Origin of the sequence: Delftia lacustris (assembly GCF_040267515.1) — a bacterium.
GTDB classification, from domain to species: Bacteria; Pseudomonadota; Gammaproteobacteria; order Burkholderiales; family Burkholderiaceae_C; genus Comamonas; species Comamonas tsuruhatensis.
The window spans coordinates 5,932,209-6,162,894 of sequence record NZ_CP141274.1; the positions used below are offsets into that span (position 1 = coordinate 5,932,209).

The 230,686-nt window shown below is 67.5% G+C and carries 189 protein-coding genes, 1 tRNA gene and 1 other RNA gene (2 of these 191 only partly in view); 68 read left to right on the forward strand and 123 right to left on the reverse strand.

The window, feature by feature from the left end:
- Both U6958_RS28690 and U6958_RS28695 read left to right on the forward strand, forming a co-directional pair.
- Positions 1-803, forward strand: the final stretch of a protein-coding gene (locus tag U6958_RS28690; RefSeq protein WP_074922776.1) for an amidohydrolase. The gene continues 1,096 nt to the left of window position 1, outside the view; the window shows 803 of its 1,899 coding nt (coding positions 1,097-1,899); its start codon lies beyond the left edge, outside the window; the stop codon is at positions 801-803.
- A gap of 11 nt (positions 804-814) precedes the next feature.
- Positions 815-2,488, forward strand: coding sequence for an MFS transporter (locus tag U6958_RS28695; protein ID WP_074922803.1), 1,674 nt, complete (start codon positions 815-817; stop codon positions 2,486-2,488).
- A 49-nt stretch (positions 2,489-2,537) separates the two neighbouring features.
- Here the strand turns inward: U6958_RS28695 and U6958_RS28700 are convergent, their stop codons facing one another.
- The 9 genes from U6958_RS28700 to mdlC form a co-directional block, all read right to left on the reverse strand.
- The gene (locus tag U6958_RS28700; protein WP_074922775.1) at positions 2,538-3,176 is read right to left on the reverse strand and encodes a response regulator transcription factor; all 639 of its coding nucleotides are present in this window, start codon (positions 3,174-3,176) and stop codon (positions 2,538-2,540) included.
- Positions 3,169-4,269: a sensor histidine kinase gene (locus U6958_RS28705; protein ID WP_074922802.1), complete on the reverse strand. Its 1,101-nt coding sequence runs from the start codon at positions 4,267-4,269 to the stop codon at positions 3,169-3,171. The genes U6958_RS28700 and U6958_RS28705 overlap by 8 nt, the downstream gene beginning before the upstream one ends.
- 203 nt (positions 4,270-4,472) lie before the next feature.
- A complete protein-coding gene (locus U6958_RS28710) occupies positions 4,473-5,792 on the reverse strand; it encodes a TolC family protein (protein WP_074922774.1) in 1,320 nt (439 codons plus the stop codon).
- 11 nt (positions 5,793-5,803) lie between these two features.
- Positions 5,804-8,977: an efflux RND transporter permease subunit gene (locus tag U6958_RS28715; RefSeq protein ID WP_074922773.1), complete on the reverse strand. Its 3,174-nt coding sequence runs from the start codon at positions 8,975-8,977 to the stop codon at positions 5,804-5,806.
- A complete protein-coding gene (locus U6958_RS28720; protein ID WP_074922772.1) occupies positions 8,974-10,173 on the reverse strand; it encodes an efflux RND transporter periplasmic adaptor subunit in 1,200 nt (399 codons plus the stop codon). The genes U6958_RS28715 and U6958_RS28720 overlap by 4 nt, the downstream gene beginning before the upstream one ends.
- Before the next feature lie 448 nt (positions 10,174-10,621).
- On the reverse strand, positions 10,622-11,620 hold the full coding sequence (locus U6958_RS28725) for a tripartite tricarboxylate transporter substrate binding protein (RefSeq protein ID WP_074922771.1): 999 nt from the start codon (positions 11,618-11,620) through the stop codon (positions 10,622-10,624).
- 78 nt (positions 11,621-11,698) lie between these two features.
- On the reverse strand, positions 11,699-12,673 hold the full coding sequence (locus U6958_RS28730; protein ID WP_074922770.1) for a tripartite tricarboxylate transporter substrate binding protein: 975 nt from the start codon (positions 12,671-12,673) through the stop codon (positions 11,699-11,701).
- Positions 12,674-12,715: 42 nt separating this feature from the next.
- On the reverse strand, positions 12,716-13,654 hold the full coding sequence (locus tag U6958_RS28735) for a ketopantoate reductase family protein (RefSeq protein WP_074922769.1): 939 nt from the start codon (positions 13,652-13,654) through the stop codon (positions 12,716-12,718).
- A 29-nt stretch (positions 13,655-13,683) separates the two neighbouring features.
- Positions 13,684-15,318, reverse strand: coding sequence for a benzoylformate decarboxylase (mdlC, locus tag U6958_RS28740; protein WP_208607063.1), 1,635 nt, complete (start codon positions 15,316-15,318; stop codon positions 13,684-13,686).
- 130 nt (positions 15,319-15,448) lie between these two features.
- On the opposite strand from mdlC, the gene U6958_RS28745 reads away from it, so the two are divergent.
- Both U6958_RS28745 and U6958_RS28750 read left to right on the forward strand, forming a co-directional pair.
- Positions 15,449-16,378: a LysR family transcriptional regulator gene (locus U6958_RS28745; RefSeq protein WP_074922768.1), complete on the forward strand. Its 930-nt coding sequence runs from the start codon at positions 15,449-15,451 to the stop codon at positions 16,376-16,378.
- 446 nt (positions 16,379-16,824) lie between these two features.
- Positions 16,825-17,607 (forward strand): 3-hydroxybutyrate dehydrogenase, encoded by a 783-nt coding sequence (locus U6958_RS28750; protein WP_016453173.1) that lies wholly within the window; start codon positions 16,825-16,827, stop codon positions 17,605-17,607.
- Between the two features lie 37 nt (positions 17,608-17,644).
- On the opposite strand, the gene U6958_RS28755 is transcribed toward U6958_RS28750, so the two are convergent.
- The 8 genes from U6958_RS28755 to U6958_RS28790 form a co-directional block, all read right to left on the reverse strand.
- Positions 17,645-18,649 (reverse strand): tripartite tricarboxylate transporter substrate-binding protein, encoded by a 1,005-nt coding sequence (locus U6958_RS28755; protein WP_074922767.1) that lies wholly within the window; start codon positions 18,647-18,649, stop codon positions 17,645-17,647.
- 194 nt (positions 18,650-18,843) lie between these two features.
- Entirely contained in the window at positions 18,844-19,725 is an 882-nt protein-coding gene (nadC, locus tag U6958_RS28760; protein ID WP_016453171.1) for a carboxylating nicotinate-nucleotide diphosphorylase, read from the reverse strand.
- 124 nt (positions 19,726-19,849) lie between these two features.
- Positions 19,850-20,800 (reverse strand): NrtR DNA-binding winged helix domain-containing protein, encoded by a 951-nt coding sequence (locus U6958_RS28765; protein WP_013804059.1) that lies wholly within the window; start codon positions 20,798-20,800, stop codon positions 19,850-19,852.
- Between the two features lie 198 nt (positions 20,801-20,998).
- Entirely contained in the window at positions 20,999-22,147 is a 1,149-nt protein-coding gene (locus tag U6958_RS28770; RefSeq protein WP_016453170.1) for a YhcG family protein, read from the reverse strand.
- A gap of 429 nt (positions 22,148-22,576) precedes the next feature.
- The gene (locus U6958_RS28775) at positions 22,577-23,464 is read right to left on the reverse strand and encodes an SMI1/KNR4 family protein (protein ID WP_143044607.1); all 888 of its coding nucleotides are present in this window, start codon (positions 23,462-23,464) and stop codon (positions 22,577-22,579) included.
- Complete coding sequence (locus tag U6958_RS28780; RefSeq protein ID WP_074922765.1) at positions 23,461-24,003, reverse strand: CbrC family protein; 543 nt, start codon at positions 24,001-24,003, stop codon at positions 23,461-23,463. The genes U6958_RS28775 and U6958_RS28780 overlap by 4 nt, the downstream gene beginning before the upstream one ends.
- A gap of 159 nt (positions 24,004-24,162) precedes the next feature.
- On the reverse strand, positions 24,163-25,257 hold the full coding sequence (gene ychF, locus U6958_RS28785) for a redox-regulated ATPase YchF (protein WP_016447967.1): 1,095 nt from the start codon (positions 25,255-25,257) through the stop codon (positions 24,163-24,165).
- Between the two features lie 69 nt (positions 25,258-25,326).
- Entirely contained in the window at positions 25,327-26,193 is an 867-nt protein-coding gene (locus U6958_RS28790; protein WP_034399449.1) for an MOSC domain-containing protein, read from the reverse strand.
- A gap of 175 nt (positions 26,194-26,368) precedes the next feature.
- Here U6958_RS28790 and U6958_RS28795 point away from each other — a divergent pair, with 175 nt between their 5' ends.
- The 5 genes from U6958_RS28795 to U6958_RS28815 all read left to right on the forward strand — a co-directional run bounded on the left by U6958_RS28795 (position 26,369) and on the right by U6958_RS28815 (position 31,501).
- Positions 26,369-27,514 carry an FAD-dependent monooxygenase gene (locus tag U6958_RS28795; protein ID WP_208607062.1) on the forward strand — a complete coding sequence of 382 codons (1,146 nt, stop codon included), beginning with the start codon at positions 26,369-26,371 and terminating at the stop codon, positions 27,512-27,514.
- Between the two features lie 145 nt (positions 27,515-27,659).
- Positions 27,660-28,376, forward strand: coding sequence for a DsbC family protein (locus U6958_RS28800; protein ID WP_016447970.1), 717 nt, complete (start codon positions 27,660-27,662; stop codon positions 28,374-28,376).
- A 121-nt stretch (positions 28,377-28,497) separates the two neighbouring features.
- On the forward strand, positions 28,498-30,420 hold the full coding sequence (locus tag U6958_RS28805; protein ID WP_074922763.1) for a M61 family metallopeptidase: 1,923 nt from the start codon (positions 28,498-28,500) through the stop codon (positions 30,418-30,420).
- Between the two features lie 95 nt (positions 30,421-30,515).
- Positions 30,516-31,295, forward strand: a complete 780-nt coding sequence (locus U6958_RS28810; protein WP_016447972.1) for an enoyl-CoA hydratase — start codon at positions 30,516-30,518, stop codon at positions 31,293-31,295.
- Between the two features lie 129 nt (positions 31,296-31,424).
- Positions 31,425-31,501: transfer RNA gene (locus tag U6958_RS28815), tRNA-Met, on the forward strand.
- A 106-nt stretch (positions 31,502-31,607) separates the two neighbouring features.
- Here U6958_RS28815 and U6958_RS28820 read toward each other — a convergent pair.
- The 5 genes from U6958_RS28820 to U6958_RS28840 form a co-directional block, all read right to left on the reverse strand.
- Positions 31,608-32,810 carry a DUF1513 domain-containing protein gene (locus U6958_RS28820; protein WP_074922762.1) on the reverse strand — a complete coding sequence of 401 codons (1,203 nt, stop codon included), beginning with the start codon at positions 32,808-32,810 and terminating at the stop codon, positions 31,608-31,610.
- Positions 32,794-33,888: an imelysin family protein gene (locus tag U6958_RS28825; RefSeq protein ID WP_074922761.1), complete on the reverse strand. Its 1,095-nt coding sequence runs from the start codon at positions 33,886-33,888 to the stop codon at positions 32,794-32,796. Before U6958_RS28825 ends, U6958_RS28820 begins: the two co-directional genes overlap by 17 nt.
- Complete coding sequence (locus U6958_RS28830) at positions 33,888-35,384, reverse strand: di-heme oxidoredictase family protein (RefSeq protein WP_074922760.1); 1,497 nt, start codon at positions 35,382-35,384, stop codon at positions 33,888-33,890. Before U6958_RS28830 ends, U6958_RS28825 begins: the two co-directional genes overlap by 1 nt.
- A 104-nt stretch (positions 35,385-35,488) precedes the next feature.
- On the reverse strand, positions 35,489-36,685 hold the full coding sequence (locus tag U6958_RS28835; protein ID WP_016447976.1) for an imelysin family protein: 1,197 nt from the start codon (positions 36,683-36,685) through the stop codon (positions 35,489-35,491).
- A 249-nt stretch (positions 36,686-36,934) separates the two neighbouring features.
- Complete coding sequence (locus U6958_RS28840) at positions 36,935-39,103, reverse strand: TonB-dependent siderophore receptor (protein ID WP_016447977.1); 2,169 nt, start codon at positions 39,101-39,103, stop codon at positions 36,935-36,937.
- Between the two features lie 736 nt (positions 39,104-39,839).
- Here U6958_RS28840 and U6958_RS28845 point away from each other — a divergent pair.
- The gene (locus U6958_RS28845; RefSeq protein ID WP_227468451.1) at positions 39,840-40,997 is read left to right on the forward strand and encodes an MFS transporter; all 1,158 of its coding nucleotides are present in this window, start codon (positions 39,840-39,842) and stop codon (positions 40,995-40,997) included.
- An 81-nt stretch (positions 40,998-41,078) separates the two neighbouring features.
- Here the strand turns inward: U6958_RS28845 and U6958_RS28850 are convergent, their stop codons facing one another.
- From U6958_RS28850 to U6958_RS28860, 3 genes are all read right to left on the reverse strand, one after another.
- The gene (locus U6958_RS28850) at positions 41,079-41,489 is read right to left on the reverse strand and encodes a hypothetical protein (RefSeq protein ID WP_047217464.1); all 411 of its coding nucleotides are present in this window, start codon (positions 41,487-41,489) and stop codon (positions 41,079-41,081) included.
- A gap of 93 nt (positions 41,490-41,582) precedes the next feature.
- Complete coding sequence (locus tag U6958_RS28855; protein WP_074922759.1) at positions 41,583-41,861, reverse strand: hypothetical protein; 279 nt, start codon at positions 41,859-41,861, stop codon at positions 41,583-41,585.
- Positions 41,862-42,076: 215 nt separating this feature from the next.
- Positions 42,077-42,904, reverse strand: a complete 828-nt coding sequence (locus U6958_RS28860) for a TOBE domain-containing protein (protein ID WP_074922758.1) — start codon at positions 42,902-42,904, stop codon at positions 42,077-42,079.
- Positions 42,905-43,007: 103 nt separating this feature from the next.
- Between U6958_RS28860 and modA the strand changes: the two genes are divergently transcribed.
- From modA to U6958_RS28905, 9 genes are all read left to right on the forward strand, one after another.
- Positions 43,008-43,769 (forward strand): molybdate ABC transporter substrate-binding protein, encoded by a 762-nt coding sequence (modA, locus tag U6958_RS28865; RefSeq protein ID WP_046237955.1) that lies wholly within the window; start codon positions 43,008-43,010, stop codon positions 43,767-43,769.
- Positions 43,770-43,859: 90 nt separating this feature from the next.
- Positions 43,860-44,540 carry a molybdate ABC transporter permease subunit gene (modB, locus tag U6958_RS28870; RefSeq protein ID WP_016447983.1) on the forward strand — a complete coding sequence of 227 codons (681 nt, stop codon included), beginning with the start codon at positions 43,860-43,862 and terminating at the stop codon, positions 44,538-44,540.
- Entirely contained in the window at positions 44,537-45,667 is a 1,131-nt protein-coding gene (modC, locus tag U6958_RS28875; RefSeq protein WP_074922757.1) for a molybdenum ABC transporter ATP-binding protein, read from the forward strand. Before modB ends, modC begins: the two co-directional genes overlap by 4 nt.
- A 52-nt stretch (positions 45,668-45,719) precedes the next feature.
- Positions 45,720-46,640 carry a formate dehydrogenase accessory sulfurtransferase FdhD gene (gene fdhD, locus U6958_RS28880; protein WP_061288075.1) on the forward strand — a complete coding sequence of 307 codons (921 nt, stop codon included), beginning with the start codon at positions 45,720-45,722 and terminating at the stop codon, positions 46,638-46,640.
- Positions 46,641-46,713: 73 nt separating this feature from the next.
- Complete coding sequence (locus tag U6958_RS28885) at positions 46,714-47,115, forward strand: hypothetical protein (RefSeq protein WP_016447986.1); 402 nt, start codon at positions 46,714-46,716, stop codon at positions 47,113-47,115.
- Between the two features lie 156 nt (positions 47,116-47,271).
- Positions 47,272-48,600 (forward strand): tRNA (N6-isopentenyl adenosine(37)-C2)-methylthiotransferase MiaB, encoded by a 1,329-nt coding sequence (miaB, locus tag U6958_RS28890; protein ID WP_074922756.1) that lies wholly within the window; start codon positions 47,272-47,274, stop codon positions 48,598-48,600.
- Between the two features lie 210 nt (positions 48,601-48,810).
- A complete protein-coding gene (locus tag U6958_RS28895; protein ID WP_074922755.1) occupies positions 48,811-51,099 on the forward strand; it encodes a hypothetical protein in 2,289 nt (762 codons plus the stop codon).
- Positions 51,096-52,313, forward strand: coding sequence for a collagen alpha-1(I) chain (locus tag U6958_RS28900; protein WP_083393624.1), 1,218 nt, complete (start codon positions 51,096-51,098; stop codon positions 52,311-52,313). Before U6958_RS28895 ends, U6958_RS28900 begins: the two co-directional genes overlap by 4 nt.
- A complete protein-coding gene (locus tag U6958_RS28905) occupies positions 52,310-52,984 on the forward strand; it encodes a DUF1266 domain-containing protein (protein WP_016453151.1) in 675 nt (224 codons plus the stop codon). Before U6958_RS28900 ends, U6958_RS28905 begins: the two co-directional genes overlap by 4 nt.
- Before the next feature lie 22 nt (positions 52,985-53,006).
- On the opposite strand, the gene U6958_RS28910 is transcribed toward U6958_RS28905, so the two are convergent.
- From U6958_RS28910 to ffh, 3 genes are all read right to left on the reverse strand, one after another.
- Complete coding sequence (locus U6958_RS28910; protein ID WP_016447991.1) at positions 53,007-53,402, reverse strand: helix-turn-helix domain-containing protein; 396 nt, start codon at positions 53,400-53,402, stop codon at positions 53,007-53,009.
- An 86-nt stretch (positions 53,403-53,488) separates the two neighbouring features.
- Positions 53,489-54,043, reverse strand: a complete 555-nt coding sequence (locus tag U6958_RS28915; protein ID WP_074922753.1) for a C40 family peptidase — start codon at positions 54,041-54,043, stop codon at positions 53,489-53,491.
- A gap of 93 nt (positions 54,044-54,136) precedes the next feature.
- Positions 54,137-55,531 (reverse strand): signal recognition particle protein, encoded by a 1,395-nt coding sequence (gene ffh / locus U6958_RS28920; protein ID WP_016447993.1) that lies wholly within the window; start codon positions 55,529-55,531, stop codon positions 54,137-54,139.
- A gap of 267 nt (positions 55,532-55,798) precedes the next feature.
- On the opposite strand from ffh, the gene U6958_RS28925 reads away from it, so the two are divergent.
- The 10 genes from U6958_RS28925 to U6958_RS28970 all read left to right on the forward strand — a co-directional run bounded on the left by U6958_RS28925 (position 55,799) and on the right by U6958_RS28970 (position 71,597).
- Positions 55,799-59,707 (forward strand): response regulator, encoded by a 3,909-nt coding sequence (locus U6958_RS28925; protein WP_074922752.1) that lies wholly within the window; start codon positions 55,799-55,801, stop codon positions 59,705-59,707.
- Positions 59,700-60,626 (forward strand): diguanylate cyclase, encoded by a 927-nt coding sequence (locus U6958_RS28930; RefSeq protein WP_016447995.1) that lies wholly within the window; start codon positions 59,700-59,702, stop codon positions 60,624-60,626. Before U6958_RS28925 ends, U6958_RS28930 begins: the two co-directional genes overlap by 8 nt.
- A gap of 86 nt (positions 60,627-60,712) precedes the next feature.
- Complete coding sequence (locus tag U6958_RS28935; protein WP_017407444.1) at positions 60,713-61,528, forward strand: inner membrane protein YpjD; 816 nt, start codon at positions 60,713-60,715, stop codon at positions 61,526-61,528.
- Complete coding sequence (locus U6958_RS28940; protein WP_017407445.1) at positions 61,525-61,785, forward strand: PP0621 family protein; 261 nt, start codon at positions 61,525-61,527, stop codon at positions 61,783-61,785. Before U6958_RS28935 ends, U6958_RS28940 begins: the two co-directional genes overlap by 4 nt.
- A 2-nt stretch (positions 61,786-61,787) precedes the next feature.
- Positions 61,788-63,551 (forward strand): PAS domain-containing sensor histidine kinase, encoded by a 1,764-nt coding sequence (locus U6958_RS28945; RefSeq protein WP_016447998.1) that lies wholly within the window; start codon positions 61,788-61,790, stop codon positions 63,549-63,551.
- A complete protein-coding gene (locus tag U6958_RS28950; RefSeq protein ID WP_016447999.1) occupies positions 63,551-65,065 on the forward strand; it encodes a sigma-54 dependent transcriptional regulator in 1,515 nt (504 codons plus the stop codon). Before U6958_RS28945 ends, U6958_RS28950 begins: the two co-directional genes overlap by 1 nt.
- Positions 65,052-65,711: a 1,6-anhydro-N-acetylmuramyl-L-alanine amidase AmpD gene (ampD, locus tag U6958_RS28955; RefSeq protein WP_074922749.1), complete on the forward strand. Its 660-nt coding sequence runs from the start codon at positions 65,052-65,054 to the stop codon at positions 65,709-65,711. The genes U6958_RS28950 and ampD overlap by 14 nt, the downstream gene beginning before the upstream one ends.
- A gap of 529 nt (positions 65,712-66,240) precedes the next feature.
- Entirely contained in the window at positions 66,241-69,159 is a 2,919-nt protein-coding gene (locus U6958_RS28960) for a ribonucleoside-diphosphate reductase subunit alpha (RefSeq protein WP_016448001.1), read from the forward strand.
- A 206-nt stretch (positions 69,160-69,365) separates the two neighbouring features.
- Complete coding sequence (locus U6958_RS28965) at positions 69,366-70,460, forward strand: ribonucleotide-diphosphate reductase subunit beta (RefSeq protein ID WP_016448002.1); 1,095 nt, start codon at positions 69,366-69,368, stop codon at positions 70,458-70,460.
- Between the two features lie 267 nt (positions 70,461-70,727).
- On the forward strand, positions 70,728-71,597 hold the full coding sequence (locus tag U6958_RS28970) for a hypothetical protein (protein ID WP_310042573.1): 870 nt from the start codon (positions 70,728-70,730) through the stop codon (positions 71,595-71,597).
- A gap of 97 nt (positions 71,598-71,694) precedes the next feature.
- On the opposite strand, the gene U6958_RS28975 is transcribed toward U6958_RS28970, so the two are convergent.
- The 7 genes from U6958_RS28975 to U6958_RS29005 form a co-directional block, all read right to left on the reverse strand.
- Positions 71,695-72,597 (reverse strand): carbohydrate kinase family protein, encoded by a 903-nt coding sequence (locus tag U6958_RS28975; protein WP_016448004.1) that lies wholly within the window; start codon positions 72,595-72,597, stop codon positions 71,695-71,697.
- Between the two features lie 34 nt (positions 72,598-72,631).
- Entirely contained in the window at positions 72,632-73,978 is a 1,347-nt protein-coding gene (locus U6958_RS28980; RefSeq protein WP_074922746.1) for a zinc-ribbon and DUF3426 domain-containing protein, read from the reverse strand.
- 75 nt (positions 73,979-74,053) lie between these two features.
- The gene (gene prmA, locus U6958_RS28985; RefSeq protein ID WP_047217452.1) at positions 74,054-74,944 is read right to left on the reverse strand and encodes a 50S ribosomal protein L11 methyltransferase; all 891 of its coding nucleotides are present in this window, start codon (positions 74,942-74,944) and stop codon (positions 74,054-74,056) included.
- A gap of 85 nt (positions 74,945-75,029) precedes the next feature.
- Positions 75,030-76,394 (reverse strand): acetyl-CoA carboxylase biotin carboxylase subunit, encoded by a 1,365-nt coding sequence (accC, locus tag U6958_RS28990; RefSeq protein ID WP_016448007.1) that lies wholly within the window; start codon positions 76,392-76,394, stop codon positions 75,030-75,032.
- 132 nt (positions 76,395-76,526) lie between these two features.
- Positions 76,527-76,991 carry an acetyl-CoA carboxylase biotin carboxyl carrier protein gene (gene accB / locus U6958_RS28995; RefSeq protein WP_074922744.1) on the reverse strand — a complete coding sequence of 155 codons (465 nt, stop codon included), beginning with the start codon at positions 76,989-76,991 and terminating at the stop codon, positions 76,527-76,529.
- Between the two features lie 145 nt (positions 76,992-77,136).
- Entirely contained in the window at positions 77,137-77,637 is a 501-nt protein-coding gene (locus U6958_RS29000; protein ID WP_016448009.1) for a TlpA disulfide reductase family protein, read from the reverse strand.
- A gap of 46 nt (positions 77,638-77,683) precedes the next feature.
- The gene (locus U6958_RS29005) at positions 77,684-78,292 is read right to left on the reverse strand and encodes a hypothetical protein (RefSeq protein ID WP_016448010.1); all 609 of its coding nucleotides are present in this window, start codon (positions 78,290-78,292) and stop codon (positions 77,684-77,686) included.
- Between the two features lie 244 nt (positions 78,293-78,536).
- On the opposite strand from U6958_RS29005, the gene mpl reads away from it, so the two are divergent.
- Positions 78,537-79,976: a UDP-N-acetylmuramate:L-alanyl-gamma-D-glutamyl-meso-diaminopimelate ligase gene (gene mpl / locus U6958_RS29010; RefSeq protein ID WP_074922743.1), complete on the forward strand. Its 1,440-nt coding sequence runs from the start codon at positions 78,537-78,539 to the stop codon at positions 79,974-79,976.
- 80 nt (positions 79,977-80,056) lie between these two features.
- On the opposite strand, the gene U6958_RS29015 is transcribed toward mpl, so the two are convergent.
- Positions 80,057-80,374, reverse strand: coding sequence for a hypothetical protein (locus U6958_RS29015; protein WP_016448012.1), 318 nt, complete (start codon positions 80,372-80,374; stop codon positions 80,057-80,059).
- A gap of 247 nt (positions 80,375-80,621) precedes the next feature.
- Here U6958_RS29015 and U6958_RS29020 point away from each other — a divergent pair, with 247 nt between their 5' ends.
- Positions 80,622-80,990, forward strand: a complete 369-nt coding sequence (locus U6958_RS29020; RefSeq protein ID WP_016453140.1) for a YqcC family protein — start codon at positions 80,622-80,624, stop codon at positions 80,988-80,990.
- Positions 80,991-81,047: 57 nt separating this feature from the next.
- Here U6958_RS29020 and U6958_RS29025 read toward each other — a convergent pair whose 3' ends face one another.
- The 4 genes from U6958_RS29025 to rodA form a co-directional block, all read right to left on the reverse strand.
- On the reverse strand, positions 81,048-82,205 hold the full coding sequence (locus tag U6958_RS29025) for a 3-deoxy-7-phosphoheptulonate synthase (protein WP_016448014.1): 1,158 nt from the start codon (positions 82,203-82,205) through the stop codon (positions 81,048-81,050).
- Positions 82,206-82,646: 441 nt separating this feature from the next.
- The gene (locus U6958_RS29030; RefSeq protein WP_016448015.1) at positions 82,647-83,267 is read right to left on the reverse strand and encodes a hypothetical protein; all 621 of its coding nucleotides are present in this window, start codon (positions 83,265-83,267) and stop codon (positions 82,647-82,649) included.
- 97 nt (positions 83,268-83,364) lie between these two features.
- Positions 83,365-84,825, reverse strand: coding sequence for a metalloprotease TldD (tldD, locus tag U6958_RS29035; RefSeq protein ID WP_017404622.1), 1,461 nt, complete (start codon positions 84,823-84,825; stop codon positions 83,365-83,367).
- 352 nt (positions 84,826-85,177) lie between these two features.
- Positions 85,178-86,347 carry a rod shape-determining protein RodA gene (gene rodA, locus U6958_RS29040; protein ID WP_016448017.1) on the reverse strand — a complete coding sequence of 390 codons (1,170 nt, stop codon included), beginning with the start codon at positions 86,345-86,347 and terminating at the stop codon, positions 85,178-85,180.
- Between the two features lie 212 nt (positions 86,348-86,559).
- Here rodA and U6958_RS29045 point away from each other — a divergent pair, with 212 nt between their 5' ends.
- The 6 genes from U6958_RS29045 to ruvC are packed head-to-tail and all read left to right on the forward strand — an operon-like array spanning position 86,560 to position 92,370.
- Positions 86,560-87,144 (forward strand): YqiA/YcfP family alpha/beta fold hydrolase, encoded by a 585-nt coding sequence (locus U6958_RS29045; RefSeq protein ID WP_074922742.1) that lies wholly within the window; start codon positions 86,560-86,562, stop codon positions 87,142-87,144.
- Positions 87,145-87,199: 55 nt separating this feature from the next.
- Positions 87,200-89,266, forward strand: a complete 2,067-nt coding sequence (locus U6958_RS29050; protein ID WP_074922741.1) for a ribonuclease catalytic domain-containing protein — start codon at positions 87,200-87,202, stop codon at positions 89,264-89,266.
- 48 nt (positions 89,267-89,314) lie between these two features.
- Positions 89,315-90,178, forward strand: a complete 864-nt coding sequence (locus U6958_RS29055; protein WP_016448020.1) for an energy transducer TonB — start codon at positions 89,315-89,317, stop codon at positions 90,176-90,178.
- A 41-nt stretch (positions 90,179-90,219) separates the two neighbouring features.
- Positions 90,220-91,080, forward strand: coding sequence for a shikimate dehydrogenase (aroE, locus tag U6958_RS29060; RefSeq protein ID WP_074922740.1), 861 nt, complete (start codon positions 90,220-90,222; stop codon positions 91,078-91,080).
- Positions 91,081-91,087: 7 nt separating this feature from the next.
- A complete protein-coding gene (mtgA, locus tag U6958_RS29065; RefSeq protein ID WP_016448022.1) occupies positions 91,088-91,804 on the forward strand; it encodes a monofunctional biosynthetic peptidoglycan transglycosylase in 717 nt (238 codons plus the stop codon).
- Positions 91,805-91,821: 17 nt separating this feature from the next.
- A complete protein-coding gene (ruvC, locus tag U6958_RS29070; protein ID WP_016448023.1) occupies positions 91,822-92,370 on the forward strand; it encodes a crossover junction endodeoxyribonuclease RuvC in 549 nt (182 codons plus the stop codon).
- 152 nt (positions 92,371-92,522) lie between these two features.
- Here the strand turns inward: ruvC and U6958_RS29075 are convergent, their stop codons facing one another.
- From U6958_RS29075 to dapF, 25 genes are all read right to left on the reverse strand, one after another.
- Positions 92,523-92,699: a hypothetical protein gene (locus U6958_RS29075; RefSeq protein ID WP_016448025.1), complete on the reverse strand. Its 177-nt coding sequence runs from the start codon at positions 92,697-92,699 to the stop codon at positions 92,523-92,525.
- A 13-nt stretch (positions 92,700-92,712) separates the two neighbouring features.
- Positions 92,713-93,636 carry a UDP-3-O-acyl-N-acetylglucosamine deacetylase gene (gene lpxC / locus U6958_RS29080; RefSeq protein WP_012203406.1) on the reverse strand — a complete coding sequence of 308 codons (924 nt, stop codon included), beginning with the start codon at positions 93,634-93,636 and terminating at the stop codon, positions 92,713-92,715.
- Between the two features lie 93 nt (positions 93,637-93,729).
- The gene (gene ftsZ / locus U6958_RS29085; protein WP_016448027.1) at positions 93,730-94,968 is read right to left on the reverse strand and encodes a cell division protein FtsZ; all 1,239 of its coding nucleotides are present in this window, start codon (positions 94,966-94,968) and stop codon (positions 93,730-93,732) included.
- Between the two features lie 119 nt (positions 94,969-95,087).
- Entirely contained in the window at positions 95,088-96,317 is a 1,230-nt protein-coding gene (gene ftsA, locus U6958_RS29090; protein ID WP_012203404.1) for a cell division protein FtsA, read from the reverse strand.
- Between the two features lie 84 nt (positions 96,318-96,401).
- Positions 96,402-97,202 carry a cell division protein FtsQ/DivIB gene (locus U6958_RS29095; RefSeq protein WP_016448028.1) on the reverse strand — a complete coding sequence of 267 codons (801 nt, stop codon included), beginning with the start codon at positions 97,200-97,202 and terminating at the stop codon, positions 96,402-96,404.
- Complete coding sequence (locus U6958_RS29100) at positions 97,199-98,176, reverse strand: D-alanine--D-alanine ligase (RefSeq protein ID WP_017404614.1); 978 nt, start codon at positions 98,174-98,176, stop codon at positions 97,199-97,201. The genes U6958_RS29095 and U6958_RS29100 overlap by 4 nt, the downstream gene beginning before the upstream one ends.
- Entirely contained in the window at positions 98,173-99,606 is a 1,434-nt protein-coding gene (gene murC, locus U6958_RS29105; RefSeq protein ID WP_074922731.1) for a UDP-N-acetylmuramate--L-alanine ligase, read from the reverse strand. The genes U6958_RS29100 and murC overlap by 4 nt, the downstream gene beginning before the upstream one ends.
- Positions 99,603-100,694: an undecaprenyldiphospho-muramoylpentapeptide beta-N-acetylglucosaminyltransferase gene (gene murG, locus U6958_RS29110; RefSeq protein WP_016448031.1), complete on the reverse strand. Its 1,092-nt coding sequence runs from the start codon at positions 100,692-100,694 to the stop codon at positions 99,603-99,605. The genes murC and murG overlap by 4 nt, the downstream gene beginning before the upstream one ends.
- Positions 100,691-101,956: a putative lipid II flippase FtsW gene (ftsW, locus tag U6958_RS29115; protein WP_017404612.1), complete on the reverse strand. Its 1,266-nt coding sequence runs from the start codon at positions 101,954-101,956 to the stop codon at positions 100,691-100,693. Before ftsW ends, murG begins: the two co-directional genes overlap by 4 nt.
- 5 nt (positions 101,957-101,961) lie before the next feature.
- Positions 101,962-103,923 carry a UDP-N-acetylmuramoyl-L-alanine--D-glutamate ligase gene (gene murD, locus U6958_RS29120; protein WP_074922728.1) on the reverse strand — a complete coding sequence of 654 codons (1,962 nt, stop codon included), beginning with the start codon at positions 103,921-103,923 and terminating at the stop codon, positions 101,962-101,964.
- A 4-nt stretch (positions 103,924-103,927) separates the two neighbouring features.
- Positions 103,928-105,106: a phospho-N-acetylmuramoyl-pentapeptide-transferase gene (gene mraY / locus U6958_RS29125; RefSeq protein ID WP_016448034.1), complete on the reverse strand. Its 1,179-nt coding sequence runs from the start codon at positions 105,104-105,106 to the stop codon at positions 103,928-103,930.
- Entirely contained in the window at positions 105,097-106,512 is a 1,416-nt protein-coding gene (gene murF, locus U6958_RS29130; protein ID WP_047217442.1) for a UDP-N-acetylmuramoyl-tripeptide--D-alanyl-D-alanine ligase, read from the reverse strand. The genes mraY and murF overlap by 10 nt, the downstream gene beginning before the upstream one ends.
- Complete coding sequence (locus tag U6958_RS29135; protein ID WP_074922725.1) at positions 106,509-108,038, reverse strand: UDP-N-acetylmuramoyl-L-alanyl-D-glutamate--2,6-diaminopimelate ligase; 1,530 nt, start codon at positions 108,036-108,038, stop codon at positions 106,509-106,511. Before U6958_RS29135 ends, murF begins: the two co-directional genes overlap by 4 nt.
- On the reverse strand, positions 108,035-109,783 hold the full coding sequence (locus U6958_RS29140) for a penicillin-binding protein 2 (protein ID WP_013804112.1): 1,749 nt from the start codon (positions 109,781-109,783) through the stop codon (positions 108,035-108,037). Before U6958_RS29140 ends, U6958_RS29135 begins: the two co-directional genes overlap by 4 nt.
- A complete protein-coding gene (gene ftsL / locus U6958_RS29145; protein ID WP_012203393.1) occupies positions 109,780-110,064 on the reverse strand; it encodes a cell division protein FtsL in 285 nt (94 codons plus the stop codon). The genes U6958_RS29140 and ftsL overlap by 4 nt, the downstream gene beginning before the upstream one ends.
- A 37-nt stretch (positions 110,065-110,101) precedes the next feature.
- Entirely contained in the window at positions 110,102-111,031 is a 930-nt protein-coding gene (gene rsmH / locus U6958_RS29150; protein WP_074922722.1) for a 16S rRNA (cytosine(1402)-N(4))-methyltransferase RsmH, read from the reverse strand.
- Between the two features lie 15 nt (positions 111,032-111,046).
- Complete coding sequence (gene mraZ, locus U6958_RS29155) at positions 111,047-111,475, reverse strand: division/cell wall cluster transcriptional repressor MraZ (RefSeq protein ID WP_026062826.1); 429 nt, start codon at positions 111,473-111,475, stop codon at positions 111,047-111,049.
- A gap of 370 nt (positions 111,476-111,845) precedes the next feature.
- Positions 111,846-113,165 (reverse strand): ATP-dependent protease ATPase subunit HslU, encoded by a 1,320-nt coding sequence (gene hslU, locus U6958_RS29160; RefSeq protein WP_193726172.1) that lies wholly within the window; start codon positions 113,163-113,165, stop codon positions 111,846-111,848.
- Positions 113,166-113,270: 105 nt separating this feature from the next.
- Positions 113,271-113,816 carry an ATP-dependent protease subunit HslV gene (gene hslV / locus U6958_RS29165; RefSeq protein WP_016448040.1) on the reverse strand — a complete coding sequence of 182 codons (546 nt, stop codon included), beginning with the start codon at positions 113,814-113,816 and terminating at the stop codon, positions 113,271-113,273.
- Between the two features lie 69 nt (positions 113,817-113,885).
- Positions 113,886-115,670, reverse strand: coding sequence for an STAS domain-containing protein (locus U6958_RS29170; protein WP_016453128.1), 1,785 nt, complete (start codon positions 115,668-115,670; stop codon positions 113,886-113,888).
- Positions 115,671-115,715: 45 nt separating this feature from the next.
- Positions 115,716-116,210, reverse strand: a complete 495-nt coding sequence (gene dksA / locus U6958_RS33360) for an RNA polymerase-binding protein DksA (protein WP_016448042.1) — start codon at positions 116,208-116,210, stop codon at positions 115,716-115,718.
- 531 nt (positions 116,211-116,741) lie between these two features.
- Positions 116,742-117,857, reverse strand: coding sequence for a GTP-binding protein (locus U6958_RS29180; RefSeq protein WP_016448043.1), 1,116 nt, complete (start codon positions 117,855-117,857; stop codon positions 116,742-116,744).
- A 134-nt stretch (positions 117,858-117,991) separates the two neighbouring features.
- Entirely contained in the window at positions 117,992-119,080 is a 1,089-nt protein-coding gene (locus U6958_RS29185) for a tyrosine recombinase XerC (protein WP_074922717.1), read from the reverse strand.
- A 14-nt stretch (positions 119,081-119,094) separates the two neighbouring features.
- Positions 119,095-119,808, reverse strand: coding sequence for a DUF484 family protein (locus U6958_RS29190; RefSeq protein WP_016448045.1), 714 nt, complete (start codon positions 119,806-119,808; stop codon positions 119,095-119,097).
- A complete protein-coding gene (gene dapF, locus U6958_RS29195; protein WP_016448046.1) occupies positions 119,805-120,665 on the reverse strand; it encodes a diaminopimelate epimerase in 861 nt (286 codons plus the stop codon). The genes U6958_RS29190 and dapF overlap by 4 nt, the downstream gene beginning before the upstream one ends.
- Before the next feature lie 127 nt (positions 120,666-120,792).
- On the opposite strand from dapF, the gene U6958_RS29200 reads away from it, so the two are divergent.
- From U6958_RS29200 to U6958_RS29215, 4 genes are all read left to right on the forward strand, one after another.
- Positions 120,793-122,463: an MBL fold metallo-hydrolase gene (locus U6958_RS29200; RefSeq protein WP_074922715.1), complete on the forward strand. Its 1,671-nt coding sequence runs from the start codon at positions 120,793-120,795 to the stop codon at positions 122,461-122,463.
- Positions 122,464-122,526: 63 nt separating this feature from the next.
- On the forward strand, positions 122,527-123,270 hold the full coding sequence (locus tag U6958_RS29205; RefSeq protein ID WP_012203381.1) for a pseudouridine synthase: 744 nt from the start codon (positions 122,527-122,529) through the stop codon (positions 123,268-123,270).
- Positions 123,271-123,365: 95 nt separating this feature from the next.
- Positions 123,366-124,676, forward strand: coding sequence for a sigma-70 family RNA polymerase sigma factor (locus tag U6958_RS29210; protein WP_074922712.1), 1,311 nt, complete (start codon positions 123,366-123,368; stop codon positions 124,674-124,676).
- A 146-nt stretch (positions 124,677-124,822) separates the two neighbouring features.
- Positions 124,823-127,309 (forward strand): TonB-dependent siderophore receptor, encoded by a 2,487-nt coding sequence (locus U6958_RS29215; RefSeq protein ID WP_074922710.1) that lies wholly within the window; start codon positions 124,823-124,825, stop codon positions 127,307-127,309.
- 44 nt (positions 127,310-127,353) lie between these two features.
- On the opposite strand, the gene rnpB is transcribed toward U6958_RS29215, so the two are convergent.
- Both rnpB and U6958_RS29225 read right to left on the reverse strand, forming a co-directional pair.
- Positions 127,354-127,786: RNase P RNA component class A (gene rnpB / locus U6958_RS29220), an RNA gene on the reverse strand.
- A 56-nt stretch (positions 127,787-127,842) separates the two neighbouring features.
- Complete coding sequence (locus U6958_RS29225) at positions 127,843-128,637, reverse strand: helix-turn-helix domain-containing protein (protein WP_016453123.1); 795 nt, start codon at positions 128,635-128,637, stop codon at positions 127,843-127,845.
- Positions 128,638-128,733: 96 nt separating this feature from the next.
- On the opposite strand from U6958_RS29225, the gene U6958_RS29230 reads away from it, so the two are divergent.
- From U6958_RS29230 to U6958_RS29245, 4 genes are all read left to right on the forward strand, one after another.
- The gene (locus tag U6958_RS29230; RefSeq protein WP_046241200.1) at positions 128,734-129,633 is read left to right on the forward strand and encodes a DMT family transporter; all 900 of its coding nucleotides are present in this window, start codon (positions 128,734-128,736) and stop codon (positions 129,631-129,633) included.
- A 258-nt stretch (positions 129,634-129,891) separates the two neighbouring features.
- The gene (locus U6958_RS29235; RefSeq protein WP_074922707.1) at positions 129,892-131,217 is read left to right on the forward strand and encodes an MFS transporter; all 1,326 of its coding nucleotides are present in this window, start codon (positions 129,892-129,894) and stop codon (positions 131,215-131,217) included.
- 105 nt (positions 131,218-131,322) lie between these two features.
- Positions 131,323-132,000: a DUF2848 domain-containing protein gene (locus U6958_RS29240; protein ID WP_016448053.1), complete on the forward strand. Its 678-nt coding sequence runs from the start codon at positions 131,323-131,325 to the stop codon at positions 131,998-132,000.
- A 50-nt stretch (positions 132,001-132,050) separates the two neighbouring features.
- Positions 132,051-133,421 carry an amidase gene (locus U6958_RS29245; RefSeq protein WP_074922704.1) on the forward strand — a complete coding sequence of 457 codons (1,371 nt, stop codon included), beginning with the start codon at positions 132,051-132,053 and terminating at the stop codon, positions 133,419-133,421.
- A gap of 20 nt (positions 133,422-133,441) precedes the next feature.
- Here the strand turns inward: U6958_RS29245 and U6958_RS29250 are convergent, their stop codons facing one another.
- The gene (locus tag U6958_RS29250) at positions 133,442-134,377 is read right to left on the reverse strand and encodes a LysR family transcriptional regulator (RefSeq protein WP_074922701.1); all 936 of its coding nucleotides are present in this window, start codon (positions 134,375-134,377) and stop codon (positions 133,442-133,444) included.
- Positions 134,378-134,515: 138 nt separating this feature from the next.
- Here U6958_RS29250 and cysK point away from each other — a divergent pair, with 138 nt between their 5' ends.
- From cysK to U6958_RS29265, 3 genes are all read left to right on the forward strand, one after another.
- A complete protein-coding gene (cysK, locus tag U6958_RS29255) occupies positions 134,516-135,433 on the forward strand; it encodes a cysteine synthase A (RefSeq protein WP_016448056.1) in 918 nt (305 codons plus the stop codon).
- Between the two features lie 42 nt (positions 135,434-135,475).
- Complete coding sequence (locus U6958_RS29260) at positions 135,476-135,607, forward strand: hypothetical protein (RefSeq protein WP_013804127.1); 132 nt, start codon at positions 135,476-135,478, stop codon at positions 135,605-135,607.
- 139 nt (positions 135,608-135,746) lie between these two features.
- A complete protein-coding gene (locus U6958_RS29265; RefSeq protein WP_074922699.1) occupies positions 135,747-137,603 on the forward strand; it encodes an ABC transporter ATP-binding protein in 1,857 nt (618 codons plus the stop codon).
- On the opposite strand, the gene U6958_RS29270 is transcribed toward U6958_RS29265, so the two are convergent.
- Positions 137,600-138,346 (reverse strand): GntR family transcriptional regulator, encoded by a 747-nt coding sequence (locus U6958_RS29270; protein ID WP_013804129.1) that lies wholly within the window; start codon positions 138,344-138,346, stop codon positions 137,600-137,602. The genes U6958_RS29265 and U6958_RS29270 overlap by 4 nt on opposite strands.
- A gap of 97 nt (positions 138,347-138,443) precedes the next feature.
- Here U6958_RS29270 and pcaB point away from each other — a divergent pair, with 97 nt between their 5' ends.
- From pcaB to U6958_RS29285, 3 genes are read left to right on the forward strand one after another with little or no spacing between them, the layout of a single operon-like run.
- The gene (pcaB, locus tag U6958_RS29275) at positions 138,444-139,826 is read left to right on the forward strand and encodes a 3-carboxy-cis,cis-muconate cycloisomerase (RefSeq protein WP_074922696.1); all 1,383 of its coding nucleotides are present in this window, start codon (positions 138,444-138,446) and stop codon (positions 139,824-139,826) included.
- Positions 139,827-139,870: 44 nt separating this feature from the next.
- Complete coding sequence (locus U6958_RS29280) at positions 139,871-140,863, forward strand: tripartite tricarboxylate transporter substrate-binding protein (protein ID WP_074922694.1); 993 nt, start codon at positions 139,871-139,873, stop codon at positions 140,861-140,863.
- Positions 140,864-140,867: 4 nt separating this feature from the next.
- The gene (locus U6958_RS29285) at positions 140,868-142,301 is read left to right on the forward strand and encodes a lyase family protein (RefSeq protein ID WP_074922693.1); all 1,434 of its coding nucleotides are present in this window, start codon (positions 140,868-140,870) and stop codon (positions 142,299-142,301) included.
- Positions 142,302-142,306: 5 nt separating this feature from the next.
- On the opposite strand, the gene U6958_RS29290 is transcribed toward U6958_RS29285, so the two are convergent.
- A complete protein-coding gene (locus U6958_RS29290) occupies positions 142,307-143,263 on the reverse strand; it encodes a tripartite tricarboxylate transporter substrate binding protein (RefSeq protein ID WP_016448063.1) in 957 nt (318 codons plus the stop codon).
- A 484-nt stretch (positions 143,264-143,747) separates the two neighbouring features.
- On the opposite strand from U6958_RS29290, the gene U6958_RS29295 reads away from it, so the two are divergent.
- Positions 143,748-144,935: an IS481 family transposase gene (locus U6958_RS29295; RefSeq protein ID WP_012202818.1), complete on the forward strand. Its 1,188-nt coding sequence runs from the start codon at positions 143,748-143,750 to the stop codon at positions 144,933-144,935.
- A gap of 813 nt (positions 144,936-145,748) precedes the next feature.
- Here the strand turns inward: U6958_RS29295 and ggt are convergent.
- From ggt to U6958_RS29345, 10 genes are all read right to left on the reverse strand, one after another.
- On the reverse strand, positions 145,749-147,737 hold the full coding sequence (gene ggt, locus U6958_RS29300) for a gamma-glutamyltransferase (RefSeq protein WP_074924328.1): 1,989 nt from the start codon (positions 147,735-147,737) through the stop codon (positions 145,749-145,751).
- Positions 147,738-148,265: 528 nt separating this feature from the next.
- Positions 148,266-148,571: a hypothetical protein gene (locus tag U6958_RS29305; RefSeq protein ID WP_143044719.1), complete on the reverse strand. Its 306-nt coding sequence runs from the start codon at positions 148,569-148,571 to the stop codon at positions 148,266-148,268.
- A gap of 28 nt (positions 148,572-148,599) precedes the next feature.
- Entirely contained in the window at positions 148,600-149,082 is a 483-nt protein-coding gene (locus U6958_RS29310; RefSeq protein WP_143044718.1) for a hypothetical protein, read from the reverse strand.
- 159 nt (positions 149,083-149,241) lie between these two features.
- On the reverse strand, positions 149,242-149,604 hold the full coding sequence (locus U6958_RS29315) for a hypothetical protein (RefSeq protein ID WP_074924326.1): 363 nt from the start codon (positions 149,602-149,604) through the stop codon (positions 149,242-149,244).
- A 290-nt stretch (positions 149,605-149,894) separates the two neighbouring features.
- Positions 149,895-150,425, reverse strand: a complete 531-nt coding sequence (locus U6958_RS29320) for a hypothetical protein (RefSeq protein WP_143044717.1) — start codon at positions 150,423-150,425, stop codon at positions 149,895-149,897.
- A 34-nt stretch (positions 150,426-150,459) separates the two neighbouring features.
- The gene (locus U6958_RS29325; RefSeq protein WP_143044716.1) at positions 150,460-150,849 is read right to left on the reverse strand and encodes a hypothetical protein; all 390 of its coding nucleotides are present in this window, start codon (positions 150,847-150,849) and stop codon (positions 150,460-150,462) included.
- A gap of 58 nt (positions 150,850-150,907) precedes the next feature.
- Positions 150,908-151,306 (reverse strand): hypothetical protein, encoded by a 399-nt coding sequence (locus U6958_RS29330; protein ID WP_143044715.1) that lies wholly within the window; start codon positions 151,304-151,306, stop codon positions 150,908-150,910.
- Positions 151,307-151,311: 5 nt separating this feature from the next.
- Positions 151,312-161,721: a hemagglutinin repeat-containing protein gene (locus U6958_RS29335; protein WP_167368433.1), complete on the reverse strand. Its 10,410-nt coding sequence runs from the start codon at positions 161,719-161,721 to the stop codon at positions 151,312-151,314.
- A 195-nt stretch (positions 161,722-161,916) separates the two neighbouring features.
- The gene (locus U6958_RS29340) at positions 161,917-163,614 is read right to left on the reverse strand and encodes a ShlB/FhaC/HecB family hemolysin secretion/activation protein (protein WP_061289830.1); all 1,698 of its coding nucleotides are present in this window, start codon (positions 163,612-163,614) and stop codon (positions 161,917-161,919) included.
- 5 nt (positions 163,615-163,619) lie between these two features.
- A complete protein-coding gene (locus U6958_RS29345) occupies positions 163,620-165,446 on the reverse strand; it encodes a filamentous hemagglutinin N-terminal domain-containing protein (RefSeq protein ID WP_074924330.1) in 1,827 nt (608 codons plus the stop codon).
- Between the two features lie 673 nt (positions 165,447-166,119).
- On the opposite strand from U6958_RS29345, the gene U6958_RS29350 reads away from it, so the two are divergent.
- Positions 166,120-167,904: an NAD(P)/FAD-dependent oxidoreductase gene (locus tag U6958_RS29350; protein WP_016454771.1), complete on the forward strand. Its 1,785-nt coding sequence runs from the start codon at positions 166,120-166,122 to the stop codon at positions 167,902-167,904.
- Entirely contained in the window at positions 167,901-168,470 is a 570-nt protein-coding gene (locus U6958_RS29355; protein WP_074924322.1) for a VUT family protein, read from the forward strand. Before U6958_RS29350 ends, U6958_RS29355 begins: the two co-directional genes overlap by 4 nt.
- Before the next feature lie 88 nt (positions 168,471-168,558).
- On the opposite strand, the gene U6958_RS29360 is transcribed toward U6958_RS29355, so the two are convergent.
- On the reverse strand, positions 168,559-169,935 hold the full coding sequence (locus tag U6958_RS29360) for an amidohydrolase (protein ID WP_074924319.1): 1,377 nt from the start codon (positions 169,933-169,935) through the stop codon (positions 168,559-168,561).
- 96 nt (positions 169,936-170,031) lie between these two features.
- Here U6958_RS29360 and U6958_RS29365 point away from each other — a divergent pair, with 96 nt between their 5' ends.
- Positions 170,032-171,051, forward strand: coding sequence for a GlxA family transcriptional regulator (locus U6958_RS29365; RefSeq protein ID WP_017406210.1), 1,020 nt, complete (start codon positions 170,032-170,034; stop codon positions 171,049-171,051).
- A 50-nt stretch (positions 171,052-171,101) separates the two neighbouring features.
- Here the strand turns inward: U6958_RS29365 and U6958_RS29370 are convergent, their stop codons facing one another.
- The 16 genes from U6958_RS29370 to U6958_RS29445 form a co-directional block, all read right to left on the reverse strand.
- Complete coding sequence (locus tag U6958_RS29370; RefSeq protein ID WP_074924316.1) at positions 171,102-172,097, reverse strand: tripartite tricarboxylate transporter substrate binding protein; 996 nt, start codon at positions 172,095-172,097, stop codon at positions 171,102-171,104.
- Between the two features lie 155 nt (positions 172,098-172,252).
- Positions 172,253-173,182, reverse strand: a complete 930-nt coding sequence (locus tag U6958_RS29375) for a glyoxylate/hydroxypyruvate reductase A (RefSeq protein WP_074924314.1) — start codon at positions 173,180-173,182, stop codon at positions 172,253-172,255.
- Positions 173,183-173,190: 8 nt separating this feature from the next.
- Complete coding sequence (locus U6958_RS29380; protein ID WP_012203336.1) at positions 173,191-173,961, reverse strand: class II aldolase/adducin family protein; 771 nt, start codon at positions 173,959-173,961, stop codon at positions 173,191-173,193.
- A 59-nt stretch (positions 173,962-174,020) separates the two neighbouring features.
- Entirely contained in the window at positions 174,021-175,565 is a 1,545-nt protein-coding gene (locus U6958_RS29385) for a class I adenylate-forming enzyme family protein (protein ID WP_074924312.1), read from the reverse strand.
- An 86-nt stretch (positions 175,566-175,651) separates the two neighbouring features.
- Positions 175,652-176,638 carry a tripartite tricarboxylate transporter substrate binding protein gene (locus U6958_RS29390; protein WP_016450812.1) on the reverse strand — a complete coding sequence of 329 codons (987 nt, stop codon included), beginning with the start codon at positions 176,636-176,638 and terminating at the stop codon, positions 175,652-175,654.
- A gap of 124 nt (positions 176,639-176,762) precedes the next feature.
- Positions 176,763-177,695 (reverse strand): electron transfer flavoprotein subunit alpha/FixB family protein, encoded by a 933-nt coding sequence (locus U6958_RS29395; RefSeq protein ID WP_126311330.1) that lies wholly within the window; start codon positions 177,693-177,695, stop codon positions 176,763-176,765.
- Between the two features lie 13 nt (positions 177,696-177,708).
- Positions 177,709-178,458, reverse strand: coding sequence for an electron transfer flavoprotein subunit beta/FixA family protein (locus tag U6958_RS29400; protein WP_070080669.1), 750 nt, complete (start codon positions 178,456-178,458; stop codon positions 177,709-177,711).
- Positions 178,459-178,580: 122 nt separating this feature from the next.
- Entirely contained in the window at positions 178,581-179,555 is a 975-nt protein-coding gene (locus U6958_RS29405) for a nitronate monooxygenase family protein (RefSeq protein ID WP_013804143.1), read from the reverse strand.
- Positions 179,556-179,562: 7 nt separating this feature from the next.
- A complete protein-coding gene (locus U6958_RS29410) occupies positions 179,563-180,576 on the reverse strand; it encodes a tripartite tricarboxylate transporter substrate binding protein (RefSeq protein ID WP_070080670.1) in 1,014 nt (337 codons plus the stop codon).
- A gap of 65 nt (positions 180,577-180,641) precedes the next feature.
- Positions 180,642-181,661: a tripartite tricarboxylate transporter substrate binding protein gene (locus U6958_RS29415; RefSeq protein WP_016450303.1), complete on the reverse strand. Its 1,020-nt coding sequence runs from the start codon at positions 181,659-181,661 to the stop codon at positions 180,642-180,644.
- A gap of 118 nt (positions 181,662-181,779) precedes the next feature.
- Positions 181,780-183,030 carry a CaiB/BaiF CoA-transferase family protein gene (locus U6958_RS29420; protein WP_016450302.1) on the reverse strand — a complete coding sequence of 417 codons (1,251 nt, stop codon included), beginning with the start codon at positions 183,028-183,030 and terminating at the stop codon, positions 181,780-181,782.
- Between the two features lie 175 nt (positions 183,031-183,205).
- A complete protein-coding gene (locus U6958_RS29425) occupies positions 183,206-184,006 on the reverse strand; it encodes an oxepin-CoA hydrolase, alternative type (RefSeq protein ID WP_047326166.1) in 801 nt (266 codons plus the stop codon).
- A 16-nt stretch (positions 184,007-184,022) separates the two neighbouring features.
- Positions 184,023-185,159 carry an acyl-CoA dehydrogenase family protein gene (locus U6958_RS29430; protein ID WP_034390416.1) on the reverse strand — a complete coding sequence of 379 codons (1,137 nt, stop codon included), beginning with the start codon at positions 185,157-185,159 and terminating at the stop codon, positions 184,023-184,025.
- A gap of 22 nt (positions 185,160-185,181) precedes the next feature.
- The gene (locus tag U6958_RS29435; protein ID WP_013804149.1) at positions 185,182-186,378 is read right to left on the reverse strand and encodes an acyl-CoA dehydrogenase family protein; all 1,197 of its coding nucleotides are present in this window, start codon (positions 186,376-186,378) and stop codon (positions 185,182-185,184) included.
- 166 nt (positions 186,379-186,544) lie between these two features.
- Positions 186,545-187,741, reverse strand: coding sequence for an acetyl-CoA C-acyltransferase (locus U6958_RS29440; protein ID WP_074920464.1), 1,197 nt, complete (start codon positions 187,739-187,741; stop codon positions 186,545-186,547).
- A 172-nt stretch (positions 187,742-187,913) separates the two neighbouring features.
- Positions 187,914-190,031 (reverse strand): 3-hydroxyacyl-CoA dehydrogenase NAD-binding domain-containing protein, encoded by a 2,118-nt coding sequence (locus U6958_RS29445; RefSeq protein ID WP_074920919.1) that lies wholly within the window; start codon positions 190,029-190,031, stop codon positions 187,914-187,916.
- A 278-nt stretch (positions 190,032-190,309) separates the two neighbouring features.
- Here U6958_RS29445 and U6958_RS29450 point away from each other — a divergent pair, with 278 nt between their 5' ends.
- Positions 190,310-191,221, forward strand: a complete 912-nt coding sequence (locus U6958_RS29450) for a LysR family transcriptional regulator (protein WP_017405809.1) — start codon at positions 190,310-190,312, stop codon at positions 191,219-191,221.
- Between the two features lies 1 nt (position 191,222).
- Here U6958_RS29450 and U6958_RS29455 read toward each other — a convergent pair whose 3' ends face one another.
- The 8 genes from U6958_RS29455 to U6958_RS29490 all read right to left on the reverse strand — a co-directional run bounded on the left by U6958_RS29455 (position 191,223) and on the right by U6958_RS29490 (position 197,040).
- Complete coding sequence (locus U6958_RS29455) at positions 191,223-191,582, reverse strand: YXWGXW repeat-containing protein (RefSeq protein ID WP_026062496.1); 360 nt, start codon at positions 191,580-191,582, stop codon at positions 191,223-191,225.
- Positions 191,583-191,710: 128 nt separating this feature from the next.
- Entirely contained in the window at positions 191,711-192,136 is a 426-nt protein-coding gene (locus U6958_RS29460) for a type II toxin-antitoxin system VapC family toxin (RefSeq protein WP_074920466.1), read from the reverse strand.
- Positions 192,136-192,393: a type II toxin-antitoxin system Phd/YefM family antitoxin gene (locus U6958_RS29465; RefSeq protein ID WP_016450294.1), complete on the reverse strand. Its 258-nt coding sequence runs from the start codon at positions 192,391-192,393 to the stop codon at positions 192,136-192,138. The genes U6958_RS29460 and U6958_RS29465 overlap by 1 nt, the downstream gene beginning before the upstream one ends.
- Positions 192,394-192,546: 153 nt before the next feature.
- Positions 192,547-193,425, reverse strand: a complete 879-nt coding sequence (gene htpX / locus U6958_RS29470; RefSeq protein WP_013804154.1) for a protease HtpX — start codon at positions 193,423-193,425, stop codon at positions 192,547-192,549.
- Between the two features lie 82 nt (positions 193,426-193,507).
- Positions 193,508-194,317, reverse strand: a complete 810-nt coding sequence (locus U6958_RS29475) for a DUF3025 domain-containing protein (RefSeq protein WP_016451780.1) — start codon at positions 194,315-194,317, stop codon at positions 193,508-193,510.
- Complete coding sequence (locus U6958_RS29480; protein ID WP_016451781.1) at positions 194,314-195,222, reverse strand: NYN domain-containing protein; 909 nt, start codon at positions 195,220-195,222, stop codon at positions 194,314-194,316. Before U6958_RS29480 ends, U6958_RS29475 begins: the two co-directional genes overlap by 4 nt.
- Positions 195,223-195,255: 33 nt before the next feature.
- Entirely contained in the window at positions 195,256-196,296 is a 1,041-nt protein-coding gene (pyrC, locus tag U6958_RS29485) for a dihydroorotase (RefSeq protein ID WP_074920469.1), read from the reverse strand.
- A gap of 6 nt (positions 196,297-196,302) precedes the next feature.
- Entirely contained in the window at positions 196,303-197,040 is a 738-nt protein-coding gene (locus U6958_RS29490; RefSeq protein ID WP_016451782.1) for a Crp/Fnr family transcriptional regulator, read from the reverse strand.
- Positions 197,041-197,193: 153 nt separating this feature from the next.
- On the opposite strand from U6958_RS29490, the gene U6958_RS29495 reads away from it, so the two are divergent.
- From U6958_RS29495 to U6958_RS29525, 7 genes are read left to right on the forward strand one after another with little or no spacing between them, the layout of a single operon-like run.
- Entirely contained in the window at positions 197,194-198,258 is a 1,065-nt protein-coding gene (locus U6958_RS29495; RefSeq protein ID WP_074920472.1) for a porin, read from the forward strand.
- Between the two features lie 9 nt (positions 198,259-198,267).
- On the forward strand, positions 198,268-200,394 hold the full coding sequence (locus tag U6958_RS29500; RefSeq protein WP_074920474.1) for an acetate--CoA ligase family protein: 2,127 nt from the start codon (positions 198,268-198,270) through the stop codon (positions 200,392-200,394).
- Positions 200,391-201,413 carry a tripartite tricarboxylate transporter substrate binding protein gene (locus tag U6958_RS29505; RefSeq protein ID WP_074920475.1) on the forward strand — a complete coding sequence of 341 codons (1,023 nt, stop codon included), beginning with the start codon at positions 200,391-200,393 and terminating at the stop codon, positions 201,411-201,413. Before U6958_RS29500 ends, U6958_RS29505 begins: the two co-directional genes overlap by 4 nt.
- Before the next feature lie 25 nt (positions 201,414-201,438).
- Positions 201,439-202,824, forward strand: coding sequence for a DUF1254 domain-containing protein (locus U6958_RS29510; RefSeq protein WP_046242134.1), 1,386 nt, complete (start codon positions 201,439-201,441; stop codon positions 202,822-202,824).
- A gap of 8 nt (positions 202,825-202,832) precedes the next feature.
- Positions 202,833-204,170, forward strand: a complete 1,338-nt coding sequence (locus U6958_RS29515; protein ID WP_074920476.1) for a DUF1254 domain-containing protein — start codon at positions 202,833-202,835, stop codon at positions 204,168-204,170.
- On the forward strand, positions 204,167-205,420 hold the full coding sequence (locus U6958_RS29520) for an alkyl sulfatase dimerization domain-containing protein (protein ID WP_074920477.1): 1,254 nt from the start codon (positions 204,167-204,169) through the stop codon (positions 205,418-205,420). The genes U6958_RS29515 and U6958_RS29520 overlap by 4 nt, the downstream gene beginning before the upstream one ends.
- 51 nt (positions 205,421-205,471) lie before the next feature.
- Complete coding sequence (locus tag U6958_RS29525) at positions 205,472-206,461, forward strand: tripartite tricarboxylate transporter substrate binding protein (protein WP_043819940.1); 990 nt, start codon at positions 205,472-205,474, stop codon at positions 206,459-206,461.
- Positions 206,462-206,465: 4 nt separating this feature from the next.
- Here U6958_RS29525 and U6958_RS29530 read toward each other — a convergent pair whose 3' ends face one another.
- From U6958_RS29530 to U6958_RS29540, 3 genes are all read right to left on the reverse strand, one after another.
- Positions 206,466-207,494 carry a tripartite tricarboxylate transporter substrate binding protein gene (locus tag U6958_RS29530; protein ID WP_074920478.1) on the reverse strand — a complete coding sequence of 343 codons (1,029 nt, stop codon included), beginning with the start codon at positions 207,492-207,494 and terminating at the stop codon, positions 206,466-206,468.
- A gap of 76 nt (positions 207,495-207,570) precedes the next feature.
- Positions 207,571-208,587, reverse strand: a complete 1,017-nt coding sequence (locus U6958_RS29535; RefSeq protein ID WP_016450281.1) for a tripartite tricarboxylate transporter substrate binding protein — start codon at positions 208,585-208,587, stop codon at positions 207,571-207,573.
- Between the two features lie 14 nt (positions 208,588-208,601).
- Entirely contained in the window at positions 208,602-209,771 is a 1,170-nt protein-coding gene (locus U6958_RS29540; RefSeq protein ID WP_016451791.1) for a M20 family metallopeptidase, read from the reverse strand.
- 77 nt (positions 209,772-209,848) lie between these two features.
- Between U6958_RS29540 and U6958_RS29545 the strand changes: the two genes are divergently transcribed.
- Positions 209,849-210,796 carry a MurR/RpiR family transcriptional regulator gene (locus tag U6958_RS29545; protein WP_016450279.1) on the forward strand — a complete coding sequence of 316 codons (948 nt, stop codon included), beginning with the start codon at positions 209,849-209,851 and terminating at the stop codon, positions 210,794-210,796.
- Here the strand turns inward: U6958_RS29545 and U6958_RS29550 are convergent.
- The 8 genes from U6958_RS29550 to U6958_RS29585 form a co-directional block, all read right to left on the reverse strand.
- Complete coding sequence (locus U6958_RS29550; protein ID WP_047326182.1) at positions 210,789-213,203, reverse strand: TonB-dependent siderophore receptor; 2,415 nt, start codon at positions 213,201-213,203, stop codon at positions 210,789-210,791. The genes U6958_RS29545 and U6958_RS29550 overlap by 8 nt on opposite strands.
- Before the next feature lie 360 nt (positions 213,204-213,563).
- Positions 213,564-214,610, reverse strand: coding sequence for a FecR domain-containing protein (locus U6958_RS29555; RefSeq protein WP_046987577.1), 1,047 nt, complete (start codon positions 214,608-214,610; stop codon positions 213,564-213,566).
- Complete coding sequence (locus U6958_RS29560; protein ID WP_224986090.1) at positions 214,607-215,218, reverse strand: RNA polymerase sigma factor; 612 nt, start codon at positions 215,216-215,218, stop codon at positions 214,607-214,609. The genes U6958_RS29555 and U6958_RS29560 overlap by 4 nt, the downstream gene beginning before the upstream one ends.
- Positions 215,219-215,409: 191 nt before the next feature.
- Positions 215,410-216,147, reverse strand: a complete 738-nt coding sequence (locus tag U6958_RS29565; protein WP_016450275.1) for an amino acid ABC transporter ATP-binding protein — start codon at positions 216,145-216,147, stop codon at positions 215,410-215,412.
- 150 nt (positions 216,148-216,297) lie between these two features.
- Positions 216,298-216,969 carry an amino acid ABC transporter permease gene (locus U6958_RS29570; protein WP_016450274.1) on the reverse strand — a complete coding sequence of 224 codons (672 nt, stop codon included), beginning with the start codon at positions 216,967-216,969 and terminating at the stop codon, positions 216,298-216,300.
- Position 216,970: 1 nt separating this feature from the next.
- Positions 216,971-217,723 carry an amino acid ABC transporter permease gene (locus U6958_RS29575; protein ID WP_016450273.1) on the reverse strand — a complete coding sequence of 251 codons (753 nt, stop codon included), beginning with the start codon at positions 217,721-217,723 and terminating at the stop codon, positions 216,971-216,973.
- A gap of 113 nt (positions 217,724-217,836) precedes the next feature.
- A complete protein-coding gene (locus U6958_RS29580; protein WP_016450272.1) occupies positions 217,837-218,736 on the reverse strand; it encodes a transporter substrate-binding domain-containing protein in 900 nt (299 codons plus the stop codon).
- 438 nt (positions 218,737-219,174) lie between these two features.
- Entirely contained in the window at positions 219,175-220,110 is a 936-nt protein-coding gene (locus U6958_RS29585) for a LysR substrate-binding domain-containing protein (RefSeq protein ID WP_016450271.1), read from the reverse strand.
- Positions 220,111-220,437: 327 nt separating this feature from the next.
- Here U6958_RS29585 and U6958_RS29590 point away from each other — a divergent pair, with 327 nt between their 5' ends.
- From U6958_RS29590 to U6958_RS29600, 3 genes are read left to right on the forward strand one after another with little or no spacing between them, the layout of a single operon-like run.
- Positions 220,438-220,977, forward strand: coding sequence for a TRAP transporter small permease (locus U6958_RS29590; protein ID WP_016450270.1), 540 nt, complete (start codon positions 220,438-220,440; stop codon positions 220,975-220,977).
- The gene (locus U6958_RS29595) at positions 220,974-222,272 is read left to right on the forward strand and encodes a TRAP transporter large permease (protein WP_016451794.1); all 1,299 of its coding nucleotides are present in this window, start codon (positions 220,974-220,976) and stop codon (positions 222,270-222,272) included. The genes U6958_RS29590 and U6958_RS29595 overlap by 4 nt, the downstream gene beginning before the upstream one ends.
- 32 nt (positions 222,273-222,304) lie before the next feature.
- A complete protein-coding gene (locus tag U6958_RS29600; protein WP_046240113.1) occupies positions 222,305-223,348 on the forward strand; it encodes a DctP family TRAP transporter solute-binding subunit in 1,044 nt (347 codons plus the stop codon).
- A gap of 170 nt (positions 223,349-223,518) precedes the next feature.
- On the opposite strand, the gene U6958_RS29605 is transcribed toward U6958_RS29600, so the two are convergent.
- The gene (locus U6958_RS29605) at positions 223,519-224,136 is read right to left on the reverse strand and encodes a TetR/AcrR family transcriptional regulator (RefSeq protein WP_244160429.1); all 618 of its coding nucleotides are present in this window, start codon (positions 224,134-224,136) and stop codon (positions 223,519-223,521) included.
- A gap of 167 nt (positions 224,137-224,303) precedes the next feature.
- On the opposite strand from U6958_RS29605, the gene U6958_RS29610 reads away from it, so the two are divergent.
- A complete protein-coding gene (locus tag U6958_RS29610; protein WP_227740846.1) occupies positions 224,304-224,744 on the forward strand; it encodes a hypothetical protein in 441 nt (146 codons plus the stop codon).
- An 8-nt stretch (positions 224,745-224,752) separates the two neighbouring features.
- Here the strand turns inward: U6958_RS29610 and U6958_RS29615 are convergent, their stop codons facing one another.
- The 6 genes from U6958_RS29615 to U6958_RS29640 form a co-directional block, all read right to left on the reverse strand.
- Positions 224,753-225,700, reverse strand: a complete 948-nt coding sequence (locus tag U6958_RS29615; RefSeq protein ID WP_074920480.1) for a 2-hydroxyacid dehydrogenase — start codon at positions 225,698-225,700, stop codon at positions 224,753-224,755.
- Positions 225,701-225,775: 75 nt separating this feature from the next.
- Positions 225,776-226,738 carry a PDR/VanB family oxidoreductase gene (locus U6958_RS29620; RefSeq protein ID WP_016451799.1) on the reverse strand — a complete coding sequence of 321 codons (963 nt, stop codon included), beginning with the start codon at positions 226,736-226,738 and terminating at the stop codon, positions 225,776-225,778.
- Between the two features lie 36 nt (positions 226,739-226,774).
- Complete coding sequence (locus tag U6958_RS29625) at positions 226,775-227,851, reverse strand: aromatic ring-hydroxylating dioxygenase subunit alpha (protein WP_074920481.1); 1,077 nt, start codon at positions 227,849-227,851, stop codon at positions 226,775-226,777.
- Between the two features lie 29 nt (positions 227,852-227,880).
- Positions 227,881-229,233 (reverse strand): MFS transporter, encoded by a 1,353-nt coding sequence (locus U6958_RS29630; protein WP_016451801.1) that lies wholly within the window; start codon positions 229,231-229,233, stop codon positions 227,881-227,883.
- 254 nt (positions 229,234-229,487) lie between these two features.
- Positions 229,488-229,961, reverse strand: coding sequence for a MarR family winged helix-turn-helix transcriptional regulator (locus U6958_RS29635; RefSeq protein ID WP_016446419.1), 474 nt, complete (start codon positions 229,959-229,961; stop codon positions 229,488-229,490).
- 96 nt (positions 229,962-230,057) lie between these two features.
- Positions 230,058-230,686, reverse strand: partial view of an aromatic ring-hydroxylating dioxygenase subunit alpha gene (locus U6958_RS29640; RefSeq protein ID WP_074920482.1) — the 3' portion only. The gene runs 463 nt beyond the window's last position; the window shows 629 of its 1,092 coding nt (coding positions 464-1,092); its start codon lies beyond the right edge, outside the window; its stop codon occupies positions 230,058-230,060.

Genomic DNA, 230,686 nt, shown 5'->3' on the forward strand with positions numbered 1-230,686 from the left:
CCATCGACGGCCTGAACTGGTTCTTCGACCATGCCGAGACCATTTCGGACAAGTCCATCGACCGCATTGCGGCCCTGGGCGGCGGCGTGGCCGTGCAGCACCGCATGGCCTACCAGGGCGAATATTTCACCGAGCGCTACGGCGCACGCGCCACCGAGGCCACGCCGCCCGTCAAGAAGATCCTGGAGCGCGGCGTGAAGACCTCGGCCGGCACGGACGCCACGCGCGTGGCCTCCTACAACCCCTGGGTGTCGCTGTCGTGGATGGTGACGGGCAAGACCGTGGGCGGCCTGCAGATGTACCCCCAGCGCAACCTGCTGGACCGCGAGACCGCGTTGCGCATGTGGACCGAGAACGTGGCCTGGTTCTCCAACGAGGAAGGCCTGCGCGGCCGCATCCAGGTGGGCCAGCTGGCCGACATGATCGTGCCCAGCAAGGACTATTTCGCCGTGCCCGAGGACGAGATCTCCTTTCTCACCTCCGAGCTCACCGTGGTGGGCGGCCGCGTGGTCTATGGCGCAGGCCCCTTCCAGCCGCATGACGACAACCCGCTGCCGCCGGCCATGCCCGACTGGTCTCCCGTGCGGCGCTTTGGCGGCTACGGCGCCTGGGGCGAGCCCGAGGGCGCGGGCAGGAACTCGCTCAACCCCGCGCGCTACCGCAGCCTGGCGGCAGCCTGCGGCTGCGGCACCAGCTGCGGCATGCACGGCCACAGCCATGCCGACGCATGGGCCTCGAACGTGCCGACCTCGGACCCCCGAAGCTTCTTCGGCGCGCTGGGCTGCTCCTGCTGGATGGCCTGAGGAGCAAGGCCATGTCCATCGATTCCAAGCCGTCTGCCCCAGCTGTTGCCGGCAGTTCCTCCGGCAGCTTCGCGCCGCTGCGACAGCCCGTGTTCGCCGTGCTGTGGGCGGCCACGGTGCTGGGCAATATCGGCAGCTTCATGCGCGATGTGGCCAGCTCCTGGATGGTGACCGAGCTGTCGGCCAGCCCGGCCGCCGTGGCCCTGATCCAGACGGCGGCCACGCTGCCCATCTTCCTGCTGGCGATTCCGGCCGGCGTGCTGTCCGACATCCTGGACCGCCGGCGTTTCCTGATCGGCATCCAGATCCTGCTGGCCGCCGTCAGCGCCAGCCTGCTGCTGCTGGCACGCACCAACACGCTGACCGTGGAGTACCTGGTGGCGCTGACCTTCGTGGGCGGCATAGGCGCGGCGCTGATGGGGCCGACCTGGCAGTCCATCGTGCCCGAGCTGGTGCCGCGCAGCGACCTCAAGAACGCGGTGGCGCTGAACTCGCTGGGCATCAACATCGCACGCGCCCTGGGCCCTGCGGCCGGCGGCCTGCTGCTGGCCAGCTTCGGCGCGGCGGCGGCCTATGGCGCGGACGTGGCCAGCTATGTGTTCGTGATCGCCGCGCTGGTCTGGTGGAAGCGCCCCAAGGCCGAGGCCTCGGCCCTGAATGAGCAGTTCTTCGGCGCCTTCCGCGCAGGCCTGCGCTATGCCCGCTCCAGCCGCGAGCTGCATGTGGTGCTGCTGCGCGCCGCCGTGTTCTTCCTCTTCGCCAGCTCGGTCTGGGCCCTGCTGCCGCTGGTGGCGCGGCGCATGCTGGGCGGCTCGGCAGGCTTTTACGGCGTGATGCTGGGCGCCGTGGGCGCAGGCGCCATCCTGGGAGCGCTGGTGCTGCCGCGCCTGCGCAAAAGGCTGGATGCCGATGGCCTGGTGCTGCTGTCCTCCGTGCTCAGCGCCGCCGTGATGGCCGCGCTGTCCACCGCGCCGCCGCAATGGGCCGCCGTGCTGCTGATGCTGGTGCTGGGCCTGGGCTGGATCATTGCGCTGACCACGCTCAACGGCGTGGCCCAGGCGGTGCTGCCCAACTGGGTGCGCGGCCGCGGGCTGGCCATCTACCTGATGGTGTTCAACGGCGCCATGGCGGGCGGCAGCCTGGCCTGGGGGCTGTTCGCGCAGGGCGTGGGCATTCCCACGGCGCTGCTGATCGGCGCGGCGGGCCTGGTGGCCATCTCGCTGGTGTTCCACCGCATCAAGCTGCCCACGGGCGAGGCGGACCTGCAGGCCTCCAACCACTGGCCCGAGCCGCTGCTGGCCGAACCGGTGGCCCATGACCGTGGCCCGGTGATGATCCAGGTGGAGTACCAGGTGCGCCGCGACGACCTGCCAGCCTTCATCGAGGCCATGCAGCATGTGGCGCGCGAGCGGCGGCGCGACGGCGCCTATGCCTGGGGCATCGCCGAGCACACGGGCGAGCCGGGCCGGGTGATCGAGTGGTTCCTGGTGGAGTCCTGGGCCGAGCATCTGCGCCAGCACCAGCGCGTGTCCAGGGCCGATGCCGATCTGCAGGCCCAGGCGCTGCGCTTTCACATGGGCCCCGGGCGGCCCGTGGTCCACCACTTCCTGGCGCTGGACGCCGCCAGTGCAACCAGTGCCGCCAGCGGGCCTGCGCAGGCACCGGCGCACGGCCACGCCCACTGAAGCGTTGCGGCAGGCCTGCCCTGGCCTGCGCCCGGCCTGCCAGGACACCTCAGCGGATATCCAGCCGCTCCAGCGCACGCACCAGGTCGGCCAGCGTGCGCACCTGCATCTTGCGCATGGCCTGGCTGCGGCGCACCTTGACCGTGATTTCGCTCACGCCCAGGTCTGCCGCGATCTGCTTGTTCAGCAGGCCGCGCACCACGCCCACGACCACTTCCTGCTCGCCGGGCGACAGCGACTGCCAGCAGGCGCGCAGCGCCTGTTCGCCGGCGTCCAGCGCACGGCGCTGGCGGTCCAGGGCAATGCCCTGCTGGATGGCGTCGAGCAGGTCCTGGTCGCGGAAGGGCTTGGTCAGGAACTCGATGGCGCCGGTCTTCATGGCCTCCACGCTCATGGGAATGTCGCCATGGCCGGTGATGAAGATGGTGGGCAGCTTCAGGCCCAGCTCCAGCATCTGGCGCCGGAAGTCCATGCCGCTTTGCCCCGGCATGCGGATGTCCAGCACCAGGCAGGCCGGCCCCTGCGGCGGCTGCCGCTGCCAGTGGTCCAGAAACTCGCGCGTGGCGCCGAAGGCGCGCACGCACAGGCCCACCGAGGCCAGCAGGTCCTCGATGGCTGCGCGCACCGAGGGGTCGTCATCGACGATGTAGACCAGTGCCTCGGCTTCGGCGGTGGAGGGTTCAGCCATGGCGCAATCCCGTGGAAGGCCTGGCGCCCGTGGCCGGGGCGCAGGCGATGGTGACGTGAAAAGCCGTGCCCCCGCGCCCGTCCTCGCGGTCCGTGGCCCAGATGCGGCCGCCGTTGGCCTCGGCCATGTGGCGGCAGATGTTCAGGCCCAGGCCCATGCCATCGGGCTTGGTGGTCCAGAAGGCATCGAACAGGTGGGTGCGGGCCAGCGGCGACAGGCCTTCGCCCGCATCGGCCACGGTCAGCACCAGCTGCTGGCCCAGGGCCTGCGTGGCGATGGCGATGCGCCGCTGCGCGGCCGGTGTGTGCTGCATGGCGTCCATGGCATTGAGCAGCAGGTTGGCCAGCACCTGCTGGATCTGCACGCGGTCGGCCCAGGCCGGCTGCAGCGCGGTCGCCAGCTGCAGGTCCAGGGCCACGCCGCGCCGGTCCAGCTCTGCGACGGACAGGCGGGCCATTTCGCGCACGGCCTCGTTGAGGTCGAAGGACTGCCGGCTGGGCGCCTCGCCGCGCGCCATGCTGCGGATGCGGGCGATGACATCGCTGGCGCGCTGCGCATCGCCCAGGATGCGCTCCAGCGCCTGGCCGGCCTTGGCGAGGTTGGGCGGCTCCTGGGCCAGCCAGCGCTGGCAGGCATTTCCGCTGGTGACGATGGCCGCCAGCGGCTGGTTGACCTCATGGGCGATGGAGGCCGTCAACTGCCCCAGGCTGGTGGCCTGGGTGATGCGCAGCAGCTGGGTGCGCGCCGCATGGGCCGCGTTCTGGGCCGCCACCATCTTCAGGCCCAGATAGGCCGTGATGGCAATGGCCAGGATGCTGATCACCATGTTGATCAGTCCGGTGCGATAGGCACCGGCAGGCGTGAGCGCAAAGCTGGCCAGGGTCAGCACGATGCACAGCGCCGTGAGGCCGATGACCACGCGCGGGTTGAACCAGCGCACCGCCACCAGGATGATGGCGGTGTGGAACACGGCGGCCGCCACGGCGTAGTCGGTCAGCGTGTCCAGCGCGAAGATCGCGGCCATGGCGACGCCCATGGCCGCCAGGATCAGGGCCCGGGGCCAATGGGGAAAGCGGCGCAGAGCGGTGGTCATGGCGTGCAGGGAAAAGGAATGGACTGTCAGCTGCCAATTCTCATTCAAGAAGCCGCTGCACCTGAATGCAAGCTATACCCGAACCGTACGATACTGGCGCGACCCAAAACAAGGGACACCGAGGAAGGGACGCCCCGCACCGAAGGTGTCGTCCCCCTCCCGCGCAGCGAGAGAGGGGGAAGCCGCGCAGCGGCTCAGGGGGTTCACAACACTGGCCGGCGGCCCACGCTCAGCTGCAGCTCCACCGTGGCCTTGGCCAGCTCGGTCTCGGCCTCCAGCGATCCCAGGTAGGCCTCGTCGGCCGAGCGCTGGGCGGACAGCAGCTCCAGCAGCGAAGCCTCGCCATGCCGGTAGGACAGGCGCATGCCATCGAGCACGCGCTGCGCATCGCGCAGCACGCCGTCGCGGTAGCGCTGCACGTTCTCGCGCGCGGCGCTCAGGCGAAAGCGGGCGGCGCGCACATCGGCCTCGGCCCGGTTCTGGGCCTGCTGCAGGGCCAGCATGGCCTGGGTGACGGCCGCCTCGGCCTGCACCAGGTCGCCCCGGTCCAGGCGCGACAGCGGCAGCGGCACGCTGACCGAGACCGACAGCGTGCGCGAGCGCCCGCCGCCATCGAAGGGATTGCCCTGGGCGTCCGTGCCACCGGCCGTGGCGGGCACGGCGGCCATGCCCACGGCCAGCGTGGGATTGACCCAGCGGTTGGCCCGGGCCAGGCCCGCGTTGTCTCGCGCATGCTCCAGCGCCGCCTGGGCGATGCGCACCTCGGCGCGCGACTGCAGGGCCTGGGCGACCAGGGCATCGGCATCCTCCGGTCCCGAGTCTTCGGCCAATTCCATGAAGCCGCATTGCAGCGTGTCGCTGGCAAAGACTTCGGACAGGCGGCGCCCCAGCGGGACGGACAGCGCCAGCCGCGCGGTCTGCGCCTCGGCGCGCGCCTGCACCACCTCGGCCTGGAAGCGGTCGCGCTCCACGCGCGACTGCAGCCATTCCACGCCGCCGATGTCGCCGGCCTTGCGCCGCAGCTCGTTGGCCTGCACCACGTCGCCCAGCGCCTTCAGCGTCTGCTGCTTGCGCTCCAGCGCCAGCGAGTCGCGGCAGGCCTGGGTGTAGTCCTGGGCGGCATCGGAGAACAGCTGGCTGCGCACGCCTTCAAGGCCGGCCTCGGACAGGCGCACCTGGCTGCGTGCGGACTGGATGCGCGCGGCGCGCTTGCCGCCCGTCTCCAGCTCCATGCTGATCTCGTAGTTGCGCGTGGTGGGCCGGGGCTGGCCGGTGCGCACCTGCTCGCGCGAGGCGCCCAACGTGAGGCTGGGGTCGGGGCGTATGCCGGCGATGCCGATGCCGGCACGCGCGGATTCCACGCCCTGCTCCTCCGAGCGCAGCAGCGGGCTGTGCTGCTCCACGGCGTTGAGGTAGTCGGAAAAGCGCAGGCCGGCGGACGGCGCCGTCTGCGCCTGGGCTGCGGCGCCAAGGCACAGCAGCAGGGCCAGGGCCTGCCTGGGGAAGAAAGGGGTCGTTTGCATGGCGACTCGCATCAATGGGGTTGGCTCGTTGCGGTGCGATGCCCGCCCTCGTGCTCGGCGGCATCCGGATCGCCGCTCTCACCGCGTTCAGCGGCGCGGCGCTGGCGGCGCTCGGCCGCGCGGACGGCACGGGCCTCGATCACGTAGTAGAGGTTGGGCAGCAGCAGCAGGGTCAGCAAGGTGGCGCTGAACAGGCCGCAGACCACGACGGTGGCCAGGGGCCGCTGCACGTCGCTGCCCAGGCCCGTGGCCAGCATGGCCGGCGTGAGACCGAAGGCGGCGACGGTGGCCGTCATCAGCACGGGGCGCATGCGGCTGGAGGCACCCTCGAGCACGGCTTCGCGCAGGCCCAGGCCGTCCTCGCGGCGCAGGCGGTTGATCTGCGAGACCATGAGCACGCCCGAGAGCACGGCCACGCCGAACAGCGCGATGAAGCCCACGGCGCTGGAGACGTTGAGCGTCATGCCGCGCAGGTGCAGGCCCGCAAAGCCGCCGATCATGGCCAGCGGCACCACGCCCAGCACCAGCAGCGGCTGGCGCAGGTTGCCGAACTCGCCGAACAGCAGCACCAGCATGATGCCCAGCGTCAGCGGCAGGATCATGAGTAGCCGCGCCTCGGCACGCTGCAGGTTCTCGAACTGGCCGCCCCACTCGATGTGCAGCTTCTGGCGGTCGTAGTCCAGGTGCTGGTCGATGGCGGTGTGCGCATCCTTGAGGAAGCCCGCCAGGTCGCGGCCGCGCACATTGAGCTTGACGAGGATGTGGCGCTCGCCGCCCTCGCGCACGATGACGCTCTGGCCCACGGTGGTGGTGATGCGCGCCACGTCGGCCAGCGGCACCTGGGCGCCATTGGCGGCCGACAGGCGCAGCGCGCCGATGGCCTCGGGGCTGCTGCGCGTGTCGGGCGTGAAGCGCACGGCCATGTCGTAGCTGCGCTCGCCCACGTACAGCTGGCCGATGGAGGCCCCGCCCACGCCGGTGGAGATGAGCTGCGCCACGTCGGAGGCATTGATGCCGTAGCGCGCGGCAGCGGCGCGGTCCAGCGCAATGCGCAGGTTGGGCAGCGGCGGCTCCACGTCCACGGCCACATCGGCCGCGCCGGGCACTTTCTCCAGCACGGCCACCAGGGCATCGGCCACGCGCCGGTCTTCGGCCAGGTCCTGGCCGAAGACCTTCACCGTGAGGTCGCTGTGCGCGCCCGACAGCTTGTCCTGCACGCCGTCGATCATGGGCTGCATGAAGCCCACGGAGTAGCCGGGCAACTGGTCGAAGCGCGCGGCCATCTTCGCGATCAGCTGCTGCTTGGTCAGGCCCGACTTCCATTCGCCATAGGGATGCAGGCCCACGCTGGCCTCGATGTGCGAGGGCGTCCAGTAGTCGGTGCCGTCATCGTTGCGCCCGGTCTGGGTGACGATGTAGGAGACCTCGGGGAACTCCAGTGCGGCGCTGCGCAGCGCGTCGGCCATGTCGCGCGCCTTGTCCAGCGTGATGCCGGGCGGCATCTGCACCTGCAGCCAGATGGAGCCTTCGTCCAGGTACGGCAGGAAGTCGCGGCCCATGGTGCCGGCCAGCACGCCCAGCGCCAGCAGCGAGGCCGCCACGGCCCCCGCCAGCCAGCGCACGCGGCCCACGGCCGCGCCCAGGAAGCGGTCATAGCCCACGCCCAGCCGGTGCAGGACGGGGTTGTGGAAGATCCTGCGCGGCCTGCGGAAGGCCAGCCAGGCCAGGGCCGGCGTGAGCAGCAGGGCCACGGCCAGCGCCCCCACCAGGGCCGCGCCCACGGCGCTGGCCATGGGCGAGAACAGCTTGTACTCGATGCGCTCGAAGGCGAACAGCGGCAGGTAGGCGGCCGCGATCACGCACATGCCGAAGAAGATGGGCCGCGCCACCTGCAGCGTGGCCGTGATGGCGTCCCTGGGCGTGAGCGGCCGGTTCTGGTCGGCCTCGCGGCGCCGCAGGATGTTCTCGACCACGACCACGGCCCCGTCCACCAGGATGCCGAAGTCGATGGCGCCCAGCGACAGCAGGTTGGCCGGAATCTTCGCGTGGTGCATGAAGATGAAGGCCAGCAGCAGCGCCATGGGAATGGTCAGCGCCACGATCAGCGCCGCGCGCGGGCTGCCCAGGAAGACCAGCAGCACCAGGGTGACGACGATCAGGCCTTCGGCCAGGGTCTTGCCCACGGTGTGGGTGGTGCGTTCGATCAGCGTGGTGCGGTCCAGGTAGGGCACGACCTTCACGTCGGGCGGCAGCAGCTTGCCGTTGAGCTCCTCCACGGCGGCGTGGATGCCCTCCAGCGCCTGCGAGGGGTTGGAGCCCTTGAGCAGCAGCACGATGCCCTGCAGGGTGTCGGAGTTGCCGTCCTTGCCCAGGATGCCGCGCCGCTCCACGTTGCCGTAGGTCAGCCGCCCCAGGTCCTTGACCAGCACGGGCGTGCCGCTGTCCGTGGTCTTGACGACCACGTTGCCCATGTCGTCCAGCGAGCCCAGCAGGCCCACGCCGCGCACCACATAGGAGACATCGCCCCGGTCGATGACGCTGCCGCCGCCGCTGGCGTTGTTGGCATTGATGGCCTCGACCACCTGGGACAGCGCCAGCCCGTACTGCAGCAGCCGCGCGGGGTCCAGCTCCAGCATGAACTGCGTGGTCAGGCCGCCGAAGTTGGTCACGTCCACCACGGACTGGGCCTTCTTCAGGCGCGGGATCACCACCCACTGCTGCAGCTCGGACAGCTCGCGCAGGCTGCGCACCGGGCTTTCCAGCGTGTAGCGGTAGACCTCGCCCGTGGGCGAGCTGTAGGGGTCCAGCCCGGCGCGGGCACCATAGGGCAGCGTGACCTCGTCGATGCGCTCCTTCAGGCGCTGGCGCGCCCAGTAGCCGTCCACGCCGTCCTCGAAGACCACGGTGATCAGCGACAGCGCGAACAGGCTGCGCGAGCGCAGCACGTGCATGCCGGGCGTGGCCAGCAGGGCGCGCTCCAGCGGGATGGTGATCTGCTGCTCTATCTCCTCGGCCGCAAGGCCTGGCACCTGGGTGACGATCTGCGAGGTCACGTCGGCAATGTCGGGATAGGCCTCCAGCGGCAGCTGCTTCCAGCTGAACACGCCATACAGGGCCGCGAAGCAAAAGACCAGCCACACCACGCCGCGGCGCGAAAAGCCGATGTTGACGATGCGCTCGATCATTGCAGCAGCACTCCCCCGTTGACCACCACGCGCTCGCCGGCCGCCAGGCCCGAGAGGATCTCGGCCTGGCCGTCCTGCTGCGCGCCGACCTGCACGTCACGCGGCTCGAAGCGCCAGCCGCCCTTGTCCACGAAGACGCGCGTGCTGACCTGGCCCTGCAGCAGGGCTGCGGCCGGCACCATCACGGCCTGGCGCGCCGGGTCGTCGAAGCCCACGCGCGCAAACATGCCGGGGCGCAGCCGCCCTTCGGGGTTGTCCACGGCCACGCGCACCTTGACGCTGCGCGTGGCGGTGTCCACCAGCTCGCCCACGTACTGCACGCGGCCCTGCAGTTGCAGGTCGGGATAGGCGGCCAGCGCGATGTGGGCCTGCTGGCCCACATCCACATGGGCCAGGTCGCGCTCGCTGACGCTGGCGCTGAGCCAGACCTTGCGCAGGTCGGCCACGGTCATGACGGAGGCATTCACATCGTTCCAGTAGCCGCCCTGCGAGCCTGCCATCTCGACCACGCGGCCGCTGATGGGCGACTTGACCACGTAGCTGCCGCGCGAGCCTTCCTGCACGGCCGCACCCAGCTGGGACAGATGATCGGAGGCGGCGCGAGCATCGGCACCTGCTGCGGCCAGCGACTGCTGCGCGGCCTCGTAGTCCTTGCGCGCGGCGATCTCGGCATCGAACAGCACCTTCTGGCGGTCGAACTCCTGGCGCGCGTGCAGCAGCGCGGCCTGGGCCTTGGCGTGCTCGGCACGCACGCTGGAGATCTCGGAGGAGTCCATGGTGATCAGCGCATCGCCGGCCTTCACCGCATCGCCCAGCTGGTGGTGCAGGCGCACCAGGCGGCCCGCCACGGGCGGCGTGATGCGGACCAGCTTTTCAGGCTCGGCCTCGATGGTGGCGGGGGCCGACAGGCGGGTCTGCAGCGGCTGCAGGGCGATCTCGGCCACCTGCAAGCGCTCGCGCAGCGGCGAGCCTTCGGGCACCACGATGAGGTTGCCTTCGCGGCGCACGGGAGCCGGCTGCGGGGCGGCGGTGGCGGGGGTTGCTGCTGCAGCCGGGGTTTCGGCCGGGCCGTTGCAGGCGGCCATGGCCACGCTGATCAGCAGCCCGCCCACAGGCCAGGCGGCCGCCAGCAAGGGATGGCGCTGGTGCAGGCCATGGGGTCGGCCTGGTCGTTCAGAAGCGAGAAAGCGGGTCATCCTGAGGTCTCCGGGTGCCATGGACCCGCGCAGACCTCTCGCCCCTTCAGGCGATCACAGGCCTCCGCCCGGGTCCGGGCAGATCAAGAAATGGAAGAAGGGAAAGGCGGAAAGAGGCGGCGCGGCAGCGCCTGGCAGGATCGGGATCGGAATCAGGATCGGGGTCCATGGGGTACTCCTTTGCGTGTGGGTGGCGCAGTCCCCGTGCAGGCCGGGAGCCCTGTTTGCTGCAGTGCAATATGTGCCCGGAATTATCAAAGGCGAAAGTGCCTGCGGCCAGCCTTTGTTGGGAAGGCTGGCCTGTTCATTGGTGGATGCGGGATATACCTTCGTATAGAAGATGGCCGGCACAAGGGCCCCTCGGCCTGGCCTGGCCCGGCCCAGCCCGGAAAGCAAAAAGCCGCCAGCGCGGAGCGGGCGGCTTGCGGGCGATGGCCTGCGGGAAAGCTCAGTCCACTTTCAGGCCGATGGCTTTCACCAGTTCGCCGAAGCGCTCGCGCTCGGTGGCGTGGCGGTCGATGAAGGCCTTGCGGCTCAGGGGCGCGGGCGTGGCGCCCAGGGTGAGGATGACGTCGTTGACGTTCTTTTGCTCCAGCGCCTTGGCCACGGCAGTGCGAACGGCCTCGATCACCGATTCGGGCGTGCCCGTGGGCGCGTAGATGCCGAACAGCGTGTCCGCATCAAAGCCCGGCAGGCCGCTTTCGGCCAGCGTGGGCACGTTGGGGTACTGCGGCGAGCGGTGCGGGCTGCCGATGGCCAGCAGGCGCAGCTTGCCGGCCTCGACCTGCTTGAGGCCCGGACCCGGGTCGAACCAGAACTGCAGCTGCCCGCTGAGCACGTCGCTGAGCGCCGGGCCCGCGCCCTTGTAGGGGGCGTGCACGGCATCGACACCGGCCATGCGCTTGAACATCTCGCCGGCCAGGTGCGGCGAGCTGCCCTGGCCCGGCGAGCCGTAGGACAGCTTGCCGGGGTTGGCCTTCAGGTGCTTGATGAACTCGGCCACGTTGGTGGCGGGCACGGCGGGATTGGTCTCCAGGAACACATGCACGCGCGCCACGGCAGCCACGGGCGTCAAGTCCTTTTCGGGATTGAAGGCCAGCTTGCTGTAGATCATCGGGTTGATGGTGATGGCCCCGCCCGAGCTGAGCAGCAGCGTGTAGCCATCCTTGGGCGCGCGCACGGTTTCGCTGATGCCGATGTTGCCGCCCGCGCCGGGCTTGTTGTCCACCACCACCGACTGGCCCAGCACCTGGGACATGGTGGGCGTGATGGCGCGCGCCAGCACATCGGCCGCGCCGCCGGGCGCGAAGTTCACCACCAGGCGCACGGGGCGCTCGGGCCATTTGTCGCCGGCCTTCTGCGCCAGCGCAGGGACCGAGGCCGTCGCGCCCAGCAGGGCCAGCAGGCCCAGGCGGCGCCAGCGGCTGAAGGGATTTGTCTTGTGCATGAGCTATGTCTCCTTGGGTTATGAGTTCTTGAAAACGGTGAGGGCGCCTGAAGCAGCAGCGGCGCAACGGCGCAAAGATCAATCCAGCCGTATGCCCGCCGACTCGATGACTTGGCCCCAGCGCCGGCTTTCGCTGCGCCAGTAGTCACGCATCTGGGCGGGCGTGCCGGGCAGCGGCTCCAGTGACAGCGCCTCGAAACGCGCCAGCACGGCAGGCGAGCGCAGCGCCTGCTGCAGCGCCACGGACCAGGCCTGTACGGTGGCGTCGTCCGTGCCTGCGGGTGCGACCAGGCCCTGCCAGGCATGGGCCTCGAAGTCCTTCACGCCCTGCTCGGCCAGCGTGGGCACGCCCGGGTGGCTCTTGAGCCGCTCGGCGCTGGCCACGCCGATGACGCGCAGCTTGCCGGCCGCAATGTGCTGGGCCGCCGCCGCGCTGTCGGCCAGCATGAAGGGGATCTGGCCGCCGATCACGTCGATCAGGGCCGGCCCCGCGCCGCGATAGGGCACATGGGACATCTTCAGGCCCAGGCGCTGCGACAGCAGTTCGGTGGCCAGGTGGTGGGGCGTGCCCAACCCCGGGCTGCCGTAGCTGACGGGGCCTGGCTGGGCCTTCACCCACTGCGTGAACTCCTGCAGGTTGTGCACCGGCAGCTGGTTGCCGACCACGAGGAACAGCGGAAAGCGCGCCAGCAGGCCGATGGGCACGAAGTCCTTCTCGGCGTTGTAGGCCAGCTTGCGAAACAGGTGGGGGTTGGCCGCCAGCGTGGCGAAGTCGGCCGTGAAGACCAGGCTGCCCAGTTCGCGCGTGCGCGCCGCGTATTCGGCGGCGATGTTGGTGCCGGCCCCGGGCTTGTTCATGACGACCACGGTGCGGCCCAGGGCCTTGCCAAAGGACTCGCCCACGGTGCGCGCCACGGCGTCCGAGCCGCCGCCTGCGGCAGAGCCCACCACCCATTCGACGGGCTTGCCGGTCTGGGCGTGTGCCGTGCCCATGCCCAGCAGGGGCGGGGCGCCTATGGCCAGTGCGGCCTTGAGTGCTTGTCTGCGCAGCATCTTGTCTCCTTCTTGTAGTGGCTCGTTTTGCCTTGAGCGCGTTCAGCGCGGTGCGACGGCGCCCGCGTTCTCCGACAGGCTGACCAGTGCATGCAGCGTGCGCGTCACGGGCACGGCAATGCCCAGGCGGTCGGCCACCTGCAGCACGGCGCCGTGGATGGCGCCCGTCTCGGTGGCACGGCCGGCCAGCAGGTCCTGCAGCATCGAGGGCTGGTGGCCCCGGTGGTGGTCCAGCGCATCGCGCACGGCCGCGCCCACGCGCTCGGCGCTGGCGGCGACGCCATGGGCATGGGCGACGGACAGCACCTCGTCCAGCACGCGCTGCAGCAGGGCCTCGCCCTGCGGATTGGCCAGTCCGTCCACGGTCTGGCGCGTCACGGCACACACGCCGTTGAAGGCGGCATTGAAGGCCAGCTTTTCCCAGATGGCTTCCTGCACCTGCGGGTCGATGCGGCAATGCATGCCTGCGCGGTTGAGGTCGTCCGCCAGCAGGTCGAAGACCGCGCTGCGCTGGCCATCGCAAGGCATGAAGCGGATACCGCCCTGCCCCATGGAGCTGACCTCGCCCGGCGACATCACGCGCGCAGGCCAGGTGGTCACGCCCACGGCGATGCGTTCGAGCGGCACCATTTCACGCAACACATCGGCATGGCCTATGCCGTTTTGCAGGCTCAGGAAATGCGTGTCCGGCCCGATGAGGTGGGCGATGCCCTGCAGTGCAGCGCGCGTATGGGCCGACTTGGTGAAGACCAGCCACAGCGCGGGCCCCGCCGTGAGCTGCTCGGCCCGCGCGGCCTGCACGCGGGCCTGCAGCAGCCCCTCATCGGTGTGGCAGCGCGCGCCATCGCGGTTCAGGGCCTGCAGCAGCTCGTCGTTCACATCGACCAGGGTCACGTCCAGGCCGATGCGGGCCAGCCGCGCCCCAAACAGGGTGCCCATGGCGCCTGCGCCGAGGATGCCTATGCTTCTTGTGTTTTCCATGGCTTTGTCTCCTGTCCCGGGGCCTGCGCTCAGGCGACCTCGACCTCGACCACGATGGGCTTGGGATGGGCCAGCGCGCGGGCCAGCACATCGGCCAGCTCGGCCGCGTTCTCCACATGCACGCCGTCGCAGCCCTGGCCACGGGCGAGTGCCACGAAGTCGATGTCGGGCAGTTCCGTGCCCTCGACCTTCTCGCCCTCGCGGTAGCCGAAGACATGGGCGAAGTCCTGCAGCGCCGCATAGCGGCGGTTCTTGAGGATCACGAAGCTGATGGGCAGGCGCAGCTGGGCTGCACTCCAGAGGGCCTGGATGGCGTACATGGCCGAGCCGTCGCCGATGACGGCGACCACCTTGGCCTCGGGCTGCGCCAGCGCCACGCCCACGGCGGCCGGCATGCTGTGGCCCAGGCCGCCGCTGCACATGGTGTAGAAGGTGCCCGAATGGAAGATGGGCAGGTAGGTCTGGATGGTGGAGCGCGAGCTGGGCGCCTCTTCCACCACGATGCTGTGGCGGTCTCGCACCTGGGCCAGCGTGTGCATGGCAAAGGCCACCGACATGCGCTCGCCTGCGGCGGGCGCGGCCGGCACGGGCGCTGCGGGCCGGGGTGCGGGCGCCTGGCGCGGTGCGGGTGCGGGGCGCTGCAGCAGCTCCTCCACGCCCATGCGCACATTGCCCACGGCAGCCGTGCCCACGGGGGCCCAGGCGGCAATGGCCGGGTCCTCGATCAACTGGTAGAGCGCCGTGCCTTCGGGGATGTGCGGGCCCTCGCCTTCCACGTGGTAGGTGAAGGCGGCCGCGCCCACGGCGAAGACCACGTCATGGCCGGACAGCAGCTGCACGATGCGCTCGCGCATGGCGGGCAGGAAGCCGGCGAACAGCGGATGGTCCTCGGGGAAGCTGCAGCGCCCGCTCATGGGGGCCACGAAGACGCGGGCCTGGTGGCGCTCGGCCAGCGCGACCACGGCATCCCAGCCCTGGGCCCGGTCCACGGCCGCGCCCACGACCAGGGCCGGGGCACGCGCGGCGTCCAGCGCCTGGCCGATGAGGTCCAGCGTGCGCGGATCGGGCCGCGTCTCGAAGCCCACATGGCGCAGCGTGACGGGCTCGGCCGGCTTGTCCCAGTCATCGGCGGGAATGGAGACCAGCACGGGGCCGCGCGGCTCCTGCATGGCGATGTAGTAGGCGCGCGCCAGCGCCTGGGGCACGTCTTCGGCGCGCGCGGGCTCGCAGCTCCACTTCACATAGGGCTTGGGCAGCTCGGCGGCCTGGCTGGAGTGCAGGAAGGGGTCGAACTGCAGCAGCGAGCGCGCCTGCTGGCCCGCCGTGATCACCAGGGGCGTGCGGTTCTTGAAGGCCGTGAAGATGTTGGCCATGGCGTGGCCCACGCCCGCGGCCGAGTGCAGGTTCACGAAGCTGGCATTGCGCGTGGCCTGGGCGTGGCCGTCGGCCATGCCCACGACCACGGTTTCCTGCAGGCCCAGCACATAGGAGAAGTCTTCGGGGTAGTCGCGGAACAGCGGCAGCTCGGTCGAGCCCGGGTTGCCGAAGATGCGCGTCATGCCCAGCTCGCGCAGCATGGCGATCACGGCATGGCGCACGGTGTAGGTCGCGGTGGAGGGGGAAGTCTGGGCGGGCTGGCTGCGGGGAGTGGTGGGTGCTTGCAAGATGGGGTCTCCTGGGGAATGGGCCGGCCGCCCGGTGCGTGCCGCGCGGTGGCCATGGAAGTCGGTGCCCATGGTGCAGGCGCTTATGATTTCCAGCAATTGAATAAACTATCTAAGAGATATTCACCAAATGGATATCAAGAACCTGGACCTCAACCTGCTGCGCGTCTTCGACGCCGTGTACCGCCACTGCAGCGTCAGCCGCGCGGCCGAGGAGCTGGGCATGTCCCAGCCCGCCGCCAGCCAGGCCGTGACGCGGCTGCGCCTGCTGCTGGGCAATCCGCTGTTCGAGCGCGCGCACGCAGGCGTGCGCCCCACGCCGCGTGCCGAGCGCCTGGCGCTGGCCGTGCGCCAGGCGCTGGAGGTGCTGGAAGTCGCCATGTCCGAGGCCCAGAGCTTCGAGCCGCTGCAGGCGCGCCAGCGCTTTCGCATCCACCTGAGCGACATCGGCGAGGCGCGCTTTCTGCCGCCGCTGATGCAGGCGCTGCACCAGCGCGCCCCGCATGTGCAGCTGGAGACCCTGCCCATGCCGCTGGACGGCATTGCCGATGCGCTGGACCGGGGCACGCTGGACATCGCCATCGGCTTTCTGCCGGGTGGCACGCGGACCCGGCAGACCGTGCTGCTGTCCGACCACTACGGCGTGCTGCTGCGCAGCGGCCACCCCGCGCTGGCGCACCTGCCCGAAGACGCGCCACTGGCGCTGGCCACGCTGCGCCAGCTGGACTTTGCCGCGGTGCGCTCGCACTCGGAAACCCTGCGCATCCTGCAGGCGCTGCGGCTCGATGAGCGCATCCGCCTGTCGGCCGCACACTTCATGGCCGTGCCCTCCATCGTGGGCAAGACCGACCTGGCGGTGATCATGCCGGCCGAGATCGCGTCCGGCTTTGTCGAGCGCGGCGGCTATGCGGTGCGCGATGCCGACCTGCCCGATCACCGCTTCGACGTGTCGCTGCACTGGAGCTGGCGCTTCGAGCAGGAACCGGCCAAGCGCTGGCTGCGCGAGCTGGTCTGCGAGCTGTTCCAGCAGCCTCGGCACCGCGAGGCCGCCGCGCACTGAAGGGCCGGCCGTCACGGGCATGACTTGCGGGCTGCCAACACTAGAGCGTGTTATGCACTTTTACGTGCCCGCGAAAGCCGGGAAAGGGGTCCGGAACGAGGCGTAGCACGCGCCGCGGTTGCCACACCGCAAGCGGGCTGCAACGAAGGGCCGGGCCCCTTTCCCGGCTTTCCCTTCGGGTTGGCTCTGCGCGCAGGCGCTCGCGGCGTTGCAGCGCTTGCCAAGGCATGAGCCTTGGCGGCGCGCTGCGCCTTGCGATCACCAGCGCGCAGAGCCAACGCGGGTACTTAAAAGTGCATAACACGCTCTAGGCAGCCTGGCCTGCCGACTCAGTTTCGTCTAAGAAACCGGCGCCAGACTAGTCCCTGCGCCGACAAGGGCACGCGGCCGGCCGCGCCGAAGATGGGCACCGGCCTGTTTCATCCACTCTCCAGGAAAGACTCACCATGCAACTCAAGGACAAGGTCGCCTTCATCACCGGCTCGGCCAGCGGCATCGGCAAGGAGATCGCCACGCTGTTCGCCAGCGAAGGCGCGCGCATCGTCATTGCCGACCTCAACAAGGAGGCAGCCGACGCCACGGCGGCCGAGCTGCGCGCCACGGGTGCCCAGGCCATGGGCGTGGCCGTGGACGTGACCGACGAGGCCCAGGTCAACGCCTCGGTCGAGGAGGCCGCCCGGGCCTTCGGCGGCATCGACATCCTGGTCAGCAATGCCGGGATACAGATCGTGCATCCGGTGGAGGAATTCAGCTTTGCCGACTGGAAGAAGATGCTGGCCATCCACCTGGACGGCGCCTTCCTCACCACGCGCGCCTGCCTCAGGCACATGTATGCGCAGGGCCGCGGCGGCAGCGTTATCTACATGGGATCGGTGCACTCCAAGGAGGCATCGCTGCTCAAGGCGCCCTATGTCACGGCCAAGCACGGCCTGATCGGGCTGGCCAAGACCGTGGCCAAGGAAGGCGCCAAGCACGGCGTGCGCGCCAATGTGATCTGCCCGGGCTTCGTGCGCACGCCGCTGGTGGACAAGCAGATTCCCGAGCAGGCCCGCACGCTGGGCATCAGCGAGGACGAGGTCATCAAGAACGTGATGCTCAAGGAAACCGTGGACGGCGAGTTCACCACCACCGAGGACGTGGCCCGCGTGGCCCTGCTGTTCGCGGGCTTCCCCAGCAATGCGCTGACCGGCCAGTCGCTGGTGGTCAGCCACGGCTGGTTCATGCAGTAAGTCGCCAATCGGCCCTTCTCTGGCTCTTCTCTGGCTCTCAATCGGCCTTCAGGCCCAGCGCCCGGGACACGGCCGCATAGCGGTCGATGTCCGCCGCGATCAGCGCCTGGAATTGGCCCGGTGTCTGCCGCGCCAGGGTGTAGCCCTGGTCGCGCAAGCCAGCGCTGACGGTGGGATCGGCCAGCGCCTGCTCCAGCGTGTCATGCAATGCCTGCACCGTGGCCCGGGGCGTGGCGGCAGGTGCCAGCAGGCCGTGCCACTGCTCCACCGCAAAGCCCGGCAGGCCGCGCTCGGCCACCGTGGGAACGCCGGCCAGCTGCGGCAGTCGCTGCGGCGCCGTGACGGCCAGGGCGCGCACGCGGCCTGCAGCGATCATGGCCGCAGCACTGCTGGCCGTGACCATGCCCGCCGCCACCTGGCCTGCCGCCACGGCCGTGATGGCCGGGCCGCAGCCCTTGTAGGGCACATGCTGGACAAATCGCTTCGCCTCCCGGGCCAGCATCTCGCCGGCCAGGTGCTGGGGCGTGCCGTTGCCGCAGGAGGCGAACAGCAGCGGCCGTTCCTGGCGCGCCTGGGCCAGCGCATCCTCCAGCGTCTGCAGCGCGCTGTCCGCAGGCACGACCAGCACCGAGGCGATGGAGCCGGCGTTGAACACCGCCGTGAAGTCCTTGCGCGGGTCGAAATCCAGGCGTTCGTAGACACCGGGGTTGATGGCGAACGAGCTGTTGGCCATCAGCAAGGTGCTGCCGTCCGCTGCGGCCTGGGCCACGGCATGGGCGCCGATGTTGCCGCTGGCGCCGGGACGGTTCTCCACCACCACGGTCTGGCCCAGGCGCTGCTGCAGCTGCTCGCCCAGGCGCCGCGCCAGCAGGTCCGTGCCGCCGCCCGGCGGAAACGTCACGACGATGGTGATGGGCCGCTCCAGGCGCGTGCCGGCCTTGCCCGGCGCCGCCAGCCACAGCCCCGATGCGCCCGCCAGCAGCGCGCAGGCCGCCAGCGTCCAGAGTCTCCGTCGCTTCAAGGTACACCCTTCAAAAAACATGGCAACTGCTCCACTGGGCTAGCTGCAAAAAACCGGCGCAGCCCAACTCAGGGACACCGAGCAAGGGCCTGAGCCGGCCGCGCCGCCCCGCAGCCAGGGTGTCGCCGGTTGCCCGGACGCCCCCCTCCCGCGCAGCGAGAGAGGGCGCCGTGCACACGGGGGAAGCCGCGCAGCGGCTCAGGGGGTGCCTCATTTCAGGTGTCAAGGCCGATGTCGAGAACCCGGGCGCTGTGCGTGATCCAGCCCACGGCGATCTGGTCCACGCCGGTCTCGGCCACGGCGCGCGCCGTCTCGGGCGTGATGCGGCCCGAGGCTTCGGTCACCGCGCGCCCGCGCGCCATGGAGACGGCCGTGCGCAGCGTGTTCAGGTCCATGTTGTCCAGCAGCACCACTTCCACGCCCAGCGACAGCGCCACCTCCAGCTGCTCCAGCGTGTCCACCTCCAGCTGGATCTGCACCATGTGGCCCACGCCTGCGCGCGCCCGGGCCAGGGCTTCGGCCACGCCGCCGGCCAGCGCGATGTGGTTGTCCTTGATCAGCACGGCATCGTCCAGGCCGAAGCGGTGGTTGCTGCCGCCCCCCACGCGCACCGCGTACTTCTGCAGCGCGCGCAGGCCCGGCATGGTCTTGCGCGTGCAGGTCACGCGTGCGCCCGTGTCGGCGATGGCCCGCGCGATCGATGCCGTGGCCGTGGCCACGCCGCTCAGGTGGCACAGGTAGTTGAGCGCCACGCGCTCGGCGGTGAGGATGGCGCGCGCGCTGCCGTGGATGCGCGCGATCTCCTGGCCGGGCGCCAGTTCGCTGCCATCGCGCAGCACCGGCTCGAAACGCGACTGCGCATCCAGCGCACGGAACGCCAGCCGCGCCATGTCCAGCCCGGCCAGCACGCCCTCCTGGCGCGCCACCAGGCGCAGTTCGGCCTGTGCGTCGGCAGGAACAATGGCATCCGTTGTCAGGTCGCCCGCGCGGCCCAGGTCCTCCAGCAGGGCCGAGCGCACCAGCGGCTCCAGCATCAGGTCGGGCAGCGGCGGCACAGGCAGGCGGGCACTGAGGGCATTGGCAATATTAATGCTCATTTTGAGTATATGTAGGTCAAAAAAATGTGGCGCGCGGCCTTGCGGGCTTGAGCGAGGAACTTATGCTAGATACGAGCATAAGTGCTGTCAAGCCATTGTCACAATCGGGCAAGTGCCGTGCAGCTCAGGGGGAACCGTCGATGCCCTTGGCCAGCGGCAGCTTGCTGCCGGAGATGGCCCGCTCCAGCAGCACATCGCTGCGAAAGCGGAACAGCTTGGCCGGCCGGCCCGCCGAGCCCACCGTGAGCTGGCCGGTCTCCTCGACCAGATCCTGCTGCTCGATCAGGCGGCGGAAGTTCTGCTTGTGCAGCCCGCGCCCGGCCAAGGCCTCCACCGTCTGCTGCAGCTGCAGCAGCGTGAACTCGGGCGGCATCAGCTCGAACACCACGGGCCGGTACTTGATCTTGGCGCGCAGCCGCGCCATGCCCGTGGCCAGGATGCGGCGGTGGTCGTGGTGCATGGCCTCGCCAGGCAGCATGGCGGCCGCGCCATGGACGCGGTGGGCCGCCTCCTGCACCAGTCCGGCCTCGTACAGCAGCTCGTAGCGCTGCAGCACCATGTCCTCGTTCCAGGGCCCGCCGTCCAGGCCGAAGGCGATGTCCGCGCGCTGGCGCCGCAGCGCACGCTGGGCGCCGCGCGCCTCGGCCATCCAGGCATGCAGGCGCGGAGCGATGTGGGAGCGCAGCAGGGCCGGCTCGCCGCCGCGCCAGTCTTCCCAGGGAAAGTAGCGGTACCAGTCCTGCCAGACGGCCTGCCCCGCGCTGCGGTCGGCAGACTCGCGCGTCAGCCCCAGGTAGCTGACCGAGATCACGCGCGCCCCGCTGGCATCGGTGCGATCGCCATCGGCAAAGGTGTAGAGCTGCTCCATGTAGCCCAGCGGGTGATGGGTCTGCTCCTCCACCCAGGCGCGCAGGCCGGCCTGCAGCGAACGGTGCCCCACCTCGAACGGCCCCGCCGGCAGCAACTGCCCGTCCGCCGTGGTCAGCACGCGCGGCGTGCCCTGGGTCACCGCCGCCAGCACGGCAACGAGTTCGGCATGGATGGGAGAGGCTGCGGGACTGGTGGGGTGGGGCACGAAGGTGAGGGAGGTCGGTTGGCGGGATGGGTGATTATGGTGGGTTGAAGGGGCGGCTTCGAGCCCGGCACAGCAGACCGCCACGGGCCATCGGACGGTCAAATTCAACCTGTTGAGCGCTGGCGTGTTTTTCTATCGCATGACTACCCGCGGCGTTCGAGCTGTCGCAGGTACTTTTCCAGCAGTTCAGCGGTGTGCTCATTCATGCCCGCCTCCCAGCTCGCGCTCGATCTGTTCGATGCTTGGCAGGCTGCTTTGCAGGGTTTCCGGCAAGGCACGGGTGAGCTCGAAACCGGAAACGCCGATGGGCTTGTCCACGCCGCGCAGCGCATACTCGGCCAGCACGTGATTGGGTTTCTGGCACAGGATCAAACCGATGGTGGGTTGGTCGGTTGCGTGTCGCAACCTGTCGTCCACAACGTTGCAGTAGAAGTTCATCTTGCCCGCGTATTCCGGCTTGAAATCGCCCCGCTTGAGGTCGATGACCACGTAGCAACGCAGCTTGAGATGGTAGAACAGCAGGTCTATGTAGAAATCGTCTCCGCCAAGGTCCAGGTGGTATTGGCGCCCCACAAAGGCGAAGCCCTGGCCCAGCTCCAGGAGAAATTTTTCCAGATGGGTGATCAGACCGGTTTCCAACTCACGCTCATGGAAACCTGATTCCAGCGTCAGGAAGTCGAACAGGTAAGGGTCCTTGAGCGTTTGCTGTACCAGGTCGGAATCCGGCGGAGGCAGGCGCAAGGCGAAGTTGCTGGCAGCTCTGCCTTGTCGCAGGTGCGCGGCTGTCTCGATCTGCATCAGCAGGACACTGCGGCTCCATCCGTTTTCGATGGCTGCGCACATGTACCAATGGCGTGCGCCCGGCTCCTTGACCTTGGCGATCAGCTCGGCATGGTGGCCCCACGGCAGGGACAGCAGAACATCAGGAGCAAACACCTGTGCTCCATCTGCCGCCACCCCCGGCGCCAGGCGGCTTTGTGCCACAGCCTGTGGCACTTTTTCGCTGGGGGCAAGTTGTGCCACGGCCTGTGGCACTTTCTCTGTGCTCCCGGCTGTGGCAGCCAGAGAGGGATACTCGCGATAAAAAGCCAGCATGCGCTTGATGTTGCGCTCGGAAAAACCTTTTTCCTCCGGCAGTTCGTTGTGCAGATCCTTGGCCAGCCGAGGGATGACTGCGGCACCCCAGCCTTCCCGTTTCTGGCGCTGGTCGATCAGTGCCCCGATATCCCAATACAGGCGGATCAATTCGGCATTGACCGCCAGCATGGCCCGCGTCTGGGCATGGCGGACACGCTGCTTGATATCGGCCAGCAGCGCCGGATAGTCGGCGGGCAGGTGGGTGCTCATACTGCGCCCCCGCTGGTGGCCCTGAGTGCGGCCGGAGAGAATTCTTCGCGCACCTCGGTCCGTGCGTCACATCCAGCCTTTTCCATAGCCTGCGTGATGAGCTTGGTACAGATATCGCGTTCGCCAAGCGCCTGCTTATCCATAGGACGTGATTCCTTTCTTGCTGGCGTTACCTTGCTCGGGCCTGTCTTTTCACCCTGTCGGGTGACGACGGGTCATCTTACGGCGCTCGCTCCGAAACAGCCTGGGCCTCTGCAGAGCGATCCGGCACGATCGGAAGCTCAATGTCCAGCCCCCCCGGAGCATCTGCCTTGCATTCCCGAAGAAGAGTTCGGCACGGATGGGAGGGGCTGCGGAACTGGAGGGTGGAGGCGGTCGGTTGGCGGGATGGATGACTATGGTGGGTTGAAGGCGCCGGTCTGCCCACGGTCAGGCGTGCGCGTTCACACGGCCGCCGAGGTGCTGGTCCACCATGGCCTTGGCCTGTCCCAGGCTGCAGCCATGCTCACTCTGGCAGGCCCTGATGGCCGCCATCTTCTGCAGGGGATCGGCGGCAAGGGTGCGCCAGTCGATCTTTGCGGGCTCTTGCACCAGGCCGGGCTGCGTGCTGCCCTCGTCCGATGAACACACTTCCCAGCGCGCCACGACGGGAAAGGAAAGGTCCACGGCGGGCAGCCGGTCCAGTTCGGCCGCCAGTTCATCTTGTGAAATCAATGAAGCCACCTGGCGAACACGCGCCCGGGGCCCGTCGCGCCAAGGCCTGATCTCCAAGGGACGCCGGCAGAAATCCTGCAGATAGCCACCCAACTCCTGCGTCATGAAGCGCGTGGTCTGTGCGACATCGGCCCGCAACAATTGCAAAGCCTCCGGCTCCGAGAATTCATCCAGCTGATCGCTCAGGTCCGCAAAGGCCTGCAGAAATCCCGCGCAGACAAAGTCATCGAAGCAGGCGTGCGAAAGGCTGCTGGCCTCGTCATCGTGCAACACCAGCGCCACGCCCACGCCATGCGTGTCCAGCGGCGTCAGGCACCAGGCATCGCCGGCGCCCGACTGGGCGAATGGCAAAAAGCGCCTGCCGTTCTGCGCGGAAGGATTGAGCCAGCCCTCAATGATTTCCCGGCTGGCTTCGGCGTCTATCCATTCGAAGTCCTGCCAACTCATGAACAAGGGCGGGTCCTGCAGGCAGCGCTGGCGCCAGGTATCAGCCCAATCCGGGCCGTAGTGGGTCTTTCCCGATGCCAGAAATTCCTTCAACAGTGGCGGCAAGGCAATGCCGGTCTGGGTGGAGAGCGTTTCGTAGTCAATCATCGGGTTCATCCCACATCCATATGCAGCCTATGCTCGCCGCAACGCACGCACCGGAAAAGGCAGCCTGAAATCATGCCGTCCTTGGACATCCGCTCCAGCATCCACTGGGCATCCTTTTTGTAGATGCCTTCCATGTCGGGCAGGACTTCAGCAAGGAAAGGCTCGACGGCCTGCCTGTCGGCGTGACCCAGGAAGACACAGGGCTCGTTGCAGTGCGTGAGCCACACGGGCTGCTGCCAGGCCCTGTAGCCGGGCGTGCGCAGCGCTACTTCCAGCAGCAGCTCCCTGGCAATGGCGGGCTCCGGGTCTGCCGGATCAGGCGACACGCCTTCGATATCGGTGTATCCCACAAGTTCGCCGTCGTATGTCTCGCAAGACTGCCCGCTGGCAATGCACCAGGGACACAGGTAGTCGGGGCTTTGCTGGCTGTAGAACGGGCCTTCGTACTTGAGGCTGCGCCTCTTTCCGCAGCATGAGCACACCCCCTCTTCCTGCTCGAAGACGGTTTCATAGGCACCGGGATGGAATCTGAAATGCGGGCGGTCCATTTCAAGGTCTCTCTTTCCCCAATGGAAAGACGCCATTGTCCATGGACGTTCGGTGCGTGGGACTGAATCGATCCAGACATGAAAAAACCGCGCAAAAGCGCGGTTTCCTGAGGTGGGCGAGAACTGCTTTTCAGCAGTTCTGCCGCGGCATCCGTTGCCTCAGACGTTGAACAGGAAGTTCATCACGTCGCCATCCTTGACGACATATTCCTTGCCTTCGGCGCGCATCTTGCCCGCGTCCTTGGCGCCCTGCTCGCCCTTGAAGGCGATGAAGTCGTCGAAGGCGATGGTCTGGGCGCGGATGAAGCCGCGCTCGAAGTCGCCGTGGATGACGCCTGCGGCCTGGGGGGCGGTGTCGCCGACCTTGATGGTCCAGGCGCGCACTTCCTTGACGCCGGCCGTGAAGTAGGTCTGCAGGCCCAGCAGGCCGAAGCCGGCGCGGATCAGGCGGTTCAGGCCCGGTTCTTCCAGGCCCAGTTCCTGCAGGAACATGTCGCGGTCCTCGTCGCTCATCTCGGCCATTTCAGCCTCGATCTTGGCGCAGATGGCCACGACGGGAGCGCCCTGCGCCTCGGCATAGGCCTTGAGGCTGTCGAGCAGCGGGTTGTTCTCGAAGCCGTCTTCGCTGACGTTGCCCACGAACATGGCGGGCTTGGCGGTGATCAGGCAGAACTGCTTGAGCAGGGGCGCGTCTTCCTTGGAGACGGGAACCGTGCGTGCGGGCTTGCCCTGGTCCAGGGCAGCCTGGATGGGGGTCAGCAGCGCCACCAGCTTGGCGGCTTCCTTGTCGTTGCCCGACTTGGCGGCCTTGCTGTAGCGGTTCAGCGCCTTCTCGACGGTGGCCAGGTCGGCCAGGCACAGCTCGGTCTGGATGACCTCGATGTCGGCGATGGGGTCCACCTTGTTGGCCACGTGGATGACGTTCGGGTCTTCGAAGCAGCGCACCACGTTGACGATGGCGTCGGTTTCGCGGATGTGGGCCAGGAACTGGTTGCCCAGGCCTTCACCCTTGGAGGCGCCGGCCACCAGGCCGGCGATGTCCACGAATTCGACGATGGCCGGGACGATGCGCTCGGGCGTGATGATGTCGGCCAGCTTCTGCAGGCGCGGATCGGGCACTTCCACCACGCCGGTGTTCGGCTCGATGGTGCAGAAGGGATAGTTCTCGGCGGCGATGCCGGCCTTCGTCAGCGCGTTGAAGAGAGTGGACTTGCCCACATTGGGCAGGCCCACGATGCCGCATTTGAGGCTCATGGCAGGGCTTTCTACAGGGATTCTGGGGACAAACCCCGTATTTTAGTCAACCGGGCATTTCCTGTCGTTTCAGGCGAACTGCCAGTCGCCGGCCACGGACTGGCCAACAGCCAGTTCAGCCCCGTCGTGCAGGCCTTCCAGCACGGCATTCATGCCGAAGGTGATGGCACCATCGACACGGTCGTCCTGGCGGTAGGTACGGATGGCATCACCCACGGCGGTGCCCTGCACGGCCGTGACGGGGTCGATGTCGGGAATGGGGCAGCGTGTGCAGGGCTTGGCCATGCGCAGCCGCAGGCCCCGGGCATCGAGCACGTCGAACCCGTCGACCCGGTCCTCGTCGTGGGCCTCGAGGCCCTCGATCACGATGTTCGGTCGGAAGCGGCGGGCATCGACGGCGGGCTGGCCGGCGGCCTGCAGGCGCTGGTTGAGCTCATCCACGGCCGCCTGGCTCAGCACCAGCAGCGGGTAGCCGTCCGCAAAGTGCACGGGCGCGGCCTCGCCGCCTGTCCAGCGCTCGCTGGTGCGGCGCGGCGCGGCCGGGTCGAAACGCACCAGGGCGCAATCCGCGCCCAGGGCCTGGGTCAGCCAGCGCGCTGCCTCCGGCCCCATGTCCCAGGCCTGGACCCCATCCGACCAGACGCGCGCCTGGCGCACCGGGCCCGTGGCCTGCAGCGGGATGCGCAGGGGCGGGAGCTGGGGGAAATGCAGAACCAGGTGGCCGGCCTCCAGCTCGGGGCGTATCCAGGCCATGCGCGGATGGTCGCGCTGGGTCAGGAATTCGCCGTTGGCATCGACCACCATCCAATGGCGGTCCCAGGCCAGGCCCGTGGCGCCGACGCCGCTGCTTTGCAGCGCGATGCCCGCGCAGGATTTGACGGGATATACCCACAACTGGGCAATGCGGCCCTGCACGTCTCTTTCTTGGTCAAACATCGGATAGCTCTTTTTGGGGAAATCTGGAGTGTGTATGCCATCCATGGCGCGAATGGCGCCATGCGATGGGCGGCAATATGCCAGATGGCGACGCAGGCTGCGGCACATCACGCCAAAGCCGGAGTTTGCGCCAGTTGGAATCCCCGGCATGGCCCGGACTCCTACAATGCCGGCCATGGCGCAAACCTTTGATGTATGTATACGCGGGGCCGGCATCGCAGGCCGGACCCTGGCTCTCCTGCTGGCCCGGGAACGGCTGCGCGTGGCCCTGGTGGTGGCCGCTCCCACCGGCAACGCGCCCGATGTGCGCGCCTACGCGCTCAATGCCAGCGCACGCGGCCTGCTGGACAGCCTGCGCTGCTGGCCGGACGACGAGCACGCCACGCCCGTGACGCAGATGGAAGTCTTTGGCGACCTGGACGGCCATGTGCTGTTCGACGCTGCCCGCCAGGACGTCGACGCCCTGACCTGGATCGTCGATGTGCCCGCGCTGGAGCAGCGCCTGGCCGAGGCCGTGCGCTACCAGCCCATGGTCGAGGTGGTGCACCAGCCCGTGGTCGCGCCGCTGACGGCCATCTGCGAAGGCCGTGCCAGCCGCACGCGCAGCGAGTTCGGCGTGGACTTCGCCGTCACGCCCTATGCACAGCACGCCATCGCCACCCGGCTGCACTGCGAGCTGCCGCACGGCCAGGTGGCGCGCCAGTGGTTCACGCCCGAAGGCATCCTGGCCCTGCTTCCGCTGGAAGGCCCCCAAGGCCACAGCGTGGCCGTGGTCTGGTCCATTGCGCGCGAGCTGGCCGATGGCTGGCTGGCCGCCGACACGCAGGATTTCACGGCGCGGCTGGAAGCCATCAGCCAGGGCGCACTGGGCCGGCTGGAGCTGAGCGCACCGCGCATGGCCTGGCCGCTGCAGCAGGCCGTGGCCGACCACTGGTGCGGCTCCATGCCTGACGGCGATGCACGTTCGGCCCGCAGCTGGGTGCTGGTGGGCGACGCGGCCCACAACGTGCACCCGCTGGCAGGCCAGGGCCTGAACCTGGGCCTGGGCGATGTGCAGGCCCTGGCCCGCGTGCTGCAGGAGCGCGGCTACTGGCGCAGCACGGGCGATCTGCGCCTGTTGCGCCGCTACGAACGCGAGCGCAAGGCCGCGCTGGCGCCCATGGGCCTGGCCATGGACGGGCTGCAGCAGTTGTTCAGCCGACCGGAGGTGCCGGTGCAGATGCTGCGCAACTGGGGCATGAAGGGCTTCGAGCGCTTCGGCCCGCTCAAGGACTGGATGGCGCGCCAGGCCATGGGCCTGGACCCGCGCAGCGGCGCCTGAGCCTGGAGCCAAGCCGATCCCGTGCCGTTGAACCCTTTGCCGTTTTGCGACTCGTACCCCTGCTCCGTGGCGCACCGCGCCGCGCAATCCCCCTCAACCACGGCGCGGCCGGCCTGAATGCGGCCCCGCCCACCTCCGCATTGCCATGAAACTCTTCGCCTGCCTGCTGACGGCTGCCAGCCTGACCTGGAGCCTCGGTGTTCACGCCCAGGACGCCAACCTGCGCAAGACGCTGACCGAGCGCATTCCCCAGCTCGAAAAGATCGACGAAATCCGCCCCACGCCCATGTCCGGCCTGTTCGAGGTGCGCATCGGCACGGATCTGTTCTACACGGACGCCAAGGGCAACTACCTGATCCAGGGCGAGCTGATCGACACCAAGGCACGCCGCAACCTCACCGAAGACCGCATGAACCAGCTGACGGCGGTGGACTTCAAGCAGTTGCCGCTCAAGGACGCCGTGACCATCGTCCACGGCAAGGGCGAACGCAAGATGGCCGTGTTCGAGGACCCCAACTGCGGCTACTGCAAGCGCTTCGAACGCGACCTGCAGAACGTGGACAACGTCACCATCTACCTGTTCCTGTACCCCATCCTGAGCCCCGATTCGGCCGAGAAATCGCGCAACATCTGGTGCGCCAAGGACCAGGCCGGTGCATGGGCCGACCACATGCTGCGCGACAAGGTGCCGGCCGCTGCCCAATGCGACACCTCGGCCGTGCAGCGCAACCTGGCCTTCGGCCGCAAGTACAAGATCACGGGAACGCCCACCGTCATCTTCACCAACAACACCCGAGTGCCTGGCGCCATCAGCGCCCAGGAAGTCGAGAAGAACCTGGCCGCAGCCGCAGCCGCGCGCTGATCGCCACCTCGCGGGCCCTATGCCGGGCCCGCCCCTCTGATTCCCCTTGGCCGGAGCTTCCCGGCTCCAGCCCGCCGCAGCGGGCCCGGGCAGCCTCCAGGCCACACCTGCAGGAGCCCGAATGACCTCTCCCCTCGCCGCCACCGCCGCTGCCACTGCCGCAGCGGACATCCACTACCGCGTGCAGGCCCTTGATGTGGACGCGCACCTGTTCAGCGTGCAGCTGCACATCGCCCGCCCGGCCGCCGGCCAGACCCTGTCGCTGCCGGTCTGGATTCCCGGCAGCTATCTGGTGCGGGAGTTCTCCAAGAACCTCCAGGACCTGTCTGCCGAGCAGGACGGCCGTCCCGTCGCGCTGGCCCAGCAGGGCAAGAACCTCTGGCAGGCCGACTGCGCAGCCGGCGTGCCCCTGGTGCTCAGCTACCAGTTCTGCGCCTACGACAGCTCGGTGCGCACGGCCTGGCTGGACCGCCGCCGCGGCTTCTTCAACGGCACCAGCCTGTGCCTGCGCGTGCACGGCCAGGAAGACACGCCGCATACGCTGCAGCTGCTTGCATCGGACGCCACGGCATCGTGGCAGGTGGCCACCGGCCTGGACGCCGTGGACGCCGATGCGCGCGGCTGGGGCCTGTACCGCGCTGCCCACTACGACGAACTGGTGGACTGCCCCGTGGAGATGGGCAGCTTCTGGCGTGGCGACTTCGTGGCCGCGGGCGTGCCGCACAGCTTCATCGTGGCGGGCGCCGCGCCCAGCTTCGACGGCGCGCGCCTGATTGCCGATGCACGCAGGATCTGCGAGACCGTGCTGGCCTTCTGGCACGGTACGGGCGAGCAGGCCACGCCCGCGCCCATGCAGCGCTACGTGTTCATGCTCAACGTGGTCGATGACGGCTATGGGGGCCTGGAGCACCGCAATTCCACGGCCCTGATCTGCGGCCGGCGCGACCTGCCGCGCGTGGGCGAGCGCAAGGCCGCCGAGGGCTACACCACCTTGCTCGGCCTGATCAGCCACGAGTACTTCCACACCTGGAACGTCAAGCGCCTGCGCCCCGCAGAATTCGCACGCTACGACTACGGGCAGGAGAACTACACCGAGCTGCTGTGGTTCTTCGAAGGCTTCACCAGCTACTACGACGACCTGCTGCTGCGCCGCGCCGGCCTGATCGACAACGCCCAGTACCTCAAGCTGGTCACGCGCACCATCAACCAGGTGCTGCAGACACCGGGCCGCCGCCTGCAGTCCGTGGCCCAGGCCAGCTATGACGCCTGGGTCAAGTACTACCGCCAGGACGAGAACACGCCCAACCAGACCGTCAGCTACTACACCAAGGGCTGCCTGGTCGCGCTGGCCCTGGACCTGCAACTGCGCCGCGAAGGCCGCAGCACGCTGGACGACGTGATGCGCGCGCTGTGGCAGCGCTGCCAGGGCGGCCCCATGCGCGAGGCCGATGTGCTGGCCGTGCTGCAGGAGCTGGGCGGGCGCAGCTTCGCCCCCGAGATCACGCAATGGGTGCACGGCACCGACGACCTGCCGCTGGCCGAGCTGCTGGCCGCCCAGGGCGTGCAGGCCAAGGCCGAACCGGCGCAGACTGCCCAGCGGCTGGGCCTGCGCGTACAGGAAAGCCAGGGCATCACCGTCAAGACCGTGCTGCGCGGCAGCCTGGCCGAGCGCGCAGGCTTCATGGCCGGCGACGAATGGCTGGCCATCGAGCTGCCCACCGGGGCCGAGGATGCACAGCCCGCACGCTGGCGCATCACCCGCCTGGACGATGTGGCGCTGTACGCAGGCACGGCGCTGGAGATCGTGGCCTGGGTGGCCCGCGACCGCCAGATCCTGGCCTTCACCCTGCCCTGGGGCTCGGCCCTGCTGAGCGAGGCCGCCATGGTCGAGAAAACGGACAACGGCGATGCAAAAGCTGCCATCTCCAGCGCTACACAGCCCCCGTCTCCCAACAACCTCGCCCTGGAAATCACCGACGAAGAGGCCGTGGGACGCTGGCTGGGCGGCCGCGCCGACAGCCCGCAGGCTCCCGGCACGCCGTGAAACGCGGTGCAGGCGCGCGCATGCACACACGCGCACCCGCGCCCCTGGCCGGTTATTCTTGAGCATCACGACGACAACCCCAGCAGGAGACTCCCTTGGCCTACGAAATGATTGAAGTTCGCGTCGAAGCCGACAAGGTCGGCATCATCACGCTCAACCGCCCCAAGCAGCTCAACGCGCTCAACGACCAGCTCATGAACGAGCTGGGCCAGGCCCTGCAGGCCTTCGATGCCGACGAGGCCATCGGCTGCATGATCATCACCGGCAGCGAGAAAGCCTTTGCGGCCGGCGCCGATATCGGCGCCATGGCCAAGTACAGCTTTGCCGACGCCTACAAGGGCGACTACATCACGCGCAACTGGGAGACCATCCGCAGCATCCGCAAGCCCGTGATCGCCGCCGTCAGCGGCTTTGCCCTGGGCGGCGGCTGCGAGCTGGCGATGATGTGCGACTTCATCATCGCCGCCGACAATGCGAAGTTCGGCCAGCCGGAAATCAAGCTGGGCGTCATCCCCGGCGCCGGCGGCACGCAGCGCCTGCCGCGCGCCGTGGGCAAATCCAAGGCCATGGACATGGCCCTCACGGCCCGCATGATGGACGCCACCGAGGCCGAGCGCGCCGGTCTGGTCAGCCGCGTCGTGCCCTTCGACAAGCTCATGGACGAAGCCCTGGGCGCCGCCATCATCATCAGCGGCTTCTCGCAGATCGCCGTCATGGCGGCCAAGGAATCGGTGAACCGCGCCTTCGAGGGCTCGCTGGCTGACGGCGTCATGTTCGAGCGCCGCCTGTTCCACGCGCTGTTCGCCACGCAGGACCAGAAGGAAGGCATGGACGCCTTCGTCAACAAGCGCCCCGCAAACTTCAAACATCTCTGAACCTGCTGAAAGACACGCTACAATGCGCGTCTTCCGGCAAGGCACTGCAGGCCTCTCGCAAAGAAATTTCGAGAAATTTGCACAACTTCCCGGATCGACCAAAAATTCTGCATATAATTTAGGTCTTACGGCGCTTTAGCTCAGTCGGTTAGAGCGATGGAATCATAATCCACAGGTCCGCGGTTCGAGTCCGTGAAGCGCCACCAAACAAAGAAAAGGGTCTACGTGCAAGCGTAGACCCTTTTTTCTTGCCCGACGAACAGAGCGCGGGCACGCCGGGAGCGCACCCTGCTCGGCGCCCTCCCCCGGCTGCTAGCGGCGGCTCTTCAGCTCAATCCAGTGGTTGTCCAGCGCCATTCCAGGCACCGCCACCGTGCGCAACACCTGGCCGCGTTGTCGCAGCTGGGCCTGGCGCGCACCGCCCATCCACAGCGCGGGCTCGGCAGGCAGGGGCCGGCCGTTGGCATCGAGCGAGACGCTTGCGTTGGCCACGCAGTACACGCCTGGCATGGCGTCGCCACGCAGCCAGCGTCCGCTGGCCTGGCCGTTGCCGGGCACCTGCCACCAGGTGACGGTGTTCACGCGCGGGCAACTGACGGCGAAGAGCTGGCCGTCGCAACCGATGTCGCCGCCATAGCCGGCCAGGGGCTCGCGCCCTTCGGGCAGGGGCACGGCATGCAAACGGTGGCCATCGAACAGGGCCAGCACGGGCGCGGCGGCGCGCGCTTCGGTGTCGCGGTGCTCGGCCTGCAGCGCAATGCCCAGCCAGCGGCGCGCGGGCGCGTGGGCGACCTGCGGGCCCCAGGCCAGGTGGCGCAGGCTCAGGCGGCTGTCGTCCAGCTTCCACAGGCCGGCACGGGCGCCGCCTTCTGCCGGCAACAGCCGCGCGATGGACGAGTCCATGTGGTCCAGCTGCAGCTTGCGCCGGCCGGTCTCGGACTGCGTGGGAATGCCGCCGTTGGCGACCATAAGCGTGCCGTCGGCGTCCAGCAGCAGCTGGTGCGGGTCCATGCCGCCCGTGCGCCATTCGGCGATCTTCTCCAAGGTGATGGCATCGCGCACGCCGATCAGGCCCTGGGCATCTTCCAGGTCGGTCTCGGTGGTGTAGAGATGGCGGCCATCGGCACTTTCGATGACATGGCCGTTGAAGAAGCGGTCGGGCTCTATCCACTGCCATTGCGCATCCTCGGCGGCCTGTCCGGGCTTCAGGCGCACCAGCCAGTCGCCGGGGCGGCGGCTGGCGAAGACCACGGAGCCGTCGCGCAGCGCGGCCATGCCATGGGCGCGCGTGGGCACATCCAGGGCCTGCAGCACCTGCAGCGGCCTGTCCACCTGCGCACGGGCCTGCACGATGCCGACACGCATCTGCTCGCCCTGCATCCAGGCCGCAGCCAGCGACCGTGCCGGTCCAGACGGCCTGGCCGCATGGGAGGTTGCCAGCGGCATGGCAGCCAGCAGCCCCATGCCCTGCAGCCAGCGGCGGCGATTCAGCGCCTGCTCAATCCCCGTCGGCATCCGAGAACCCGATGTTGACTTCCAGCGCAGGCGCCACCTCGCCTTCCATGAGGCGCTTGAGGCGCGACAGCGGCTTGGTCGCGGCATCGACGGCCTTGGCACTCGGCTCGGTCAGGGCGCGCATGCCGGCATCGGCCTCGTTGACGGCCTTGAGCCAGCGGTCGGCCAGCGGGTTGAGGCCACGGCCGCGCAGGTAGGACTCGATGGGCACGATGTCCACGCCGGGCCGGGGCACCTTGCGGTCCACGCTCACGGCCAGCGTGCGCAGGCCCTGCCAGTGCGCGCGCCAGACCTCGACGGTGCTGCCGCTGGCCAGGTGCTCCCAGGCGGGGGGCTTGCTGCCTGCACTGCCCGCACTGCGCAAGGGCTTTTCCATGTCCGCCCAGCGCAGGCGCTCCAGGCCGCCCACCCACTGGTTGATGAACTCGGCCATGGCTTCGGTGGTGGCATCGCCATCCTCGGACCAATCCTGGGCGGCAAGCTTGGCAAAGCCATTGCGGAGGATGCCCATCTCGGCGCCGATTTCCTCGGCCACCAGGGTGGCATAGGCGCAGGCCGGCGTCTGCGGCTCCACGGGCTGGGTCCACAGCAGGTTCTCGAGCGCCGGGTATCCCTTGGCGGGTGCGCCGATGCGCTCCATGGCGGCCAGATCGGCGGGGGCCGACTGTATGGCCTTCTTGAGCAGGGCCGGGCGCATGGGGCGGAAGTCCACCAGGCGTGCCGAGCGGCGCTCCACCAGCGGCCCCAGGGCCACGGCCGAGAGGCTGCTCCACTGCCGCGACGATTGCACATAGGCCTGGCGCGCCGTCTGCAGCGTGGCAGCGGCCGATCCCGCAGGTGCCGCAGGTGCTGCGCAGTGCGCGCGCAGCGCCTGGCTCAGCGCCTGGGCGGATGCCTGCGCGGCCTTGGCCTGGGGCGAAAACCATTGGCCATACAGCCCCTGCACGGCATGGGCCGTGTTGTAGAAGGGGATGGCCATGTTGGCCTCCACTTCCTGGGCCTGGGCCGAGGTGGTGGCCAGCAGCGCCAGCGCGGCGGCACAAAGGATTTGGCGAGGGGTCATGCGCATGTCTTGCATCAGAGGGACTCCACAAATTTGACCAGGGCTTCACGGTCTTCGGCGCTGAACTGGCGCACCTGTTCGCGCGCGGCTTCGGCCTCGCCGCCGTGCCAGAGGATGGCTTCCAGCACGCCGCGCGCACGGCCGTCGTGCAGCAGGCGCTGGTGGTTGTTGACATCGGGCAGCAGGCCTATGCCCCACAGCGGCGGCGTGCGCCACTGGCGGCCTGAGGCCTTGAAGTCGGGCCGGCCATCGGCCAGGGCCTCGCCCATGTCGTGCAGCAGCAGGTCGGTGTAGGGCGCAATGGTCTGGCCCGACAGCGCCTGGCTGCTGAGCGCCGGAGACAGCGCGGGGAACAGCGCGCCGCCGGTCTTGTACGAGGGCCGGTGGCACTGTGCACATTGGGCCTGGTGGAACAGTGCCTCGCCACGGCGCACGGCAGGGTCGCTGGCGTTGCGCCGTGCAGGCGGCGCCAGCGTGGCCTGGTAGAAGATCACGTCGTCCAGCACGCGGTCCTCGATCTCCACGCCTTCGGCGCCGTTGCCGTTGGGCGCGGCCAGGCAGTCCTTTTGCGCGGGCGTGCAGGTCTGGTGCGGGAAACGCTTCGATGTGATGCCGATATCGCCCAGGAAGGCCGAAGCCGTCTGGTGGGCAATGGAGGCCACGTTGGCCTTCCAGCCGAAGCGGCCCAGCATCATGCGTTCGCCGTAGGCATCCCAGACATAGTTGGGCTGGCCCTTGATGGGGCCGCCCAGGGCCGCCTGGGCGGCAGCGTTGGCCAGGATCTCGGACTCCGGGATGTGCTCCAGCAGGCCCAGGCCGATGACCTGGGGCGCAATGCGCGGGCTGGTCATCAGGTTGGCAGCGAGGGGGCCGTAGTTGAGCGCAGCCAGCTCGTAGACCGGCTTTTCCAGCGTGTAGGCCGTGCCGTCGGTAAAGCGGCCATGCACCTGTTCATAGCGGATGCGCAGCTGGCCCTCGCCCTTGACGCCCAGCACGCCCTCGGTATTGAACTGGTCGCCATAGACCGGGTCCGGCACCGGGCTGCCGTGCGGGCCTTCACCCGGAATGGACAGCCGCATGAGCAGGCCCGCGAACGGCTGGGGCTTGAGCGGGTTGTGGAAGTCGGGCGGCTGGGCGCGGCCGTCCTGCACATGGCAGCCGCCGCAGGAGCGCGCCAGGAAGTGCGGGCCCAGGCCATCGCGCGCCGTGGTGGAGGCCGGCGCCTGCACCCAGTTGCGCTTGAAGAAGGAGTTGCCGATGACGAAGCGCGTGCGCTCGGCATCGTCCAGGTTGGCTGCGGGCAGCGAGAAAGCGTTGCGGCCCGTGGCGTGGACCGTGGTCTGGCCGCCCGGGGGCAGCGGCTCGCCCGGCGCCGCGAACAGCAGTTGCGCCGCAGGCGTGGACGCGGGGGTCGGCTCTGGCGGCGCGGCAGCCTTGGACTCCTGCTGTTGCGCCGAGCAACCCAGCAGACTCAGGCAGGCTGCGGCCAGCAGCAATGGGGAAAATTTCATGGTGAGGGCGACCCTGCAAATGCCATGGCCGCCGAACCCTTTCGGGGGCGGCGGCCTTGGCGCATGGGCGTGAGAGGGGTTGGACGCTTGGGGTGAATGTTCTTTTAGTTGGCCTTGGGGTCCACCAGGTTGAGCTGGGTGATGCCGACGGCATTGGCCGCCTCCACCAGGTCCTTGCTCTGCTGGACCAGGCTGTCGATGGTGGCCTGGATCTTGGCGCGCGAGGCCGAGTCGCGCGCGCCCTGGATGGCCTGGTCGAACGGCGCGGGAATGGCCTGGGCCGCCTGCACCGACTGCGTGATCTGGCGCGTGGTCCTGTCGGCCAGCGCGCTGTCCTTGGAAGCCACCCAGTCCCTGATGCCCGGGCCTTGCAGCTCGCTGCCGTCCAGGCGCTTGTAGCTGCCCTGCCAGACGTTGAGGATGCCCTGGGCATTGGTCACGGCATCGCGGTGCGTGTTGTCCGAGAAGCAGGAGTGCTCGTCTTCCTGGTCGCGGCTGGCCAGGGCCACTTCCAGGCGCTCGCCGGCCAGCTCGCCGCGCGACAGCGAACCCAGGCCCACGAAGATGCGGCGCAGCGCGTCGTCGGGCTTTTTCTCGAACTGGGCGCGGAAATTCTTGGCCGAGCCGGGCTTCCACTGGTCGGCCACCGACTGCAGATCCTCGATCAGCAACTCGGTCACCACCTTCAGGTACTCACGGCGGCGGTCGGCATTGGATTTCTTGCCATCGACGAAGTCGGTGTAGGGACGCGCGCCCGGTCCCTTGTCATTCAGGTCCTGGCCCCAGAGCATGAACTCGATGGCGTGCCAGCCGGTGGAAACGTTCTCCTCGCCGTCATGCTCGTTGAGTTCGGCCAGGCGCTTCTTGGTGATGGCTTCCTTGCGGTTGTTGATGATGCCGGCATTGGGGTTGCCTTCCACATAGTCCACATAGGACTCGTCCATGGGCCAGGCGTTGATCTGGCCTTCGGGTCCTTCATCGTTGTCGATGGGACCGGCGTAGAAGCGGAAGGCCTCGGTCTGGCCGTAGTACTCGCGTGCATCCAGCCAGGCCTTGCGCGCATTGTTCAGGCCCTGTTCGCTGGGTGATGCGAGAAAGGCCCCGATGGCTTTCTGCATGGTCTTGGCCGAGCTGATGGAATCCGAGTAATTGGCGTGCACCAGGGTGCCGTAATGCTTGACCACCTCTGCAACGGAGAGGTTCTTCTTCACGGGCTGTTGAACGGTGCCGGCGGCTGCGGCCTGGCTCATCGGGGCGGCCGCGCCCAAAGCGAGGGCGGCTGCAATCAGGATGGGATGCATGGCAGAAAGGATCGGAGGTTGGAGAACTCGGAATGCCAAACTGTAATGAGAATTGTTTTTATTGGCAAAACCTGCGAGATATCGCCGCACTGCACCGCAAGGTCATAGACGGACCCGGGCGGCCAACGGGCAGTGAACGGACGGCAATGGGAGCGCTTGCGGCGCACGGGCCGCAGCGGGTGCCAGCCTAGCACGGCGCCCTTGGCGCCAGGGCCAAAGACCCCGCGCTGGCGCAGCGCGGGCCCGGCCTCAGAACTTGTAGTTCAGGCTGACATTCACCGAGCGTGGCTCGCCCCAGGTGTAGGTGCTGTAGTAGCTGAAAATGGTGTAGTACTTCTTGTCCAGCAGGTTGCGCACGTTGACGGTGGCCGACAGCTGTTTGCTGAACTCGTAGCGCGCCATCATGTCCAGCAGCCAGTAGCCCTTGACGGTGTGAACGGCCGTGCCGCCCGATGGCGTGGAGATGTCGCCCCAGGTCTTGTCCTGCCAGCGCGCGCCGCCGCCCACCGTCAGGCCGGAAAGCGGGCCGTCCAGCCTGTAGCTGGTGTGCAGGCTGAACTGGTTGGAGGGCGTGAGCGTGGCCACGCGCTTGCCTTGGTCGCGCGAAATGGCATGCGAGAAACCGGCCTGCAGTTGCCAGGCGGGCGTGATCTGGCCGGATATCTCCGCCTCGAAGCCGCGCGTCCTGACGCCATCGACGGCCCGGTAGGCCGTGGCGCCGCCGGGCGTCAGGCCGCCGGTCTCGATACCGAAGTTGTCTTGCTGAAGCTGGAACAGCGCCGCCGATGCATTGAGGCGGCCGTCCATGAAGGCCGCCTTGACGCCGACCTCGGCGTTGTTGCCGCGCAGCGGGTCCAGCGCCTTGCCGCTCTCGTTTTGCTTGGACTGCGGGCTGAAGATGCTGGTGTAGCTGGCGTAGACCGAATAGTTGCCATTGAGGTCGTAGATCGCGCCCACATAGGGCACGAAAACGCCGGTCTCGCGCTGACCCTGCACCTGGTTGCGATAGTTGGACCAGCGCCCGCCCGTGATCAGCTTGAGGTCGGCCGCCAGGTTCCAGCGCGCCGCCGTGTACAAGCCCTGCTCCTTGGTCACTTCGCTGTTCACGTAGTCGGGTGAGGCGCCCCACACCGGCAGGCGCGAATCGCCATTCCAGTGGTAGTAGTCATTGACCGTGGACACATAGTCGGCGGGCAGCTGCCAGTAGCCATCGTTCTTCCAGTGGCGCCTCGCTACGCTGGCGCCCAGCACCAGTTCGTGCTCGCGCCCGCCCAGCGAGAAGGGCCCGCTGGCGTAGGCATCGAGCGCATTGCTGGTGGTGCGGCCTATGTACTGGCCGCGCCACAGCGACACGCCGGAGCCGTCGGCCGGGTTGGGAAAGCCCGCAGCCGCCGCGCCCAGGTTGGCGTTGTAGCCGTTGATCTGGTGGTTGAACTGCGCCTTGGCCACCCAGCCGTTGCCGAAGCTGTGCTCCAGCGTGGCAAAGGCCGTGCGCGTGTACTGGTCCCAACGGCTCCAGCGCGTGCCGTTGTTGTGCGAGCGAGGCATGTCATTGAATTGGCCATCGGCATTGAGCAGCGGAATGCCGCCCCAGGTGGAGTTGACCGGACGGTTGTTCTGCGCATCGCCGCCCAGCGTCAGCAAAGTGCGTGGCGTCAGGTCCATTTCCACAATGCCGTACAGCGTCGCGGTCTTGCGCGAATAGCGGTCCATGAACGAGTCCTTGTCCTGGTAGGCGGCCACGCCACGCGCGCGCACGCTGCCGCTTGCATTGAGTGCGCCGCCCACATCCACCTCGGTGCGGTAGTTGCTCCAGCTGCCCGCAGAGATGGACGCATGCCCGCGGAAATCACGCGTGGGCTTCTTGCGGATCAGGTTGATGGTCGCGCCCGGAGTGCCGCTGCCCGTGAGCAGGCCGGTTGCGCCCTTGAGCACCTCGACGCGGTCATAGATCGCCATGTCGCTGAGGGTGTTGCCGGCCGAGTACGCGGAGTCGCGCATCATCGGAATGCCGTCGTACTGGAAGTTCTGGATGGCGAAGCCGCGGGCGTAGTACTCGGTGCGCTCGCTGTCATAGGTGACGATGCTGATGCCGGGCGTGTGCTCCATCACCTGGTCGATGGAGGTGAGGTTGAAGTCATCCATCTTCTGGCGTGTGACCACGCTGATGGACTGCGGCGTCTCGCGCGGCGTCAGCACCATGCGCGTGGCTGTGGCAATGGTGCCCGGCGTATAGGAGCCCGAGCCTTCGGTCACCTCGCCCAACTGGTTGGAGATCACGTTGACCGTGGGCAGCGTGGCCGGGTTCTGCGTGTCCGGCAATGCCTGAGCCTGAGCGGACAGGGCGCCGATGGCAAGGGAGATGGCCAGCGCAAGAGGCGCAGGGCGATGGCCGGGTTGAAGGCGATGCAGTGGCATGAAATGCTCCGGGAGAACAGCAATACGGCAATAAAAAAACTTCCTCGCCATGCCCTCCGATGGGTCGAAGGGCACGAAGAGAAAGCGAATGCGATTTGTTCTCATTATCGTTTCTTCAATTGTCTGGGCCATCGGCAGCACAGGGGCTGCTGCATCCGCGCAACACCCGAATCCGTCCCGCGCCCGCCGGGCAGTACCAGCCGTCCATGCCGTAGAAGCTGTCTGGCAAGACTGCCCTACTTGCCTTGTCCGGCCACTTCCCTTACCATTGCGCCCGCCCGCATGGGAGCGCCCTTTTCACCGGGCCTGCCCGCAGCCTCCAAGCCCTGATCGCCCAGCCGATTCAGGGCTTTCGCTTTTTGCAGAAGCGGTCTTTTGGCGCTGCACCTTGCGCTCTGTCTTTGCGCGCAGCCCCTGCCATGCTCCGGCATGCCGGCCGCCCAGCTTGTTTTCCCACCAGGACTCCCGTGCCCATCGCCTTCCCAGGATGCAGCACACGCGCAGCGTGCCCGCACGCCGGCTCAGCCGGCGGCGCAGGCGTTTTGCGCGGTGCCACACCCCAGTGAGAGCGCGCGCCGTCCTGGCTTTCAAGGATCTTCACGTGACCACCACTTCCTCCGGGGCGCTCGCAGCCAATGCTGCCGGCGCCAGCACAGACACGCATGCCGGCGCCCATGCCACCCAGGTCAATGGCTACAGCTGGAAGGCCCTGGCCGGCTCGGCCGTCGGCTATGCCATGGACGGCTTCGACCTGCTGATCCTGGGCTTCATGCTGTCGGCCATCTCGGCCGACCTGCACCTCACGCCGGGCCAGGCCGGCTCGCTGGTGACCTGGACGCTGATCGGTGCCGTGTTCGGCGGCATCTTCTTCGGCCTGCTCAGCGACCGCTACGGGCGCATCCGCGTGCTGACCTGGACCATCATGCTGTTCGCAGTCTTCACGGGCCTGTGCGCCTTCGCGCAGGGCTACTGGGACCTGCTGGCCTACCGCACGATTGCGGGCATCGGCCTGGGCGGCGAGTTCGGCATCGGCATGGCACTGGCTGCCGAGGCCTGGCCTGCCCGCCACCGCGCGCGCGTCTCGTCCTACGTGGCCCTGGGCTGGCAAATGGGTGTGCTGGGTGCGGCGCTGCTGACGCCGCTGCTGCTGCCCCTCATCGGCTGGCGCGGCATGTTCCTGGTGGGCGTGATCCCGGCCGTGGTGGCCTGGGTGATCCGCAACAAGCTGCACGAGCCCGAGGTCTTCGTGAAGCGCCAGCAGTCCGCCACGCCGTCGGCCCGCGTGCCGGTGCTGCAAAGCCTGAAGCTGCTGGTGAAGGACCGCGCCACGGCCAAGGTCAGCCTGGGTGTGATCGTGCTGACCTCGGTCCAGAACTTCGGCTACTACGGCATCATGATCTGGATGCCCAGCTTCCTGTCCAAGCAACTGGGCTTCAGCCTGACCAAGTCCTCGATATGGACTGCCGTGACCGTGGTGGGAATGATGGTCGGCATCTGGGTCTTCGGCCAGCTGGCCGACCGCATCGGCCGCAAGCCCAGCTTCCTGATCTTCCAGCTGGGCTCGGTCATCATGGTCGTGCTCTATTCACAGCTGTCCGACCCTGCGGCCATGCTCTGGGCAGGCGCCCTCATGGGCCTGTTCGTCAACGGAATGATGGGCGGCTACGGCGCCGTGATGAGCGAGGCCTATCCCACCGAGGCGCGCGCCACCGCGCAGAACGTGCTGTTCAACATCGGCCGCGCCGTGGGCGGACTGGGCCCGGTGGTGATCGGTGCGCTGGCCATGAGCTATTCGTTCCAGGTGGCGATCGCCCTGCTGGCGGCCATCTATGTGCTGGACATGCTGGCCACGGCCTTTCTGATCCCCGAACTCAAGGGGCGCGAGCTGTCCTGAGCGGTGCGGGCAACGGCCCTGCCATGCAAAGAGCTGCCGATGGCAGCTCTTTTTTTGTCCCGGGACCGGCCGGCCCGGGGCTCAGCCGCCCTCGCTGCATTCCAGGTTTTCGATGCGGTCTGCCGCCTCTCGGATGTCTTCCTGGAACATCTGGTCGCCCAGCATCACGGAAACCTGGCCCTCGAAGCCGCGCAGCTTGACCAGCGCTGCCTCGTAGCCGCCGCTGCCCATGCGCTTGAGCCCGCACAGCGCATAGAGCTTGGCCACGGGAGATCGGCGCGGATCGTCGATCACCGACAGCAGGACGGCATTGGCCTCGGGCCGCCTGAGCATGGCCTCCAGGTGCCGCTCCGCTGGCGAAATCTCGCCGGCAAGGCCGACCAGTCCCAGGTTGAACTGCGAGGCATCCAGCGGCGCCGGGTCCAGCGGACGGGCCAGGGCCGGGGCAGACAGGAACAGGCAGATCAGGGCGGCGGACAGGGTGGTCTTCATGGCAGGGGCAAGGCCGTGTGAGGCCTGGGAGGCAGTCGCAAAGGCTCTTCGACGCAAAGCATTGCGGCAGGTTCCCCTTCGGCGCCATCGCGATCATCGACCGCCAAACAGCCAGCCTGCGACCAGCGTGCCGCCATAGAACAGGAGCAGGGTGACCGGCACCAGGTGCCAGCCCCAGACTCTGAACCACCAGTGATTGAACAGGGTCACCACGGCGCCGATGACGATGCAGATGGCCAGCGCACCCAGCCGCTGCTCCAGACTGTCCGCCACGTCCTGGGACGCGAAGAAGATGAACGCCGCGACGGACGAACACAGCAAGGCGGTGTAGAACGCCACTTTCTCTTGCCTGCGCAATTTCAGGATGGTCATGGGGCCAGGGAGGTTTCGATGGATCGGTCGCCGGGAAAGCCTGCGCCACCGGAGCGCGCAGGTTGCGCTGCGGCACAATTTTTCGTATCCCGCCCGGGATGCGCCATAAGACCCGTCCGAATCTGCAGCCACTGCAGCGCACGCGCAACGCGCTGCGGCCTTCTCGACGCCCAATCGGCACAGTCAGCTCAATCGACCCTGTCAGGTCAGTCGTGTCAGTCGGCCACGGCCAGCACCACGGCGGACTCCGGCACCGACAGCCAGACCTTGCGTCCTGTGCGCAGCGTCCAGGGCTCGCCTTGCGCCTGCTGCGCCGCATACCCCACGCCGCTGCCGCCCCAGGGCAGCCTGGCCACCACTTCGCGCGGTCCGTCCCCCTCGGCACGGGCCAGGCGTTGCACCTTGGCAGGCCAGGCATTGGCCAGGCCCTGCGCACCGGCCAGCGGCGCCACTGGCAGCACCTGGACGGCAGTGGCCTTGCACAGCGCCATCACGGGCAGGCCAGGGGCCAGGCCCAGCAACTGGGCGCTTTCGGCGGTGATGCGTGCGGCAATGCCTGGTGCATCGCCACCGCCATCGGGCAGCATCCAGACGCGGACCTGGACACCCTGCGCCTGCAGGGCCCCGACCCGGCAAGGCCACAGATTGCGCATGCTGGTGCGCAGGCCCAGCCCCAGTCCGGGAGCCGCCGAGGAAACGCCGGCCGGCCCGCCAAAGCGCTGCAGCACCTGTGCACGGGCCTGCTCCAGCGCATCGGCCATGGCCAGCAGGGACTGCCCGGCTGCGGTGATGCGCGCGCCGCCGCCGCCGGCGCCGCCGACCGAGCGCTCCACCAGGGCACAGCCCGCGAGATTGGTCAGCACATCCAGCGCCTGCCATGCCGCCTTGTAGCTGACGCCGGCCTCGCGCGCCGCTTGTGAAATCGAATGCCCTGCTGCGATATGGCGCAGGATGGCGAGGCGGCGGTCAGCCAGGTCATGGCCCAGCGCGGGCGCCAGATCGGAGGGTGAAGCAGGAGCGTCGGCAGTCATGCGCGACATCATGCCCGCCAAGCGTTATTTCCCGCCAAGCAAAACGCCTGCACCCTGCATGCGCATTTTCAGGTCGTTACACTGCGCTATTCACCAACGGAATAGCGAGAGACCCATGAACGTGAACCAGCCCCTGCGTGCCACCGCCTTTGCCGCCCTTGCCCTGTTGGGCGGTGTCGCTGCGCAGGCTGCCGAAGTGTCGGTGGCCGTTGCCGCCAACTTCACGGCGCCCATGCAGAAGATCGCCGCCGAGTTCGAGAAGGACACCGGCCACAAGGCCCTGCTGTCCTTCGGCGCCACGGGCAAGTTCTATGCGCAGATCGTCAACGGCGCGCCCTTCCAGATCCTGCTGGCCGCCGACGACACCACGCCCGGAAAGATCGCCAAGGAAGGCCGTGGCCTGCCCGATTCGCGCTTCACCTACGCCATCGGCCAGCTCGTGCTGTGGAGCCCCAAGCCCGGCTATGTGGACGACAAGGGCGAGGTCCTCAAGACCGGCGACTACAGGCACATCGCCGTGGCCAACCCCAAGCTCGCGCCCTACGGCACGGCCGCCATGGAAGTGCTGGACAAGCTGGGCATCACGGCCCAGGTGCAGCCGCGCATCGTCATGGGCGAGAACATCGCCCAGACCTACCAGTTCGCGGCCACGGGCAATGCCCAGCTGGGCTTCGTGGCCCTGTCGCAGGTGATGGAAAACGGCAAGCTGCGCGAAGGCTCGGCCTGGCAGGTGCCCGCCGCCATGCACGAATCCATCCGCCAGGACGCCATCGTGCTCAACAGCGGCAAGGACAACGAAGCCGCCACCGAGCTGATGAAGTACCTGCGTGCTGATAAAGCGCGTGCCATCATTCGCTCCTACGGCTACGGGCTCTAGGCTCCCCCTGAGGCGCTGACGCGCCTTCCCCCCTCCCGCTGCGCGGTAGGGGGACGACGCCAGCGCTGCGAACCACTGAATTCTTCCAGCATGATTCTTACCGCCGACGACTACGCCGCCATACGTCTGACGCTGAAACTTGCCAGCGTGACCACGGTACTGCTGCTGGCGCTGTGCACGCCGCTGGCCTGGTGGCTGGCCCATACGCGCTCGCGCTGGCGCGGCCCGATTGGCGCCGTGGTGGCGCTGCCCCTGGTGCTGCCACCCACGGTGATCGGCTTCTACCTGCTGGTGACCATGGGGCCCAATGGCCCCGTGGGCCAGTTGACGCAGGCGCTGGGGCTGGGCACCCTGCCCTTCACCTTTCCAGGCCTGGTCATCGGGTCCCTGGTCTATTCCCTGCCGTTCACGGTGCAGCCGCTGCAGCGCGCCTTCGAGTCGCTGGGCACGCGCCCCATGGAGGCCGCGGCCAGCCTGGGCGCGGGGCCACTGGACCGCTTCTTCACCGTGGCGCTGCCGTTGGCGCGGCCGGGCTTCATCACCGCAGCCGTGCTGACCTTCGCGCACACCGTGGGCGAGTTCGGCGTGGTGCTGATGCTGGGCGGCAATATCCCCGGCGTGACGCGCGTGGTCTCGGTGCAGATCTACGACCATGTGGAAGCCATGGAGTACGCCCACGCCCACTGGCTGGCCGGCGGCATGGTGGTGTTCTCCTTCCTGGTGCTGCTGGCCCTGCACCTGTTGCAGCCGCGCGAGGAGCGCCGCGCATGATGACTGACTTCTCTCCCGTTGCTTCGGCCGGCGCCCCGCCCGCCGCGAGCCCTTCGCAAATCCTTGCTGCGCTGGCGCTGGAGCGTGCCGACTTCCGCCTCGATGTGCTGCTGCAGCTGCCCGGGCGCGGCGTCACGGCCCTGTTCGGCCCTTCGGGCTGCGGCAAGACCACCTGCTTGCGCGCGCTGGCGGGGCTGGAGCGCGCACGGGGCCGTGTCGTCGTCAATGGCGAGGTCTGGCAGGACGATGCGGCCAGCCAGTGGCTGCCCACGCACCGCCGCGCCCTGGGCTATGTGTTCCAGGAGGCCAGCCTGTTCCCGCACCTGAGCGTGCAGCGCAACATCGACTACGGCATGCGGCGCACGCCCGCCGCGCGGCGCAAGGTGTCCCAGGACCAGGCCGTGTCACTGCTGGGCATAGGCCACCTGATGGACCGCATGCCCTCCACCCTGTCGGGCGGCGAGCGCCAGCGCGTGGCCATTGCGCGGGCGCTGGCCACCAGCCCGCGGGTGCTGCTGATGGACGAGCCCCTGGCCGCGCTGGACGCCCAGCGCAAGGCCGAGGTCCTGCCCTACCTGGACCAGCTGCGCCGTGAACTCGACATTCCCGTGGTCTATGTCAGCCACTCCATCGACGAGGTAGCGCGCCTGGCCCAGCACCTGGTGCTGCTCAAGGCAGGCGGCATCGTCGCGGCCGGCGCCACCAGCGAACTGCTGGCACGGCTGGACCTGCCGCTGAGCATGGGCGACACGGCAGCGGCCATGCTCAGTGCGCAGATCCGGCAGCACGATCCGGATACCCACCTGAGCACGCTGTCCTTCGACGGCGGGCGCCTTCGCCTTGTCATGGCCCGCCCGCGCCCCATCGGCGAGAGCGTGCAGCTGCGCGTGCAAGCGCGCGATGTGAGCCTGAGCCTGCAGCACCCACAAGACAGCAGCATCCTCAACATCCTGGCGGCCACCGTGCAGGATCTGCGCGAGGACGGCCCGGGCCAGGTCATGGTCTCGCTGCAGCTGGGCCCATCCCGCCTGCTGGCGCGCATCACCCTGCATTCCGCCCGGCAGCTGGGCATTGCGCCGGGCATGCATGTCTTCGCCCAGATCAAGGGCATGGCATTGCTGGACTGAAGCTGCGCGGCGGCACCGATATCATGCGCAGGCCGCCTGCGCGGCCCACGCCATGAACGCCACCACCGAACACGCTCCCGCACCCGCCCCGGACTCGGGCCCGGCAGATGCTGCCTGCGCCATCGCGCCCGCCATTGCCGCACTGCGCACGCATGCGGTGGTGCGCCACCGGATCGCCGATGGCGGCGCCGTCAGCCTCCAGCCCGAACCCCAGGTGCTGGCCAGCGAAGTCCCCATCGCCCTGGTGTTCAATGGCATCTCGCATGCCGTGATGATGGGTACGCCCTCGGACCTGGAAGACTTTGCGCTGGGTTTTGCGCTCACCGAGGGCATCCTGGACAGCGGCGCCGACTGCTACGGCATCGAGGTGCGGGCCGTGGCCGCCGAAGCGGCAGGCCTTCCGTCCGGCATGGACGGCATCGAGGTGCAGCTGGACGTGGCCTCGCGCTGCTTCACGCGCCTCAAGGACCGGCGCCGCAGCATGAGCGGGCGCACAGGCTGCGGCGTCTGCGGCGTGGACAGCTTCGCGGCGCTGGACCTGTCCTTCGACCCCCTGCCCGCGCACGACTGGATCGCCCGTGTCGATGCCACCACGGTGTGCGCTGCCATCGATGCCCTGCCGCCGCTGCAGCGGCTCAACGCCGAAGCCGGCGCCGTGCATGCCGCAGGCTGGGCAGGGCTGGACGGGCAACTGACGGATGTGCTCGAGGACGTGGGCCGCCACAACGCGCTGGACAAGCTGGTCGGCCGCCTCTCGCGCACCGGCCGCCTGGGCGAGGCCGGCTTTGTCGTGCTCTCCAGCCGGGGCAGCCATGAGCTGGTGCGCAAATGCGCCAGGGTCGGCATCGCCGCCCTGGCCACCATCTCCGCCCCCACGGCCATGGGTGTGCAGATGGCCGAGCTGACCGGCCTGCGCTTCTGGGGCCTGTGCCGGCCGCCCAAGGCCGTGCTGTATGCGCCGGGCCGCGCCTGACCCAATGCCCGAGTGCCGCGCCCGCGCAGCGGCAAGTTCGTAGAATCGCGGGTTCAGCCCCTGGATGTACACCATGAACCGCTGCAAGCCCCATTTCTCCGCCGTCCGCCGCCTGTGCGCCGGCGCCCTGCTCGCCGGCCTGGCCTGCGCCAGCCTGGGCGCGGCCGCGCAGGGCCTGCCCTCCAACGAGACACGCAACTTCCCGCCGCAGGCCCAGTTCGGCGAGCTGGTCGTGACCGCGCAGTTTCCCGTGGTCGAAATCGACGGCAAGACCATTCGCACCAGCCCGGGCTTTCGCCTGTTCAGCCCCGAGCGCACGCTGGTGCAGGCCATCAACTACCAGGGCAGCAAGCTCGTGGTGGGCTATGTGATCGAGCCGCAGACGCAGTGGCTGCACCAGGCCTGGATCCTGACCAAGGCCGAGGCCGACAAGCACTACAAGCCCAAGTCGATGCTGCACCGCTTCTTCAACTGAGGCCGGCGCACACCGCACGCACACGATGGATGCGGCCCGCAGCTTGCGGGGCGCAGCGGCTCGGGCCAGGGAGCACAGCGCCCGCCCTGGCCCGGCCATCTTCTTTTTTTGCAGACCGCCGCTTGCAGTGCGGCGGCTGCCTGACGGAACCCCACCATGTCCAAGAAAGTCTTTATCAAAACCTTCGGCTGCCAGATGAACGAGTACGACTCGGACAAGATGGCCGATGTGCTGGGCGCAGCCCAGGGCTACGAGTCCACCAACGACCCGGAGCAGGCCGACCTGATCCTGTTCAACACCTGCTCGGTGCGCGAGAAGGCACAGGAGAAGGTGTTCAGCGACCTGGGCCGCTACAAGCACCTGAAGGAACGCGGCGTGCTCATCGGCGTGGGCGGCTGCGTGGCCAGCCAGGAGGGCGAGGAAATCATCAAGCGCGCGCCCTATGTGGACGTGGTCTTCGGCCCGCAGACCCTGCACCGCCTGCCCGAGCTGCTCAATGCACGCGCCGCCAGGCACAAGCCCCAGGTCGATATCAGCTTTCCCGAGATCGAGAAATTCGACCACCTGCCACCGGCGCGCGTGGAAGGCTCCTCGGCCTTTGTCTCCATCATGGAAGGCTGCTCCAAGTACTGCAGCTACTGCGTCGTGCCCTATACGCGCGGCGAGGAAGTCAGCCGCCCGTTCGAGGACGTGCTGGTCGAGGTCGCGGGCCTGGCCGACCAGGGCGTGAAGGAGGTCACGCTGCTGGGCCAGAACGTGAACGCCTACCTGGGCAAGATGGGTGACACGGCCGAGATCGCCGACTTTGCCCTGCTGCTGGAATACGTGTCCGAGATCCCCGGCATCGAGCGCATCCGCTACACCACCAGCCATCCCAACGAATTCACGCCGCGCCTGATCGAGGCCTACGCTCGGCTGCCCAAGCTGGTCAGCCACCTGCACCTGCCCGTGCAGCACGGCAGCGACAAGATCCTGATGGCCATGAAGCGCGGCTACACGGCCATGGAATACAAGAGCACCATCCGCAAGCTGCGCGCCATCCGGCCCGAGATGGCCATGAGCAGCGACTTCATCGTGGGCTTCCCCGGCGAGACCGAGGAAGACTTCCAGAAGATGATGAAGCTCATCCACGACGTGCGCTTTGACAACAGCTTCAGCTTCATCTTCAGCCCCCGCCCCGGCACGCCGGCCGCCAACCTGCACGACGACACGCCCCACGAGGTCAAGCTGCGCCGCCTGCAGGAGCTGCAGGCCGTGATCAACAACAACATCAAGGACATCAGCGACGAGCGCGTGGGCACGGTGCAGCGCCTGCTGGTGGAAGGACTGTCCAAGCGCGATGGCAGCGAACTCATGGGCCGCACCGAGTGCAACCGCGTGGTCAACTTCCCGGGCAACGAACGCCTGATCGGCCAGATGATCGATGTGAAGATCACCGAGGCACGCACCTTCACGCTGCGCGGCGAAGTCGTGGTGCGCCACTGATCCCAACCCGATCCCTGCGGCCCCGGTGGCCCAGCGACCTCTTGCGTAACGAAAGCCCGGCAATGCCGGGCTTTTTGCATGTAACAGGACGTGAAAACATCCCGGCCACACTGGCCTGGCGCGGGCCGGCCCGCTAGCATCGCGGGTTGCCGCCCTGAGGTCTGTCGGCCTGCATGGCTTTTCCAGCTTCGCTTGCTTGCTATCGATTCCATGAACACCTCCCAGCCCGCCAACGCCCAGGCCATCCTTGAGGGCGAAGCCCTGCATGCCTTCATGGACCAGGCGCACGACCTGCTGCAACAGGAAGATGAAACCAGCCCCATCGCCCCGGCCGAACGCCAGGCGGCCGTCATGGAGCTGCTCTCGCAGCAGCGCTTCGCGCCGGCCACGGTGAGCGAACTGGAGCGTCTGCACGATCTCTGGCTCGACCTGGAACGGCCCGAGACCGCCAACGCCCTGCTGCGCGAGCACCGCGATGCCACGCTGCAGCACCTGCAGGGTGACAACCACCTGCTGGCCACGGCCAGCCTGGCGCTCAGCGACATCCAGAGCCGGCTGCGCTTTGACCGCGAAGGCGGCGTGGCCCTGCTCGCGCCTGCCGCCGATCTCATGGGCCGGCTGCCGCACACCGGCGAGCCCTATCGCTACTGGAATGGCTGGCACTACCTGGCCCGCGAGGCCCAGGCCTGGGAACTGGCCGAGCAAGGCGTGGACCTGCAGCGCAGCCACGAGCGCAGCGACCCCGACGGCGAGGCATCCCCCGCGCGCCGCGACGCGCGTGCCAGCCTGCGCAAGGCCGAGCTGGCCCGCCTGCGCGGCGATGTGCCGGCCACCGTGCGCCATGTGCAGGCCGCCACGGCGCAGTTGGCCCTGGCAGACGCCGACCAGAACGTGGACTTCGACGACTGGCTGCACCTTGCGCGCGAAGTGCTGCCGCTGGCCCCGCAAAGCGTTCCGGCCGTGCTGATGGCGGCGCAGCAGCACCTGGCCCGCACGGAAAGCCCCGCCGCATCGCAGGCGGTGCGCGCGCACCGCAAGGTCCATGAGGCACGGCTGCAGGCCATGGCCTGCCATGCCATGGGCCAGCCAGAGGCCGCGCTGCAGCTGGCCGAGCTGGGCCGCTTCGGCCTGGTGGACGACTCCGACGACGCCTTCAGCGGCCTGGTGCTGCAATGGCTGCAAGAGGCGGGCCGCCTGGCCGATGCGGCGGACCTGGCGCTGGAGAGCGTGCTGCACAGCCGCCCCGGATCGGCCCGCCAGGGCTATGAGCTGGCACTGCGCATGGTGGACAGCGACACCGCCCACGCCCCCGCCTGGGCGCTGATCCTGGCCTGGGCCGGCCTGGACTCCGACATGCAGGAGATCCTGGAAGACAGCCCGGCTGCTGCGCGAAGCGCCGACGACTACCTGGCCCTGGCGCGCACCCAGGCGCCCGGCCATCCGCTGCTGGACATGATCGACGGCTGGCGCCTGGCCAGGAACCACCAATGGGAACAGGCCCTGCCGCTGCTCGAGCGCGGCGTGGGCGAGCAGCCCCGGCACGCCAACTCCGAACTGCTGCCCATGCTCTGGGCCGCGCGCTTTGCCGCGCTGCCGGCCGCACAGGCGCTGCAGCGGCCCTTTCCCCAGGGCTTCGGCGCCCACTGGTGCTATGCGGTGGGCGTGACGCTGGATGACGAGGACGACCTGGCCTCCCTCATGGGCGAAGGCCGGCAGGTGCCGGACGACGAGGTGCGCGAGCCGCTGGTGCAGCGTTACTACGAAGAGGGCCTGGCCCGCTTCGAAGCCTTCTGGGCCAGCGGCCAGGGCAGGTACAAGGACGCGCACCTGCACGTCTACTCCATGCTCTGCAACAACCTTGCCATCAAGTACCGCTCGCAGCAGCGCTATGAAGAGGCTGCAGCCCTGCACCACAAGGGACTGTCCAGCAGCCCCTTCGCCGAGCACCATGACGGCCTGCTGTGGTGTGCCATCCGCCGTGACGACCGACCCGGCATCGTCACGGCGGCAGAGCAGCTGTGGCACTTCACCCAGGACTACGGCTACAGCCGCCACTGCCCCACCGACTACTTCCCCAGCGTGGCGCTGGCGCTCTACCAGCTCGGCCGCGCGGGCGAGATCGGCATCTGGCTGGAACGCCTGGACCAGTGGTTCGAGGAACTGGACGCAGACGAGCAGCGCGAACAGCGGCGCGACTACCTGGCGGCCCTGATGTCCCTGCTCGACTTCTTCTCCGAAAGCCATGGCGACGTGGTGCGCCCCCGCCTGGAGGCCCTGCTGCCCGAAGTGCGCGCCCTGGGCGAGTGCTACACGCTGCGCCGCCTGGCCTGCGCCATGGAAAGCTGCGGCCCCATCGATCAGGCCGTGGCCCTGCACCGCGAGGCCATCGCCAAGCTCACCCCCGATGACAGCGAGGCCGAGCACAAGATGGCCAGGGACGGCCTCCAGCGCTGCCTCAAGCTGCACTCGGACAGCAAGCCCTGGTGGAAGCTGTGGTGAACCCGGGAGCCGCCACGGCAGCCAGCGCCTACCGCCCGCGCGACGTAGTCAATGCGCCGGACATCAAGCAGCGCATCCGCGAGCGCAGCGCGGCGCGCGGCGACAGTCAGGAGATCGCGGCCTGGCTGGCCAACCACTTCTACCGCCACGTGATCGGCAACCTCGACGCCGATCCGCCGGCCGTTCAGCCCATCTCCACGCAGGCCGAACTGCTGCGCCTGCACAGGCGCACCGAGCCTGCCGCCTGGGCGCTGGAGCGCCTGCGCGCACATGCGGCCCGCCAGCCACCGCTACAGGACAGCCCTGCGGCCGGCGCCAGCGCACCGCTGTGGTGGGTGGAGCCTGACAGCGCCCCGCTGCTAGCGCTGGAAAGCCGGCTGCTGGAGTTCCTGTCCACCCGGCGCGGCACGGCGCTTCAGGGCAAGCTGCAGCGCATCAACTGCCCGCAGGCCCTGGCGCGCTGGACGCTGGAGCACCTGGCCTTCGCCAGAAAAAGCGAAAGCGGCTGGGCCGAGCACCGGCCCGGCGCCGTGCGTCCGCTGCTGCGGGGCCAGTTGGGCGTGTTCGTGGAATTCGATTCCCAAAGCCCGGACCTGCGCGCCGAAATGGCCTATGAAAGCCAGATGATGCGGCACTGCCTGGGCCAGTTCAGCGCGCGCGGCGCGCTGCGCGGCGGCTACGGCGAGCACTACGCCGAAGCCTGCGAGCAGGGCCGGCTGCGCCTGTTCAGCTACCGCACGGGCACGGCCCAGCCGCGCATCACCGTCAGCGCCCAGGTGCGGGACGATGGGCGGCTGCGCATCGACCAGATCAAGGGCAAGCAGAACCGCCCGCCGATTGCGCGCTACCTGGCCGACGTGCTGGCCCTGCTCAACCACCTCGATGCCGATGGCGAGGCGCCGACGGATGCCCTGGCCATGGGCATCGTGCGCCGTCCGGCGCATCTGCTGGCCTCGGGCCACACCGGCGCCTGGTGCGCGGCCAGCGAGCTGCACACCGAAGCCGAGCAATTGTGGCTGCTCCAGGCCCACCCGGCGCTGCTGGAGCAGCTGGATATCCGGTCGCCCCTGATGCAATGGCTGGTCGCGGCACGCCGCGACACCGTGCCCGTGCCCGCCTTCGAGCGCATGCCGCGCAGCGCGGCCCTGCAGCAGTCGCTGGAGCTGGCGCGGCGCCGGGCAGGATCGCCGGGCAGGACAGGAAATCCGCGATGAACGCCTTCACTCTTGTTGTGCTGTCTGCATTGGTCTGGTGGGCAGTGCGCGCCGGCCTGCGCCGCAGGCGTGCGGCGCGCCAGCGCGGCGACTTCAGCAGCTACCGCAGCGGCGATGCGGCGCTGGACTGGGCCCTGGCCCTGGCCCATCCCATGGCCTTTCACGCCATCCAGGGCGGCTTTGCAGACCGGCAGCTCCATGGTGCCGACGACGCCCTGACCACCCAGCTGCGCCCCATGGTGCTGCACCACCTGGGCCTGCGCACCGACCTGGACGATGCCCAGATCGCACGCCAGTTGCCCGACGGCCTGCGCCAGCGCTGGTTCACGCTGGACCTGCAGCGCCTGCAGGCCGGTGACGATCCCCATGCCGCCATGGCCTTTGCCTGCGCGCGCGTGGCCTTCCACGTGCGATGTGCCTGGCTGCTGGGCTGGCTGGACGAGGCCCTGCACCAGCAGATCCTTCACCTGAACGCATGCCGCGCGCGGGATTGCTTTGACAGCTGGCAGGCCTTCGGCCAGGCCTATGCGCGGGGCCGCAGCCAATGGCTGGCCCGTGGCCGGGCCGACGTGCTGGGCCGCAGCGTGACGCCCGAGGAGGTGCAGCAATGGGTGGCCGATCCGCGCCATCCCTGGCATGCCATGCCCTGGCAGCCGCAGGCGGTGCGGTGACGGCTGCCCGGTGGCCCGGCCCTCAGCCTTCGCCGTGCACCTTGGCGAAGGTCAGGATCACCTCCCGCACCACCTGGCGTTGCGGCGCGGGCAGCCTCAGAAAGGCGTCGAAGGTTTCGCGTTCAAGATAGCCCACGCCCGGTTCCTGGCATTCGTGCTGAGGCGGCAGTGACCGCTGGGCAGGGTCGCCAAAGCGCAGCACTTCGGGCTCGATCCTGAGCAGCTCGGCCAGCAGCACCAGCTTGTCCTGCTCGGGCACGGCCTCGCCGTTGAGCCAGCGCGCAACCGCCTGGAACGAAATCGGCCGACCCCAGTAACTGGAATTGAACAGATTCAGCAGCACGCTGGGCCGCGGCTCCAGACCCGCAGCCTCGATGGCCTGGCGCAGGCGCTGTGCGAATTCGAGCTTGTTATCCATTCCGAAACCCTGGATTTCTATGGAGCTCTCATTGGACCATCGATTCAAGAGCCGGCGCCAAGCCCGGCGCCTTGCCTGGCAGGCGCTCAGGCGAAGATGCTGCGCGCTTCGGTGAAGCGCCTGGCGAAATAGGGGTTGTCCATGCGCACGCGCTGCACCGTGCCGCCGCTGGACGGCGCATGCACGAACTGGCCGTTGCCCACAAAGATGCCCATGTGCGAATAGCGCGAGCCCAGGGTGTTGAAGAACACGAAGTCGCCGCGCTGCAAGCTGCGGCTGCCCACGGGATTGCTGAACTGCGCCCACTGGGCCGTGGTGCGCGGCAGGCGGCTTTCGGTAATGCCGCCCACGGCCCACTGGATCAGGCCGCTGCAGTCGAAACCGCCGTCGGGCGAATTGCCGCCGTAGGTATACGGCGTGTTGACCACGAGCATGGTGCGCGCCAGCAGGGCCTCGCGCAACTCGCCATCCAGGTTCAGGGCCTGCGGCGAAGGAGCAGGCCCGGGACCCGCGCCCTTGCGGGGAGCAGACGAGCAGCCGGCCAGCAGCGCAGCCGCCGCCAGCAGGCCCCAGCCACGGCGAGACAGCCGCGATGCAGTCACGCGGGAAGCCGCAAGGGAAGTCGAAACGCCAGCCTTCATGGCGCCGCATGTTCTCACAAAGCCCCGCAGCGGCCAAAGAAAAGCCGCAGGCTGTGCTGCGGCTTGACTGTCCATCGGCGGGGCCCGGCCCGCTCAGAACGGCAGCTTGGGCATGCCGCCGCCACCGCCCATCATTCCCTTCATGGCCTTCATGCCGCCCATGCGCTTCATCATCTTCATGAGGCCGCCGCCCTTCATCTTCTTCATCATCTCCTGCATCTGCTCGAACTCCTTGAGCAGGCGGTTGACTTCCTGGACCTGCACGCCCGCGCCGTCGGCAATGCGCTTCTTGCGCGTGGCCTTGATGATCTCGGGCTTCTTGCGCTCCTTGGCGGTCATCGAGCAGATGATGCCTTCCTTGCGGCGGATCTCGCGCTCGGCCTTGTCCATGTCCACCTGGCCGGCCTTGGCGGTGAGCTGTGCCGGCAGCTTGTCCATGAGGTTGGACAGGCCGCCCATCTGCTTCATCTGCTGGATCTGGGCCAGGAAGTCGTTGAGGTCGAAGCCGTCACCGCTCTTGACCTTCTCGGCCAGCTTCTGGGCGGCCTCCATGTCCACGCCCTTGGTGACCTGCTCGACCAGGGCCACGATGTCGCCCATGCCCAGCACGCGCTGCGCGTGGCGGTCGGCGTCGAAGACTTCCAGGCCGTCGATCTTCTCGGACACGCCGGCGAACTTGATGGGCGCGCCCGTGATCTGGCGCACCGACAGCGCCGCGCCGCCGCGCGAGTCACCATCGAGCTTGGTGAGCACGATGCCGGTCAGGGGCAGGGCCTCCTTGAAGGCCTTGGCCGTGTTGATCGCATCCTGGCCCTGCATGGCATCGACGACGAACAGGGTCTCGACCGGCTTGAGCGTGGCGTGCAGATCCTTGATCTCAGCCATCAGCAGCTCGTCGATGGCCAGGCGGCCGGCCGTATCGACCAGCAGCACGTCAAAGAAGTGGCGCTTGGCGTAGTCCAGCGCGGCCACGGCAATGTCGTGGGGCTTCTGGTCTGGCGTGGAGGGGAACCACTCGGCGCCAGCCTGGCCGGTCACGGTCTTGAGCTGCTCGATGGCGGCCGGGCGGTACACGTCGCCCGACACGGTCAGCACCTTTTTCTTGCGCTTTTCAATCAAGTGCTTGGCCAGCTTGGCCGTGGTCGTGGTCTTGCCGGCGCCCTGCAGGCCGGCCATGAGGATGACGGCAGGCGGCTGGGCGTTGAGATTGATGTCGGCCACGCCCTCGCCCATGGTGGCGGCGAGTTCCTTGTTGACGATGGACACCAGCAGCTGGCCGGGCTGCAGGGAGCCCAGCACCTCCTGGCCCAGCGCCTTTTCCTTGACGCGCGCAACGAAGTCGCGCACCACGGGCAGGGCCACGTCGGCCTCGAGCAGGGCCATGCGCACTTCGCGCAGCATGTCCTGTACGTTGGATTCGGTGATGCGGGCCTGGCCGCGCATCTCCTTGACGAGTCGCGAAAGTTTGTCGGTCAGAGCGGAGGCCATAAGCGGGGAGGAACTGGAGTCGTCGGAAAGGAAAAGGTGTGCTGCAGCGAGCCAGCCGGGGCCAGGTTGCCGAATGGGGCCAGGCGGGGCCGGGTCGCGGCACGGACCCTGCAGATCCCGACGATTCTACCCGCTGCCCCTGCAGGGGTAAGTACCGGCCTTCCCTGCCGCGCAGCGGGCACCGGCCGGCAGTAACATCCACACTGTTTCCATAGATTATGGCTATCGCCCTGTGCAGTGCCGGCTTGCTACCGCCTAGGAGTCTTCATGCCCGATACGCCGTATGGCCAGTTCCTGGACCGTGTGCCCGACGGTTTTCTTCTGTTTGACGAGCAGGGCTGCCTGCTCGATGCCAATGCCCATGCCTGCGCCAGCCTGGGCCATCACAAGGCCGCCATGCTGGGGCTGGGCATCATGGACGTGTGGCCCGACGCGGACGGACTGCGGCGCGGTCCCTGGCAGGACATGGCCGTGGACAGCCAGGCCCATCTCTGCGGCCGACTGATCCGCCGCGACGGCACCAGCTTCCCCGCCGAGCTCCATATCTATTGCCAGTCGCTGGCGGGCAGGCGGCTTTTCTTCACCACCTGGCACGAGCTCAGCGAGCGCACCGGCCAGGACGAGCCGATCGGCCAGCCCGATGCGCAGCTGGAGCCGCTCCTGCGAAAAAGCACTGGGCCGTGGCAGGATTCGACGCGCCTGCTGGAAGCCGTGATGCACGAAACGCCCGACCTGGTCTTCGCCAAGGACCGGCAGGGCCGCTACACCTTCGTCAACCCCGCCGCCGCGCGCTTTTCCGGGCGCACGCCCGAAGACATCGTGGGCAAGACCGACCAGGAACTGTTCCCCGACAGCAGCTTCACCCACAGCGACCGCCGGGTGCTGGACAGCGACGCCCCCGTGGTGTCGGAGGATCATTTGCTGGTCAACGGGCAGCGCCGCCTCTTCCAGTCCACCAAAATTCCTTACCGCAATGACGAGGGCCGGACCGTGGGCGTGCTGGGCATTGCGCGCGACATCACCCTCATGCGCCAGACCGAGTCCCAGCTGCAAAAAAGCTACGACGTGCTGCGCCAGGCCGAACAGCTGGCGCGCCTGGGCAGCTGGACATGGGAGCTGGACACCGAGCACTTCCAGGCCTCGGAGATGATGTATGTGATGAACGGCCTGGACCCCCAGGGTCCGCCGCTGACGCGCCATGCCCTGCGCGCCATGCTCGGACCGCAGGATCTTGCCCGGCTCACCGCTGCCGTGCAGCTGTGCATCGGCACCGGCCAGTCCTACAGCCTCGATGTCGTGCACCACTGCCCGGACGGACGGAGGTTCGCGGCCCGCCTCATGGGCCGCGCCCTGCGCGACGAGCAAGGCCGCATCGTCGCGCTCAGCGGCACGCTGCAGGACCTGTCCGAACGCGAGGACGCACGCATGCGCCTCGAAGCCCTGGCCGACAACCTGCCCAGCGGCGCCATCTACCGCCTGGAAGGCGGCCTGGCGCAACTGCGGCTCAGCTACATCAGTGCCGGCATAGAGAACCTGATCGGCGTGCCGGCCCACGCCATCATGGCCGACCGTCAGGCCTACCTGAATGCCATCCATCCCGAGGACCTGCCGCACTACCAGCAGATGCTGCAGTGCTCGGTCGATACGCTGCGGGTCTTCGACTGCCGCTTTCGCGTGATCAGGCCCGATGGAGAGATCCGCTGGCTGCGCTGCCGATCGGCCCCCCGGAGCAGCCACGAGGGCATGGTCTGGGACGGCATCATGCTGGACATCACCCGCGAGCGCGAGGCCGAGCAGGCGCTGCAGCAGGCCAAGGAGGCCGCAGAAGCGGCCGAACGGGCCAAGTCGGATTTCCTGGCCATCATGAGCCACGAAATCCGCACCCCCATGAACACCGTCATCGGCATGACGCGCCTGGTACAGCAGACCGCGCTGACATCACGCCAGCGCGGCTACCTGGAGAAGGTGGAGCGCTCGGCCAGCGCCCTGCTGGCCGTGATCAACGACGTCCTCGACTTTTCCAAGATAGAGGCGGGCATGCTGGCGCTGGAGGAAGTGGATTTCGCCCTTGACGATGTGCTGGAGACCGTCTCGGCCTCCACGGCGCTGCGCGCAGAGGAAAAGGGGCTGGAAGTGGTCTATGCGCTGGACCCGCACCTGCCGCCCCGGTTGCGCGGCGACCCGCTGCGCCTGGGCCAGGTGCTGACCAACCTGGTCGGCAATGCCATCAAGTTCACCGAGCATGGCGAGGTGGTGATCTCCCTGCATCTGGAGCCGCCGCTGGCGTGCGCGCCGGTGGAGGCCGGCGCGCACGCCACGGCAGCGCCCCTGCACCACCTGTGCGTGAACGTGCGCGACACCGGCATAGGCCTGGATGCATCGCGGGCCGAACGGCTGTTCCAGCCTTTCACCCAGGCCGACATCCAGACCACGCGCCGCCACGGCGGCACCGGCCTGGGCCTGGCCATCTGCCACAGGCTGGTGCAGCTCATGGGCGGCGAGATCAGCGTCTGCAGCCAGCCCGGCCAGGGCAGCAACTTCCGCTTCACGGCCAAGGTCCGGCCTGCCACGGATGCGCCGCTGGACGGCCACGACAACCTGGGCAGCACCGGCGTTCTCATCGTCGATGACAACGCCAGCGCGCGCGAGGCCCTGGCCGCCATGGTGCGCAAACTGGGCATGCGCTGCGATACGGCGGCGGACGGCATGCAGGCGCTGCACATGCTGCAAGAGGCCGCACGCCAGGAATCCCCCTACGGCCTGGCCCTGCTGGACTGGCGCATGCCCGGCATGGACGGGCTGGACCTGGCACGCCGCATGCGCGAGCAGCAGGACCTGGCCAAGACCCCGGCTGCGCTCATGGTCACGGCCTTCGGGCGCGACGAAGTGCAGCTGCAGGCCGCGCAGTTGGGCCCGCGGGGCCTGCTGATCAAGCCCTTGACCGCATCGGCACTGCGCTCGTGCATCCGGGAGGCACTGCGGGACCCCGAATCGCCCCCGCCGGAAAGCCCGGCGGCCGGCCCCTCGCCACAGCAGCGCTACCCGGGCCTGCCTGGGCGCAGGGTGCTGGTGGTGGATGACAACGTACTCAACCGCGAGGTGGCCACCGAGCTGCTGGAGCAGGCCGGCATATCGGTACAGACTGCGCAGGACGGTCTGCAGGCGCTGCAGCTGCTGGACACCCAGCCTTTCGATGCCGTGCTCATGGACGTGCACATGCCCGGCATGGACGGCCTCAGTGTCACGCGCACCATCCGCACGCGCAGCGCGCTGCGGCATCTTCCGGTGATCGCGCTGACTGCGCAGGCCTATGTCGAGGAGCGCGCCCGGATCGAGGCCGCAGGCATGAATGCCCATCTGACCAAACCCGTTGACGATGTGCTGCTGTACGAGACACTGCAGCGCTGCCTGCGCGCGGGCCCTCCTCCAACGGCAGCGCTTGCGCCGGCCGCGCCCTTGCAGCCGACGCCGTCAAGCCCTGCCCAGGCCTGGGATCCGGCACGGCTGCGGCAACGCCTTGCCGGCCAATCGCCGCGCATGCTCCACGCCATCGAAGGCTTTGCCCAGGACTTTGCCGATGCGCCGCAACGGCTGCGCGATGCCGTGCGCAGCGGCCATTGGGACACCGTGGCATCGCTGGTGCACACCTTCAAGGGCAGTCTGGGCTACCTGGGCGCGGACCTGCTGGAGCAATGGTCGGCCATGGCCGAGACCGGTGCGCAAGCCTGCCTGTCAGGCGACGGCAATGGCGGCAACGCCCGGCCCGGCGGCGATCTGCAATCCCTGGTCCAGGCGCTGGCCGATGGACTGCAGGGCCTGCTGGCGGAAATCGCCCGGCGGTCCGGGCAGACGGCCGTAGTGGCCGTGGCGTCCGCGGCCGCCGTGACCGCCGTGACCACTGCCGCGCCCCTCCCGCAGCGGCAGCCGATGACCGCGGAAGAAGTCTCGTCCACCCTGGCTCGGCTGCGGCTGCAGATTGCCGACAGCGACTATGCCGCCATGGCCGAACTGGATCGGCTGCGGCCCCTGGTCGACGGGTGCCATGCGTCCGTGCTGCAGCGCATCCAGCGCTGCACCGAGTCCCTGGAAACCGAGGCGGCGCTGCAGGCGCTCGAACAGCTGGCGCGGAGCATGGCCGTGAACCGGACGGTCCTACCGGGAGCTGCAGATGTTTGAAGCCTTGACCGGGCCGGAACTGCCCACGGTCCTCATCGTTGACGACGAACGGCTGAACCGCAGCATGCTGGCCGAGCTGCTGAGCCCCCACTACCGTGTGCTGCTGGCCAAGGACGGCCCGGGTGCGCTGGTGATCGCCCAGCGCGAAGCCCACCGGCTGCAGCTGATCCTGCTGGACCTGGCCATGCCCGGCATGAACGGCTACGAGGTGCTGGGTGCGTTGCGCGCCCAGGAGCGCACCGCCCATATCGCCGTCATCTTCATCACCGGCCAGAGCAATGCCCAGGCCGAGGAATACGGCCTGCGCCTGGGCGCGGCCGACTATGTCTCCAAGCCCATACGTCCCGCCGTGGTCGAGGTGCGCGTGCGCAACCAGATACGCCTGGCCCTGCAGCGCCAGGCCCTGGAGCGCCTGGCCATGGTGGACGGGCTGACAGGGCTGGCCAACCGCCGCCACTTCGACGACATGCTGGAGCGCTCCCACCGCCGCAGCCTGCGCACGGGCGAGTCCGTGGGCCTGGCTCTTATTGATATAGACCACTTCAAGCAATACAACGACTGCTATGGCCATGTGCAGGGGGACGAGGCGCTCAAGGCAGTGGCCGCCACGCTGCAGCGCCATGCGCGCCGGCCCTACGACCTGGCAGCGCGCTTTGGCGGCGAGGAATTCGCGCTCATCCTCCCCGGCGAAAGCGACGCCCAGGTCATGGCCGAGAATTTCCGCCAGGAAGTGCTGCGCCTGTCCATCGCCCACGCCGCCTCTCCCACGGCGCCGCTGCTCACCGTCAGTTGCGGCGTACTCACCGTGCGGCAGCCGTCTGCCGCGCCTTTGGAAACCTGGCTGCAGAAGGTGGACGGCCTGCTCTACCAGGCCAAGGCCCTGGGGCGCAATCGCATCGAGGCAGCCATCGAGCCCTGAAGAAAATGCGCTCCGAACCACGGCACGGCGCCCGGATTCTGAGCCTGCACAACCGGCGGCAGGAAAGCCACAGCTATCATAGAAAGATGCTCTCCGTCCCCCTGATTTCCGCCAACGCATCGCCCCTGGGCTGGATGCTGGCGCTTGCCGCAGCCGTGGCCTATGCCGTGCCGGCTGCCGGTGCCCGACGCATCAGCCATGCTGGCGCCCGCGCCGCATTGCGCCTGGCCTGGGTGCTCCACGCCCTGGCCCTGGCCTGGGGCCTGCTCGGGGAACAGCCGCACTTCGGGTTCGCGCCAGCACTGTCCATGACGGCCTGGCTGGTGCTCACCGTCTATGGGGTCGAACAGCAGTTGTTCCCCAAGATGCGCGCGCAATTGGCGCTGTCAGCGCTGGGCACGGCCGCCGTGCTCCTGGCCGCGCTGTTTCCGGGAACGCCCCTGCATGTCAACGCCTCGCCCTGGCTGCCGCTGCACCTGGCGCTGGGCATTGCCTCCTACGGACTGTTCGCCGCCGCCGTGGTCCATGCCTCGCTGATGACACGCGCCGAGCAGCACATGCGGCTGGGCGGCGGCGGGCATGACAGCGGCCTGCCCCTTCTCACGCTGGAGCGCCTGACCTTCCGCTTCGTGTCCGCAGGCTTTGTGCTGCTCACGGCCACGCTGGCCGCAGGCTGGCTGTTCGGCGAACAGCTCTACGGCAAGGCCTGGGTCTGGAACCACAAGTCGGTGTTCTCGCTGCTGTCGTGGCTGACCTTTGCCGTGCTGCTGATCGGCCGTGCGCGCTTTGGCTGGCGTGGCCGCAGCGCCGTGCGCGTGCTCTACGCAGGCGCCGCGCTGCTGCTGCTGGCCTATGCGGGATCACGCTTCGTGATGGAAGTGCTGCTGGAGCGCGCCGCATGAAGTACCTGCTGGTCCTGATCGTCATCGTCATTGCCGTCGGCGTCTGGCGCAGCCAGCGCCGCACCGAGGCCCGTGAGCGGCGCCAGGCGGCTGCGCCGCGCAACCCGGCCAACCCGGCCAACGCGCCGCTGGCGGCTCCACAGGACATGGTCGAATGCGCGCACTGCGGCCTGCACCTGCCGCGCAGCGAAGCCATCGAGGCCGCAGGCCGCAGCTATTGCAGCGCCGAGCACCGGGCCCTGGCGCAACGGCGCTGAGCATGCAGGACGCCGCCCGCTCCCCGCCGCCCACCATCGACGAGGCCACGGCGCAGTCGCCGCACGACGCCAACGCCCCCTTCGTCCGGCTGTGGCAGGGATTTCTGACGGGCCGCGTTCTCATCGCCACTGCGCTGCTGCTGCTGCAGTTGGCGCTGCTCAGCGTGCAGCCCGGCGGCAATCCCCTGGTCTGGCTGGTCTGCCTGGGCTACCTGGGGCTGACGCTGCTGGTGCGGCTGACCGCACGCGAGCAGCCGCCCTCTGCCCGCGCCGGCGTGCACTGGCTGCCCGTGATCGGCGTGGACATCGCGGCCATCTGCCTGCTGCAGGTGTTGCAGACAGGCCCGCTCAACTACTCGGCCCTGCTGGCCATCCCCATCCTGATTTCGGCCGTGCTGGGCAATCTGACGCTGGCGCTGGCCACCACGGCCAGCGTCACGCTGTTGACCCTGGGCTGGGTCGCATGGCAGGACCTGGCGGGCCGCATAGAAAGTACCCAGGCCTACTACCAGGCCAGCTTTGCCTGCGCAGGCTATTTCGCCGTGGCCTATCTGACGCACGAGCTGGCGCGCCGCGTGCGGCGCGAGCGGCACCTGGCACAGCACAGCAGCCGCAAGGCCCAGGCCCAGGAGCAGGTCAATGCCCTGGTGATCCGCCACCTGGGCGAAGGCGTGCTGGTGGTTGATCCCCAATTCCGCGTGCAGCAGGCCAACCCGGCCGCGCTGCACCTGCTGGGACTGGCCGACGCGCATGCCCTGCCCTTCGCCCTCAAGGAACACGCCGGCTGGCAGCGGCTGCAGGATGCCGTGGCCCAGAGCTTTGCCCAGAACCTGCCGATATCGGCCGCCATCCATCTGCAGTCCATCGGCCAGGAAGGCATGACGGGACTGCATCTGCGAACCTGGCTGACCGAGGTCGCCACCCCGTCCGACGCCACCGATGCCGCCGAGCCCGCGCTGCTGCAGCAGCTGTGCGTGGTCTTTCTGCACGACCTGCGCGAATTGGAGGCGCGGCTGCGCACGGAAAAGCTGGCCTCCATGGGCCGCATGTCCGCCGCCGTGGCCCATGAGATCCGCAATCCGCTGGCCGCCATCACCCAGGCCAACGCCCTGCTGGCAGAAGATCTGGCGCAGAACCCGGCCCAGCAGCAGCTGTGCCGCATCGTGGGCCAGAACGCCGAGCGGCTGGCGCGCACCGTCGAGGACGTGCTCAACATCGCGCGGGCCCAGCAGCACATTGGCGAGGCCCACGCCGGCCTGCTGGACCTGGACCAGCATGTGGCCCAGGCCTGCCAGGAGTGGCAGGCCCAGGGCCAGCCTGCGCGCAGCATCCAGCTGCTGCTGGACGCGCGCGCAAGGACCGTGGTGTTCGACGGCGAGCACCTGCGCCGCATCCTGGTGAACCTGCTGGACAACGCCCAGCGCTACCGCAGCAACGCCCAGCAGCCGCATACGCTGCAGGTGCTGACCGGCGCGCCGGCCGCAGGCCAGATCTGGCTGCAGGTCTGGAGCGACGGCGCCGCACTGGAGCCCACGGTGCAGCGCCATCTGTTCGAGCCCTTCTTCTCGTCGGAAAGCCGCTCCAGCGGCCTGGGCCTGTACATCTGCCGCGAGCTGTGCCAGCGCTACGATGCAGGCATCAGCTACCAGCGGCTGTCGCGGCCCGCGCCGCACGGCCCTGTCGAGGGCAATGCCTTCAGCATCGTGTTCCGCGCCGGCGCCGCATCGGCTCTGCCGGCCTCCCTGTTTGACCAGATTGTGGTGTGATGCCCTTGAACTCCCTGCCCGCTGCCGCATCGATTCTTGTCGTGGACGACGAGCCGGATCTGCGCACCCTCTATGAACTGACCCTGCTGCGCGAAGGCTACCGCGTGGAAACCGCCGCCAGCGTGGGCGAGGCGCGCGAACAGCTGCAGACCCAGCGCTTCGACGTGGTCATCACCGACATGCGCCTGCCCGACGGCATGGGAATGGAGCTGCTGCAGGACCTGCGCAACCAGCAGCGGCGAGAACGCTGCGTGGTCATGACCGCCTACGGCTCGGCCGAAAATGCCGTCGAAGCCCTGCGCTCGGGCGCCTTCGACTATCTGACCAAGCCCGTGGACCTCAAGCAGTTCCGCCTGGTCGTGGCCTCGGCCGCCCAGGGCGTGGGCGGCGTGCCGCCCCCCGGCGTGATGCCGGCGCGCAGCCCCTCGGCGGCGTCGGCCGCAAGCCCCGTGCTCAGCGGCGGCGGGGCGCTCGACGCCATGGTTGGGGAGTCGCCCGCCATGCAGGCCGTCAAGCAGCGCATTGCCAAGGTGGCGCGCGGCATGGCGCCGGTGCTGGTGCACGGCGAGTCGGGCACGGGCAAGGAGCTGGTGGCGCGCGCCCTGCACGCCTGCAGCCAGCGCGCCCACGGCCCCATGGTGGCCGTGAACTGCGGCGCCATCCCCGAAAACCTGCTGGAAGCCGAGTTCTTCGGCGCCCGCAAGGGCTCCTATACCGGAGCCACCCAGGACCGCGACGGCTACTTCCAGGCGGCACGCGGCGGCACCCTGTTCCTCGACGAAATCGGCGACCTGCCGCTGCCCATGCAGGCCAAGCTGCTGCGCGCCATCCAGGAACGCCGCGTGCGCCCCCTGGGCTCGGCGCAGGAGGAAGCAGCCGACGTGCGCATCGTCAGCGCCACCCACCGCGACCTGGCCGCCGACGTGCAGGCAGGACGTTTTCGCCAGGACCTGTACTACCGCCTCAACGTCATCGAAGTACTTCTTCCGCCGCTGCGCGAGCGCCGCGAGGACCTGCCCGCGCTGTGCCGTGCATTGCTGGCACGGCTGTCGCAGGAGTCGGGCCTGCCCATGCCCGAGATCGACGAGCGTTCCCTGGAGCAGATCGCCCGCCTGCCCCTGCCCGGCAATGTGCGTGAACTGGAGAACCTGCTGCACCGCGCCATCACGCTGGGCGAGGAAGGGCCGCTGCGCATAGACCCCGAGATGCAGCTGCCCTGCGGCACTCCGCCGGCTCCACCCGCATCGGCGCAGACCCAGGCGCACGACGGCGCCGCACCGCCGCCGGAGCCTGCCGACATGGAGCTGCCCCGCGACCTGCAGGCCTGGCTGGACGAGCGCGAGCGCGGCATCCTGGTGCAGGCGCTGCAGGAAAACGGCTTCAACCGCACGGCCACGGCCGCGCGCCTGGGGCTGAGCCTGCGCCAGATCCGCTACCGCATCGACCGGCTGAACATCGCCCTGCCCGGCGACGCCAGCGCCGAGGCGGACGGAGGCGGCCATGGCGAAGCCTGATCCGCAGGCACAAGCCACCACGACCACGACCACGACCACGACCATGGGCCCGGCCTGGACCTGGCAAGGCGGCTGGCTGCAACAGGCACGCCACCTGCCCTCGCCCAACTTCGGCGAGCGCCCGGCCCAGGCCCTGGTCGATCTGGTCGTCGTGCACTCCATCAGCCTGCCCCCCGGCGAGTACGGCACGGGGGCGGTCCAGCAACTGTTCACCAACCAGCTCGACTGGGACGCCCATCCTTACTACCAGGGCATACGCGGCCTGGAGGTGTCGGCCCATTTCTTCGTCACGCGCCTGGGCGAGGTCTGGCAATTTGTGGACTGTGACGCGCGCGCCTGGCATGCGGGCGCCTCCAGCTGGCGCGGCAAGGATCGCTGCAACGACGACTCCATCGGCATAGAGCTGGAGGGCCTGGAGGGACTGCCGTTCGAGCCGGCGCAATATGCGGCCCTGGAGAACCTGTGCGAAGCCATCGCCGCACGCTACCCCGTCGCCCATCTCGCAGGCCATGAGCACATTGCGCCCGGCCGCAAACGCGATCCCGGCCCCGGCTTCGACTGGCCCCGGCTGCGCGGGCTGCTGTCCCGTCACCAGGCCACGGCGAACTGGCAGTTGCCGCCCCGCGCCGGCCAGCCCTCCACGTAAGCACACACCCTCCTGCCGGACTCCGCCAGGCCTTGCACGCAGGCCGGCTTGTCCACAGGCCCAGGAAAAGTGCGCTGTCAATCCAGAAAGCAACCCATGTGGCGCGCAGGCGCACGCCGGGCCGGCCTGATCTTTTTTTACAAATTCACGCATGTGTCGCAGCCCCACTGTTCATGGGGCTTTCGGCGGTCCGACCGGCGCAGCGGCAAGGCTGTAGCGGCTTGCGACAGGCCATCGCCCGCCAGCCACCGCGCAGCGGTGATCTGCTGCTATGGGCTTGCATGCTGGGCACTGTTTTGGCGCAGCGCAAACAGCGGTTTTCCGGCCGTGAGTACCCCGTGTACATGAGACGGCGATACACTACAGGTAGTGCCTGAGAGCACGCCGGACACCATATCTAGTGTTCACAAGCTGTGCACACCCTGTGAAAACGGTGTGCACATCCGGCCATCGATTCCATCTCCCAGCAAGCCTGCCCCCAGTGCAGGTCCGCGTCCGTTCTATCCACAAACACCCGTTGAGGAAACTCATGCAAGAAGCACTGAATTCTTTGGCTCCCGCTGCGCACGGTGATGCTGCCAATCCTTCCTCCGCCCATCACCTGTCCGTGCAGGACGGCTACCAGATCATCCGCCGCAGCGGCGACGTGGTGCCCTTCACCCCGCAAAAGATCGCCGTCGCGCTGACCAAGGCCTTCCTGGCCGTGCGCGGCGCCCAGGGCGCTGCCTCCGCCAGCGTGCGCGAGACCGTGGACGAGCTCACCCAGGCCGTGGTGCGCGCCCTGCTGCGCTCGCGTCCGGGCGGCGGCACCTTCCATATTGAAGACGTGCAGGACCAGGTCGAGCTGGGCCTGATGCGCGGCGGCCACCACGACGTGGCGCGCGCCTATGTGCTGTACCGCGACCGCCGCAACCAGGAACGTGCCGAGCAGAAGAAGGCCGCCGAGGCCGCTGCCGCCGCTGCGGCCGCGCCCGCCCCCGTGCTGCATGTGACCGACAACGGCCAGCGCGTTCCTCTGGACCAGGCCCGCCTGCTGGCCTTGATCGAGGCCTCCTGCCGCAACCTCAATGCCGACATCCAGGCCGCGCCCATCGTTGCCGAGACGCTGCGCAACCTGTACGACGGCGTGCCGATCGAAGAAGTCTTCAAGGCCTCCATCCTGGCCGCGCGCACGCTGATCGAAAAGGACCCCGACTACACCTACGTCACCGCCCGCCTGCTGCTGCACACCATCGTGCGCGAGGTCATGGGCCACGACGTGCAGCCTGCCGACATCCAGTCGGCCTACGCCGCCTACTTCCCCGGCTTCATCCAGAAGGGCGTGGACAACGAGCTGCTCAACCCCGAGCTGCTGAACTACGACCTGCCCCGCCTGGCTGCCGCCCTCAAGGCCGAGCGCGACCAGCAGTTCGACTACCTGGGCCTGCAGACCCTGTACGACCGCTACTTCCTGCACGTGCGCAAGACGCGCATCGAGCTGCCCCAGTCCTTCTTCATGCGCGTGGCCATGGGCCTGGCGCTGCAGGAAGAGGACCGCAACGCGCGCGCCATCGAGTTCTACGAACTGCTGTCTTCCTTCGACTTCATGAGCAGCACGCCCACGCTGTTCAACAGCGGCACGCTGCGCTCGCAGCTGTCTTCGTGCTACCTGACCACGGTGCCCGACGATCTGGACGGCATCTATGAGTCGATCAAGGAAAACGCCCTGCTGTCCAAGTTCGCCGGCGGCCTGGGCAACGACTGGACGCGCGTGCGCGCCCTGGGTTCGCGCATCAAGGGCACGAACGGCGAGTCGCAGGGCGTGGTGCCCTTCCTCAAGGTGGTCAACGACACGGCCGTGGCCGTGAACCAGGGCGGCAAGCGCAAGGGCGCCGTCTGCACGTACCTGGAGACCTGGCACCTGGACATCGAGGAATTCCTCGAGCTGCGCAAGAACACGGGCGACGACCGCCGCCGCACGCACGACATGAACACGGCGAACTGGATTCCCGACCTGTTCATGAAGCGCGTCATGGAAAAGGGCCAGTGGACCCTGTTCTCGCCCTCCGATGTCGGCGACCTGCACGACCTCTTCGGCGCAGCCTTCGAGCGTGCCTACACGGCCTACGAAACCAAGGCCGACACCGGCGAGCTCAAGCTGTTCAAGCGCATCCCGGCCGTGGACCTGTGGCGCAAGATGCTGTCCATGCTGTTCGAGACCGGCCACCCCTGGGTCACCTTCAAGGACCCCTGCAACGTGCGCTCGCCCCAGCAGCACGCCGGCGTGGTGCACTCGTCCAACCTGTGCACCGAGATCACGCTGAACACCAGCGACACCGAGACTGCCGTCTGCAACCTGGGCTCGGTCAACCTGGCGCGCCACATCACCAACGGCGCCATCGACCACGGCAAGCTGCGCAAGACCATCACCACGGCCATGCGCATGCTGGACAACGTGATCGACATCAACTACTACGCCGTGCAGAAGGCCAAGGACTCCAACCTGCGCCATCGCCCCGTGGGCCTGGGCCTGATGGGCTTCCAGGATGCGCTCTATGAAATGCGCATCGCCTACGCCAGCGACGCGGCCGTCGAGTTCGCCGACCAGTCGATGGAAGCCATCTGCTACTACGCCTACTGGGCCTCCACCGAACTGGCCAGGGAACGCGGCCAGTACTCCAGCTACAAGGGCTCGCTGTGGGACCAGGGCATCCTGCCGCTGGACACGCTGAACCTGCTGGAGAAGGCCCGCGGCGGCTACGTGGAAGTGGACCGTTCCTCGCGCCTGGACTGGGATGCGCTGCGCGCCAAGATCGGCCAGCACGGCATGCGCAACTCCAACTGCGTGGCCATCGCGCCCACGGCGACCATCTCCAACATCGTCGGCGTCGATGCCTCCATCGAGCCTTCGTTCGGCAACCTGTCGGTCAAGTCCAACCTGTCCGGCGAGTTCACCGTCATCAACCAGTACCTGGTGCGCGACCTGAAGCGCCTGGGCCTGTGGGACGACGTGATGGTCATGGACCTCAAGCATTTCGACGGCTCGCTGCGCCCCATCGACCGCGTGCCCCAGGACGTCAAGAACCTGTACGCCACCGCCTTCGAGGTCGAGCCCACCTGGCTGGTTGAGGCCGCTGCACGCCGCCAGAAGTGGATCGACCAGGCCCAGAGCCTGAACATCTACATGGCCGGCGCCTCGGGCAAGAAGCTGGACGACACCTACAAGCTGGCCTGGCTGCGTGGCCTGAAGACCACCTACTACCTGCGCACCACCAGCGCCACCAACATCGAGAAGTCCACGGTGCAAAGCCGCGTGCTCAACGCAGTGCCCACGGCTGCCGCCCAGCCCGCTGCCGTGAGCACCTCCAGCGCCCTGGAAGCCGCGGCAGCCGCCGCACGCGCCCAGGCCCCGGCGACGGACATCAAGTTCTGCGCCATCGACGATCCCGGCTGCGAAGCCTGCCAGTAAGCCGCGCAGCGCGGGGCCTCGCCACGGCGCAGGCCCCGCGCCCTGCCCGCCAGCCAGCGCCATGCGCAGGATCTTCGCCATGGACCTTGGGCCTGCTCAACATGCCAGGCCACCCATGGTCCTACATTGACCGGAGCAGAAAGAGAGGCCTCTTTCGCACCGAATGAACTGAACATATGCCTCAGGGCATGCCGGAGAAAATTGCAATGCTGACCTTTGACGACGACGCCACCCTCTCGAACACGCCGACCGGCGCAGGAGCTGCCCCCGCCACCGGCACACACCAGCGCGTCAACGCCGCCGACAAGCGAATCATCAACGCCAAGACCGACGTCAACCAGCTGGTGCCCTTCAAGTACAAGTGGGCCTGGGAAAAGTACCTGGCCACCTGCGCCAACCACTGGATGCCGCAGGAAGTGAACATGAACCGCGACATCGCCCTGTGGAAGGACCCCAACGGCCTGACCGAGGACGAGCGCCGTATCGTCAAGCGCAACCTGGGCTTCTTCGTGACGGCCGACTCGCTGGCTGCCAACAACATCGTGCTGGGCACCTACCGCCACATCACCGCACCCGAGTGCCGCCAGTTCCTGCTGCGCCAGGCCTTCGAGGAAGCCATCCACACCCACGCCTACCAGTACATCGTGGAGTCGCTGGGCCTGGATGAAGGCGAGATCTTCAACGCCTATCTCGAGGTTCCCTCCATCCGCGACAAGGACGAATTCCTGATCCCCTTCATCGAGGCGATCATGGACCCCAGCTTCAAGACCGGCACCTTCGAGACCGACCAGACGCTGCTGAAGTCGCTCATCGTTTTCGCCTGCCTGATGGAGGGCCTGTTCTTCTACGTGGGCTTCACGCAGATCCTGGCCCTGGGCCGTCAGAACAAGATGACCGGCGCTGCCGAGCAGTACCAGTACATCCTGCGCGACGAGTCCATGCACTGCAACTTCGGCATCGACCTGATCAACCAGCTCAAGCTCGAAAATCCGCAGCTGTGGACACCCGAATTCAAGGAAGAAATCACGGCGCTTTTCGTCAAGGCCGTCGAGCTGGAATACCGCTACGCAGAGGACACCATGCCGCGCGGCGTGCTGGGCATGAACGCATCGATGTTCAAGGGCTACCTGCGCTACATCGCCAACCGCCGCGCCACGCAGATCGGCCTGGAGGCCCTGTTCCCCAACGAGGAAAACCCGTTCCCCTGGATGAGCGAGATGATCGATTTGAAGAAGGAACGTAACTTCTTTGAGACACGCGTCATCGAGTATCAAACCGGAGGCGCACTTTCCTGGGATTAATCGCTTCTCTGCAGGCACAATGCGAACCATGACGCGCTTCACGCTTTTGCAATACCGATGGTGTTGCGGCGTGGGGCGTCTCCGTGTTCATTGCGATGCGTCACTCCACATCGCATTGAATCGCTTCGGAGCCCCGTACCCCGAAGTGTTTTGTGCAAATCAACGAAGGAGAAGATGATGGCAACTGCGAAGAAGACGGCCTCTACCAAGGCCCCCACCGACAAGAAGACCACCGCCAAAAAGGCGGCCGCCCCCAAGGCTGAAGCCGTGAAGAAAGCCACGGCCACTACTGCCAAGGCAGCGCCCGCCAAGAAGGCTGCGGCTCCTGCTGCAAAGAAGGCTGCCGCTCCCGCCAAGAAGGCTGCTGCTCCTGCTGCCAAGAAGGCTGCTGCGCCTGCTGCGAAGAAGGCCGCTGCTCCCGCCAAGAAGGCTGCTGCTCCTGCTGCCAAGAAGGCCGCCGCTCCTGCCAAGAAGGCTGCTGCGCCTGCTGCAAAGAAGGCCGCTGCTCCCGCCAAGAAGGCTGCTGCTCCTGCTGCAAAGAAGGCCGCTGCTCCCGCCAAGAAGGCTGCTGCTCCTGCTGCCAAGAAGGCCGCCGCTCCCGCCAAGAAGGCCGCTGCGCCTGCTGCAAAGAAGGCCGCCGCTCCTGCCAAGAAGGCTGCTGCTCCTGCTGCAAAGAAGGCCGCTGCTCCCGCCAAGAAGGCTGCTGCTCCTGCTGCCAAGAAGGCCGCAGCTCCTGCCAAGAAGGCTGCTGCGCCTGCTGCCAAGAAGGCCGCAGCGCCCGCCAAGAAGGCTGCTGCTCCTGCTGCAAAGAAGGCTGCCGCGCCTGCCAAGAAGGCTGCTGCTCCTGCCGCCAAGAAGGCCGCAGCTCCCGCCAAGAAGGCTGCAGCTCCTGCGGCCAAGAAGCCCGCCGCTGCACCGGCTGCCAAGCCCGCAGCAGCACCCGCCAAGGCTGCAGCAGCTCCTGCCGCTCCCGCCAAGAAGGCTGCAGCGCCGAAGAAGGCCGCTGCTCCCAAGAAGGCCGCAGCAGCTCCCGCCGCTGCCGCGCCTGCAGCTCCCGCTGCCGCACCCGCGCCCATCGCGCAAACCCGCCTGGCACCCCAAGCCGCATGGCCCTTCCCCACAGGCAGCAAGCCCTGAGACTTCTCCGGTCTCAAAGCAAAAAGCCCGGCTCTTTCGAGTCGGGCTTTTTTCATTGCGACGATGGCGGCTGTACCGCCACCCGGCGATCACCGCCTCAGGGCTTGGCGAAGTCCAGCACGTAGTTCTGCGGGCCGCGGCTGGCAATCTTGAGCGCACCCAGGCGGTTGCCCAGTTCTGCACAACGCACCAGATCCCAGCCACGCTCCAGGCCGAAAAGCAGGGCGCCACGCCACGCGTCGCCACAGCCCGTGGGGTCAACCACGGCAGCGGGCTGCACAGGCGCCACCGGGGTCTTGGTGCCTTGCACCCAGACCTCGCAGCCTTGCGCGCCCAGCGTCACCACCAGGCCCTGCACCTGCCCTGAAATCTGCTCCAGGCTCCAGCCCGTGCGCTCGCTGAGCATGCGGGCTTCATAGTCGTTCACGGCCACCCAGTCGGCCTGCTCGATGAAGCGGCGCAGATCCTGCCCGTCGAACATGGGCAGGCCCTGGCCCGGATCGAAGACGAAGGGAATGCCTGCAGCCTTGAACTGCTGGGCATGCTCGATCATGGCCTCGCGGCCATCGGGAGCGATGATGCCCACGCGCACCTGCTCCCTGAGTTCGGGCGTGATGCGGTTGCCGTGGGCCTGCATCATGGCGCCCGGGTGGAAGGCCGTGATCTGGTTGTTGTCGCGGTCGGTCATGATCATGCACTGGGCCGTGTGCGTGTCCTGCAACTGGCCGATGTGCGCCGTGTGCACGCCCAGCTCCTGCAGGCGCTGCACATAGTCGGCACCGTCACTGCCCACCATGGCCATGGGCCAGGCATCGCCCCCCAGCAGCCTCAGCGCATAGGCGATGTTGCCCGCGCACCCGCCGAAATCGCGGCGCAGCGTGGGCACCAGGAAGGACACATTGAGGATGTGCAACTGGTCAGGCAGGATCTGGTCGGCAAACCTTCCGTCGAAGGTCATGATGTTGTCGAACGCAAGCGATCCGCAGATGAGAGCGGCCATGGTGTGTCTCGGCTTTCTTGAAGAGTCAGGGGAATCAGGGATAAAAAACCAGGGCGCGGTAACCGGCAACGGCGGACTCCAGGCCCTGCACTTCGACCGGGGCGGTCACGCTCCATTCGCCATGGCCCTCGATCTGCGCGGGGGCACCGAACTGGTCGAGCCGGATCACGCGCCGCAGCAGCAGCTTGTCCTGCGCATCGGTGAGCGTGAGTTCGACAGCGGGCATGGCCACGGGGAAGTCGGAACGGTTCTCCAGGCTCAGGCTCCATTGGTACTGGCCGTTGCGCGGCAGCTGCCGAAAACCCGAACTGCCGATCACCACATCGCCGATCTGTCGGCGCGGCTGCAGCTCGCAGCCCGCCATGGCGCACAGGGTCTGCAGCGTGGGCGCCAGCGAAGGATGCTGCACGGCCAGCGCATCGCGCTGGCCCCACATCACCTGGCCTGCCAAAGCGCCCGCGCCCAGCAGGCAGCCCAGCACAAGGGCCACGCGTACGGCAGGCCGGCGCCAGAAGGCCTTGCGCCGCGCCTGACGCACAAAGCCGGGCTCGGCCTCGGGCAGCGCAGGCTGGTCGTCGCTGCCACCCTCGCCGTCGCTGTCGGGCCAGCGGGAGAACTCCGGCGAAGGCACGGATACCTGCGCCTGCCGCTCCGATTCACGGACCAGGCCCGTCGGGACGGACAGCGAAGGCGCATCGGCTTTCTGGGACGGCACGGCACCATCCACCTTGTGCGGCGATGGCGCGGAAACAGGCTTGTGTTCAGGCTCGGGCTGGGGTTCAGGCTCGGGCTCGGGTTCGGGCTCCAGGCCGGGCGGGGACGCCACCGCCGGCCCATGCCGCGCGTCAGGCTGGGGCTGCGCCGCTGGTGCAGCCACGGACGCCGCCAGGATCTCGTCCACCAGCGACGCGCCAGGCAGCTCGCGGCCCGGATCGTCGGCGGCAAAAGCCGAAGGGGTCTGCGCAGGCGGTGCCGGGGACGCGGACGCGGGCGCCTGCGGAGCCGCAGCTTCGGCAGGCGGCACGGCAGACGAAGGCTCGACCCTGGCAGCAGGCGCCGTGCTTGCAGCAGTTGCCGTGGCTGCAGCCGGTGCCGGAGCACCCCGCCCAGGCAGCCCCACGGGCGCCGTCGGCAGCCACATGGACTCCCGGAATTCGCGGATGTCATCGTCCTCGAATTCCGGCCCATCGAGCGATGCCCCGCCCGCCACGGGATTGCCGGCGGCATGCGCAGGCGTGGCCGGCAGGGGCTGCAGATCCTCGGAGGCATCGAACACTTCATGGCAGACGCCGCAGCGCACCCACCCCTGCGAAATTCGCAGCTGGTCGGCCACCACTTTGAAGCGGGTTCCACAGGCAGGACAGCGGGTGACTTGGCTCATCAGCGATCGATTGTAGGCAGCTGCTCGCGGCCCGCGCCATGAAGGCGGCAGCCGCGCAGGGACTCGTGGCGCAAATCAGGCCGCGCGGCGCGCGGTCATCAGGATCCAGCCATCTTCGCTGTCGGCGACTTCGAGTGCCAGGTACGGCGCGTAGGCCTGCTTGAGTTCGTCGGCCTGGCGCTCCAGGATGCCGGCCAGCACCAGGCTTCCACCCTCCGCCACGCGGGCGCACAGCAGCGGCGCCAGCACCTTGAGCGGCGTGGCCAGGATGTTGGCCAGCACGGTGCTGTATTCACCCGTCACGGCATCGGGCAGGCCGGCCTTCAACTGCACGGCGTTGGCATCGGCGTTGTAGCGCGTGGACTCCACGGCAGCCGGGTCGATGTCCACCGCGTCGATGTCGGTGGCACCGAACTTGGCCGCACCGATGGCCAGGATGCCGGAGCCGCAGCCGTAGTCCAGCGTGCGCCCCAGGCTGCCCTCGGGCTGGCGTGCGATCCAGCGCAGGCACATGCGCGTGGTCGGGTGCGTACCCGTGCCGAAGGCCAGGCCCGGGTCCAGGCGGATGCTCACGCGCGCCTGCGGCGGCAGCTCGTGCCAGGTGGGAACAATCCAGAATTCGGGGGTGATGTCCACGGGGGCGAACTGCGACTGCGTCAGGCGCACCCAGTCCTGCTCGGGCACCTGCTTGACGGCGATGATGCTGCAGCCCTCGAAGAAGTCCTGGGGCAGCAGCAGATCACGTGCCTCTTCGGCCGCTTGCTGCGTGGGGAACAGCGCCACCAGGCGGCTGCGCTGCCAGCCGTCCTTGGGTGGCGGCATGCCGGGCTCGCCGAACAGGGCCTGCTCGGCCTCGGTCTGCGCGTCGGCGTCCTCGACCGATACGCTCAGGGCGTCCAGCGCATCCAGTGCATCGCTGATGGTTTCGACCCGGTCTTCCGGGCACAGCAGGCTCAACTCGAACATGGGCCCATCCTTTTCTAAGCAATCAATGAAAAATGCCGGCCGCCGTCGCCGGGGGCCGGCATGCATGGTCGATCGGGTGACCCGCTCAACGCTTGTTGGCGTTGCGGTGCGCCAGCCACTCTTCCAGGTAGTGGATGTTGGTGCCGCCTTCCATGAACTTGGCGTCCACCATCAGGTCCTGGTGCAGCGGGATGTTGGTCTTGATGCCTTCGACCACGGTCTCCAGCAGCGCAGTGCGCATGCGTGCCAGCGCCTGCTCGCGCGTGTCGCCGTGAACGATGATCTTGCCGATCATGGAGTCGTAGTTCGGCGGCACGAAGTAGTTGTTGTAGACGTGCGAGTCCACGCGCACGCCCGGGCCACCGGGCGCATGCCACATGGTGATGCGGCCTGGCGAAGGCATGAAGTTGTAGGGGTCCTCGGCATTCACGCGGCATTCGATCGCATGGCCCTTGAGCTGGGCATTGATCTGGCGCTGGGTGAAAGGCAGCTTCTCGCCTGCGGCCACCATGATCTGGGTGCGAACGATGTCCACGCCCGTGATCAGTTCCGTCACCGGATGCTCCACCTGCACGCGCGTGTTCATCTCGATGAAGTAGAACTCGCCGTTTTCGTAGAGGAACTCGAAGGTGCCTGCGCCACGGTAGCCCAGCTTCTTGCAGGCTGCAGCGCAGCGCTCGCCGATCTTCTCGACCAGGCGACGGGGAATGCCGGGAGCCGGCGCTTCCTCGATGACCTTCTGGTGGCGGCGCTGCATGGAGCAGTCGCGCTCGCCCAGGTAGACGGCATTGCGATGGTTGTCGGCCAGGATCTGGATTTCCACATGGCGCGGGTTCTGCAGGAACTTCTCCATGTAGACGGCCGGATTGCCGAAGGCCGCACCGGCCTCGGCCTTGGTCATCTGCACGGCATTGATCAGCGCCGCCTCGGTATGCACCACGCGCATGCCACGGCCACCGCCGCCGCCTGCGGCCTTGATGATCACCGGATAGCCCACGGCCTTGGCGATGCGACGGATCTGCACCGGATCGTCGGGCAGTTCGCCGTCCGAGCCCGGCACGCAGGGCACGCCCGCCTTGATCATGGCCTGCTTGGCCGAGACCTTGTCACCCATGGTGCGGATGTTGTCGGGCGTGGGGCCGATGAAGGTGAAGCCGCTCTTTTCCACGCGCTCGGCAAAGTCGGCGTTCTCGCTGAGAAAGCCGTAGCCAGGGTGGATCGCCTCGGCGTCGGTCACCTCGGCGGCCGAGATGATGGCCGGCATGTTGAGGTAGCTCAGCGGCGAAGGAGCGGGGCCGATGCACACGGCCTCGTCGGCCAGCTTGACGTACTTTGCGTCACGGTCGGCCTCGGAATACACCATCACCGCCTTGATGCCCAGTTCACGGCAGGCGCGCTGGATGCGCAGGGCGATCTCGCCCCGGTTGGCAACCAAAATTTTCTTAAACATGAAGGTCCTCGCGGCTTGGTGCCTGCGGCGGTACGCAGGCCGAAGCCGTCAGTTGAGCCAATTGCTCTGTCGCGTCGCGGCATGCGTTCGCGCCAGGGCGTCGTGCCGCTTGCGGCATCGCTCGCCTGCAGGTTACTCGATCACGAACAGGGGCTGGCCGTACTCGACGGCCTGGCCGTTTTCACCCAGGATGCGGGTAATGGTGCCGCTCTTGTCGGCCTCGATCTCGTTGAGAATCTTCATCGCTTCGATGATGCAGATGGTCTCGCCTTCCTTGACCTGGTTGCCCACTTCCACGAAAGGCTTGCCGCCAGGGCTGGATGCGCGGTAGAAGGTGCCGACCATGGGCGACTTCACCACATGTCCCGCGACGGCTGCCTCGGCAGGGGCTGCCACGGGCGCTGCTGCAGGAGCGGCCACAGGTGCTGCCACGGGCGCAGCTATCGGAGCCTGCATGGGCGCAGCCACGTAGTGCTGCACCACGGCGCCTTCGCTCTTGACGATCCGGACCTTGCCCTCTGCTTCGGTGATCTCCAGTTCCGACACGTTCGATTCGGACACCAGATCAATGAGGGTCTTGAGTTTTCGCAAATCCATGGGAGCTCCAGCGGCTAACAACTAAATAGGGCGCGAATTTACTCCAATTTCGCCCTTCTGCGTGCTTTGAGGCATATTTTTCATCAACGTCGCCATGGAATTCGGGGGATTTCCTGAGCCTGCACAGGCTCGGTCGCTGCGGAAATCAGCCTTTTGCGCTCCAGGAAGCCAGATCTTCGGTAGTAAGCTCACCTATTTTACGTTGCCGCACCAGGCCATCCTCGCCGAGCAGCACGGTGAAGGGCAGTCCGCCCTGCAGATTGCCGAGCGAGCGGGTCAGGCCCAGACCGCCTTCCACCGCCAGCGCCACGGGGAAACGCAGGGGTGTGCGGCCCAGAAAGCGCTGCACTGCCTCGGGCTTGTCCACGGCCAGGCCAATGACCTGAATGCCATGCTGGTCTTGGCGTGCCGAGAAGGCATCCAGCATGGGCAGTTCGCGCACGCACGGCGGGCACCAGGTGGCCCAGAAATTGACCAGCACCGGCTTGCCACGCCAGCGCGACAGCGTCATGGCCGAGCCATCCGGCGTGATGAAACGCTGCTGCCACAGCTGCTCTTCGGCGCTGGACTCCATGGCATGGGGCTGAAATCGCCACCAGGCCAATCCGGCGCCACCCAGTCCCGCAGCGGCGGCAACGCCGCCCATCAGCCAGCGGCGGCGGGAAGATGTGTTTTGACCTGCATCCACGGAATCAGCCACGGTCGGCCTCCCCTTCGTCCTGGTTCAACAGCTTGCGCAATGCCTCTGCGCTGCCACGCGGGCTGCGCCCCTGTCCATCGGGCTTGAGCGCGCCGCGCAGATCGTCAAGATCATGGACCAGCAGGTGCACACCCACATCCTCGTTCAGCGGGCGGCAGAAGGCATGGATGCTCAGCGCCTCCACGCTCTGGCCGGTGAATCCCGTCACGGTGCTGGGTTCGTAGTTCACATGCTGGTTGATCAGTGCGATCTCTGCCGATTTGGGGTCGTCGCAAAACAGTTGCAGATAAATATCGGACAGGCGCGTGGCCGTGCCGCGCCAGACGGCGCCGGCCAGGTGGGGACGGAACTCGGCCAGGCGATCCATCCATTGCAGAGCCAGCTCGCGCAGGGCCTGCAGTTCCTGGGGCTGGGTGTCGGCGCAGAACAGGGCGATGTATTCGCGCACAGCCTCTTCCACCAGGTCATTGCCCGGCAGCGCAGTGCGCGAGGGCAGTCCCAGCTGGCGCACAGCGCGGTGCTTGGCAGGCCCCCATTCCAGACCTTCCTCGACCACGAGGCGGGCCGCAGTCTGGGCAATTTCGGCAGTGGCTTGGTCCATGGCTTTACGATCCGCTGTATCCCTACATATATATAAGAGGCCTTCCCTGCGGATGGCCCCGGGCCATTGTGACCCAAGCCGCGGCAACGCCGGCCGCTGACGGGCTTTGCATGTTCCTGCCAGCGCCTTGCACCGGCGATTTCGCAACCTTGTGTTTCCGGGACCCGGTGCCTGCTGGGCCGCAAGCTCCTGTTTTTGCAGGCCAGCCATCCCGGACATGGCGGCAACCGTAGAATGCCCGGCCATGCACATACATATTCTGGGCATCTGCGGCACCTTCATGGGCGGACTGGCCGCGCTGGCGCGCGAGGCTGGGCACCGCGTCACAGGCTGCGACGCCGGCGTCTACCCGCCGATGAGCGATCAGCTGCGTGCACTGGGCATCGAGCTGATCGAGGGCTACGGCGCCGACCAGATGACCCTGCAACCCGACATGTATGTCGTAGGCAACGTGGTCAGCCGCGCGCGCTTGCCCGACGGCAGCCCCAAGTTCCCGCTGATGGAGGCAATCCTCGAAAGCGGCGCTCCCTACACCAGCGGGCCGCAATGGCTTTGCGAACATGTGCTGCACCATCCATCCTGCCCGCGCCATGTGCTGGCCGTGGCCGGCACGCATGGCAAGACGACCACGACGTCGATGCTGGCCTGGATTCTCGAATGCGCAGGCCTGGCCCCGGGCTTTCTGGTCGGCGGCGTGCCGCTGGACTTCGGCGTCTCGGCCCGCCTGGGTGCATCCAGGCGCCCGACGCCAGGCGAGGGCCCGGCCGGCGCGGAGCCCGTCTTCGTCATCGAGGCCGATGAATACGACACGGCCTTCTTCGACAAGCGCAGCAAGTTCGTGCACTACCGCCCGCGCACGGCCGTGCTCAACAACCTGGAGTTCGATCACGCCGACATCTTCGAGGATCTCGGTGCCATCGAACGCCAGTTCCACCATCTGGTGCGCACCGTCCCCGCTTCGGGCCGGCTTGTTGTCAACGGCATCGAGGAAAGCATCACCCGCGTGCTGCACCAGGGCTGCTGGAGCGAGGTTTCCAGCTTCGGGGCGGTGGTCAGCGACTTCAGCGCAGAGGGCGATCCGAGCGCCTTCGACGTGCTGCACCGTGGCCGCAAGGTGGCCCGCCTGGAATGGGCGCTGACCGGGGAACACAACCAGCTCAATGCGCTGGCCGCCATTGCGGCAGCCGAGCACGTGGGCGTGACGCCGGCACAGGCCTGCGAGGCGCTGGCGCGCTTTCAGAACGTCAAGCGACGCATGGAGCTGCGCGGCATGGCGGGCGGCGTATCCGTCTACGACGACTTCGCCCACCACCCCACGGCCATACGCACCACGCTGGACGGCCTGCGCCGCAAACTCGGCAGCCAGGCACGCATCCTTGCGGTGTTCGAGCCGCGCAGCAACACCATGAAGCTGGGCACCATGAAGTCGCAACTGCCCTGGTCCCTGGAAAGCGCCGATCTGGTGTTCTGCCACACGGCCGGCCTGGACTGGGACGCCGCCGAGGCGCTGCATCCCCTGGGCGTGGGCCCTGGCCGCAAGGCGCAGGTGGCAGGCGACATGGACACGCTGATCGGACAGATCCTCGCAGCAGCCCGGCCGGGCGACCAGGTGGTGTGCATGAGCAACGGCGGCTTCGGCGGCATACATCCCAAGCTGCTGGCTGCCCTGCAGGCCGCAGGCTGAACAAAGCGCAAGCAAGCCCCCCAATGAAAGAAGCCCGGGACATGCCCGGGCTTCTTTCATGTGCCTTCGCCTGTCAGCCGTCAGTAGCTGATGGACATGGCGGGCACGTCGACACGGATCAGCGGCTTGGACAGCACGGCCTGGGCTGCAACGGCATAGCTGTTGCGCCACTGCTCGTCGTCGAACAGCCCGGCACGCGAACGCGCCGCGCGCGCCACCACCACCAGCTTGTCGGCCAGCAGTACCTTGCCGCTGGCACGCAGGGGTTCGCAGTCCATGGAGATGAACTGCTGGTCCAGCCAATGCCGTCCTTCGTCGGAACTCATGGGGGTGAGCCCGTTGGTGTCCGTGCGGTACTCTTTTCCGGCATCCAACACCACAATCACTTCGCTGCGCATGGAACTCCTCTCGTCATTACTGGATACAACCCCGTGCCTGCTCGCGCGGACAGGGCCGTTACTCATACCGCGAGCTTAACCGCAAGCGCCTTTTCCACACCCCGGGCAAGCTGACATGGCGCAAGCGCCGCAGCCTGGGGCTGGCACTGCCAGCAGCAGGTGTTTCATGGCGGTACGGCGCCCGCTTCAAGGTGCAAACGTACAATCGCCTGCAGATTGGACCCCGAATCTTCATCAACCGCATCGCATGACGACCGACACCACACACCAGAAACTGCTTGACCAGCTGCAGCAGCTCGAAGATGAGCTGCGCGGCCAGAGCCTCTGGTCGGCCGTGGCGCCAAGCCCCGAGGCCATGGCGTCGACCATGCCCTTCATGTACGACACGCTCAAGCTGCAGCAATGGCTGCAGTGGGTTTTCCTGCCCCGGCTGCGTGCCGTGATCGAGGCCGGCGGCCAGCTGCCCTGCCAAAGCCACGTGCATCCGCTGGCCGAACATGAGTGGAGCCAGCCCGTGGAATTCGACAAGCGCCAGTTGTTGGCCCTGCTGCAGGGCATAGACGACACGCTGAACCAGTGCGGTCTGACTCCGCCGGACGCCACATCGTCCCACTGACCACGGAGCGGCCAGGCACGAAAAACGGGGCGCAGACGCCCCGTTTTCTTTTGCGCCTCAGGCAGCCACCAAGGCTGCTGCCGCCTCGGTCTGCTTGACGCGGCGCTGCCGCACGGCGTCGGACAGCTCGGCCAGCGTGGCCAGGGAATCATCCCAGCCCAGGCAGGCGTCGGTAATGCTCTGGCCGTAGGTCAGGGCAGCCACTTCGTCCTTGCCGGGCGTGAACTTCTGGGCGCCGCCCACGAGATGGCCTTCGATCATCACGCCGAACACGCTGCGCGAGCCGCCGCTGATCTGTCCGGCGATGTCGCGGGCCACGTCCTTCTGGCGCTCATGCTGCTTGGAGCTGTTGGCGTGACTGCAGTCGACCATCAGCGTGGGCGTCAGGCCCGCCTTTTCGAGGTCCTCGCAGGCAGCGGCCACGTTGGCGGCGTCGTAGTTGGGAGTCTTGCCGCCGCGCAGGATGACGTGGCAATCCTGGTTGCCCGCCGTGTTCACGATGGCAACCTGGCCATTCTTGTGCACCGACAGGAAGTGGTGGCCACGGCTGGCCGACTGGATGGCGTCGGTGGCGATGCGGATGTTGCCGTCCGTGCCGTTCTTGAAGCCGATGGGCGCCGAGATGCCCGAGGCCAGTTCACGGTGGACCTGGCTTTCCGTGGTGCGCGCACCGATGGCGCCCCAGCTGATCAGATCGGCGATGTACTGGGGAGAGATCACGTCCAGGAACTCGCTGGCGGCCGGCACGCCCAGGCGGTTGATGTCGATCAGCAGTTGCCGTGCAATGCGCAGGCCCTCGTCGATGCGGTAGCTCTGGTCCAGGTAGGGATCGTTGATCAGCCCCTTCCAGCCCACGGTGGTGCGCGGCTTTTCGAAGTACACGCGCATCACGATCTCCAGCGTGTCCTTGTACTGCTCGCGTATGGGCGCCAGGCGGCGCGCGTACTCGATGGCGGCCGCCGGATCGTGGATGGAGCAGGGGCCGACGATGACCAGCAGGCGGTCATCCTCGCCAGCCATGATGTTGTGGATGGTGCGGCGGGTATCGCCGATCAGGGTTTCGACGGCCGTACCGCGGATGGGGAAGAAGCGAATGAGGTGCTCGGGAGGGGGCAACACGGTGATGTCCTTGATACGTGCGTCGTCGGTTTGGCCAGTCTTTTGGGAACCGCCGCGATACCAGGAATCGGCGAGGGAAGCTTGATGAGCAGTCATTGCTTGCTTTCGTGAGGAAAGATGGATCGTGGAAAACGGAGCGAAGAATCGGGAGGGGAAAAACAAAAAACCGCCGGGCTCTGCAGCTTCGGCGGTTCTGAGGGAGGTTTGTTCGGGTGCGCGCGCTTACCTCTCTTCCGCCGGGGAGGAGAACCAAAAGTAAAAGTAGAAGGAGGTACGGGCTTGCATGGGAACTGAATGTAGCACAGTCATTTTTCGCAGTGCAACATGGCCATGGCAGCACGGGGGGCGCACTTCACAGTGTCACAGAGAGAAACCTAAAAATCCTTCACGCACTTAAACTGCTTTTTTAACCGTTCAACGCAAAAATATTTCGTCAACACGGATAAAAATACGATGGCATGCAGTTTTCTTGCATTCACCTTTGAAAACGTGCAAACCCCAGAAAATGACGCTTCCGCGCATCGCGGCAGGCCCGCCTCAACGCCGCAGCAAGGAGTCGCGCAGCCTGCGCAGTGCTCGGCGCAGGGCGCTCCAGGGACGCCAGCGACGCGTCCGGTACCAAGGCTGCATTGCGGCGGCATCGAACCCGCCGGCCACAGCGGCGGATTCCGCAAACATGTCTATCAACAGGCATGCATCGCCCAGCAGGCGCCAGCCCAGACGCTCGCAGCGGCGGAAATGCTCGGGCTCCTGGGCATCGCCCACCAGCACGGACTGCTGCCAGGCGTGCACGACCTCCCTGAATCCCTTGAGCAGGCGCTGGTAGGCGGGAAATTCGTAGAGGGCGTGCCATACCGCCCCCAGCGTGGTGAGGAAGTGCTGGTGGTCCAGCACGGCCAGGTCGAGTTGCTGTATGGCCTCTTCCACGGCAGGGCGTGCACTGCCCGCATAGCGCACGCGCACGGCCTCGTCCAGCGCAACGGCCAGCAAGGCCAGTTGCTGGTGCATGGGCTGCAGATCGCCCACGATCAACTCGTTCAGCCAGACGCGGTTCAGCCGCGACTCGCCGGCCCAGGTGCGCCAGTGTTCCGGCAGGCTGCGCAGGGGATGGGCAGAAGTCTGCAGGCCTGGCCGGGAAGGAAAGGAAAGCTGGGTCATGGAATCGGCGCCGGGCGGCGCCCACGGAGCGCGGCGGGCCGCGTCAGGCAGGACAGAGGACCCGCCCCCTGCCATGCAGGGCGCGGGCATGCGACGGTCAGGCCGTGCCGCCCACCGTCAGGCCGTCGATGCGCAGCGTAGGCTGACCCACGCCCACGGGCACGCTCTGGCCTTCCTTGCCGCAGGTACCCACACCGCTGTCCAGGCGCATGTCGTTGCCGATCATGGTGATGTGCTTGAGCGATTCCGGGCCGCTGCCCACGATGGTCGCGCCCTTGACGGGGTACTGGATCTTGCCGTTCTCGACCCAATAGGCCTCGCTGGCGGAGAACACGAACTTGCCGCTGGTGATGTCGACCTGACCGCCGCCGAAGTTGGTGGCGTACAGGCCCTTCTTGATCGAGGCCACGATTTCCTGCGGATCCTTGTCGCCACCTAGCATGTAGGTGTTGGTCATGCGCGGCATGGGGATGTGGGCATAGCTTTCGCGGCGGCCGTTGCCCGTGGGCTTGACGCCCATCAGGCGGGCGTTCATTGCGTCCTGGATGTAGCCCTTGAGGATGCCGTCCTCGATCAGCACATTGCTCTGGCTGGTGCAGCCCTCGTCATCGACGTTGAGCGAACCGCGGCGATCGGCCAGCGTGCCGTCGTCCAGCACGGTGACGCCCTTGGCCGCCACGCGCTGGCCGATGCGGCCGCTGAAGGCGCTGGCGCCCTTGCGGTTGAAGTCGCCTTCCAGGCCATGGCCCACGGCTTCGTGCAGCAGCACGCCGGGCCAGCCGGGGCCAAGCACCACGGTCATTTCGCCTGCCGGCGCGGGGCGCGACTGCAGGTTGGTGAGGGCCGCGCTCACGGCTTCGTCCACATATTGCGTGATCTGCTCATCGCTGAAATAGGCCAGGCCAAAACGGCCACCGCCGCCGGCAGAGCCCACCTCACGCCGACCCTTTTGCTCGGCGATCACGGTGACGGAAAGACGCACCAGCGGCCGCACGTCGGCAGCCAACGTGCCATCGGCGCGGGCGACCAGCACCACGTCGTACTCGCTGGCCAGGCCGGCCATGACCTGGACGACACGCGGGTCCTTGGCGCGGGCCAGGGTTTCGACCTTGCCCAGCAGCTCGACCTTGGCCGTGCTGTCCAGCGTGGCAATGGGATCCAGCCCCGGATACAGCGAGCGGCTTTGCGCGATCTTGGACGCGTTGGCGCGCACGCGCTTGCTCTGGGCCGCGCCCGAGATGGAGCGCACGGTGCGTGCCGCATCCAGCAGGGAGGCTTCGGAAATATCGTCGGAATAGGCAAAGGCCGTCTTCTCGCCGCTGACCGCCCGCACGCCCACACCCTGGTCGATGCTGAAGCTGCCGGTTTTGACGATGCCCTCTTCCAGGCTCCAGCCTTCGGCGCGGGTGTACTGGAAGTAGAGGTCGGCGTCGTCGACCTGGTGGCTGCGGATCTCGGCCAGTGCGCGCGCGAGATGGGTTTCATCGAGCCCGAAGGGCTCAAGCAGCAACTGGCGCGCTGTGGCCAGGCGTTCAATGGTGGGTTCGCGGGAGATCATTCGCCCATTGTAGAGAGCCGGCCATGCCCTCGCCGTGCAACGGGGGCAGCCAACGGCTCATGGGCCTGCAAAAAAGAACGGAATGCCGCCCCACCAGGCTGAGCGGCATTCCGTAGGCATGCATCCGCGTGGATGGCGAACATGCTGGCCCATGTCCGCGCTTGCTTTGTAGCGCGCCTCGGCGTCTGTGGCAAGTGCACGGTCATCCCGCAGATGTTATGGAAACAGGAGCATGCCAGTCTCATGCAGGCTTGGCTTGCTCGCCAAATCATGGAAAGAAACGGAGCTTTCCGGCAGCAGGCATCCAGACTATTTGACATTTGCAGGCGCCTTGGGCGCCGCAAACTGGTGTTCAGAGTGGGCCGCCGCCCTCGCCCGGCAGTTGCCGCTGCGAACGCGCCACCGACATCAGCACCCCCAGCGCCAGCCCCAGCGTGACCATGGCCGTGCCGCCGTAGCTGATGAAGGGAAGCGGCACGCCGACCACGGGCAGGATGCCGCTGACCATGCCCATGTTCACGAAGGCATAGGTGAAGAAGATCATGGCCACGGCCGCCGCCATGAGCCGCGCGAACAGCGTGTTGGCCTGGATGGCGATGGCCAGCCCGCGCCAGACCAGCAGCAGGAAGGAGACGATGATGAACAGGTTGCCGACCAGGCCGAACTCCTCGGAATAGGCGGCGAAGATGAAGTCGGTCGTGCGCTCGGGAATGAACTCCAGGTGGGTTTGCGTGCCTGCCATGAATCCCTTGCCCCAGACGCCACCGGAGCCGATGGCGATCATGCCCTGGATGATGTGGAACCCCTTGCCCAGGGGGTCGCGCGTGGGGTCCAGCAGGGTGCAGACCCGGGTCTGCTGGTATTCATGCAGCACGGGCCAGCGCACGCCGTCGGCGCACAGCTGGGGTTCGTACCAGACGATGAGGGTGATGCCGATCACACCGGCCAGCACGGGCGGAACGATGAGTTTCCAGGGCAGGCCCGCGAAGAAGATCACCGACAGGCCGGCCGCCATCACCAGCAGCGAGGTCCCCAGGTCGGGCTGCTTCATGATCAGCCCGACAGGCACCATGAGCAGCACCATGGCGATCACGAAGTCCGTGCCGCGCAGCTGGCCCTCGCGGCGCTGGAACCACCAGGCCAGCATCAGCGGCGTGGCGATCTTCAGCAGCTCGCTGGGCTGGATCACCACACCCACGTTGACCCAGCGCTGAGCCCCCTTCTTGGTGATGCCGAACAGCGCCACCGCCACCAGCAGCGCCACGCCCAGCATGTACAGCGGCACGGCCACCTTCATGAGCTGCTGGGGGGGAATCTGGGCCACGACAAAGAGGATGGCCGCCGCGATCAGCATGTTGCGCCCGTGGTCGGTGAAGCGCGTGCCGTGGTCGAAGCCCGAGGAGTACATGGCGATCAGCCCCGCCGACGCCAGCATGCCCACGAACAGCAGCAACCAGAAGTCAAAGCCCCGCAGCAGCGGGGCAACACGTTGCCAGAGGGAGGGCTTGTCGAATTCGGTCACGGGGATGGTCGGTCGCGGGCACGGGCCGCCATTATCCCGTGGCGCATGCGGCCTAGCCCGGCGCAGGGTTGCCCACGGAGGCGGTTGTCATCCAGCTGTCGGCCCGGGCCTTCCCTGCTGGGCGCCACCCGCCGCAGCGGCCACAATGGGCCATGAGCCGTCCGGGCCGCATCCGGCGCCCGGCCCCAGCAACGCAAAGGAGAGCGCCCGCCATGACCACCACCCATTTGCTGTATCTGCACGGCTTTCGCTCCTCACCCCAATCCACCAAGGCCCGGCGCATGGCCGAACGTGTGGCCACGCGCCATCCCCATGTGCGCTGGTGGAGCCCGCAATTGCCGCCATCCCCGCGCGAGGCGGCCGCCCTGATTGCCGACGGCATAGGCAGCTGGCCGCGAGAGACCATGGCCGTGATCGGCTCCTCGCTGGGCGGCTACTACGCCAGCTGGGTGGCCCAGCTGGCGCGCTGCCGCAGCGTGATGATCAACCCGGCCGTGAACCCGGCGCGCGATCTTGAAAAGTACATTGGCGAGCAGACGTCCTGGCACAACCCCGAGGAACGCTTTTTCTTTCGCCGCGAGTACATGGAAGAGCTGCGCGCGCTGGACACGCGCTCCATGACACCGGCCGCGCCCGAGATGCTGCTGGCGGCCGAGGGCGACGAAGTTCTGGACTGGCGCGAGATGAGCGCGCGCTACCCGCATGCGCTGCAGATCATCCAGGAAGGCGGCGATCACGCGCTGAGCAACTTCGAGGAGTACCTGCCCCAGCTCGACGAGTTCCTGAATCTGGCCTGATGCCGCACACGCCTGCGCGGCAGCTGCCAGCCGCAGCGTGGGAGAATATCGGGCTATGCACGCATTGTTTGAAGAAGCCGGCAAGTTCCTGGCCGGCCGCATCCTCTCCGAAGCCGACACCTCCGCCCAGGTGGAACTGGACTCGGGCAAACGGGTCAAGGTCAAGTCCGCCAACATCCTGCTCAAGTTCGACAAGCCGGCGCCTGCCGAGCTGATCGCCCAGGGCCAGGCAATGGCCGCCGAGATCGATCTGGACCTGGCCTGGGAATTCGCCCCCGAGGAGGAATTCGGCTTCGCCGACCTGGCACGCGACTATTTCTCGGACAATGCCACGCTGGCCCAGCAGGCCGGCGCGCTGTTTCGCATCTACGAGGCGCCGCACTACTTTCGCCGCGCCGGCAAGGGCCGCTTCAAAAAGGCGCCGGCCGAAATCCTGCAACAGGCGCTGGCCGGCATAGAGAAGAAAAAGCAGATCCAGGCCCAGATCACGGCCTGGGCCGAGCAGCTGGGCGCCGGCGAATGCCCCGGCCCCATACGCGAACAGCTCTACAAGATCCTGTTCCGCCCCGACAAGAACGCCGCCGAATACAAGGCCGTGGTCGAGGCCAGCCGCGCCACGCGCCTGGCACCGCTGGATCTGCTGCACAGGGCCGGCGCCATTGAATCGGCCTACGAATTCCACTGGAAGCGCTTCCTCTTCGACCACTTCCCCAAGGGCACGCAATTTCCGCCGCTGGAGGCGCCCCAGCCTCCGGCAGAGCTGCCGCTGGCCGATGTCCAGGCGTTTTCCATCGACGACTCGGCCACCACCGAGATCGACGACGCGCTGTCGGTGCGCGGCCTGGGCACGGGCACGGTCACCGTGGGCATCCACATCGCGGCCCCCGGCCTGGCCATCGTGCCGGGCACGCCGCTGGACCAGCTCGGCCGCTCGCGCCTGTCCACCGTCTACATGCCCGGCTACAAGATCACCATGCTGCCCGACGAGGTGGTGCAGATCTACACGCTGGACGAAGGCCGCGCCAACCCCGCCGTGTCGCTGTACGTCACCGTGGACGAGACCACGCTGGAAACCACGGCCAGCGAGACGCGCCTGGAACGCGTGCCCGTGCAGGTCAACTTCCGCCATGACAAGCTGGACCACATCGTCACCGAGCAGTGGCTGGCCGACCCGTCCATCGAGGTCGAGGGCACGCCCGAAGTGCTGCAGGGCAAGCGCGCCGAACTGACGTTCCTGCAGCGCTGGGCCAGGCACCTGAAGGCCGGGCGCGAACTGGTGCGGGGCAAGCCCGAGAACTTCAACCGTCCCGACTACAACTTCCGCTTGGTGGGCAACGGCAGCGCCGAGCCCCGCGGCAACGAGCAGGTCGAGATCACCGTGCGCAAGCGCGGCGCACCGCTGGACCTGATCGTGGCAGAGGCCGCCATCGTGGCCAACAGCACCTGGGGCGGCTGGATGGCCGATCTGGGCGTGCCCGGCATCTACCGCAGCCAGGCCAGCCTGGCCCCCGGCATCAAGGTGCGCATGTCCACCAAGGCGCTTCCCCATGCGGGCATCGGCGTCAAGAGCTATGCCTGGGCCACCTCGCCGCTGCGCCGCTATGTGGACCTGGTCAACCAGTGGCAGATCATTGCCTGCGCGCGCCACGGCAAGACCGCCGCACTGGCGGCGCCGTTCAAGCCCAAGGATGCCGAGCTGTTCGGCATCATCAGCAGCTTTGACGGCGCCTACAGCGCCTACAACGGCTACCAGGCAGGCATGGAGCGCTTCTGGACGCTCAAGTACCTGCAGCAGAACGCCATCACCGAGCTGACGGCCACCGTCATCAAGGAAGGCATGGGCGGCGGCCTGCTGGTGCGCGCCGACGACCTGCCGCTGGTCTTCCCCGTGCTGGGCGTCACCGGCCTGCCGCGCGGTGCCCATGTGCGCGTGCGCCTGGGCGAGATCGACGAGATCGCGCTCGATGTCTCGGGCACGCTGATCGAGCGCCTGGACAGCGACGCCGCCGCTGCCGACGATGGAGCGGAGGACGACGAGGAGGCCGTGGCCGGCCCCATCGCCATCGCCGTGGACATGAACGAGACCGACGGCACGCCCGCGGCCGATCCTGCCCAGCCCTGATCTGCCCGCGCCCCTGCCTCGCATCCAAGCCACTGCCTTAGATCTGACGTGAAACTGCCTACCGCCTTCCGTTCCCTGAGTACGCTGCAGTTGGCACTGGGTGTCTCCATTGCCCTGCATGCCGGGTTGCTCTCGTTCCGGTTCATCGATCCAGAACGCTTCGACCGCGTGTTCCAGGACACGCCGCTGGAAGTCATCCTGGTCAATGCCCGCGCCAACGAGCAGCCCGACAAGGCGCAGGCCATCGCGCAGACCTCGCTGGCCGGCGGCGGCGAAGCCGACAAGGGCCGGGCCTCCAGCCCCATGCCCTACTCGGCGCTCACCGCCGTGGGCGACGACTTCGAGGAACGCCAGCGCCAGATCGACTCCATGCAGGAGCAGCAGACCGTCTTGCTGACGCAGTTGCGCAAGCAGGTCGCGGCCCTGCCGCCGCTGGACCCGCGCGAGGCGGCAAAGCAGACCAAGGAGCAGCAGGCCCAGCAGGAAAAGCGCCAGCAGCTGGTCAAGCTGCTGGCCGAGATCGAAAAACGCATCAACGAAGAAAACGCCCGCCCCAAGAAGCGCTATATCAGCCCGTCCACGCGCGAGGCCGTCTACGCCATCTACTACGACGGCCTGCGCCGCAAGGTCGAGGACAAGGGCACGGAGAACTTTCCCGAGCAGGCCGGCAAGAAGCTCTATGGCGAGCTGGTCATGATCCTCACCGTCAACCACGACGGCCGCGTGCTGTCCACCGAGATCGTGCAGGGCTCGGGCAACCGCCTGCTGGACACCCGCGCCGAAGCCATCGCGCGTGCGGCCGGCCCCTTCGGCCACTTCGGCCCCGCCATGCGCGCCAAGGCCGACCAGATCGCCGTGGTCTCGCGCTTCAAGTTCACGCGTGAGCAGACGCTGCAGACCACGGTCCAGTAGCCCAGTAGCGCCCCGCCCTCTTCGCACTCCATTTTTTCGACATGACTTCCGTTGCCGCCACCTCCTCCGACCGCTACTGCGTCATGGGCAACCCCGTCGCGCACAGCCGTTCGCCCTGGATCCATGCCCGCTTTGCCGAACTGTGCGGGCAGGACCTGCACTACGAGCGCCAGCATGTGGAGCTGGATGGCTTTGCCGAGGCCGTGCGCGCCTTCGTCACGGCAGGCGGACGCGGCTGCAATGTCACCGTACCCTTCAAGCTGGAAGCCGCACAGCTGGCCACCACCTCCAGCGAGCGCGTGCAACTGGCCGGCGCCGCCAACACCCTGGTGCTGGCGGCGGACGGCGTCCATGCCGACAACACCGACGGCCTGGGCCTGGTGGCCGACATCGTGCGCAATGCAGGCGTGCCGCTGGCCGGACGCGACCTGCTGCTGCTGGGCGCGGGTGGCGCCGCAGCCGGCGCACTGGGCTCGCTGCTTGCCGAGCGCCCGCGCCGCATCGCCGTGGTCAACCGCACCTTCGAGCGCGCCCAGGCCCTGGTGCAGCGCCATGCCGCCATTGCCGCGCAACATGGCGTGGAACTGGTGGCGCTGGAGCAGCAGGCCGTGGATGAGGATTTCGACGTGGTCATCAACGCCACCGCCAGCAGCCTGGCCGGTGCCGAGGTGCCCGTGCCGGCCCGCGTGCTGCGCACTGGCAGCTTGGCCTACGACATGATGTACGGCCCCGCGGCCCAGGGCTTCATGCAGTGGGCCGAACAGCACGGCGCCACGGCCCGCGACGGGCTGGGCATGCTGGTGGAGCAGGCGGCCGAATCGTTTGCGCTGTGGCGCGGCGTGCGCCCGCCCTCGGCCCAGGTGCTGAACGAGCTGCGCGCCCATATTGCTCAAGGCGGCTGAGCGCTTCATGAAATCCCTGGCACGCGCCCTGCTGCTGGTGCTGTGCGCCGGCCTGCTGCTGCAGCTGTTCTTCGTGCTGCGCATTGCGCTGATGGTGGTGGTCGATCCCGAGTCCACAGCCTTCCAGCGCTCCGAAGCCTGGCAGATGCTGCGCAGCTCCGAAGGCCTGCACTGGAGCCAGCAATGGCTGCCCTATGACCGCATCGCGCCCACGCTCAAGCGCGCCGTCATTGCCTCCGAAGACGACAGCTTCACCGAACACCACGGGGTGCAATGGGAAGCCATCGAGAAAGCCTGGCAGCGCAACCAGCGCGCCGAAGCCCGGGCCATGAAGGCCGACAACGGCAAGGCGCCCAAGATCTATGGCGGCTCCACCATCACGCAGCAGCTGGCCAAGAACCTGCTGCTGTCGGGCGAACGCAGCCTGCTGCGCAAGGGGCAGGAACTGGTGCTGACCCAACTGCTGGAACTGATGCTGAGCAAGCAGCGCATCCTGGAGATCTACCTCAACAGCGTGGAATGGGGCCAGGGCGTGTTCGGCGCCGAGGCGGCCGCTCGCCACTACTTTCGCAAGAGCGCCTCCCAGCTCAGCGCCGCCGAGGCCGCGCGCCTGGCCGTGATGCTGCCCCAGCCCAAGCGCTTCGAGAAGCTGCCCAACTCCGGCTATCTGCTGCAGCGCACGCGCACGGTCATGCAGAGAATGCCCAGCGCCGTCGTCCCCTGAACAGCTACATTCACCCCATGCGCATCCTTGGAATCGACCCCGGTCTGCAGACCACGGGATTCGGCGTGATCGACGTCGACGGCCACCGCCTGGCCTATGTGGCCAGCGGCACCATCCGCACCACGGGCATCGCGCTCGGCGACCTGCCGGGCCGGCTCAAGCTGCTGTTCGACGGCATCTCGGAAGTCGCCAGCCGCTACCAGCCCGACACCTCGGCCGTGGAAATCGTCTTCGTCAACGTCAATCCCCAGTCCACCCTGCTGCTGGGCCAGGCACGCGGCGCCGCGCTCACGGCCCTGGTCAACGCCGGCCTGCCGGTGGCCGAGTACACGGCACTGCAGATGAAGAAGGCCATGACCGGCCATGGCCGCGCGGCCAAGAGCCAGATCCAGGAAATGGTGCGCCGCCTGCTGCAACTGCCCGGCCTACCCGGCACCGATGCCGCCGACGCCCTGGGCCTGGCCATCACCCACGCCCATGCAGGCGCCGCCATGACGAAGATGGCCGAGGTCACGCAGCTGCAGCGCCGCCAGCATGCGGTCTATAAGGGCGGCAGGGTCTACTAAGCTCCCTGTGTCGCCCCGTTGCAAAAAACTGGCGGCACCCAAAGCGAGAGATGCCGAGCAAGAGCCGCCTCGCGGCGATGGCATCGTCCCCCTCCCTTGCGAAGCAAGTAGAGAGGGGGAAGGCGCGCAGCGCCTCAGGGGGTGCTTCTATCTCAGACGATGCGTCCAAAGAACAGCACGGCGAAGAAGGTCACGCCGGCAATCACGGTCCACTTGAGGATGATGAAGCCCCAGCGCTTGTAGCGGGGCTGGCCCGTGCCCAGGTAGAACGCAAAGGACACGGCTGATGCCAGCAGCAGCACGGTGGCCAGCCAGCGGAAGATCAGCATGGCGGCGCCCGCCTCACCAGGCCCGCGCGGGCTGGGCGAAGCCCTTGGGCGCCTGGCGCTCGCTGTCGAAGCTGACCAGTTCCCAGGCGTCGGGCTGGGCCAGCAGGGCACGCAGCAGCTGGTTGTTCATGCCGTGGCCCGAGCGGAAGGCGCTGTAGGCGGCCAGCAGGGGCCTGCCGATCAGGTACAGGTCGCCGATGGCGTCCAGGATCTTGTGCTTGGCGAACTCGTCGTCATAGCGCAGGCCGTCGCTGTTGAGCACCTTGTAGTCGTCCATGACGATGGCGTTGTCCATGCCGCCGCCCAGCGCCAGGCCGTGGCTGCGCAGCATTTCCACGTCCTTGGTGAAGCCGAAGGTGCGCGCGCGTGCGATGTCGCGCGTGTAGTTGTCCTCGCCCATGTCGAACTCCACGCACTGGCCGGTGGAGTCCACGGCAGGATGGGCGAAGTCGATCTCGAAGCGCAGCTTGAAGCCGTGGTACGGGTCGAAGCGTGCCCACTTGAGGTTCTGGCCCTCGCCCTCGCGCACCTCGACGGGGCGGATGACGCGGATGAAGCGCTTGGGCGCCTTCTGCAGCTCGATGCCCGCGCTTTGCAGCAGGAATACGAAGGAGGCGGAGGAGCCGTCGAGGATGGGCACTTCCTCGGCGGTGATGTCTATGTAGATGTTGTCGAGCCCGAGGCCGGCGATGGCCGACATCAGGTGCTCCACGGTATGCACCTTGGCGCCGCCCGTGCCGATGGTCGAGGCCATGCGCGTGTCGGTGACGGCTTCGGCGGATATCGGGATGTCCACGGGCTCCGGCAGGTCCACGCGACGGAACACGATGCCGGTGTCGGGCTGCGCGGGACGCAGCGTCAATTCGACGCGCTGGCCGCTGTGCAGACCCACGCCCACGGCACGGGTGATCGTCTTGATGGTGCGTTGTTGGAGCATCCGGCTATTTTAAAGTGCGGCAGCCGTGCGCAGGGCATGGCCCTGGCACGGCATTCGCTATCACAACCATGCAGCGACCGTATCGGCCGCTGCTCAGTCAGCCTGCTTGCGCAGGAAGGCCGGGATTTCCAGATCGTCCATGCCGCCGGAGGCCAGGGCATCGACGCGGGCAGCGGCCTGCGTGCGGTTGGTACGCCAGACGCTGGGCACCGACATGTTGTTGGCATAGTCGGCGCCGCCAGCGGCACCGCCGACCAGGCCGCCGGCTGCCGTTGCGGCACCCATGGAGGCCGAAGGCAGCTGGTAGCTCATGTTGTCGGTACCGGTGCGCAGGCCGCCCTGCACCACCTGCATGTTCTGGCGGCGTGCGCTGGGGCGCGACAGGCCGGTGGCCACCACGGTGACGCGGATTTCGTCACCCAGGCTGTCGTCGTAGGCAGCGCCGTAGATCACATGCGCATCGGGCGAGGCGTAGGCATTGATGGTGCTCATGGCCAGGCGCGACTCGGACAGCTTGAGGCTGCCCTTGGCGGCCGTGACCAGCACCAGCACGCCCTTGGCGCCCGACAGGTCGATGCCCTCCAGCAGCGGGCAGGCCACGGCCTGCTCGGCAGCGATGCGCGCGCGGTCGGGGCCAGCGGCCTTGGCCGTGCCCATCATGGCCTTGCCGGGTTCGCCCATGACGGTGCGCACGTCTTCGAAGTCGACGTTCACATGGCCGTACTCGTTGATGATTTCGGCAATGCCGCCCACGGCGTTCTTGAGAACGTCGTTGGCATGGGCAAAGGCCTCGTCCTGCGAGATGTCGTCGCCCAGCACGTCCAGCAGCTTCTCGTTGAGCACGACGATCAGCGAATCGACGTTGGCTTCGAGTTCGCTCAGGCCGCTGTCGGCGTTGGCCATGCGTCGGCCTCCTTCCCACTCGAAGGGCTTGGTGACCACGCCCACGGTGAGGATGCCCATTTCCTTGGCCACGCGCGCGATCACGGGCGCAGCGCCCGTGCCCGTGCCGCCGCCCATGCCGGCTGTGATGAACAGCATGTGCGCGCCTTCGATGGCAGTGCGGATGTCGTCCTCGGCCAGCTCGGCGGCTTCGCGGCCCTTGTCGGGCTTGCTGCCCGCACCCAGGCCGCTGCCACCGAGCTGGATGGTGCGGTGGGCGCTGCTGCGCAGCAGCGCCTGCGCGTCGGTGTTGGCGCAGACGAACTCCACGCCCTGCACGTTGCGCGCAATCATGTGCTCGACGGCATTGCCGCCGCCGCCGCCAACGCCGATCACCTTGATCTGCGTACCCTGGTTGAATTCTTCAACTTCAATCATGTCGATGGGCATGTTGGTTCTCCTGTAGCTCTCTGTAAGTGGTCACCACCGTCTGGGGAAAATTCTGTCTTCTGTCCGGTATTCGGAAGCCGGTGGGCGGGCCGGTAATGCGCAGTCGATGAAAGCACATATCAAAAGTTCCCCACGATGAAGTCTTTGAAACGGCCAAAAGCGGTCTTCATCGACCCACTCTTTTGTGCCACCTTGAAACCGCGCAGGCGAGCCAGGCGGGCCTCTTCGAGCAATCCCATCACGGTGGCGGCGCGGGGTTGAGCCACCATGTCAGCCAATGCGCTCGAATACTTGGGGATGCCGCGGCGCACGGGCTTGAGGAAGATGTCCTCGCCCAGTTCCACCATGCCCGGCATGACGGCGCTGCCGCCGGTCAGCACGATGCCCGAGGACAGCACTTCCTCGTAGCCTGAATCGCGCACCACCTGCTGCACCAAAGAAAAGATCTCTTCCACGCGCGGCTCGATCACGCCGGCCAGCGCCTGCTTGCTGATCATGCGCGGGCTGCGGTCGCCCAGGCCCGGCACTTCGACCTGGGCGTCGGGGTCGGCCAGCAGCTGCTTGGCATAGCCGCTTTCGACCTTGATGTCCTCGGCGTCCTTGGTGGGCGTGCGCAGCGCCATGGCGATGTCGCTGGTGATCAGGTCGCCCGCGATGGGAATCACGGCCGTGTGCCGGATGGCACCGCCCGTGAAGATGGCCACGTCGGTGGCGCCCGCGCCGATATCGACCACGGCCACGCCCAGCTCGCGCTCGTCATCGGTGAGCACGGCCTGGCTCGATGCCAGCGGGTTGAGCAGCAGCTGCTCGACCTCCAGGCCGCAGCGGCGCACGCACTTGATGATGTTCTCGGCCGCGCTCTGCGCGCCCGTGACGATGTGGATCTTGGCCTCCAGGCGGATGCCGCTCATGCCGATGGGCTCGCGCACTTCCTGGCCGTCGATCACGAATTCCTGCGGCTCGACCAGCAGCAGCCGCTGGTCCGAGGAGATGTTGATGGCCTTGGCCGTCTCCATCACCCGCGCCACGTCGGTGGCCGTGACTTCCTTGTCCTTGATGGCCACCATGCCGCTGGAGTTCAGGCCGCGGATGTGGCTGCCGGTGATGCCGGTGCACACGCGCTGGATCTTGCAGTCGGCCATCAGCTCGGCCTCCTTCAGCGCCTGCTGGATGCTCTGCACCGTGGCGTCGATGTTGACCACCACGCCCCGCTTGAGTCCGTTGCTCGGGGCCACGCCGAGGCCTGCGAGCTTGAGTTCGCCGTTGTACAGGACCTCGGCGACCACGACCATGACCTTGGCCGTGCCGATGTCCAGTCCGACGATCACATCTTTGTATTCTCTTGCCATATCAGCATCCGCCCCCGGTTGGTTCTGTCCTGTCGCTGTGTCGCTGCTTGGTGTGCATGTACATAGGTCTGTCCTCCCTCGTCTTCAGCGTCGGGGACGCACTGCAGCCGGCGCCTTGGCCGTGCCGGTGGTCACACCGCGCAGCCTCAGCGCATATCCGTCTTCGTAGCGCAGGTCGGCCGACTCGATGGCGTCGGCCTTGCGCTTGTATTGGGTCGTGATCTGGGGCAGCGTGCGCACGAAGCGCTGCACGCGCTGCAGCACGGCCTCCACGCTGCCGCCACCCAGTTCGATCTGTGCGTCGTTGGCCAGCCTGAGCTGCCAGCTGCCGCGCGCATTGAGCGTCAGCCCGTCGATCTCCACATCCAGCGGCCCCAGCGCCGGCACCAGCAGCCGGTACATCTGCAGCATCTGCGGGGCGCTGTCCTCGGGGCCCTGCAGGCGCGGCAGGCCGTCGCGGTCCAGCTCGCCCAGGTTGGCCTCGAAGACCTCGCCGAAGCTGTTGACCAGGCCGGTGCCCGAATCAGGCCCCCAGAAGGCCTCGGCCACATGCTCGTGCAGGATGACGCGCAGGCTGTTGGGATAGTCGCGGCGCACCTGCGCCTCGCGCACCCAGGGCACCTGCTCGAACGCCGCCTTGGCGGCCTTGAGATCCACGGTGAAAAAGTTGCCCGTGAGCACCGGCGCCACATTGGCGCGCAGCGTCACCGCGTTGTTGTGCACCAGCTCGCCCTCGACCACGATGCGGCCGATGTTGAAGGCCGGATGGCGCAGCGCCCACCAGCTCACCGCTGCCAGCCCCAGCGCAGCCACGCCCACGAACAGGACCGTGGCGGTCACGTTCATGAGCTTGACGTCGAAGGGGGCCGGCAGGGAGTAGCTCATGCGTGCTCCTGCTCCGGTTGCGCGTCCAGCGCGGCGCTGGCCAGGATGCCCAGGCACAGGTTTTCGTAGCTCACGCCGATGGCGCGGGCCGACATGGGCACCAGCGAGTGGCCCGTCATGCCCGGCGAGGTGTTGATCTCCAGCAGGAAGGGCTTGCGGTCGCTGGCGCGGATCATGATGTCGGCGCGCGACCAGCCGCGGCAGCCCAGCGTGCGGAAGGCCCGCACGACGATGCGCCGGATCTCGGCCTCTTCCTCGGCAGGCAGGCCGCTGGGGCAGTGGTACTGGGTGTCGTCGGTGAAGTACTTGTTCTGGTAGTCGTAGTTGCCTTCGGGCGCGACGATGCGGATCACGGGCAGGGCGTGGGCGCCCTCGCCGGTTCCGAGCACGGGGCAGGTGGTCTCGTCGCCTTCGATGAACTCTTCGCAGAGCACTTCGGGGTCGTACCGGGAGGCCAGCACATAGGCCTGCTCGCATTCCTCGGCTGTCCAGACCTTGGTCAGGCCGATGGTCGAGCCCTCGCGCGAGGGCTTGACGATCATGGGCGCGCCCAGCGCCTGCAGCGCGGCGCGGGTCTCGTCGGCGCTGGCGACCAGCCGCCAGTCGGGTGTGGGCAGACCCTCGAAGCGCCAGATGCGCTTGGTCATGATCTTGTCCATGGCGATGCTGGATGCCATCACGCCGGGGCCCGTGTACGGGATGCCCAGCAGCTCCAGCGCGCCCTGCACCGTGCCGTCCTCACCGTAGCGGCCATGCAGCGCGATGAAGCAGCGGTCGAAACCGTCCTTCTTCAACTCGCCCAGGTCCCGCTCGGCGGGGTCGAAGGCATGGGCATCCACGCCCTGCGACAGCAGGGCCTTGAGCACGCCCGTGCCCGACATCAGCGAGACCTCGCGCTCGGCCGAGCGGCCGCCCAACAGCACGGCCACCTTGCCCAGGGCCTTGACATCGATCTGGGTGCCGAAGCTGCTCATTGCGCAGCTCCCTGCTGCGCCTGCAGCTCTTGTTTCTGAAGCATTTCAACCAACTTTCCGGGCACGGCGCCAATCGAGCCGGCCCCCATGCACAACAGCACGTCGCCATCGCGGGCGTGGGCGGCCAGGGCCGCCGGCAGCTCGGCAACGTCTTCCACAAAGACCGGCTCGACCCGGCCGGCCACGCGCAGGGCGCGCGCCAACGAGCGGCCATCGGCCGCCACCACCGGCGCCTCGCCGGCCGCATAGACCTCGGTCAGCAGCACGGCATCGGCCAGGCCGATGACCTTGACGAAATCCTCGAAGCAATCGCGCGTGCGGCTGTAGCGGTGCGGCTGGAAGGCCAGCACCAGGCGGCGGCCCGGGAAGGCGCCGCGCGCAGCAGCCAGCGTGGCCGCCATCTCGACAGGGTGGTGCCCGTAGTCGTCGATGACGGTGAAGATGCCACCGTCCGCTGCAGGGAGTTCGCCATAGCGCTGGAAGCGCCGGCCCACGCCCTTGAAGCTTTCGAAGGCGCGCAGCAGCGCCTCGTCGGCAATCTCCAGCTCCATGGCGACGGCCACGGCCGACAGCGCGTTGAGCACGTTGTGCTCGCCCGGCAGGCTCAGCACCACGTCCAGGTCGGGATAGCTTTGGCCGTTGCTGCGGCGCACCGTGAAATGCATGCGGCCGGCCTCGGCGCGCACGTTGAGGGCGCGCACCTGGGCGTCCTCGGCAAAGCCGTAGGTGGTCACGGGGCGGGCCACCTGGGACAGGATCTCGCGCACGGCCGGGCTGTCCACGCAGACGATGGCGCGGCCGTAGAACGGCATGCGGTGCAGAAAGTCGACGAAGGCGCCCTTGAGCCGGCCGAAGTCATGGCCGTAGGTTTCCATGTGGTCGGCGTCGATGTTGGTGACGACGGCCATCACGGGCAGCAGGTTCAGGAAGGAGGCGTCGGACTCGTCCGCCTCGACCACGATGTAGTCGCCCTGGCCCAGCTTGGCGTTGGCGCCCGCGCTGTTGAGCTTGCCGCCGATGACGAAGGTCGGGTCCAGCCCGGCCTCGGCCAGCACGCTGGTCACCAGGCTGGTGGTCGTGGTCTTGCCGTGGGCTCCTGCGATGGCGATGCCCTGCTTGAAGCGCATCAGCTCGGCCAGCATGAGTGCACGCGGCACGACGGGGATCTTGTGCGTGCGCGCAGCGACCACCTCGGGGTTGTCGGACTGCACGGCGGTGGAGGTGACGACGGCGTCAGCCCCTTCGATGTGCGCGGCGGCATGGCCGACGTGGGTGGCAATGCCCAGGCCTGCGAGCCGGCGCAGCGTGGCGCTGTCGGACAGGTCCGAGCCCGAGACGGCGTAACCCAGGTTGTGCAGCACCTCGGCGATGCCGCTCATTCCGGCGCCGCCGATGCCGACGAAATGGATGTGATGAATGGCGTGCTTCATGCGGCCAGTTCCTCACAGGCGGCGACCACCTCGGCGGTGGCTTCGGTCTTTTGCATTTTCTTGGCTTTTCCAGCGCGCTCCAGCAGCGTCGCACGCTGCATATTTTGTAGCATTTCGGCCAGGCTTTGGGCAGTCAGTGCGCTTTGTTGCATCAACCATCCACCACCGGCATCGACCAGGAAACGCGCGTTCGCGGTCTGGTGGTCGTCCACGGCGGCCGGGAAAGGCACATAGATGGCGGCTGCGCCCACGGCCGCGATCTCGGTGACCGTGCTGGCACCGGCGCGGCAGACGATGACATCGGCCTCGGCAAAGGCGCGCGCCGTATCGTCGATGAAGGGCGTCAGCTCGGCCTGCACGCCTGCCGCCGCGTAGTTGGCGCGCAGGGCGTCGATCTGTGCGGCGCCGCTTTGGTGGAGCACGACGGGGCGCACATCGGCCGGAATCAGGGCCAGCGCCTGCGGCACGATCTCGTTGAGCGCCTTGGCGCCCAGGCTGCCGCCCACCACCAGCAGGCGCAGCGGACCGCTGCGGCCCGCAAAGCGCTGCTCGGGCGCGGGCTGCTCGGTGAAGGCCTGGCGCAAGGGGTTGCCGACCCAGCGGCCCTTGGGGAACACGTTGGGGAAGGCGGTGAAGATGCGGTGGGAGACGCTGGCCAGCACCTTGTTGGCCATGCCGGCCACGGAGTTCTGCTCATGCAGCACCAGGGGCTTGCCGGCCAGCACGGCCATCATTCCACCGGGGAAGCTGATGTAGCCGCCCAGGCCCACGACCACGTCGGGCTTGACGCGGCGCACCACGGCCAGCGCCTGCCAGAAGGCACGCAGCAGGCGCATGGGCAAAAAGGCCAGGGTCATGATGCCCTTGCCGCGCACGCCCGAGAACTCGATGGTCTCCAGCGGGAAGCCCTGGGCCGGCACGATGCGCGACTCCATGGAGCCGGGGGCGCCCAGCCAGCGCACGTTCCAGCCGCGCTCGCGCAGCGCCTGGGCCACGGCCAGGCCCGGGAAGATATGGCCGCCCGTGCCGCCGGCCATGATCAGGGCCGTGCGCTGGCGTTGCGTGCCTTGAGAGGTGGACTGCGTCATGCATGCCCTCCCTTCATCAGCAACTTGTTCTCGTAGTCCACCCTTAACACCACCGCTATCGCTATCAGATTCATGAGGATGGCCGACCCGCCGAAGCTCATCAGGGGCAGCGTCAGTCCCTTGGTCGGCAGCGCGCCCAGGTTCACGCCCATGTTGATGAAGGCCTGGAAGCCCATCCAGATCGCAATGCCCTCGGCCACCAGGCCGGAGAACACCCGGTCCAGCGCAATGGCCTGCCGCCCTATGAGCATGATGCGGCGCGTGAGCCACAGGAAGGTGACGGCGATCAGGAGCACGCCGACCAGGCCGAATTCCTCGCCGATCACGGCCAGCAGAAAGTCGGTGTGCGCCTCGGGCAGCCAGTGCAGCTTTTCGACGCTGCGGCCCAGGCCCACGCCGAAGATCTCGCCGCGCCCGATGGCGATCAACGCATGCGACAGCTGGTAGCCCTTGCCCAGGGCATGCTTTTCATCCCAGGGATTGAGGTAGGCAAAGATGCGCTCGCGCCGCCATTCGGAGGTGGCGATGATGAGCACGAAGGCCAGCACCACCAGGGCCGCGATCAGGAAGAACATGCGCGCGTTCACGCCGCCCAGGAACAGGATGCCCATGGCGATCACCACGATCACCATGAAGGCGCCCATGTCGGGCTCGGCCAGCAGCAGCACCCCGACCAGCACCACGGCCAGCCCCATGGGCAGCACGGCGCGGAAGAAGCGCTCCTTGACCTCCATCTTGCGCACCATGTAGTCGGCCGCATAGATGAGCACGGCGAACTTGGCCAGCTCGGACGGCTGGAAGTTCATGATGCCCAGGGACAGCCAGCGCCGCGCGCCGTTGACCACGGTGCCCACGTGCGGGATCAGCACGGCCACCAGCAGGACCAGGGACACCAGGAAGAGCTTGCGCGCCATGCGCTCCCAGGTGGCCATGGACACCTGGAAGGCCAGCAGCGCGCCGACGAAGGCCATGCCTATGGACATGGCATGGCGCATCAGGAAATGGGTGGGCGCGATCTTGCCGAAGCGCGGATTGTCCGGCATGGCGATCGATGCCGAATACACCATGACCAGGCTCCAGGCCAGCAGGCCTATGACCACCCAGATCAGGGCCTGGTCCAGGCCGAGCACGCTGGCCGGCGTCTGCGTGGGCCGGTGGTACTGGGGACCGCCCAGGCGCACGGGCAGCACGTCGATGGCCTTTTCCTGCGCGCCTCCGAACCAGGAGCGCATGCGGCCCAGGGCCTGGTTCATGGCGTTCATCGCGCTCATGCAGCACCTCCGAGTTCATGCCCGGCATCCAGCGCCAGCGCGCGCACGGCATCGACGAACTGGTGGGCCCGGTCCTCGTAGTTGCGGAACATGTCCAGGCTGGCGCAGGCGGGCGACAGCAGCACGGCGTCGCCTTCATGGGCGCGCGAGGCGGCCAACTCCACGGCATCGGCCATGGTGGTGGCATCGACCAGGGGCACGCCGCAGTCCTGCAGCGCAGCGCGGATGCGGCCCGCGTCGCGGCCGATCAGCACGGCGGCGCGCACGTGGCGCGACACAGGTGCGGCCAGCGGAGAGAAATCCTGGCCCTTGCCGTCACCGCCCAGGATGACCACGATGCGGTGGTCAGGCCCCAGGCCCGACAGCGCGGCCACGGTGGCGCCCACGTTCGTGCCCTTGCTGTCGTCGTAGTACTCCACGCCGTTGACGCGGCCGATGGGCTGGACGCGGTGCGGCTCGCCCCGGTACTCGCGCAGGCCGTAGAGCAGGGGCGCCAGCGTGCAGCCGCCCGCGCTGGCCAGGGCCAGGGCGGACAGGGCATTGATGGCGTTGTGCCGGCCGCGGATGCGCAGCGCGTCGGCGGGCATCAGGCGCTGGATGTACAGGTCTTCGGCGTTCTTGCCCTTGGCGGTTTCGTCGGCCTCATGGGCGCGCACCAGCCACGTCATGCCGCTGACCACTTCCAGACCGAAGTCGCCGGGGCGGCGCGGCATGTCGCCGCCGAAGGTGATGTGGGCGCGCTGCTGGGGCTTTTGGCGCTTGCCCGGCGGCACCACGGGTGCCGGCAGCATGCGCATGACCTCGGGGTCCTCGCGGTTGAGCACCATGATGCCGCTGCTGCCGAAGATACAGGCCTTGGCATCGGCATAGGCGCGCAGGCTGCCGTGCCAGTCCAGGTGGTCCTGGGTGATATTGAGGACGGCGGCGGCCGTGGGCTCGAACATCTGCACGCCGTCGAGCTGGAAGCTGGACAGCTCCAGCACCCAGGCCTGGGGCAGCGTTTCGGCATCGATGGCCTGGGTCAGCGTGTCCAGCAGCGTGGGGCCGATATTGCCCGCCACCGCCACGCGCAGGCCGGCATGCTCCAGCAGTTGCCCGGTCAGCGAGGTGACCGTGGTCTTGCCATTGGTTCCGGTAATGCCCAGCACGGTGGGACGGTAGCCATGGGCTGCGGCCAGGGCCTTGAGCGCCATGGCGAAGAGATCGAGTTCGCCGCCCACGGGCAGGCCCTGGGCCCGGGCCGTGTCGACCACGGGCGCCACGGCGGCCGGGCTCAGGCCGGGCGAGCGGTAGACCAGCCCCAGGCTCTGGCCGTCCACCAGCTGGGCCGTGAAATCTCCGGGCACGAAGCGCGCCTGGGGCAGTTCGGCGGACAGCTGTTGCAGCTGGGGCGGCGCCTGGCGCGTATCGGCCACGATGACTTCGGCGCCGCAGCGCACGCACCAGCGCGCCATGGCCAGGCCCGAGGCGCCCAGGCCCAGGATGAGCACGCGCTGGCCCTGCAGGTGCTGGGCCTGCTCGCCGGGCCAGCCGGCAGCCACGGGTGGCAGTACCTGTTCGGCTTCAACCACCTCTTCGGTGGCGACCGGGGTGACCTCGGCGTCGGAGGAATCCGAGATGCTGGGGTCGGCAAAGATCTGGGCCACGAAGGCAGCGGCATCCCTGGCTGCCGTCAGCGTGGAGATGTCGGGCACAGGCTCGGTCATCGCCGCAGGGGCCGGGGCTGCCTCAAGCCCAAGCGCCTGCGAAGGCTCCGCAGCCAGCGGCTGCTCTGCGCCTTGCGGCGCCGCAACCGGCGAATCGTCCAGGACCGGATCCGCGACCGGCTCGTCCGCCCGCTCGCCGGCAGACTCCGAGGCAAAGTCGGCCCCCTTGGCCAGTTCGGCATGCAGCGCCGGGACAGCGGGCTCGCCAGCCGGCAGCGCAGGAGGTTCGGTCTTGAAGTCTTCGGTGTTCATGGACTCACCTCAGCTTCAGCGTGGACAGGCCCAGCAGGCACAGCAGCATGGTGATGATCCAGAAGCGGATCACGACCTGGGTTTCCTTCCAGCCGCTCTTCTCGAAATGGTGGTGCAGCGGCGCCATCTTGAGCAGGCGACGGCCTTCGCCATAGCGCTTCTTGGTGAACTTGAACCAGGTGACCTGCAGCATCACCGACAGCGCCTCGACCACGAAGATGCCGCCCATGATGGCCAGCACGATTTCCTGGCGAACGATCACGGCGATGGTGCCCAGCGAAGCGCCCAGCGCCAGCGCGCCCACGTCGCCCATGAAGACCTGGGCCGGATGGGCGTTGAACCACAGAAAGGCCAGACCCGCTCCGGCCATGGCCGCGCAATACACCAGCAGCTCGCCCGAGCCCGGAATGTGCGGGAACAGCAGGTACTTGGCGTAGCCGGCGTTGCCGGTCACATAGGCAAAGATGCCCAGGGCCGAGCCCACCATGATCACAGGCATGATGGCCAGGCCGTCCAGGCCATCGGTCAGGTTCACCGCATTGCTGGCGCCCACGATGACCAGGTAGGTCATGACCACGAAGCCGAGCACGCCCAGCGGGTAGCTGACTTCCTTGAAGAAGGGAACAAGCAGGCCGGCCTTGGGCGGCAGGTCCAGCGAAAAGCCCGACTGCACCCAGGTCACGAACAGCTCGAAGACCTGGGCATTGGTGTTCTCCGAAATGCAGAACACCAGGTAGAGCGCGGCCAGCAGTCCGATGACGGACTGCCAGAAATACTTCTCGCCCGAGCGCATGCCCTCGGGGTCCTTGTTGACCACCTTGCGCCAGTCATCGACCCAACCGATGGTGCCGAAGCCCAGGGTGACCAGCAGCACGATCCAGACGAAGCGGTTGGACAGGTCGAACCACAGCAGCGTGGACACGGCGATGGACAGCAGGATCAGCGCCCCGCCCATGGTGGGCGTGCCGCTCTTGGCCAGATGGGTTTCCATGCCGTAGCCGCGCACGGGCTGGCCGATCTTGAGCGAGGTCAGCATGCGGATCAGGCGCGGCCCGGCCAGCAGGCCGATGACCAGGGCCGTGAGCGCGGCCATCACGGCGCGCATCGTGAGGTACTGGAAGACGCGCAGAAAGCCGAACTCGGGGGACAGGCCCTGCAGCCATTGGGACAGCATCAGCAGCATGCGGCCTCCTTCTTGCAACCGTCATCCTTGCCGGCCGCCTCGACCGCCTGAACCACCTGCTCCATCTTCATGAACCTCGAACCCTTGACCAGAATGCTACCCACCTCGGGCAGCGCGGCACAGGCTGCCTGTTGCAGCGAGGCCATGTCTTCGAAATGCCGGGCACCTGCACCGAATGCGGTGGCGGCGGATGTGCTTTGCGCGCCCAGCGTGAACAGCCGGGCAATGCCCAGGCTGCGCGCCAGCGCGCCCGCCTCGGCATGGAATTGCGGCCCCTGGTCGCCGACCTCGCCCATGTCGCCCAGCACCAGCAGTTGGGGAGCGGGCAGTTCGCGCAGCACCTCGATGGCCGCGGCCACCGAATCGGGATTGGCGTTGTAGCTGTCGTCGATCACGGTGACTGGGCGGCCTTGCACCGAAACGCTCAGCGCGCGCGAGCGGCCCTGCACGGGCTCGAACACGCTCAGGCCGCGTGCGATGTCGGCCAGCGGCACGCCGGCCGCCTGGGCGCAGGCCGCTGCGGCCAGCGCATTGCGCACGTTGTGGCGGCCGGCGATGTGCAGGCGCACCGGCGCCTCGCCCTCGGGCGTGGCCAGGGTGAACTGCCAGGCATCGCCCAGCCACAGCGCGTCACGCGCGTGGATATGGGCGCCGTCGCCAGACTCGCCGAACAACAGGCATTGGCGGGCGCCCGCCAGCTCACGCCACAGCGGCGTGTAGGTGTCGCCTGCGGGGAACACGGCCACGCCGTCGGCGGGCAGGGCCAGCAGCACGCTGCCGTTTTCGCGCGCCACGGCCTCGACCGTGTGCATGAATTCCTGGTGCTCGCGCTGGGCGTTGTTGACCAGGGCCACCGTGGGTTGGCCGATGGCGGCCAGCTCGGCAATCTCGCCGGGATGGTTCATGCCCATCTCCAGCACGGCCACGCGGTGCTGGCCGGTCATGCGCATCAGGCTCAGCGGCAGGCCGATGGAGTTGTTGAAGTTGCCGCGCGTGGCCAGCGCCGCCTCGCCCGCATGGGCACGCAGGATGGAGGCCACCATCTGCGTGACCGTGGTCTTGCCGTTGCTGCCGGTGACGGCGATCAGCGGCAGCGCAAAGCGCGCGCGCCAGGCCGTGGCCAGCGCGCCCAGGGCGGCCAGCGAATCGGGCACTTCGATGCCGGACAGGCCTGCAGCCTCCAGGCCGCCATGGGCCAGGGCTGCGGCGGCACCGGCCTCGCGGGCCTGGACCAGGAACTGGTTGGCATCGAAACGCTCGCCCTTCAAGGCGACGAACAGATCCCCGGCCTGCAGCGTGCGGGTGTCGGTGTGCACGCGCGTGAGCACGGTCTGGCCGTTGCCGACCAGCCGTGCCTGGGGGATATGCGACTGGATCAGCTCCAGCGCTTGTTGCAAGGTCATCATGACCGCTTCTTTCCTTCACGGGCCGCCAGCGCCTTGCGCGCCTCGGCCATGTCGGAGAACGGATGGCGCTGGCCTGCCGTCTCCTGGTAGTCCTCATGTCCCTTGCCGGCGATCAGCACCACGTCGCGTTCGCTGGCGTGCGCGATCGCCTGGGCGATGGCCGCCGCGCGATCGGCCTGGGACTGCAGGTTCTCGCCCGGCTGCATGCCGGCCAGGATCTGGTCGATGATGCGGTCGGGCACTTCGCTGCGCGGGTTGTCGCTGGTGACCAGCACGCAGTCGGCATTCTTCTGGGCGGCCTGCCCCATGAGCGGCCGCTTGGTGGCATCGCGGTCTCCACCGCAACCGAACACGCACCACAGCCGGCCCTGGCGCTGCTCGGCGGCCGGGCGCAAGGCGCGCAGGGCCTTGTCCAGCGCGTCAGGCGTGTGGGCGTAGTCCACGGCCACCAGCGGCTGGCCGGGCTGGACGATCTGCTGCATGCGGCCGGGCACGGGCTCCAGGTGGGCGCAGGCAGCGACGGCCTGGTCCAGGCTCAGGCCCAGGCAGCGCAGCGCTGCCAGCACACCCAGCAGGTTGGATACGTTGTACTGGCCCACCATGCGCGTGTGCATGCGCAGGCTGTGGCCGGCCTCGATCACGGTGAAGCTCAGGCCCTCGGCGCCCAGCGCGATGTCCTTGGCCTGCAGGCGCGCCGCGCCCTCGATGGAAATGCTCCAGACATCGAGCGCGGCAGAGGATGCGCGCGACTGCAGCGTGGCCCACAGGCGCGCGCCGTGCGCGTCGTCCACATTGACGACGGCGGCCTGCAGGCCGGGCCAGTCGAACAGCGCGGCCTTGGCATCCCAGTAGGCCTGCATGCTGCCGTGGTAGTCGAGATGGTCCTGCGTGAAATTGGTGAACATCGCCACGCGGATGCGCGTGCCGTCCAGCCGGTGCTCGACGATGCCGATGGACGAGGCCTCGATGGCGCAGGCCGCCAGGCCCGCATCGGCGTACTCGCGGAATGCGCGTTGCAGCCGCACCGGGTCGGGCGTGGTCATGCCCGTGGATTCCAGGGCGGGCGGGATGCCCACGCCCAGCGTGCCCACCAGGGCGCAGCCGCTGCGTTCCTGCAGCTTCACCTGGGCCAGCGCATGCGCCAGCCACCAGGCCGTGGTGGTCTTTCCGTTGGTGCCGGTGACGGCCAGCACGTCGATCCGGGCGCTGGGATGCTGGAACCACTGGTCGGCGATCAGGCCCGTGGCGGCCTTGAGGCCAGGCAAGGCCGCGATGTGCTCGCCGGAAAAACCGAAGGGCTCGACGCCCTGCGCTTCGACCAGGCAGGCCACGGCGCCGCGCTCCAGGGCCGAGGCCACATGGGCGCGGCCATCGGTGGCCGCGCCGGGCCAGGCAATGAAGGCATCGCCGGGCCGGACCTTGCGGCTGTCGGTCTGCAGCGTGCCGCTGCCTTGCAGGCGGGCGGCCAGCCATTGGACAGCCTCGGTGGCCGTGGACAGCACCCGCAGGGCTTGGGAGGAACTCATAGCGAGGGCTCCTCCACGGGGTTGGCGACGATCAAGGGCTTGACTTCCATATCGGGCTGCACGCCCATCAGGCGCAGCGTCTGCTGCACCACTTCGCTGAACACGGGTGCCGCCACGGTGCCGCCGTAGATGGTGCCGGCACTGGGCTCGTCCACCATCACGGCGACGATGATGCGCGGGTTCTCGATGGGCGCCATGCCCGTGAACCAGGCGCGGTACTTGCCGGCGGCATAGCCCTTGCCCTGCTGCTTGCGGGCCGTGCCCGACTTGCCGCCCACCGAGTAGCCGATGGTCTGGGCGCGCTGGCCCGTGCCGCCGGGGCCGGCCGCCAGGGCCAGCATCTTGCGCACCTCGTTGGCCGTGCGCGGAGAGAACACGGGCACGCCCACGGGCGGCTCGTCGGTCTTGACCATGGTGGCCGGGATCACGCGCCCGCCGTTGGCAAAGACGGTGTAGCTGCGCGTCATCTGCAGCAGGCTGGCGGACAGGCCGTAGCCATAGCCCATGGTGGCCTGCTCCACCGGCCTCCAGGTCTTGTAGGGACGCAGGCGACCGCTGGCGGCGCCGGGGAAGGAGATCTGCGGCTTCTGGCCGAAGCCCACGGCCGAGAAGGTTTCCCACATTTCCTTGGCCGGCATCTGCAGCGCGATCTTGGTCGTGCCCACGTTACTGGACTTCTGGATCACGCCGGCCACGGTGAGCAGGCCGTAGTTGTGGGTGTCGGAAATCGTCGAGCCCGTGACGTTGACGCGGCCCGGCGTGGTGTCGATGGGCGTTTCCGGCTTGAAGCGGCCCGACTCCAGCGCCAGGCCGATGGTGATGGGCTTCATGGTCGAGCCGGGCTCGAAGGTGTCGGTGATGGCGCGGTTGCGCAGCTGCTCGCCCGTCAGGTTCTTGCGCTTGTCGGGCACGTAGCTGGGGTAGTTGGCCAGGGCCAGCAATTCGCCGGTGTGCGCATCCATGACCACCACGCTGCCCGCCTTGGCCTTGTGCGCGATGACCTGCTCCTTGAGCTTCTGGTAGGCGAAGTACTGGACCTTGCTGTCCACGGACAGCTGGATGTCTCGGCCGTCCTGAGGCGGCACTTCCTCGCCCACGCCCTCGACCACGCGGCCCAGGCGGTCCTTGATCACGCGGCGCGAGCCGGGCTTGCCACCCAGCTCCTTGTCGAAGGCCAGCTCCATGCCTTCCTGGCCATGGTCTTCCACATTGGTGAAGCCCACGATGTGGGCAGCCGATTCGCCTTCCGGGTACTGGCGCTTGTATTCCTTGCGCTGGTAGATGCCCTTGATGTTGAGGGCATGGATCTGCTGGCCCACGTCCCAGTCGAGCTGGCGCTTGATCCAGACGAAGGTCTTGTCCTCGTCGGCCAGCTTTTCCATCAGCGCGGGCAGCGGCATCTCCATGAGCGCGGCCAGCTGCTTGAGCTTGGCCTTGACCTCGGGGTCGTCCTGCTCGACATCTTCGGGAATGGCCCAGATGCTGGCGGCGGGAACGCTGGAGGCCAGGATCAGTCCATTGCGGTCCAGCAGGCGGCCGCGGTTGGCCGGCAACTCCAGCGTGCGCGCAAAGCGCACCTGGCCCTGGCGCTGGAAGAAGTCGTTGCCGAACACCTGCACATAGGCCGCGCGTGCACCCAGGCCGACAAAGCCCAGGCCCAGCATGGCCACGATCATCTTGCTGCGCCACAGGGGTGTCTTGGACGCCAGCAAGGGGCTGGAGGTGTAGAGCACGCTGCGCGTCATGGAGCCACTCCCGTGCGCGCATCGTCATTGACGTACTGGGCGATGGCCGGCGTCGCCGGCTTCATCTGCAGGCGCTCGCGCGCCATGACCTCGATGCGCTGCGGCGTGGCCTGGGCGCGCTTTTCCACCTGCAGGCGCTGCTGCTCGGTGGCCAGGCGGCGCGATTCGGCCACGGCGCGGTCCAGTTCGGTGAACAGCCGGCGCGACTCGTACTGGTTGTGCACCAGGAAGATGGCGCTGGCCATCACCGCCAGCAGCAGCACGAGGTTCAGGCGCAGCATGCCACGCCCTCCTCTTGCGCCAGACGGTGCGTGCGCTTCATGCAGGCACCTCGGTGCGGCGGGCCACGCGCATCACGGCCGAGCGCGAACGCGCATTGGCGACGACCTCGGCCTCGCTGGGCTTGATGCGGCCCAGGGCTTCAAGGCGCATGGGTGTGGGCGCGGCAAAGGGTGCGCGCCGGTCATAGACTTCCTTGGAATGCCTGGCAATGAACTGCTTGACGATGCGGTCTTCCAGCGAGTGGAAGCTGATCACCACCAGGCGCCCGCCCGGCGCGAGCACGCGCAGGCTGGCCTCTAGCGCCTGTTCGAGTTCTTCAAGCTCGGCATTGATGAAAATCCGAAGAGCCTGGAATGTGCGTGTCGCTGGGTTCTGCCCAGCCTCGCGGGTCCGGACCGCGCCAGCCACGAGCTCGGCAAGCTCCGCGGTGTTGCGAAGGGGCCCCTGGCTTTCGCGCCGAGCAACAATCGCCTTTGCAATGGGGCCAGCAAACCGTTCTTCGCCGTAGTCACGTATCACCTCCGCAATCTGCTGGGCATCGGCTTCCGCCAGCCAGTCCGCCACGCTCTGACCGCGCGTGGTGTCCATGCGCATGTCCAGCGGACCCTCGAAGCGGAAGCTGAAGCCACGCTCGGGGTTGTCGATCTGGGGAGAGCTCACCCCCAGGTCCATCAGCACGCCCTGCACGCTGCCGGCCGGCAACTCGCCCAGGTGGCGAAACCCTTCGTGCCGAATCGAAAAACGCGCATCGGTGATGCGCGCTGCCTCTTCGATCGCGTCCGGGTCCTTGTCGAACGCCAGCAAGGTCCCGCCCGGCCCTAGCCGCTGGAGGATGCGCCGGGAATGCCCGCCTCGCCCGAACGTCGCGTCCACCCATTGCCCGGCAACGGGCTGCGCGGCGCCGCCCAGCAGCGCATCGACGGCCTCGTCGAGCAAAACGGTGATGTGTTGCAACGGCTGATTCAAGAGAACGCCTCTTTCCTAGAAAGCAAAATCCTGGAAGGCCGCAGGCATCTCTTCCTGCATGGCCTTCGCTTCATGTGCCTCATAAGTGGCCTTGTCCCACAGCTCGAAATGGTTGCCCATGCCCAGCAGCACGACCTCCTTGGTCAGACCCACGGCGTCGCGCAACTCGGGCGACACCAGCACACGGCCGGTGGCATCCATGTCCACGTCCATGGCGTTGCCCAGGAAGATGCGCTTCCACCACTGCGCCGACATGGGCAGCTGCGCGATCCGCTCGCGGAACTGCAGCCACTCCGTGCGCGGGAACAGCATCAGGCAACCATGGGGGTGTTTGGTGAGGGTGACCTGGCCCTGCGCCATGGCCAAGAGGGCGTCACGATGCCGGGTCGGCACAGACAGCCGCCCCTTGCCATCGAGATTCAGCGAGGACGCCCCTTGAAACACGGTCAGTCACCCCGGTCGGTTGGAGCCATCGCGTCCCGGAAATCGGGGCACAAAGGCAACTTTCACCACTTAATTGCACTTTTTTGCACTGTAGCAGCAATTTGGTGTTTCACAACCCGGGAATGGACAATTATTTGCAATGAAATCAACAACTTAGAGATCGAATGCAATGTGAGTGATGACAAAAAACCGAGACTTTACAAGCACTTAGGGGAGTGATTGCAAGTGAACTCTCAATCCCGGCAGGCAATTGCAACGATTCAATTCGCTGGCGACCGGGTGCAACTCGGGCCGGCCTCCTACAAAAAGTGACTGCCCGGCAATGCGGGCAGTCACTTCGATGGCGGCTGCTCGGCCGCCGGGGCAGGCTTCAGAGGATGAAGCGAGACAGGTCTTCGTCCTGGCTCAGGGACTGCAGGCGCTGGTCCACGTAGGCCGCGTCGATGGTGACGGTCTGCCCCGAAAGCTTGGCCGCATCGAAGCTGACCTCGTCCAGCAGCCGCTCCAGCACGGTGGACAGGCGGCGCGCGCCGATGTTCTCGGTGCGCTCGTTGACCTCGAAGGCGATGCCGGCCAGCCGGGTGATGCCTTCGGGCGTGAACTCCAGCGTGACGCCTTCGGTGGCCAGCAGCGCCTGGTACTGCTTGACCAGGGAGGCATGGGTCTGGGTGAGGATGGCCTCGAAGTCCTGGACCGACAGCGAGTCCAGCTCCACGCGGATCGGAAAGCGGCCCTGCAGCTCGGGGATGAGGTCGCTGGGCTTGGACAGGTGGAAGGCGCCGGAGGCGATGAACAGGATGTGGTCGGTCTTGACCACGCCGTACTTGGTGGAGACGCTGGTGCCCTCGACCAGGGGCAGCAGGTCGCGCTGCACGCCCTGGCGCGAAATGTCGGAGCCGCTGCTTTCCTGGCGCGTGGCGACCTTGTCGATCTCGTCGATGAAGACGATGCCGTTTTGCTCCGCATTGGCAATGGCGCGCGTGCGCACGTCTTCCTCGTTGACGAGCTTGGCCGCTTCCTCGTCGGTCAGCAGCTTCATGGCCTCGGCAATGCGCAGCTTGCGCGTCTTGCGCTTTTCCTGGCCCATGTGGCTGAACATGCCGCGCAGCTGCTCGGCCATCTCCTCCATGCCCTGCGGGCCCATGATCTGCACCTGGGGCGGCGCGTCGGCCACGTCGATATCGATTTCCTTGTCGTCGAGCTGGCCTTCGCGCAGCTTCTTGCGGAAAACCTGGCGGGCCGTGCTGTCGGCAGCCACCTCGCCGCTGCGGGCCTGGGGCACGAGCACGTCGAGGATGCGGTCCTCTGCAGCGTCTTCGGCGCGCAGGCGCAGCTTCTTCATGTCGGCCTCGCGCGTCTGCTTGACGGCGACCTCGGCCAGATCGCGGATGATGGCGTCCACGTCCTTGCCCACGTAGCCCACTTCGGTGAACTTGGTGGCCTCGACCTTGATGAAGGGCGCATCGGCCAGCCGCGCCAGGCGGCGCGCGATCTCGGTCTTGCCCACGCCGGTGGGGCCGATCATGAGGATGTTCTTGGGCGTGATCTCCTGGCGCAGGCCGTCGGCCACGTTCTGGCGGCGCCAGCGGTTGCGCAGCGCGATGGCCACGGCGCGCTTGGCGCCAGCCTGGCCGACGATGTGGCGGTCCAGTTCGGAGACGATCTCCTGGGGGGTCATGGCAGAGGACATGGTGTGTATTCGAAGCATTGCGCCGCCAGCCCCGCTTCCGTTACCTGGCCGCTGGCGGCTATCCGTTTCAATGGCCGGGCGAGAACCGCCCGCGCCGCGAGGGTCTCAGAGCGTCTCGACCGTATGGTGCATGTTGGTGTAGATGCACAGCTCGCCGGCAATCGCCAGCGACTTGCGCACGATCTCCTCGGCCGACAGCTCGGTGTTGGTCAGCAGCGCCTTGGCCGCCGAGTGCGCGTAGGCGCCACCCGATCCGATGGCCACGATGCCCTGCTCGGGCTCCAGCACATCGCCGTTGCCGGTGATGATCAGCGAGGCCGATGCATCGGCCACGGCCAGCATGGCCTCCAGCCGGCGCAGCACGCGGTCGGTGCGCCAGTCCTTGGTCAGCTCGATGGCCGCGCGCGTCAGATGGCCCTGGTGCTTTTCCAGCTTGGCCTCGAAGCGCTCGAACAGCGTGAAGGCGTCGGCCGTGGCGCCGGCAAAGCCGGCCAGCACCTTGCCGTGGTAGAGCTTGCGCACCTTGCGCGCCGTACCCTTGACGACGATGTTGCCCAATGTGACCTGGCCATCGCCACCGATGGCGACCTGCACGCCTTCGGGGGTCTGCCGGCGCACGCTGATGATGGTGGTGCCGTGATACTGTTCCATAGCGGTGCCAGATGAGGGCGGCTCCCGTCTTCTCAAGAGCCCCTCCAAAGAATGCCGCCGCTCGGCAGGTCAGTCCCGTCTCGGCGTTACCTGCGCATGCTCCTGGATGCCGATCACATTGAAGAATACGGCCACCAGCTGGTGCAGCTGGCCGAACTGCAGCACATGGCCCAGCGACTGCATGTGGGCCGCCCAGTTGAGCACGGAGCCGGCCGCCGCAAAGTCCATGCGCACCAGCTGGGTGCAGTCGATGAACACCGGCTCGCCCAGGCTGGCGCCTTCCTGCACCGGGTCCAGCCAGGTGGAGGCATCGCCTTCGATGGTGCCGGACAGCGCAAATCGCACGGTATCCGCCGGGGCGGCAGCGCCCGGCTGCACAGGGGCTTGTGCACCGCCGGACTCGACGGCTTGCGTCAGGCACTGGCAGACCGGGTCCGCCCAGGCAGGTGGCGAGACTTCGTAGGTCACGCAGTAGTCCAGGGCCACCAGCTCGAAATCATCCTGCCGGTTCATCAGGCGCAGCACGGCCATGCGCAGGCGCCACCACAGCGTATCCACAGCGGAGTCGCCCGAGGGAGCCAGCGCGCCCAGCAGCGCCTGCAGCCGGTCCGCGTTGAGCAGCACGAATACGCCCTGGGAATCGGCCCATTGCTGAAGCAGCGCCTCCAAGGCGGTGGCTGCCGCCTCGTCGATGTGGGTCACGGCAGCCCAGTCCAGGGTCCAGGGACCGGCGGCCTTGGCCTGGGAGGCCTTCAGCGCCGTGACGGCGCTGGGCGTGACCTGGGCGGGAGCGCTCCAGCGCCAGCCGCGCCCTGCCGCTGCGCCGGGAAGGGGCGCCATCGCGGCGGTGCGCTGCTGCGGCATCGCGAACCACTGGGGAGCGGAGCGGCCGAAGCGCGCCGCGAATTCAATGCCGGCCTTGTCGAACTGCAGCGGGCGATCGGCCGCGCGGTACAGGTCCAGCAAGGCCAGCCAGACCGGCAGCTGCGCAGGCACATCGCGCCGCTCGATCAGCTCCAGCATGCCCTGCTCGGCGCCGTCCACGTCGCCATTGGCAAAGAGGATGGCCGGCTCTTCGAGGTCGGGATCGTGCTCGAACACCACGAAGGATGGCGGCACCATGTCCATGGGCTGCGGGGCAGAGACCTCGGTGGCCGCGAAGGCGGGCAGGAAATCGGTCGCTCCCTCCAATGGCCGCAGGGGGCGGGCCATGGGCATGGAATCCATGAGGGGAGCCGTGGAGACGGACGGCACCTGCGGCGCAGGTGCCAGGCTCATGGGCAAGGTGGTGGCAAAGGCCGCCACATCGCCGGCCGAGGCAATGGCCGCAGGCACCACGTCGCTGAGCATGGGGATCTGGCCCGGCGGCGGCTGCTTGCGAAACGACGCCGGCGCGGGGTTGCCGCCAGCGGGCAGCGCCATGGGAATGGTGGTGGCGTCGGCCGCCTGCTTGCCCCGCCACCATTGCTGGGACATCTGGGCCTCGATCTCGTCGATCTTCTTGAGCGTGACGGCGCGCTCGCCGGAGGATTTGGAGCTCAGCAGGCTGCTGAGGAATTGCGAGCCCTGTGCAGCCGGTCCGGGCACGCCGACACCGACAGATGCGCTGCCCGGCCGGGAGGCCTGTTGCAACTCGGCCTGGCGCAGGCGGCGCAGCTGGTCGAATTCGCGCTTGCGTACGAAGTCGTTGCGGCGCTTGCGCTCGATCATTTCCTTGAGCGCCTGCTTGCTGTACTGGCTCTCCTGGTCAGCGTCGAGGCCGTCGAGATCGGACCAATTGACCGTCGGGTGGCGCACAAAGCGCACCACCTTGGACAACAACCCTCCCGATTTGCTGCTCTCTTCTTTTGCCATGGCGAATCAGATTAGCACCACCGTTCCGAAGGCCGTTGCCGCAACTCAATCTCCGTACATCTTCTGCTTGAGCTCGCGTCGCTGCTGGGCCTCCAGCGACAGCGTGGCCGTGGGACGGGCCAGCAGGCGGCCCACGCCGATGGGCTCGCCGGTTTCGTCGCAGTAGCCGTAGTCGCCTGCGTCGATGCGTGCAATGGATTGCTCGATCTTCTTGAGCAGCTTGCGCTCGCGATCGCGGGTGCGCAGTTCCAGCGCGTGCTCTTCCTCGATGGTGGCGCGGTCGGCCGGATCGGGAACCACCACGGTGTCCTCGCGCAGGTTTTCTGCCGTCTCGCCCGCGTTGGTGTGCATGTCGTGCTTGAGAGTGAGCAGCTTCAGGCGGAAAAACGCCATCTGCTTCTCATTCATGTAGTCGTCATCGGACATGGCCAGCACTTCGGCATCCGTCAGCTCCTCCGCCGACTTGGTCTTCCAGGCATTGGCCAGCTTGGGGTCTCGTTTCGTCGATCCCGACGAAGGCGTTTGCGTAGTGGTAGGCATAGTGTTGGTTTCGCTAACTTAGTCCGAGCCGGGGGCATCGGACGGGGCCATGGATGGTACTGTCAATCGAGGCGCCCGGGTCGAATGCCATGTAGGACAGCCGATCGCCGCAGTTGCGGAACCTGCCGGCTTCCCCTTGCGGCGGGGTGCGGCAATCCAGGCCGTGCGGCGGCCGTGCGTGCAAAGAGCCCTTTTCCAGCCGGCGCGGGAGGCCAGGTCGACGACGCCGACCGCAGTGCGGACCGCGGCCTTCTGGCTTGCAGCCGGGGCCTGGGCGGCCACTGACGGCTTCTTGCTGGATTCGGCGCTCACTTGCTGTCTCCTCACGGTATGGGCGACCCCTGCGGGGCAGTCCATTGGGCTTGGGGGCTCTCTTCAGGGGCGCGATTGTATCGATGCTCTACAGGAGCGCAAGCCGTTGCACATACCCCACATGAAAGCAGAGGAGCCGCCTGCAGATGCGGGCGGCTCCTGCGTCAATCAGATGTCAGCAAAAAACCATGTGATTCCTCACAAAAGTTCACAGACGGCTCAGACCAGGCACTGCTCCAGGCCCTGCAGGAAGATGTCCTGGGGCAGGTCGATGCCGATGAAGACCATCTTGCTCTGGCGCTTTTCGTCTTCGGCCCATTGCGGTCCCAGGTCGCTGCCCATGAGCTGGTGCACCCCCTGGAAGATGACCTTGCGCTCCGTGCCCTGCATGTTCAGCACGCCCTTGTAGCGCAGCATGCGCGGGCCATAGATGTTGACGATGGCGCCCAGGAAGTCCTCCAGGCGGGCCGGGTCGAACGCCCGGTCGGCACGGTAGACGAAGCTCTTGACGTCGTCATCGTGGTGATGGTGGTGAGGATGATTGCAGTGTTCGCCGTGCTCGTGATCATGGGCGTGGCTGTGGGCGTGGTCGTGCCCGCAGTTCTCGTCGTGCTCGTGGTCATGGCTGCAGTGCTCGCCATGCTCGTGCTTGTGATCATGGCCGTGGTCGTGATCGTCTTCCTTGAGGAAGTCGGGATCGATGTCCAGCTTGGCATTGAGGTTGAAGCCACGCAGGTCGAAGACTTCGTTCAGGGGCACTTCGCCGAAATGCACGGCGCGGATGGGCGCGCGCGGGTTCATGTGCTTGAGGCGGTGGATGAGCGCGTTCTTCTCGTCCTCGCTGACCAGATCGGTCTTGGACAGGAAGAGCTGGTCGGCAAAGCCGACCTGGCGGCGCGCTTCCTGGCGGTCGTCCAGCTGCTGGTTGGCGTGCTTGGCGTCGACCAGGGTCAGGATGGAGTCGATGAGATAGGTCTCGGCGATCTCGTCGTCCATGAAGAAGGTCTGGGCGACGGGGCCGGGATCGGCCAGGCCCGTGGTCTCGATCACGATGCGGTCGAACTCCACCAGGCCCTTGCGGCGCTTGGAGGCCAGCAGCTGCAGGGTCTCGCGCAGGTCTTCGCGGATGGTGCAGCAGATGCAGCCGTTGCTCATCTGCAGGATCTGCTCCTTGGACTCCGTCTTGAGAATGTCGGTGTCGATGTTTTCCTCGCCGAACTCGTTCTCGATCACGGCGATCTTCATGCCGTGGGACTCGCTGAGCACGCGCTTGAGCAGCGTGGTCTTGCCCGAGCCCAGGAAGCCGGTAAGGATGGTGACGGGAATCAGTGCCATGGGATTGCTTTCAGAAAATTCAGCAAAGGGAAGCGGCAAGGCCCGTCCACCATGGACGGGCCTTGTCGAAAAGACGTTCCGAATAAGTTTAGCGAGCCTGTCAAGTGCTGTTTTGCCAGAGGGCTTGGCCTTTTTTATTCGAGGTTGTCCTTTTCAGGGGTTTCGCCGATTTCGCCGACTTGCCTGCTGTCGCCGCTCTTGCGGCGCGCGCGCGGGTGGGCGCTCTCGTAGGCCTGGGCCAGATGCTGGAAATCCAGGCGCGTGTAAATCTGCGTGGTCGAGATGCTGGCGTGGCCCAGCAGCTCCTGCACGGCGCGCAGATCGCCACTGGACTGCAGCATGTGGCTGGCGAACGAATGCCGCAGCACATGGGGATGGACACTGGCCGACAGGCCGGCCTGCTGCCCGCGCTGGCGCAGCCGCGCCCAGACCGACTGCGCGCCCAGGCGCTCGCCGCGCCGGCCGATGAAAAGGGCGGGTTCGTGTTGCGCAGCCTGCGCGGCCGCACCCGCAAGACCCGTTTCCCGAAGGTCCAGCCAGCGCTGCAGCGCCTGCAGCGCGGCCGCTCCCACGGGCACGGTGCGGCGCTTGCCGCCCTTGCCCTGCACGTGGGCGTCGGCGGACTGCAGGTCTATCCAGCCACGGCCCTGGCGCTGCGTGTCCTGGCCGGGGGCCACGTCCAGCCCCACCAGTTCGCCCACGCGCAGGCCGCAGCTGTACAGCAATTCGGTGATGGCGGCGTCGCGCGCCTCGATCCAGGGGTCGGCATCGGCGTTGCTGAAGGCGGCCAGCTGCACGGCGTCATCCACGCCCAATGCCTTGGGCAGGGGTTTGGGGGCCTTGGGGCCGCGCACGCCCTCCACAGGATTGAAAGGCACCAGCGACTGCTGGGCCGCCCAGCGGAAGAAGCTGCGCCAGCCGGACAGGATGAGCGCAATGCCGCGCGGGCTGCGGCCCCGGGAATGCATCCGGGCCACGAAGCGGCGGATATGGGCGGGCTGCAGCGCCAGCAGTTCCAGGCCGGCGTCGCGGGCCATGACGCACAGCCGGCCCATGTCCAGCGCATAGAGCTCGCAGGTGCGGTCGGCCAGGCGCTTTTGCACGCGCACATGCTCCAGATAGGCATGGACGGCGGAGGGGAGCAGCGCCAGGTCCTCCGCCTCCAGATCCTCTGCCGGAAGGCCGCCTTCCGGGAGCCCGTCCCTGTCCGATGCCCCCGGCATGGGCTTTCAGCCGATCAGCCGCGCGCCAGGGTCAGCGCCACGGGCCGCATGCGCGAGAGGGCCGCGCTGGCCAGGGCCGCGATGCGCGAGAGGAATTCCGTGCCCATGGTTGCCTCGAAGCGCAGCGGATCGGGCGAGCCCAGGACCAGCATGCCGAAGGCATGGGCCGGGTTGCCGGGGTCGCCATCGTGCAGGGTGAGCAGGGCCAGGGACTGGGCCGCGTCGGGATCGACCAGCCAGCCGCCGGGCTCGAAGCCCATGTTGGGGCCGCAAAACGGCATGGTCAGCGAGGCAGCGAAGGACTTGGCATCGTCGCTGACGCCCATGGTGTAGATGCTGCTGGTCTGCGCGCCGGAGACGTTCCACAGGCGCAGGGCCACCTGGGGCACCTCGAAGACATGCTGCAGGCTGGCCGTCAGCGCATGGGGCAGTTCGCGCAGGTCCTGGACCTTGGCCAGGGCGCAGCTCCAGGCGTGCAGCTTGTCGGCGATGGAGGCGTTCTCGCTGCTGTGCCGCATCATGTCCATGATGCGGTGCTCCAGGCCCTTGATCTTCTCGCGCAGCATCTCGGCCTGGCGTTCCTGCAGGCTGACGGTGCGCGGGCTGTGGCTGCTGACCAGCTGCACGCGCGCGAGCATCTCGGCGTGGCGCTCGAAGAATTCCGGATGGTTCAGCAGGTAGTCGGCAATCGTCTCTTCGGTGACGGCGATATCGGTAGTGCTGTTCATGGCTGGTCGGGAACCTCGATCTGTCCTTCAAAAACAAACTCTGCGGGGCCGGTCATGCGCACTGCGCCGCCGTCCCACTCGATGGTCAGCCGGCCGCCGCGGGTGTGCACATCGACGCGCGCGTCGAGCAGCCCCCAGCGGATGCCGGCCACCACGGCCGCGCAGGCGCCCGTGCCGCAGGCCAGCGTCTCGCCGGCACCGCGCTCGTACACACGCAGCCGGATCTGGCCGCGATCGACGATCTGCATGAATCCCGCATTGACGCGCTGGGGAAAGCGCGCATGGCGCTCGATCAGCGGGCCCCAGGTGGCCACGGGCGCATGGTCCACATCGTCCACCAGCTGCACCGCATGCGGGTTGCCCATGGAAACGGGGGCGATCCAGACCGTGGCTTCGTCGCCCAGTTGCAGGGGCCATTGCTGCGCCGCACCCAGCGGGCGGGGAACCAGGCCTGCACCATCGAAGGGCACCAGGGCGGGCTCCAGCACGGGCTGGCCCATGTCCACGGTGACGCGGCCATCGGCATGCAGCTCGGGGGCGATGAGGCCGGCCAGCGTCTGCACGCGGATGACGGACTTGTCCGTCAGTCCCTTGTCGTGCACATAGCGGGCAAAGCAGCGCGCGCCGTTGCCGCACTGCTCGACCTCGCCGCCGTCGGCGTTGTGGATCACGTATTCGAAGTCGATGCCTTCGGCGGGCGAGGGCCGCACCGTGAGGATCTGGTCGGCGCCCACGCCGAATTGGCGGTGGGCCAGAAAGCGGTACTGGGCTGCGCTCAGGCCCAGCGGGCCGGCGGTTTCGTCAAGGACCACGAAATCGTTGCCAGCGCCCTGCATCTTGGTAAAGCGGATCTGCATCCCGCGATTATCCCCTGCACGGCAGCCTCATGGCGCAATCCGGGGCATGCCCTGGTGCAGAGCGCCATCCAGCCGCCTGCGTCTCCGGCGCAACAGCACGATGCAGGTCCATCCGCATAATGCCCCCATGACCCGCCCCAGCCAGCTCCTGCACCCCCAGCGCCAGCCCGTAGACACGCTCAAGGCCTCCACCGTTTTGCTGATGCGCGACCGCGCCGATGGCAGCGGACTGGAAGTGCTCATGACAAGGCGCTCGCCCAAGGCCAGCTTCGTGCCCAGCGCCTATGTCTTCCCGGGCGGCGGCATCGAGGCCCAGGACGCCGCCGACGCCGCCCATGCCTGCGCCAGCACCCGCCCCGCGCAGGCCGGCCATGGCCTGCGCGTCACCCAGGCCATCGCCGGCCTGCGCGAGACTTTCGAGGAGCTCGGCATTTTGCTGGCCCACGATGCCCAGGGCCGACCGGTATCGGCCGCCGAGCTGGCCACGCTGGACCGCAATGCTCCCCTGGTTCCCCAGTGCGAGGCACGCGGCCTGCGCCTGGCCGTGGATGCGCTGTGGTACCTGGCCCACTGGACGGCCGACCGCGACCTGCCCCGGCGCTTCGATGTGCCTTTCTTCGTGGCGCGCATGCCCGAAGGCCAGGAGCCTGACGCCGACGGATCGGAACAGTTCGAGCCCATCTGGGTGAGCCCCCAGCAAGCGCTGGAGCGCCACCGCGCCGGCAGCTTTCCCATGATCTTTCCCACCATCCGCACGCTGGACCGGCTCAGCCGCTTCGCGGGCACCGATGCCGTGTTCGCCGCCCTGCAAGGCGAGCGGCCGCTGTGGCAGTGCTGCCCGCGCACCGGCTTTCTCGATGGCAAGGAAGCCCGCCACATGGAGGACGAGGCCCCCTTCGGCGAGCTGGAAATGGTCTGCCCGGACGGCCAGATCCTGCACACGCTGGACTGGCAGAGCGAGCGCGCCGTGCCCCTGCGCAAGAACCTGCTGCGCCTGACGGCCCCCAACCCCGGCGTGATGACCGGCCCCGGCACCAACAGCTATCTGGTGGGCGATGCCGCCACGGGCTACATCTGCATCGATCCCGGCCCGGCCGACGCCGCGCATGTGCAGCGCCTGTTCGAGGCGGCCGGCGGCGACATACGCCACATCCTATGCACCCACTCCCATGCCGACCATTCGCCGGGCGCTGCCCTGCTGCAGGCGCTGGCGGTGCAGGCCGGCAAGCCACGCCCGGCCATCGGCGGCCTGCCTTCGGCACCCACGGCCCGGCCGGCCAGCCGCTTCACGCCAGACCACGTGCTGGCAGATGGCCAGCGCATCGCCGTGCAGGATGCGCAAGGCACCGTCACCCACACGCTGCAGGCCGTGTTCACGCCGGGCCATGCGGCCAACCACGTGTGCTTTCTGCTGGAGGAAGATGCCCTGCTGTTCAGCGGCGACCACATCCTCAACGGCAGCACCACCATCATCGATCCGCCCGACGGCAACATGCGCGAGTACATCGATTCGCTGGACAGGCTGGACGCGCTGTGCGCCGCGCACGATGCGCGCTTCATCCTGCCGGCCCATGGCTATGTGCTGGGCTTTGCGCGCCAGGCGATCGCCAAGCTGAAGGCCCACCGGCTGGCGCGCGAGGCCAAGGTGCTGGCCGCCATGCAAAGACAGCCCGACGGCAGCGTGCAGGACTGGGTGCGGCTGGCCTATGACGACGCCCCGCCGCAGCTGTGGCCGATTGCCGAGCGCTCGCTGCTGGCGCATGTGGAGCGCATCCGTGCGCTGTGCGGGCGGCAATGACCAGCAATGACCGGCAATGACCGACGACGCGCGCGGGGCCTGGTATCTGGTTAAGCTGCGCGCATGTCTGAATCTGAAAGCGTTCGCCTGGCCAAGCGCCTGGCCGAACAGGAACAATGCTCGCGCCGCGAGGCCGAGCTGCATATCACCGCCGGCAACGTCCAGGTGGACGGCAAGGTCGTGCAACTGCCCGAGACGCGCGTGCGCCCCGAGCAGCAGGTCACGCTGCGCAGCGGCGCCCAGCCCGAGGCCGTGCCGCCCGTCACCCTGCTGATGAACAAGCCTGCGGGCTATACCCAGGGCCGGCCCTATGGCCGGGTGCGCAGCGCCCACTCCCTGCTGGGCGAAGCCAGCATGGCCCAGGTGGACACGCCCATGCCGCTGCTGGTGCTGGCCCAGCACTTCAAGAACCTGGAATCCTTCCTGCCCCTGCCGCTGCCGGCCAGCGGCCTCATCGTCTACACCCAGGACAAGCGCGTGGCGCGCAAGCTGGGGGAGGAAGGCATGTGGCTGGAGCAGGAATGCATCGTCGGCGTCGAGGGCCAGATCCACGAGGACGGCCTGGAGCTGATGAAGGCCGGCCTGCCGATCGGCAAGCGCCAGCTGCCGCCCTGCCGCGTGAGCTGGCAGAACGAGAACCACCTGCGCTTTGCGCTCAAGGGCATCGCCCCCGACGAGATCGACGCCATGTGCACCGAAGTGGGCCTGCGCGTGGTCAGCCTGCGCCGCCTGCGCATTGGCCGCCTCTCTCTGGCCAAGGTGCCCGAAGGCCAGTGGCGCTACCTGATGCCCTGGGAGCGGTTCTAGGCCGGCATTGCCGGGTGCGCGGCGGGCAGCACATTCGGCAAATGAGAATCATTTCATAGAATGCGGGATTCCCGTGCTGCCTTCGGGCCTCCCGCATGCCTGCGCCCGCCTCTTCCTCTTCTTCCCTGCTGAGCACCTTCCAGGACAGCTACCACGAGCTGGTGCGCTTCGTGGCGCGCCGCGCCGGCCCGCAGGCCGCGCGTGACCTGGTGCATGACGCCTGGATACGCCTGGCCGAACGCCAGCGCGGCGAAAGCGATGCGCCCGCCGCGCCGGACAGTCCGCTAGGCGCCAGCCGCGCCTATCTCTACGCGGTGATGGAGAACATCGCCATCGACCACCTGCGCCATGGCCAGCGCACGGCCGAGCGCTTTGACACCAGCGCGAGGGAAGGCGAGCCGCCCTCCCCCCTCAGCCCCGATGTGGCCGACACCCATTCCTACCGCCAGGCCCTGGCCGGGGTCGAAGGCGCCCTGGCGCAGCTGCCGGCGCGCTGCCGCGACATCTTCCTGGCCGACCGCATCGAGGGCGCCTCGCATGCCGAACTGGCCGAGCGCCACGGCGTCTCGGTCAAAACCGTGGAACGCGAGGTCATGCGCGCCATGGACAGCGTGGAAGCCTCGCTGCGCCGCTGGCGCGGAGAAACCGCCGCACCCGCACCACGCACGGGCCGCCGCCGCGCCCTGTCCACCCTGCTGGGGATGGCGGGCCTGGGTGTCGGCAGCCCGGCATTGTGGCTGGCCTGGCGCCAGTGGATGCCGCAGTACCAGGTGCGACTGGCCACGGCCACCGGCCGCCTGCTGAACCAGCCCCTGCCCGACGGCAGCACCCTGACGCTGGACGCCGCCAGCCGTGCCGAGGTGGACTTCTACGCCACGCGCCGCCAGGTGCGGCTGCTGGCCGGCAGCGCCTTCTTCGCCGTGGCGCGCGACACGGAACGGCCCTTCGTGGTCCAGGCAGCGGACGTACAGGTCACCGTGCTGGGCACGCGCTTCGAGGTGGCGCTGGAGGACGATGCGGTGCTGGTCGCCGTCGATGCGGGCCGCGTGCAGGTGCGCGACGGCAGCGGCGCCCGGCATGCACTGGGCGCAGGCCAGATGCTGCGCCTGGCGCCAGGCCAGACGGCCGCCGTGCAAACGGTTGCGGCAGTGGCCGCCTGGCGCGAGGGCTGGCTGGACTTCCAGAACACGCCGCTGGCCGAGGTCGCCCGCCGCCTGGAGCGCTACAGCCTGCAGCCACTGCGCGTGGAGCCCGACGCCGCCGCCCTGCCCGTGCTGGGGCGCGTGCGCATTGCGGCGGCCCAGGGCTGGCTGCGCATGCTCCCGCGCACCCTGCCGGTCAGCGTGCAGGAAGAGGAACAGGGCCCGGGAAGCGGGCGCACCCTGGTCATCCGCCGCCGCAGCTGATGCGCCCATAGCCCCGGAATGCACGTCGCATGCGCACCAGGCATGAGGGAATGCCTGCGCCCGTTCGTATAGGCATGAGGACCCGGGAACGCGACGCATTCGCAGCCCGGGAATCGCCATTGCCCAGATCCGCCACGGGACCTTCCATGTCTTCATTCCCCTCCAAGCCTTCCCGCCTTGCCTGCAGCCTTGCCCGCCACCATGCCGTTGCCGCGGGCATCGCGCTGCTGGCCCTGCAGCTGTCTCCAGCCGCACTGGCCCAGGCGGCACAGGCCACAGCCACGGCCGCCAGCACCGACTTCCACATTCCCGCCCAGCCGCTGGACCAGGCGCTGGCCCAACTGGCCCGCCAGGCCGGCCTGCAACTGCTGGCTGCGCCTGAACTGGTGCAGGTCCGCCGCGCGCCCGCCGTGGAAGGGCGCCTGAGCACCGCCGCCGCCGTGGCCCGGCTGCTGCGCGGCAGCGGGCTGAAAGGCCATGTGAGCGAGGGCACGCTGGTGGTGGAAAAGCCCGCCGGCACCGTGGCCCTGCCCGAAGTCACGGTGTCCGCCGTGGGCGAGACCACGACCACCGAGGGCTCGGGCTCCTACACCACGGGGCTGATGAGCACCTCGACCAAGCTGCCGCTGTCCATCCGCGAGACGCCCCAGTCCCTCACCGTGGTCACGCGCCAGAAGATGGACGACCAGGGCATGCTGTCCATCGACGACGTGGCCAACAGCGCCACCGGCATCACCATCAACCGCTGGAGCGACGACCGGGCGCGCTATTTCTCGCGCGGCTTCGTGATCGGTTCGTTCCTGCAGGACGGCGTGCCCGTCTCGTATGAAACCGACACCTCCACCTACGACACCATGGCCATGTACGACCACGTGGAAGTGGTGCGCGGCCCCACGGGGCTGATGACGGGCGTGGGCGACCCTTCGGGCACCATCAACTTCGTGCGCAAGCGCGCGCCGCGCACCACCCAGCGCTCGGTCACCCTGCGCGGCGGCAGCTGGAACCAGGCCGTGGGCGAGGTCGATGTGGGCGGCGCCCTCAACGAGGACGGCTCGGCGCGCGGGCGTGTGGTGGCCTCGGCCCAGTCGCGTGACCACTTCATCGATGGCTATAGCAGCCGCCGCCAGCTGCTGTACGGCACCGCCGAGTTCGACCTGGGGCGCGACACCACGCTGAGCGTGGGCGGCTCCTATGTGAACGAAGACAACCCCGGCTCGCAATGGATGGGCGTGCCCATGGGCTTCGATGGATCCTTCCTCGACATTGCGCGATCCAGGCGTTTCTCGCCCTCCTGGAGCAAATGGGACAAGAAGGAGGTCAGCCTGTTCGCCGACCTGGAGCACCGCTTCGACAACGGCTGGAAGGCCAGGCTGGCTGCGCGCGCCCTGCAGGCCCAGTCCGCGCTGGACGGCGCCTACCTGGTCTCGGGCGGCCAGGACGAACAGGGCCGCACGCGCTACGACGTGGCCGGCGGCCTGTACGACTACGACAAGCGCCAGCTCAGCCTCGATGCCTCGGCCCAGGGCCCCGTGCGCCTGTTCGGCCGCGAGCATGACCTGGCCTTCGGCCTCAGCCGACGCACCATCCGCTGGAGCGACCAGGGCTACAGCTACCTGTCGCCCACGGGGGAATGGCTGATCGCCAATGGCGTCGATCCCTATACCTGGAACCCCGACTCGCTGGACCGCTCCGGCCTGCTGGCCGAAGACCTGTGGACGCGCCGCCAGAAGACCACGCTGACCTCGGCCTACGCCACGGGCCGCTTCCTGCTGGCCGAGCCACTGAACCTGATCGCCGGCGCGCGCCTTGACTGGTACGACTTCACCAACGTCCAGCGCCAGGGCAGCTGGAGCCGGGAGCGCGAATTCAGCGAGAAAGCCCATGCCACGCCCTATGCGGCGCTGACCTATGACATCAACAAGACCTACTCGGCCTATGCCAGCTACACCAGCATCTTCCGGCCGCAGGATTTTCTGGATGTCTCGGGCAGCATGCTGGCGCCGGTGGAGGGCCGCAATTTCGAGCTGGGCCTCAAGGGCAGCTACCTGGACGAGCGCGTGAACCTGGCCGTTGCCGTGTTCAACACCACGCAGGACAACCTGCCCCAGGCCATCGCGGACATCAACTCCTGCACGGTGAAGACCAATTGCTACCGCTCCGTCGGCAAGGTCAGGAGCAAGGGGCTGGACGTGGACATCAGCGGCGAGATCCTGCCGCGCCTGAACGCCGGCCTTGGCTATACCTTCACCCAGGCCGAGATCGCCAGCGACAGCACCGAAGGCGCCAAGGGCGCGCCCTATGCCAGCTACACGCCGCGCCACCAGCTCAAGCTGTCGGCCATGTACCACCTGGGCGGCGAGCTGGGCGCATGGCGCGTGGGCGGCGGCCTGCGCTACCAGAGCCGCACCACGTCCGAGTCGCTGACCAGCGCCGAAGGCTATGCAATCCGCCAGTCCGCCCATGCCGTGGCCGACCTGGTCATCGGCTATCGGGTGAACCGGCAGCTGGACCTGCAGATGAACGTCAGCAACCTGTTCGACCGCCGCTACTTCGAGACCCTGGGCACGAACAACGGCGGCAACTATTTCGGCGTGCCGCGCAGGCTGCTGCTGACGGCCAAATACCAGTTCTGAACCGCCCATGAAAATGCCCCGCCGGTGGCGGGGCATGGAAGAAAGTGTGAAGCGCGCCGATAAGCCGGATTCTGTGCACGCGGTTGCCCGCATGTGACCGCCATTAATCTGGGCCGGGCGTCGCCGCCCGGCTCGGTGCTACCTACCCGCACACTCCGGGGGCCCCGTCAACGTGTGCCTACTTGGTATTGCTGCGCGTAGAGATTGCCCGTTTCACCCGGGGACGCGTTCCGCGTCCCCGGGTGGCTATGGGGCCCAGGCTTTCGCCTGGGCGTCTGGCTTGCGCCATCCGTCGCCAGCTTGCGCCGGCACCCCATAGAACACCAAGTTGGCGGCACATGTCCCCGACTCGTCTCTGTTGCTCTGATCCTCACCTCACGGTGGACAGCCGTTAGCTGCTACGCTGCCCTGTGCAGTCCGGACGTTCCTCCAGTGCCGTGTTTCCACGATTGCACCAGCGGCGGTCTGGCGTGCTTCACGGGCGGCATTATCTCGCGGCTTGGGCCGGGCTGCAGACAGATGGCGCAACAGCCTCACGGAGGCATGCAGAACTCGCGGCGGAATTGTTCGGGTGAGGTCCCGGCCTCGCGCTGGAACATGGCGATGAAGGCCGAGGGCGTGCTGTAGCCCAGGTCATAGGCGATCTGCTGCACGCTCAGGCCGGCCTCCAGCGCATCGATGGCCAGCAGGTAGCGCATGCGCTGGCGCCATTCGCCCAGGCCCATGCCCAGCTCGCGCTGGCAGTGGCGCGCCAGGGTGCGTTCGGTCATGTGCACGCTGGCGGCCCATTGGGCCAGGCTGCGGTGGTCCTCGGGCGCAGCGCGCATGCGGGTCAGCACTTCGACCAGGGCCGGGTGTTCGGCGGCCGGCAGATAGCCGGGCTCCACGGGGACGGCCCGCAACTGGTCGTAGAGCACACGGGCCAGGCGCAGGTCGGCGTCGGTGGCGGGAATGTGCACGTCGCGCACGGCAAAGTCGGCCAGGATGGCCTTGACGATGGCGCCGATGCGCATGGAGCATGGCTGCGCCGGCAGCTCCCTGCACAGCGCAGGCGCCAGGTAGACCGAGCGGTAGACCACGGCGTGCGCCACATGGCAGCTGTGCACCACGCCGGGCGGCACCCAGACGCCGTACTGCGGCGGCGAGACCCAGCGCTGGCCTGCCGTGTCCATGCACATGCTGCCGTGGGGCGTGTAGTTCAGGTGACCCCAGCTGTGGCTGTGCGGCGGCACCTCGGTGTCGGCGCCGAATTCGTCGTAGCGGAAGTAGTACTCGCCCGGCACATCCTCGACGTTCTGGATGCGCATGGGCTTGCTGGGACGGGGCATGGCGGATGGTCCGGGTTGCGCTATCGATTGTCCGAAACCAGGGATGCACTCCAAGTCGGACAGAACGATCATAGGACCAGTCTTAGGAGTCTTCCAATGGGGTCTTACCTTTTCCCTTTGATCGCCGTGCTCATCTGGTCGGTCAATACCGTGGTCAGCAAGATGGCGGCCGACAGCATCGGCGCGGCCGAGATCGGTTTCTACCGCTGGCTGGTGGCGGCCGTGCTGTTCACGCCTTTCCTGCTGCCGTCCATCTGGCGCCAGCGCGCCGACATCCGGCCACTGCTTCCGCGCCTCATCGTGCTGGGAATGCTGGGCATGGTGATCTACCAGAGCCTGGCCTATTACGCGGCCCATATGACATCGGCCACGCACATGGGCCTGATCGGCTCGCTCACGCCCATGATGGTGCTGGGCCTGTCCACCGCCATGCTGGGCCAGGCGCTGAGCCGGGGCGCCGTGCTGGGCTGCGTGCTGGCGATTGCGGGCGTGGCCCTGGTGGTGTCTTCGGGGCAGCCTGCCACCTTGCTCACCCAGGGCCTCAATGGCGGTGACGCGCTGATGTTCGTGGCCATGCTGGCCTATGCCGTCTACAACATCCTGCTCAAGCGCTGGCCCATGCCGCGCCTGGCCACGGTGCAACTGCTGTACCTGCAGATCCTGGTGGCCGTGATCGCGCAGCTGCCGCTGTTCCTGATGGCGCCGCGCACGGGGCTGAACGCGGCCAACCTGCCGCTGGTGGGCTTTGCGGGCATCATGGCCTCCATCGCCGCGCCGCTGCTGTGGATGATGTCGGTGGCGCGCATCGGGCCGGGCCGCTCCAGCATGTTCTTCAACCTGGTACCCATCTTCACGGCCGTGATCGCCTTCATGGCATTGGGCGAGCCCCTGGCGGCCTACCACGCCGTGGGCGGCGTGCTGACCATCGGCGGCCTGCTGCTGGCCGAGCTGTGGAAGCAGCCCTTGCGTGCGCCGCGTGCCGCCGCCACCGCCTGAAAAAATCAGGGTTTTCCCGAGCGCAAATGGTGCACGCATGCCGCATGCCGGTGCGGCGCCCGCACCATTGCTGCCCATAAGAATTTGCATTCAGGCCTGCTCATAATTTCTTGTTGGACAGCCCTGTCCTGCCTTTCGATACTGCCGCCAAAGGAACCGCTGCAAGCGCCAGACGCCTGAGGTTCCCACGACACACGGGCCCGGTCCCAGCGGCCTGGCCCGTGTGCCCGCTGCACTTTCGAAGACAGGAGACACCCCATGAGCAGCCCGGCATCCGCCGCACATCCCCTCGCACAGAGCACAGGCGCCGGCGAGGCCGCGTCCCTCGACATGGACGCCACCTACCGCAAGATCGCCTGGCGCCTGATCCCTTTTCTGGTCCTGCTCTTCATCCTGGCCTGGATAGACCGCGTCAACGTCGGTTTCGCCAAGCTGCAGATGCTGGACGACCTGCAGTTCAGCGAGGCCATCTACGGCCTGGGCGCAGGCATCTTCTTCATCGGCTACTTCCTGTTCGAGGTGCCCAGCAACCTGCTGCTGGAGAAGATCGGCGCACGCAAGACGCTGGCGCGCATCACCATCCTGTGGGGCGCGGCCTCCATGGCCATGGCCTACGTGACCACGCCCACCATGTTCTACGTGCTGCGCTTCGTGCTGGGCGTGGTGGAGGCCGGCTTCTTCCCCGGCGTGGTGCTGTACCTGACCTACTGGTTCCCGGCCCGCCACCGGGCGCGCGTCAACGGCCTGTTCATGACCTCGTTCGCCATTGCGGGCGCCGTGGGCGGCCCGATTGCGGGCGCCATCATGAATGGCATGCAGGGCGTGGGCCATCTGTCCAACTGGCAGTGGCTGTTCATCCTGGAAGGCATTCCCTCGGTGATCGCCGGCTTCTTCGTGCTGCTGTACCTGCCCGAAAAGCCCGCCAACGCCAGGTGGCTGAGCGCGGCCGAGCAGCGCGCCGTGACCGCCGACGTGGAGGCCGAGAACCAGGGCGGCCACAAGCATGTGTCCTTCCTGGATGCCTGCCGCAACTACCGCGTGTGGCTGTGCGCCGCCGTGTATTTCTGCATCGTCAGCGGCAACGCCACCATCGCGTTCTGGTCGCCGTCCATCATCAAGGAGATCGGCATCCAGAACACGCTGCAGATCGGCCTGATCTCGGCCATTCCCTTCCTGGCCGGCACGCTGGCCATGGTCTGGAACGGCATGCATTCGGACAAGACCGGCGAGCGCCGCATGCACTGCGCCCTGTCCGCGCTGATCGCGGCGGCGGGCCTGATCCTCACGGGCCTGTTCCTGCACAACGCCGTGCTCGCCCTGTGCGCGCTGACGCTGGCCTCCATCGGCATCCTCGCGGCCTTTCCCGTGTTCTGGTCGATTCCTGCCGCCTTCCTGGCCGGCACGGCGGCGGCCGGCGGCATTGCACTGATCAACTCCATCGGCAACCTGGCCGGCTTCGTGGCGCCCTACATGATCGGCGCGCTCAAGACCAGCACGGGATCGCTGTCCTCGGGCCTGTACTTCGTGGCAGCCCTCGAATTCCTGGCGGCCTTCCTGGTCGTGCTCTTCGTCAGGAAGCAGTGAGGCCTGCGCGTGCGGTGCCGCTCCACGCCCTCCGCACGCCACAGCCTGACTTCCGCGTTTTCTCACCGGGGCCCGCGGCCCCGAATTCCCCCTGGATCGCCTGCCATGCAACTGCAGTTCACCACCCCCGAAGGCCAGACCTTCGCCCCTGAATTCGACACCCTCATCGTCGCCGGCTGGGCCGGCCGCGACCGCGATGCCATCGAGCACCACATCGAGGAGCTGGCCGCCATCGGCATCCCGCGCCCCAGCGCCGTGCCGCTGTACTACCGCATCTCCAGCAACCAGCTGAGCCAGCACAGCGCGCTGCAGGTGCTGGGCCCGGACTCCTCGGGCGAGGTCGAGGTCTTCGTGTTCACGCACGAAGGCGAGATGTTCGTGAGCCTGGCCTCCGACCACACGGACCGCAAGCTGGAAGCCTACAGCGTGGCCTTTTCCAAGCAGGCCTGCGTCAAGCCCGTGGCCACCCAGGCCTGGCGCTTTGCCGACGTGGCCGGCCACTGGGATGAGCTGGTCGTGCGCTCGTGGATCGTGGAAGACGGCCGCGAGGTGCTCTACCAGGAAGGCACGCTGGCCAGCCTGCGCACGCCCCAGGACCTGATCGCAGGCTTCACGGGCGGCAAGGATCTGCTGCCCGCAGGCTGCGGCATGACCTGCGGCACGGTGGGCGCCATCGGCGGCATCCGCCCCTCGACGCAGTTCTCCATGGAGCTGTACGATCCCCGCAGCCAGCGTTCCATCCGCCACAGCTACCGCAGCGAACTGCTGGACGTCGTGGCCTGAGCCGCGACTCCGATCCGCCCACGCCCGCCTTCACCCACAGGACTTCCCACATGACCCAAGCCCTCCCCCTGCCCAGCCTGGAACTGGCATCACAGCGCCTGCATGGCGGCGAAACCACCTCGGTGCAGCTGACCGAGCAGGCCCTGGCCCGCACCATGTCGGGGGAAGGCCCCAAGGTGTTCACGCGCGTGTTCCAGGGCGCGGCCCTGGCCGAGGCCCGCGCCAGCGACGTGCTGCGTGCGGCCGGCCTGGCGCGCTCGCCCATCGAGGGCCTGCCGGTCTCGGTCAAGGACCTGTTCGACATCGCCGGCTTTCCCACGCTGGGCGGCTCGCGCCTGCTGGCCGACGCACCGCCCGCGCAGCGCACGGCCGAAGTGGTGCAGCGCCTGCGCCAGGCCGGCGCCGTCATCGTGGGCACGACCAACATGACCGAGTTCGCCTACTCGGGCCTGGGCATCAACCCGCACTACGGCACGCCGCGCAATCCCTGGCAGCGTGACGAGGACGGCGGCCGCATCCCGGGTGGCTCGTCCTCGGGCGCGGCCATCTCGGTCACCGACGGCATGGCCATGGCGGCCATCGGCTCGGACACGGGCGGCTCGGTGCGCATTCCTTCGGCGCTGTGCGGGCTCACGGGCTTCAAGCCCACGGCGCGCCGCGTGAGCATGGAAGGCGTGCTGCCGCTGTCGGCCAACCTGGACTCCATCGGCCCGCTGGCCCCCAGCGTGCGCTGCTGCGCCACGCTGGACGCCATCCTCTCCGGCGAGCCGCTGGGCGAACTGCATGCCGCGCCGCTGCAGGGCCTGCGCCTGCTGGCACCCACCAACGTGGTGCTGGACGGCATGGACGCCACCGTGGCCGCGGCCTGGGAGCGCACGCTGGCCCGGCTGTCGCAGGCGGGCGCCCACATCACCCATGCCGTGGTCGCGCCCTTCGGCGAGCTGGCCGACATCAATTCCAAGGGCGGCTTCACGGCCGCCGAGGCCTGGGCCTGGCACCGCCAGCACATCGCCACGCGCCTGTCCGAGTACGACCCGCGCGTGGGCACGCGCATCCTGCGCGGCAAGGACATCAGCGCGGCCGACTACATCGACCTGCTGGCACGCCGCAGGCAGTGGATTGCCGCCGTGAGCACGCAGATGGCCGACCATGACCTGATCGTCATGCCCACCGTGCCCGTGGTCGCCCCGAAGATCGCCGACCTCACGCAGAGCGACGAGGCCTACTTCGGCGCCAACGGCCTGATCCTGCGCAACCCCACGCTGATCAACTTCCTCGACGGCTGCGCCATCTCCCTGCCCTGCCACCGCGCAGGCGAGGCGCCCGTGGGCCTGAGCCTGGCCGGCCTCGGCGGGCAGGACCGGCGACTGCTGTCCGTGGCCCTGGCCGTGGAGCAGCTGCTGGCTTCGGCGCAGGGCTGATCGACCAGACGGCCTCGGGCCTAGCCGCCCAGGCCGCTGCCCGGCAGCCGCGCCACGGCCTGGCCGTGGTTCAGCGCAAAGGCGGCGGCGGTCTCCTCGGCCGCGCGCGCCACCACTTCGGTCAGCGGGTTCTGGTGGTCATTGCGGTAGCAGGCCACCAGCGGCAGCGAGGGGAACTCACGGTCCACGCGCAGCAGGCGCAGGCGCTGCTCGGCCAGCTCGCGCTGGATGATGGCCGGCGGCACGGCGGCCACGCCCAGGCCGTCGCAGACCACGCGGATCATGGTGGCCACCGAGGCAATGCAGTTCAGGTGCACCGAGGCACTGCTTTCGGTGGAGAACAGCTGCTCGATCACCGCATAGGGCTCGGAGCCGCGCGCAAAGCACATGATGGGAAAGGCCCCCAGCTCGGCCAGGCTCAGGGTCTCGTCGCCGATGCCCAGCTTGGGGCTGCCCACCCACGCCATGGGAAATTCACCCAGCGACAGATGGCCCACGCCGGCCGCCGTCACGGGCTTGGCCTGCAGCGACAGGTCCACCTGGCCCTTCACCAATTGCTCGGACATGTGCAGCGTGGTGTCGCAGGCAATCTCCACCTGCAGGCGCGGATAGCGCTGCTGCAGCAGCGCCAGGAAATGGGGAAACCAGCTGTGCACGATGGACTCGATGGCGCCGATGCGGATCACGCCCGCATAGGCCTGCTTGTCCAGCATGTCCTCGCGCATCTCGCGCATGAGGCGCAGCATGCGCTCGGCATGGACCAGGGCCTTGGCGCCGTCGGCTGTGAGCGTGACCTCGCGCACGCCACGGTCGAACAGGCGCACGCCGAACTCCTGCTCCAGCGTGGCGATGCGGCTGGAGACGGCGGCCTGCGTGGTGTACAGCCGCTCGGCCGTCATGCGGAAATTGCGCAGTTCGGCCAGCAGCACAAAGGTTTCCAGGAACCGTAGATTCATGCGGCGATGTTAGCCGTCCAGGCCATATCGATATAGCCCATGCATGGAACGCCTGCGTGCACAATGCTCCGTGACCGCGCACGCTGGCTGCGCAACACCCCGACTGTCCAACCACCACCCCAAAATCGCGGAGGTCCGATGAGAGCTGACAACATCCTGCAAACGATTGGCAACACGCCCCACGTGCGCATCAACCGCCTGTTCGGCGCCGGTGCCAATGTGTGGATCAAGTCCGAGCGCGGCAACCCCGGCGGCTCCATCAAGGACCGCATCGCCCTGGCCATGGTCGAGGACGCCGAAAAATCCGGCGCCCTGAAGCCCGGCGGCACCATCATCGAGCCCACCAGCGGCAACACCGGCGTGGGCCTGGCCCTGGTGGCCGCCGTCAAGGGCTACAAGCTGGTGCTGGTCATGCCCGAGAGCATGAGCATCGAGCGCCGCCGCCTGATGCTGGCCTACGGCGCCAGCTTCGACCTCACGCCCAAGGAAAAGGGCATGAAGGGCGCCATCGCCCGCGCCCAGGAGCTGGCCAGCCAGACGCCCGGCGCCTGGATTCCGCAGCAGTTCGAGAACCCCGCCAACATCGATGTGCATGTGCGCACCACCGCCCAGGAAATCCTGGCCGACTTCCCCGAAGGCCTGGATGTGCTGATCACCGGCGTGGGCACGGGCGGCCACCTGACCGGCGTGGCGCGGGTGCTCAAGGCCCAATTCCCCCAGCTCAAGGTCTTCGCCGTGGAGCCTGCCGCCTCGCCCGTGATCTCGGGCGGCCAGCCCTCGCCCCACCCCATCCAGGGCATTGGCGCAGGCTTCGTGCCCAAGAACCTGGACACCAGCCTGCTGGACGGCGTGATCCAGGTCGAGGCCGAACCCGCGCGCGAGTACGCACGCCGTTCGGCCCGCGAGGAAGGCATCCTGGTCGGCATCTCCTCGGGCGCCACCCTGGCCGCCATCGCGCAGAAGCTGCCCGAGCTGCCCGCAGGCGCCAAGGTGCTGGGCTTCAACTACGACACGGGCGAGCGCTACCTGTCGGTGGAAGGCTTCCTGCCTGCCTGACCGGCGGCAAGCCCCGCCCGCTGCAGTGCACTGCACTGCGGCATGAAACACAAGGCCTCGCAAGAGGCCTTTTTTGTTGCCGCCAGCGGCATGCTGCATTCCCCATTCGCGCACAACGAAGCGGCCCCGGACGCGGACAATCTTCCCCACGGCGCCGTGTTTCCCCTGCACTGAAATCCGGGCGCGAACCCACGCGTATGACAGTTGTGTGGAGATCTCTTACAAAACATGTTGCGCCCAAAGGTCATGCTGAACGCGCATCGGGCAAACCCGACTCTGGCCTACGATGGTCTGACCAAGGAGTAAAAAAATCTTGTTCGGTTTCTTTGAAAAACGCGTTCCGCCCTATCCCAGCGTCGAGCCCACGGTCCCGCCCAAGGGCTTTTTCGCCTTCATCTGGGCCTGCACGCAAGGCATGCGCGGCTGGATCGCGCTGCTGACCTGCACCTCGGCGCTGCTGGCCATCTACGAGGCGGCGCTGTTCGCCCTGATGGGCCATGTGGTGGACTGGCTTTCCACCGTGTCGCCGGCAGGCTTCTGGGAGCAGCAGCGCGGCACGGTCTGGGGCATTGCCGCCATCCTCTTGTCCAGCGTGCTGCTGCTGGCCTTTCACACGGCAGTGATGCACCAGGTGCTGGCCATCAATTTCCCCATGCGCCTGCGCTGGGTGTTCCACCGGCTGATGCTGGGCCAGAGCATGTCGTTCTATGCGGACGAGTTCGCGGGCCGCATCACCACCAAGATCATGCAGACGGCGCTGTCGGTGCGCGAAGTGGTGTTCATGGTGGTCGATGTGCTGGTGGGCGTGAGCGTCTACATGATCGGCATCCTGGTGCTGGCGGCCAGCTTCGAGTGGCGGCTGATGATTCCGTTCGCGCTGTGGCTGCTGGCCTATATCGGCGCCTGCTTCTACTTTGTTCCGCGCCTGGGCAAGATCGGCAAGGAGCAGGCCGACGCGCGCTCCATGATGACGGGCCGCGTGACCGATGCCTATACCAACATCGCCACCGTCAAGCTGTTCGCCCACACGCGCCGCGAGGCAGAGTACGCGCGCAACGCCATGGACGCCTTCAAGTCCACCGGCTATGCGCAGATGCGGCTGGTCAGCCTGTTCGAGATCACCAACCACCTGATGATCACCCTGCTGCTGGTGGGCTCCACGGGCACGGCGCTGTACCTGTGGTCTGCCGGCCAGGCCAGCGCGGGCGTGGTGGCAGCGGTGATTGCCATGGCGCTGCGGCTGATGGGCTATTCGCACTGGGTGATGTGGCAGATGACGGGCCTGTTCGAGAACGTGGGCACCATCCAGGACGGCATCCTCACGCTGACCAAGCCGCGCACCATCGTGGACGCGCCCGACGCCAGGCCGCTGCAGGTCACGCACGGCGCCATCGCCTTCGAGGACCTGAGCTTTGCCTACAAGGACGGCGGCAAGCAGGTGATCGACCACCTGAACCTGCACATTCGCGCGGGCGAGCGCATCGGCCTGATCGGCCGCTCGGGCGCGGGCAAGTCCACGCTGGTGAACCTGCTGCTGCGCTTCCATGAACCCCAGGGCGGGCGCATCACCATCGACGGGCAGGACATCCGCACCGTCACGCAGGACAGCCTGCGCGGCGCCGTGGGCATGGTGACGCAGGACACCTCGCTGCTGCACCGCTCCATGCGCGACAACATCCTCTACGGCCGCCCCGATGCGACCGAGCAGGAGATGCTGGCCGCCGCGGACAAGGCCGAGGCCTCGGACTTCATCGCCACGCTGACCGACCTCAAGGGCCGCAGCGGCTACGACGCCCAGGTGGGCGAGCGCGGCGTCAAGCTGTCGGGTGGCCAGCGCCAGCGCGTGGCGATTGCGCGCGTGATGCTCAAGGACGCGCCCATCCTGCTGCTGGACGAGGCCACCAGCGCGCTGGACAGCGAGGTCGAGGCCGCCATCCAGCAAAGCCTGGACAGCCTCATGCACGGCAAGACCGTGATCGCCATCGCCCACCGCCTGTCGACCATCGCGGCCATGGACCGGCTCATCGTCATGGACCAGGGCCAGATCGTCGAGCAGGGCACGCACCAGCAACTGCTGGAGCTGGGCGGCATCTACGCCAAGCTGTGGTCGCACCAGAGCGGCGGCTTCCTCGCAGAGCAGGGCTCGGAAGCTGCCAACGCCAACGGCTAGACGCTCGCCAGATCCCGGTCCAGCTGCGTATGCAATGTGTAGCGGCTGGCCGGGTGCAAGGTCACACTGAGGTCCATCAACTCCCCATCGGTATCCAGGTAGCGGCGCACGATCTTCAGCGCCGCTGACCCGGCCGGGGCCTGCAATTCTTCCGACAGCGCATCCGGAATGAGCGCTCCCACCACGGCCTGCCGCACCCGCGCGATGCGCAGGCCGTACTGCTGCTCCAGCAGGCTGCTGACCAGCAACTCGGGCGCGGCGCGCACGCGCTCGGCCAGCTCCTGCGTGTCAAAGCGCTGCGCATCCACATAGACCACGGTCCAGGCAATGGGCAGGTGCGGCGCGGCGCCGTCGCGGCGCAGGCTGCAGATGGCCAGCCAGCGGCTGCCGGCCGGGCAGTCCAGTTCGGCGGCCAGGTCCTGGTCCAGCACCACCTCCTCGATGCGCCGCACTTCGCGCACATGGGTGGCGCCGAACTGCACCAAGTCCTCCAGCGAGGTCAGCGCCTGGCGGTAGTGCGCATGGGGCTGCGCCGCCTCCACGCGCGTGCCGACCTTCTTGCGCCGCGAGACCAGCCCCGACTGCTGCAGCTCGGCAATCGCCGCGCGCACGGTGTGGCGGCTCACGCCATAGCGGTCGCACAGCTCCAGCTCGGTAGGCAGCAGGGCGCCCACGGCGTATTCGCCCGAGGCAATGCGCTCGGACAGGTCGCGCGCCACCTGGGCATAGCGTGTCTCAGCCATGGGCGCAGGCCTTCCCCCCAGGCAAACCCGGATGTTCGTAATGTACGTACATAAATAAAAATATCGATATGTCCGAACTTAATCGCAATTACGCACCATGACCCTTTCGTCCTTCACCGCCAGCACCGCCATCGATTCGCTGCTGTTCCGCGACGCCTTCGGCACCCCCGCCATGCGCGCCATCTTCGCCGACAGCGCGCTGGTGTCGCGCTACATCGAGGTCGAGGTCGCGCTGGCACGCGCCCAGGGCCGCTGCGGCGTGATTCCGGCCGAGGCCGCACACGAGATCGCGCAGCGCTGCAGCCTCGAAGCGCTGGACTTCGAGCTGCTGCGCAAGGAAACCGACATTGTCGGCTACCCCATCCTGCCGCTGGTGCACCAGCTGGTGAAACAGTGCGGCGACGCAGGCCGCTACATCCACTGGGGCGCCACCACCCAGGACATCATGGACACGGCCACCGTGCTGCAGGTGCGCGATGCGCTGGACCTGGTCGATGCCGACATCGCCGCGCTGCGCACCATCCTGGCCGACCTGGCAGAACGCCACCGCGACACGCCCATGGCCGGCCGCACGCACCTGCAGCACGCCCTGCCCATCACCTTCGGCTACAAGGCCGCCATCTGGCTGGCCATGTTCGACCGCCATGCCCAGCGCCTGAAGGAACTGCGCCCGCGCGTGCTGGTGGGCCAGTTCGCGGGGGCGGCAGGCACGCTGGCCTCGCTGAGCGGCCGGGGCCTGGAAGTGCAGCAATTGCTCATGGAAGAACTGGGCCTGGGCGTGCCCGCCACCACCTGGCATGTGGCGCGCGACGGCCTGGCCGAGGCCGTGAATTTCCTGGCACTGGTCACCGGCTCGCTGGGCAAGATCGCCTACGACGTGATGCTGCTGTCCTCCACCGAGTTCGGCGAGGTGTTCGAGCCCTTCGTCACCGGGCGCGGCGCCAGCAGCACCATGCCGCAAAAGCGCAACGCCATCTCCAGCGAGCTGATGCTGGCCGCCTCCAAGGCCGTGCGCCAGCATGCGGGCCTGATGCTGGACGCCATGGTCCAGGACCTGGAGCGCGCCACCGGCCCCTGGCACGCCGAATGGGTGGCCCTGCCCGAGAGCTTCGTGCTCTCGGCCGGCGCCCTGCACCAGGCGCGCTTCATGCTGGGCGGCCTCATCGTCGATCCCGAACGCATGGCCCGCAACCTGGACATGACCGACGGTCTGATCGTGGCCGAGGCCGTGATGATGGGCCTGGCCCCGCACACGGGCCGCCAGCAGGCGCACGACATCGTCTATGCCGCCTGCCGCAGCGTCAACGCCGAGGGCGGCACGCTGGCCGATGCGCTGGCCCGCCTGCCCGAAGTCACGGCCCATTTCGACCGCGCGGCGCTGCAGCGCCTCACCGACCCGCGCAACTACCTGGGCGAGGCCCCGCAGATGGTGGACCGCGCCCTTGCGCTGTCGCGCGCCCATACAGCCAGCGGCCGCTGACATCCCGGCCCAGGACAGAACACAGCACTACAGGAGACAACACCATGCCTTTCCATCTTCCCCGCCTGCCACGCCTGGCCCTTGCCCTGGCCGCCACCACCTTCGCCCTGGCCGCGCACGCCCAGGGCGGCTACCCCGCCAAGCCGCTGACCTGGATCGTGCCCTTCGCGGCCGGCGGCCCCACGGACGCCATGGCGCGCGACATCGCCCAGCGCACCAGCACCCAGCTGGGCCAGCAGATCATCATCGAGAACGTTCCGGGTGCGGGCGGCACCATCGGCGCGGCCAAGGCGGCGCGCTCGGCGCCCGACGGCTACAGCTTCCTGGTCGGCCACATGGGCTACATGGGCGCGGCGCCGTCGCTGTACAAGAAGCTGGCCTATGACCCGGTCAAGGACTTCGAGGCGGTGCTCCGCTTCCCCGACACGCCGCTGGTGCTTCTGGTGGGCAAGAACTCCCCGTACAAGACAGCCGAGGAGCTGGTGGCCTTCGGCAAGCAGAACCCGGGCCGGCTGAACTTCGGCAACGCGGGCGTGGGATCGACCTCGCACCTGGTGGCGGCGCTGTTCGCCAGCCGCGCGCAGATGGAGATCACCCAGGTGGCCTACAAGGGCGCGGCACCGGCCATGACCGATGTGATCTCGGGCCAGGTCGATGCCATGTTCGACCAGACCAACACCGCCCTGCCCCAGCTGGCCGGCGAGCGCATCCGCGCCATCGCCCTCACCTCGGACAAGCCCATGCCCCAGTTCCCGGGCGCCGCCGCCCTGGGCCAGAAGCTGCTGCCGGGCTTCGAGACCGCCACCTGGTACGGCATCTACGCGCCCAAGGGCACGCCGCGCGACGTGGTGCAAAAGGTCTACCAGGCCTATACCAAGGCCCTGGCCGACAAGGCCTGGACAGACAGGATGGCCGCCCAGGGCATACGCCTGCTGCCCGCAGATCAATACGCCCCCGAAGCCCTGGCCCGCCACACGGCCGCCGAGGTGGAGCGCTGGCGCAAGGTGGCGGCCGACGCGAAGATCTCGCTGGACTGAGCCCATGGACCAGACACGCACCCAGGCCCAGGCACCGACCCAAGCTCATACCCGCATCGAGCACGATGCCTTCGGCCCCGTCCACATCCCTGCCGACCGACTCTGGGGCGCGCAGACCCAGCGCGCGCTGGAGCTGTTCACCATTGGCGAGGAGCGTTTTCCGCAGGGCCTGTACCGCGCATTCGGGCTGCAGAAGCTGGCGGCAGCGCGTGCCAACCGGCGCCTGGGCGTGCTGGACGACGAGCGCGGCGCGGCCATCGAGGCCGCGGCCGCCGAACTGCGCGACGGCCTGCTGGACGCGCATTTCCCGCTGACCATCTGGCAGACGGGCTCGGGCACGCAGACCAACATGAATGCCAACGAGGTCATCGCCAACCGCGCCAACCAGATGCTGGGCCAGCCCCCGGGCACGCGCAGCCCGGTCCACCCCAACGACCATGCCAATGCCTCGCAGTCGTCCAACGACAGCTTTCCCACGGTGATGCACCTGGCCACGGCGCTGGAGCTGCGCGACCACCTGCTGCCCGCCCTGGAACAGCTGCAGCAGCGCCTGCAGGAACGCGCCCTGGCCTTTGCCGGCGTGCTCAAGGTGGCGCGCACGCACCTGATGGACGCCGTGCCCATGACGCTGGGCCAGAGCTTCGAGACATTCGCCCACCAGGTGGGCCACGGCATGGACCGGCTGCGGGACACGCAACCTCGTCTGTGGAGCCTGGCCCAGGGCGGCACGGCGGCCGGCACGGGGCTCAACGCGCCGGCCGGATTCGACCGGGTCTTCTGCGAGGAGACACAGGCGCTCACGGGCCTGGCGGTCACACCCAACCCCTGCAAGTTCGAAGGCATGGCCGCGCACGATGCGCTCATCGAGGTCTCGGGCGCACTCAATGTGGTGGCCGGTTCGCTGGCCAAGATGGCCAACGACATCCGCCTGCTGGGTTCAGGCCCGCGCTGCGGCCTGGGGGAGCTGGTGTTTCCCGACGATGGGCTGAGCTCCTCCATCATGCCGGGCAAGCGCAACCCGACCGTGGCCGAGGTCGTGGTGCAGGCCGCCTACCAGGCCATGGGCCACCACCTCACCGTCACGCTGGCGGGCTCGGCCGGGCACTTCGAGCTCAACGTGGCCAAGCCCGTGCTGATCCACCACCTGCTGCGCGCCATGCGCGCGCTGGGCGACGCCATCCGCGTGTTTGCCGAGAAACTGGTGGCCGGCCTGGAGGCACATACGGAGCGGCTGGAGCAGCAGGTCAGCCACTCGCTGCTGCAGGCCACCGCGCTCAACCCGGTACTGGGCTATGACGCCGTGGCACGCATCACGCGCGAGGCCATGGCGCGCGGCATTGCGCCGCGCGAGGCAGCCGTGGCGCTGGGGCTGGTCACGGCGGCCGAGTACGACCGGCTGGTGGACCTGCGTGCCATGGCCGGGCTGCCGCCCGCGTAGCGGCCTCAATCCTCCAGGCCTATGTTCTGCACGATCTTCTTCTCGTCCTCGAACGCCTTCCTGGCGAACGCCGTGTACTCCTGGCTGCCGCGGAACTGCGTGCGCACGCCGTAGTTGCCGACGACCTGGCGGAAGGCCGGGTCGTCCATGGCGGCCTTGATGGCGGCTTCGAGCTTGCGCACGATCTCGGGCGGCAGGCCGCGCGGCCCGGCAATGCCCAAGGGCGAGGGCACATCGAAGGCATAACCGGCCTCGCGGAACGTGGGCACGTTGGCAAAGGCCTCGGGCCGCACCTCGGAGGCCGAGGCCAGCGCGCGCAGCTTGCCCGAGCTCAGGTACGGCAGCACCGTGTTGGCGTACACGCCGGACTTGATGTGGCCGGCCATCAGCGAGTTCAGCGCCTCGGCATCGCCCTTGAAGGGCGCATGCGTGAAGCGTGCGCCCGTGGCCTGCTCCAGCAGCGCCATCACCACGTGGTTGGCCGTGAACTTGCCCGGCGTGCCGTAGTCCACGGCACCCGGATTCTTCTTGGCGAACTCGACCAGGTCCTGCACCGTCTTGAACGGCGAGTCCTGGGGCACGGCCAGCACGAAGTCATAGGTCATGTAGGTGGCGATGTAGCTGAGATCGCGCACCGGGTCGTACTGCACCTTCTGGATGTGCGGCTGGCGGAAGATGCTCACGGGCGCCAGCGTCAGGCGATAGCCGTCCGGCTTGGCCGATCGCATGTCCATCACGCCCATGGACGCGCCTGCGCCGGGCTTGTTCTCGATCACCACGGTCTGCCCCAGCTGCTTGCCCATGCCCTGGGCCAGCGCACGCGCCACCACATCGGTCACGCCGCCCGCGCCGTAGGGCACGACCAGGCTGATGGGGCGGCTGGGATAGCTGTCCTGCGCCCATGCTGCGCCCGTCATCAGGACCGATGCGCACATCCATGCGCCAAACACTCGTCTTTGCATTTCCATCTTCCTCAGAGGCTCACGACCATCGAACTTGCTGCTGTTCAATTTAGATGGATGCATGCCAACCATGGATTCGGGCAAGCCCGTAGCGTTGGGGCTTGTGGGGAAAACGCGCAGCGTGGGTGCGGGACTGATGGCTCTATAGCAGGGGGTGGCGTGGTTGCTTGGTTTGCGGGGGGTGGTGGGGTGTCTTTTTGCGCATTGGGGTGGGTGGGGCATGTCTTTGAGGCGACAGTCATGGGGCGTGTGCCCTCAGAGTGACTGCCATTCAGGGATGCTTTTTTGTCCCTGCCGGGTGGTTGTTTTTCGAGGCCGGGTTTCGGCCCGGCGGCCGACCTACTTTCTTATCGCGCGATAAGAAAGTAGGCAAAGAAACGCGCCCGGTACGACTCACACTCATAGGTGACACATCAGTACAAGGACATGGGTAACAGATCCAAGCTTGGCAGCTGGAGCCAACAGCAGCCAAGGAGCGATCACCATGCCCTGGAAGGAGTGCGCACCCATGGACGAGAAACTGCTCTTCATAGCCGACCACCTGCGCGGTGGTGCGCCGCTGAGCGAGCTGTGCAGGCGCTACGGCATCAGCCGCAAGACGGCCTACAAGTGGGTTGAGCGTTACCGCCAACTGGGCATGGATGGATTGCAAGAACGCAGTCGCAGGCCCCACGGGAACAATCAGGCGATCAGCTATGCACAGCGCCGGGCCATCATTGAGCTGCGCACGCAGCAAAGGTCACAGATGGGGCCCAAGAAGCTGCACGCTTTGCTCCTGCAGCGCTGGGGCCCACAGGAGACACCCAGCAAAACCACCATCTACAACGTGCTGAAGGCTGAGGGGCTTGTTTGCAGCAGGCGTGTACGCAGACGCTCGGTGCCTACGGCCCAGCCCTTGCGAACGAGCAAGCAGCCCAATGGGGTGTGGAGTGCAGACTACAAAGGCCAGTTCAAGACAGCCGATGGTCACTGGTGCTATCCATTGACCATCATGGACCACGCCAGCCGTTATTTGCTGGCCGTGCATGTCTACGACAGCCCCAACTACGAGGATGCCAAACGCAGCTTCGAACAGGTGTTTCGGCAATACGGACTGCCCGAGCGCATACGCAGTGACAACGGTCCGCCGTTCGCGACTACTGGCGTGGCGGGCCTGTCACGCCTGGCGATATGGTGGATAAGGCTGGGCATCAGGCCGGAGCGCATCGAGAGGGGCAAGCCACAGCAAAACGGTCGCCACGAGCGGATGCACCGCACGCTCAAGCATGCCCTGGGCAAAGAGCCTGCGGCGGACAAAGCGGCATTGCAGATGCAGCTCGATGCCTTTGTGGAGCACTACAACCAGCAGCGCCCGCATGAGGCCTTGCAGCAAAGCATGCCGGCCCAGCATTACAGCGACTCGACCAGGCCATACCCCTCAAAGCTACCCGAGCTGCAGTACCCGAAGCATTGGGAAAGGGTTCGGGTCAGCCACAACGGCTTGATCTACTGGCGAGCGCTGCGGGTCTACATAGGCTACCTGCTGGCGGGGCAGTGGATCGGGATGCAGGAGGTGGCCGCTGGCCAGTGGGATGTGTATCTGGGGCCGGTGCGACTGGGCTGCTTCAACGAAGAGGATGTGCGAGGACCGCAGAAGGACTATGTGAGCTTGAAGTGTTACCCATGTCTGTGAGCTGAGTTGTTACCCATGTCCTTGACACGTACACCCAAATGCCCGCGACCCCTGCGCTTCGCTCCGGGGCAACCTGCGTCGTGGCGGTTGCGGGGTTCGCTGCGGAACTCGCTTTGCGCTTCGCGCGCCGCTCAGACAACCGCAGCGAGTCAGGTCACGAAGCAGTCCTGTCCTTCGGCAGGACTGCAACCCCGCAACCACCACGCCGCAGGCGCTGACATACGGGAGGTGGTGCGGGCCTTCGCTTCGCTCGGCCCCGGTTTGAAGCCGAGCGGAGCGATGGCGCCGGCTGTTGGCTGTTGGCTGTTGGCTGTTGGCTGTTGGCTGTTGGCTGTTGGCTGTTGGCTGTTGGCTGTTGGCTGTTGGCTGTTGGCTGTTGGCTGTTGGCTGTTGGCTGTTGGCTGTTGGCTGTTGGCTGTTCCCCAGCCTCCCCCTTCTGCCCACGCCTGCGTTGGGCGGGATGCGGGGTGGCAGCCCTGCCGAAGGACAGGGCTGCTTCGTTGTCTAGCTTGCCGCAGTTGTTTGAACGGATTGCGCCGCAGGCGCAAGGAGTGAGTTCTGCGGCACACCCCGCATCCCGCCCAACGCAGGTCGCCCGCAGCGAAGCGAAGGGTCGTGGGCAGTTTGGGGCGCGCTTCTTTGCCCCGCTTTCTTGTCGCGCGACAAGAAAGCGGGTCGGCCGCCGGGCCGAACCACGGCCTCGAAAAACAACCACCCGGCAGGGTCAAAAAAAGACCCACCAGCAAACCAGCAAAAAAGGCGCCACCAGCATCCCGCCAGCAGCGCCTTCCTCAGTCAATCATCAGACCGAAATCAGCGAACGGTATCGCCCAGAACAAGCCCTTCACGGCGTGGATCAGCCCCACCTTCCAGCTGCGCCTGCCCATTGCGCTGCACCCGCAAGATGGTGCCGATGCCGCTGGACTGCGCACTGATGGACACCACATGGCCCAGGGCACGCAGGCCGCTGACCAGCGGATCGTCGTTGCCGCCATTGGCCGTGTTGATGTTGGGGTGCTCGCCGCCCACGTTGGTGGTCGGGCTGTTGGCCGCGCCGAAGTCCACCATCGACGTGGCCTGCTGCGCATCCAGACCCCAGTCCAGCGCGCCGACCAGGGTCTTGGTCACGTACTGGATGATGGTGCTGCCGCCCGGCGAGCCGGTGGCCATCTTGAAGTCGCCGGCGGTGCCGTCGGTCTTCAGGTCGAACACCAGCGTGGGCGCCATGGAGCTGCGCGGGCGCTTGCCCGGCTGCACGCGGTTGGCGACCGGGCCGTCGGCGGTGCTGGGGATGGCAGCGAAGTCGGTCAGCTGGTTGTTGAGCACGAAGCCGCGCGTGACGTGGAAGGACCCCATGCTGGACTCCACCGTGGTCGTCATGCTCAGTGCGTTGCCCTTGGCATCGACGATGCTCATGTGCGTGGTGCCGGCCTCCTTGACGTCGACCACGCCCTGCGAAGGCGTGCCGAAGTTGCCTGCCTGGGCCGTGCCCATGCTCTTGGTCGTGGAGATGAGGGCGGCGCGCTGGCGCAGGTAGCTCTTGTCCAGCATCAGGGCCGGCGAGCCGCCGGGCAGGGGCACGAAGTCGGTGTCGGCCACGTATTTGTCACGGTCGGCATAGGCCAGGCGCAGGGCTTCGCTGACCAGGTGCACGCCCATCACCGAAGGCTTGCCGCCCTCGCCATCGATGGCCGTGGGCGCATAGGCCTTGAGGTCGAAGTTTTCCAGAATGCCCATGGCCTGTGCCACGGCGATGCCGCCGGACGACGGCGGCGGCATGCTACAGACCATGTAGCGCGCGCGGTAGGTGGTGCAGACGGCCTCGCGGCGCTTGGCCTCGTAGCTGGCCAGATCCTGCAGCGTGGTCTTGCCGGGGGTGATGGGTGCGCCGTCCGAGACGGTCTGCGTCACGCCCACCTTGCTGACGATGGCCTGGGCCAGGTCGCCACGGTAGAAGGCGTCGGCGCCGCCATTGGCGATGCTGCGCAGCGTGTCGGCATAGGGCTGGTTGACGAACTTGGCGCCCAGCGCCAGCGGCTTGCCCTGGGCATCGAAGTACAGCTTGGCGGCATCGGCGTCGCGCGCCAGTTCCACCTTGGAGCCGTCCAGCGCCGCAGCCATGCGGCCGCTGATGGGAAAGCCCTTGCTGGCCAGGTCGATGCCCGAATTGAACAGCTGGGGCCACGCGGTCTTGCCGTAGTCCTTGTGCGCGAGTTCCAGCATGCGCAGCACGCCCGGCGTGCCGATGGAGCGGCCACTGGCGCGCGCCGAGGGCTTGGGCGCGGTCTGGTCGGCGGTGTCGTCCACGTAGCGCAGGTAGTTTTCCGTGGCGGCGGCCGGCGCGGTCTCTCGGCCGTCATAGGCCACGACCTTGCCCGTGGCTGCATCGCGGTAGAGCATGAAGGCGCCACCGCCGATGCCGCTGGACTGCGGCTCCACCAGGCCCAGCACCATCTGCACGGCCACGGCCGCATCCACGGCCGAGCCGCCGGACTTGAGCACCTCGCAACCGGCCTTGGACGCCAGCGGGTTGGCCGTGACCACCATGTACTTGGAGGTGTGCAGGGCCTTCTTGCCCAGGCGGTAGCCCGACGAGGGTTCGGGGGCGGCCGGATCACCGGGCAGGCCCGAGCCCACGACCACGCTGCCATCGCCCGAGGTGATGGCACAGGCGGCCAGGTCGTCCTGGCCCGATCCGCCATTGCCGCCGCCTCCGCACGATGCGAGGAACAGCGGCGTGGCGGCCGCAAGGCCGATCCACTGCCATGCAGGCAGGCGTTGCCTGGAAGGGGGTTGCTTCATGAAATGTCTCCTTGTGGTGCGTGGAATGCGTTGATCTTGTTCACCTGGGGCAGCACCCGCCCGCAGGCTTGCCGCGAGCTTACATCCGTTCCACCACCACTTCGCGCAGATGCAGCCACGGGGTTCGGGACGTCCGTCCAGCACCGAGCGACTCAGCAGGTAAGCAAACTTCATACCAAGCGTGTGCACTGTTTTCGATTCACCTGGGCGAAGGCATGACAACGCCCTTGGGGTCAACGCGCAAACTCGCGGTAGCCGATGACCTCGTTCATGCCGATGCCCATAAAGCCCTCGGTGCACAGCCACCGGCTGTAAGAGACACCAGCGCACGGCCGCCTCGGAGGTACTACCGGCAGCGGTCACGGCCAGCAAGCGGGCATCGCAGACCCGGTCCTCCCGCTCGAACTGCACGCGGTAGCGCCTGCAGGCCTCTGGCTGAAGCCGCAGATACACGAGCCCGCAGCAAACGAAGAAGCTCGTAATGCCGCCCCCGGGACCCCTTGGGCTTCCGCACAAACACTACGCAAGTCACTTGGTTGGTGAAGCACTACTTTTCTTGGTGGCCGTGAGCATTGCCGCTCTCAAATAAAACCAGATACATGAGAGCACCAAAAAATTCAGGAAGCCAGAATTTCCTTTTGAACTAATCAAGAGAAAAATACAAAGCACAATGGCTCCCGGCAATAATCCAGCCATCACACCGACCAACACGCATTTCCAGCCCGAAGAATTGTGGACGATATCCATATATTCCGAAGCCACACGAAATCCGTGGACCCATGAATAATACAAAACTCCCATAGCGATGGGGCCAAAAATATCTGAATCAAACATCGATCAGCACTCCCATTTTCAAATCATTTCAAGCTCTTGCCACCTCGCGGATGTTCTTGATAACTGACTGATATATATTAATATACCAAATTACAAACAAAACAACTCCAACCCCGACCTCTTCTTTTATAATCACTTGCTCCGTATTTACCCCTTTTTGCGATGAATAAAAAATATACACATAGAAAATCAATGCAATGGGAAAAATAAAAAACATATGTCTAATCAACACCACAAGACTGATGCTGAGAAATCTCGCAGCAAAATCCACACCAGAAGCCCCCCCATTGGCACGATAAGAAAATATAGCCCCCCATAAAACAATAGAAATACCAAAAAAAGAGTTGATATAGTCCCAGACTCCCACGTATTCAGGAGAACTATAGCGAGTAACTTCCACAGCAACAGCGTTCAATAAAACGAAAATCAGGACATAACCAAATACCTGTCCTTCTGATAGCTCTCGACGAATTAAGGCATTCTTTAGTTCTTTTATTTTCCAGAAAAACATAAATCCTCCATTTATATTTTATCAATCAAAAATCTTAAACAGCGATTCAGTCTCAACAACTCCTTTCGGTGAAAATTCCTTTCGCGAGCATAAAACACGGCTTTAAATTTCAAAATGAAGCGTACCAGGGAAATTGTCAGCTCTCATGACTCTATACTTCTAGAGAATATCGTCATCCCAAAACTTTCCAGGATCAGCATACTGACCATTCTTTACGACAGCACACCACCCGAATGATCTGTAGAACATCTTCAAATCCACAATCTGATAAATATCATTCTCTTCTCTCATTAAAGTTATGAGGCTTCGTGCACTATGGGTATATTCCCCACCTCCAGATGCCACAGCTCTTCGCTCCAATTCATCTCTATCCCATCCATAAACGATGCCACTCACATCAGGAACAGTATCAAAGAAAATAACCTCGAATTCATTGGATATTCTGACGAGACAGGGAATCTGTTTTTGCTTAAGCAAATCTACAGTTATCAAATTCTGGGGGAATCTTATATGCAACTTCATTAAACCACCTTTGAATCAACGACCTGACCTGAGAGAATTTTTTGCACGTTTTCCAACGTGGCTTTTTACTTTCAATCCTCATTGTGTTTCACGCACAGTCCAGGATAATGGCTATATCACTCGTGCTGATATGGGCATTGATATAGCTGAGTTTCTTGCCGCCTGCTTATTCCACTTCCACCCTACAAACAAACCAGAAGCACTTAGATTTACAGCACACAGGAACAGCAAGACAAGCAGAACGCGGGTGATATAAACGGAAGTCCTGACCTGTGAATACTCTATACGGCCTACAGCCCAGGCGGACGAGGACAGATCAGCGGCGTGGCAGGTACTTCCCTGGGCTCATCAGGCCTGCTGATATCCACGATACGCAACCCGCACTTGCGCATGCCAGCCCAGACAAAATCCACACGGTAGACGCCATCAGCAGTGGGAGTGAACCGCTTGGTTACCGGCCCACAGGAACCTCTGCTGTACTGGTCTTGCCAGGAGGAAAAGCCTTTGACCTGCACTGGCGCATCTGCAGGCACTGCAGCCTCTCGCACGGTTGGTACGCCGCTGAGCTTGTTGCTCAACGCAGCAATCCAGGGCAGCAGCACGCCCTCGCCTCCATCGCGGACAGATCCTGCGAATTCAAAGCCTTCGCACGCCGTGGTGGCGGAACTGATGGAGAAGCTTGCCGACATGGGCATGCCTGTGGAGCGGAGATGCAATGTGGCGTCTTTGGGCTGTGGCGTGTAGTTGCGGCGAGGTTCGATGGCGCAACCGGCCAGCGCAACGGAAAGACATAGGATCAAAAAAGAACGGTCGTCTTTCATGAGATTAATTCGAATTTACTCAAAGCAAATTAAATCAAATCTTGCCTTTATCCAAATCTTTGACCCAATCTGGCAAATCCTCATCAACAACCTCCACCAAAGAAAAATTCTCCAATATTTGGTGCCATCCAGATGTTTGATAAAAAAATCTAAGATCAGATATTTCATAAATATCTTGCGATACCTCTATCAAACTAATCTCCGCAAAAGAATTATGTGTATGTACCCCACCTCCATATGATGGAGCTCTAAGATTTATTTCCTCTTTAGAGAAATCTTTCACAGTGCCTACTGCCTCAGGCAATGGAGAAAAAAATTCCACAGAAAAATCATTGCCTTTTATTTTACAAATGCAAGGAATATTTTTATTTTTAATAAAATACTCAAACCAACCATTTTTCTCAAATTTAATACATAGCCTCATAATTTATCAAAGAGAAATTCTCCAAAAATTTCATGCAATCGGAATATCCATAAAATAATTAACTCCTATCTTTATCTAACTCCCTAGCCCAATCTGGATAATATCTATCTTCTTCTTTATTTTTTTCAGCCAACATAGAATTCTCAACAATGTTTATCCAGCCATATATTTCATCAAAGAATTTCATATCAATGACCTCAAATGAATTATCAAATAAATAATTCAAACTAATCTCACCAAAACAATAGTGAGTATATTCACCACCTGCAGACGCAGAATATCTATCACATATATCTTGCAGATTAAAATCTTGGATAGATCCAATAGCCGCCATCAACGGCCTGGAGAATTCCACGGTAAAAATCCGCCCTTTTATTCTACAAATACATGGAATAAATTTATTCTTAACGATGCTCTCTGTAAAAAAATTTTTCTCAAATTCAATATTTAAAATCATTTAAATCACCTTTTCCTAGGAACAATAACATCGCCAGAAAATACCTTATTAAAACTATCAATTGGGCTGAAATATTGCTTTCCAGATGACAAAGGATCTCGTATTGCCACCACCTTTTGCCCGGTATTTGTAGTAGTCACACCATCTACAACAACAAAATGCGAGAATCCTGTTTCATTATTTGCGATTCTAACAATAACTGGAGTTCCGTTAGCTGTGTATTTTGCCAAATCATCAGTGTTTCTATTACCCCATGAGACGGCATCCACGCCATTAGCCCGCAAGATAGTTGCAGCCACCTCCGGCTTAATACCATTTGTTTCGGCAGGGAATCTCTGAATAATTCCCGGAACATCGACCGGTTTGCCTAGGGTATCTAAAACCATACCACATGAGTTATGCCCACATGTCACAGTTCCTTCACCTTGACCATATACTGCCCGATCTCCATTTCTTGGAAGTGCATCGTCCAGTAAAGGATTACGAGCCTGCCCATTTCCTCCTAGATTTCCAGTACCTTCCGTTCCGTTGGTAACAGATGTTCTTCTCAATTTTCCGATAAGGGCAGTACCGCTCATCAGAACATCAGCAAACTCATTTCCGTTTGATGCCGCCTGCAGTTGCTTGTACGCACTCCAATACTTTGGATCATCGGTTTTGCCATACAAGTACAGCAAATTATCCTGACCCAACACAGCCAGCTGCTTGATATTGTTGTCTGCTGCGCTGATCTGCCCCATCAGGTCAGCTCTGCGCTGAGGATCTGCAGTGGCCCCCAATTGCTGGTATAGCTGATCCTTGTACTTGGCAAGCTCTGTCACCACTGTGCCAAGGTCTTCTTGAATCTCCAGGTTCTGATCCACCGTCGCTGGAGCCAAACCTTTACGGATATCTTCATTGCGTTTAGCAGAACGCGCGTCCAGCTTGCTTACCTCGCCGCACGCCGCCTTGTCGCCCTTCTGGCAGGCGCTCTCACTCTTAGCCCGTTCCGTGAGCTCCTTGTGGTTGAGGAAGTTGTTCAGCGTGGCATTGGTCGAAGCCGCTGCCCCTGCTGCTCCACCGGCCACGGCCCCCACGGCCGTTCCAGCCACGGCGACCAGGGTGTTTCGCGCACCTTCGTCAACGCCCAACTCCTTCAAGGTTTCGTCCAGATGCGCAACAGCCACCTGGCTCAGGCCCGCGCCGGCAGCTCCTGCCAATCCCCCGCCCGCTGCACCAACCAATGCGTGCAGCGCGACTCGGCCGGCCCCACCTTCTTTCCATTTCTCGATTTCCGCCTCATCACCGTTGGCCATCGCCTCCTTGAGCTTGCTGTCGGCAAAGTCCCCCACCGCCTTGCTCGCACGTGAACCAAACTCCCGCGTGATCTCGATCTGCGCATTGACGTTCTCGCGCACCTTGTCCTTGTCGAAGATGGGCTTGAGGCCCGTCTCCTTGTCCCCCGTGCGCGCGCCGCTGTCACCCGCCACGCCGCTGATGCCTGCCTTGGTGGTGCTGCTGGCATTGCCGCTGTCGCTGCCCACGCCGGCACTGCCGCCCGTCAGGCCTTTACCTGTGTCGAGTGCGGCCTTTTTTTGTTCTTCCGTCTTGGCTGTGCTCTGGTCACCTGCCTGGAAGCCCACGCTGCCGCCTGCGCTCCAGCCGCTGGCGTCATATTCCGCATGGTTTTCAATGTCGCTGGTGGTCAGCTTGCCGCCGGTTTCAAAGCGGTTCTTGCCGTCGTCCATCGCCACCTGGGTGCTGGTGATGGCGCCGCCCTTGAGCGTGTTGTCGCCCTTGACCTTGACGTCAAAGCCACCGTCGCCAGCGCGGATGCCGCTTTGCTCGACCACGCTCTGGTAGTCGCTGTCGATGCGCGTTCGCCCGGCGCTGCCGCCCACGCTGGAGGCGCCGTAGCACAGGGGAGGCACGCACAGGCTGACGTTGAGGCCTGCGCTGCTGCTTTTCTCGTTGTAGGTGCTCTTGTCCTGCAGGCTTTCGATGGCGAGGTTGCCGCCTATGTCGGCCTTGACCGTGTCGGCCACGATGGTGGCGCCCTTGAGCGTGGTGTCGCCGCCGCTTTGCACGCTGGCCGTGCCGCCTGCCTTGATGTGGGTGTTGGTGTGGCTGAGGCTTTCACCGCTGCCACTGCCCTTGCCCTGGCTGAGCCCCACATTGACGCTGAAGCCGTTCTTGCTGCCCAGCGTGAAGGCCACGCCCACGCTGGCCGAGCTGCTGCTTTGGCTGTTTTGCTCGGCAAAGCGGTTTTCTGCCGCTTCCAGGACGATGTTGCCCTTGTCCGCAGCCAGGCGTACGTCCTTGCCGGCTTCCACGCTGCTGCCGCGCACGTGGACGTCACCCTGGGTGGCCGTGATGCTGACGTTGCCGTCGGCCTTGACCAGGGAGCCTACGGCGCTGTTGACCTGGTACTCGCTGGTGCTGCGGCTGGAGCTTTTGCCCAGGCTGAGGCTGATGCCTACGCTGGTGGCACTGCTGGGGTCTGCGATGAGCTGGCTGGCTTTGCCATAGGTTTCATAGGCCGCCATGCCGGCAGCGGCCGCACCCAGGGCCTGCATGCGGGCATCGCTGGTGTTGCCGGTGGCCCCGGCAATGCGGGCGACCGTCTCGCCGCCTTGCACGACATTGACCACGGGGTTGCTGATGCTGACGCTCAGCCCGCTCTGTTTGGCCCGCATCTCGAACTTGTCGCGCTCGAGCTCGCGCGCCTCGTTGATCTCAACGCTCTTGCCGACGATGTTCACATCGCCCTGCGCCAGCACGGCCGAGCCCGTCTGGCGGTACTGGTTGCCGGCCACGATGGAGGCGTTGCCGCCCTGCGCCTGCACGCTGGAGCCGGCCGCGCGCACGCTTTCGTTGCTGCGGTCGATGGTGACGGACTTGGAGCCCAGCGTGATGCCGAAGCCGCCGCCGCTGAACAGGCCCGATTTCTTGGTCTGGCTGTGGCTGGTGGCGGCGGCGCTGTCCTGGCCCGCCAGCAGTTGCACGTCGCGCCCGGCCACCAGGCCCACGTCGCCCTGGCCCACCACGTGCGAGCCGGTCACACTGATGTCGCGCCCGGCCTGCAGGTAGATGTTGTTGGCACTGAGCACGCTGCCTTCGCTGAGGCTGCTGGCGCCTTCCTCCACGGTGTGCGTGCTCTTCTTGCTCAGGAAGCCGCTTTTCTTGCTGTAGGTTTCCTCGAAGCGGCCGTGCTCGGTCTGCTTGTCCTGCAGGTTGACGTCGCGGCTGGCGATGAGGCTGGCGTCGCCCTTAGCGGTGACGGTGGCGCCCTTGAGGGTGATGTCGCCCTTGCCTGCGTCGGCCTTGCCGTTCGCCACGATGCTCAGGTTGCGGCCTGCCTCGATCTCACCGCCCGACAGGGATTCGCTGCGTTGGAACAGCGCATGGTCGTAGTTCTTGCGGTGCTCTTCCTCCAGGCTGCTGGACTTGTCCACCAGGGCTTCGACGCGCACGCTGGCGCCTTGCACCAGAACGTCCTCACCGGCCTTGATGTGCGAGCCCAGGGCCACCACGTCGCCCTTGGCCCGCAGCGTGACGCTGCCTTCGCCGCCGTCGATGGTGGTGCCGGTGTGGGTCAGGGTGTCGGTGCGCCGCTGGGTTTCGCCGATCTTGATGCGGATCTCTGGGTCGGTGAGGTTGTTGTCCGCGTCGTAGTGCTGGGTGACGAGGATCTGGTCCTCTTTGGTGTGCGTGCTTTCGGCCTTGGCGGCGGCGCCCAGGCGGATGTCGCCGTCGGCATACAGGCCCGCGCCCTTCTTGCCCTCGACCTTGCTGGCGACCAGGTCGATGTTGCCGCCCGCGTCCAGCACGATCTTGCCCGCGTCGCTGACGAAGCGGCCATCGGTGGCGGCGATATTGCCGCTGGCCTGCAGGTAGCCGCCGTCATGCGCGACGATGCTGCCGCGGCTGTTGTCGATGTCGCCCTTGAGGGAGGTCAGCAGGGTGCCGGTCTCTATCTTGCCGTCCCGGTTGTCGAGGCCGCCGCCGCTGAGGCTGGTGTAGCCGCCCGCGCGAATGCTGGCGCCGAAGTTGTCTATGCCTTCGGCGGCGCGTATGGCCAGGTTGTTGGTGACTTCGAGCTGGCCCCGGTTGATGAACTGTCCGTTGAGGTTGAGTTCCAGGTCGTTGGCGCTGATGCCGCCGGGCACGATCTGCATCTGCTTCCAGTCGGGCCAGGCCACGCTCTTGCCGCCACCCAGCAGGGCGGCCACGCCGCCTTCGGGCGTGGCCAGTTCAGGGCGCGAGAGGTCCAGCGGCCTGGAGGTCCGGGGCGGCAAGCCTTCGTCGCCCGGGCCCTTGATGTCGCTGCCCTGGCCCTTGGTGTCGCCGGCGCCTATGGTGCCGGGGTCGCCGCCCAGGACCTTGAATTCCCTGGGCGCGTCGGCCTTGTCGGCATCGCCGGTCTTGACGTCGCCCTTGACGGCCTGTCCGTCGGGGCCCTTGGCCACGTCGCCGGGCTTGACCTCGCGGTTGCGGGCTTCCACGACCAGAGGCAGGCCCGTGGCGGGATCAATGCCGGGCCGTACGGTGATGGTGCCGCCATTGATGGTGATGGCATCGCCGACGATGGTGCCGGTATCGGGCCCGACCAGAGTGATGGTGGAGCTGCCGCTGCCAGTGTTCAGGCGCGGCACGCTGCGGGCCAGGCCTTCGACGGTGACGATGTCCCCGTCGGCGTTCTTGCCCTCCCAGGTGATGGTCTGGTTCTTCTTGCGCTGCTCGATGCTGCCGCCACCCACGCTGGCGTCCGAGGCCTCATTGACCAGCGAGCCGTCGAAACCGCCGCCGATGTACAGCTGCGCACGCTGCGCCACGTCGGTGTAGCCGACGACGCGCACTTCCTTGAGCTCGGCCAGCGCGGCCGGGTATTCGGGCACCTCATAGGTGCCGTCGCGCACGTCGGGCTCGCCACTGCCGCTGCGGGTGCCCGTGGCTTCGTTGTGGATGCTGCCTTTGGCGCTGCCGGCGATGGCGACGCTGCCCTGGTTGTGCAGGGTGCCGGTCCAGGCCACGGAGTTGCCGCCATAGGACCAGCTTTCCGAGGCGCCCACGTTGATGCCGCCCACGTTGAGCTGAAGGTGGCCCAGGGCCAGCAGTTCGTTGCCGGTGGCTCCATAGGCGCCGGCCATGGTGAGGGTGGCGTCGCCCAGGCTGCCCACGGTGCCGCCGCTGTTGCTGTAGCCGCCGGACTGGATGTTGAGCTTGCCGCCCGCGACAAGGGTGCCGCCGCTGTTGCTGAAGCCGCCCGTGGTGTTGATGTCGATCTCGCCGGGCGCGCCGCCCTGGCCATAGACCGTGCCCTGGTTGCTGAAGCCCGAGCCCTTGATGCGGATGTCCTGGCCCAGCAGGTTGGCACCGTCGCCGTTGCTGACCGCGCCGCTGGCCTGCAGTTGCAGGCCGCCGCTGGCGGCCACCGTGCCGGTGTTGGCAATGCCGCCGGAGCTGGCGGTGAGCTTCGCATCGCCGCTCTTGGCCAGCAGCGTGCCCTGGTTGTCGATGCTGGCGGCGTTGATGGTGACGCTGCTGCCCTGGATCTGGCCGGTCACCCCTTCGGCCGGGGCGCCATTGCTGAAGGCACCGGCCGATGTGATGTTGACGGCGCCGCCTGCCTGCATCTGCCCGCCCGCGTTCTGCACGGAGGGGCCCGAGATGGTGAGGTCGCCCCCGGCCGAGATGATGCCGGTGCTGGCGCCACCACTGGCGCCTGCGGAAGTGTAGGGGTCGTTGACGCTGCGCGTGTTGTTGAGGCTGCCCTGGATATTGACGCTGCTGCCTGCGCTGACCACGCCCTTGTTGGTCATGCTGCCGACGTTGACAGTGAGCGCACCGCCCGCATGCACGGTGCCCGGGTCCTGGCTGTAGCGCCAGTCTTCGGGGGCGGAGCCCGCGCCGCAGCCGCTGGCCGAGACACAGCTGCGCGATTCGGTCAGCCCGTTGTCGAAGCTGCCGCCCGAGATGCTGAGGGAGCCCGAGGACTGGATCTGTCCATCGTTGCCTATGCTGCTGCCGCTGAGGGTGACGTCGCCGCCCGCCAGGGAGCCGCTGTTGGAGATGGAGCCGCCATAGACGTCGAGCGAGCCGCTGGCACCTATGCTGCCGCTGTTGCTCAGGCTGCCATCTATGCCCACGCTGGAGCCGGAGATGCTGCCCGAGTTGCCGGTGGCGCCCAGGGAGATGCCCTGCGCACCGATCTGGCCGCTGTTGTCCACGGCGGCCATGGTGATGGTGCTGGCGGCAATGTTGCCGCTGTTGCTGGTGCTGCCCGAGACGCCCAGGCTGCCCTGGGCATAGACGCTGCCGCCCTGGTTGCCCAGCGCGCCGTTGATGGTGATGTCGTCGGCCACGACGCTGCCGCTGCTCGACAGAGTGCCGCCGTGCGTGAGGTTGCCGCCCGCCTGGATGGTGCCCTGGCTACTGGTGCCGCCTGCCGCCTGCAGCGCCATGTCCTGCCCGGCGCTGAATTTGCCCTGGCTGCCCAGGCGCGTGGCGCCCCCAGCCTGGACGGTGAGCTTGCCCGGTGTGACGATGCCGCCGGCCCTGGCCAGGTTGCTGTCGATGTTGCGCGCACGGATGGAGATGTCCTGCTGCGACTGGATCAGGCCTTCGTTGGAGAGATCGCCGCCGGTGTCGATGTCCACCGCCTTGGCGAAGGTCATGTCGCCCCGGTTGCGGATGGCACCGTTGTCCGCCTTGAGCCGGGCCTCGCCCAGGAAGAGGCTGTTGCCTTCAAAGCCCAGGTTCTGCGCCGCATGGGCGTCGAAGTCGCCGGCCACGTCGAGGTTGCCGCCAAAGCTGATGCTGCCAGCCTCGCTGCGGGCGGTGAGCCGGCCTTGCGCGACGGTGGCACCGCCAATGGCAATGTCACCCCGGGACTTCAGTCCCAGGTCCTGTTCGGCAGAGACCTTGCCTGCGATGGCAATGGCGCCGCCGGAGCTGGCAAGCTCACCCTTGCGCAGTTGCAGGTCGCCGCCCACGCGCACGCCGTCCGAGCCCTGCAGGCGCGCATCGCCCAGCGTGGCGAGGCCGCCGCCCACGTCGATGGCACCGGCCTTGGCCTCGATGTCCATGCCGTCGTTGACGCGCAGCTCCTTGCCCACGGCGAAGCCCTGGCCGGCGCTGGCATCCAGCCTGCCGGTGACGCGCATCTGCCCGCCCGCCTTGCCGCCCGAAGTCTCGCCGTAGCTTTGGCCCGCACCGCTTTGCAGGCGTGCATCGCCCAGCACCAGGGTGTCGCCGGCCACGGCAATGCGTCCGCCGGCATTCGCGGCCAAGCCCTGGCCGAAGGCTGCATCTGCACCCACGGTGATGTCCGCGCCAGCGGCGATGTCGACCGGTCCCTGGACGGTGGCCGCGCCTGCCACCTCGTGGCTGCCTCCCGCGCGGGCCTGGTAGGCGCCGCCGGTCTCCAGGCTTTGCAGGCGGATGTTGCCGCCCGCGTCGATCACGGCAGCCTGGCCGTCGGCCGTGCCGGCCACCACCTTGCCGGCCTCGGCATCGGTGCCGGCCTTGAGGCTCAGCGCCCCCGGCGTGGCCACCGTGCCGGTGACCGAGATGGCGCCCGTGCGCGCCGTGGCGTCGATGCCGGCGCCCATCAAGTCGCCCTGGATGCGCAAGGCATCGTCGGCGCGCAGCGTGGCCTGGCCCTGCGCCAGCACGCTGCGGGTGTGGACGGATGCGGCCGCAACGTCAAGATCGGCGCCGGCCTGCAGGCGTTCGGCCTTGAGGGCCTGTGCCGACCGGATGTCCATGGTACCCATGGCCGCGATGTCGCCCGCCACCGTGATGTCACGGCCTGCGCGCAGTTGCAGGTTCTCGCCGGAAAGCACGGGCCCCTGGACGTCGATCTGGCCTGCGGACAGGGCGGTGATGCCCCGGTTGGCGACCAGTTGGCCCCGGCTGGCGATGCCGCCGTCACCCGCTTCCAAGCGCAGATCGCCGCCGGCCTGCAGGCCCTTGTCCAGGCTGATGGAGCTGCCTGACAGCGCCACGTCGCGCCCGGCATAGGCATCGCCGCGCACGGTGGCATCACCCTTGGCGGCAATGCGCGCATCGCGCCCGGCATGCAGTGTTCCATCGACGAGCACATTGCCCGCCGCAGTCACGCCGGCATCGCGCCCGGCCAGCAGGTTGCCCGTTGCAATGCTGCCCGTCGAGGATTCCAGGCGCACGTCGCGCGCGGCCTGCGCCTGCTCCAGGGCGATGTTGCCCTGGCTGCGGATGTCGAGGTCTTCGTTGGTGAGGATGGACTTGGCGGTGATGCCTTCGGCGCCGGCGCTCAGGGTGGTGCTGCCTGCCGAGCGCAAGTCGCCTCCCAGCTGGAGCTTCTGGCCTGCCTTCATGTTGACGGCGCCCTGGGACAGCACATCGCCGGCGATGCGGATATTGCGGCCCTCGACGGACAGGCCCGCAGCCTCCATGCCCTTGTCGGCGGAGAAGTCGCCGCCCGCACTCCATTGCTGGGAACCGGCCGAGCCCACCTGCCCGCCCAGGCGGATGTCCCCGCCCGCCTTGCCCGTGATGCCGCCGCCCGCAAGGATGTCGCCGTGCGCCGTGAGATTGCCTGCGGCATTGAAGCTGGCCTTGCCGCCCGATGTGACCGGGCCGGCCATGGTCAGGTCGCCACCTGCGCTCAGGCCCAGGTCGCGCCCGGCAGTGATGGCGCCGTCGAACCGGGCGTCGCCCCCGCTGGAAAGATTCGCGCTGCCCGTGACACTGACATCGCCACGCGCATGCAGGGAGTCGCCGACGCGCAGGTTCAGGTCGCCGCCGATGGACAGGCCTTTTTCCGCGCTGCCGAGATCGACCCTGCTGGCGTCCACATTGGTCTCGCCGGCCGAGATGTCACCGTTGATGCCCACGGTGCCCGCCTCCATGCTCAGCGACTGGCCCACGTGGGCACTGCCGATGAGGTCAACCGATCGAACACCGTCGAGCTGGAAGTTCTCGCCAACGACGCTGCGTCCCGTGACGTCGATGGTATCGGCCGAAACCTTGGCGCTGCGGTTGACCTGCAACTGCCCCGACAGCAACGCACCTTGGCCGGCCCGCATGTCCAGGCTGCCCGCGACTGCGGTGACGCCGCCCAGCGACGCACCTTCGCCCGCGTCGATGGCCAGGTCGCCACCCACCAGCAGCTTGCCGGTCTGGTGGACGTTTTTGCCACCCAGTGTGGTGGCGCCCGCAACCTGCACGGTGCTTGCGCCAGAACCCATCTGCAGGTCGCCACCCGCACGCGCCTGCAGGCTGCCGGCGGTCACGAGATCGCCGCTCACGGCGATGCCGCCCTGCGCGCTTTGCAGCCGGATGTCGCCCTGCGCCTGAACGGGTCCGTTGAACTGCATGCCATCGCGGCCGCTGACCTGCAGTTGCTTGCCCGCAGAGACTTCTCCAGCAACGCTGACATAGCCATCGCTGTCGATGCGGATGTCCCGTGCCGATGCCAGGGAACCCGTGCTGACGCGGCCGGCGCTCTGGATCTCCACGTCGCGCTGGTAGGCCAGAAGCGGGCCCTGCAGGTTGACGCCCATGCCGGCATCGGTGGAGATGACACGGATCTGGCCTGCGGTCATGGCACCGAGGGCCGTGGCATCGATGGCCAGAGCCCGGCCCGACTGCACCGGAGCCGGGGTCTGCGGGGACTGCGGCGATTCGGAAGCGGCACGCGCGGATCCCGGCATGGCGGGCGTCTTGCCTGCCGTCAGGTTGATGCTGGAGATGTCCTGGTTCAGGTAGTGGGCGCGCAGGGGAGCGTCGATGCTCAGCGTCTCGCCGATCAGGTCCAGCTGTCCCACCGTGCCTTCGATGCCCGAGCCGCGCACTTCGATGCGGCCACCGGTCACGTCGAAGCCCTGTTTTTTGGCATCCTGGAACGTGCTGCCCAGCCCCCCGGCATCCAGCCAGGTGGGCCGGCCCGTGCTCAGGGTAAGCCTGGGCGTATTGACCACGCCACAGCCATCGCAGGTGATGCCGTTGGGATTGGCGATGATGACGGTGGCGGGCGTTCCGAAGACTTCCACCGTGCCCCGCATCTGGCTGGGTGTTCCGGTGACGGTGACCTCGTTGACGATGGTGTTGGCCGCGCGCCCGCCAGACAGATTGGGATTGGCAGCCGCCGTGCCGCCCAGCAACGGCGTGCCACCGATGAGGCTGTTGTTGAGAACGACACCGGACGTTGGCACATCGAAGCGCTCGTACTGGTTGAGCGAGGTTCCGGCCGCATTGGGCGCCGTGATGTTGACCAGGGCACCACCACCCGGCAGCGACTGGATGCCCGGCTGGAAGGCCATCGGCGCGCGCGGGTCGGCAATGGGCCCGCCGAAGGGACCTGCGATGGCCCCGGCCGGCGGCTGCGGCTGGGCCTGCGCGGTGCCAACCATGACCAGTTGCAGTTGAGTCAGCCAGAAAACAGCGGCCATGAACGCCGCTGTGCGCCGGGCCCACCGAGGGGCGCGGTGCGCGGTTCTCGGTTCCTCGGGCACAGGGGAGGACTGTTGGTTGTGCTGGCTCATGGTCGGTGCATGCATGCTGGGCTCCCTCTTCATTGCTCTGTCTTGTCTGTCTCTGTGTTGCTGCTGTCTTGCTGCCGGTGCGCCTGTGCGGGCGGTACAGCGCTAGAACTGGTAGGCCAGGCTGGCATTGACACGCCAGCCGGGCTTGGGCATTTCACTGGGTGTGCGCAACGGCTTGCCCGCGATCAGCTCGGCGAAGCCGCCCGCGAAGGCGATGCGCAGCCCGCCTCCCGCGCTGGCCAGGGCATGTGAGCGGCTGTCTGCAACGGTGGACAGCCGCGCCGCATCCACAAACAGGTAAGGCTCGTAGCGGATCTGCCCGCCCAGGATCTGGGGCGGCCGCTGCAACGCCCATTCATTGCGCCAGACCATGCCCTTGTCGCCGCCAACGGCCGATTCGGGAAATCCGCGCACGCTGCCCACGCCTCCGGCGAAGATCTGCTCGGACGAGTACAACGGATGCCGGCTCCATTGGCCCAACGCACGCGAGCGCCAGGTCAGGAGGCTGCCCAACGGCCGCTCCACCGATGCCGACAGCTCCAGCTTGGTGAACCGGTAGCGGGCGGCCTCCCGGGGCAGGTCGGCCGGGTCGCGGTTGGTGTCCAGCCAGGGCATGCCGCGCGAGATGCCCGCATCGACCGTCCACTGGCCCAGCCCCTCGCCGGCTTGAAAGCGCGTGAGGCGGTTGATGCCCAGGCGCAGCACGGCCTGGGTCTGCGGGCTGAGCGAGATGTTGTTGACGGAACGCTCGGACTTGCGGTGCGAGAAGCTCAGGTCCATGGCCGTCTTGCTGTTCTGGTCGCGCTGCAACAGGCGGCTCAGCGACAGCGTGTAGGTCTTCGATGTGCCGTGGACCAGCGCGGTGTCGCCGATGAGGTTCTGGTACTCCGAGACGGAAGCCATTGCCGACAGCGTGGCATAGCCCAGGGGCATGGAGAAGGTGCCATACAGGGCGTTGGTTTCCGTGCTGGTGGTCAGGCCGGCGCCCAGCGACTCCATCAGGCCCAGCACATTGCCGGCGTCCAGGCCCAGCTGCACGCGAAGGCGGCCGGTGGCGGCCGCGCCCTGGTTGTCCAGCGAGACGTTGTAGCGCGCGGCCTGGCCCGCCTGATTGACGAACTCGACGATGGAGCCGCCCGGCTGCGTGCCCGGGCGGATCTGCACCTGCACGTTGTTGCGCCTGAGGCGGTTGAACTGGTCCACCGACTGCTCGATGTCGCGCAGGCGCAGCACGTCGCCCTGCTTCATGGCAAGGGCCAGATGCACGCCCGGAGCCTGATCGTCGCCAGGACCGACGGGGGTGCCGTTGAAAAGCAATTGCTCGATGCGGCCCGGCACGATGGTGAGGGACAGCACGCCCTCCTGCAGGCTCTGGTTGCCCACGTAGGCACGCGAGGTGGTGTAGCCCGCAGCGATCAGGGCCCGGTTGACCCGCTCCAGCAGCACGTTGATGTGTTCGACCCCGATCGAGCGGCCGACAAAGGGCGCGGTGACCCTGGCAAAGACAGCCTCCGGCAGCAACGCCATGCCGTCTTGCCTGATGGTATGAATGGGAAAGGCCGGTCCCTGGGGCTGCAGGCCTTCGGGGAATCGGTCGTCCATGCCTGCGGCTGCGGCAGCGGGTTGCTCGAATTCAATGCTGGCGGGTGCGGAGCGGCGCAGCATTTCCTCGCGCAGTTTTTCCTGCTGCTCGCGGATGATCTGGTCGTTAGGGTCGCGCGCAGACACGGGCTGTGCATGGACGAGCATCGGGCTGAGGGCCAGCGCGCAGATGCCCGCGGCGGAGATCCAGTGGCTCATGCGGTTCACCACCAGAAGATGCCGAGGTGGTCCTCGATGCGCACCGCATCGCGGGAAGGCTTGCGAATCACCTCGATGGCGCCGTCCACGCCTTCGGAGGCTTGCAACACCCCGCCGTCCTGGTATGCCAGCCCCTTGAGAACCAGCCGTCCTTGCTGGACGGTGTAGCTGCCGCCCTGGTCGGTGGCATAGATCCTGGCCCAGGTGTCGCCGAACAGGGCCTTGAGGCCCTTGTCACGCAGGATGACGGTATGCACGGGGCGCCCTCGCGCGATGATCTCGGGAGCCTCCAGGGTCATGCCCTTGCCTGCGTAGACCTGGCCGGCATCGTTGAGGATCTGCCCGCCAGCACGTATATCGACCGATTCGGCGCCCATGATCTGCCCGCCCACCAGCGCCTCGTTGGAGGAGGCTGTGCGCCTGCAGACGAACAGGAAGCAGCTTTGCCGGTATTCGAATCCGCCAATGCTGTGCGCCTTGGTCACGACGCTTTCTTGCGCCTCTATCTTGATGCCGCCCTGATTGGAGAACACATGGCCGCCCAGGTTGGAGAAGTTGCGCGCCTTGACCTGCACATTGCCTTGCGCCACCCAGTAGGCCTGGTTGGCAGGATCGGCCAGCTCGCCCATGTCCACGCTGTAGCCTTTCCTGCGCTTGAAGACGCTGTGCGATGCCCAATCTTCCAGGCCGGCACCGGCGATGTGCACGCTTTCGTTGCGCACATCCGCAGCTCCCCGAATGACCAGATCGCTGTTGGATACGATGCGTGCGTTGATGGAATCCACGCCCTGCCCGCTGTCCAGCAGCACGGAGCCTTCCTTGCCGAAGATCAGCGCGGTTTTCGCGGCCCCCACGGGCGTCCTGTGCTCTATGCCGCCACCGGCCTTGAGCACGACGGCATGGGCATCCTCTGCCTCGCCCACGCCTTGCTGGCCGGATATCTCGCCGCCCAGGTTGCGGATGGCCCCTTCGGCCTGGAGGCGAACACGGCTGCCGGCCGCCAGCAAGCTGGTCTCGTCGCCGCGCGAAACGAGCGCGATATCCCGGGAGCGTATGTCCACCTGCCCCTGGGCCTGCACCTTGCCGCCGATCTGCTCCAGCTGTCCCGTGCTGGTCAGCCGGAAATCCCCGGCCGAGGCCACCATCTGCCCCTGGTTGCGCACACCGGCGCCCTGGTCGGTCACCAGAATCTCGATACGCCCGGAGGTGACCTTGGAATCCGCATTCAGGTCCACAGCCAATGCGGTGCTGCGCGCCTTCCCGCCCTCGTAGTAGACCCATGGCGTCAAGTTGTCCGTTGGCGACGCCGCCGTATCGAACTGGGCCGTGGATTCCCCGGCCACCATGCGGACCAGGGCGCTTGACGATGAGAACTCGTTGGTGACGGCACCCTGCAGGGCAATGCTCTTGGCAATCATCTCCAGACGGATCAGATTGCCGGTGACCCCCTGCTCGCCAATCACGATCTCGCCTTGCTTCGTATGGACATCCACCAGCCGCTGGACATAGCCCGAAGGCTGCAATTGATCGCGCAGTGTCACGGCGCCCGTGGTCAGGGCAACGCTGCCGAAATTGACGAAGCTGCCTCCATTGACGCGTATGCCGTTCTGATTCGCAAAAATCAGATTGGCGCGGGGGCCATTGACATCGATGGTTCCTGTGATATGCGAGGGCGCAGCGGAGAACACCTCGGCCACGATGGTTCGCGCCTTGACGCCCTCATTCAAGAAGGTAAGTCCAGCCTTGCCCACATCGAACTGGCTGAAGCCGTTGTATGAAACACCGTCCGTGACCTGGGCCGGCGTGACCTGCACGCGGCCACCATCACCCATGTTCACCCGCGTGGCGGAATCTGGCAGGGCCGTGACCCTGGAAACTACCTCCGACCGGACTTCCCCCACTGTCCCCCAACCGCAGGCAATGACGCCCAGCGCACCGCAAAGCGCGGCGCCTCTCATTGATTTCTTCATATTGCATAGCCAGCCGCGCCCAGGCACCGGGTACTGTAGCCAGCCTGTCCATCTGGTTGAACTCCATTGCCGGCACATGGCATCCTTTGCCGGCAACCCTCTCTTTCAAAATCTCCACTGCCAATGGCTATGCACATAGCCCACTGACAGCGGGAGCAGATGATCAGCGAAATCACCGCTATCGCCAATACACTTTTTTTGACAATGGGATTTTCATCCTAGGAAATATCTAATTTTTCTGGAAAAAATCAGACCACTCCTAATTGATTAGCATGCCATTAATATGGCATTCGTTTTTTCCGTCGCCCGATTGGCCAGGGCGATAACGCCAATCACGCCAGTGCAGTTACCCGGGCCATGCGCCCGTCGGCCGGATGCTTCCCGCCACAGGTCTTCCCGCATTCCAGGCGTGCCGGCCGGAAACCTGTGCGCCACCTGCGAACCCGAGCGTGCTCCAAGGGCGTGGCCATGGCGGAATGTGCCGCCTGGCGCTTTGGCTTACCATCGCCGGCCCTCTGCTTGATAGGTACAAGCCATGATCCGCGTCTCTGAACTGAAACTGCCCCTGTCGGCGGTGCAATACCACCCCGACAGCCACACCGAATACCTGCCCCTGGAGCCGCTGCGCGCCCTGGCCGCGCGCCAGCTGGGCATTGCCGAGGAGGCCATTGCCTCCGTGCATGTGCACAAGCGCAGCTTCGATGCGCGCAAGTCCGAGCTGCTGGCCGTCTACATCGTCGACCTGACGCTGGCCGACGAGAGCCAGGAAGCCGCGCTGCTGGAACAGTTCTCCAGCCATGCCCATGTGAACCCCACGCCCGACATGCGCTGGCATGCCGTGGGCCAGGCGCCTGCCGACCTGCAGCGCCGGCCCGTGGTGGTGGGCTTCGGGCCCTGCGGCATTTTTGCGGCCCTGGTGCTGGCGCAGATGGGCTTCAGGCCCATCGTGATCGAGCGCGGCCGCTCGGTGCGCGAGCGCACCCAGGACACCTGGGGCCTGTGGCGCAAGCGCGAGCTGGTGCCCGAGTCCAATGTGCAGTTCGGCGAAGGCGGCGCAGGCACCTTCTCCGACGGCAAGCTCTACAGCCAGATCAAGGACCCGCGCCACCTGGGCCGCAAGGTGATGCAGGAATTCGTCACCCACGGCGCGCCGCCCGAGATCCTCTATGCCGCGCATCCGCACATCGGCACCTTCAAGCTGGTGAAGGTGGTCGAGGGAATACGCGAGGAGATCATCCGCCTGGGCGGCGAGATCCGCTTCGGCCAGCGCGTGTGTGACATGCGCATCGAGGGCGAGGGCAAGGACCGCCGTCTCACCGCCCTGGAAGTGCTGGACCAGGACAGCGGCGAGCGCCAGTGGCTGGAGACCGACCATGCCGTGATGGCCCTGGGCCACAGCTCGCGCGACACCTTCGCCATGTTCTACGAGCGCGGCGTGCACATGGAGGCCAAGCCGTTCTCGGTGGGCTTTCGCATCGAGCATCCGCAAAGCGTGATCGACCGCGCGCGCTGGGGCAGGCATGCCGGCCACCCGCTGCTGGGTGCGGCCGACTACAAGCTGGTGCACCACGCCAGCAACGGGCGCGCGGTCTACAGCTTTTGCATGTGCCCGGGCGGCACCGTGGTGGCGGCCACCAGCGAGCCCGAGCGCGTGGTCACCAACGGCATGAGCCAGTACTCGCGCGCCGAGCGCAATGCCAACGCCGGCATGGTCTGCGCCATCGACCCCTCCGACTACCCGCGCGATGCCAAGAGCTTTGCCTGGGCCTTCGACGGCAAGACCCATGGCGTGGAAAACCTCAAGGACGGCGAGCTGCACCCGCTGTCGGGCATCGTGCTGCAGCGCCAGCTGGAGACCAAGGCCTACCTGCTGGGCGGGCGCAACTACAACGCGCCGGGCCAGCTGGTGGGCGACTTCATCGCGGGCAAGGAATCGGCCGCGCTGGGCGAGGTCGAGCCCTCCTACAAGCCCGGCATCACGCTGACCAACCTGCACCACGTGCTGCCCGCCTATGCCATCGAGGCCATGCGCGAGGCGCTGCCCGCCTTCGGCAAGAAGATCCGCGGCTACGACATGCACGATGCCGTGCTCACCGGCGTGGAAACGCGCACCTCCTCGCCCGTGAAGATCGAGCGCGGCGCGGACTTCCACAGCCTGAACACGCGCGGCCTGTACCCGGCCGGCGAAGGCGCCAGCTACGCGGGCGGCATCCTGTCGGCCGGCGTGGATGGCGTGAAGGTGGGCGAGGCCGTGGCCTGCGCCATCCTCGGGCTGCCCCTGCCCTCGTCGGGGGCACGCGGCTCCGGTGGCGCAGCATGACACCGCGTCCGCCGCGTTTCGTCGCCCCCTCGCGCACCCAGCTGCTGGCCGCCATTGCGGCCATGGGCGTGGTGGTGCTGTCGTCCAACATCCTGGTGCAGTACGCCATCAACGACTGGCTGACCTGGGGCGCCATCACCTATCCGTTCGCCTTCCTGGTGAGCGAGCTGGTCAACCGCAGCTTCGGCCCGCAGCAGGCCCGGCGCGTGGCCTGGGTGGGCTTTGCCGTGGCCGTGGCCGCCTCGCTGGTGCTGGCGCCGCCGCGCATCGCGCTGGCCTCGGGCGCAGCCTTCATTGCCTCGCAGTGGCTGGACATCGGCGTGTTCCACCGCCTGCGTGCGGGCCGCTGGTGGCGTGCCCCCCTGGTGGCCACGCTGCTGGCCGCCTGCCTGGACACCTTCCTGTTCTGGAGCATCGCCTTCGCAGGCGCCGCCGAGCCCTGGGTGACCTGGGCCCTGGGCGACCTGGGCGTGAAGCTGGTGCTGGGCGTGGCGCTGCTGCTGCCGTTCCGCCTTGCCATCGCCCGGTGGTGGAAAGGCCCATCGGCAATCGCCAGCGCCAAATAGAGCCGACGCGGTTCGCACGGACTCGATCTCAAGCCAGGGGCACCGTGCAACGGGAAGCGGCTTCCGCCGCTCAGGGCGAGTCGAATAACTATGGGTTGCGCTGCAGATAGTCCACGGCCAGCGCGGCCAGTGAGCGCGCACCCGTGGGCAGTTGCTTCTCGTCGATATCGAACAGCGGCGAGTGGTTGGACGGCGCCTTCGCGAAATCCTGGCCGGCCGGCGGTGCGCCCAGGAAGTAGAAGAAGCCCGGAACCACCTTCTGGAACTCCGAGAAATCCTCGGAGCCGCTGACCTTGGGAATCACCATGGCCTTGCCGCCCATGGCCAGCTTGAGCGCGGGCAGAGAGGCCTCGGTCAGTGCGGCGGGGTTGGTGGTCACCGGATAGGCCACGGGACCGAAACGCACCTTGGCCTTGGCGCCGCTGGATGCCGCGATCTGCTCGGCCGTGGCGGTGATGCGCTTGTGTGCCTCCTGGCGCATGTCCTCGTCGAAGGTGCGCAGCGTGCCCTGCATCTCCACGTTGTCCGGGATGATGTTGTAGCGCGTGCCGCCCTGGATGGAGCCGATCGTCAGCACGGCCGGCTCCAGGCTGATGTTGAGCTGGCGGCTGACCACGGTCTGCAGGCCCAGCACCACCTGGCTGGCAGCGACGATGGGATCGACCGCATTCCACGGCGACGAGCCATGGCCGCCCCGGCCCTCGACCTGGATGCTGAGGCTGTCCGAACCCGCCATCAGCGGCCCGCTGCGGTAGCCCACCATGCCCGACGGCAGGTTGGACGTGATGTGCAGGCCGTAGATGGCCTGCACGTCCTTGAGCACACCGGCCTCCACCATGGCCTTGGCGCCGAAGCTGGGCACATGGCCGTGGGCATCGGCCTCCACGGGAGCGCCTTCCTCGGCGGGCTGGAAGATGAACTTCACCGTGCCGGGCAGCTTGGCGCGCATGCCGGCCAGCGCCTCGGCCGCGCCCATGAGCATAGCCACGTGGGCATCGTGCCCGCAGGCATGCATGACCGAAACCTCCTTGCCCATGTACTGGGCCTTGGCCTTGGAGGCAAAGGGCAGGCCGGTCTTCTCGGCCACGGGCAGCGCGTCCATGTCGGCACGCAGCGCCACGGTCTTGCCCGGCCGGCCGCCGCGCAGCACGCCCACCACGCCCGTGCCGCCCACGCCGGTCTGCACCTCCATGCCGAGGCGGCGCAGATGATCGGCCACCACCTTGGCCGTGCGTTCTTCCTGGCCCGACAGTTCGGGGTGCTGGTGGATGTCGCGGCGCCACTCCACCATCTTGGGCGCCAGCGGCTGGATGGCGGCATCCAGGGCCGCCAGGCCCTGTGCATCGAGCCCCTGGGCGCTGGCCGCCAGTGGCAGGCCGCAGGTCAGCAGCCCGGCCAGGGCGATGGAGCGCAGGCCTGTGCGCGGGAAGGAGGAAGGCTTTGTCTCGGCGCTGGTGTGGAGCATCTTCGTGGTCCTGGAAAGTGGCACAAGCAGCCATGCTAAAAGTGAAGCACGTATGACGGGCACGTCAAAATCGCCATTCGAGGAGCCAGAATCGCCATGCCCCGGACCTTTGTCATCGAGCTGCCCTGCCTGGAGCACAGCGCCATCGGCCACGCCGCGCACCTGGTGGAGATGCTGCGCAGCGCCAACCTGGTCGCCAGCCTGCGCCTGGGCCGGCGAACGCCGCGCTTTGGCTGGCGCTGGGTCGACGGCCAGGGCCGGCCCCTGCCCACCATGCCGCACGCGGACGAAGGCGCGGCAGCCGAAGGGCCCGCGCAGGCCGTCTTCGTGAGCGCGCTGCACTGCCCTGACATTCCCTCCATCCGCGACATCGTCGCCGCGCATCCGGCCCTCGTGCGCCGCATCACCACGGCCTTCGACCAGGGCCTTGCCGTCTGCACGCTGGGCAGCGCCGCCTGGTTTGCGGCAGCGGGCGGCCGCTGCCAGGGCCGGCTTGTGGCCCTGCCCTGGTATTTCATGGGCGGCTTCGGCCTGGACTTCCCGGGCATCGAACTGGCCGAGGGCCAGCCCTTCGTGGACGACAGGCCCTGGCTCAGCGCCTCCCACCCCGAGGCCCTGGCGCCCATGGCCGTCGCGCTCACACGCCATGCCTTCGGCGACGACCTGGCCGCAGCGCTGGCCGCCGTGCTGCAGCCCGATGCCCAGCGCGAACGCGCCACCCGGGCCGCCCTGCAGGACCGCCGCATTCCCGCCACGCGCAACAGCGTGCTGGCCCATGCCATCGCCTGGCTGGAGGCGCGCGTAGAGCAGCCCTATGACCTGCAGGCCCTCGCGCACGCGGCATCCACCAGCCCGCGCACCCTGCTGCGCCACTTCCAGCAGGAGCTGGGCCACAGCCCGCTGGACCACCTGCACCGCCTGCGCTGCGCACGGGCCCGGGTGCTGCTGGAGATCACGCTGGAGAGCGTACCGTCCGTGGCGCTGGCCTGCGGGTATGGGGATGCCTCGGCGTTTCGGCGGGTGTTCTTGCGGTATGTGGGGATGGCGCCTGCTGCCTATCGGGAAAGGCATGCGTTGAGGGCGCCGAGGAGGCGGTGGAGGGTGGGGGCTGCCTGATTGTTTTTGCCCCTGCCGGGTCAAAAAACAGACCCGAGAACAAGAAAGACTCAGTCCACCGTCACCTTCGCCTCCCGAATCACCCTCCCCCACTTCTCCGTCTCGGCAGCAATGAACCGATCGCACTCCTCAGGCGTGGACCCCTCCGCAAACGTCCCCATCACCTGCTCCAGCCGCTGCGACACCTCGGCACTGCGGATGATGCGCGACACCTCGGCGGACATGCGCTGCACGATCTCGCGCGGCACGCCGGCCGGCGCGATCATGGCCGCCCAGGTGCTGCCCAGCAGGCCGTCGTAGCCCTGCTCCACGAAGGTGGGCACGTCGGGCAGCGCGGCCAGGCGCTTGTCGCTGGCCACGCCGATGAGGCGGATGCGGCCGGCCTTGGCGGGCTGGATGAGGTTGGGCGGCGGGTCCAGGAACAGCGGGATCTGGCCGCCCATGAGGTCGGCCAGCGCGGGCGCGGCGCCCTTGTAGGGCACGTGGACCATGTCCGTCCTGGTGAGCAGCTTCATCAGCTCGGTGGTCAGGTGGGCGCTGGAGCCGCTGCCCGAGGAGCCGAAGCCCACCTTGCCGGGATTGGCCTTGGCATAGGCGATCAGCTCGGGCGTGGTCTTGAAGGGCGCATTCATGGCCACGGCAGCGACCAGGGGCGAGACGCCCATCAGCGAGACGCCGACCAGGTCCTTCTTCGGGTTGTAGGGCAGCTTGGGATAGAGCGTGGTGTTGGCCGCATAGGCCGCGATGACCACGCCGAAGGTGTGCCCGTCCGGCGCGGCCTTGGCGATCTGGTCGACGCCGATGATGCTGTTGGCGCCGGGCTTGTTCTCCACGATGACGGGCTGGCCCAGGGCCTTTTGCAGGCCGACCTGCAGCAGGCGCGCCATCTGGTCGGTGAAGCCGCCTGCCGTGTACGGAACGATGATGCGGATGGGCTTGGAGGGCCAGGGGCTCTGGGCCCAGGCCGAGGGGGCCAGCACGGTGGTGGCTGCTGCAGCGGCGGCAGCGGTAGATTGCAAAAAGCTGCGGCGGGAAGTCGAAGGCATGGTGTCTCTGGATTCTTCTAAGTTGAAAAATGGCCCCCACGCTACCCTTGCTGCGCAAGGTCCGCTGCCCCCCAAGGGGGCCGCTTTTCATCTTGGGGCGGCCCGGCGATGAAAAAACGCCACGCAACAGCGCAGCGTCGGATGGAAAACAAGGCTCAATACCCCCGCGCCACATCCACAAGGTTGAGCAGCGGCTCGCCCGCGCGCAGGCGGCGCAGGTTCTCCAGGCACTGGCGGGCCACGGTGTCGGCCGAGGCCTGGGCCGCGATGTGCGGGGTGACAAAGGCCTTGGGATGGCCCCAGACCTTGTTGCCGGGCTGGGGCGGTTCGTCGCGCAGCACGTCCAGCGCGGCGCCGGCCAGGTGGCCTTCGTCGAGCAGGGCCAGCAGGTCGTCTTCCACCACCTGCTCGCCGCGCCCCACGTTGATGAAGTAGGCACCGCGCGGCAGCAGGGACAGGGTGCGGCGGTCCAGCAGGTCGCGCGTCTCGGGCGTGAGCGGCAAGGCGCAGACCAGGATGTCGCTGGTGGACAGCAGTTGCTTCAGACCTTCGGCACCGCTGTGCGTGGCCAGGCCTGCAATGCTCTTGGCGCTGCGGCTCCAGCCTGCGACGGGGTAGCCGATGGCCTGCAGGGCGCCGGCCACGAAGCGGCCGACCTCGCCCAGGCCCAGGATGCCCACGCGGCAGTCTGCGCTGGCGCGCACGGGGCGGCGCAGCCAGTCGCCGGCCTGCTGCTGGCGCGCGAACAGGTCCAGCTCGCGCGTGTGGCGCAGCGCGGTGCCGACCACGTACTGGGCGATCTCCACATGCTGCTGCGGATCGACCGTGCGCGCCACGGGCAGGCCGGCCGGCAGGTCGGGCACGGCCAGCAGCTTGTCCACGCCCGCGCTGGGCGCGCACAGCAGCTTCAGGCCCGGATAGGCCGGCAGCACGCCCGGCTTGAGGCTCCAGGCAAGCATGGCCTCGACCGCATCGGCCGGCGCCTCTTCGCGGTGGCCCCAGACCTGCACGCCGGGCGCCAGCGCGCGCAGCGAGTCGACGATGGGCGCGCCCATGCTCGGGTGGATATTGACCAGAATTCCCATGGTTTCCTTCAGTCCTTGTAAGAAGGGTCTATGCGGTCCAGACGGCGCAGCAGGCCGGGCCAGGCCAGGCCTGCGCCCTTGCCCTTGGTGACCTGGCGCGACTGGTTGACCGCGTCGGCAATGATGTCCTGCGGGATGCGCGTGAGCTCGCCGCCGCCCGACTGCGCCAGGATCTGGATGCGGCAGGCCGACTCCAGCGTGTACATGGCCAGCACGGCCTCGGCCACGTTGCGGCCGCAGGTCAGCAGGCCGTGGTTGCGCAGGATGAGGAAGTTGCTGGCGCCCAGGTCATCGACCAGGCGCGGCTTCTCGTCGTCGCGCAGGGCCACGCCTTCGTAGTCGTGGTAGGCCAGGCGCGCCAGCGGGAAGATGGACTGCTGGGAGATGGGCAGCAGCCCTTCCTTCTGCGCCGAGACGGCCACGCCGTAGCGCGTGTGCGTGTGCAGCACGCACTGCACCTCGGGACGGCCGTCGTGGATGGCGCTGTGGATGACGAAGCCGGCCGGGTTGACGTCGTACTCGGTCTCCATCAGCGGCCGGCCCTCGTGGTCCACCTTGACCAGGCTGGACGCGGTGATCTCGTCGAACAGCATGCCGTAGGGGTTGATCAGGAACTGGTCGGGCTGGCCCGGCACGCGCGCCGAGATGTGGGTGAAGATCAGGTCGTCCCAGCCGAAGTGGGCGACCAGCCGGTAGGCGGCGGCCAGCTCGATGCGGGTCTGCCATTCCTCGGCCGTCACCTGGCGGCGGACCTCGGACATCGTGGTGTCGTTGCTCATGGGGTGTACCTCTTGGTGGACATCGTGGTGGACATCGTTTGGAGAAAGCATCCGCCGGTTCAGCGCCCCGTCGCGTACTGGTCGCGCAGCTCGCGCTTGAGCACCTTGCCGATGGCGCTGCGCGGCAGCTCGGCAATGAAGCGCAGGTCCGCCAGGCGCTGGGTCTTGCCGGCCCGCTGGTTGTACCAGCCCATGATGTCCTCGGGCAGGGCCGGCTGCCCCGCGCGCGACACCACGTAGGCCACGGGCGTCTCGCCCCATTGCTCGGAGGGCACGCCGACCACGGCCACGTCGTCCACGGCCGGGTGGGCGCGCAGCTGGGTCTCCAGGTCGCTGGGGTAGATGTTGAAGCCGCCGCTGATGATCATGTCCTTGCGGCGATCGAACAGGGTGAGGAATCCATCGGCATCGAAGCGGCCCACGTCGCCCGTGCGGATGAAGCGCTTGCCCGTGGGGTCGAACCATTCGGCTTCGCGCGTCTTGGCGGGCTGGCCGTGGTAGCCGGTCATCATGCTGGCAGAGTGGCCCACGACCTCGCCATCCTCGCCCGGGGCGACCTCGCGGCCGTCCTCGTCGATGAGGCGGATGTCATGGCCCTCGGCGGGCCTGCCCACGGTGTGCAGCTTGTCCGGGTGCAGATGGGCTTCGAGGATGCAGGTGCCGCCGCCTTCGGTCATGCCGTAGAACTCGGTCAGGCTGCCGGGCCAGCGCGCCACCACGTCGGCCTTGAGCTCGGCCCGGAACGGCGCGCTGGTGCAGAACTTGGCGCGGAAGCTGGACAGGTCATGCTCGCCGAACTGCGGCAGCGCCATGATGCGCTGGTACTGCACGGGCACCAGCATGGTGTGGGTGACGCGGTGCTGCTGGGCCAGCTGCAGGTAGCGGGCCGCGTCGAATTTGGGCATCAGTACCACGCAGCCGCCGCTGCCCAGCGTGGGGAAGAACACCACCAGCGTGGTGTTGGAGTACAGCGGCGTGGCCAGCAGCGTCGTGCCCTCGGGGCCATAGCCGTAGACGCTGCCCCGGTTGATGTGGGCCCAGCGCATGCCGTGCGACTGCACGATGCCCTTGGGGGTGCCCGTGGTGCCCGAGGAATAGATGATGTTGAACGGCGCGGCCGGCTCCACGCTCACGGGCGCGGGCTGCGCGCCTTCGGGCGCCAGCCAGTCGTCAAAGGCACGGCCGGGCGCGGCGCCGTCCAGCGAGATGCATTGCAGGGCGCCGTCGGCAGGCACCAGGTCCTGGGCCGCCTTGTCGAGGAACAGGTGGTGCGCCTGGGCATCGCGCAGCATGGAGGCCAGGCTGTCGGCCGTGGAGGACGGCGCCAGCGGCGCAACCACCACGCCCGCGCGCAAGGCACCCAGGAACAGCGCGGCATAGCGCACCGAGTTCAACGCGCAGATGGCAATCGCCTGGCCAGGCTGCACGCCGTCGCGCTGCAGCGCGGCAGCCACGCGGTCCATGAGGGCGTCGAGCTGCGCGTAGCTCAGCGTCTGCTGGTCGTCGCGCAGCGCGGCATGGGCAGGCTGCTGGCGCGCGTGGCCGCGGATCAGCTCGGCCAGCGTGGTGAAGGGCGCATCGGGCGAAGGCAGGGTAACAGTCATGAGGGACTCCGTTTCACGAATTCACGAATCTCAAGCGGACTGCGCCCGCCAGCCCCCTGGCCCTGCGGGCGCATTGGAGGACAGGCCTACTTGGCGGCCAGGCCCAGGCGGTCGATCAGGACCTTGTCCTTGGCATACGCCTCGCGCACCCACTGCGCATAGTCGGCGCCGGAGCGGTACCAGGCGTCCTGGTTCAGCTGCTTGAGCACCTCGATGTGGCGCGGGTCATCCATGGCTTTCTTGAAGGCGTCGTGCAGCTTGCGCACCACGGCCGGGTCCATGCCCTTGGGGCCGGCCAGTCCGTAGGGCGAGGTGGAGACCACGCCATAGCCCAGCTCCTTGGCCGTGGGCACGTCGGGCCAGCGCTGGGTGCGCTTTTCGCCGAAGGTCATGAGCAGGCGCATCTGGCCGCCATCCACATAGGTGTCCCAGCCCGAGGCATCGCTTTGCGCGGCCACGTGGCCGCCCAGCAGGGCCTGCTGCAGGTCGGCGTTGCCCTTGAAGGGCACGTGGTTGAGCGTGACCTTGGCGTTCTCGGCCAGCTCCTCCATCAGCAGGTGGGGCGAGGAGCCTATGCCGGTGGAGCCGTACTCGATCTTGCCGGGGCTCTTGCGCGCGGCGGCAATGTATTCGTTGAAGCTCTTGTAGGGCGAGTCCGAGCGCACCGTGAAGCCGAAGGTGTAGCCCGAGACGCCGATGATGTAGGTGAAGTCCGTGACCGGGTTCCAGGCCGTCTTCTGCATGTGCGCCATGCGCAGCATGGACATGGGGAACTGGGTGATGGTGTAGCCATCGGGCTTGGCCGTGCGGGACATGTTGCCCGGGCCCAGCGTGCCGCCCGCGCCGGGCTTGTTCTCCACGATGATGGCCTGGCCCAGCTGCTTGCCCGCGATGTCGGCCAGGGTGCGCATGTGGCGGTCGGTGGAGCCGCCTGCGGGGAAGGGCACGATCAGCGTGATCGGGCGCGTGGGAAAGTCGCTGGCCTGGGCCCATGCCGGTGCGCTGGCGCCCGTGGTGGCCACAAAGACAACAGCCGCAAGCGCAAGGCTGCGGCGGCCAATGGAAATCTGCATGTCTGTCTCCTGCATCTCTGAACCAGGTGGGGCCGGGGCACATGCCTTGTGTGCCGCTCTGGCCAGGGCCCGGATACTTCACCGGGCCCGTTGGCACCGCCTCCCGGTGCGGCGCCTTGCATTCTTACAGCGACTGCACCAGCTCGGGCACGGCCTGGAACAGGTCGGCTTCCAGGCCGTAGTCGGCCACCGAGAAGATCGGTGCCTCGGGGTCCTTGTTGATCGCCACGATCACCTTGGAGTCCTTCATGCCGGCCAAGTGCTGGATGGCGCCGGAAATACCGGCCGCAATGTACAGCTGGGGCGCCACGATCTTGCCGGTCTGGCCGACCTGCAGGTCATTGGGCGCATAGCCTGCGTCCACCGCTGCGCGGCTGGCGCCGATGGCGGCGCCCAGCTTGTCGGCCAGCGGGGTCATGACCTCGTTGAATTTCTCGCTGCTGCCCAGCGCGCGGCCGCCGGAGACGATGATCTTGGCGGCCGTCAGCTCGGGGCGGTCGCTCTTGGTCACTTCACGGCCCACGAAGCTGCTCTTGCCGCTGTCGCCAGCGGCCGCCAGCTGCTCCACCTGGGCGCTGCCGCCCGTGGTGGCCGCTGCGTCAAAGCCCGTGCCGCGCACGGTGATGACCTTGATCTTGTCGCTGCTTTGAACCGTGGCAATGGCGTTGCCCGCGTAGATGGGGCGCTCGAAGGTGTCGGCGCTGTCCACCTTGGTGATGTCGCTGATCTGGGCCACGTCCAGCTTGGCGGCCACGCGCGGCGCGGCGTTCTTGCCGCTGGCGGTGGCGGGGAACAGGATGTGGCTGTAGTTCGAAGCAATCGCCAGCACTTGCGCTGCGATGTTCTCGGCCAGGCCGTCCTTCAGGCTGGCGCCGTCGGCGTGGATGACCTTGGCAACGCCAGCGATCTGGGCCGCAGCCTGCGCAGCGGCGCCGGCATTCTCGCCCGCCACCAGCACATGCACGTCGCCGCCGCAGGCCAGGGCCGCAGTGACGGTGTTCAGCGTGGCGCTCTTGATGGAAGCGTTGTCGTGTTCTGCAATAACGAGGGATGTCATGTCGCTGTCTTCCTTAGATCACTTTGGCTTCGTTCTTGAGCTTGCTGACCAGGGTCGCCACATCGGGCACCTTCACGCCAGCGCCGCGCTTGGCGGGCTCGGCCACCTTGAGCGTCTTCAGGCGCGGGGCGACATCGACGCCCAGCTCTTCAGGCTTGACCGTGTCCAGCTGCTTTTTCTTGGCCTTCATGATGTTGGGCAGCGTGACGTAGCGCGGCTCGTTCAGGCGCAGATCGGTGGTGATGACGGCCGGCAGGCTCAGGGCCAGGGTTTCCAGGCCGCCGTCCACTTCACGCGTGACATTCACCTTGTCGCCAGCGACTTCGACCTTGGAGGCGAAAGTGGCTTGCGGCAGGTCGGCCAGGGCCGCCAGCATCTGGCCGGTCTGGTTGGCATCGTCGTCGATGGCCTGCTTGCCCAGGATGATCAGGCCGGGCTGCTCCTTGTCCACCAACGCCTTGAGCAGCTTGGCGACGGCCAGGGGCTGCAGCTCCTCGGTGGTCTCCACCAGGATGCCGCGGTCGGCACCGATGGCCATGGCCGTGCGCAGGGTTTCCTGGCACTGGGCCACGCCGCAGGAGACGGCGATGACTTCGGTGACCACGCCCTTTTCCTTGAGGCGAACGGCTTCTTCGACGGCGATTTCGTCAAAGGGGTTCATGCTCATCTTGACGTTGGCGATGTCCACGCCCGTGCCGTCCGACTTCACGCGGACCTTCACGTTGTAGTCCACGACACGTTTGACGGGTACAAGGATTTTCATGAGAAAGCTCTTTCCTGGTTTTTGAAGTACTACCTACGCAAGAAGGAACAAGGCATGCGGCTTGCCATGGGGCGCAGCACGTTGTCGCATCCTGCTTGCGTAAGTCCTGTGAAGATGGGCGGTCAGCGGGCCAGGCCGGCCAACCGCTCGTTGATCAGTGCATGGGCCTGGTCCATGATGCCGGAGATCAGCTGCTGGACCGTGGGCACGTCGTGGATCAGGCCGGCCACCATGCCACAGGACCAGACGCCTGCGTCCATGTCGCCGTCATGCATGATGCGCGGATAGACGCCGGCCACCTCGGGCGCGATGTCGGCAAAGGTGATGGCCGCGCCCAGCTCGCGCTCCTTTTGCAGCAGGCGCTCGGTGGCCGGGTTGGTCAGCACGCGCTCGGTGTTGCGCAGCGGGCGCATGACCAGGCGCGTGTCCAGCTCGCTGGCCGCGACGATGGCCTGCTTGACGTTGTCGTGCACGGGCGCTTCCTGGGTGGCGATGAAGCGCGTGCCCATGTTGATGCCCTCGGCGCCCAGCGCCAGCGCAGCCACCAGCGAGCGGCCGTCGGCCATGCCGCCCGAGGCGACGAAGGGAATCTTCAGTTCTTCGGCCGCGCGCGGCAGCAGGATGAAATTGGGGATGTCGTCCTCGCCCGGATGGCCGCCGCATTCGAAGCCGTCCACGCTGATGGCGTCGCAGCCGATGGCCTCGGCCTTGAGCGCATGGCGCACCGAGGTGCACTTGTGGATGACCTTGATGCCGGCTTCCTTGAGCGCGGGCAGCCATTTCTGCGGGTTGTTGCCCGCCGTCTCCACGACCTTGACGCCGCCTTCGATGATGGCCTTGACGTAGCCCGGGTAGTCGGGCGGGTTGACCGAGGGCAGGAAGGTCAGGTTGACGCCGAAGGGCTTGTCCGTCATCTCGCGGCAGCGCGCGATCTCGCGCGCCAGCAGCTCGGGCGTGCGCTGGGTCAGGCCCGTGATCAGCCCCAGGCCGCCCGCGTTGGAGACGGCGGCGGCCAGCTCGGCCAGGCCCACATGGTGCATGCCCCCCTGGATGATGGGATGCTCGATGCCAAAGAGTTCGGTGATGCGTGTCTTCATGTCGTTGTCACTCCACTGCAATGCCCTTGTCGCGGATCAGCTGGCCCCAGCGCGTGTAGTCCTGCTGGATGCGCTGGCCCAGCTGGGCGGGGTTCTGGAAGGCGGCGATGGCGCCTGCGTTGAGCAGCTTTTCCTGGATGTCCTTGTCGGCCAGGATCTGCTGCACTTCGCTGGCGATGCGGTCGACCACGGCCTTGGGGCTACCCTTGGGCGCCAGCAGGCCGCCCCAGGAGACGGCGTCGTAGCCCTTGATGCCCTGCTCGGCAATGGTCTTGGTGTCGGGCAGCATGGCCACGCGCTGGGGCGATCCCACGGCGATGGCGCGCAGCTTGCCGGCCTGGATGTGGGGCAGCGCGGCCACGAGGTCGGCATACATGATGGGCACCTGGCCGCCGATGGTGTCGGTGATGGCGGGCACGCCGCCCTTGTAGGGCACGTGCTGCATGTCGAAGCCGGCCATCTGCTTGAGCAGCTCCATGCTCAGGTGGCCGAAGCTGCCGGCGCCCGAGCTGGTGTAGTTGAGCGCGACCTTCTGCGCCTTGGCGTGGGCGATCAGGCTCTTGAGGTCGGTGACGTCGGGCAGCAGCGTGGGGTTGACCACGATGACGATGGGCAGGTCATAGACCGTGGCCACGGGCGTGAAGTCCTTGACGGTGTCGTAGCCGGCCTTCTTGTACAGGTGCGGCGCCAGCAGCGTGGGCGTGGCCAGCATCATCAGCGTGTAGCCGTCGGCCGGGCTCTTGGCGACCTGCACGGCCGCGATGGAGCCCGAGGCGCCAGGGCGGTTTTCCACCACCACGGTCTGCTTGAGGCGCTCGCCCAGCTTCTGGCCCACGATGCGCGATGCCGTGTCGGTGGGGCCGCCCGCCGGGAAGGGAACGACCAGCCGCAGCATCTTGCTGGGCCAGCCGGTCTCGGCCAGGGCGCCGCCGGCCAGGCCGGCCAGCAGCGGGGCTGCGGCCAGGGCCAGAACGCTGCGCCGCGTGGGGCGTGCCGGGGATGCGGGATTGCGCGTGTACATGAAGTCTCCTCTCAAAGCTGTCTCAGCAGTCGTCGGTGGCGGCCCGCTGCCGCGGGCCGGAAAAATCAATCAAGCTTTGCGCCAGCTTCCTCCACCAGCGCCTTCCAGATGGGCATGTCGCGCTGGTAGTTCTCGCGGAAGGCCTGCGGGCTGTTCATCAGCGGCATGAAGCCTGCGCCCACGGTGCGCTCCAGCACCTTGGGGTCCTTGGCGATTTCGCGCAGGTGGCCGTAGAGCTGGTCCACGATCTCCTTGGGCACGCCGGCCGGCGCGCCCATGGCCACCCAGCCGTAGATGGCGTAGGCGTCGTCGGTGACGCCCTGTTCATGGATGGTGGGCAGCTTGGGCAGGATTTCCATGCGCTCCTTGCCGGTGACGCCGATGGCCTTGAGCTTGCCCGAGTCGATGAAGGGCTTGGTGTTGAGCGCGCTGGAAAAGCACATCTGCAGCTGGCCGCCGATCAGCTCCTGGATCATGGGCGCCTCGCCCTTGTAGGCGGCGTGGGTCATGTCGGCGTCCATGGTCTTGCTCATGTAGGCACCGGCCAGGTGGGCATACGAGCCCACGCCCCAGGAGCCGTACGAGAGCTTGCCCTTGTTGGCCTTCACGTAGGCCAGCAGTTCCTTCATGTTGTTGGCCGGCACCGAGGGATGGACCACCAGGGTGACGGGCGCCGCCGCGATCTGGGTGACCAGGGCGATGTCCTTTTGCGGGTTGTAGGGCAGCTTGGTGTAGAGGAACTGGTTGATCAGCATGGAGGTGCTGAGCGAGACCAGCAGGGTGTGGCCGTCGGCGGGCGCCTTGACCACGGCGTCCGTGCCCAGGATGCCGGCCGCGCCCGCGCGGTTGTCGATGACCACGGGCTGGCCCACGCGCCTGGCCAGGGCCTCGCCGATGGTGCGCGCAATGATGTCGGTGGCGCCGCCCGCGTTGAAGGGCACGACCACGCGGATGGGCTTGGTGGGCCACGCGGCCGGCTTGCCGGCCTGTGCGAGGGCGCTGGTGGCGCCCGTGGCCAGCAGGCTGGTGCCGCCGATGGCGGCCAGCCCTTGAAGAATGTCGCGGCGTGTGACTTGGTTGCTCATGGCTTTGTCTCCTGGGTGTTGCTGTCTATGGGTGCCGTCTTGGTGCGGCATGCAAACCTGGCGGGTCGGGAGCCGGGCATCAATGGCCCCCGTGGAATCAGTCGCGTGGTCGGTCCTCTTATCCCTGTTGCGCGGGGGTCTCGGGCAGGGTCAGCACGCCCTTGGACTGCAGCTGCTGCAGCTGCTCGTCGCTCATGCTCAGCAGCCGGTGCAGCACCTCGCGCGTGCCCTCGCCCAGCGTGGGCGGTGCATGGCGTATGGGCAGGCGCTGGCCGTCCAGGCGGTAGGGCGGCGCGAACACGGGCGTGGTGCCGACCACGGGGTGGGGCATGTCACGCAGCAGGCCGCCACGGCGCGTGCGCTCGCTGGTCAGGGCCTCGTGCAGGCCGGCCACGCGGCCGCAGGGGATGCCGGCGGCCGTCAGGCGCTCCAGCAGCAGATCGCGCGGGAAGGAGCGGATCAGTTCCTTGAGCATGGGGCCCAGCTCCAGGCGGTTCTTGGCGCGGTTGACGTTGGTGGAGAAACGCTCGTCCTCGACGATGTCGGGGCGCATCACCACCTGGCGGCAGAACTTGTCGAACTGGGCGTTGTTGCCCACGGCGATGATCAGCGGGCCGTCGGCCGCCTCATACATGCCGTAGGGAACGATGGAGGGGTGGGCATTGCCGTAGCGCTCGGGGTCATGGCCGAGCTGCATGGCATCCAGGCCGTAGTAGCCGGTGATCATGATGCCGCTGTCGTACAGCGCCATCTCGATGAGGCGGCCCTTGCCCGTGCGCTCGCGGCGGAACAGCGCGGCCAGGATGGCCTGGGCCGCGTACATGCCGGTCATGAGATCGACCACGGCCACGCCGAACTTGAGCGGCGGCGTGCCGGCCTCGCCGTTGAGCGCCATGAGGCCGGCCTCGCCCTGGATGACCAGGTCGTAGCCGGGGCGCTTGGCCTCGGGGCCGCTGCTGTCATAGCCGGCCACGGCGCAGTAGATGATGCCGGGCTTGATGGCCTTGAGCTGTTCGTAGCCCAGGCCCAGCTTCTCGGCACCGCCGGTCTTGAAGTTGTGGATGACCACGTCGAACTGGGGCAGCAGGTCGTGGACGATCTTCACGCCCTCGGGGGTCTGCAGGTCCAGCGTGATGGACCGCTTGTTGCGGTTCATGCTGTTGTAGTAGGTGGTCTCGGTCTTGCCGATGCGCAGGCCCCAGTCGCGCGTGTCGTCGCCGCGGCCCGGGTGCTCGACCTTGACCACTTCGGCGCCGAAGTCGGCCAGCACCATGCCGCACAGCGGCCCCGCGAACACGCGCGAGAGGTCGAGCACGCGCACGCCCTCCAGCGGGAAGTCGATGTCGCCCGATTTTTCCTTGCTTGCCATCTTGTCTCCTTGAGATTCCTCTATTCAACAACGTCCATACGGCTCATAACCCTTGCAACTGGCGTGGCCCAAACCCGGGGCGCCTAGCAAGGGCCGCCCCGCAGCGAGGGCGCCGTCCCCCTCCCGCGTAGCGAGAGAGGGGGAAGCGGCGCAGCCGCTCAGGGGGTGCTTCATTTCAGCCGCGCAGCTTGGTGAAGTCGGCGCTGCGCTTTTCGAGGAAGGCGCCAATGCCTTCGCGCGATTCCTCGCTCTCCTGCGAGCGCACCATGTACTGCGCCTCCAGCTCCAGCTGCTCTTCCAGCGTGTTGCGCGGCGCCTGGCGGCACAGGTCCTTGATCAGGGCCATGGCCTGGTCGGGGCCGGTGGCCACCTGGGCGGCCAGCGCCACGGCGTCGGCCTGGGCCTGGCCCGGTTCGGAAAGGCGGTTGACGGGGCCCAGGGCATGCAGGCGCTCGCCGCTGATGCGCTCGCCGGTCAGGCACAGCTCGGTCAGCACCTGGCGCGAGACGAACTCGGCCAGGAAGGCGGTGGCGCCGCCATCGGGCGTGAGGCCGACCTTGACGTAGGCGACCGAGAACACGGCGTTCTTCGCCGCCACCAGCATGTCGCAGGCCAGGGCCAGCGACAGGCCCGCGCCGGCCGCCGCGCCTTCGACGGCGGCGATCACGGGCTTGGGAAAGTCGCGCACGCTGCGGATCAGGTCATGCAGTCCTTCGAGCTTGGCACGTCGCTCCTGCACAGGCAGCTCGCGGCGCTTGGCCAGCTGGCGCAGGTCGCCGCCCGCGCAGAAGTGGCCGCCCTCGCCCGTGAGCACCACGGCGCCCACGGTGGGGTCGGTCGCCGCGCTCTTGAGCGCCGCCGAGACGGCCGCGTAGAACTCGGGCGACAGCGCATTGCGCGCGGCCACGTTGTTGTTGGACAGCACCAGCACGGCGCCTTCGCGGCGGGTCAGCAGGACTTGGTTCGCTTCGGTCATGGCGGCTTTCCTTGGCTCAGTGTTGCGAGCCGAGTGCGATGTAACGCGACAGATGGTGGTCCTCGTCGCCGAACTGGTGGTCGATCATGACCAGGCGCTTGGCGTAGTGGGCCAGGGGCAACTCCCAGGTCATGCCGATGCCGCCATGCATCTGGATGCTTTCCTCGGCCACCAGGGTGCCGATGCGGCCGATGCTGTACTTGGCGGCCGACAGGGCCTTCTCGCGCGCCACGCGGTCTTCGTCCGCAATGGCGGCGGCCGCGTTGATCACGGCCGAGCGCGCCTGCTCCACTTCCAGCAGCAGGTCGGCCATGCGGTGCTGCAGGGCCTGGAAGCTGCCGATGGGCACGCCGAACTGCTTGCGCGTGCGCAGGTACTCCAGCGTCTGGTCCTTGGCCACGTCCATGGCGCCCACGGCCTCGGCGGTCAGCGCCAGCACGGCGTAGCCGCTGACACGTTCCAGCAGGGACAGGCCCCGGCCTTCTTCGCCCAGCAGGGCGTCTGCGCCGACCTGCACCTTGTCCAGCACCAGCTCGGCCGCGCGGCCGCCTTCGATGCGGTTGTAGCCGCGCTTTTGGATGCCTGCGGCATTGCCGGGGACCAGGAACAGGCTGATGCCGGCCTCGTCGTACTGGCTGCCCGAGGTGCGGGCCGAGACCAGCAGCAGGTCGGCCTTCTCGCCGAAGGCGACCACGCCCTTGGCGCCGTTCAGCACCCAGCCGTCGCCGCTGCGCACGGCCGTGGTGGCGACGTTGTTGAGCTCGTAGTGGCTGCCGGGCTCGTCATGGGCCAGGGCCGCGATGGACGTGCCGCCGATGATGGCTGCCAGCTGTTCCTTTTGCGCATCGCTGCCGGCCGCGATCAGGGCCTGGCCCACGACCAGGGCGCCCAGCAGCGGCTCGGCCACCAGGCCGCGGCCCAGGCATTCGAAGACCACGCTGATGTCGAAGCCCTGGCCGCCGAAGCCGCCAGCGTCCTCGGGGAACAGCGCGCCGATGGCGCCGATGTCCGCGAACTGCCCGTACAGCAGCGGGCTGTGGCCTTCCTCGCCATAGGCGACGTGGTTGCGCGCCTCGATGGCGTACTGCTCGGAGACGAAGCGGTTGAGGCTGTCCGCCAGCATGCGGCGGTCTTCGGTGTGTTCGAAGTTCATGTTCCGTTTTCCTTGCTGCCGATCACAGGCCCAAGATCATCTTGGAGATGATGTTCTTCTGGATTTCGTTGGAGCCGCCGAAGATCGACAGCTTGCGGTAGTTGAAGTACGCGGCGGCGGCCGTGGCGGCAGCCGCGTCGCCGATGGCGGGCTGGTCGTAGCCGGCCTGCAGGGCCTCTTCGATGAAGGGCGCGGCGTAGGGTCCCATGGCGCGGCGCACCAGGGACAGGATTTCCTGGCGGATCTCGGTGCCGCGGATCTTGAGCATGGAGCTTTCGGCGCCCGGCACGCCGCCGCCGGCCACGGCGGCGATCACGCGCAGGTTGGTGGTCTTCATGTTCTCCAGGTCGATCTCGACCTTGGCCAGGCGGGCCGCGAACAGCGGGTCCTGCGTCAGCGGCTTGCCGTTGCGCAGCATGCGGCCGGCGACGGCCTTGAGCTTTTCCAGGCCGGCCACCGAGAAGCCCACGCCCGCGATGTTGGTGCGCTCGTAGGTCAGCAGGTACTTGGCGTAGGTCCAGCCCTTGTTCTCCTCGCCGACCAGGTTTTCCACGGGCACCCTGACGTCGGTGAAGAAGACTTCGTTGACCTCGTGCTCGCCGTCCAGCGTGATGATGGGGCGCACTTCCACGCCGGGCGAGTTCATGTCCACCAGCAGGAAGCTGATGCCCTGCTGCGCCTTGGCCTCGCGGTTGGTGCGCACCAGGCAGAAGATCATGTTGGCGTGCTGGCCCAGCGTGGTCCAGGTCTTCTGGCCGTTGACGATGTAGTGATCTCCATCGCGCACGGCCGACGTCTTGACCGAGGCCAGGTCCGAACCCGAACCCGGCTCCGAATAGCCCTGGCACCACCAGTCGGCGCCATTGAGGATGCGCGGCAGCCAGTGGGCCTTCTGCGCCTCGTTGCCGTACTTGATCAGGACGGGGCCCAGCATGCTCAGCCCGAAGGGCACGATGCGCGGCGTGCCTGCCAGCGCGCATTCATGCTCGAAGATGAATTTCTGCACCGCGCTCCAGCCCGGGCCGCCGTGCTGCTCGGGCCAGTGGTTGGCCAGCCAGCCGCGCTCGTTGAGGATGGCGTGCCAGCGCTCCATGTCCTGCTTGCTCAGCTGCAGGCCGTTCTTGACCTTGTGCGACAGGTCCTCGGGCAGCTTGTCCTTGAGGAAGCCGCGAACCTCGTCGCGGAAGGCCAGTTCTTCAGTCGTAAATTGCAAATCCATTGCTATTCCCCAGTAATCCGTGGCGTTGTAAGCCGTTTGCAGCCCTGAAATTGGCGTGCCCTAAGCGAGGGACGCCGAGCAAGGGCCGCCCCGCAGCAAGGGCGTCGTTCCCCTCCCGCGAAGCGAGAGAGGGGGAAGCGGCGCCAGCCGCTCAGGGGGTGCTTATTCAATAAATTTCGAACAGGCCTGCGGCGCCCATGCCACCAGCGATGCACATGGTGACCACGCCCCACTTGACTGACGCGTCCCGGGCCTTGCGGCGCCGGCCTTCCAGCAGGATGTGGCCGGCCAGGCGCGCACCCGTCATGCCGAAGGGATGGCCGATGGAGATGGCGCCGCCGTTGACGTTCAGGCGCTCGTTGGGAATGCCCAGCTTGCGCTGGCAGTACAGGGCCTGTGAGGCGAAGGCCTCGTTGAGTTCCCACAGGTCGATGTCCTCGACCTTGAGGCCGTGGCGTGCCAGCAGCTTGGGGACCGCGAAGACGGGGCCGATGCCCATTTCGTCAGGCTCGCAGCCGGCCACGGCAAAGCCGCGGAAGGCGCCCAGCGGGGACAGGCCCAGGCGCTCGGCCTGCCTGGCCTCCATCAGCACGCAGGCCGACGATCCATCGGACAGCTGCGAGGCATTGCCGGCCGTGATGAACTGGTCCGGGCCCTTGACGGGTTCCAGCTTGGCCAGGCCTTCCAACGTGGTGGAGGCGCGGTTGCAGTTGTCCTTGGTGGCGACCACGTCGCGGTAGGTGATCTCGCCCGTGTCCTTGTTCTTCTCGGCCATGCGCGTGGCGCAGGCAATGATTTCGTCCTTGAACAGGTCGGCGGCCTGGGCGGCGGCCGTGCGCTGCTGGCTTTGCAGCGAGAAGGCGTCCTGGTCCTCGCGGCTGATGCCGTAGCGGCGCGCCACGATGTCGGCCGTGTCGATCATGGCCATGTACAGCGTGGGCTTGTGCTCGAGCAGCCAGGGGTCCATGTCGGTGGGCAGGTTGTTGCCGGGACGGATGCCCGAGATGGTCTCGATGCCGCCGGCCAGCATGGCGTCCACGCCCTCAGCCACGATGCGGCCCGCCGCGATGGCGATGGACTGCAGGCCCGAGGCGCAAAAGCGCGTGATGGTCGTGCCCGCGATGGACAGGGGCAGCTCGGCGCGCAGCACGGTCTGGCGGCCCAGGTTGCGGCCCTGGAAGCCGTCGGGGTTGCCGCAGCCCAGGATCAGGTCCTCGATCATGGCCGGGTCGATGCCCGAGCGCTCGACCGCGGCCTTGACCGAGAAGGCCGCCAGCTGGGCGGCGGGCGTGACGTTGAACTCGCCGCGGTGCGACTTGGTCAGGGGCGTGCGGGCAGTGGAAACGATGACGGCTTCGCGCATGGTCGGTCCTTGCTTGTCTCTTGGGAATTTCTATTACTTGTTGCCGGCGCGGCCCAGTCGGGGACACCGAGGAAGGGCCTACGCCGGCCGCGCCACCCCACACCGAGGGTGTCGTCCCCCTCCCGCGTAGCGAGAGAGGGGGAAGCCGCGCAGCGGCTCAGGGGGTGATCAGTTACGCTGCCTTGTTCAGACTTTCGAAATCGCGGCCTTCTGCCACGAGCTTTTCGAGCAGGGGAGCGGGCTTCCAGAACAGCGCGTCTTCCTTGGCGAATTCGCGGATGTCGGCCAGCACCTTGTCCAGACCTTGCATGTCGGCCCACTTCATGGGGCCGCCACGAAAGCGCGGGAAGCCGTAGCCGGACAGGAAGGTCACGTCCACGTCCAGCGGGCGCAGGGCAATGCCCTCCTCCACCACCTTGGCGCCTTCGTTGACCATGGCGGCCATGTAGCGGCGCATGATTTCCTCAGGGGTGAATTGGCGCGGCGTCACGCCCTTCTTGGCGCGCTCGGCATCGACGATGGCCAGCACTTCGGGGTCGGGCTGGCCGACGCGTGCGCCCTGCGGGTAGAGGTAGAAGCCACGGCCCGTCTTCTGGCCGAACCAGCCGCGCTCGCAGACGCGGTCGGCCACTTCGACGTAGCGGGCCTTGGGATCGCGCGTGGCATCGCGCCGCTTGCGCGTGGCCCAGCCGATGTCGCCGCCGGCCAGGTCGGTGACCTGGAACGGGCCCATCGGGTAGCCGAAGCCGCGCACGGCCTCGTCGATCTCGTAGGGGCTGGCGCCGTCTTCCATGATGTAGTCGGCAGCCTGCTTGTAGACGGCCAGGATGCGGTTGCCGATGAAGCCGTCGCAGACGCCGGCACGCACGGGCACCTTCTTCATGCGCTTGGCCAGCTCGAAGGCCGTGGTCACCACATCGGGCGCCACCTTGGCGGGCACCACGATCTCCAGCAGCTTCATGATGTTGGCGGGGCTGAAGAAGTGCAGGCCGATCACGTCCTGCGGGCGCGAGGTGGCGGCGGCAATGGCGTCGATGTCCAGGTAGGAGGTGTTGGTGGCCAGCACGGCGCCCGGCTTGCAGACGCGGTCCAGTTCCTTGAACACGGCCTTCTTGACCTCGAGGTCCTCGAACACGGCCTCGATCACCAGGTCCACATCCTTGATGTCGTCATAGGAGGTGCTGGGCGTGTAGCGCGCCATGACGGCGGCCTTGGCCTCCTCGGTCATGCGGCCCTTGGCGATCAGGCCGTTGTAGACCTTCTCCACATTGGCCTGGCCGCGCGCGATGGAGTCGGCGTCGCGCTCGATCATGGTCACCGTGAGGCCCGCGTCCAGCGCGGACACCGTGATGCCGGCGCCCATGGTGCCGCCGCCGATGACGGCGATCTTGGCAAAGTGGCGCGGCGCAGCGGCCTTGGCTTCGGGAATCTTGGCGGTTTCGCGCTCGGCGAAGAAGGCATGGATCAGGCCGGCGCGCTGCGGGCTGTTCAGGCATTCCACGAACAGGGCACGCTCCTTGGCGATGCCTTCGTCGAAGGGCAGCTCCACGGCGGCGCGCACGCATTCCACGATCTTCAGCGGCGAGAACAGGCCGCGGCTCTTCTTGGCGGTCTCGGCGGCCAGCGCGTCGAGTTCGGCCAGGGCAGCAGCCTTGTCGGCAATCTCGATGTCACGCGTGCGGCGCGGCGCGGTATTGGTTGCCAGCAGCTCGTTGGCGTAGGCCAGGCCTGCGGCCGTGGCGTCGGTGCCGTCCACCAGCTTGTCCACCAGGCCGGCGGCCAGCGCGGCCTTGGCCGACAGGTGCTTGCCGCTGAGCATGAGGTCGGCGGCCGCCTTCACGCCCATCAGGCGCGGCGCGCGCTGCGTGCCGCCGGCGCCGGGCAGCAGGCCCAGGTTGACTTCGGGCAGGCCGAGCTTGGCAGCCGGCAAAGCCAGGCGGTAGTGGGCCGACATGGCCACTTCCAGGCCGCCGCCCAGGGCCGGGCCATGGATGGCGGCGACCACGATCTTGTCGGAGGCTTCGAGACGATTGAGCACCTCGGGCAGCGAGGGCGGCATGGCGGGCTTGCCGAATTCGCGGATGTCTGCTCCGGCGATGAAGGCCTTGCCCTCACCCACGATGAGCACGGCCTTGACGGCGGCATCCGATTCGGCCTGCTCCACGGCGGCCAGCAGGCCGGCGCGCACGGCCTGGCCCAGGGCATTCACGGGGGGGTTGTTGATGCTGACCACCAGCACGGCGCCGTCAAGGCGGGTCTGGACCACGGAAGCCTGGGCTTGTTCGCTCATCTGCATGTCTCCGAACTTGGGTTTTCCACTCAAAACATCCATTCTTGCTACGACAATGGTTCTTTACAATCCCATGAATGATTGACAGACTGTAAAAACGTATTTGACAACCCCCTGAGCGGCTTACGCCGCTTCCCCCTCTCTACCCGCTTCGCGGGGGAGGGGGACGACACCCTCGGTGCGGGACGGCCCTTCCTCGGTGTCCCTCGCTTTGGGTTGCGCCAGTTTTATGCCCTCTGCTCTTGCGCTCGATCTCGCTGTTTTGCTTGGTGAACTGAATGGATCTGAACTCGCTGACCCTGCTGGTGGAAATCATCGATAGCGGCAATCTGAGCCAGGCGGCGCGCAAGCTGAAGATGACGCGGGCCAATGTGAGCTATCACCTGACGCAGCTCGAAAAATCGGTGGGGGTGCAGCTGGTGCGGCGCACCACGCGGCGCGTGGAGCCGACCGAGGTGGGGATGCGGATGTACGAGCATGGCCGCGCGATCCAGAACGAGATGATGTCGGCGCGCGAGACGATCACGTCGCTGGGCCAGGGGATGGCAGGGCGCGTGGGGCTGAGCGTGCCCAGCGGCTATGGGCAGATCGTGATGAGCGACTGGCTGATCGAGTTCAAGCGGCTGTATCCGGCCATCGTGCTGGATGTGCTGTTCGAGAACCGGGCCGACCATTTGCGCGACGAGGTGGACATCGCCATCCGCGTGATCCAGGAGCCGCCGCTGTCGGTGATTGCGCGCAGCCTGGGCAATGTGCACTACGTGGCCTGCGCCTCACGCGAGTATGCGCAGCAGCACGGCCTGCCCAGCACGCTGTACGAGCTGCGCAACAGCCCGCTGATCACGGCCGGCGTGATGGGCCGCCAGCTGCGCCTGTCGGCCTACCAGGGAACGGACCGCCAGGAGGTGCTGCTGGCGCCGACCATGATCTCCGAGCACTTCCCCTTCCTGCGCCAGGGCATTCTGGCGGGCCTGGGCGTGGGCCTGGTGCCCGACTACGTGGTGCAGGACAAGGTGGCCAGCGGCGAGGTGGTACTGACCCTGCAGGAGTACCGCCTGAGCATCTTCGGCACCCACATGTACCTGCTGTACCTGCCCGACCGCCACCAGACGCGGGCCGTGCGCACCTGCATCGACTTCCTGCTGGCCAAGGCCGGCCAGGGTGGCAGCGCCGACGCCGCCGCCACCTGACTCAGCGGCGATACCAGCCGCCGGGACGCTGGTACCAGCCGCGCGGCCCATGGTCCCAGCGGTGCGGGCGCCAGGCATAGCCGGGATGCGGCGGCGCCGCCCAATAACCAGGACGCCAGGCATAACGGCCGCCACCCCAGCCCCAGGAGCCGCCGATCCAGACATGAACCGGCGAGGGAGCGACCGGAATGACCTCGGTCTGCACCGGCGGCGGCGCCATGGGCGCATAGACCACCTCGCCCGAAGGACCTACGGGATAGGCAGGCGCCACCACGCAGCCGGTCAACGCCACCGCAGCGGCAGCCAGGACCAGGGCCGGAACCAGGCGACGGCCCGGCGTTTGAATGAATACAGGCTTCACGATGCACTCCTGGCCGCGCTTAGTACGGCCATGCAGATACAACGAAAAAGCCCCTGCCGGTTGTTGACAGGGGCTTGTGAAGCCTGGGTAAAGATCAAGTCTGGCTGTACGTGGGGTTGAGACGGGCCCTACATCCAAGGGTTCAAGACGCGCACTCCATGAACTTGGAACGGCTCGAAGTCCTTGATGTTGCGGGTGACCACGCACAAGCCATGCACCTTCGCCGTGGCCGCGATCAGGCTGTCGGCCAGCGGCTGCGGCGCAGGCACGTGGTAGGCCGCGTTTTCCATGGCCACCATCGCATCCACTGACAGTACACGCCCCTGAAAGGCCGTGAACACGCGCTCCACCAGCCAGCGGCGCAGCACCTGCCCGGCAATCGGGTCTTGCCGGGCTTTCAACTGCACGCCTTTCTCCAGCTCCATCAGCGTGATCGCGCTGATGAAAAGGGACTCGGCCGCGACCGATTGCGCCCAGGCCACAACGCCATCGTTCGCGCGGCCCGACGATGCCTTGCGCAGTTCGGAAACGACGTTGGAGTCCACCAGATACATCAGGACAGGTCCACGGCGCGCGGCAAATCCTTCGCGCGCTCAATGTCGAAATCGATATCGGCGGCCTCGGGCATGGCCAGCAATTGAAGAATGTTCCGGGTCTGCCCCGACAGTTCACGGAATTTCTCAATGCTCATCAGCACGTGGGCAGGTTGCCCCCGGTCCAGGATGTAGACCACGTCATCACCACTGGCCGCTTTCTTGGCAGCGGAAACATGCTGGTTGAATTCACGGCTGCTGAAGGTCGAAATCTGCATGACGCACCTCCGTCAAAGAAAATGCTTGTACGTTACTACATTCGCAAAAATGGAGTACCGGACAAGCATTTCTGATGGGGCTTCGGGAAGCGGAGCCCAGTCAATGACCGGGCCCCACTGGACAGGCTCCAGCGTGTCGAACCTGATCCTGAATCAGAGGTTCTGCGCGTTTTGCAGCGCGGCAATGCGCTCTTCGATCGGCGGGTGGGTCGAGAACAGCTTGCCGATGCCACCGGCAATGCCCATGGCGGCCACGCTCTTGGGCAGCTCGCCGGGGTGCATGCCGCCCAGGCGGGCCAGGGCGTTCATCATGGGCTGCTTGCGGCCCATGAGCTGGGCGGCACCCGCGTCGGCGCGGAATTCGCGCTGGCGCGAGAACCAGGCCACGATGATGGCGGCCAGGAAGCCCAGCACGATGTCCAGCACGATGGTGGTCACGTAGTAGCCGATGCCGGGGCCCGAGCTGCTTTCGTCGTTCTTGCGCAGGAAGCTGTCCACGGCATAGCCGATGACGCGCGACAGGAAGACCACGAAGGTGTTCATCACGCCCTGGATCAGGGTCATGGTCACCATGTCGCCATTGGCGATGTGGGCGACCTCGTGGCCGATCACGGCCTCCACCTCTTCGCGCGTCATGCCTTCCAGCAGGCCCGTGGACACGGCCACCAGGGCCGAGTTCTTGAAGGCGCCGGTGGCGAAGGCATTGGGCTCGCCCTCGTAGATGCCGACTTCGGGCATGCCGATGCCAGCACGGTCGGCGAAGCCGCGCACGGTGTTGACGATCCAGGCCTCATCGGCGTTGCGCGGCTCGTTGATCACGTGCACGCCCGAGCTCCACTTGGCCAGCGGCTTGGAGATCAGCAGCGAGATGATGGCGCCGCCAAAGCCCATGATGAAGGCGAAGCCCAGCAGGGCCCCGAGGTTCAGGCCATTGGAGGTCAGGAAGCGGTTGACGCCCAGCAGGCTGGCGACGATGCCCAGCACCACCACGACGGCGACGTTGGTCAATAGAAAAAGTGCGATGCGTTTCATCAGTGGGTTCTCCACAAAGTGGGGAAAGGGGTAAGGATCTGGGCCCTGCAGCGTTGAAAAGTGAGGGCCGCACCGGCTGTTTTCAAGCCGGGTCCTGCGCCGTTGTCATTCCTTGTTGTGATGCTTGTACGGAACGGGGCGCCCGGAACACGAGAGAGTCATCATAGAAGGAAAAGTTCTCGTTTTCGCGCCACCAGCCGGGCACGCCCAGCACCGGCAAGGGCGCAAAAGGCTTGGCCGCCAGCGTGTCCGGCTCCAGCCAGGCGCTGGCGGCCAGCCAGGCGTCGATATCCGCTGCGCCAGAAGCCGGCGTGACGCCTGCACCATCCGTGTGCACGCACAGCACATGGGCCGTGATGGGCTTGCGCGGCTGCACCAGCTTTTCCAGCAGCGCATGGCCTATGGGCAGCAGCCTGGCCTGGCGCCATAGTGCGCGCTGCTCCACGAAGAGCTGGTGCCAGCGCCGGTGGCGCAGCGCCTCGCACAGCGCGGCCGGCGCCAGCAGCAGGGCGCCGTTCTCGTCCAGCACGGTGACGGCATCGCGCAGCGGCCCGCGCTGCGCGCCCACGCCCGCCTGGGCAATGGCGCCGGCCTGCAGGGCATTGCAGCGCTGCTTGAGCGCGGGCCAGCGCAGCCAGATCAGGCCGTTGAAGAAGTCATGCAGGTTGTCGCGCGTGGGAATGCAGCGCGTCTCGAAGATGAATTGCTCGTAGGCCATGCCTTCGGGCAGGTCGTGCTGGGGCACAAAGCGCCAGGGCAGCGCCTGTGCGTCGGCCAGTGACTGCAGGGCCTGCCAGACCGGCCGGCCCTGCGCCACCCGCTGGCAGGCCGCCCTGCCCTGCGTTTGCAGCCCCTGCAGCCAGGGCGCATTCCAGTCGATGGGAAACGTCAATTGCCGGACGGCCTGGACTGCGCCTTGGCCAGACGCTTGTCACGCACGGCCACGCGCGAGGTGCCCTCGTCGCGCATCTCGAAGGCCTGCGTGGCCGCCAGCAGCTTGGTGAGCGTGGCATAGCCGTAGTTGCGCGCATCGAACGAGGCCTTGTTGCCGATCTGCGCGCCCACGGCGCCCACATGGGCCCAGCCGCTTTCGTCCTGCGTGGCGTTGACGGCGCTGCGCAGCATGTTCAGCAGGCGCGTGTCCTGGCGCAGCTCCTGCGAAGGAACGCGCAGGCAGGGGCGCTGCGGCTCGGGAGCAGACAAGGAGGCAGGTGCCTGCTCGGCCTGGGCCGGCGCGCGTTCCTTGCCGGCACCGTTGGGCGGCTGGGGCGCGGCGGCGGCCGATGCAGCCACGGGCGGCACCGCCGCCTGGCCTGCCTCATGCGCGGCGTCCTGGCCATTGCCGTTGGCTGGCGCCGCCTCGCCCAGCGCTTCCAGGTACAGGAAGCGCGAGCAGGCATTGACGAAGGGCTGGGGTGTCTGCGCCATGCCGAAGCCGTAGACGGCCGCGCCCTTGGAGCGCAGGTGCATCACCAGCGGGGTGAAGTCGGCGTCGGAGGAGACGATGCCGAAGGCGTCGGGCCGCTCGGTGTAGAGCAGCTCCATGGCGTCCACGGTCATCGCCATGTCGGTGGCGTTCTTGTGCTTGGAGTAGTCGAACTGCTGCATGGGCCGCAGTGCGAAATCGAGCAGCTTGCGCTGCCAGCCGCTGAGCGAATGCTTGGTCCAGTTGCCGTAGGCGCGGCGGATGTCGATGACGCCGAAGGTCGACAGCTCGGTCAGGATCTCGTCGATCATCTCGGCCGGCGCGTTGTCGGCGTCGATCAGCAGGGCGATGCGCGGTTGCGGCTCAGGCATGGCAATCCTCTGGCGGGTGGCAGTCCCGCCAGCTTAAACCAGCTTCCAGGGCAGGGCTTCGCCGGAGCGCAGCGGCTTCAGTTGCGCCTCGCCGAAGGCGAAGCTGTCCGGCGGCGTCCAGCTCTCGCGCACCAGGGTGATCTTGCCGGTGTTGCGCGGCAGGCTGTAGAAGTCCGGGCCGTTGAAGCTGGCGAAGGCTTCGAGCTTGTCCAGCGCGCCGGCATTGTCGAAGGCCTCGGCATACATCTCGATGGCGGCATGGGCGCTGTAGCAGCCCGCGCAGCCCGTGGCGTGTTCCTTGAGATGGGCCGCGTGCGGCGCGCTGTCCGTGCCCAGGAAGAACTTGGGCAGGCCGCTGGTGGCCGCCTCCACCAGTGCCAGGCGGTGCGTCTCGCGCTTGAGCACGGGCAGGCAGTAGTAGTGGGGACGGATGCCGCCCGTAAAGATGGCATTGCGGTTGAACAGCAGATGCTGGGGCGTGATGGTGGCGCCCACGAAACGGTCGGCCTCGGTCACGTACTGGGCGGCTTCGCGCGTGGTGATGTGCTCGAAGACGATCTTGAGTTCGGGGAAGTCGCGGCGCAGCGGGATGAGGTGCTGGTCGATGAAGGCGGCCTCGCGGTCGAACAGGTCGATGTCGCTGCTGGTGACTTCGCCGTGCACCAGCAGCAGCAGGCCTTCGCGCTGCATGGCTTCCAAAGTGGGGTAGATCTTGCGCAGGTCGGTGACGCCGTGGTCGCTGTTGGTGGTGGCGCCAGCCGGGTAGAGCTTGCAGGCCACGACGCCGGCCGCCTTGGCGCGCACGATTTCCTCGGGCGGCAGGTTGTCGGTGAGGTACAGCGTCATCAGCGGCTCGAAGGCCATGCCCTCGGGCACGGCCGAGAGGATGCGCTGCTTGTACTCCAGCGCCTGCTCGGCGGTGGTCACCGGCGGCTTGAGGTTGGGCATGATGATGGCGCGCGCAAACTGCGCGGCCGTATGCGGCACCACGCTGCGCATGGCTTCGCCATCGCGCACGTGCAGGTGCCAGTCATCGGGACGGGTGATCGTGAGGGAGTCGGTGGAGGCGGTCATGGTGCGCTATTGTCCCATTGCCGGGCCGGCTGCGGCCGCGCGCCCCAGGCCGGCAAGATCGACCAGCGTCAGCCGCCCATAGGCGGCCTGCAGCAGGCCGCGCTGCTCCAGCAGGCGCAGCTCCTTGTTGATGGTCTGGCGCGAGACCGACAGCATGGCGGCCAGGTCGCTCTGCGAGATGCGCAGCACCACGCCCTGCCCGTCGGGCGCGGGCTGGCCATGCGTGGGGGCCAGCCGCGCCAGCAGCTCGGCCACGCGGTTGTCGATGTTGCTGAAGGCGTGGCGCTGCTGGACGACGATCAGCTCGTGCATGCGTGCCAGCACCAGCAGGCAGATGTCCTTCCACAGCAGCGGATGGGCATCGAGCAGGGCCAAGAAGGACTCGCCGGGGATCTCCACCAGCACGGTGGGCTGGTGAGCGTGGTAGTCGTAGACGAATTGCGTGTGCTCCAGCAGCCGCGCCAGGCCCACGATGTCGCCCGCGCTGTGCATGGACAGCACGAAGCGCGAGCCCGTGGCGTCCACGCCGCCCACTTCCACGCAGCCCGAAGCCACCACCAGCACCTCGCGCCGCTTGGGGTCGGCGGCGCGCACCTGCTGGTGGCGCTCGTAGCGGCCCAGGCGGGACAGCGCCGTCAGCTCATCGAGCACCTCGGGCGGCCAGTTGCGCAGCATGCGGCACAGGCCCAGGGCGCGGCGGATCAGCGCCGAAGGGTCGGCCACGGGAGCAGGCTTGGAGCGCATGGTTCTCTCACGATGTCGAAGGCCCCGGGTTAGTCCGGTGCCCATGTACCGCCATTTGTCAATGGCTTGACAGAGTGCATCCCCTGTCGCTCGGGATAGTAGCAAGCAAGCCACCGGGCAAAGCATCCGGGGCGCTACCAAGGAGACAAGTTCGTGAAGCACAAGCATTGGCTGGCCGCCGGCGGCATGGCGGCCCTGGGCACGTCCGCGTGGGCCCAGGGCAGCGTGGAGATGTTCGGCATCGTCGACGTCCACATCAACAGCGCAAGGTCGGGCGCCACGCGCCTGAGCCGGCTGGAGGACGGGGGCAGCGCGGCATCGCGCATCGGCTTTCGCGGCAGCGAGGACCTGGGCGGCGGCCTGCGTGCCCAGTTCATGCTGGAGGCCGGCGTGGCGCCGGACACGGGCCAGGGCACCATTCCCGGCCCGGGCCTGGCCTTCACGCGCCAGGCCTGGGTGGGGCTGAACAGCGGCTGGGGCGCGGTGGAGATGGGCCGCATGTACACGCCCATGTTCGGCGCGCTGTTCCGCGCCGATCCGCTGGGCATGAACGCGCTGTTTTCCTCGCTGAACCTGGTGTCGGCCACCGATGCCCAGGCCGGCCTGCGGCCGTTTGCGGCACGGGCCAACAACCTGGTGCGCTACCGCACGTCGGCAGGCCAGCCCTGGCTGGCGGACCTGGCCTATTCCTTTGGCGAAGCGGCTTCGCCGAACAGCAGCAACGGCCGCCTCTACGGCGCCACGCTGGGCTGGAACCAGAAGCCCTGGTTCCTGGCCTACAGCTTCCAGAAGTCCGTGGAAGGCAGCGCCGCCGCACCCGTGGCCGCGCCCGCCACCAGCCAGTACCAGGCACTGTCGGCCAGCTGGGAAGCCCTGAATGGGCTGCGCCTGACGGGCAACTACGTCATCAACCGCGTGGACCGCGCCGGCACACCCAAGGCGAAGCTGGCGCAGCTGGGCGCCGATTGGAGCGTGGATGCGCGCTCCAAGCTGCTGGTCTCGGTGGCGCGGCGCGAGGTGGGCGGCACGGACCGCGCCCAGAACACCTGGACGCTGGGCTACGACTACGCGCTGAGCAAGCGCACCGTGCTCTACGCGCGCTGGCTGCAGCTGGGCAACGCGGCCAATGCCTCGGCCGCCATTGCCAACGTGCCGGTGGCCGCCCACAGCGGCGACGGCGTGCGGTCCCTGGCGCTGGGTGTGCGCCACAACTTCTGAGGGACACCCATGACCGACAGCCATTGCTTCGACACTTCCCGGCTCGACGCGCTGTTCGCGCCGCGCTCCATCGCCGTGGTCGGCGCCTCGGACCAGGCCAGCAAGATCGGCGGCATTCCGCTGGACTACCTGCTGCGCTTCGGCTACGGCGGCGCGCTGTATGCGGTGAACCCGCGCGCCAGCCGCGTGCAGGGCCTGCCCGCGCACGAGCGGCTGGCCGCCATCGGCGCGCCGGTGGACCTGGCCATCGTCGCCGTGCCGCAGTCGCAGGTGGCCGGCGTGCTGGAGGATGCGGCCGCCGCGCGCGTGCAGTCCATGGTGCTGTTTTCCTCGGGCTATGCCGAGACCGGCTCCGACGGCACGGCCGCCCAGCAGGCGCTGGCGCGGCGCGCGCAGGAGGCGGGCATACGCCTCATCGGCCCGAACTGCCTGGGCTTCATGCGCCCCGGCCACCAGGTCTACGCCACGTTCTCGCCCGCGCCGGGCGGCGGGCTGGTGCGGCCCGGGCGCATCGGCATGGTCAGCCAGTCGGGCGCCTTCGGGGCCTATGCCTACAGCCTGGCGCGCGAGCGCGGGCTGGGCCTGTCGCTGTGGGCCACCACGGGCAACGAGGCCGATGTGCAGCTGGCCGATGGCCTGGCCTGGCTGGCCCAGGACCCCGAGACCGACGTGATCATGGCCTACATGGAAGGCTGCCGCGACGGCCCCCGGCTGCGCGCGGCCCTGGCCCTGGCGCAGGAGCGCGGCAAGCCCGTGGTCATGTGCAAGGTGGGCACCAGCGCCCTGGGCGCGGCCGCCGCCGCATCGCACACGGCCTCGCTGGCGGGCAACGATGCCGTCTATGACGCGGTGTTCCGCCGCTACGGTGTGCTGCGCGCGCATTCCATCACCGACTTCTTCGCGCTGGCGGCCAGCGCCTCCATCGCGCAGGCCCCCAAGGGGCGGTCCATCGGACTGTTCACGGTCTCGGGCGGCGTGGGCGCCATGATGGCCGACGACGCCAGCGCAGCCGGCCTGGACGTGGCACCGCTGTCCGACGCGGCCCAGCGCCAGCTGCGCGAATGGGTGCCGTTTGCCGCGCCGCGCAACCCCGTGGACATCACGGGCCAGGTCACCAACGACATGACGCTGCTGGAACGCAGCGCCCGCCTGATGCTGGCCGACCGGCAGTTCGACAGCTGGCTGGGCTTCTTCGCGGCAGGCGGCCTGTCCGACGCCTTCTGGCCCGTGCTGCAGAGCCTGGTGCAGACGCTGCGCACCCACCATCCCGACACCCTGCTGGCCGTCAGCACGCTGTGCCCGCCCGAGCGCCGCGATGCGCTGGAGGCGCTGGGCTGCCTGGTGTTCGCCGACCCGGGCGCAGCCATACGCTGCATTGGCGCGCTGGCCCGCCTGCATGAAACACCGCAGGCGCTGCCCGCGATGGCCGATGCAGGCAGCGCACTGCACCTGCCGGCGGACACGCTGTCGGAGCAGCGCAGCATGGCCCTGCTGGCCGAGGCCGGCGTGCCCGTGGTGCCGCACCGGCTGGTGCGCACGGCGGCCGAGGCAGCGCAGGCCGTGCAGGCCGCGCAGGAGATGGGCGGACGCATTGCCCTCAAGGTCTGCAGCGATGCCATCGCCCACAAATCCGACGTGGGCGGCGTGGCACTGAACCTGGCGGATGCGGCCGGCGCCCAGGCCGCCTTCGACCGCATCCTGGCCAATGCGCGCCAGGCCCGGCCCGATGCGCACATCGACGGCGCGCTGGCCGCCCCCATGGTGCAGGGCGGCGTGGAGTGCATCGCCGGCGTGCACCGCGACCCGGTGTTCGGCCCGGTGCTGATGTTCGGGCTGGGCGGCATCCATGCCGAGATCCTGCGCGATGTCTCGCTGCGCCTGCTGCCCATCACGCGCGACGACGCGCTGGCCATGGTGCGCGAGCTGCGGGCCTTTGCCGTGCTGGACGGCGCGCGCGGCCGCCCCCGCGTGGACCTGGACAGCATTGCCGACACGCTGTGCGCCCTGGCCGGCTTTGCGCAGCGCGCAGGCGCCACGCTGGAAAGCGCCGAGATCAACCCCCTGATCGCCCGCCCGCGCGAGGACGGCGGCTGCGTGGCCGTCGATGCGCTGGTCATCGGCAGGGAGGCTGCATGAAAGCCAATGCCCATTCCATCTCCCACCCGGAGGCCACCATGAACACACCCCTGCTGCGCACCGCCGCACTGACCTGCCTTGCCCTGGCCTGCAGCGCCGCGCCGGCCCAGGACGGCTATCCCGCCCGGCCCGTTCGCATCGTCGTGCAATACCAGGCAGGCGGCTCCACCGACACCGTGGCGCGCATCCTGGCCGAGGGCCTGACCAAGCGCCTGGGCCAGCCCGTGGTGGTGGACAACCGCAGCGGCGCGGGCGGCATCATCGGCACCGAGCATGTGGCCAAGAGCGTGCCCGACGGCCACACCCTGCTGCTGACCGTGCCCGGGCCCATCACGGCCAACCTGGTGCTCTACAAGAAGCTGCCCTACGACCCGCGCACAGAGCTGCGCATGGTCTCGGACGTGGTCTCGCCCTCCATGGTGATGGCCGTCAACCCGGCCGTGCCGGCCAGGGACTTCAAGGGCCTGGTCGAGGCCGTGCGCCAGTCGCCGGGCAAGTACGCCATGGGTTCCTGGGGGGCGGGCACGCAGCCGCACCAGGTCCAGGTCTTCATGGACAAGGCCTACGGCCTGCAGTCGCTGCACGTGGCCTACAAGGGCGAGGGGCCCATGTCCATCGACCTGATCAGCGGCGTGATCCAGATGACGCTGGGCTCGGCCGCCACGCTCAAGCCCTTCATCGACGCCGGCAAGCTGCGCGCCCTGGCCGTGGCCGGACCGCGCCGCAGCAAGGCCCTGCCCGATGTGCCCACCTTTGCCGAGCAGGGCTACCGCGAGCCCGTGTATGCCATCACGGGATCGATCTCGCTGATGGCGCCCGCGCGCACGCCCGACGCCATCGTCGAACGCCTGGGCCGCGAGGTCGCCGCCGTGATGCGCGAGCCCCAGGTGCGCCAGCGTGTCGAGGCGCTGGGCCTGGAGGCCCAGGGCAACAGCCCGGCCGAGGCCAGCGCCGCCTACGCCGCCTTCTTGCCCGTGGCGCTGGACCTGGCGCGCTCCACGGGCGTGACCCTCGACTGACCCCCCTCCTGCCCTGAAGAAAACAATGGACATGAACCCGACCCCTCCCTCCCTGCCCGAAGTCCGCCGCGCCCTGGCGCGCTCCATCGGCCTGGCCGCCTTTGTCTACGGCTATCCGCTGATAGAGACCTACCGCACCTGCCGCCTGCAGACCGATGCCGGCGCCGCACGCGCCACCGGTTTGGGCCTGGACATGCGCGGCGACTTCGACACGCTGCACCACAGCCAGCGCCCCTCCACCCATGAGGACCGCGACGTGGTCACGCCCGCCAACGACCTGCTGTACTCGCTGGCCTGGATCCACCTGGCCGACGGCCCGCGCCTGCTGACCGTGCCCTCCAGCGCCGCGCATCCGGGCCGCTATTTCGTGCTGGCCCTGTACGACGCCTATACCGAGAATTTCGAGAACCTGGGACCGCGCAACTGCGCGCCCGAAGGCGAGACCGTGGTCCTGGTCGGGCCGGGCGGCCAGGTGCCGGAACACCTGGCCGGCCACCGTCTGGTGCACTGCCCCAGCAACCTGGTCTGGCTGATCGGCCGCACCGTGGTGGGCGATGCGCCCGACTGGCCTGCAGCCCGCGCACTGCAGGCCGACATCCGGCTGGAGCCCGCGCCGGGCGTGCCGAAAGGAGGCCGCCCGGCCGCCGTCACGAACTGGGTCGGCCCGCCCGTGGACGCCATGGCGGCCGCCTTCGAGAACCAGGAGCCTGCGGCCGAGGTTGCGCCGCGCTTTTTCACCAACCTCTGCCATGCACTGGCCGAGGCGCCCGGACGCAAGGAGGACCAGGGACTGCTGGCCTGGTTCGGCCAGGCCGGCCTGGTGGCCAGCGCCCACATGGCGTGGGAGCAGCTGGAGGAGCCCGTGCGCGAAGGCCTGACCGAGGGCTTTGCCGACGGCGTGCGCACCGTGGCCGCCATGGGGCGCAACCGCCGTCCCCGTCCCTGGACCATGACGCCGTCCACCGGCCGCTACGGCAGCGAGTACCTCGGCCGCGCACGCACCGCCTACCTGGGCCTGGGCGCGCTGGCCACCAGCGAGGCCATCTACGCGGCCGCCCACCACGACGCAGGCCTGCAGCCGCTGGACGGCAGCCAGCGCTATGTGCTGCGCTTCGATGCCGCCGACATGCCGCCGGCCGACGCCTTCTGGTCCGTCACGCTGTACGACGCCGACCGCTTTCTCTACGGCAACGAGATCGGCCGCCACTCCATCGGCGACCGCACGCCGGGATTGCTGCGCGAGGCCGACGGCAGCCTGCAGATCGACCTGGGCCATGCCCGGCCGGCACAGGGCGCAGCCAACTGGCTGCCCACGCCGCACGGGCGCTTCTACCTCATCCTGCGCATGTACCACCCGCAGGCAGGCGCGCACCAATGGCCTGTTCCGCCCCTGCAGCCCGTGGCCGCATGAGACACGCCATGGACCTGAGCACCCTGGCCGAAGAGGCCGTCATCCACACCTGCCCGCTGTACGAGATGCGCCGCATGCGCGCGGCCACCTCGCCCCGGCGCAATGCGGCCGGCGAGGCTGCGCCCGCACCGCTGCGCTGGTGCAACCAGTTCGTGCATGCGCGCCAGCTGCTGCGCGCCGGCACCAGCCGCGTGGTCACGCCCAACAACGACACGCTCTACACCAACGCCTGGCTGGACCTGGGCGCCGGGCCGCTGGTGATCGACGTGCCCGACACGGCGGGCCGCTACTACGTGCTGGGCCTGCTGGACTTCTTCACCAACCCCTTCGCCCACCTGGGCCAGCGCCTGACGGGCACGGCTGCGCGCTCCTTCCTGGTCACGCCGCCCGGCTGGCAGGGGGCGCTGCCGCCACCGTTCGATGCGCCCGGCGCACACATTGCCGCGCCCACGCCCTGGCTGTGGGTGATAGGCCGCATCCTGGTCGATGGCGAGCACGACCTGCCCGCCGTGCACGCGCTGCAGGACGGCTTTGCGGTGCGCCCGCTGGCCGACTGGCAGGCGGGCACGCCCTCGCAGGCCCGCGCCTTCGACCCGGACTGCGATCCCCAGGCCCCGCCAAATGCCGAGCACTATGCAGCCCAGGTGAATGCCGCCTTGCGCGACAACCCGCCGCCGGCGGGGCATGCCGCACGGGTCGCGCGCTTTGCGGCCGTGGGCCTGGGCGCCGGGCTGGGCGCACCCGATGCGCAACAGCAAGCCGCACTGCAGCGCGCACTGGACAGCGTGCTGCCCCGGCTGCGCGCGGCCAGCACGGGCCGGCGCCTGGACTCGGGCTGGGAACTCCCCGCCCTGGTCGAAGGCAGTTTTGGCGACGACTTCCAGGCCCGCGCCGAGATTGCGCTCAAGTACATCGGCATGCTGGAAAGCCGCGAGGCCATCTACCCGCTGGCCTGGCATGACGCCCGGGGCCAGCCCCTGCACGGCAGCCGCCGCTACCGGCTGCGCTTTGCCCCAGGCGCGCTGCCGCCCGTGCAGGCCTTCTGGTCCCTGACCCTCTACGGCGCCCACGACTGCATGCTGGTGGACAACCCCATCGACCGCCATGCCATCGGCGACCGCACGCCGGGCCTGCGCCCCGACGCTGATGGCGATGACGATGGCGATGGCGGGTTGACTATCCACATCAGCCACGCGCCGCCGGCCAGCGAAGACCACCGCGCCAACTGGCTGCCCGCGCCGCGCGAAGGCTTTTACCTGTGCCTGCGCGCCTACATGCCACGGCCCGAACTGCTGGACGGCCGCTACGCCCTGCCCCCCATCGAACCAGACCCGGAGACCCCATGAACGCCAGAGACGACGACAAGCCCTTCTTGCTGGTGGGCACCGGCAGCGAAACCGTGGCGCCGGGCCTGCACATACTGCGCGGCCAGGGCCAGTCCTTCGTGGCCGAGACCGACGCGGGCCTGGTGGTGATCGACGCCGGCCCCGGCGGCAAGGTCAGCCAGGACATGATCGCCAGCCTGCGCCAGCTCAGCGATGCGCCCGTGCATGCGCTGTGCTACAGCCACGGCCACATCGGCTACAACGCGGGCGTGCCCGCCTGGCTGGAGCATGCGGCCGCGCGCGGAGAGCCTGTGCCGCGCCTCATCGCGCACCGCAACCTGCCGCGCCGCCAGGCGCGCTACCGCGAGACCCGGGCGCTGCAGCACCGCATGGCCGAGATCCAGTTCAACCGCAGCGCGGGCTTTTTCGAGCACCGGCTGGACATGCACGAGCCCACCGAAACCTTCGACACGCGGCTGGAGATAGGCAGCGGGGACAGCCGCATCGAGCTGTTCTGGGCGCCGTCCGAGACCGACGACGCCATCGCGCTGTGGAGCCCCGGCCAGCGCGTGCTGTACGGCGGCGCGGCGCTGCTGGACTCCATCCCCAACATCGGCACGCCGTTTCGCACGCTGCGCGACACCGTGCGCTGGGCCGACACGCTGCAGGCCATGGCCGCGCTGCGCCCGCTCAAGGCCGTGCGCGAGTTCGGTCCCGTGATCGAGGGCGAGCAGGCCGTGCAGCAGGTGCTGCTGCACACCGCACAGGCGCTGCGCTGGCTGCGCGCCGAAGTCGTGCGCCTGATGAACGAGGGCCTGAACGAGCAGCAGGTGCTCGCGGCCATGGACTATCCGCAGGAACTGTTCGGCGTGGAGTGGATGAAGCCCACCTATGGCGACCCCAGCTACATCGTGCGCGACATCTACCGTTCGGAAAACGGCTGGTGGGACCGCAACCCGACCACGCTGCACCCGGCCCCGCCCGAGGCTGCGGGCGCTGCCATTGCCCAGGCCATCACCGACAAGCCCGGCCTGGTGGCCAGCGCCCAGGCGCTGGCCGACGCGGGCCAGTGGCAGTTGGCCCTGCATGTGATCGACGTGCTGGCCACGGCGGCCGGCGACGCGCCCGAGATCGGCCAGGCCCGCAACCTCAAGGCCGCCTGGCTGCGCGAGCGTGCGCGCGAGGTGGACAGCTATGTCTCGCGCAACCTCTACCGCGTGGGGGCCGACATTATCGAGCAGGGCACGCAGGCGCGCCTGGGGCTGCGCTGACGGGGCCGCGCACAGGCAAGGCGACTCAAGGCGACACAAGGAGACAAGTGCATGAAGACGATGAAGAAGCACGGCATGGCCCTGGCACTGCTGCTGGCCATGGCCTGCACGGGCCACGCCCAGCCGGCGCAGGATGCCGGCAACTACCCCGCCCGCCCCGTCACGCTGATCGTGCCCACGGCCGCCGCCGGCGGCACGGACACCATCGCGCGGGTGTTTGCCGAAGGCCTGACCCGGCTGCTCAGGCAGCCCTTCGTGGTGGACAACCGGCCTGGCGCCAACGGCCTGGTCGGCGTGGAGCAGGCCGCGCGCAGTGCGCCGGACGGCTACCGGCTGCTGTTCACCTACACGGCGTCCATGGCCGTGAATCCCAGCCTCTACCGCAAGGTGCCCTATGACCCGGTGAAGGACTTCACGCCCATTGCGCAGATAGGGCGCGCCGGCAATCTGCTGCTGGTCTCGCGCGATCTGCCCGTGCATTCGCTCAAGGAGTTCGTGGCCTATGCAAGCGCACGGCCCGGCCAGCTCAGCTACTGCTCCTGGGGCCAGGGCTCGGGCGGGCACCTGACCATGGAATTCCTGCTCAAGCAGGCCGGCCTGCAGATGCAGCATGTGCCCTACAAGGGCAGCAGCCCCTGCGTGCAGGGCCTGCTGGGCGGGCAGGTGCAAGCGGCGTTTGCGGACACCTCTTCCACCGTGGAGCTGGTGCGTGCGGGCCGCGTGCGCGCCATTGCGCACAGCGGCGACAAGCGCATTCCCAGCCAGCCGGACCTGCCCAGCCTGACCGAGGCGGGCTACCCGTTCCACAACTATTCCTGGTACGGCGTCTTCGCGCCCGCCAAAACGCCGCAGCCCATCGTGGACAAGCTCAACGCCGCCATCAACCAGTTGCTGCAGGACCCGGCCACGGCCAAAAAGCTGGGCGAGCTCAACCTGACCGACCTGCCCCGGACCACGCCCGCGCAATTCGCCGACACGCTGCGCCAGGACCTGGCGGACTGGGGGCGGCTGGTGCGCGAGGTGGGTGTGCAGTTGGACTAGCAGCTCACTCGGCCACGATGCCCGTCCTGCGCACCACCTCGCCAAAGCGCTTGAGGCGCTCGGACATCATGGCCTCGAAGGCGGCGGGGCTCATTTCCTCGGGCGGGGTCACACCCCGGTCCTGCAGGCTAGACGCCATGGCCGGCGCCGTGGCGGCCTGGCGCACGGCCTTGAAGAGGGCCTGCACCACGGGCGCGGGCGTGCCGGCCGGCGCGGCCAGGCCGGTCCATGAGCTCATGTTCAGCTGCGGGTAGCCCACCTCGGCCAGAGTGGGCACATCGGGCAGCTGCGCCACGCGCTGCTCGGAGGCCACGGCCAGTGCACGGACCTTGCCTGCCTGGATGTGGGGCAGCATGGAGATGAGGTTGTCCAGGAACACCTGCACCTCGCCCGCCAGCACCGAGGTGACCAGCAGCGTGCCGCCCCGGTAGGGAACATGGGTGATGTCCAGGCCCGCATCGGCCTTGAACATCTCCATGTTGAGCTGGCCCATGCTGCCCGTGCCGCCGCTGCCGTAGTTGAGCTGGCCAGGGTGCTTTTTGGCATAGGCGATGAACTCCGCAAAGCTGCGGATGGGCAGGCTGGCGGGCACGACCAGCACATTGGGCAGGCGGCCCAGGATGGCGATGTTCTCGAAATCCTTGATGGGGTCGTAGCCCACCTTGGGCTGGGTCAGAGGATTGGCCAGGTGGCTGCTCTGCGAGGACACGACCAGGGTGTAGCCGTCCGGCTTGGCGCGCGCCACGGCCAGCGCGGCCACCGAGCCGCCCGCGCCGGGCCGGTTCTCCACGACGATGGGCACGCCCAGGAAGCGTGCCATGGGCTCGGCATACTGGCGTGCCATGGCATCCACCGAACCGCCCGGTGGGAACGGCACGATGAAGCTGATCTGGCGCGTGGGGTAGCCGGTGGCCTTGCCTTCGGCGGCCAGCGCCGCAAGCGGCGCCAGCATCCCCAGGCCCAGCCCCGCGCCAAGGACACGGCGGCGGGAAGGGTGGCTGGCAGCCTGGCGGGCGATAGGGGTCATGCTCATGTCTCCTCCTTATGGAAATACGTCGGCTGCGTCCGGCCATCCGGGGCGCCCTGGGGGCGCCCTGGGCGTGCCCTGCTTACTCGGCCACGATATGGGCCTTGCGCACCACCTCGCCGAAGAGCTTCAGGCGCTCGGCCATCATCTTCTCGAACGCGGCAGGGCTCATCTCCTCGGGCGCGACCACGCCGCGCTCCTTGAGGCTGGCCACCATGGCAGGCGCGGTGGCGGCCTGGCGCACGGCCTTGTGCAGCGTCTGCACGATGGCGTCGGGCGTGCCCGCAGGCGCCGCGATGCCGGTCCAGGAACTCATGTTGAGCTGGGGATAGCCGACCTCGGCCATGGTGGGCACGTCGGGCAGCATGGGCAGGCGCTGCTCCGAGGCCACGACCAGGGCGCGCACCTTGCCCGACTGCACATGGGGCAGCATGAAGACCAGGTTGTCGAGGATGAACTGCACCTCGTTGCCGATGGCCGCCGTGACCAGCGGCGAGCCGCCGCGGTAGGGAATGTGGGTGGCGAAGATGCCCGTGGCGGCCTTGAGCATTTCCACGTTGAGCTGGCCCATGCTGCCGATGCCGGCGCTGCCGTAGTTGACCTGGCCGGGACGCTTTTTCACGTACTCGATGAACTCCTGGAAGTTCTTCACGGGCAGGCTGGAGTGCACCATCAGCGCATTGGGCTGGCGGCCCAGGATGGCGATGTTCTCGAAGTCCTTGATGGGGTCGTAGCCGATCTTGGGCTGGGTCAGCGGATTGGCCAGGTGGCTGCTTTGCGAGGACACGACCAGGGTGTAGCCGTCCGGCTTGGCGCGCGACACGTACTGCGTGGCGACCGAGCCGCCCGCGCCGGGACGGTTCTCCACCACGATGGGCACGCCCAGGATGCGCGACAGGGGCTCGGCGTACTGGCGGCCCATGATGTCCACCGAGCCGCCGGGCGGAAACGGCACGACCAGCGTGATCGGGCGCGAGGGGTACTTGTCATCGGCGCGTGCGGCCAGCGGCGCCAGCGCGGACAGGCCCGCCAGGCCAAGGCCTGCGCCCAGCAGCTTGCGGCGGGTGGGGAAGGATGCATTCACGGACAGGTTTTTCATGGGTATCAGCGGAGTCAAGGATGGTCGAAGATGGCGAGGGCCACGGCCTGGGCGCGCGGCACGAAGGTGGCCAGCTCGCAGTACTCGCGCTCGGTATGGGGATGGCCGCCCACGGGGCCGGTGGCGCACAGCGTGGGCACGCCCACCGAGGCCGTGAGGCCGCTGTCGGCCGCGCCGCCCGTGAACTCGCCCTGCACGTCGAAGCCCAGCGACTGCGCGCCGCGACGGTACAGCTGCAGCAGCGCATCGGGCGTGGGCGCCATGGGCAGGGTGCGGCGCACGGCGGTGACGCGGCCCTGGGTGCGGGGCACGGATTCTTCCTCCACGATGGCGCGGATGCGCTCCATCAGCGCATCGGGATCGGTCTGGGCCGTGTAGCGCACATCGAGCTCGGCCTTGGCATGGGGCGCCACCATGTTCGGCACGATGCCGCCCTGCAGCACGCCCACATTGGTGGTCGTGCCCGTGGCGGGATCGGTCAGCGCATGCAGGGCCAGCAGCTTGCGCGCCATGGCTTCCAGCGCGCTGGCGCCGGCCGCGTGGTTGATGCCGGCGTGGGCGGCCACGCCCTGCACCTCGAACTCCACGGCCATCGATCCCTTGCGGCTGGTCACCAGGTTGCCGCTGACGCGGCCCGGCTCGGCGTTGAAGACGGCGCGCGCACCGCGCACCGTATCCATGATGGTCTGGCGCGTGGCGGGCGAGCCGATCTCCTCGTCGCACGAGAAGAACAGCTTGAGCGGCGCGCCCAGGCCGCCGCAGCGCGCAAAGGCCTCGGCCACGAAGACGTTGAGCACCAGGCCCGACTTCATGTCGGCCACGCCGGGACCGTAGGCCCGGCCTTCTTCCACGCGGAAGGGGCGGCGCGCCACGGTGCCGGCCGGAAAGACCGTGTCCATGTGGCCCATCAGATAGATGGGCGCGCCCTCGCCGGGCCCGGGCACGTCGGCATGCAGCAGCACGCCGTAGCCGGGAACGTCCTCGAAGCGCACGGCCACGCCGGCCGCCTCCAGCCGCTCGCGCAGGGCCTGGGCCACGGCCAGGATGCCGGCTTCATCGCGGCTGCCGCTGTCGATATCGACAATCCTGTGCAACAGATCTTGCATGGCCTGCTGCTGGCCGCCCAGCCAGTCCAGCAGTCTCGCGCGCTGCTGCACGCGGCTTTGTTCGAGGGTATCGTGCATGGTGGAATCTCCAGAGTGCATGCAGTGTTGCACGCGACCCCCTATTTTGCAACACACGTTGCATATACAAGAAAAACATGAAATCACCATTGCAAAAAGCCGCGCTGCTGCTGCCGCAGCGCCTGGCGCAGCAGGGCGCGGAACTGACGGCCAGCGAGCAGACGCTGGCCCAGACCCTGGGCAGCGACTACCCGCATGCGCTGCTGGAATCGGCCACCGCCCTGGCAGCGCGCACAGGCACCAGCGCCTCGACCGTGGTGCGCCTGTTCGCCAAGCTCGGCTATGCCAGCTATGCCGAGGCCCAGCGCGAGGCGCGCGGCGAGGTGACGGCGCTGCTGCAGACGGCTGCCCAGCGCGCGCCCGTGCTGCTGGGCGCGCAGCGCAGCCTGAGCGAGTGCGTGGACGATGCACTGCTGCACGACCAGCACAACATCCAGTCCACGCGCGAGGGGCTGGACATGGCGGCCTTCGAGGCCATGGCCCGGCAGCTCGCGCAGGACGAGGGCCGGGTGTTCGTGCTGGCGCAGCTCAACAGCTCGCCGGTTTCCGCCTGGCTGGCCCTGCACCTGAACATGTGCCGCCCCGGCGTGCAGCAGCTGGATGCAGGCGCCATCGCACCGGCCGACCAGCTGCTGTGGGTAGGCCCCACCGACACGCTGCTGGCCTTCAGCGTGAGCCAGTATTCACGCGGCACCTACGAGGTGGCGCAGCGATTTTCGGAAGCCGGCGCCCGGGTGCTGGCCATCACCGACAGCCCCACGGCTCCCCTGGCCACCGTGGCCCACCACTGGCTGCAGGTGCGCACGGCCAATGCCTCGCCCTTTCACTCCTACACGGCCGCCTTCTACCTGTGCAATGCCCTGGTCTCGGCCGTGGCCCAGTTGCGCCATGCCGATGTGTCCGAGGCGCTGGCCCGGCGCGACGCGCTGTGGAGGGAGTTCAACCACCAGCTGATCAGGACGCCCGAGCCGCGCGGGCCGGCTCGCGCCGCGCGCAAGCCACCCGCGCGCAGGTCTTCTACATAGACCAGTAGTACTTGAAGCTCAGCGTGGCCTCGCGATCCACGCCGCGGAAGATGCCTGCGAAGTACTTGCGGTTGAACAGGTTGTTGATGTTCAGCGCGATGCGGTACTGCGGCGTCTCGTAGGCCAGCGCCAGGTCGGCCAGCGTGGCGGAGTCGTTGATGTTCAGCGTGCCGTCCGCCGCCACGTTGTAGGGAGAGCGACCCTTGTAGCGCAGGCCGCCGGCCACCATCAGGCCCGGCACCGCGCGCGGGCGGTAGTCCAGCCACAGGCTGGCCATGTGGCGTGTGGTCTGTATGGTCTGGCGGCCGATTTCGGCGGGCCGGTTGCTCTGCGTGGTGCGCGGGTCCAGGTAGGTGTAGCTGGCCAGCGCGTTCAGCTCGCGCGTGAGCGCGAAGCGGCCTTCCAGCTCCAGCCCCGTGGAGCGCACCTCGCCCGTCTGGATGCTGAAGCGCGGGTGGTCGGGGTCCAGCGTGGTGACGTTGGTCTGGCGCAGGTCGAAGACCGAGGCCGTGATCAGCGAGGTGCTTCCCGGAGGCTGGTACTTCACGCCCGCCTCGTACTGCTTGCCGCGCCGGGGCTCGAACGGATTGCCGTCGTACTGCAGGCCCGTGACCGGATCGAAGGAGGTCGCATAGCTCGCATAGGGCGCCCAGCCGCTGTCGAACAGGTAGAGCAGGCCCGCGCTGCCGGTGGTGGCGCTGTCGCTCATGCGCGGCTGGGTGCTGCTGTTCTGCGTGGTGCGCGCCTGGTCATGGCGCAGGCTGAGATTGGCCACCCAGCGGTCCCACTTGAACTGGTTGAGCGTGTAGATGCCGGTCTGGCGCAGGTCCGTGCGGCTGTCCTCCAGCTCTGGATAGGCGATGGACTGGCCATAGGCGGGGTCGAGCATGTCCAGGTCGGGCACATCCCAGCCAAAGCCCAGGCCGCCGCGCTCCCTGTACTTCACATGGTCCATGCCGAAGGCCAGCCGGTGCTGCAGCCCGCCCCATCGCAGGTCCTTGTGCAGGCGGGTGTCCAGCGCCAGCGTGCGGCCCTTGGTGCGCTGGGCCAGGCTGGCGCGCGAGACGCTTCGGCCGTCGGCCAGCACGTCCATGGCGTAGATATGGCGGTAATCGATGTCGATGGTGGAGTAGCGCAGGTTCTGCGTGAGCTGCCAGCCGCTGTCGGTCTGGTGCGAGAACTCGTAGCCCAGCGATCGCGTGTCGCGGTCGAAGCGGTCGAAGGACGGGTCGCCGGCCGTCAGGTGCGCAGGCAGGTCCTTGATCTGCGGGTAGGTGAACAGGCTGGGCCACCAGGACTTGGGCGTGCCGCGCTCGCGCGAGTAGCTGCCCAGCACGGTCAGGTGGGTGCGGCCGGAGAGGTTCCAGCGCAGCGAGGGCGCGATGGAGATGCGGTCATCGCGCGAGCCCACGGTGCGTCCGTCGCTGTCACGCGCCTTGAGGTTGAGCCGGTACAGCAGGTCGCCCGAGGCATCCAGCGCGCCGCCCAGATCGGCCGTGGCCTGGGCGCGCTGGTAGCGGCCATAGGACAGGCCCACGCTGTTCACATGGTCGGCCTCGGGTTTCTTGGAGACCACGTTGATCACGCCGCCCGGCCGCCCCTGGCCAAAGAGCACGGAGGCCGGGCCCTTGATGACCTCGATGCTGTCCAGCTCGTCGATCTCGTCGTTCCACGAACCATAGGTGCCGGCCGAGAACTGCCGCAGGCCGTCCTTGTAGTAGGAGCTGCCATCGCTGAAACCCCGGATGATGGCGCCCGTCATGCGCAGGTCCGCGCCCGTGACTTCGGTGGACACGCCGGCCGTGTACGACAGGGCCTGCTCGATGCTCTTGGGCGCCTGGTTCTGCAGCTGTTCCTGGGTGACGATGGAGATGGAGCGCGGCGTCTCGATCAGCGGCGTGTCCAGCTTGGTGCTGGCGCTCCTGCCGCTGCCCACGTAGCTGCCCGGCGCGGCCATGCGCTGCGATGTCACGTTGACCGTGGACAGCGTGGTGCCCGCCGACGCCTGCGGCGCAGGCTCAGGCGCAGGCGCCTTTCGCAGCGTGAACGTGCCCTGCTCGGTGCTGTGCGCGGTCACGCCGGTGCCGGCCAACAGCCGGTCCATGGCCTCCTGCGGCGTGAAGCTGCCCCGGAGGGCCGGCGCCTGGCGGCCGACCAGCACGGCTTCGTCGTACAGCACCTGGAACTGGGTCTGGCGGCCAAAGGCGCGCAGCGCGTTGATCAGCGGCTGGGCCGGCTGGTCAAAGGCCAGCCGCTGTCCGGATGACGGCATCGGTGAAGAGGCGGCCGGCTGCTGAAGCTGTTGCGCACGGGCGGACGGCGCGGCGCCCATGCCGGCCACGGCACCGGCCACCAGCCACGCCAGCAGGCGCGGACTGGCCTGCGGGCCGGCGCCCTGCTCCTTCATGTTCCTGCGTCGGGCATGTGTGCCCCTGCCTGCGAATTCCCTGCCTGCTGCTTCTTGCGCTCTCATTGCCTCTCCGTTGCTGTGCCGTTGCACGGGCACGCGACGGGCAGGCCGCAGGCAGCCGTCGCGGGCGATCAGGAACCGCGCCGGACAAGCCATGCCAGCCCACCCGCGCATGCGCGTCAGGTGTTGCGGCCGTTGGCTGGGGCGTGAGGGACGAGCGCCCTCGGTGGTCCTTGGCTGGCAGCCGTGCGGGCCTGGAAAATCCACGCCCCTGCCCCTATAGAAGCCAAAACCGGTGCAAAGCTGGAACCTGGGGTTGGTCATCAGATTGAAACAAATTGTTTCCAAACCTTCGATTCATCCCCGCACGATCAGCCAACCTCCGCCGCTGCGAGGCTGCACGCGTACCGCAATCAAGGCCGGCAGCGCGCGCACAAAGCGCTCGGGCGCGGCCGTGGCCAGCAGGCCCGAGACACGCAGGCGGCCCAGCGACTCGTCGCCCAGCTCCACGGGCGCACCCAGATAGCGCGACAGCTCCTGCGCCACCTCCGCCAGCGGCGTGCCGCTGAAGCGCACCTGGCCCGTGCGCCAGTCGCCCACGCTGTCCGCATCGGCCACCACGGTGCTGTGCCGGCCGGCGCCGTCCACAGCCACGCCCGCGCCTGCCGCCAGCAGCAGGACATCGCCCCCAGCCCGGTCACGCTCGGGCCGCAGCTGCACCTTGCCCTCCAGCACCTTCACCACCAGCCGCGGCGGCCCGGCGCGCACATTGAACGCGGTGCCCACCACCCGGACGCGGCTGGCGCCGGAGTCCACAGTGAAGGGCCTGTCCGGGCCGGGCGTGACCTCGAAGAAGGCCTCGCCCCGATCCAGCACCACCTCGCGGCGGCGCGGGTAGTAGCGCACCTGGAGTTCGCTGTCCACGTTGAGGGCCACGCGCGAGCCATCGGGCAGCTCGATGCTCTGCGTCTGCCCGGGCGCCGTGCGGGCCTGCAGCGTATAGCCTGGCGTGTGGTCCCAGCGGTACCAGCCACCCCAGGCCAGCAGCGAGACCACCGCCAGCACGGACAGGGCCGCCGCAGGGCGGCCGGGCCAGCGGGCAAGAACGCGCTGGCGCGGCGGCGCGGCCGCTGGTGCAGCGCAGACGGCAGGCGCGGCGGGCGGCACCGCTGCGCCGAACTCATCGGGAAACAATTCCCTGAGCTGTGGCGCGCCATGCCAGTGGCGCGACATGCCTTCGAAGATGCTGCGGTGCAGCGGGTGGGCGCCCAGCCACGCATCCAGCGCGCGCTCATCGGCGCCCGTCCAGTCCGGCTGCTGGCGGCGCACGAACCAGTCGGCCGCCCTGTCATGCAGCCCCACCAGCTCCTGCGGCGAAACGCCCGGGGGAAGTTCGTTGCTCATCGTGTGTTCTCTGCGGCGCCCGGCCGCTGCTCGTCTGCGCGCAGCAGGGCACGCATTTGCTCGGCGCTGGCGTAGCGTACGCGGATCTCGCAATAGGACAGTGCCCGGCTCAGGTGGCGCGAGACCATGCGCACGGTGATGTCCATGCGCTCGGCCGTCTGCTCCAGCGTCAGTTCCTGCACGCGGTGCAGCACGAAGGCCTGGCGCTGGCGCTCGGGCAGCTCGTTCAGGGCATCGCGCAGCCGGGCCAGGCGCTGGCGGCGCTCATCGTCCAGCGCATGGTCGGCTCCGTCGCGGGCCGGCAGGGCCTCGACCTCGTCGCGGCAATCCTCCACGGACACCAGCCGCACACCGGCCTGCTGCGGCGCCGTGCGGTGCGCGAAGGCCGCCACGCTGCGCACGACCTGATGCAGATAGGGCCGCTCTTCGTCCACGGGCAGGCGCTTGTCGGCCGACAGCATGCGCACGAAGACTTCCTGGGAGGCATCCTCGATATCGGCCGGGCTCTTGAAGTACCGCGCCAGCATGCGCTGCAGCGGCTTGCGCCAGCGGGTGTAGAGACTGCGGGAATGGCCACCGGGCTCTCCCGGGGCGTCGTCGCGCTTCATGGCAGGCATGGCACGGCGGACGTGGAAGTTGTCCGGTGGCGGGGAAATGGGGGCGGGATCTGGAGCACGGTGCAAACAGCTGAGCCGGCGATTGTATCGAGAACGATTCTCATCATCGTCTCGCCGCGGCCACAAAAAAAAGGGGCGCCGAAGCGCCCCTTGATTGCCGTGCCCGCAAGGGCCGCACCGGTTCAGTGCTGCAGGATCTTGTTGAGGAATTCCTTGGTCCGGGGCTGGCGCGCTTCCGGGTTGCCGAAGAATTCGTCCTTGGAGCAGTCCTCCAGGATCTTGCCGCCCACGTCCATGAAGATCACGCGGCTGGCCACCTTGCGCGCAAAGCCCATTTCGTGGGTCACGCACATCATGGTCATGCCTTCGTTGGCCAGGCCGATCATCACGTCCAGCACTTCGCCGACCATTTCGGGGTCCAGCGCGGAGGTGGGTTCGTCGAACAGCATCACGATGGGGTCCATGGACAGCGCGCGCGCAATGGCCACGCGCTGCTGCTGGCCGCCCGACAGCTGGCCCGGGAACTTGTCCTTGTGCGCCGTCAGGCCCACGCGGTCCAGCATCTTGAGGCCGCGCTTCCTGGCGTCGTCCGCGCTGCGGCCCAGCACCTTGACCTGGGCAATGGTCAGGTTCTCGGTCACCGACAGGTGCGGGAACAGCTCGAAGTGCTGGAACACCATGCCCACGCGGCTGCGCAGCTTGGGCAGGTTGGTCTTGGGATCGTGCACGGCCACGCCGTCCACGAAGATCTCGCCCTTCTGGAAGGGCTCCAGCGCGTTGATGGTCTTGATCAGCGTGGACTTGCCCGAGCCCGACGGGCCGCAGACCACCACGACCTCACCCTTCTGGATGTTGGTGGAGCAGTCGGTCAGCACTTGAAAGCTGCCGTACCACTTGGAAACGTTCTTGAGTTCAATCATTGGTTCACTCCGACTCGTGTCAGTTGTCCATCGCCGCGCCGACAAGGGGCGCGGTCATGGGGGCGGGACGGCCAGCAAGTGCCGCCCCGCAGCCAAGGCCGTCGTCCCCCTTCAAGGGGGAAGGCGCGAAGCGACTCAGGGGGTGGTGTGTCATCGAATGATGGCAATCTTTTTGTGCAGGCGCTTCACTGCCCAGGACAGCGAATAGCACAGCACGAAGTAGGTCACGCCAGCGGCCAGATAGGATTCGATGGGACGGCCGTAGTTCTTGCCGGCCACTTCGAAGCCCTTGAGCATGTCGTAGGCACCGATGGCATAGACCAGCGAGGTGTCCTGGAACAGGATGATGGTCTGCGTCAGCAGCACGGGCAGCATGTTGCGGAAGGCCTGGGGCAGCACCACGAGGCGCATGTTCTGCCCATAGGTCATGCCCATGGCCTGGCCCGCGAAGACCTGGCCGCGCGGAATGGACTGGATGCCCGCGCGCATGATCTCGCTGAAGTAGGCCGCCTCGAAGGCGATGAAGGTGATGATGGCCGAGACCTCGGCGCCGATGGGCCGACCGATGATCAGCGGCATCAGCAGGAAGAACCACAGGATCACCATCACCAGCGGCACGGAGCGCATGCCGTTGACGTAGAGCGTGGCGGGCACATCGAGCCATTTCTTGCCCGACAGGCGCATCAGCGCCAGCAGCGTGCCGAAGAGCACACCGCCGATGGTGGCGATGACGGTCAGCGTCAGGCTGAAGTACAGGCCCTTCAGCACGAAGTTGCTGAACAGGTCCCAGGTGAAGAACGACCAGTCGATTTGCAGGTTCATGTCAGTGTCCTCCGCCGCTGGCAGCGATCAGGCCCGGGACGCGCGAGCGCTTCTCGATGAAGGCCATGATGCGGTTGATGGCAAAGGCGGAGACCACGTACAGGCCGGTGACGGCCAGGTAGATCTCGATGCCGCGCGAAGTCTCTTCCTGCGCCTGCATGGCGAACATGGTCAGTTCGGCCACGGACACGGCAAACGCCACGGACGAGTTCTTGAACACGTTCATGGTCTCGCTGGTCAGCGGCGGAATGATGATGCGAAACGCCATGGGCAGCAGCACGTAGCGGTAGTACTGGAACGTGGTGAAACCCAGCGCCATGCCCGCGTACCGCTGGCCGCGCGGCAGCGCCTGGATGCCGGAACGCACCTGCTCGGCGATACGCGCCGAGGTGAAGAAGCCCAGCGCCAGCACCACGAGCACGAAGCCCGGCAGGGACTTCAGCGCAGGGAAGATGGACGGCACCACGTGGTACCACATGAAGATGTGGACCAGCAGCGGAATATTGCGGAACAGTTCGACCCAGGCATTGCCCAGCCGCACGATCCACGGCCGGTCGGGCAGCGTGCGCAGCGTGCCGATCAGCGAGCCGACGATCAATGCGATCAACAGCGACAGCAGCGACACGGAAATGGTCCAGCCCCAGGCCGACAGCATCCAGTCGAGGTAGGTGATGTCGCCGTTCTTGCCGAAGCAGCTTTGACCGACCTCTTGGGTAATGGTGTCCTGGCAGAACACCTGCCAATCCCAACTCATAGGAGCACCTCTTTATTCAGATTCTTGAAAAATGCACTACCGGCAAAAACGGCGCCGCAACAAAAAACGCCCCTTCCAACCGCATGGCAGAAGGGGCGGCATTCAGCTGGTGCTTACTTGACTTCGTACGACTCCATGGGCTTGTCGTTGGGGTTGGCCCATGCGTCCTTGGTGGCGTCGGACAGCGGCAGGCCGACCTTCACGTTGGCCGGGGGAATCGGCTGCATGAACCACTTGTCATAGAGCTTGGCCAGCGAGCCGTCGGCGATCTGGCGCTTGATGGAGTCGTCCACGGCCTTCTTGAAGGCGGGGTCGTCCTTGCGCAGCATGCAGGCGATGGGCTCGACCGACAGGGTTTCGCCGACGATCTTGTAGTCGGCAGGTGCCTTGGACTTGGAGATGTTGGCGGCCAGGATGGAGCCGTCCATGATGAAGGCGTCGGCACGGCCGGTTTCCAGCATCAGGAAGCTGTCGGCGTGGTCCTTGCCCATGACTTCCTTGAAGGTCAGGCCGTCGGCGCGCTTGTTCTTGCGCAGGGTCTGCACCGAGGTGGTGCCCGTCGTCGTGACGATGGTCTTGCCGTTCAGGTCCTTGATGCCGGTGATGCCGGAGTTGCCCTTGACGGCGATGCGCACTTCTTCCACATAGGTGGTCACGGCGAAGGCCACATCCTTTTGGCGGGCCTGGCTGTTGGTGGTGGAGCCGCACTCGATGTCCACGGTGCCATTGGTCACCAGGGGGATGCGGTTCTGCGAGGTGACGGGCTGGTACTTGATGTCCAGCTTGGCCAGGCCCAGCTGCTTCTGGATGTCGGCCAGCACGCGCTCGCCCATCTCGGTGTGGAAGCCCACGTACTTGCCATTGCCCAGCGTGTAGCCCAGGCCGGAGGATTCACGCACGCCCAGCGTCACGGCGCCGGAGGACTTGATCTTGGCCAGGGTGTCGCCAGCCTGCGCAAAAGCGCTGCCTGCAGCCAGGGCGGTCACGGCGATGGCCAACAAATGCTTCTTCATACGGGTCTCCTGAGATGAGAACGAAAACGGTCTTGAGAACGGTCAAGTCGCCTTGTGGGCTGGCTCGAACTATCAACGATGTGACACATATTGTGCAATCACGCACGGTGCTGGAGCACCGACACGTGCTAGGGCTTTCCAGCACGTCAGCCAGATTCAGGTAAGCAACTGCCGTGCCATGGCACGCGTTTTTTGCCCGATCCAGCGCGCCTGCGGGCCTGCACACGGCGTGGCTGCTGTGCGCGCACTCTAATGCCAGGCGTGGCAGCACAGCCAATGCCGTTTGCAGAAACCCTTATGCATGCCATGCACAATAGGTGTTTACCCTAGGCATAACCCATGCACCAAGTCGGTCTCTTGACGGGCTTTGCCGTGCACCAGCGTGCAGCAAAAAGGGGCTCGAGAGCCCCTTTGTCTTCATGTGTGCCGCCTGGCGTGTCAGCCGATGGTCTCGCCCTGCTCCAGCAGGAAGTTCCACAGCGCGCCGGCCACGCCCTGGGGCGCATCCTTGCTGGTGGGTTTTTCGCGGTAGGCGCGCACTTCCATGTCCATGCGGAAACCGTCGTCACCGGCAGGTGCGGCGCTGACCAGGCGGCCGGCCTCCAGCTCGTTGCGCACGGCGCTGAATGGCAAAAAGGCCACGCCATGGCCTTCCAGCGCCATGGCCTTGAGGCCTTCGGCCATGTCGGTCTCGTAGACGCGCTCCAGGTGCACGGCCTCGGCCGCTTCCTTGAGGATGAGTTCCGTCACGCGGCCCAGGTAGGCGCCCGGCGCATAGCCCAGGTAGGGCAGCGGCTGGCCCTGGCGGCCCGGCAGCTGGTGCAGCGGCAGGCCGTCGGCGTCGGGCCTGGCGTAGGGGGCGAGCACCTCATGGCCCAGGCTGACCATCTCGTAGCGCGCCGGGTCAAGCTGGAAGGGCTGGGACGGATGGAAGTAGGCGATCAGCAGGTCGCAGCCGCCCTCGACCAGGCGCATCACGGCGTCGTGCACGTTGAGCGCGAACAGCCGGCTGCGGAACGGCCCGAACTTGGCCTGCACGCTGGAGACCCAGTTCGGGAAGAAGGTGAAGGCCAGCGTGTGCGGCACGGCAAACCCCACCATGCCCTTGCCCGCGCTGACATGGGCCCGCAGCATGGTGCGCGTGCTCTGCAGCGACTGCAGCATCTCCAGCGCCTGGTCATACATGGTCTTGCCGGCCGGCGTGAGCCGGGTCGGGTAGGAGCTGCGGTCCACAAGGTCGGTGCCGGCCCAGGCCTCCAGTGCCTGGATGCGGCGCGAGAACGCAGGTTGCGTCACATGCCGCAGTTGGGCGGAGCGGCTGAAACTGCGTGTTTCAGCCAGGCTGACGAAATCTTCTAGCCATTTGGTTTCCATGCCCGCCATTATCCGCTGTGATGGAAGGCACCCCCTGAGCGGCTACGCCGCTTCCCCCTCTCTCTCCGGGAGGGGGACGGCACCCTCGGTGCGGGGCGACCCTTCGTCGGTGCCTCCACGCCGGGGCATGCCCGTATCAACGTCCCGCATGGGCCGCCACACTGAGGAAACCGCCATCTGATGCGGCGCTCGTATGCGCACATAATGGCGCTGCGCCGCATTTACCCAATGTGACATTTTTTCCTCACGGCCCCCGGCACACGACGCCGAGGAAGCTCAGTGACTGCATCTGCCCCGCCATGTGTAATTTTCTGACTCCCCGCGTCCATGTCATCCCCTCCCACCGAAAACGGCGCCGCTGAGACGCCTTCCCAGCCGGACGAGCCGCGTTCGCTGCGCATCGAGGACTGGCTCACCGTGGTCATCATGGCCCTGCTGGCCCTGATCACCTTCGCCAATGTGCTGGTGCGCTACTTCACCTCCTCGTCCTTCGCGTGGACCGAGGAAATCTCGGTCTTCCTGATGATCCTGCTGGCCATGGTCGCGGGCTCGGCGGCCGTGGCGCGCAACGCCCACATCCGCATCGAATACTTCGCCGAAGGCGGCAGCGCCCTGCGCAGGAAGCGCCTGGCGCGCTTCGGCACGCTGATGGTGGCCCTGCTGTTCGCGGTGATCGCCGCACTGAGCGTGCGCGTGGTCTGGGACGACTACCGTTTCGAGGAAACCTCGCCCGGCATCGGCGTGCCGCAGTGGTGGTATTCGATGTGGCTGCCCATCTGCTCGGCGCTGATCACGCTGCGCGCGCTGCAACTGTTCCTGCGCCAGGGGCGCCCCGGCGCCTTCGTGGACGAGGAGAAGGCGCCATGATCGCGACCCTGCTCTTCATCGCCTTCCTGGGCCTGATGCTCCTGGGCGTGCCCATCGGCGCGGCCCTGGGCCTTGCAGGTGCGGCCGCCATCGCGCTGGCCAGCCCCGACACGCAGTGGTTCGGCCTGCTGGCCGTGCCGCAGAACTTCTATGCCGGCCTGGGCAAGTACCCGCTGCTGGCGATTCCGATGTTCGTGCTCGTGGGCTCGATCTTCGACCGCTCGGGCGTGGCGCTGCGCCTGGTGAACTTCGCCGTGGCCATCGTGGGCCGTGGCCCCGGCATGCTGCCCCTGGTGGCGATTGCCGTGGCCATGTTCCTGGGCGGCATCTCGGGCTCGGGCCCGGCCAATGCCGCCGCCGTGGGCGGCGTGATGATCGCGGCCATGAGCCGCGCCGGCTATCCCGGCAGCTTCTCGGCCAGCGTGGTGGGCGCGGCCGCGGCCACCGACATCCTGATCCCGCCGTCCGTGGCCTTCATCATCTACTCGGTGCTGGTGCCCGGCGCCTCGGTGCCGGCGCTGTTTGCGGCCGGCATGATCCCCGGCATCCTGGCCGGCGTGGCGCTGATCGTTCCGGCCGTGTGGATGTCGCGCAGGCACAGGATGGGTGCGCTGGAATCGTCCATGCCGCGCCCGCCGTTCTGGCGCAGCCTGCGCGAGGCCTCCTGGGGCCTGGCCGCCCCGGTGCTGATCCTGGGCGGCATGCGCGCCGGCTGGTTCACCCCTACCGAGGCCGCCGTGGTGGCCGTGTTCTACGGCCTGTTCGTGGGCATGGTGATCCACCGCACCATCACGCTGCGCGACCTGTATCCCATCCTGCGCGAGGCCGGCGAGCTGTCGGCCGTGATCCTGCTGGTGGTGTCGCTGGCCGGCATCTTCGCGTTCTCGCTGTCCACGCTGGGCGTGATCGATCCGGTGGCCAAGGCCATCGTGGAATCGGGCCTGGGCGAGTACGGCGTGATGGCGCTGCTGATCCTGCTGCTGATCACCGTGGGCATGTTCCTGGACGGCATCTCCATCTTCCTGATCTTCGTGCCGCTGCTGCTGCCGATCATGCAGCACTACCACTGGGACCCGGTGTGGTTCGGCGTCATCCTCACGCTCAAGGTGGCGCTGGGCCAGTTCACGCCTCCGCTGGCCGTGAACCTGATGGTGTCCTGCCGCATCGCGGGCGTGCGCATGGAGTCCACCGTGCGCTGGGTCGGCCCCATGCTGCTGGCCATGTTCCTGGTGATGATCGCCGTGATCGCCTTCCCGCAGCTGGCTCTCTGGCTCCCAGCACGCCTGGGCTACTGATTTCCCAAAAATTCAACAAGGAGACCTTCGCAATGAAACTTCGCACTTTCCTCGCCAGCGGCCTGGCCGCAGCGGCGGCCCTGGCCCTTTCGTCCGCTCCCGCAATGGCGCAGACACCGGCCAAGTACAAGAGCGAGTACCGCATGTCGCTGGTGCTGGGCACGGCCTTTCCCTGGGGCAAGGGCGGCGAGATCTGGGCCAACAAGGTGCGCGAGCGCACCAACGGCCGCATCAACATCAAGCTCTACCCGGGCGTGTCCCTGATCCAGGGCGACCAGACGCGCGAATTCAGCGCGCTGCGCCAGGGCGTGATCGACATGGCCGTGGGCTCCACGCTGAACTGGTCGCCCCAGATCAAGGAGCTGAACCTGTTCGCCCTGCCCTTCCTGATGCCCGACTACGCGGCCGCCGACGCGCTCACGCATGGCGAGCCCGGCAAGCGCCTGTTCCAGCGCCTGGACAAGGCCGGCGTGGTGCCGCTGGCCTGGGGCGAGAACGGCTACCGCGAGATCAGCAACTCCAAGCACGCCATCAAGACCCCTGCCGACCTCAAGGGCCTGAAGATCCGCGTCGTGGGCTCGCCGCTGTTCCTGGACACCTTCACCGCGCTGGGCGCCAACCCCACGCAGATGAGCTGGGCCGATGCCCAGCCCGCCATGGCCAGCGGCGCCGTGGACGGCCAGGAAAACCCCGTCTCGGTCTACATGGCCGCCAAGCTGCAGTCCGTGGGCCAGAAGCATCTGACGCTGTGGGGCTACATCAACGATCCGCTGATCTTCGTGGTCAACAAGGACATCTGGGCCACCTGGACCAAGGAAGACCAGGACATCGTGCGTCAGGCCGCCGTGGACGCGGCCAAGGAGCAGGTCGTGATCGCGCGCAAGGGCATGATCGAGGCCGACAAGCCCCTGCTCAAGGACCTGGCCGCCAACGGCGTGACCGTGACCCAGCTCACGCCGGCCGAGCGCGAAGCCTTCGTCAAGGCCACGCGCCCCGTCTACGACAAGTGGAAGCAGCAGGTCGGCGCCGACCTGGTGGATGTGGCGGAGAAAGCCATTGCCGCGCGAACTCGTTAGAATGCTATCGGTTGATCGCACACTCCGGTAGAAGCAAAAGGCCCCGCTCTGCGGGGCCTTTTTTTCGCCATCCTGCTTCGCAAGGACGACCAGGACTTCAGCCCGCCCATCAAGGCATGCCTTGCTGCGAAGCCGGTCCAGCGAAATGGCACAGGCACAGCCCCTGCTGCCTATGGGGCAGGGGCACGGGCAGCGGCTCCCGCGTCCGTCGCGCCACCCAGCAACATATCTGCCCCCATCTCGCACAGCAGCTCCTCCAGTGCGCCCGAGGCGATCAGCGGCGAAGCCTCCAGCGAGGCAAAGCGCACCGTGCCCAGCACGGCCCGCGTGGCCACGTAAAGGCGCGCATAGGACAGCGAGGGGCCGCCCCAGCGCTGCAGGTGGGCGGCCATACGCTCGGCGGTCTCGCGCATGGACAGGGCAATGCGCTCGTCACCATCCTGGCGCCAGGCAAAGCGCGCCAGCTTGCGCCGCGCAGGCGTACGGCCCGCAAAGCCCTCGACGATGCAGGCGACCACGCCGCGCGCCACGGCCTCGCGCGGCAGGCCCTGCTCCGACGCCTGCTCCAGCCAGGCCTCGATGGCCGCGACGGCCGCACGGCGCTGGCCATCGACCATGGCGCGCAAGACGGCCTGCTTGTCGGGGAAGTACTGGTAGAGCGTGCCGATAGAGACGCCTGCGCGCTCGGCAATGCGATTGGTGGTGAGTGCGGCTTCGCCCTCCTTGACCAGAATCTGAGCTGCTGCCTGAACAATGGCCTGCAGCGTGCGCTGCGCACGGGCCTGCAAGGGCTGTCTTCTTCTCTGGGATTCAGTGGTAGCGGAGGTATGGGAGGGCATGCGGCAAAACCTGAGCACAAGGCGAGTTTTCTGCCCGGAGTTTAAGCACTACAGTGGCCGACCATTGCAGCAAATCCCAAGGAATACACCATGAAGAAGCATCAGCACACCGGCGTGTGGGAAGCCCTGCCGTGAAGGGCGTGCAACTGCTGGCCCTGGCCGCCGCCCTGTTCGACACGGCGGCCGCGCTGGCCCACTTCGCCTGCATCGTCTGGGGGGGACGTGGGCTGCGGCTCATGGGTGCCGGCGAGCGCATGGCGCGCATGGCCGAGGCCGGGCACTGGTATCCGCCGCTGGTGTCGGCGGCCATCGGCGTGGTGCTGTCGCTGCTGGCAGGGTATGCGCTGGCAGGCGCGGGCCTGCTGGGCCCCCTGCCCTTCATGCGTCCGGTGCTGGTCGGGGCCGGCCTGGTGCTGGTGGCGCGGGCCGTGGCCTATCCGTGGTTGAAACCACGCTTTCCGGACAACAGCGACCGCTTCTGGCATGTGTCCTCGGCCATCTGCCTGGTCATGGGGCTGCTGCACTTGGCAGCAGCTGCCGGGATGGCACAGGGCTGAATCCGGCCTCAGGCCGTGACCGGCGAGACCAGCGGGCGGCCTTCCAGGTGGCAGCGCATGTTGGCGATGAAGCGGTCCACCGAGGCCTGCACGGCTTCGGGCGACCAGCCGCCCACATGGGGCGTGAGCACCACGGCGTCCAGGTCCAGCAGTTCGGCCGGTGGCGCGGGTTCGCTTTCGTAGACATCCAGGCCCGCGCCGGCGAGGCGGCCTTCGCGCAGGGCGGCGGCCAGGGCGGCGGTATCGACCACGCTGCCGCGCGCGATATTGACCAGGTGGCCCTGCGGGCCCAGTGCGTCCAGCACCTGGGCGTTGACGAGATGGCGCGTACCCGGGCCGCCCGGCGTGGCGACCACCAGCACATCGGCCCACAGCGCCAGGGACAGCAGGTCGCCGAAGTAGCGGTGGGGCAGCCCGCTGCGCGGGCTGCGGTTGTGGTAGCCGATTTCCATCTCGAAGCCCAGCGCGCGCTGGGCGATCTTGGCGCCGATGGCGCCCATGCCCAGGATGCCCAGGCGCTTGTGCGAGACATTGGGCGGCAGCGGCATGGCGGTGCGCCAGACGCCGTCGCGCGTGGCGCGGTCCAGGCGCACCAGGCCGCGCACGGAGGCGATCAGCAGGCCCATGGCATGGTCGGCCACGCAGTCGTCATTGGTGCCTGCGCCGTTGCCCACGGCAATGCCGTGGGCCTGCGCATGGGCGACATCGATGTTCTCGTAGCCCGCGCCCAGCGCGCAGACCAGCCTGAGGGCGGGCATGCGCTGCATCTGCGCGGCCGACAGGCCGATGGAGCCTATGGTCAGCACGGCCTGTATGCGCGTGCCGTGCTCGGCGATGGCGGCCTCGCACTGGGCGGCGTCGGGCGCGTAGAGCAGGTCGAAGGAGGGAAAGGCCTGGGCCATCTGGCGCAGATGGGCCTCGGTATTGAAGTTGAGGACGAGCAGGGCAGGTTGCATGGCAGGAAGGCGGCGCCCGCCGCCACAGGGCGGGCCTTGGGGGAAAACCTCATTGTGCGCCGGCCGGGTCCAGCGCTACAGGTCCAGCACCAGCCGGGCGGATTTCGCGCGCGAGCAGCAGGGCAGGAACTGGTCGCAGGCGGCCTGCTCGTCCTCGGTCAGGTACATGTCGCGGTGCTCGGGCTCGCCCGAGAGCACACGCGTGAGGCAGGTGCCGCACACACCCTGCTCGCACGAGGTCTGCACCTCCACGCCGATGCCGGCCAGCGCCTGGACCACGGTCTGCTCGGGCGCCACGCGCACCACCTGGCCGGTGCTGGCGATCTCGATCTCGAACCCGGCATCGCCCTCGCGCTGCACGGCCTCGCCTGCAAAGAATTCGTAGTGCAGGCGGTCCTCGCTCCAGCCCGATGCGCGAGCCATGCCCAGGGCCGCGTCCATGAAGCCGCGTGGGCCACAGACATACAGGTGCAGGCCCGCCTGCGGGGCGCCCAGCAGCTGCGCCATGTCGAGCGCGCCCTCGCCATCCACATGCAGGTGCACGCGGTCGGCCCAGGGCATGGACTGCAGCAGGGCCGTGAAGGCCATGCGCTCGCGCGAACGCGCGCAGTAGTGCAGTTCGAAGTCTGCACCCTCGCGCGCCAGCTGGCGCGCCATGGCCAGCACGGGCGTGATGCCTATGCCGCCGGCCAGCAGCAGGTGCCGCGCAGGGCCACCCGCATGCAGCGCGAAGTGGTTGCGCGGCGCGCCGATGGCGATCTGCTGGCCTTCCTGCACCTGTTCGTGCACGGCGGCCGAGCCGCCGCGCGAGGCGGCCTCGCGCAGCACGCCGACCACGTAGCGGCCAGTGTCCTGCGGGTCGTTGCACAGCGAGTACTGGCGCACCAGGCCGCCGGGCAGGTGCAGGTCGATGTGCGAGCCGGCCGTGAAGGCGGGCAGGCTTTCGCCGTCCAGCGGCACGAGTTCAAGGCTGCAGATGTCCTGCGCCTCGGCGCATTTGCGCGCGACGCGCACCTGGAGGATGGGGTTGGCTTGCATGGGAAGAAATCGCGGAAAGGGATGGGTTCGGAAAAATCAGGCCGCCGCCAGCGCCCGGGCGCTGGCCTCGCGCAGCCGGCTGATCACGCGGCGCGCGCGGTTGGGGCCGGCGTCCACGTGGATATCGATGACGGGGCGCGCGCCAAAGCGCTGCTGGTTGCGGAACTGGGCCTCGATGACGACCTTGTCCTCCTCGAAGGTGGCAGCCGTCTGGTCGATCACCAGGCGCGTGGTGTCCTGCATGTCGGGATGCGGGTTGGTGGCAATGGTCCAGAAGTAGTGGGCCGAATGCTCGGTCTCCGGCGTCACGCCGTGAAATCCCCGCATGTGAAAGCCCTCGCGCTGCGGATCGTCGAGCCGGCCGCTGCCTGCGTCCATGGCGCCGGTCCAGATGCACACGTGCGAGGGGTGGAACTCCACCTCCTGCCAGCGGTCGATGCGGCCCGCGAACGGCCAGGCCGCCGCATAGGTGGGCGGCGGGTCGGAGTCGGGCATCCAGCGCAGCACGGTGACGCTGTCGCCCTCCTGGCGGACCTTGAGTTCGGCATTCATGTGGACGCCGGCGTTGCCGCCAATGGTCTTGAGGTGCACATAGCCCAGGTGGCTGAGGTCCAGCAGGTTGTCGTGGATGAGCTGGTAGGGCGCGTCGTAGTGGTAGACATCGCCGCCGAAGCGGTAGCGCGCATCGCCGTGCACGGGATAGGCGGGCGGCTCCTGCGCGGGCACGGAATCGGGCGTGGCGCCCATCCAGATCCAGAGGATCTGGTCACGCTCGCGCAGGTCGAAGGACTTGACGCAGGCCTTGGGCGGTATGCGCTGCTGGCCCGGAATCTCCAGGCACTGGCCGGCGCGGTCGAACAGCAGGCCGTGGTAGCCGCAGCGCAGGCCGCGCGCCTCCACCGTGCCGCAGGACAGCGGCAGCTCGCGGTGGCAGCAGCGGTCCTCCAGCGCGGCGACGCTGCCATCGGGCGTGCGAAACAGCACGACGGGCCGGCCCAGCAGGGTGCGTGCCAGTGGCGCGTCCTGCAGCTCCCAGGCAAAGCCGGCGACATACCACTGGTCCAGCGGGAAGGCAGGCGTGGAGGCAGGTGCAATGGTGGTGCATTCGGTCATGGGTTCTCCTTCTTGTCTGCAAGTCGCGCTCAATGCGCCGACAGCGTGCGGCCCGTGGCTGCGGGCCTGCCGGCTTCGGGCCCCTGCAGCCGGTGCAGCGACACGATGCAGGCCGCGAACACGAAGGCCAGGCCATAGCCCACATAGAGCTGGCTGGGCGACCACGCGGCGTCCAGCAGCGAGCCCGCGACCATGGGCGAGACGATGGCGCCGATGCGCCCTATGCCTATGCCCCAGCCCACGCCGGTCACGCGCACCTCGCCGCCATAGACCATGGGCGCGATGGCATAGAGCCCGGCCACGCAGCCGTTGACGAAGACGCCGATCAGAAAAGCCAGCGCATACGACAGCAGCAGCGAGCCCGGATTGCTCACGATGAAGCACAGCAGCACGGCCGTGGCCAGCATGAAGCCGGCCAGCGCGCGGTGCACGGGATAGCGCGCCGCCAGCAGGCCCAGCAAGGTGGCGCCCAGGATGCCGCCCAGGCTCAGCAGCACACCGCCGGTCACGCCCTGCTCGGGCGTGAGGCCCGAGGCGGCCAGCAGCTTGGGCGTCCAGCTCATGACGAAGTAAAAGCCGAACATCACCGCGAAGAACGACAGCCAGACCAGCAGCGTGGGCCGGCGCAGGCCCGGTGCGAACAGCTGCAGCGGGCCCCGCCGCGCCGGCCCCGCCGATGCAGGCGCGGCAGGCGGCAGCGCAGCCAATGCGGGCAGGCCCAGCCGCCCGACCAGGGCGTTGAGCCGCTGCAGCGCGCCGGCCGGGCGCCGCGCCAGCAGGAAGTCCATGGACTCGGGCAGTCGCCACCAGGCCAGGACCAGCACGCCCAGCGTCACGCAGCCGCCGAACAGGAAGACCGCGCGCCAGTCATGGCGCCCCAGCAGCCACACCGCGATGGAGCCGCCAATGCTGGCTCCCAGCGCATAGCCCGTGGACTGCAGCGTGACGGCCAGGCTGCGCCAGCGCTGCGAGGCGTATTCGCTGGCGATCACGTTGCTGCAGGCCAGGATGCCGCCCACGCCCAGGCCCGTGAGCACGCGCAGCGCCGCCAGCTGCGTGGCGCTCTGGCTGAAGGCCGAGCCCAGCATGCCCACGCCCGAGAGGGCCAGGCAGGCCAGGATCAGCGGCCGGCGGCCCAGCCGGTCGGCCCAGGGCGCGATCAACAGCGATCCGCCCGCCATGCCGAACAGGCCTGCACTGAGCAGAAAGCCCAGCTGGGCGCCGCTGAGCTGCCAGTGCGCCGACACGGCAGAGGCCGTGAACGCCATGACCAGGACGTCGAAGCCGTCGATCATGTTGAGCACCATGCACAGGGCTATGACCGACCACTGGAAGCGCGTCATGGGCCGCTGGTCGACGCTTGCACGCAGGTCGGCGCTCATGGCCGCAGCTCCCGCAACGGGCAGTTGGACGATGCGGCGGCGCAAGGCCGCTGCAGCCATGGAACAGGGGTAGAGGCAGTCATCGTGGGTCTCCTTGGGTTGAAGCTCTGTGGGAGCTTTCTTGTGTTCTCAACACATCATTACGTATGCTGAATGTGATTCAGTTTACTGAATGAAAATCGGCGCCAGATACCGGGATTTCCCCGATCAGGCGGGGCCGCGCAGTCTCGGACGCGGAGGCGGCCGGGCCGCTGTCAGTCGGATGAGGAAGCGTCGAGGGCGTCGCGTGCGTCGTGCAACTGCACGAACTTGCGCAGCAGGCGCTTGAACTCGGCCTGCTCCTCGGGCTCCAGCGCGGCCAGCATGCGGTTGTGCAGTTCGTGCACATTCGGCACGAAGCCGCCCAGCATGGCCTCGCCCTCGGCCGTGAGCGTCAGGCGCCGCTGGCGCCGGGGCAGGATCTCGCGCAGCACCCAGCCCTTGGCCTCCAGTCGCGCCGCGATGTCGGCCGTGGTGGAGTTGTCCAGCGCCACCAGCCGCGCCAGCGTTACCTGGTCGATACCCGGTTTTTCCTGCAGCATGCGCAGGATGGCGTACTGCACGGGCGTCACGTCCGGCCCCAGCACGTCGCGGAACAGCTGCGCCGCGATCTGCTGCGCGCGCCGGATCAGGTGGCCCGGCTGGTCGTAGAGGTCGATGGAAAGCGGATCGGAGGCGGAGTGGACCATCGGTGGCGGCAGGCCTTGCGGCCCTGGGGTTGAAGCCCGCCGAGATTACCCCATCCCCGGCGCCGGTCCTGGATGCGCGCCGGGCCATGGCCGGCCTCAGGCCACCGCGGCGGCAGGCTGGGCCGCTGCTGCGGCCACCGCCGCCGCCTGCTGTTCCTGCGCAATCCATTTGTCGATGACCTTGCGCGACTGCACGCCGCCCGCATCGATGTTGAGCTTGAGCAGCTTGCGGTCGGGGTGGGCACTGAGGTTGCGCTGCTGCAGCTCCAGCATCTGCAGGTCTTCGCTGAAGATCTTGTGCTGGCCCTCGCGTATGCGGTCGGTGACTTCGGCATCGCCCGGATTGAAGCGGCGCGCCATGCCCCAGAAGTACCACATGGACTCCTCGGTCTCCGGCGTGATGAAGTCCACCACCATGCTGTAGACCTTGTGCTCGTCGGGCGCGTCGTAGCCGCCGTGGCCTGCGTGGGCCACGCCGACCTCGATCAGCACATGGCTGGGCGGGGTGAAGCGGCAGACCTGCCAGCGGTCCACGGGCACATCGTCGGCCAGGCCGTTGCTGCGCAGCGCCATCTTCCAGAACGGGGGCGCGGTAATGTCGTTCATGAAGCGGCTGGTGACCACCTCGACATCGGCGCCCTCGCCGCGCGTCTCGGTCTTGCAGGGCGTCTCGTCGATCTCGGCCTGGCCGATGGAGCTGGCGTGCACATAGGTCTCGTGCGTCA

Coding starts and splice junctions, on each gene's coding strand:
- U6958_RS29600 (WP_046240113.1), top strand. CDS start 222,305: ATGAAACTTCGCACTTTCCTCGCCAGCGGCCTGGCCGCAGCGGCGGCC.
- U6958_RS29030 (WP_016448015.1), bottom strand. CDS start 83,267: ATGACCCAGCTTTCCTTTCCTTCCCGGCCAGGCCTGCAGACTTCTGCC.
- U6958_RS28735 (WP_074922769.1), bottom strand. CDS start 13,654: ATGGAAAACACAAGAAGCATAGGCATCCTCGGCGCAGGCGCCATGGGC.
- U6958_RS29525 (WP_043819940.1), top strand. CDS start 205,472: ATGAAGACGATGAAGAAGCACGGCATGGCCCTGGCACTGCTGCTGGCC.
- U6958_RS29295 (WP_012202818.1), top strand. CDS start 143,748: ATGCCCTGGAAGGAGTGCGCACCCATGGACGAGAAACTGCTCTTCATA.
- tldD (WP_017404622.1), bottom strand. CDS start 84,825: ATGATCTCCCGCGAACCCACCATTGAACGCCTGGCCACAGCGCGCCAG.
- U6958_RS28960 (WP_016448001.1), top strand. CDS start 66,241: ATGCAAGAAGCACTGAATTCTTTGGCTCCCGCTGCGCACGGTGATGCT.
- U6958_RS29345 (WP_074924330.1), bottom strand. CDS start 165,446: ATGGGTGATGGTGGCCGCGTGCAGGTCACGCCGGCCCAGGTCACGGAC.
- modC (WP_074922757.1), top strand. CDS start 44,537: ATGATGACTGACTTCTCTCCCGTTGCTTCGGCCGGCGCCCCGCCCGCC.
- U6958_RS29400 (WP_070080669.1), bottom strand. CDS start 178,458: ATGAAAATCCTTGTACCCGTCAAACGTGTCGTGGACTACAACGTGAAG.
- U6958_RS28905 (WP_016453151.1), top strand. CDS start 52,310: ATGAACGCCTTCACTCTTGTTGTGCTGTCTGCATTGGTCTGGTGGGCA.
- U6958_RS28720 (WP_074922772.1), bottom strand. CDS start 10,173: ATGACCCGCTTTCTCGCTTCTGAACGACCAGGCCGACCCCATGGCCTG.
- fdhD (WP_061288075.1), top strand. CDS start 45,720: ATGAACGCCACCACCGAACACGCTCCCGCACCCGCCCCGGACTCGGGC.
- U6958_RS28855 (WP_074922759.1), bottom strand. CDS start 41,861: ATGACCATCCTGAAATTGCGCAGGCAAGAGAAAGTGGCGTTCTACACC.
- U6958_RS28705 (WP_074922802.1), bottom strand. CDS start 4,269: ATGACCACCGCTCTGCGCCGCTTTCCCCATTGGCCCCGGGCCCTGATC.
- murC (WP_074922731.1), bottom strand. CDS start 99,606: ATGAAGCACGCCATTCATCACATCCATTTCGTCGGCATCGGCGGCGCC.
- U6958_RS29445 (WP_074920919.1), bottom strand. CDS start 190,031: ATGAGCGAACAAGCCCAGGCTTCCGTGGTCCAGACCCGCCTTGACGGC.
- murF (WP_047217442.1), bottom strand. CDS start 106,512: ATGATGACCTTGCAACAAGCGCTGGAGCTGATCCAGTCGCATATCCCC.
- U6958_RS28710 (WP_074922774.1), bottom strand. CDS start 5,792: ATGCAAACGACCCCTTTCTTCCCCAGGCAGGCCCTGGCCCTGCTGCTG.
- prmA (WP_047217452.1), bottom strand. CDS start 74,944: ATGTTCGAGTTGAGCCTGCTGTGCCCGGAAGACCGGGTCGAAACCATC.
- U6958_RS29045 (WP_074922742.1), top strand. CDS start 86,560: ATGACCACCACCCATTTGCTGTATCTGCACGGCTTTCGCTCCTCACCC.
- U6958_RS28795 (WP_208607062.1), top strand. CDS start 26,369: ATGGCGCAAACCTTTGATGTATGTATACGCGGGGCCGGCATCGCAGGC.
- U6958_RS28725 (WP_074922771.1), bottom strand. CDS start 11,620: ATGCACAAGACAAATCCCTTCAGCCGCTGGCGCCGCCTGGGCCTGCTG.
- U6958_RS28930 (WP_016447995.1), top strand. CDS start 59,700: ATGTTTGAAGCCTTGACCGGGCCGGAACTGCCCACGGTCCTCATCGTT.
- U6958_RS29205 (WP_012203381.1), top strand. CDS start 122,527: ATGTCTGAATCTGAAAGCGTTCGCCTGGCCAAGCGCCTGGCCGAACAG.
- U6958_RS29310 (WP_143044718.1), bottom strand. CDS start 149,082: ATGTTTTTCTGGAAAATAAAAGAACTAAAGAATGCCTTAATTCGTCGA.
- U6958_RS29625 (WP_074920481.1), bottom strand. CDS start 227,851: ATGACCGAATGCACCACCATTGCACCTGCCTCCACGCCTGCCTTCCCG.
- U6958_RS29305 (WP_143044719.1), bottom strand. CDS start 148,571: ATGTTTGATTCAGATATTTTTGGCCCCATCGCTATGGGAGTTTTGTAT.
- U6958_RS28700 (WP_074922775.1), bottom strand. CDS start 3,176: ATGGCTGAACCCTCCACCGCCGAAGCCGAGGCACTGGTCTACATCGTC.
- U6958_RS29460 (WP_074920466.1), bottom strand. CDS start 192,136: ATGTATCTGGTGGACTCCAACGTCGTTTCCGAACTGCGCAAGGCATCG.
- U6958_RS28910 (WP_016447991.1), bottom strand. CDS start 53,402: ATGGATAACAAGCTCGAATTCGCACAGCGCCTGCGCCAGGCCATCGAG.
- U6958_RS28755 (WP_074922767.1), bottom strand. CDS start 18,649: ATGTTTTTTGAAGGGTGTACCTTGAAGCGACGGAGACTCTGGACGCTG.
- U6958_RS29395 (WP_126311330.1), bottom strand. CDS start 177,695: ATGACATCCCTCGTTATTGCAGAACACGACAACGCTTCCATCAAGAGC.
- U6958_RS29360 (WP_074924319.1), bottom strand. CDS start 169,935: ATGCTCCACACCAGCGCCGAGACAAAGCCTTCCTCCTTCCCGCGCACA.
- U6958_RS29490 (WP_016451782.1), bottom strand. CDS start 197,040: ATGCGCTCCAAGCCTGCTCCCGTGGCCGACCCTTCGGCGCTGATCCGC.
- U6958_RS28695 (WP_074922803.1), top strand. CDS start 815: ATGTCCATCGATTCCAAGCCGTCTGCCCCAGCTGTTGCCGGCAGTTCC.
- U6958_RS29550 (WP_047326182.1), bottom strand. CDS start 213,203: ATGAAGGAGCAGGGCGCCGGCCCGCAGGCCAGTCCGCGCCTGCTGGCG.
- U6958_RS29210 (WP_074922712.1), top strand. CDS start 123,366: ATGCCTGCGCCCGCCTCTTCCTCTTCTTCCCTGCTGAGCACCTTCCAG.
- U6958_RS29595 (WP_016451794.1), top strand. CDS start 220,974: ATGATCGCGACCCTGCTCTTCATCGCCTTCCTGGGCCTGATGCTCCTG.
- U6958_RS29135 (WP_074922725.1), bottom strand. CDS start 108,038: ATGAGTTCCTCCCAAGCCCTGCGGGTGCTGTCCACGGCCACCGAGGCT.
- U6958_RS28935 (WP_017407444.1), top strand. CDS start 60,713: ATGCTCTCCGTCCCCCTGATTTCCGCCAACGCATCGCCCCTGGGCTGG.
- U6958_RS29235 (WP_074922707.1), top strand. CDS start 129,892: ATGAGCAGCCCGGCATCCGCCGCACATCCCCTCGCACAGAGCACAGGC.
- U6958_RS28835 (WP_016447976.1), bottom strand. CDS start 36,685: ATGCATCCCATCCTGATTGCAGCCGCCCTCGCTTTGGGCGCGGCCGCC.
- U6958_RS29365 (WP_017406210.1), top strand. CDS start 170,032: ATGCCCCGGACCTTTGTCATCGAGCTGCCCTGCCTGGAGCACAGCGCC.
- U6958_RS29100 (WP_017404614.1), bottom strand. CDS start 98,176: ATGAGCAGCTTCGGCACCCAGATCGATGTCAAGGCCCTGGGCAAGGTG.
- U6958_RS29510 (WP_046242134.1), top strand. CDS start 201,439: ATGGACATGAACCCGACCCCTCCCTCCCTGCCCGAAGTCCGCCGCGCC.
- ffh (WP_016447993.1), bottom strand. CDS start 55,531: ATGGCCTCCGCTCTGACCGACAAACTTTCGCGACTCGTCAAGGAGATG.
- U6958_RS28780 (WP_074922765.1), bottom strand. CDS start 24,003: ATGGACCGCCCGCATTTCAGATTCCATCCCGGTGCCTATGAAACCGTC.
- modB (WP_016447983.1), top strand. CDS start 43,860: ATGATTCTTACCGCCGACGACTACGCCGCCATACGTCTGACGCTGAAA.
- U6958_RS29500 (WP_074920474.1), top strand. CDS start 198,268: ATGACCGACAGCCATTGCTTCGACACTTCCCGGCTCGACGCGCTGTTC.
- U6958_RS28860 (WP_074922758.1), bottom strand. CDS start 42,904: ATGATGTCGCGCATGACTGCCGACGCTCCTGCTTCACCCTCCGATCTG.
- pcaB (WP_074922696.1), top strand. CDS start 138,444: ATGACCCTTTCGTCCTTCACCGCCAGCACCGCCATCGATTCGCTGCTG.
- ampD (WP_074922749.1), top strand. CDS start 65,052: ATGGCGAAGCCTGATCCGCAGGCACAAGCCACCACGACCACGACCACG.
- U6958_RS29260 (WP_013804127.1), top strand. CDS start 135,476: ATGAAACACAAGGCCTCGCAAGAGGCCTTTTTTGTTGCCGCCAGCGGC.
- U6958_RS28730 (WP_074922770.1), bottom strand. CDS start 12,673: ATGCTGCGCAGACAAGCACTCAAGGCCGCACTGGCCATAGGCGCCCCG.
- U6958_RS28800 (WP_016447970.1), top strand. CDS start 27,660: ATGAAACTCTTCGCCTGCCTGCTGACGGCTGCCAGCCTGACCTGGAGC.
- U6958_RS29140 (WP_013804112.1), bottom strand. CDS start 109,783: ATGACGCGCAGCGTGCTCTACACCTCCAGCCCCTTGCTGGCGTCCAAG.
- U6958_RS29285 (WP_074922693.1), top strand. CDS start 140,868: ATGGACCAGACACGCACCCAGGCCCAGGCACCGACCCAAGCTCATACC.
- U6958_RS29580 (WP_016450272.1), bottom strand. CDS start 218,736: ATGAAGAAGCATTTGTTGGCCATCGCCGTGACCGCCCTGGCTGCAGGC.
- U6958_RS28975 (WP_016448004.1), bottom strand. CDS start 72,597: ATGGCCGCTCTCATCTGCGGATCGCTTGCGTTCGACAACATCATGACC.
- U6958_RS29535 (WP_016450281.1), bottom strand. CDS start 208,587: ATGAAAAACCTGTCCGTGAATGCATCCTTCCCCACCCGCCGCAAGCTG.
- miaB (WP_074922756.1), top strand. CDS start 47,272: ATGTCCAAGAAAGTCTTTATCAAAACCTTCGGCTGCCAGATGAACGAG.
- U6958_RS29585 (WP_016450271.1), bottom strand. CDS start 220,110: ATGGAAACCAAATGGCTAGAAGATTTCGTCAGCCTGGCTGAAACACGC.
- pyrC (WP_074920469.1), bottom strand. CDS start 196,296: ATGACCGCCTCCACCGACTCCCTCACGATCACCCGTCCCGATGACTGG.
- U6958_RS28805 (WP_074922763.1), top strand. CDS start 28,498: ATGACCTCTCCCCTCGCCGCCACCGCCGCTGCCACTGCCGCAGCGGAC.
- htpX (WP_013804154.1), bottom strand. CDS start 193,425: ATGAAACGCATCGCACTTTTTCTATTGACCAACGTCGCCGTCGTGGTG.
- U6958_RS29375 (WP_074924314.1), bottom strand. CDS start 173,182: ATGGGAATTCTGGTCAATATCCACCCGAGCATGGGCGCGCCCATCGTC.
- U6958_RS29425 (WP_047326166.1), bottom strand. CDS start 184,006: ATGACCGAAGCGAACCAAGTCCTGCTGACCCGCCGCGAAGGCGCCGTG.
- U6958_RS29315 (WP_074924326.1), bottom strand. CDS start 149,604: ATGAAGTTGCATATAAGATTCCCCCAGAATTTGATAACTGTAGATTTG.
- mraY (WP_016448034.1), bottom strand. CDS start 105,106: ATGCTGCTGATGCTGTCCCAATGGCTGCAGGGCCTGTCCCCCGAGTTC.
- U6958_RS29350 (WP_016454771.1), top strand. CDS start 166,120: ATGATCCGCGTCTCTGAACTGAAACTGCCCCTGTCGGCGGTGCAATAC.
- U6958_RS29435 (WP_013804149.1), bottom strand. CDS start 186,378: ATGGATTTGCAATTTACGACTGAAGAACTGGCCTTCCGCGACGAGGTT.
- U6958_RS29025 (WP_016448014.1), bottom strand. CDS start 82,205: ATGACTGCTCATCAAGCTTCCCTCGCCGATTCCTGGTATCGCGGCGGT.
- U6958_RS28850 (WP_047217464.1), bottom strand. CDS start 41,489: ATGAAGACCACCCTGTCCGCCGCCCTGATCTGCCTGTTCCTGTCTGCC.
- U6958_RS29465 (WP_016450294.1), bottom strand. CDS start 192,393: ATGCAGATTTCGACCTTCAGCAGCCGTGAATTCAACCAGCATGTTTCC.
- U6958_RS28770 (WP_016453170.1), bottom strand. CDS start 22,147: ATGAGCACCCACCTGCCCGCCGACTATCCGGCGCTGCTGGCCGATATC.
- U6958_RS28965 (WP_016448002.1), top strand. CDS start 69,366: ATGCTGACCTTTGACGACGACGCCACCCTCTCGAACACGCCGACCGGC.
- U6958_RS28925 (WP_074922752.1), top strand. CDS start 55,799: ATGCCCGATACGCCGTATGGCCAGTTCCTGGACCGTGTGCCCGACGGT.
- U6958_RS28845 (WP_227468451.1), top strand. CDS start 39,840: ATGGACGGCTTCGACCTGCTGATCCTGGGCTTCATGCTGTCGGCCATC.
- U6958_RS29480 (WP_016451781.1), bottom strand. CDS start 195,222: ATGCCTGAGCCGCAACCGCGCATCGCCCTGCTGATCGACGCCGACAAC.
- U6958_RS29380 (WP_012203336.1), bottom strand. CDS start 173,961: ATGAGCAACGACACCACGATGTCCGAGGTCCGCCGCCAGGTGACGGCC.
- U6958_RS29095 (WP_016448028.1), bottom strand. CDS start 97,202: ATGAGCTACTCCCTGCCGGCCCCCTTCGACGTCAAGCTCATGAACGTG.
- U6958_RS29330 (WP_143044715.1), bottom strand. CDS start 151,306: ATGATTTTAAATATTGAATTTGAGAAAAATTTTTTTACAGAGAGCATC.
- U6958_RS29240 (WP_016448053.1), top strand. CDS start 131,323: ATGCAACTGCAGTTCACCACCCCCGAAGGCCAGACCTTCGCCCCTGAA.
- U6958_RS29635 (WP_016446419.1), bottom strand. CDS start 229,961: ATGGTCCACTCCGCCTCCGATCCGCTTTCCATCGACCTCTACGACCAG.
- U6958_RS29420 (WP_016450302.1), bottom strand. CDS start 183,030: ATGGCAAGCAAGGAAAAATCGGGCGACATCGACTTCCCGCTGGAGGGC.
- hslU (WP_193726172.1), bottom strand. CDS start 113,165: ATGTCCTCTGCCATGACCCCCCAGGAGATCGTCTCCGAACTGGACCGC.
- U6958_RS29520 (WP_074920477.1), top strand. CDS start 204,167: ATGAACGCCAGAGACGACGACAAGCCCTTCTTGCTGGTGGGCACCGGC.
- U6958_RS29335 (WP_167368433.1), bottom strand. CDS start 161,721: ATGGCCGCTGTTTTCTGGCTGACTCAACTGCAACTGGTCATGGTTGGC.
- U6958_RS28945 (WP_016447998.1), top strand. CDS start 61,788: ATGCAGGACGCCGCCCGCTCCCCGCCGCCCACCATCGACGAGGCCACG.
- U6958_RS29410 (WP_070080670.1), bottom strand. CDS start 180,576: ATGTACACGCGCAATCCCGCATCCCCGGCACGCCCCACGCGGCGCAGC.
- hslV (WP_016448040.1), bottom strand. CDS start 113,816: ATGGAACAGTATCACGGCACCACCATCATCAGCGTGCGCCGGCAGACC.
- U6958_RS29430 (WP_034390416.1), bottom strand. CDS start 185,159: ATGAACTTCGAACACACCGAAGACCGCCGCATGCTGGCGGACAGCCTC.
- U6958_RS29450 (WP_017405809.1), top strand. CDS start 190,310: ATGGATCTGAACTCGCTGACCCTGCTGGTGGAAATCATCGATAGCGGC.
- U6958_RS29390 (WP_016450812.1), bottom strand. CDS start 176,638: ATGCAGATTTCCATTGGCCGCCGCAGCCTTGCGCTTGCGGCTGTTGTC.
- U6958_RS29020 (WP_016453140.1), top strand. CDS start 80,622: ATGACGACCGACACCACACACCAGAAACTGCTTGACCAGCTGCAGCAG.
- U6958_RS29545 (WP_016450279.1), top strand. CDS start 209,849: ATGAAATCACCATTGCAAAAAGCCGCGCTGCTGCTGCCGCAGCGCCTG.
- dapF (WP_016448046.1), bottom strand. CDS start 120,665: ATGCAGATCCGCTTTACCAAGATGCAGGGCGCTGGCAACGATTTCGTG.
- mtgA (WP_016448022.1), top strand. CDS start 91,088: ATGAAATCCCTGGCACGCGCCCTGCTGCTGGTGCTGTGCGCCGGCCTG.
- U6958_RS29630 (WP_016451801.1), bottom strand. CDS start 229,233: ATGAGCGCCGACCTGCGTGCAAGCGTCGACCAGCGGCCCATGACGCGC.
- U6958_RS28840 (WP_016447977.1), bottom strand. CDS start 39,103: ATGCCACTGCATCGCCTTCAACCCGGCCATCGCCCTGCGCCTCTTGCG.
- U6958_RS29250 (WP_074922701.1), bottom strand. CDS start 134,377: ATGAATCTACGGTTCCTGGAAACCTTTGTGCTGCTGGCCGAACTGCGC.
- accC (WP_016448007.1), bottom strand. CDS start 76,394: ATGTTTAAGAAAATTTTGGTTGCCAACCGGGGCGAGATCGCCCTGCGC.
- U6958_RS28950 (WP_016447999.1), top strand. CDS start 63,551: ATGCCCTTGAACTCCCTGCCCGCTGCCGCATCGATTCTTGTCGTGGAC.
- U6958_RS29370 (WP_074924316.1), bottom strand. CDS start 172,097: ATGCCTTCGACTTCCCGCCGCAGCTTTTTGCAATCTACCGCTGCCGCC.
- modA (WP_046237955.1), top strand. CDS start 43,008: ATGAACGTGAACCAGCCCCTGCGTGCCACCGCCTTTGCCGCCCTTGCC.
- U6958_RS29560 (WP_224986090.1), bottom strand. CDS start 215,218: ATGAAGCGCGACGACGCCCCGGGAGAGCCCGGTGGCCATTCCCGCAGT.
- ftsW (WP_017404612.1), bottom strand. CDS start 101,956: ATGAACGCCATGAACCAGGCCCTGGGCCGCATGCGCTCCTGGTTCGGA.
- U6958_RS29190 (WP_016448045.1), bottom strand. CDS start 119,808: ATGAACAGCACTACCGATATCGCCGTCACCGAAGAGACGATTGCCGAC.
- U6958_RS29200 (WP_074922715.1), top strand. CDS start 120,793: ATGACCCGCCCCAGCCAGCTCCTGCACCCCCAGCGCCAGCCCGTAGAC.
- murG (WP_016448031.1), bottom strand. CDS start 100,694: ATGACGCAGTCCACCTCTCAAGGCACGCAACGCCAGCGCACGGCCCTG.
- U6958_RS28820 (WP_074922762.1), bottom strand. CDS start 32,810: ATGCCGACGGGGATTGAGCAGGCGCTGAATCGCCGCCGCTGGCTGCAG.
- U6958_RS28790 (WP_034399449.1), bottom strand. CDS start 26,193: ATGTTTGACCAAGAAAGAGACGTGCAGGGCCGCATTGCCCAGTTGTGG.
- murD (WP_074922728.1), bottom strand. CDS start 103,923: ATGAACACCGAAGACTTCAAGACCGAACCTCCTGCGCTGCCGGCTGGC.
- lpxC (WP_012203406.1), bottom strand. CDS start 93,636: ATGCTCCAACAACGCACCATCAAGACGATCACCCGTGCCGTGGGCGTG.
- U6958_RS28715 (WP_074922773.1), bottom strand. CDS start 8,977: ATGATCGAGCGCATCGTCAACATCGGCTTTTCGCGCCGCGGCGTGGTG.
- ggt (WP_074924328.1), bottom strand. CDS start 147,737: ATGAAGCAACCCCCTTCCAGGCAACGCCTGCCTGCATGGCAGTGGATC.
- U6958_RS28885 (WP_016447986.1), top strand. CDS start 46,714: ATGAACCGCTGCAAGCCCCATTTCTCCGCCGTCCGCCGCCTGTGCGCC.
- U6958_RS29280 (WP_074922694.1), top strand. CDS start 139,871: ATGCCTTTCCATCTTCCCCGCCTGCCACGCCTGGCCCTTGCCCTGGCC.
- U6958_RS29570 (WP_016450274.1), bottom strand. CDS start 216,969: ATGAACCTGCAAATCGACTGGTCGTTCTTCACCTGGGACCTGTTCAGC.
- U6958_RS29355 (WP_074924322.1), top strand. CDS start 167,901: ATGACACCGCGTCCGCCGCGTTTCGTCGCCCCCTCGCGCACCCAGCTG.
- cysK (WP_016448056.1), top strand. CDS start 134,516: ATGAGAGCTGACAACATCCTGCAAACGATTGGCAACACGCCCCACGTG.
- U6958_RS29245 (WP_074922704.1), top strand. CDS start 132,051: ATGACCCAAGCCCTCCCCCTGCCCAGCCTGGAACTGGCATCACAGCGC.
- U6958_RS29385 (WP_074924312.1), bottom strand. CDS start 175,565: ATGACTGTTACCCTGCCTTCGCCCGATGCGCCCTTCACCACGCTGGCC.
- U6958_RS29565 (WP_016450275.1), bottom strand. CDS start 216,147: ATGATTGAACTCAAGAACGTTTCCAAGTGGTACGGCAGCTTTCAAGTG.
- ftsL (WP_012203393.1), bottom strand. CDS start 110,064: ATGCTGCGCCTGAACCTCGTGCTGCTGCTGGCGGTGATGGCCAGCGCC.
- U6958_RS29415 (WP_016450303.1), bottom strand. CDS start 181,661: ATGAGCAACCAAGTCACACGCCGCGACATTCTTCAAGGGCTGGCCGCC.
- U6958_RS29325 (WP_143044716.1), bottom strand. CDS start 150,849: ATGAGGCTATGTATTAAATTTGAGAAAAATGGTTGGTTTGAGTATTTT.
- U6958_RS29005 (WP_016448010.1), bottom strand. CDS start 78,292: ATGGACCAAGCCACTGCCGAAATTGCCCAGACTGCGGCCCGCCTCGTG.
- U6958_RS29505 (WP_074920475.1), top strand. CDS start 200,391: ATGAAAGCCAATGCCCATTCCATCTCCCACCCGGAGGCCACCATGAAC.
- ychF (WP_016447967.1), bottom strand. CDS start 25,257: ATGAGCCTCAAATGCGGCATCGTGGGCCTGCCCAATGTGGGCAAGTCC.
- U6958_RS29555 (WP_046987577.1), bottom strand. CDS start 214,610: ATGAGCAACGAACTTCCCCCGGGCGTTTCGCCGCAGGAGCTGGTGGGG.
- U6958_RS28915 (WP_074922753.1), bottom strand. CDS start 54,043: ATGAAGGCTGGCGTTTCGACTTCCCTTGCGGCTTCCCGCGTGACTGCA.
- U6958_RS29440 (WP_074920464.1), bottom strand. CDS start 187,741: ATGCGCGAAGCCGTCATCGTTTCCACTGCCCGCACGCCCCTGACCAAG.
- ruvC (WP_016448023.1), top strand. CDS start 91,822: ATGCGCATCCTTGGAATCGACCCCGGTCTGCAGACCACGGGATTCGGC.
- accB (WP_074922744.1), bottom strand. CDS start 76,991: ATGGATTTGCGAAAACTCAAGACCCTCATTGATCTGGTGTCCGAATCG.
- U6958_RS29320 (WP_143044717.1), bottom strand. CDS start 150,425: ATGAAAGACGACCGTTCTTTTTTGATCCTATGTCTTTCCGTTGCGCTG.
- U6958_RS29270 (WP_013804129.1), bottom strand. CDS start 138,346: ATGGCTGAGACACGCTATGCCCAGGTGGCGCGCGACCTGTCCGAGCGC.
- U6958_RS29575 (WP_016450273.1), bottom strand. CDS start 217,723: ATGAGTTGGGATTGGCAGGTGTTCTGCCAGGACACCATTACCCAAGAG.
- U6958_RS29015 (WP_016448012.1), bottom strand. CDS start 80,374: ATGCGCAGCGAAGTGATTGTGGTGTTGGATGCCGGAAAAGAGTACCGC.
- U6958_RS28825 (WP_074922761.1), bottom strand. CDS start 33,888: ATGCAAGACATGCGCATGACCCCTCGCCAAATCCTTTGTGCCGCCGCG.
- ftsZ (WP_016448027.1), bottom strand. CDS start 94,968: ATGCCCATCGACATGATTGAAGTTGAAGAATTCAACCAGGGTACGCAG.
- U6958_RS29050 (WP_074922741.1), top strand. CDS start 87,200: ATGCACGCATTGTTTGAAGAAGCCGGCAAGTTCCTGGCCGGCCGCATC.
- U6958_RS29290 (WP_016448063.1), bottom strand. CDS start 143,263: ATGCAAAGACGAGTGTTTGGCGCATGGATGTGCGCATCGGTCCTGATG.
- ftsA (WP_012203404.1), bottom strand. CDS start 96,317: ATGGCAAGAGAATACAAAGATGTGATCGTCGGACTGGACATCGGCACG.
- U6958_RS29515 (WP_074920476.1), top strand. CDS start 202,833: ATGGACCTGAGCACCCTGGCCGAAGAGGCCGTCATCCACACCTGCCCG.
- mpl (WP_074922743.1), top strand. CDS start 78,537: ATGCACATACATATTCTGGGCATCTGCGGCACCTTCATGGGCGGACTG.
- U6958_RS29405 (WP_013804143.1), bottom strand. CDS start 179,555: ATGAAGACACGCATCACCGAACTCTTTGGCATCGAGCATCCCATCATC.
- U6958_RS29000 (WP_016448009.1), bottom strand. CDS start 77,637: ATGGGCGGCGTTGCCGCCGCTGCGGGACTGGGTGGCGCCGGATTGGCC.
- U6958_RS29615 (WP_074920480.1), bottom strand. CDS start 225,700: ATGCAACCTGCCCTGCTCGTCCTCAACTTCAATACCGAGGCCCATCTG.
- U6958_RS28895 (WP_074922755.1), top strand. CDS start 48,811: ATGAACACCTCCCAGCCCGCCAACGCCCAGGCCATCCTTGAGGGCGAA.
- U6958_RS29075 (WP_016448025.1), bottom strand. CDS start 92,699: ATGCTGATCTTCCGCTGGCTGGCCACCGTGCTGCTGCTGGCATCAGCC.
- U6958_RS28750 (WP_016453173.1), top strand. CDS start 16,825: ATGCAACTCAAGGACAAGGTCGCCTTCATCACCGGCTCGGCCAGCGGC.
- U6958_RS29620 (WP_016451799.1), bottom strand. CDS start 226,738: ATGCAAGCCAACCCCATCCTCCAGGTGCGCGTCGCGCGCAAATGCGCC.
- U6958_RS29170 (WP_016453128.1), bottom strand. CDS start 115,670: ATGGCAAAAGAAGAGAGCAGCAAATCGGGAGGGTTGTTGTCCAAGGTG.
- U6958_RS29340 (WP_061289830.1), bottom strand. CDS start 163,614: ATGAGCCACTGGATCTCCGCCGCGGGCATCTGCGCGCTGGCCCTCAGC.
- U6958_RS29540 (WP_016451791.1), bottom strand. CDS start 209,771: ATGCACGATACCCTCGAACAAAGCCGCGTGCAGCAGCGCGCGAGACTG.
- U6958_RS28745 (WP_074922768.1), top strand. CDS start 15,449: ATGGATATCAAGAACCTGGACCTCAACCTGCTGCGCGTCTTCGACGCC.
- U6958_RS29530 (WP_074920478.1), bottom strand. CDS start 207,494: ATGAGCATGACCCCTATCGCCCGCCAGGCTGCCAGCCACCCTTCCCGC.
- U6958_RS29185 (WP_074922717.1), bottom strand. CDS start 119,080: ATGCCGGGGGCATCGGACAGGGACGGGCTCCCGGAAGGCGGCCTTCCG.
- U6958_RS28775 (WP_143044607.1), bottom strand. CDS start 23,464: ATGAACCCGATGATTGACTACGAAACGCTCTCCACCCAGACCGGCATT.
- U6958_RS29180 (WP_016448043.1), bottom strand. CDS start 117,857: ATGGCACTGATTCCCGTCACCATCCTTACCGGCTTCCTGGGCTCGGGC.
- U6958_RS29225 (WP_016453123.1), bottom strand. CDS start 128,637: ATGCCCCGTCCCAGCAAGCCCATGCGCATCCAGAACGTCGAGGATGTG.
- U6958_RS28940 (WP_017407445.1), top strand. CDS start 61,525: ATGAAGTACCTGCTGGTCCTGATCGTCATCGTCATTGCCGTCGGCGTC.
- nadC (WP_016453171.1), bottom strand. CDS start 19,725: ATGAGCATTAATATTGCCAATGCCCTCAGTGCCCGCCTGCCTGTGCCG.
- aroE (WP_074922740.1), top strand. CDS start 90,220: ATGACTTCCGTTGCCGCCACCTCCTCCGACCGCTACTGCGTCATGGGC.
- dksA (WP_016448042.1), bottom strand. CDS start 116,210: ATGCCTACCACTACGCAAACGCCTTCGTCGGGATCGACGAAACGAGAC.
- U6958_RS29215 (WP_074922710.1), top strand. CDS start 124,823: ATGTCTTCATTCCCCTCCAAGCCTTCCCGCCTTGCCTGCAGCCTTGCC.
- U6958_RS28830 (WP_074922760.1), bottom strand. CDS start 35,384: ATGAAATTTTCCCCATTGCTGCTGGCCGCAGCCTGCCTGAGTCTGCTG.
- U6958_RS28980 (WP_074922746.1), bottom strand. CDS start 73,978: ATGAGCCAAGTCACCCGCTGTCCTGCCTGTGGAACCCGCTTCAAAGTG.
- U6958_RS29230 (WP_046241200.1), top strand. CDS start 128,734: ATGGGGTCTTACCTTTTCCCTTTGATCGCCGTGCTCATCTGGTCGGTC.
- U6958_RS29590 (WP_016450270.1), top strand. CDS start 220,438: ATGTCATCCCCTCCCACCGAAAACGGCGCCGCTGAGACGCCTTCCCAG.